This is a genomic window from Virgibacillus ainsalahensis (genome assembly GCF_055380755.1).
Map to the genome: position 1 here is coordinate 346,028 of NZ_AP043943.1, position 230,686 is coordinate 576,713.

Annotated in this window: 215 protein-coding genes, 5 pseudogenes and 2 riboswitches (2 of these 222 cut by a window edge); of the genes and pseudogenes, 176 read left to right on the plus strand and 44 right to left on the minus strand. The window is 38.7% G+C overall.

From position 1 onward, the window contains the following. Together ACZ427_RS01555 and ACZ427_RS01560 are read left to right on the plus strand one after the other, a co-directional pair. Positions 1 to 232 carry the end of a TRAP transporter large permease gene (locus ACZ427_RS01555; protein WP_461176432.1) on the plus strand. The gene continues 1,079 nt to the left of window position 1, outside the view, so the window shows 232 of its 1,311 coding nt (coding positions 1,080-1,311); its start codon lies off the left edge, out of view; its stop codon occupies positions 230 to 232. 21 nt (positions 233 to 253) lie between these two features. Beyond that, entirely contained in the window at positions 254 to 1,324 is a 1,071-nt protein-coding gene (locus ACZ427_RS01560) for a TRAP transporter substrate-binding protein (RefSeq protein WP_461176433.1), read from the plus strand. Positions 1,325 to 1,591: 267 nt separating this feature from the next. Here ACZ427_RS01560 and ACZ427_RS01565 read toward each other — a convergent pair whose 3' ends face one another. Next, the gene (locus tag ACZ427_RS01565; protein ID WP_461176434.1) at positions 1,592 to 1,852 is read right to left on the minus strand and encodes a hypothetical protein; all 261 of its coding nucleotides are present in this window, start codon (positions 1,850 to 1,852) and stop codon (positions 1,592 to 1,594) included. 640 nt (positions 1,853 to 2,492) lie between these two features. On the opposite strand from ACZ427_RS01565, the gene ACZ427_RS01570 reads away from it, so the two are divergent. The 7 genes from ACZ427_RS01570 to ACZ427_RS01600 all read left to right on the plus strand — a co-directional run bounded on the left by ACZ427_RS01570 (position 2,493) and on the right by ACZ427_RS01600 (position 7,472). Next, positions 2,493 to 2,945: a VOC family protein gene (locus ACZ427_RS01570; RefSeq protein ID WP_461176435.1), complete on the plus strand. Its 453-nt coding sequence runs from the start codon at positions 2,493 to 2,495 to the stop codon at positions 2,943 to 2,945. A gap of 51 nt (positions 2,946 to 2,996) precedes the next feature. Beyond that, positions 2,997 to 3,749 (plus strand): SDR family NAD(P)-dependent oxidoreductase, encoded by a 753-nt coding sequence (locus ACZ427_RS01575; RefSeq protein ID WP_461176436.1) that lies wholly within the window; start codon positions 2,997 to 2,999, stop codon positions 3,747 to 3,749. A gap of 51 nt (positions 3,750 to 3,800) precedes the next feature. Further along, positions 3,801 to 4,001, plus strand: coding sequence for a tautomerase family protein (locus ACZ427_RS01580; RefSeq protein ID WP_464883504.1), 201 nt, complete (start codon positions 3,801 to 3,803; stop codon positions 3,999 to 4,001). A gap of 62 nt (positions 4,002 to 4,063) precedes the next feature. Further along, on the plus strand, positions 4,064 to 5,110 hold the full coding sequence (locus ACZ427_RS01585) for a TRAP transporter substrate-binding protein (protein WP_461176437.1): 1,047 nt from the start codon (positions 4,064 to 4,066) through the stop codon (positions 5,108 to 5,110). Positions 5,111 to 5,173: 63 nt separating this feature from the next. Beyond that, positions 5,174 to 5,653: a TRAP transporter small permease gene (locus ACZ427_RS01590; protein WP_461176438.1), complete on the plus strand. Its 480-nt coding sequence runs from the start codon at positions 5,174 to 5,176 to the stop codon at positions 5,651 to 5,653. Between the two features lie 17 nt (positions 5,654 to 5,670). Continuing rightward, entirely contained in the window at positions 5,671 to 6,957 is a 1,287-nt protein-coding gene (locus ACZ427_RS01595; RefSeq protein ID WP_461176439.1) for a TRAP transporter large permease, read from the plus strand. A gap of 29 nt (positions 6,958 to 6,986) precedes the next feature. Further along, positions 6,987 to 7,472, plus strand: a complete 486-nt coding sequence (locus ACZ427_RS01600) for a VOC family protein (protein WP_461176440.1) — start codon at positions 6,987 to 6,989, stop codon at positions 7,470 to 7,472. A 38-nt stretch (positions 7,473 to 7,510) separates the two neighbouring features. Here ACZ427_RS01600 and ACZ427_RS01605 read toward each other — a convergent pair whose 3' ends face one another. Next, positions 7,511 to 9,157, minus strand: coding sequence for a sigma-54 interaction domain-containing protein (locus ACZ427_RS01605; RefSeq protein WP_461176441.1), 1,647 nt, complete (start codon positions 9,155 to 9,157; stop codon positions 7,511 to 7,513). 176 nt (positions 9,158 to 9,333) lie between these two features. Here ACZ427_RS01605 and ACZ427_RS01610 point away from each other — a divergent pair, with 176 nt between their 5' ends. The 10 genes from ACZ427_RS01610 (at position 9,334) to ACZ427_RS01655 (ending at position 19,455) form a co-directional block, all read left to right on the plus strand. Further along, positions 9,334 to 10,317: a thiamine pyrophosphate-dependent dehydrogenase E1 component subunit alpha gene (locus ACZ427_RS01610; RefSeq protein ID WP_461176442.1), complete on the plus strand. Its 984-nt coding sequence runs from the start codon at positions 9,334 to 9,336 to the stop codon at positions 10,315 to 10,317. A gap of 16 nt (positions 10,318 to 10,333) precedes the next feature. After that, positions 10,334 to 11,314 (plus strand): alpha-ketoacid dehydrogenase subunit beta, encoded by a 981-nt coding sequence (locus ACZ427_RS01615; RefSeq protein WP_461176443.1) that lies wholly within the window; start codon positions 10,334 to 10,336, stop codon positions 11,312 to 11,314. A gap of 11 nt (positions 11,315 to 11,325) precedes the next feature. Next, on the plus strand, positions 11,326 to 12,648 hold the full coding sequence (locus ACZ427_RS01620) for a dihydrolipoamide acetyltransferase family protein (RefSeq protein WP_461176444.1): 1,323 nt from the start codon (positions 11,326 to 11,328) through the stop codon (positions 12,646 to 12,648). An 11-nt stretch (positions 12,649 to 12,659) separates the two neighbouring features. After that, a complete protein-coding gene (lpdA, locus tag ACZ427_RS01625) occupies positions 12,660 to 14,042 on the plus strand; it encodes a dihydrolipoyl dehydrogenase (protein WP_461176445.1) in 1,383 nt (460 codons plus the stop codon). 26 nt (positions 14,043 to 14,068) lie between these two features. Continuing rightward, the gene (locus ACZ427_RS01630) at positions 14,069 to 14,818 is read left to right on the plus strand and encodes an SDR family NAD(P)-dependent oxidoreductase (protein WP_461176446.1); all 750 of its coding nucleotides are present in this window, start codon (positions 14,069 to 14,071) and stop codon (positions 14,816 to 14,818) included. A 24-nt stretch (positions 14,819 to 14,842) separates the two neighbouring features. After that, a complete protein-coding gene (locus ACZ427_RS01635; RefSeq protein ID WP_461176447.1) occupies positions 14,843 to 16,270 on the plus strand; it encodes an aldehyde dehydrogenase family protein in 1,428 nt (475 codons plus the stop codon). A gap of 229 nt (positions 16,271 to 16,499) precedes the next feature. After that, positions 16,500 to 17,546, plus strand: a complete 1,047-nt coding sequence (locus ACZ427_RS01640) for a TRAP transporter substrate-binding protein (RefSeq protein WP_461176448.1) — start codon at positions 16,500 to 16,502, stop codon at positions 17,544 to 17,546. A gap of 44 nt (positions 17,547 to 17,590) precedes the next feature. Beyond that, positions 17,591 to 18,427 carry a shikimate dehydrogenase gene (gene aroE / locus ACZ427_RS01645; protein WP_461176449.1) on the plus strand — a complete coding sequence of 279 codons (837 nt, stop codon included), beginning with the start codon at positions 17,591 to 17,593 and terminating at the stop codon, positions 18,425 to 18,427. 357 nt (positions 18,428 to 18,784) lie between these two features. Next, positions 18,785 to 19,063, plus strand: a complete 279-nt coding sequence (locus ACZ427_RS01650; RefSeq protein WP_461176450.1) for a hypothetical protein — start codon at positions 18,785 to 18,787, stop codon at positions 19,061 to 19,063. 239 nt (positions 19,064 to 19,302) lie between these two features. Then, entirely contained in the window at positions 19,303 to 19,455 is a 153-nt protein-coding gene (locus tag ACZ427_RS01655) for a site-specific integrase (protein WP_464883505.1), read from the plus strand. 160 nt (positions 19,456 to 19,615) lie between these two features. Here the strand turns inward: ACZ427_RS01655 and gltS are convergent, their stop codons facing one another. Together gltS and hutG are read right to left on the minus strand one after the other, a co-directional pair. Further along, complete coding sequence (gene gltS / locus ACZ427_RS01660; protein WP_461176461.1) at positions 19,616 to 20,812, minus strand: sodium/glutamate symporter; 1,197 nt, start codon at positions 20,810 to 20,812, stop codon at positions 19,616 to 19,618. Between the two features lie 20 nt (positions 20,813 to 20,832). Then, positions 20,833 to 21,792, minus strand: coding sequence for a formimidoylglutamase (gene hutG, locus ACZ427_RS01665; protein WP_461176451.1), 960 nt, complete (start codon positions 21,790 to 21,792; stop codon positions 20,833 to 20,835). Positions 21,793 to 21,911: 119 nt separating this feature from the next. Between hutG and ACZ427_RS01670 the strand changes: the two genes are divergently transcribed. Beyond that, entirely contained in the window at positions 21,912 to 22,796 is an 885-nt protein-coding gene (locus tag ACZ427_RS01670) for a LysR family transcriptional regulator (protein WP_461176452.1), read from the plus strand. A 78-nt stretch (positions 22,797 to 22,874) separates the two neighbouring features. Here ACZ427_RS01670 and ACZ427_RS01675 read toward each other — a convergent pair whose 3' ends face one another. Next, positions 22,875 to 23,066, minus strand: coding sequence for an NUDIX domain-containing protein (locus ACZ427_RS01675; protein ID WP_461176453.1), 192 nt, complete (start codon positions 23,064 to 23,066; stop codon positions 22,875 to 22,877). A gap of 675 nt (positions 23,067 to 23,741) precedes the next feature. Here ACZ427_RS01675 and ACZ427_RS01680 point away from each other — a divergent pair. The 4 genes from ACZ427_RS01680 to ACZ427_RS01695 all read left to right on the plus strand — a co-directional run bounded on the left by ACZ427_RS01680 (position 23,742) and on the right by ACZ427_RS01695 (position 26,796). Then, the gene (locus ACZ427_RS01680) at positions 23,742 to 24,587 is read left to right on the plus strand and encodes an abortive infection system antitoxin AbiGi family protein (RefSeq protein WP_461176454.1); all 846 of its coding nucleotides are present in this window, start codon (positions 23,742 to 23,744) and stop codon (positions 24,585 to 24,587) included. A gap of 2 nt (positions 24,588 to 24,589) precedes the next feature. Further along, positions 24,590 to 25,813, plus strand: a complete 1,224-nt coding sequence (locus ACZ427_RS01685; RefSeq protein WP_461176455.1) for an abortive infection system toxin AbiGii family protein — start codon at positions 24,590 to 24,592, stop codon at positions 25,811 to 25,813. A gap of 297 nt (positions 25,814 to 26,110) precedes the next feature. Further along, positions 26,111 to 26,236 (plus strand): hypothetical protein, encoded by a 126-nt coding sequence (locus tag ACZ427_RS01690; protein ID WP_461176456.1) that lies wholly within the window; start codon positions 26,111 to 26,113, stop codon positions 26,234 to 26,236. Positions 26,237 to 26,250: 14 nt separating this feature from the next. Beyond that, entirely contained in the window at positions 26,251 to 26,796 is a 546-nt protein-coding gene (locus tag ACZ427_RS01695) for an HIRAN domain-containing protein (protein ID WP_461176457.1), read from the plus strand. A gap of 806 nt (positions 26,797 to 27,602) precedes the next feature. Here the strand turns inward: ACZ427_RS01695 and ACZ427_RS01700 are convergent. The 3 genes from ACZ427_RS01700 to istA (ACZ427_RS01710) all read right to left on the minus strand — a co-directional run bounded on the left by ACZ427_RS01700 (position 27,603) and on the right by istA (ACZ427_RS01710) (position 30,366). Further along, positions 27,603 to 27,842, minus strand: a complete 240-nt coding sequence (locus ACZ427_RS01700) for a DUF1883 domain-containing protein (RefSeq protein ID WP_461176458.1) — start codon at positions 27,840 to 27,842, stop codon at positions 27,603 to 27,605. Between the two features lie 194 nt (positions 27,843 to 28,036). Beyond that, positions 28,037 to 28,801 (minus strand): IS21-like element helper ATPase IstB, encoded by a 765-nt coding sequence (gene istB, locus ACZ427_RS01705; RefSeq protein WP_464883432.1) that lies wholly within the window; start codon positions 28,799 to 28,801, stop codon positions 28,037 to 28,039. Beyond that, positions 28,798 to 30,366: an IS21 family transposase gene (istA, locus tag ACZ427_RS01710; protein WP_461180033.1), complete on the minus strand. Its 1,569-nt coding sequence runs from the start codon at positions 30,364 to 30,366 to the stop codon at positions 28,798 to 28,800. Before istA (ACZ427_RS01710) ends, istB (ACZ427_RS01705) begins: the two co-directional genes overlap by 4 nt. A gap of 376 nt (positions 30,367 to 30,742) precedes the next feature. Between istA (ACZ427_RS01710) and ACZ427_RS01715 the strand changes: the two genes are divergently transcribed. The 16 genes from ACZ427_RS01715 (at position 30,743) to ACZ427_RS01790 (ending at position 52,252) form a co-directional block, all read left to right on the plus strand. After that, the gene (locus tag ACZ427_RS01715) at positions 30,743 to 31,906 is read left to right on the plus strand and encodes an ROK family protein (protein WP_461179227.1); all 1,164 of its coding nucleotides are present in this window, start codon (positions 30,743 to 30,745) and stop codon (positions 31,904 to 31,906) included. Between the two features lie 210 nt (positions 31,907 to 32,116). Continuing rightward, on the plus strand, positions 32,117 to 32,848 hold the full coding sequence (locus ACZ427_RS01720) for a glucosamine-6-phosphate deaminase (RefSeq protein WP_461179226.1): 732 nt from the start codon (positions 32,117 to 32,119) through the stop codon (positions 32,846 to 32,848). A 100-nt stretch (positions 32,849 to 32,948) separates the two neighbouring features. Beyond that, entirely contained in the window at positions 32,949 to 33,917 is a 969-nt protein-coding gene (locus ACZ427_RS01725; protein WP_461179225.1) for an ROK family glucokinase, read from the plus strand. A gap of 51 nt (positions 33,918 to 33,968) precedes the next feature. After that, positions 33,969 to 35,366: a glycoside-pentoside-hexuronide (GPH):cation symporter gene (locus tag ACZ427_RS01730; RefSeq protein ID WP_461179235.1), complete on the plus strand. Its 1,398-nt coding sequence runs from the start codon at positions 33,969 to 33,971 to the stop codon at positions 35,364 to 35,366. Positions 35,367 to 35,386: 20 nt separating this feature from the next. Beyond that, complete coding sequence (locus tag ACZ427_RS01735; RefSeq protein WP_461179224.1) at positions 35,387 to 36,817, plus strand: M81 family metallopeptidase; 1,431 nt, start codon at positions 35,387 to 35,389, stop codon at positions 36,815 to 36,817. Between the two features lie 903 nt (positions 36,818 to 37,720). Further along, positions 37,721 to 38,524 (plus strand): isochorismatase family protein, encoded by an 804-nt coding sequence (locus ACZ427_RS01740; RefSeq protein WP_464883506.1) that lies wholly within the window; start codon positions 37,721 to 37,723, stop codon positions 38,522 to 38,524. 1,734 nt (positions 38,525 to 40,258) lie between these two features. After that, complete coding sequence (locus ACZ427_RS01745) at positions 40,259 to 41,314, plus strand: TRAP transporter substrate-binding protein (protein WP_461179222.1); 1,056 nt, start codon at positions 40,259 to 40,261, stop codon at positions 41,312 to 41,314. A gap of 39 nt (positions 41,315 to 41,353) precedes the next feature. After that, positions 41,354 to 41,857 (plus strand): TRAP transporter small permease, encoded by a 504-nt coding sequence (locus ACZ427_RS01750; protein ID WP_461179221.1) that lies wholly within the window; start codon positions 41,354 to 41,356, stop codon positions 41,855 to 41,857. Beyond that, positions 41,847 to 43,151, plus strand: coding sequence for a TRAP transporter large permease (locus ACZ427_RS01755; protein ID WP_461179220.1), 1,305 nt, complete (start codon positions 41,847 to 41,849; stop codon positions 43,149 to 43,151). Before ACZ427_RS01750 ends, ACZ427_RS01755 begins: the two co-directional genes overlap by 11 nt. A 462-nt stretch (positions 43,152 to 43,613) precedes the next feature. Further along, the gene (locus ACZ427_RS01760; protein ID WP_461179219.1) at positions 43,614 to 44,843 is read left to right on the plus strand and encodes an FAD-dependent monooxygenase; all 1,230 of its coding nucleotides are present in this window, start codon (positions 43,614 to 43,616) and stop codon (positions 44,841 to 44,843) included. 169 nt (positions 44,844 to 45,012) lie between these two features. Then, complete coding sequence (locus ACZ427_RS01765; protein ID WP_461179218.1) at positions 45,013 to 46,041, plus strand: 2,5-dihydroxypyridine 5,6-dioxygenase NicX family protein; 1,029 nt, start codon at positions 45,013 to 45,015, stop codon at positions 46,039 to 46,041. Between the two features lie 792 nt (positions 46,042 to 46,833). After that, positions 46,834 to 47,589 (plus strand): maleate cis-trans isomerase family protein, encoded by a 756-nt coding sequence (locus tag ACZ427_RS01770; RefSeq protein WP_461179217.1) that lies wholly within the window; start codon positions 46,834 to 46,836, stop codon positions 47,587 to 47,589. Between the two features lie 438 nt (positions 47,590 to 48,027). Further along, positions 48,028 to 48,672, plus strand: coding sequence for an isochorismatase family protein (locus ACZ427_RS01775; protein WP_461179216.1), 645 nt, complete (start codon positions 48,028 to 48,030; stop codon positions 48,670 to 48,672). Between the two features lie 606 nt (positions 48,673 to 49,278). Further along, positions 49,279 to 50,109 carry an alpha/beta fold hydrolase gene (locus ACZ427_RS01780; protein ID WP_461179215.1) on the plus strand — a complete coding sequence of 277 codons (831 nt, stop codon included), beginning with the start codon at positions 49,279 to 49,281 and terminating at the stop codon, positions 50,107 to 50,109. A 952-nt stretch (positions 50,110 to 51,061) separates the two neighbouring features. Continuing rightward, positions 51,062 to 51,673 (plus strand): flavin reductase family protein, encoded by a 612-nt coding sequence (locus ACZ427_RS01785; RefSeq protein ID WP_461179234.1) that lies wholly within the window; start codon positions 51,062 to 51,064, stop codon positions 51,671 to 51,673. Between the two features lie 153 nt (positions 51,674 to 51,826). Next, a complete protein-coding gene (locus ACZ427_RS01790; RefSeq protein WP_461179214.1) occupies positions 51,827 to 52,252 on the plus strand; it encodes a Fur family transcriptional regulator in 426 nt (141 codons plus the stop codon). A 246-nt stretch (positions 52,253 to 52,498) separates the two neighbouring features. Here the strand turns inward: ACZ427_RS01790 and ACZ427_RS01795 are convergent, their stop codons facing one another. Continuing rightward, positions 52,499 to 53,551 carry a response regulator transcription factor gene (locus ACZ427_RS01795; RefSeq protein ID WP_461179213.1) on the minus strand — a complete coding sequence of 351 codons (1,053 nt, stop codon included), beginning with the start codon at positions 53,549 to 53,551 and terminating at the stop codon, positions 52,499 to 52,501. Between the two features lie 186 nt (positions 53,552 to 53,737). Between ACZ427_RS01795 and ACZ427_RS01800 the strand changes: the two genes are divergently transcribed. Further along, positions 53,738 to 54,868 (plus strand): class II histone deacetylase, encoded by a 1,131-nt coding sequence (locus ACZ427_RS01800; protein WP_461179212.1) that lies wholly within the window; start codon positions 53,738 to 53,740, stop codon positions 54,866 to 54,868. 522 nt (positions 54,869 to 55,390) lie between these two features. Here the strand turns inward: ACZ427_RS01800 and ACZ427_RS01805 are convergent. Beyond that, positions 55,391 to 56,155 (minus strand): IclR family transcriptional regulator, encoded by a 765-nt coding sequence (locus ACZ427_RS01805; protein WP_461179211.1) that lies wholly within the window; start codon positions 56,153 to 56,155, stop codon positions 55,391 to 55,393. Positions 56,156 to 56,547: 392 nt separating this feature from the next. Here ACZ427_RS01805 and ACZ427_RS01810 point away from each other — a divergent pair, with 392 nt between their 5' ends. The 12 genes from ACZ427_RS01810 to yiaK all read left to right on the plus strand — a co-directional run bounded on the left by ACZ427_RS01810 (position 56,548) and on the right by yiaK (position 68,004). Continuing rightward, a complete protein-coding gene (locus ACZ427_RS01810; RefSeq protein WP_461179210.1) occupies positions 56,548 to 57,516 on the plus strand; it encodes a C-terminal binding protein in 969 nt (322 codons plus the stop codon). Positions 57,517 to 57,530: 14 nt separating this feature from the next. Further along, on the plus strand, positions 57,531 to 58,556 hold the full coding sequence (locus ACZ427_RS01815; protein WP_461179209.1) for a TRAP transporter substrate-binding protein: 1,026 nt from the start codon (positions 57,531 to 57,533) through the stop codon (positions 58,554 to 58,556). A gap of 18 nt (positions 58,557 to 58,574) precedes the next feature. Beyond that, positions 58,575 to 59,060 carry a TRAP transporter small permease gene (locus ACZ427_RS01820; protein ID WP_461179208.1) on the plus strand — a complete coding sequence of 162 codons (486 nt, stop codon included), beginning with the start codon at positions 58,575 to 58,577 and terminating at the stop codon, positions 59,058 to 59,060. A gap of 30 nt (positions 59,061 to 59,090) precedes the next feature. Then, entirely contained in the window at positions 59,091 to 60,392 is a 1,302-nt protein-coding gene (locus ACZ427_RS01825) for a TRAP transporter large permease (protein ID WP_461179233.1), read from the plus strand. A gap of 181 nt (positions 60,393 to 60,573) precedes the next feature. Then, the gene (locus ACZ427_RS01830) at positions 60,574 to 61,578 is read left to right on the plus strand and encodes a zinc-dependent alcohol dehydrogenase (protein ID WP_464883507.1); all 1,005 of its coding nucleotides are present in this window, start codon (positions 60,574 to 60,576) and stop codon (positions 61,576 to 61,578) included. A gap of 12 nt (positions 61,579 to 61,590) precedes the next feature. Continuing rightward, positions 61,591 to 62,346: an SDR family oxidoreductase gene (locus ACZ427_RS01835; protein ID WP_461179207.1), complete on the plus strand. Its 756-nt coding sequence runs from the start codon at positions 61,591 to 61,593 to the stop codon at positions 62,344 to 62,346. A 46-nt stretch (positions 62,347 to 62,392) separates the two neighbouring features. Beyond that, positions 62,393 to 63,226 (plus strand): 5-dehydro-4-deoxy-D-glucuronate isomerase, encoded by an 834-nt coding sequence (kduI, locus tag ACZ427_RS01840; RefSeq protein WP_461179206.1) that lies wholly within the window; start codon positions 62,393 to 62,395, stop codon positions 63,224 to 63,226. Between the two features lie 80 nt (positions 63,227 to 63,306). Then, the gene (rpiA, locus tag ACZ427_RS01845; RefSeq protein WP_461179205.1) at positions 63,307 to 63,975 is read left to right on the plus strand and encodes a ribose 5-phosphate isomerase A; all 669 of its coding nucleotides are present in this window, start codon (positions 63,307 to 63,309) and stop codon (positions 63,973 to 63,975) included. Positions 63,976 to 64,010: 35 nt separating this feature from the next. Further along, positions 64,011 to 64,964 (plus strand): sugar kinase, encoded by a 954-nt coding sequence (locus tag ACZ427_RS01850; protein ID WP_461179204.1) that lies wholly within the window; start codon positions 64,011 to 64,013, stop codon positions 64,962 to 64,964. Positions 64,965 to 65,096: 132 nt separating this feature from the next. Beyond that, positions 65,097 to 65,726 (plus strand): bifunctional 2-keto-4-hydroxyglutarate aldolase/2-keto-3-deoxy-6-phosphogluconate aldolase, encoded by a 630-nt coding sequence (locus ACZ427_RS01855; protein WP_461179203.1) that lies wholly within the window; start codon positions 65,097 to 65,099, stop codon positions 65,724 to 65,726. Positions 65,727 to 65,939: 213 nt separating this feature from the next. Then, the gene (locus ACZ427_RS01860) at positions 65,940 to 66,905 is read left to right on the plus strand and encodes a Gfo/Idh/MocA family protein (RefSeq protein WP_461179202.1); all 966 of its coding nucleotides are present in this window, start codon (positions 65,940 to 65,942) and stop codon (positions 66,903 to 66,905) included. 97 nt (positions 66,906 to 67,002) lie between these two features. Further along, on the plus strand, positions 67,003 to 68,004 hold the full coding sequence (yiaK, locus tag ACZ427_RS01865) for a 3-dehydro-L-gulonate 2-dehydrogenase (RefSeq protein WP_461179201.1): 1,002 nt from the start codon (positions 67,003 to 67,005) through the stop codon (positions 68,002 to 68,004). A 651-nt stretch (positions 68,005 to 68,655) separates the two neighbouring features. Here yiaK and ACZ427_RS01870 read toward each other — a convergent pair. The 3 genes from ACZ427_RS01870 to ACZ427_RS01880 form a co-directional block, all read right to left on the minus strand. Beyond that, complete coding sequence (locus ACZ427_RS01870) at positions 68,656 to 69,597, minus strand: ParB/RepB/Spo0J family partition protein (RefSeq protein WP_461179200.1); 942 nt, start codon at positions 69,595 to 69,597, stop codon at positions 68,656 to 68,658. 415 nt (positions 69,598 to 70,012) lie between these two features. Then, positions 70,013 to 70,273 carry a hypothetical protein gene (locus tag ACZ427_RS01875; protein ID WP_461179199.1) on the minus strand — a complete coding sequence of 87 codons (261 nt, stop codon included), beginning with the start codon at positions 70,271 to 70,273 and terminating at the stop codon, positions 70,013 to 70,015. Positions 70,274 to 70,550: 277 nt separating this feature from the next. Beyond that, positions 70,551 to 71,114, minus strand: a complete 564-nt coding sequence (locus tag ACZ427_RS01880; RefSeq protein ID WP_461179198.1) for a hypothetical protein — start codon at positions 71,112 to 71,114, stop codon at positions 70,551 to 70,553. An 885-nt stretch (positions 71,115 to 71,999) separates the two neighbouring features. On the opposite strand from ACZ427_RS01880, the gene ACZ427_RS01885 reads away from it, so the two are divergent. Next, complete coding sequence (locus ACZ427_RS01885; RefSeq protein ID WP_461179197.1) at positions 72,000 to 72,122, plus strand: hypothetical protein; 123 nt, start codon at positions 72,000 to 72,002, stop codon at positions 72,120 to 72,122. Between the two features lie 24 nt (positions 72,123 to 72,146). Further along, positions 72,147 to 72,422 carry a hypothetical protein gene (locus ACZ427_RS01890; RefSeq protein WP_461179196.1) on the plus strand — a complete coding sequence of 92 codons (276 nt, stop codon included), beginning with the start codon at positions 72,147 to 72,149 and terminating at the stop codon, positions 72,420 to 72,422. A 526-nt stretch (positions 72,423 to 72,948) separates the two neighbouring features. Here the strand turns inward: ACZ427_RS01890 and ACZ427_RS01895 are convergent. The 4 genes from ACZ427_RS01895 to ACZ427_RS01910 form a co-directional block, all read right to left on the minus strand. Further along, complete coding sequence (locus ACZ427_RS01895) at positions 72,949 to 74,436, minus strand: sodium:solute symporter family protein (protein WP_461179195.1); 1,488 nt, start codon at positions 74,434 to 74,436, stop codon at positions 72,949 to 72,951. Between the two features lie 3 nt (positions 74,437 to 74,439). Further along, entirely contained in the window at positions 74,440 to 74,691 is a 252-nt protein-coding gene (locus ACZ427_RS01900) for a hypothetical protein (protein WP_461179194.1), read from the minus strand. 75 nt (positions 74,692 to 74,766) lie between these two features. Further along, on the minus strand, positions 74,767 to 75,672 hold the full coding sequence (locus tag ACZ427_RS01905) for a hydroxymethylglutaryl-CoA lyase (RefSeq protein WP_461179193.1): 906 nt from the start codon (positions 75,670 to 75,672) through the stop codon (positions 74,767 to 74,769). 13 nt (positions 75,673 to 75,685) lie between these two features. Further along, positions 75,686 to 76,882 carry a CaiB/BaiF CoA transferase family protein gene (locus ACZ427_RS01910; protein WP_461179192.1) on the minus strand — a complete coding sequence of 399 codons (1,197 nt, stop codon included), beginning with the start codon at positions 76,880 to 76,882 and terminating at the stop codon, positions 75,686 to 75,688. Positions 76,883 to 77,209: 327 nt separating this feature from the next. Here ACZ427_RS01910 and ACZ427_RS01915 point away from each other — a divergent pair, with 327 nt between their 5' ends. Next, complete coding sequence (locus ACZ427_RS01915) at positions 77,210 to 77,818, plus strand: GntR family transcriptional regulator (protein WP_464883508.1); 609 nt, start codon at positions 77,210 to 77,212, stop codon at positions 77,816 to 77,818. 561 nt (positions 77,819 to 78,379) lie between these two features. On the opposite strand, the gene larA is transcribed toward ACZ427_RS01915, so the two are convergent. Beyond that, a complete protein-coding gene (gene larA / locus ACZ427_RS01920; protein ID WP_461179190.1) occupies positions 78,380 to 79,678 on the minus strand; it encodes a nickel-dependent lactate racemase in 1,299 nt (432 codons plus the stop codon). 622 nt (positions 79,679 to 80,300) lie between these two features. Between larA and ACZ427_RS01925 the strand changes: the two genes are divergently transcribed. The 3 genes from ACZ427_RS01925 to ACZ427_RS01935 are packed head-to-tail and all read left to right on the plus strand — an operon-like array spanning position 80,301 to position 83,377. Then, the gene (locus ACZ427_RS01925) at positions 80,301 to 81,404 is read left to right on the plus strand and encodes a type 2 periplasmic-binding domain-containing protein (RefSeq protein WP_461179189.1); all 1,104 of its coding nucleotides are present in this window, start codon (positions 80,301 to 80,303) and stop codon (positions 81,402 to 81,404) included. Between the two features lie 33 nt (positions 81,405 to 81,437). Next, positions 81,438 to 82,931, plus strand: a complete 1,494-nt coding sequence (locus tag ACZ427_RS01930; RefSeq protein WP_461179188.1) for a tripartite tricarboxylate transporter permease — start codon at positions 81,438 to 81,440, stop codon at positions 82,929 to 82,931. Further along, the gene (locus ACZ427_RS01935) at positions 82,928 to 83,377 is read left to right on the plus strand and encodes a hypothetical protein (protein ID WP_461179187.1); all 450 of its coding nucleotides are present in this window, start codon (positions 82,928 to 82,930) and stop codon (positions 83,375 to 83,377) included. The genes ACZ427_RS01930 and ACZ427_RS01935 overlap by 4 nt, the downstream gene beginning before the upstream one ends. Before the next feature lie 59 nt (positions 83,378 to 83,436). Here the strand turns inward: ACZ427_RS01935 and ACZ427_RS01940 are convergent, their stop codons facing one another. Further along, a complete protein-coding gene (locus tag ACZ427_RS01940; protein WP_461179186.1) occupies positions 83,437 to 84,303 on the minus strand; it encodes a LysR family transcriptional regulator in 867 nt (288 codons plus the stop codon). 229 nt (positions 84,304 to 84,532) lie between these two features. Here ACZ427_RS01940 and ACZ427_RS01945 point away from each other — a divergent pair, with 229 nt between their 5' ends. The 5 genes from ACZ427_RS01945 (at position 84,533) to ACZ427_RS01965 (ending at position 90,593) form a co-directional block, all read left to right on the plus strand. Continuing rightward, positions 84,533 to 85,732, plus strand: a complete 1,200-nt coding sequence (locus ACZ427_RS01945) for a PrpF domain-containing protein (RefSeq protein WP_461179185.1) — start codon at positions 84,533 to 84,535, stop codon at positions 85,730 to 85,732. A 13-nt stretch (positions 85,733 to 85,745) separates the two neighbouring features. Next, positions 85,746 to 87,257 (plus strand): FAD-dependent tricarballylate dehydrogenase TcuA, encoded by a 1,512-nt coding sequence (gene tcuA / locus ACZ427_RS01950; protein ID WP_461179184.1) that lies wholly within the window; start codon positions 85,746 to 85,748, stop codon positions 87,255 to 87,257. A 29-nt stretch (positions 87,258 to 87,286) separates the two neighbouring features. Further along, the gene (locus ACZ427_RS01955) at positions 87,287 to 88,387 is read left to right on the plus strand and encodes an isocitrate/isopropylmalate dehydrogenase family protein (RefSeq protein WP_461179183.1); all 1,101 of its coding nucleotides are present in this window, start codon (positions 87,287 to 87,289) and stop codon (positions 88,385 to 88,387) included. A gap of 566 nt (positions 88,388 to 88,953) precedes the next feature. Next, positions 88,954 to 89,829: a HipA domain-containing protein gene (locus ACZ427_RS01960; protein WP_461179182.1), complete on the plus strand. Its 876-nt coding sequence runs from the start codon at positions 88,954 to 88,956 to the stop codon at positions 89,827 to 89,829. A 5-nt stretch (positions 89,830 to 89,834) separates the two neighbouring features. Continuing rightward, positions 89,835 to 90,593 carry an HIRAN domain-containing protein gene (locus ACZ427_RS01965; RefSeq protein ID WP_461179181.1) on the plus strand — a complete coding sequence of 253 codons (759 nt, stop codon included), beginning with the start codon at positions 89,835 to 89,837 and terminating at the stop codon, positions 90,591 to 90,593. Between the two features lie 215 nt (positions 90,594 to 90,808). Here ACZ427_RS01965 and ACZ427_RS01970 read toward each other — a convergent pair whose 3' ends face one another. The 3 genes from ACZ427_RS01970 to ACZ427_RS01980 all read right to left on the minus strand — a co-directional run bounded on the left by ACZ427_RS01970 (position 90,809) and on the right by ACZ427_RS01980 (position 93,700). After that, positions 90,809 to 91,255 carry a Fur family transcriptional regulator gene (locus tag ACZ427_RS01970; protein ID WP_461179180.1) on the minus strand — a complete coding sequence of 149 codons (447 nt, stop codon included), beginning with the start codon at positions 91,253 to 91,255 and terminating at the stop codon, positions 90,809 to 90,811. Between the two features lie 57 nt (positions 91,256 to 91,312). Further along, the gene (locus tag ACZ427_RS01975) at positions 91,313 to 92,677 is read right to left on the minus strand and encodes a sugar porter family MFS transporter (RefSeq protein ID WP_461179179.1); all 1,365 of its coding nucleotides are present in this window, start codon (positions 92,675 to 92,677) and stop codon (positions 91,313 to 91,315) included. Between the two features lie 102 nt (positions 92,678 to 92,779). After that, entirely contained in the window at positions 92,780 to 93,700 is a 921-nt protein-coding gene (locus ACZ427_RS01980) for a phytanoyl-CoA dioxygenase family protein (protein ID WP_461179178.1), read from the minus strand. A gap of 290 nt (positions 93,701 to 93,990) precedes the next feature. Here ACZ427_RS01980 and ACZ427_RS01985 point away from each other — a divergent pair, with 290 nt between their 5' ends. Together ACZ427_RS01985 and xylE are read left to right on the plus strand one after the other, a co-directional pair. Continuing rightward, a complete protein-coding gene (locus ACZ427_RS01985; RefSeq protein ID WP_461179177.1) occupies positions 93,991 to 94,953 on the plus strand; it encodes a LacI family DNA-binding transcriptional regulator in 963 nt (320 codons plus the stop codon). 747 nt (positions 94,954 to 95,700) lie between these two features. Continuing rightward, positions 95,701 to 97,110 carry a D-xylose transporter XylE gene (gene xylE / locus ACZ427_RS01990; protein WP_461179176.1) on the plus strand — a complete coding sequence of 470 codons (1,410 nt, stop codon included), beginning with the start codon at positions 95,701 to 95,703 and terminating at the stop codon, positions 97,108 to 97,110. 148 nt (positions 97,111 to 97,258) lie between these two features. Here the strand turns inward: xylE and ACZ427_RS01995 are convergent. Beyond that, a pseudogene (locus ACZ427_RS01995) lies at positions 97,259 to 97,384 on the minus strand (5-methyltetrahydropteroyltriglutamate--homocysteine S-methyltransferase); the annotation flags it as partial. 194 nt (positions 97,385 to 97,578) lie between these two features. On the opposite strand from ACZ427_RS01995, the gene ACZ427_RS02000 reads away from it, so the two are divergent. Further along, positions 97,579 to 97,758 (plus strand): hypothetical protein, encoded by a 180-nt coding sequence (locus tag ACZ427_RS02000; protein WP_461179175.1) that lies wholly within the window; start codon positions 97,579 to 97,581, stop codon positions 97,756 to 97,758. A 245-nt stretch (positions 97,759 to 98,003) separates the two neighbouring features. On the opposite strand, the gene ACZ427_RS02005 is transcribed toward ACZ427_RS02000, so the two are convergent. Then, positions 98,004 to 99,128: an ROK family transcriptional regulator gene (locus tag ACZ427_RS02005; protein WP_461179174.1), complete on the minus strand. Its 1,125-nt coding sequence runs from the start codon at positions 99,126 to 99,128 to the stop codon at positions 98,004 to 98,006. 229 nt (positions 99,129 to 99,357) lie between these two features. Here ACZ427_RS02005 and ACZ427_RS02010 point away from each other — a divergent pair, with 229 nt between their 5' ends. Beyond that, the gene (locus ACZ427_RS02010) at positions 99,358 to 100,134 is read left to right on the plus strand and encodes an SDR family oxidoreductase (protein WP_461179173.1); all 777 of its coding nucleotides are present in this window, start codon (positions 99,358 to 99,360) and stop codon (positions 100,132 to 100,134) included. Positions 100,135 to 100,177: 43 nt separating this feature from the next. Beyond that, entirely contained in the window at positions 100,178 to 101,701 is a 1,524-nt protein-coding gene (locus ACZ427_RS02015) for an FGGY-family carbohydrate kinase (RefSeq protein ID WP_461179172.1), read from the plus strand. 185 nt (positions 101,702 to 101,886) lie between these two features. Here ACZ427_RS02015 and ACZ427_RS02020 read toward each other — a convergent pair whose 3' ends face one another. Continuing rightward, positions 101,887 to 102,666 carry a DeoR/GlpR family DNA-binding transcription regulator gene (locus ACZ427_RS02020; RefSeq protein WP_461179171.1) on the minus strand — a complete coding sequence of 260 codons (780 nt, stop codon included), beginning with the start codon at positions 102,664 to 102,666 and terminating at the stop codon, positions 101,887 to 101,889. Positions 102,667 to 103,008: 342 nt separating this feature from the next. Here ACZ427_RS02020 and ACZ427_RS02025 point away from each other — a divergent pair, with 342 nt between their 5' ends. The 9 genes from ACZ427_RS02025 to tkt all read left to right on the plus strand — a co-directional run bounded on the left by ACZ427_RS02025 (position 103,009) and on the right by tkt (position 112,508). After that, positions 103,009 to 103,776: an SDR family oxidoreductase gene (locus ACZ427_RS02025; protein WP_461179170.1), complete on the plus strand. Its 768-nt coding sequence runs from the start codon at positions 103,009 to 103,011 to the stop codon at positions 103,774 to 103,776. 65 nt (positions 103,777 to 103,841) lie between these two features. Continuing rightward, entirely contained in the window at positions 103,842 to 104,951 is a 1,110-nt protein-coding gene (locus ACZ427_RS02030) for an MDR/zinc-dependent alcohol dehydrogenase-like family protein (protein ID WP_461179169.1), read from the plus strand. A 36-nt stretch (positions 104,952 to 104,987) separates the two neighbouring features. Further along, positions 104,988 to 106,277: an MFS transporter gene (locus tag ACZ427_RS02035; RefSeq protein ID WP_461179168.1), complete on the plus strand. Its 1,290-nt coding sequence runs from the start codon at positions 104,988 to 104,990 to the stop codon at positions 106,275 to 106,277. A 144-nt stretch (positions 106,278 to 106,421) separates the two neighbouring features. After that, on the plus strand, positions 106,422 to 107,426 hold the full coding sequence (locus tag ACZ427_RS02040) for a dihydroxyacetone kinase subunit DhaK (RefSeq protein ID WP_461179167.1): 1,005 nt from the start codon (positions 106,422 to 106,424) through the stop codon (positions 107,424 to 107,426). Between the two features lie 15 nt (positions 107,427 to 107,441). Continuing rightward, entirely contained in the window at positions 107,442 to 108,104 is a 663-nt protein-coding gene (gene dhaL / locus ACZ427_RS02045; RefSeq protein ID WP_461179166.1) for a dihydroxyacetone kinase subunit DhaL, read from the plus strand. Positions 108,105 to 108,319: 215 nt separating this feature from the next. Next, complete coding sequence (gene rpiB, locus ACZ427_RS02050) at positions 108,320 to 108,811, plus strand: ribose 5-phosphate isomerase B (protein WP_461179165.1); 492 nt, start codon at positions 108,320 to 108,322, stop codon at positions 108,809 to 108,811. Positions 108,812 to 108,830: 19 nt separating this feature from the next. Continuing rightward, complete coding sequence (glpX, locus tag ACZ427_RS02055; RefSeq protein ID WP_461179164.1) at positions 108,831 to 109,778, plus strand: class II fructose-bisphosphatase; 948 nt, start codon at positions 108,831 to 108,833, stop codon at positions 109,776 to 109,778. 34 nt (positions 109,779 to 109,812) lie between these two features. Next, positions 109,813 to 110,475 carry a fructose-6-phosphate aldolase gene (gene fsa, locus ACZ427_RS02060; protein ID WP_461179163.1) on the plus strand — a complete coding sequence of 221 codons (663 nt, stop codon included), beginning with the start codon at positions 109,813 to 109,815 and terminating at the stop codon, positions 110,473 to 110,475. A 20-nt stretch (positions 110,476 to 110,495) separates the two neighbouring features. Further along, the gene (gene tkt, locus ACZ427_RS02065) at positions 110,496 to 112,508 is read left to right on the plus strand and encodes a transketolase (protein WP_461179162.1); all 2,013 of its coding nucleotides are present in this window, start codon (positions 110,496 to 110,498) and stop codon (positions 112,506 to 112,508) included. Between the two features lie 137 nt (positions 112,509 to 112,645). On the opposite strand, the gene ACZ427_RS02070 is transcribed toward tkt, so the two are convergent. Then, positions 112,646 to 113,752, minus strand: a complete 1,107-nt coding sequence (locus ACZ427_RS02070) for a 5-methyltetrahydropteroyltriglutamate--homocysteine S-methyltransferase (protein ID WP_461179161.1) — start codon at positions 113,750 to 113,752, stop codon at positions 112,646 to 112,648. Between the two features lie 1,552 nt (positions 113,753 to 115,304). Here ACZ427_RS02070 and ACZ427_RS02075 point away from each other — a divergent pair. Beyond that, positions 115,305 to 116,060, plus strand: coding sequence for a gluconate 2-dehydrogenase subunit 3 family protein (locus tag ACZ427_RS02075; RefSeq protein ID WP_461179160.1), 756 nt, complete (start codon positions 115,305 to 115,307; stop codon positions 116,058 to 116,060). A 29-nt stretch (positions 116,061 to 116,089) separates the two neighbouring features. Continuing rightward, complete coding sequence (locus ACZ427_RS02080; RefSeq protein WP_461179159.1) at positions 116,090 to 117,826, plus strand: GMC family oxidoreductase; 1,737 nt, start codon at positions 116,090 to 116,092, stop codon at positions 117,824 to 117,826. Between the two features lie 638 nt (positions 117,827 to 118,464). Here the strand turns inward: ACZ427_RS02080 and ACZ427_RS02085 are convergent. After that, positions 118,465 to 119,079, minus strand: a complete 615-nt coding sequence (locus ACZ427_RS02085; protein WP_461179158.1) for a PepSY domain-containing protein — start codon at positions 119,077 to 119,079, stop codon at positions 118,465 to 118,467. Positions 119,080 to 120,043: 964 nt separating this feature from the next. Between ACZ427_RS02085 and ACZ427_RS02090 the strand changes: the two genes are divergently transcribed. The 15 genes and pseudogenes from ACZ427_RS02090 (at position 120,044) to ACZ427_RS02160 (ending at position 134,650) form a co-directional block, all read left to right on the plus strand. Beyond that, positions 120,044 to 120,814, plus strand: coding sequence for an SDR family NAD(P)-dependent oxidoreductase (locus ACZ427_RS02090; protein WP_461179157.1), 771 nt, complete (start codon positions 120,044 to 120,046; stop codon positions 120,812 to 120,814). Between the two features lie 156 nt (positions 120,815 to 120,970). After that, positions 120,971 to 121,706: pseudogene (locus tag ACZ427_RS02095) on the plus strand (SDR family NAD(P)-dependent oxidoreductase). Between the two features lie 532 nt (positions 121,707 to 122,238). Next, positions 122,239 to 122,529 carry a TIGR04104 family putative zinc finger protein gene (locus tag ACZ427_RS02100; protein WP_461179156.1) on the plus strand — a complete coding sequence of 97 codons (291 nt, stop codon included), beginning with the start codon at positions 122,239 to 122,241 and terminating at the stop codon, positions 122,527 to 122,529. Positions 122,530 to 122,741: 212 nt separating this feature from the next. After that, on the plus strand, positions 122,742 to 123,887 hold the full coding sequence (locus ACZ427_RS02105; RefSeq protein WP_461179155.1) for an acyl-CoA dehydrogenase family protein: 1,146 nt from the start codon (positions 122,742 to 122,744) through the stop codon (positions 123,885 to 123,887). A 118-nt stretch (positions 123,888 to 124,005) separates the two neighbouring features. After that, complete coding sequence (locus tag ACZ427_RS02110; RefSeq protein ID WP_461179231.1) at positions 124,006 to 125,157, plus strand: thiolase family protein; 1,152 nt, start codon at positions 124,006 to 124,008, stop codon at positions 125,155 to 125,157. 105 nt (positions 125,158 to 125,262) lie between these two features. Continuing rightward, positions 125,263 to 125,568 (plus strand): hypothetical protein, encoded by a 306-nt coding sequence (locus ACZ427_RS02115; protein ID WP_461179154.1) that lies wholly within the window; start codon positions 125,263 to 125,265, stop codon positions 125,566 to 125,568. 30 nt (positions 125,569 to 125,598) lie between these two features. Then, positions 125,599 to 125,862 (plus strand): hypothetical protein, encoded by a 264-nt coding sequence (locus tag ACZ427_RS02120; protein WP_461179153.1) that lies wholly within the window; start codon positions 125,599 to 125,601, stop codon positions 125,860 to 125,862. 460 nt (positions 125,863 to 126,322) lie between these two features. Further along, positions 126,323 to 127,114 (plus strand): gluconate 2-dehydrogenase subunit 3 family protein, encoded by a 792-nt coding sequence (locus ACZ427_RS02125; protein ID WP_461179152.1) that lies wholly within the window; start codon positions 126,323 to 126,325, stop codon positions 127,112 to 127,114. Between the two features lie 24 nt (positions 127,115 to 127,138). Beyond that, the gene (locus ACZ427_RS02130; RefSeq protein ID WP_461179151.1) at positions 127,139 to 128,866 is read left to right on the plus strand and encodes a GMC family oxidoreductase; all 1,728 of its coding nucleotides are present in this window, start codon (positions 127,139 to 127,141) and stop codon (positions 128,864 to 128,866) included. Positions 128,867 to 128,912: 46 nt separating this feature from the next. After that, positions 128,913 to 129,119 carry a twin-arginine translocase TatA/TatE family subunit gene (gene tatA, locus ACZ427_RS02135; RefSeq protein ID WP_461179150.1) on the plus strand — a complete coding sequence of 69 codons (207 nt, stop codon included), beginning with the start codon at positions 128,913 to 128,915 and terminating at the stop codon, positions 129,117 to 129,119. Positions 129,120 to 129,149: 30 nt separating this feature from the next. Next, positions 129,150 to 129,713, plus strand: coding sequence for an SCO family protein (locus ACZ427_RS02140; RefSeq protein WP_461179149.1), 564 nt, complete (start codon positions 129,150 to 129,152; stop codon positions 129,711 to 129,713). A gap of 438 nt (positions 129,714 to 130,151) precedes the next feature. Then, the gene (ant(9), locus tag ACZ427_RS02145) at positions 130,152 to 130,937 is read left to right on the plus strand and encodes an aminoglycoside nucleotidyltransferase ANT(9) (protein WP_461179147.1); all 786 of its coding nucleotides are present in this window, start codon (positions 130,152 to 130,154) and stop codon (positions 130,935 to 130,937) included. A gap of 91 nt (positions 130,938 to 131,028) precedes the next feature. Then, a complete protein-coding gene (locus tag ACZ427_RS02150) occupies positions 131,029 to 131,682 on the plus strand; it encodes a class I SAM-dependent methyltransferase (protein WP_461179146.1) in 654 nt (217 codons plus the stop codon). A gap of 352 nt (positions 131,683 to 132,034) precedes the next feature. Next, on the plus strand, positions 132,035 to 132,796 hold the full coding sequence (locus tag ACZ427_RS02155) for a gluconate 2-dehydrogenase subunit 3 family protein (protein ID WP_461179145.1): 762 nt from the start codon (positions 132,035 to 132,037) through the stop codon (positions 132,794 to 132,796). A 108-nt stretch (positions 132,797 to 132,904) separates the two neighbouring features. After that, positions 132,905 to 134,650, plus strand: a complete 1,746-nt coding sequence (locus tag ACZ427_RS02160; protein ID WP_461179144.1) for a GMC family oxidoreductase — start codon at positions 132,905 to 132,907, stop codon at positions 134,648 to 134,650. A gap of 187 nt (positions 134,651 to 134,837) precedes the next feature. On the opposite strand, the gene ACZ427_RS02165 is transcribed toward ACZ427_RS02160, so the two are convergent. After that, entirely contained in the window at positions 134,838 to 135,095 is a 258-nt protein-coding gene (locus ACZ427_RS02165) for a hypothetical protein (protein WP_461179143.1), read from the minus strand. 540 nt (positions 135,096 to 135,635) lie between these two features. Continuing rightward, on the minus strand, positions 135,636 to 136,589 hold the full coding sequence (locus ACZ427_RS02170) for a nucleoside hydrolase (protein WP_461179142.1): 954 nt from the start codon (positions 136,587 to 136,589) through the stop codon (positions 135,636 to 135,638). A 262-nt stretch (positions 136,590 to 136,851) separates the two neighbouring features. Here ACZ427_RS02170 and ACZ427_RS02175 point away from each other — a divergent pair, with 262 nt between their 5' ends. From ACZ427_RS02175 to ACZ427_RS02195, 5 genes are all read left to right on the plus strand, one after another. Continuing rightward, positions 136,852 to 137,223, plus strand: coding sequence for a VOC family protein (locus tag ACZ427_RS02175; protein WP_461179230.1), 372 nt, complete (start codon positions 136,852 to 136,854; stop codon positions 137,221 to 137,223). Between the two features lie 183 nt (positions 137,224 to 137,406). Then, the gene (locus tag ACZ427_RS02180) at positions 137,407 to 137,886 is read left to right on the plus strand and encodes a VOC family protein (RefSeq protein WP_461179141.1); all 480 of its coding nucleotides are present in this window, start codon (positions 137,407 to 137,409) and stop codon (positions 137,884 to 137,886) included. A 62-nt stretch (positions 137,887 to 137,948) separates the two neighbouring features. Next, positions 137,949 to 138,566, plus strand: coding sequence for an HAD family hydrolase (locus tag ACZ427_RS02185; RefSeq protein WP_461179140.1), 618 nt, complete (start codon positions 137,949 to 137,951; stop codon positions 138,564 to 138,566). A 274-nt stretch (positions 138,567 to 138,840) separates the two neighbouring features. After that, on the plus strand, positions 138,841 to 139,104 hold the full coding sequence (locus tag ACZ427_RS02190; RefSeq protein WP_461179139.1) for a hypothetical protein: 264 nt from the start codon (positions 138,841 to 138,843) through the stop codon (positions 139,102 to 139,104). A 65-nt stretch (positions 139,105 to 139,169) separates the two neighbouring features. Further along, complete coding sequence (locus ACZ427_RS02195; RefSeq protein WP_461179138.1) at positions 139,170 to 139,301, plus strand: hypothetical protein; 132 nt, start codon at positions 139,170 to 139,172, stop codon at positions 139,299 to 139,301. 208 nt (positions 139,302 to 139,509) lie between these two features. On the opposite strand, the gene ACZ427_RS02200 is transcribed toward ACZ427_RS02195, so the two are convergent. Next, complete coding sequence (locus ACZ427_RS02200) at positions 139,510 to 140,556, minus strand: NADH:flavin oxidoreductase/NADH oxidase (protein ID WP_461179137.1); 1,047 nt, start codon at positions 140,554 to 140,556, stop codon at positions 139,510 to 139,512. 156 nt (positions 140,557 to 140,712) lie between these two features. Here ACZ427_RS02200 and ACZ427_RS02205 point away from each other — a divergent pair, with 156 nt between their 5' ends. The 4 genes from ACZ427_RS02205 to ACZ427_RS02220 all read left to right on the plus strand — a co-directional run bounded on the left by ACZ427_RS02205 (position 140,713) and on the right by ACZ427_RS02220 (position 144,149). Continuing rightward, complete coding sequence (locus tag ACZ427_RS02205; protein WP_461179136.1) at positions 140,713 to 141,126, plus strand: MarR family winged helix-turn-helix transcriptional regulator; 414 nt, start codon at positions 140,713 to 140,715, stop codon at positions 141,124 to 141,126. Positions 141,127 to 142,145: 1,019 nt separating this feature from the next. Further along, positions 142,146 to 142,724, plus strand: a complete 579-nt coding sequence (locus tag ACZ427_RS02210) for a nucleotidyltransferase family protein (RefSeq protein WP_461179135.1) — start codon at positions 142,146 to 142,148, stop codon at positions 142,722 to 142,724. Positions 142,725 to 142,876: 152 nt separating this feature from the next. Beyond that, on the plus strand, positions 142,877 to 143,398 hold the full coding sequence (locus ACZ427_RS02215) for a GNAT family N-acetyltransferase (protein ID WP_461179229.1): 522 nt from the start codon (positions 142,877 to 142,879) through the stop codon (positions 143,396 to 143,398). Positions 143,399 to 143,531: 133 nt separating this feature from the next. Further along, a complete protein-coding gene (locus tag ACZ427_RS02220) occupies positions 143,532 to 144,149 on the plus strand; it encodes a class I SAM-dependent methyltransferase (protein ID WP_464883509.1) in 618 nt (205 codons plus the stop codon). Here ACZ427_RS02220 and istB (ACZ427_RS02225) read toward each other — a convergent pair. Beyond that, positions 144,141 to 144,905 carry an IS21-like element helper ATPase IstB gene (gene istB / locus ACZ427_RS02225; protein WP_464883432.1) on the minus strand — a complete coding sequence of 255 codons (765 nt, stop codon included), beginning with the start codon at positions 144,903 to 144,905 and terminating at the stop codon, positions 144,141 to 144,143. The genes ACZ427_RS02220 and istB (ACZ427_RS02225) overlap by 9 nt on opposite strands. Continuing rightward, a complete protein-coding gene (gene istA, locus ACZ427_RS02230; protein WP_461180033.1) occupies positions 144,902 to 146,470 on the minus strand; it encodes an IS21 family transposase in 1,569 nt (522 codons plus the stop codon). Before istA (ACZ427_RS02230) ends, istB (ACZ427_RS02225) begins: the two co-directional genes overlap by 4 nt. A 522-nt stretch (positions 146,471 to 146,992) precedes the next feature. Between istA (ACZ427_RS02230) and ACZ427_RS02235 the strand changes: the two genes are divergently transcribed. From ACZ427_RS02235 to ACZ427_RS02245, 3 genes are read left to right on the plus strand one after another with little or no spacing between them, the layout of a single operon-like run. Further along, on the plus strand, positions 146,993 to 147,484 hold the full coding sequence (locus ACZ427_RS02235; protein WP_461179833.1) for an RNA polymerase sigma factor: 492 nt from the start codon (positions 146,993 to 146,995) through the stop codon (positions 147,482 to 147,484). A gap of 4 nt (positions 147,485 to 147,488) precedes the next feature. Next, a complete protein-coding gene (locus tag ACZ427_RS02240) occupies positions 147,489 to 147,980 on the plus strand; it encodes a hypothetical protein (RefSeq protein WP_461179834.1) in 492 nt (163 codons plus the stop codon). Between the two features lie 19 nt (positions 147,981 to 147,999). Continuing rightward, entirely contained in the window at positions 148,000 to 148,671 is a 672-nt protein-coding gene (locus tag ACZ427_RS02245) for a hypothetical protein (protein ID WP_461179835.1), read from the plus strand. Between the two features lie 293 nt (positions 148,672 to 148,964). Here ACZ427_RS02245 and ACZ427_RS02250 read toward each other — a convergent pair whose 3' ends face one another. After that, positions 148,965 to 149,279, minus strand: coding sequence for a DMT family transporter (locus ACZ427_RS02250; RefSeq protein WP_461179836.1), 315 nt, complete (start codon positions 149,277 to 149,279; stop codon positions 148,965 to 148,967). Next, positions 149,279 to 149,620, minus strand: a complete 342-nt coding sequence (locus tag ACZ427_RS02255; protein ID WP_461179837.1) for a DMT family transporter — start codon at positions 149,618 to 149,620, stop codon at positions 149,279 to 149,281. Before ACZ427_RS02255 ends, ACZ427_RS02250 begins: the two co-directional genes overlap by 1 nt. A gap of 72 nt (positions 149,621 to 149,692) precedes the next feature. After that, positions 149,693 to 149,789, minus strand: a riboswitch (guanidine-I (ykkC/yxkD leader). Between the two features lie 419 nt (positions 149,790 to 150,208). Between ACZ427_RS02255 and ACZ427_RS02260 the strand changes: the two genes are divergently transcribed. The 10 genes from ACZ427_RS02260 to ACZ427_RS02305 all read left to right on the plus strand — a co-directional run bounded on the left by ACZ427_RS02260 (position 150,209) and on the right by ACZ427_RS02305 (position 155,134). Then, a complete protein-coding gene (locus tag ACZ427_RS02260; RefSeq protein ID WP_464883569.1) occupies positions 150,209 to 150,259 on the plus strand; it encodes a hypothetical protein in 51 nt (16 codons plus the stop codon). A gap of 747 nt (positions 150,260 to 151,006) precedes the next feature. Beyond that, positions 151,007 to 151,228, plus strand: a complete 222-nt coding sequence (locus ACZ427_RS02265) for a hypothetical protein (protein ID WP_461179838.1) — start codon at positions 151,007 to 151,009, stop codon at positions 151,226 to 151,228. A gap of 59 nt (positions 151,229 to 151,287) precedes the next feature. After that, positions 151,288 to 151,626: a hypothetical protein gene (locus ACZ427_RS02270; protein ID WP_461179839.1), complete on the plus strand. Its 339-nt coding sequence runs from the start codon at positions 151,288 to 151,290 to the stop codon at positions 151,624 to 151,626. 91 nt (positions 151,627 to 151,717) lie between these two features. Next, the gene (locus ACZ427_RS02275; protein WP_461179840.1) at positions 151,718 to 151,900 is read left to right on the plus strand and encodes a PspC domain-containing protein; all 183 of its coding nucleotides are present in this window, start codon (positions 151,718 to 151,720) and stop codon (positions 151,898 to 151,900) included. Positions 151,901 to 152,025: 125 nt separating this feature from the next. Then, the gene (locus ACZ427_RS02280) at positions 152,026 to 152,175 is read left to right on the plus strand and encodes a hypothetical protein (protein ID WP_461179841.1); all 150 of its coding nucleotides are present in this window, start codon (positions 152,026 to 152,028) and stop codon (positions 152,173 to 152,175) included. A 295-nt stretch (positions 152,176 to 152,470) separates the two neighbouring features. Beyond that, complete coding sequence (locus tag ACZ427_RS02285; protein WP_461179842.1) at positions 152,471 to 153,106, plus strand: pentapeptide repeat-containing protein; 636 nt, start codon at positions 152,471 to 152,473, stop codon at positions 153,104 to 153,106. 89 nt (positions 153,107 to 153,195) lie between these two features. Next, complete coding sequence (locus tag ACZ427_RS02290; protein ID WP_461179843.1) at positions 153,196 to 153,828, plus strand: CatA-like O-acetyltransferase; 633 nt, start codon at positions 153,196 to 153,198, stop codon at positions 153,826 to 153,828. 157 nt (positions 153,829 to 153,985) lie between these two features. Next, complete coding sequence (locus ACZ427_RS02295) at positions 153,986 to 154,261, plus strand: hypothetical protein (protein ID WP_461179844.1); 276 nt, start codon at positions 153,986 to 153,988, stop codon at positions 154,259 to 154,261. 253 nt (positions 154,262 to 154,514) lie between these two features. Further along, complete coding sequence (locus ACZ427_RS02300; RefSeq protein ID WP_461179845.1) at positions 154,515 to 154,793, plus strand: hypothetical protein; 279 nt, start codon at positions 154,515 to 154,517, stop codon at positions 154,791 to 154,793. Positions 154,794 to 154,993: 200 nt separating this feature from the next. Then, positions 154,994 to 155,134 carry a hypothetical protein gene (locus ACZ427_RS02305; RefSeq protein WP_464883510.1) on the plus strand — a complete coding sequence of 47 codons (141 nt, stop codon included), beginning with the start codon at positions 154,994 to 154,996 and terminating at the stop codon, positions 155,132 to 155,134. A gap of 275 nt (positions 155,135 to 155,409) precedes the next feature. On the opposite strand, the pseudogene ACZ427_RS02310 reads toward ACZ427_RS02305, so the two are convergent. Together ACZ427_RS02310 and ACZ427_RS02315 are read right to left on the minus strand one after the other, a co-directional pair. Next, positions 155,410 to 155,586 (minus strand): annotated as a pseudogene (locus ACZ427_RS02310) (MFS transporter); the annotation flags it as partial. Positions 155,587 to 155,685: 99 nt separating this feature from the next. Further along, positions 155,686 to 156,142, minus strand: a pseudogene (locus ACZ427_RS02315) (VOC family protein). A 157-nt stretch (positions 156,143 to 156,299) separates the two neighbouring features. Here ACZ427_RS02315 and ACZ427_RS02320 point away from each other — a divergent pair. Next, positions 156,300 to 156,566 (plus strand): helix-turn-helix transcriptional regulator, encoded by a 267-nt coding sequence (locus ACZ427_RS02320; protein ID WP_461179846.1) that lies wholly within the window; start codon positions 156,300 to 156,302, stop codon positions 156,564 to 156,566. Then, positions 156,532 to 156,945: a helix-turn-helix transcriptional regulator gene (locus ACZ427_RS02325; RefSeq protein ID WP_461179847.1), complete on the plus strand. Its 414-nt coding sequence runs from the start codon at positions 156,532 to 156,534 to the stop codon at positions 156,943 to 156,945. The genes ACZ427_RS02320 and ACZ427_RS02325 overlap by 35 nt, the downstream gene beginning before the upstream one ends. A 62-nt stretch (positions 156,946 to 157,007) precedes the next feature. Here the strand turns inward: ACZ427_RS02325 and ACZ427_RS02330 are convergent. Further along, positions 157,008 to 157,576 (minus strand): annotated as a pseudogene (locus ACZ427_RS02330) (YdeI/OmpD-associated family protein). 455 nt (positions 157,577 to 158,031) lie between these two features. On the opposite strand from ACZ427_RS02330, the gene ACZ427_RS02335 reads away from it, so the two are divergent. From ACZ427_RS02335 to ACZ427_RS02395, 13 genes are all read left to right on the plus strand, one after another. After that, entirely contained in the window at positions 158,032 to 158,718 is a 687-nt protein-coding gene (locus ACZ427_RS02335) for a response regulator transcription factor (RefSeq protein WP_461179848.1), read from the plus strand. Further along, on the plus strand, positions 158,715 to 160,514 hold the full coding sequence (locus ACZ427_RS02340; RefSeq protein WP_461179849.1) for a sensor histidine kinase: 1,800 nt from the start codon (positions 158,715 to 158,717) through the stop codon (positions 160,512 to 160,514). The genes ACZ427_RS02335 and ACZ427_RS02340 overlap by 4 nt, the downstream gene beginning before the upstream one ends. Positions 160,515 to 161,121: 607 nt before the next feature. Continuing rightward, on the plus strand, positions 161,122 to 162,381 hold the full coding sequence (ltrA, locus tag ACZ427_RS02345; protein WP_464883451.1) for a group II intron reverse transcriptase/maturase: 1,260 nt from the start codon (positions 161,122 to 161,124) through the stop codon (positions 162,379 to 162,381). 288 nt (positions 162,382 to 162,669) lie between these two features. After that, positions 162,670 to 163,377, plus strand: a complete 708-nt coding sequence (locus tag ACZ427_RS02350; RefSeq protein ID WP_461178122.1) for an N-acetylmuramoyl-L-alanine amidase family protein — start codon at positions 162,670 to 162,672, stop codon at positions 163,375 to 163,377. Positions 163,378 to 163,572: 195 nt separating this feature from the next. Next, positions 163,573 to 164,424, plus strand: coding sequence for a polysaccharide deacetylase family protein (locus ACZ427_RS02355; RefSeq protein ID WP_461178123.1), 852 nt, complete (start codon positions 163,573 to 163,575; stop codon positions 164,422 to 164,424). A 2,583-nt stretch (positions 164,425 to 167,007) separates the two neighbouring features. Then, a complete protein-coding gene (locus ACZ427_RS02360) occupies positions 167,008 to 167,298 on the plus strand; it encodes a hypothetical protein (RefSeq protein WP_461178568.1) in 291 nt (96 codons plus the stop codon). Positions 167,299 to 167,379: 81 nt separating this feature from the next. Beyond that, a complete protein-coding gene (locus ACZ427_RS02365) occupies positions 167,380 to 167,808 on the plus strand; it encodes a hypothetical protein (RefSeq protein ID WP_461178567.1) in 429 nt (142 codons plus the stop codon). A 130-nt stretch (positions 167,809 to 167,938) separates the two neighbouring features. After that, a complete protein-coding gene (locus tag ACZ427_RS02370; protein ID WP_461178566.1) occupies positions 167,939 to 168,301 on the plus strand; it encodes a hypothetical protein in 363 nt (120 codons plus the stop codon). A gap of 14 nt (positions 168,302 to 168,315) precedes the next feature. Next, on the plus strand, positions 168,316 to 168,762 hold the full coding sequence (locus ACZ427_RS02375; protein WP_461178565.1) for a hypothetical protein: 447 nt from the start codon (positions 168,316 to 168,318) through the stop codon (positions 168,760 to 168,762). Positions 168,763 to 169,275: 513 nt separating this feature from the next. Beyond that, entirely contained in the window at positions 169,276 to 170,019 is a 744-nt protein-coding gene (locus tag ACZ427_RS02380; protein WP_461178564.1) for an SDR family NAD(P)-dependent oxidoreductase, read from the plus strand. Positions 170,020 to 170,125: 106 nt separating this feature from the next. Next, positions 170,126 to 170,527 (plus strand): VOC family protein, encoded by a 402-nt coding sequence (locus tag ACZ427_RS02385; RefSeq protein WP_461178563.1) that lies wholly within the window; start codon positions 170,126 to 170,128, stop codon positions 170,525 to 170,527. A gap of 403 nt (positions 170,528 to 170,930) precedes the next feature. After that, positions 170,931 to 171,530: a hypothetical protein gene (locus ACZ427_RS02390; protein ID WP_464883511.1), complete on the plus strand. Its 600-nt coding sequence runs from the start codon at positions 170,931 to 170,933 to the stop codon at positions 171,528 to 171,530. 465 nt (positions 171,531 to 171,995) lie between these two features. Beyond that, entirely contained in the window at positions 171,996 to 172,694 is a 699-nt protein-coding gene (locus ACZ427_RS02395) for a hypothetical protein (protein ID WP_461178561.1), read from the plus strand. Positions 172,695 to 173,216: 522 nt separating this feature from the next. Here the strand turns inward: ACZ427_RS02395 and ACZ427_RS02400 are convergent. Continuing rightward, a complete protein-coding gene (locus tag ACZ427_RS02400) occupies positions 173,217 to 174,386 on the minus strand; it encodes an IS256 family transposase (protein ID WP_461180031.1) in 1,170 nt (389 codons plus the stop codon). A 799-nt stretch (positions 174,387 to 175,185) separates the two neighbouring features. Between ACZ427_RS02400 and ACZ427_RS02405 the strand changes: the two genes are divergently transcribed. The 3 genes from ACZ427_RS02405 (at position 175,186) to rraA (ending at position 177,235) form a co-directional block, all read left to right on the plus strand. After that, complete coding sequence (locus ACZ427_RS02405; protein WP_464883512.1) at positions 175,186 to 175,533, plus strand: hypothetical protein; 348 nt, start codon at positions 175,186 to 175,188, stop codon at positions 175,531 to 175,533. 260 nt (positions 175,534 to 175,793) lie between these two features. Beyond that, the gene (locus ACZ427_RS02410) at positions 175,794 to 176,480 is read left to right on the plus strand and encodes a VC0807 family protein (protein WP_461178125.1); all 687 of its coding nucleotides are present in this window, start codon (positions 175,794 to 175,796) and stop codon (positions 176,478 to 176,480) included. Between the two features lie 266 nt (positions 176,481 to 176,746). Next, positions 176,747 to 177,235: a ribonuclease E activity regulator RraA gene (gene rraA, locus ACZ427_RS02415; RefSeq protein WP_461178126.1), complete on the plus strand. Its 489-nt coding sequence runs from the start codon at positions 176,747 to 176,749 to the stop codon at positions 177,233 to 177,235. 218 nt (positions 177,236 to 177,453) lie between these two features. On the opposite strand, the gene ACZ427_RS02420 is transcribed toward rraA, so the two are convergent. Together ACZ427_RS02420 and ACZ427_RS02425 are read right to left on the minus strand one after the other, a co-directional pair. Continuing rightward, positions 177,454 to 178,647 carry a chromate transporter gene (locus tag ACZ427_RS02420; protein ID WP_461178127.1) on the minus strand — a complete coding sequence of 398 codons (1,194 nt, stop codon included), beginning with the start codon at positions 178,645 to 178,647 and terminating at the stop codon, positions 177,454 to 177,456. A gap of 14 nt (positions 178,648 to 178,661) precedes the next feature. Beyond that, positions 178,662 to 178,970 carry a PadR family transcriptional regulator gene (locus ACZ427_RS02425; protein WP_461178358.1) on the minus strand — a complete coding sequence of 103 codons (309 nt, stop codon included), beginning with the start codon at positions 178,968 to 178,970 and terminating at the stop codon, positions 178,662 to 178,664. Between the two features lie 710 nt (positions 178,971 to 179,680). Between ACZ427_RS02425 and ACZ427_RS02430 the strand changes: the two genes are divergently transcribed. The 24 genes from ACZ427_RS02430 to ACZ427_RS02545 all read left to right on the plus strand — a co-directional run bounded on the left by ACZ427_RS02430 (position 179,681) and on the right by ACZ427_RS02545 (position 207,301). Further along, a complete protein-coding gene (locus ACZ427_RS02430; RefSeq protein ID WP_464883513.1) occupies positions 179,681 to 180,400 on the plus strand; it encodes a YrrS family protein in 720 nt (239 codons plus the stop codon). A gap of 681 nt (positions 180,401 to 181,081) precedes the next feature. Next, positions 181,082 to 181,342 carry a biotin/lipoyl-containing protein gene (locus ACZ427_RS02435; RefSeq protein WP_461178129.1) on the plus strand — a complete coding sequence of 87 codons (261 nt, stop codon included), beginning with the start codon at positions 181,082 to 181,084 and terminating at the stop codon, positions 181,340 to 181,342. Positions 181,343 to 181,594: 252 nt separating this feature from the next. Next, complete coding sequence (locus ACZ427_RS02440) at positions 181,595 to 182,071, plus strand: SRPBCC family protein (protein WP_461178130.1); 477 nt, start codon at positions 181,595 to 181,597, stop codon at positions 182,069 to 182,071. A 417-nt stretch (positions 182,072 to 182,488) separates the two neighbouring features. Next, the gene (locus tag ACZ427_RS02445; RefSeq protein ID WP_461178131.1) at positions 182,489 to 183,058 is read left to right on the plus strand and encodes a DUF4256 domain-containing protein; all 570 of its coding nucleotides are present in this window, start codon (positions 182,489 to 182,491) and stop codon (positions 183,056 to 183,058) included. A gap of 356 nt (positions 183,059 to 183,414) precedes the next feature. Continuing rightward, positions 183,415 to 183,525, plus strand: a riboswitch (SAM riboswitch). A gap of 154 nt (positions 183,526 to 183,679) precedes the next feature. Continuing rightward, positions 183,680 to 184,744, plus strand: coding sequence for a M42 family metallopeptidase (locus ACZ427_RS02450; protein ID WP_461178132.1), 1,065 nt, complete (start codon positions 183,680 to 183,682; stop codon positions 184,742 to 184,744). Between the two features lie 29 nt (positions 184,745 to 184,773). Beyond that, on the plus strand, positions 184,774 to 186,402 hold the full coding sequence (locus ACZ427_RS02455) for a glutathione ABC transporter substrate-binding protein (protein WP_461178133.1): 1,629 nt from the start codon (positions 184,774 to 184,776) through the stop codon (positions 186,400 to 186,402). 36 nt (positions 186,403 to 186,438) lie between these two features. Beyond that, positions 186,439 to 186,774 carry a hypothetical protein gene (locus tag ACZ427_RS02460; RefSeq protein WP_461178134.1) on the plus strand — a complete coding sequence of 112 codons (336 nt, stop codon included), beginning with the start codon at positions 186,439 to 186,441 and terminating at the stop codon, positions 186,772 to 186,774. A 659-nt stretch (positions 186,775 to 187,433) separates the two neighbouring features. After that, positions 187,434 to 189,248, plus strand: a complete 1,815-nt coding sequence (locus tag ACZ427_RS02465) for a sigma-54-dependent Fis family transcriptional regulator (protein ID WP_461178135.1) — start codon at positions 187,434 to 187,436, stop codon at positions 189,246 to 189,248. A gap of 242 nt (positions 189,249 to 189,490) precedes the next feature. Further along, positions 189,491 to 190,843, plus strand: a complete 1,353-nt coding sequence (lpdA, locus tag ACZ427_RS02470; RefSeq protein ID WP_461178136.1) for a dihydrolipoyl dehydrogenase — start codon at positions 189,491 to 189,493, stop codon at positions 190,841 to 190,843. Between the two features lie 24 nt (positions 190,844 to 190,867). Next, positions 190,868 to 191,815, plus strand: coding sequence for a thiamine pyrophosphate-dependent dehydrogenase E1 component subunit alpha (locus ACZ427_RS02475; RefSeq protein ID WP_461178137.1), 948 nt, complete (start codon positions 190,868 to 190,870; stop codon positions 191,813 to 191,815). 17 nt (positions 191,816 to 191,832) lie between these two features. Beyond that, on the plus strand, positions 191,833 to 192,876 hold the full coding sequence (locus tag ACZ427_RS02480; protein ID WP_461178138.1) for an alpha-ketoacid dehydrogenase subunit beta: 1,044 nt from the start codon (positions 191,833 to 191,835) through the stop codon (positions 192,874 to 192,876). Between the two features lie 14 nt (positions 192,877 to 192,890). Further along, on the plus strand, positions 192,891 to 194,159 hold the full coding sequence (locus ACZ427_RS02485; RefSeq protein WP_461178139.1) for a dihydrolipoamide acetyltransferase family protein: 1,269 nt from the start codon (positions 192,891 to 192,893) through the stop codon (positions 194,157 to 194,159). Between the two features lie 576 nt (positions 194,160 to 194,735). Then, the gene (locus ACZ427_RS02490; protein WP_461178140.1) at positions 194,736 to 196,367 is read left to right on the plus strand and encodes an ATP-binding protein; all 1,632 of its coding nucleotides are present in this window, start codon (positions 194,736 to 194,738) and stop codon (positions 196,365 to 196,367) included. 22 nt (positions 196,368 to 196,389) lie between these two features. After that, positions 196,390 to 197,064 carry a response regulator gene (locus ACZ427_RS02495; RefSeq protein ID WP_461178141.1) on the plus strand — a complete coding sequence of 225 codons (675 nt, stop codon included), beginning with the start codon at positions 196,390 to 196,392 and terminating at the stop codon, positions 197,062 to 197,064. A 126-nt stretch (positions 197,065 to 197,190) separates the two neighbouring features. Next, entirely contained in the window at positions 197,191 to 198,171 is a 981-nt protein-coding gene (locus ACZ427_RS02500; protein ID WP_461178142.1) for a tripartite tricarboxylate transporter substrate binding protein, read from the plus strand. Positions 198,172 to 198,237: 66 nt separating this feature from the next. Continuing rightward, on the plus strand, positions 198,238 to 198,681 hold the full coding sequence (locus ACZ427_RS02505; RefSeq protein ID WP_461178143.1) for a tripartite tricarboxylate transporter TctB family protein: 444 nt from the start codon (positions 198,238 to 198,240) through the stop codon (positions 198,679 to 198,681). A 15-nt stretch (positions 198,682 to 198,696) separates the two neighbouring features. Continuing rightward, entirely contained in the window at positions 198,697 to 200,196 is a 1,500-nt protein-coding gene (locus tag ACZ427_RS02510) for a tripartite tricarboxylate transporter permease (protein WP_461178144.1), read from the plus strand. Positions 200,197 to 200,233: 37 nt separating this feature from the next. After that, positions 200,234 to 201,607 (plus strand): SLC13 family permease, encoded by a 1,374-nt coding sequence (locus tag ACZ427_RS02515; RefSeq protein ID WP_461178145.1) that lies wholly within the window; start codon positions 200,234 to 200,236, stop codon positions 201,605 to 201,607. A gap of 96 nt (positions 201,608 to 201,703) precedes the next feature. Then, positions 201,704 to 202,615: a methylisocitrate lyase gene (gene prpB, locus ACZ427_RS02520; protein ID WP_461178146.1), complete on the plus strand. Its 912-nt coding sequence runs from the start codon at positions 201,704 to 201,706 to the stop codon at positions 202,613 to 202,615. 22 nt (positions 202,616 to 202,637) lie between these two features. After that, positions 202,638 to 204,056, plus strand: coding sequence for a bifunctional 2-methylcitrate dehydratase/aconitate hydratase (locus ACZ427_RS02525; RefSeq protein WP_461178147.1), 1,419 nt, complete (start codon positions 202,638 to 202,640; stop codon positions 204,054 to 204,056). 193 nt (positions 204,057 to 204,249) lie between these two features. Then, complete coding sequence (locus ACZ427_RS02530) at positions 204,250 to 204,408, plus strand: hypothetical protein (RefSeq protein ID WP_461178148.1); 159 nt, start codon at positions 204,250 to 204,252, stop codon at positions 204,406 to 204,408. Beyond that, positions 204,380 to 204,814, plus strand: a complete 435-nt coding sequence (locus ACZ427_RS02535; RefSeq protein WP_464883514.1) for a hypothetical protein — start codon at positions 204,380 to 204,382, stop codon at positions 204,812 to 204,814. Before ACZ427_RS02530 ends, ACZ427_RS02535 begins: the two co-directional genes overlap by 29 nt. Before the next feature lie 349 nt (positions 204,815 to 205,163). Next, entirely contained in the window at positions 205,164 to 205,841 is a 678-nt protein-coding gene (locus ACZ427_RS02540) for a plasmid pRiA4b ORF-3 family protein (RefSeq protein ID WP_461178150.1), read from the plus strand. A 443-nt stretch (positions 205,842 to 206,284) separates the two neighbouring features. Further along, a complete protein-coding gene (locus ACZ427_RS02545; protein WP_461178151.1) occupies positions 206,285 to 207,301 on the plus strand; it encodes an Rpn family recombination-promoting nuclease/putative transposase in 1,017 nt (338 codons plus the stop codon). On the opposite strand, the gene ACZ427_RS02550 is transcribed toward ACZ427_RS02545, so the two are convergent. Beyond that, positions 207,282 to 207,791 (minus strand): hypothetical protein, encoded by a 510-nt coding sequence (locus ACZ427_RS02550; RefSeq protein ID WP_464883515.1) that lies wholly within the window; start codon positions 207,789 to 207,791, stop codon positions 207,282 to 207,284. The genes ACZ427_RS02545 and ACZ427_RS02550 overlap by 20 nt on opposite strands. A 149-nt stretch (positions 207,792 to 207,940) precedes the next feature. On the opposite strand from ACZ427_RS02550, the gene ACZ427_RS02555 reads away from it, so the two are divergent. The 14 genes from ACZ427_RS02555 to ACZ427_RS02620 all read left to right on the plus strand — a co-directional run bounded on the left by ACZ427_RS02555 (position 207,941) and on the right by ACZ427_RS02620 (position 222,906). Beyond that, positions 207,941 to 209,527: an L-lactate permease gene (locus tag ACZ427_RS02555; RefSeq protein ID WP_461178153.1), complete on the plus strand. Its 1,587-nt coding sequence runs from the start codon at positions 207,941 to 207,943 to the stop codon at positions 209,525 to 209,527. An 83-nt stretch (positions 209,528 to 209,610) separates the two neighbouring features. Continuing rightward, positions 209,611 to 210,330, plus strand: a complete 720-nt coding sequence (locus tag ACZ427_RS02560; RefSeq protein WP_461178154.1) for a FadR/GntR family transcriptional regulator — start codon at positions 209,611 to 209,613, stop codon at positions 210,328 to 210,330. Positions 210,331 to 210,335: 5 nt separating this feature from the next. Beyond that, a complete protein-coding gene (locus tag ACZ427_RS02565) occupies positions 210,336 to 211,055 on the plus strand; it encodes a (Fe-S)-binding protein (RefSeq protein WP_461178155.1) in 720 nt (239 codons plus the stop codon). Between the two features lie 10 nt (positions 211,056 to 211,065). After that, on the plus strand, positions 211,066 to 212,490 hold the full coding sequence (locus ACZ427_RS02570) for a LutB/LldF family L-lactate oxidation iron-sulfur protein (protein WP_461178156.1): 1,425 nt from the start codon (positions 211,066 to 211,068) through the stop codon (positions 212,488 to 212,490). Beyond that, positions 212,490 to 213,191: a LutC/YkgG family protein gene (locus tag ACZ427_RS02575; RefSeq protein WP_461178359.1), complete on the plus strand. Its 702-nt coding sequence runs from the start codon at positions 212,490 to 212,492 to the stop codon at positions 213,189 to 213,191. Before ACZ427_RS02570 ends, ACZ427_RS02575 begins: the two co-directional genes overlap by 1 nt. A 586-nt stretch (positions 213,192 to 213,777) precedes the next feature. After that, positions 213,778 to 215,055, plus strand: coding sequence for a cytosine deaminase (gene codA, locus ACZ427_RS02580; protein ID WP_461178157.1), 1,278 nt, complete (start codon positions 213,778 to 213,780; stop codon positions 215,053 to 215,055). A 159-nt stretch (positions 215,056 to 215,214) separates the two neighbouring features. Continuing rightward, complete coding sequence (locus ACZ427_RS02585) at positions 215,215 to 216,324, plus strand: NAD(P)/FAD-dependent oxidoreductase (RefSeq protein ID WP_461178158.1); 1,110 nt, start codon at positions 215,215 to 215,217, stop codon at positions 216,322 to 216,324. Positions 216,325 to 216,692: 368 nt separating this feature from the next. Continuing rightward, a complete protein-coding gene (locus tag ACZ427_RS02590; protein ID WP_461178360.1) occupies positions 216,693 to 218,150 on the plus strand; it encodes an MDR family MFS transporter in 1,458 nt (485 codons plus the stop codon). A 415-nt stretch (positions 218,151 to 218,565) separates the two neighbouring features. Further along, positions 218,566 to 220,041, plus strand: a complete 1,476-nt coding sequence (locus ACZ427_RS02595) for an MFS transporter (protein ID WP_461178159.1) — start codon at positions 218,566 to 218,568, stop codon at positions 220,039 to 220,041. A 330-nt stretch (positions 220,042 to 220,371) separates the two neighbouring features. Then, positions 220,372 to 220,650: a hypothetical protein gene (locus tag ACZ427_RS02600; RefSeq protein ID WP_464883516.1), complete on the plus strand. Its 279-nt coding sequence runs from the start codon at positions 220,372 to 220,374 to the stop codon at positions 220,648 to 220,650. Between the two features lie 77 nt (positions 220,651 to 220,727). Beyond that, positions 220,728 to 220,925 carry a hypothetical protein gene (locus tag ACZ427_RS02605; protein ID WP_464883517.1) on the plus strand — a complete coding sequence of 66 codons (198 nt, stop codon included), beginning with the start codon at positions 220,728 to 220,730 and terminating at the stop codon, positions 220,923 to 220,925. 507 nt (positions 220,926 to 221,432) lie between these two features. Continuing rightward, on the plus strand, positions 221,433 to 222,179 hold the full coding sequence (gene nfsA / locus ACZ427_RS02610; protein WP_461178162.1) for an oxygen-insensitive NADPH nitroreductase: 747 nt from the start codon (positions 221,433 to 221,435) through the stop codon (positions 222,177 to 222,179). Between the two features lie 179 nt (positions 222,180 to 222,358). Beyond that, a complete protein-coding gene (locus ACZ427_RS02615; RefSeq protein WP_461178163.1) occupies positions 222,359 to 222,574 on the plus strand; it encodes a WYL domain-containing protein in 216 nt (71 codons plus the stop codon). Positions 222,575 to 222,576: 2 nt separating this feature from the next. Further along, positions 222,577 to 222,906: a YolD-like family protein gene (locus ACZ427_RS02620; RefSeq protein WP_461178164.1), complete on the plus strand. Its 330-nt coding sequence runs from the start codon at positions 222,577 to 222,579 to the stop codon at positions 222,904 to 222,906. 230 nt (positions 222,907 to 223,136) lie between these two features. Here the strand turns inward: ACZ427_RS02620 and ACZ427_RS02625 are convergent, their stop codons facing one another. Then, positions 223,137 to 223,328 carry a helix-turn-helix domain-containing protein gene (locus ACZ427_RS02625; RefSeq protein ID WP_461178165.1) on the minus strand — a complete coding sequence of 64 codons (192 nt, stop codon included), beginning with the start codon at positions 223,326 to 223,328 and terminating at the stop codon, positions 223,137 to 223,139. Between the two features lie 350 nt (positions 223,329 to 223,678). On the opposite strand from ACZ427_RS02625, the gene ACZ427_RS02630 reads away from it, so the two are divergent. Beyond that, positions 223,679 to 224,953, plus strand: a complete 1,275-nt coding sequence (locus ACZ427_RS02630) for an MFS transporter (RefSeq protein WP_461178166.1) — start codon at positions 223,679 to 223,681, stop codon at positions 224,951 to 224,953. A 339-nt stretch (positions 224,954 to 225,292) separates the two neighbouring features. On the opposite strand, the gene ACZ427_RS02635 is transcribed toward ACZ427_RS02630, so the two are convergent. Further along, a complete protein-coding gene (locus tag ACZ427_RS02635) occupies positions 225,293 to 226,750 on the minus strand; it encodes a SulP family inorganic anion transporter (RefSeq protein WP_461178167.1) in 1,458 nt (485 codons plus the stop codon). Positions 226,751 to 227,214: 464 nt separating this feature from the next. Here ACZ427_RS02635 and ACZ427_RS02640 point away from each other — a divergent pair, with 464 nt between their 5' ends. Next, complete coding sequence (locus ACZ427_RS02640) at positions 227,215 to 228,804, plus strand: peptide chain release factor 3 (protein ID WP_461178168.1); 1,590 nt, start codon at positions 227,215 to 227,217, stop codon at positions 228,802 to 228,804. Positions 228,805 to 229,096: 292 nt separating this feature from the next. Here ACZ427_RS02640 and ACZ427_RS02645 read toward each other — a convergent pair whose 3' ends face one another. Then, positions 229,097 to 229,510 carry a YugN family protein gene (locus ACZ427_RS02645; protein ID WP_461178169.1) on the minus strand — a complete coding sequence of 138 codons (414 nt, stop codon included), beginning with the start codon at positions 229,508 to 229,510 and terminating at the stop codon, positions 229,097 to 229,099. Positions 229,511 to 229,769: 259 nt separating this feature from the next. Here ACZ427_RS02645 and ACZ427_RS02650 point away from each other — a divergent pair, with 259 nt between their 5' ends. Beyond that, positions 229,770 to 230,686, plus strand: partial view of an ABC transporter permease gene (locus tag ACZ427_RS02650; RefSeq protein ID WP_461178170.1) — the 5' portion only. The gene runs 154 nt beyond the window's last position; only the first 917 of its 1,071 coding nucleotides appear in the window; its start codon is at positions 229,770 to 229,772; its stop codon lies off the right edge, out of view.

Genomic DNA, 230,686 nt, shown 5'->3' on the forward strand with positions numbered 1-230,686 from the left:
TCTTATTTGGTTCGGTGTAATTATTGTCTTGGTTTGTCAATTGGCATTAATCACTCCGCCGATTGGTATGAACATATATGTTTTAAAGGGGGTTGCTAAAGATGTCAATTTAGTAGAAATATATAAGGGGGCGCTAATTTTTATAATTCCTATTATTTTATTGTTATTGATTTTGAGCTTTTTCCCAGAGATCGTATTATATTTGCCTGAGAAAATGATGTTAAATCAGTAAAAACTAAGGAGGGAGAACAACATGAAAAAAATAATAGTATTTATGTTAAGTGTGGGTTTGGTTTTGTTAGTTGCTTGTAGTGAAGATGCAGCGGGGGATGTAACGGAAAAAAGTGAAGGTGGAGAATCTATTACATTGGTCATGAATAACCACGCACCAGCAACACACCATTTAGCTGTAAATGCATTTGATCCATGGAAAGAATATGTCGAAGAAGAGACAGATGGACGTATTAAAATTGACCTTTATCATGGTGGATCGTTGGGAGACGCAGCTAGTGCATATGACGATATTGTCGGCGGTGCATATGATATAGGTATACCACCTTCAGATTATACGGAAGATACAAGTTTATTCCCTTGGACTTTAAGTGATTTACCGTTTGTTTTTAATGACCCTCAAACCACTTCAGAAGTAGTCTCACAAGTTATGGAGGAATTCGCAGTAGACAAAATGAATGAAAACTTGGTTCACTTGGGAACTGCTGGTCTTGATCCCAGTATGATTATATCTGTAGATTCATTAAGTAGTGCCGAAGAGGTTTTTGATATGAGGATTTCAGCTTCATCCAAAGTTGTGACTGATTTAGTGCAAGAATGGGGGGCTACTCCAGTATCTTTACCATATTCCGAAACATATGAAGCCCTTCAAAGAAATACAACAGATGCCGTGATATATACGGGGGCTGGATCAGTTGGTATGAGTTTTTATGAAGTTGCTCCATACTATGTGGAAGATGTCCATCCTACAACGGGGACATTACCGTTGGTCATTAATAAAGAAGTTTACGACAATATTCCTTCTGATTTAAAAGAACAATTTGATAACGATCTTGCTCCAAAGTTAGTTCAAATGATGAACGACAGCTATGTGAGTGAGATGGAGGCTTTCAAAGGAGAGTTAGAATCACAAGGAGTCAATTTTATTAAATTACCTGAAGAAGATGTAGAGAAATTAAAAGAACCCGGTAAAGTTATTTGGGACCAATGGATTGATAGAGCAAATGAGAAAGGATATGATGGCCAAGGAATAGTTGATCGGACGATTGAACTTTTAGAGGAGAGAGGTGTAGAAGTTAATTTTATTCAGTGACAAGGCTATTAGAAAATATATTATAGAGGATAATCTTGCAGTGTTGCGCATAACTGCAAGATTTTTTTTTTTAATGTAAACGTAGGAGAGTAACATAAACAGTGTAAGTAGTCGTTACTGAATGACTTATATCTTACCCAAAAATAATTGGGCTTATCTATATGGTGTGCGTGTCTGCATAAATGGCTTGTGCCCCTCTGGGGTGCATTGGTACGTATTTTTTCTTTCCTTCGATACCAAGATGTGTCTCCAGTAGCTTGGATACCTTTATTTTCCGACAAACTTCGGGAAGCCAATGATCACTTCTTCGAGGAAGGGGGGAGGTTCGTTGTCAGTCGGGATTTGAGTTGACGTGAGAAGTGTGGGGTTGTCCGATAGAAGTTCAGAAAGGGCTGTTGGTGTATGTAATGTTTCTATAGGGGATTGAACGTTTCTGTTTTCTATGTTGAATTGTTCCAGGATGGTTTGTAGATGTTGTTCTTCGCGGCTTTCCTTGCAGAGGAGATCAATCGGACGGTTGCGGATCATGAAATTGAAGTACGGTTATATTGTCCCAGCAGTAGCAGCGCAGTATATTTTTCCAACTTCAACCCCCTCCTTCTCAAGAATTATTATCCTTGGAGCCGAGGGAAATAAAATCAATATATATAGCACTTTTGTTGAGTTAGGGAAATAGTTTTGGTGGAGGTACTTATACCTATGGCATTACATATATCAATCTCTATTACATTTCTTCAAATCCGTAGAATTGTAATGTTTTATTTGAGAAATAGAAGATATCTCCGAAGTCTCTCCAGAAAATAATGAAGCTCTTACCAGCTTCCAAAGCTAAAGGTGACCATCCTGTGTAGGTTCGTATGTTTTATCGACATCGACAATTAAATTGAAATAAAATAGCCACAAAATGAGAATTGGATCTGTTACTTCCCCCATCAACAAGGATTTTCCGCTGTTTTTGTCGAATTAATTAATATGTTGAAAGGGGATTAGGAATTCTCAATAAAAACCTAGTGAATACCCATTTAATTTCACTAATATTGCATCAATGATGTAATATGCCATCACTTTTTTAACAAGAATGCAGGTTTTAAGGGCTGTTTTTGCCTGATTAAAGTTGGCATGTTTTTTGCTAGATAGTTTGTAAGGAAAAACAGAAGGAGGGATTGGGATGAAGGAAGGAAAAATAAAAGGATTTATTCATAGTGGAATAACCGTTAAGAATCTAGAAAAATCCTTGGAATTTTATGTTGATGTATTGGGATTAGAATTGCTTACTACTCAAACAGTGAATGCTGGCTATATTTTTAATATAGTTGAGATTCCTGGATTAAAAGAAGTAAAAATAGCTTTTGTGAAAGTGCCAGGCGGTAATGAAGTAGAACTATTAGAATATGTGGGGATTAAAACTTATCCTGGAAACACAAGATCATGTGATTATGGCACAGGCCATATTTGTCTTGAGGCTGAAAATTTAGAAGGTATCTATAATGAATTGAAAGCAGAAGGAATAATGTTTCAGTCAGAAAAAGTGGTAACTATTACTTCAGGAGCAAACAAAGGAGCTAAGGCAGTTTATATGTTTGATCCAGATGGTTATATTATTGAGCTTATGGAAAGATAACGAGATTTTTTAGTGTATTGTAATGTAATCGGATACAAGGGAGAGAAGATTATGAAAGATTTACATGGTAAAAAAGCGATCGTTACTGGTGGAGTGCAGGGATTAGGGCTGGCAATGGCTGAGGGACTTTGCGAAAGTGGCGTAAAGGTGTGTATCTTAGATATCTCACAAAAGTTGGAAGAAACGGTAGAAGGTTTAAGGAGAAAAGGTTTTGATATTCACGGTTTAAATGTAGACTTATCGGATAGAAATCAGCTTCCAGAAAGTTTTAAAAAAGCAATTGAGCTTTTAGATAGTGATTTAGACATTTTAGTGAATAACGCTGGTATTCATAAACCAATGCCTGCATTGCAATTACCCTTTGAAGATTTCCAAAAAATATTGGATGTCAACGTGACATCGGTTTTTCATTTGAGCCAACTCGCAGCTGAGGAAATGAGTAAAAAAGGAAGAGGGAAAATCGTAAATATAGCCTCGGTTCTTGCATCACAAGGAGGGTATAATGCTTCAGCTTATTCCACAAGTAAAGGAGCGGTAGCACAGCTGACCAAGTCATTGTCCAATGAGTGGGCAAAGGAAGGGATAAATGTAAATGCCATTGCTCCCGGCTATTATAAAACAGAATTAAATCGTTTTATATTGGAAGATGAAGAAAGATATAACTCCCTCGTCAGTCGTATTCCAGCAAATCGGTTTGGTGATCCGGAAGAACTTGCAGGCACTGTTCAATTTCTATCTTCCGATAAATCCAATTATATAAACGGCGCTATCATTCCAGTAGATGGTGGCTTCTTAGGTAGATAAAAGGATTATTTTAACTTTGTATATATAATTGTTAAGGAAAGAGGGGAAACCATGCCATATATAAAATTGAAGTTGGTTGAAGGAAGAGATATAGAGACGAAAAGAACGTTAGTTAAGAATGTAACGGATGCAGTCTGCGAATCTCTTCATACGACAAACGATAATGTAAGGATAGAACTAATTGAGCTTCAAAAGGATTTATTCAGTATAGGAGGACAGTTAGTAGAGGAGAAGGAAGAAGAGAAGTCTTAAATGAAAACGTATACAGTTAATTGAAAAAATTATGAATTAATTATAAACAGGAGGTAATGATGATGTTGTTCAAAAATAAGCTTAAAGCTGCATTTACTTCATTCGTGTTAATAGGTGTTATAGGGCTTGTGGGTTGCGAGGAGAGTGCTTCAGGTACGGGAGGTAGTTCTGATGGTGATCAGGTAGTAATTCGAATGGCGAACCAAGTGGAACAAGATAATTTTCTAAATCAGGGATATGTAGAATTTAAGGAGTATATTGAAGAGAACAGTGATGGAGAAGTTGCAGTAGAAATTCATAATGGAGGAACTATTACTAACTCAGATGAATCCATCGTTGAGCTATTGGACAGTGGTTCGCTGGAGTTATCAACTTCATCAGCATATGGTGTAGCTAATGTGACGAATGTTAAGGGCTTTAATCTGTTTGATATGCCTTTCTTATTTGATGACCGAGAGGAATTTTATTCATTTATAGATGGACCATATGGTGACCAATTGGCAGAACAGGTCAGTGAAAACACCAATGTAGAAGTGTTGGGGTTTGTTGATTTAGGATTCTATTCCCTTATGAATGGAAAGAAACCCGTTGAGACTCCAGAAGATTTAAATGGTTTAACTATTAGAAGTTCAGAAGCTGATTTGCATTTAGATACATTGAAATCGTTGGGAGCTAACCCTACCCCTATGGCTTATAGTGAGGTGTTTACTGGGCTTCAGCAAGGAACGATTGATGGTGTATCGACAACAACTCCTTTGATCTATGGAGATAGATTCTTTGAAGTTAATAAAAATATTACTTTAACAAATCACATATTATTGCCGCATATTCTGATGGTAAATAAGGATTTCTATAATAGTCTGTCTGCAGATGTGCAAGAACTTTTAGATGAGGCAGTTCAAGAATATATCAAAACAGCAAGAGAATTGGCTGTGGAAGCTGAGAAAGAGGCTGTAAATGGATTGGCTGATGAGGGTGTTGAAGTGATTGAACTTTCCCCTGAACAGAAAGAGGAGTTCCGTAAAGCTACTGAATCAGTAAGAGAAGCAAATATTGAAGAAGTCGGTGAAGAAAACTATAACAAGGCAATGGATCTATTGGGGAAATAAAAAACTATTCCAGCTATGCTGCAATAGCAGCATAGCTGATTATAGAGAGGGAGGCGTATCAATTTGGAAAAAGAGAAGAAAAGACCAATTGAAGCTTATATAAGTTTTTTTCTCTTCGTTATCATGACGATTACTATGTTTGTGGAAGTCGTAGCCAGATATATTTTCAGTTCGTCCATTTCCTGGACGGGCGAATTAACAAGATATCTTTTTGTTTGGTTTATATTTATCAGTGCCAGTTATGCATTAGCAGAAAAAGCACATATCAGGGTCGAGGCATTAAATAGTTTGCTGCCTAATAAAGTCAGACCGTTTGCTAACTTGGTAGGTGCGGTGGTCTGGTTAGCTTTTTCCTTATTTGTAAGCTATCTGGGGGTAGATTATGCATTAACCATGTTTAACTCTACGTCTGCAGCTATGAACGTACCGATGGGAATCATCTACCTGGGCATTCCTATAGGATATTTTCTGATGTCCTTACGACTGATTGGACAGATTATTAATACCATTAGAGGGGATGAAACTGAGAATGAGTCTACTTAAAGAAGAGGTGATAGTCTATGATTAGTACATTATTAACCGTACTTGCCGTTTTAGTGATAGCTTTACTTTTTAATGTCCCAATAGCCTTTGCCTTAGCAATGGCTGGGTTTGTAGTTATATTTATAGAAGGTTCCGTACCGCTTTCGTTTTTTGTTCAGACCACTTTTGGAGCCAGTGATTCCTTTTCTTTGCTTGCAGTTCCCTTTTTTATTTTGGCTGGTGAAATAATGAGCTCAGGCGGGATTGCCAAGCGTCTTGTCAGTTTTATCCAGAGTATGGTCAGTTCACTAACAGGCGGTTTAGGATTTATAACCATTGTGGCCAGTCTCATATTTGCAGCCATTTCAGGGTCTGGCGCTGCTACGGTTGCGAGTATTGGTGGAATTATGATCCCCTACATGCTGCAAAATGGTTATAATAAACCATATGCTGCTTCAATAGCAGCAAGTGCGGGTTCCTTAGGCCCCATTATCCCACCTAGTATAATATTTATTATGTATGGGGTAATGGCAAGTGTATCCATTGGTGATATGTTTATTGCTGGCATCATACCCGGAATCTTGATGGCCCTGGCATTAGTGACTGTTAACTATGTTATCAGTAAAAAAGAAAAGTTTGGAAAAGAGGCCTCTGTCGACAAAGGGAATTTCTGGTCTTCTTTGAACGAAGCCAAATACGGCCTTTTGGCTCCTATTATTATTTTGGGAGGAATTTATGGGGGTATTGTCACTCCTACTGAGGCAGCGGTAATTGCTGTGGTGTATAGTATAATCGTAAGTGTATTTATATATAAAGAACTTTCTTTTAAGGAGCTTCCTGATGTTTTTATCAAAGCCTCCCTGACCTCGGGAATCATTATGATTTTCGTGAGCACAGCTTCTTTTTTTGGTCAGGTGCTTTCATTGGAACAGATACCTCAAACTGTAGCAAATGCGATTGCTAGTATCACTACGAATGAAATTATCATATTATTGTTATTAAATGTGTTTCTTTTGTTTGTGGGAATGTTTATCGAAACGGTTGCCGCAGTAATACTCTTTGTTCCACTTTTATTACCAATCGTTTTGCCGTTAGGTGTGGATCCTTTACACTTTGGTATCATTGTTTGTTTGAATCTGTCACTTGGATTGATTACTCCGCCATTGGGGATTAATCTATTTATAGCTTCAAATATTGCTAAGGTGAAGTTCGAACAAACCTTTAAGTACATTACTCCAATATTTGGTGCGATTCTTATTGTTCTGATTTTAGTCACGCTTGTACCACAGATAAGCACATTTTTACCAGAGATACTTTCACAGTGAAGAGAACTATTCTAATATAAGGTTATGAGGTGAAATCATTGATCACAGGACATTGGCATACAGCTTTTACAGTAAGCGACATAGAACGATCAATAAGATTCTATACTGAATTACTTAATTTTGAGGTGGTTCATAGACAGCGGCAATCCAATAAGTATACTCGTAAGTTTGTGGGCTATCCTAATGCCGACCTGGAGGCTGCCATGTTAAAAATTGCGGGTGACGATAATACAGGAATATCTGGCCATTTACTGGAGCTGAACCAGTATTACTTACCAGAAGGAAAAAAAGTGGATGTACAAACATGTAATACTGGAGCAGCACATCTGGCTTTAGTGGTAGACAATATTCATACTACATATGAATATCTTATGGAAAAAGGGGTTACATTCAAATCAGAACCAGTCGCTGTTGAGGCTGGAAGGAATAAGGGTGGTTATACTTGTTATTTCCTTGATCCGGATGAAATTACGCTTGAATTGTTCCAGCCTCCTGCAAATAACAAAGAATGGTAAATATAAAAACAGCATCGTCTTGCAAGACGATGCTGTTTCTAAGTTTCTATTTTATATTTTTTCATTTTCCTAACTAATGTGGACTGGTCAACTTTCAGGGCAGTGGCTGCTTTTCGGACACTTGGGAATTTGGCCACGGTGTCTTGAATGATGTCGGCCTCATAGGACTCTATACGTTTTTTCAGCGGCTCCATACTGGAATAATTTATAGCAGGAGCAGATGAGCTGGGGTTAATTTGCAATTCTCTTTGTAAGTCGTCCACTGTTATTTTAGGATCTGGGGACATGAGAGCTACTCGTTCGACCAGGTTTTGTAATTCGCGTACATTTCCCGGCCAGTCATGATTTTGAAAGGTATTTAAAGCATCGGTAGTAAATTTACGACTCACTCCATATTTTTGTTCAATATCTTTTAAGAAATGGTAAATCAATGGTATTATGTCTTCTTTTCTATCTTTCAATGGAGGTATGTGTATAGGTATGACATTTAAACGGTAATATAGATCCTCCCTGAATTCTCCTGCTTCTATCATTTTAGGTAAATCTCGATGGGTAGCAGCGATAATTCGAACGTCAATTGATACTGGCTTTGTACCTCCAACACGTGTTACCTGTTGTTCTTGTATCACCCTAAGTAGTTTCACTTGCAATTCCTTATTCATTTCTCCTATTTCGTCTAAAAAGATTGTGCCGTGACTAGCTGCTTCAAATAACCCTGCCTTCCCTCTTTGGTTTGCCCCTGTAAAAGCTCCCGATACATAGCCGAACAATTCGGATTCCAGCAGAGACTCTGGAATTGCTCCACAGTTAACTTTAATTAATGGATATTCTTTTCGGAAACTGTTTTGATGAATCAAATCCACTATTTTTTCTTTTCCAACCCCGGATGCCCCTTGAATAATAACTCCGGAATCTATATGCGCAATTTTTAAGGAGCGATTCAAAACATTTTTCATACTGTCGGAATGGGCGATAATAGAAAGGTTTGGGTCGCTCTGTTGTCTTAGAAACTCCAACTCCTGATGAATTTGGTGGTTTTGTTCTTCCAGTTTTTTAATTTCTGCTTCAAGATTGTTCAAATGAGATAAATCTCTGACATTATTAACAATCTTTTTTATTTCCCCATTTTTATTGCGTATGGGTACAGCAGAGACAAGGACTGTTGTACCTGTATTGATTTTTTGAATGATAGTTACTTCTTTATTATCTTTTAACGCTTTTAAACTACTTGATGAATCAATAACATTTTCCTTTTCAAGTTCTCTTAAACTTCGTCCTATAAGATCATTTACAGATAATCCCGTAATTTTCTCATAGGCAGGATTTTGATGGATGATTACTCCATTTTTATCGGCAATAACGATTCCATCGAAAGAAGAATTAATCACTTCATTTAACTCACTTCTCAACTCCTGCAATGATTCCTTTTCTTTCGTCAATCTGACTAATTTGTCCAATGGCTTTATTAATACTACCGTCATCTCTTTATATGTAAAGGTTGATATTTCGGCTGGATAGTATATCGTGCTGAAAAATTGTGCTCCTTGTTTAATGGAATAAATTATTGGATCTAAATAATATATATACCTTTCTGCCATATTGTTTTTAAAGATAACTTCTCCCTGGTTATTTAAGATAAGACCACCAATATTTCTGATTTCTTTAAGTATATTTTTTAATTCCACTCATTTTGCCCCCTTGCATCAATAATGATGTGATTTTGCAACAATTAATTTAATTATACATCATTTTAAATACTAAAAATAGTGAAAATGCGATGAAAACACCTTTGAAGTTTTGGCATGATTTTTGCATATAGATTAATGACAAGGCTTACATTAGAACATTAGGAGGTAATTTCATGTCGAATTTAACAAAAGCATCTAAATATTCAAAGCAAGAGCTAAAAGGCATGCTACACGATATGATGCTGATTAGAAGTTTTGAAGAAACAGTGGAAAAGTTGTTCCAACAAGGGAAGATACATGGGACGATGCATTTGTGCGTAGGACAGGAAGCAACAGCCGTCGGTGCCTGTGCTCCGTTAACAAAAGAGGATAAAATTACCAGCACCCATCGTGGTCATGGACATAGCATTGCAAAAGGGACAGAGATTAATGGAATGATGGCTGAACTTTTGGGTAAAGAGACAGGTTATTGTAAGGGAAAAGGTGGATCGATGCACATAGCTGACTTGAATGTTGGTAATTTAGGTGCAAATGGAATTGTAGCTGCAGGTTTGCCGTTAGGTACTGGTGCTGCTTTAACATCAAAAATGAAGGATCTTGGGTATGTTGTTGTTTGTTTCTTTGGAGATGGAGCTTCAAATGAAGGGGCATTTCACGAATCGCTCAATTTAGCTTCCGTTTGGGATTTACCAGTTGTTTTCTTCTGTGAAAATAATTTATATGGAATGTCCGGATCCGTAAAAGAAATGGTAAACGTGGAGAATATTGCGGACAGGGCGCAGGCTTATGGCATCCAAGGAGAAGTGATCAACGGAAATGATGTGTTAGAGGTGGCAGCAACAACGGAACGTGCTGTGGAAAAAGCCAGGAATGGAGATGGACCTACTTTAATTGAAGCACACACATACAGGTGGAAAGGACATTCCCGTAGTGATGCACGAAAATATAGAACCAGAGATGAAGAGAAAGAATGGAAAAAACAACGTGATCCGATCGCGTTGTTTAGAGCGCAACTAATAGAAGATGAAGTACTGACCGAGGAGGATTTAGCAGAATTAGATCAGCAGATTAAGAGAGAAATCGATGAAGCGGTAGAGTTTGCTGAAAATAGTAAAGCACCTGGTATTGAAACACTGATGGAAGATATTTATGCATAGAAAGGTGATGAGGTAGATGAGAACAATTACGTACGCTGAAGCAGTTAAAGAGTCTATGAGTCAAGAGATGCGCAAAAACAATGATGTTTTTATCATGGGGGAAGATATAGGAATCTATGGAGGAGCCTTCGGTGTCACAAATGGAATGGTAGAAGAATTCGGGGAGGACAGAGTCAGAAATACGCCGATTTCCGAATCAGCTATCAGTGGAGCAGCGGTAGGATCAGCCATGACAGGTATGCGGCCTATCCTAGAGTTGCAATTTTCTGATTTTATCATGATTGCTACAGATAATATTGTCAATCAGGCTGCAAAAAATCGCTACATGTTTGGGGGAAAGGCCAAAGTTCCAGTGGTTATAAGACTCCCGGGCGGTTCTGGTGCCGGATTTGCTGCACAGCATTCACAAAGCTTGGAAGCATGGATGGCCCACGTTCCAGGTTTGAAAATCGTTCAACCTTCTGACGCATATGATGCCAAAGGTTTAATGAATGCAGCGATTCAAGATGATAATCCGGTTTTATTCTATGAACACAAGGTTCTTTATGGTACGAAAGGTGAGGTTCCTGAAGAAGAGTATAGCATTCCATTGGGTGAAGCGGATATAAAGAAACAAGGTTCCGATGTGACAGTTGTTGCTACAGGTGCCATGGTTAACAAAGCCTTGGAAGCAGCAGAAGAACTGGAAAAAGAAGGGATCAGTATAGAAGTAGTGGATCCTCGTACGCTTGTTCCGCTTGATGAAAAAACAATTATTGAATCTGTGAAGAAAACCAGTCGTGCCTTAGTTGTATATGAAGCTGTAAAACGAGGTGGATATGGGGCTGAAATTGCAAGCATGATTGGAGAGAGTGATGCGTTTGACTTTCTGGATGCTCCTATTCGGCGATTGGGCGGTGAAGCAACACCGATACCATATAATCCGGAATTGGAAAAGGCAGCGGTGCCACAGGTCAACAATATAATCCAGGAATGCAAACAACTAATGAATAAATAGGGGGTGTTTATATGGCTACAGAAGTACTAATGCCAAAATTAGGGGCACAAATGGAAGAAGGAACCGTAGTATCATGGCTGGTCGATGTAGGAGAAGAGGTGGAAGATGGCGATCCTCTTGTAGAAATCCAGACAGATAAGATCACCATGGAAATTGAAGCGGAAGTAGATGGTGTCCTGCTGAAAACCTTATATGATGAGAGTGCTGTTGTTCCTGTCCAGAAAGTGATCGCATATATAGGGGAAGAAGGAGAAAATGTCAAGAATCTGGCTGAAGAAGATACACAGGAAGAAGTTACGGTGGATACTAAACCGGAGCAAACTCCCGCTGTAAGCAAGGGAGATACCTCTGTTCCATCCATCAATAAAATCAGAAGGACGCCGGCTGCACGTAAACTGGGTGAAGACCAAAATGTTGAACTGAGCAACATTGATGGTTCAGGTCCTCTTGGACGTATTCATAAAAAAGATGTGGAGGCCTATTTAGGAAGCAATTCCAAAAAGGCTACACCACTAGCGAAGAAAGTGGCCGTCGATCAAGGTATTGAAATAAACGATATACAAGGAACAGGTTCACGCGGGAAAGTAATGAAAGATGATATTCTTGCAGAAATCCAGGAAGATACGGATTCCGGTATCGATCAAGAGGGTAAACGGATACCTTATAAAGGGATGCGCAAGGTTATAGGTGACCGCATATCTGAAAGTGCTTACACCTCTCCGCATGTAACCCTGTTGTCTGAAATAGACATGACAAACGTGGTGGAGCTCCGTAAGCAATTATTACCGGTCATTGAAGAAACAGAAGGACTGCGTATTTCATTTAACGATATTCTGATAAAGGCAACAGCGTTTGCATTAAAACAGCACCCTGGAATCAATATTCAATTGGACGGCGATGAGATTGTTTATAACTCCTCGATTAACATCGGGATGGCCGTGGCAGTCCCTGAAGGGTTAGTAGTGCCTGTACTCAGAAATGCAGACCAAAAAGGTCTTGCCGCCATTACGAAAGAAGCAAAAGGTATTGGAAGAAAAGCTCGTGATGGGAAATTATCTCATGAGGATATGCAGGGAAGCACCTTTACCATAAGTAATTTAGGAATGTATGCAGTGGATGGGTTTACACCGATTATTAACAGTCCAAATGCAGCCATTTTAGGAGTGGGTCGTATTGAGAAGAAGCCAGCTGTGGTGGATGAGCAAGTAATCATCCGCTCGATGATGAACTTGAGCCTGTCATTTGATCATCGGATTGTAGATGGTGCCCCTGCAGCAGCGTTTTTAACTGAATTAAAAGATGTACTGGAGAATCCTTATAAACTAATGGTCTAGGAGATGTGATTATGACTACGTTTGATGTTGTCGTTGTGGGCGGTGGCCCGGCTGGTTATGTAGCTGCTATCAGAGCGGCCAAGAATGGAAAGAAAACCGCCTTGGTCGAGAAAGGGTATTTAGGGGGTGCATGCCTTAATAGGGGGTGCATTCCTTCTAAGACCTTATTAAAACATGCAGAAATTATAGAAGAAATAAAGCATGCAAAGGATTGGGGGATCCAAACCGATAATCTCCGTTTCTCATTAACTGATATGTTGCACAGGAAAAACAATGTAGTGAATACGCTCAGAGCTGGGATTGATCAGCTGTTAAAAAATGGGAATATCGATGTGTTTAACGGATTTGCAACAATTAAGGGGGATAAACAGATAGCAATTCAAACGGATCAAGAAACGATGGAGATATATGGCGAGAAAATAATTATAGCAACAGGCAGTAAACCTGCTGTTCCTCCTATAGATGGGCTTGATACGGTTAACTATCATACCACAGACACCATTTTTGACATTGATGAAATACCAGAAGCCATCGCGATTGTTGGCGGTGGGGTGATTGGCGTAGAAATGGCTAATATATTTTCCGGCTTAGAAACGGAAGTGACTATTATTGAAGTTGGTGAACGAATTATCCCGACAGAAGATAAAGATGCCGCGAAATCTTTACTTAAAACTTTGAAGAAAAAGGGGATTAAGGTTCTGACAAAGCATCAGGTAACCTCGGTTTCAGAGGGTAATAGTCAGAAAGAACTCACCATCACTTCTCAAAAAGGTGAAAAGGAAACACTTGAAGTGGATGATATTTTAATAGCTGCCGGCCGGAAACCTAATTTATCTGCAGTTGCAGGACTCAACCTGAATATGAATGGATCACATATAGCGGTAGATGAATACCTGGAAACCAGCTTGAAGGACATTTTTGCAGCAGGAGATGTGATCGGTGGTCTTCAACTTGCCCATGTGGCGAGTGCGGAAGGCCTAGCTGCTGTAGAGAACTTAGATAATAAGAAAGAAAAGGTAAATGATAAATTAATGCCCCGGTGTATTTATACCAAACCTGAAGTTGCTAGTGTAGGAGTAAGTGAAGAAGAACTAAAAGAACAGGGAATCAATTATAAGGTAAACAAGTATCCTTTTTCGAGTAACGGAAAAGCATTGGCCATGGGGGAAACAGAAGGATTTACCAAACTACTGGTAGATGAAGTGTATGGGGAAGTTTTAGGCGTCGTGATGGTTGGATCACATGCCACGGAAATAATCAGTCAATCATCTGCTTATATGTTATTGGAAGGGACCGTGGATGAGCTTGCTCATATGACCCAGCCTCACCCTTCACTGTCAGAAGGAATCATGGAATCTGCTAATGCACTTGTCGGAAAAGGGATACATTCGTAATAACAAATTAATTAGAGGGTGAGTCCATGTTTGATATAAATGGAAACAAAGCTATTATAACAGGCGGTGCTCAAGGACTGGGGAGAGCAATGGTGGAAGAATTCCATAAGGCTGGTGTGGAGGTCGCGGTGATAGATATCTCAGAAGATATCCGTACGGTTAAGGAAATCGCGGTAAATGAAACGAAAATTCACACCGTCCAAGGGGATTTACTAGATTTCAATAATATAAAGCACTTATATAATGAGGCAGTTGAAAAGTTAAATGGAACGGTAGATATTCTTGTAAATAGTGCCGGATTGATTCAAAGAAAACCAGCGACGGATTTTTCACTAGAAAGCTGGGATAGAATCATGGGATTAAATGTGACCAGTGTATTTGAATTGTGCAAATTGGCAGCAGATGGGATGAGAGAACAAGGGTCTGGAAAAATTATTAACATGGGATCGATCGTCTCCGTGATTGGCGGATATCATGCTTCAGCCTATTCCACCAGTAAAGGTGCGATACTCCAGCTAACAAAATCCTTATCAAATGAATGGGCAGGATATGGTATTCAAGTAAATGCGATTGCACCGGGGTATATGTTAACCAGTATGAACGCTGATCTTAAGAATGACCCGGAGAGAAAACCTCAAGTTGATGCCAGGATTCCTGCCAAGAGATGGGGAACATCAAAGGATGTCACTGGTGTTGCATTGTTCTTAGCATCACAGGCTTCTGATTATGTGACGGGAACGTTAATCCCGGTAGATGGCGGAGTACTTGGGAGATAATCTAAAAAAGAGAGGAAGAGTACAGTGAAAAAAAGTTTATTTATTAATGGAGAATGGATACGTTCCGAATCGTATGCTAATTTATTATCCCCTTTTTCCGGAGAGAAGATAGCAGAAATCCCTCAGGCTTCAGAAGAACAAGTGGATGCAGCTATTAATGCAGCTTATGAGAATAGAAAAGTAATGAAGGATCTTACCGCTTTCCAGAGAGCCGAGATTCTGGAAAATCTAGTGAATTTGTTAAAAGAGAATCGATTTGATGCGGCTAAAACAATTTCTCTGGAATCATCAAAACCAATTAAACTCTCGCTGGGCGAAGTCGATAGAACAATTGAAACCTATAAATTCGCAGCAGAAGAGGCAAAAAGGATTTCTGGTGAAATGATTCCGATGGAGGCAGCAAAAAGCGGAGCAAATAGACTCGGATACACGCTAAGGGAATCTATTGGGGTTGTGGCAGCTATCACCCCGTTCAATTTTCCGATGAATTTAGTGGCACACAAGGTGGGCCCGGCCATAGCAGCAGGTAATACGGTTGTTTTAAAACCAGCATCCCAAACTCCTTTATCGGCGTTTTTCCTTGCAGAACTTTTAGAAAAAGCCGGTTTACCAAAGGGTTGTCTCAACGTGGTTACAGGAAGAGGGAGAGTAGTTGGTGACAGGCTGGTTTCCAGTGAAAAAGTAAGCATGATTACATTCACAGGGAGTCCCGAAGTTGGAATAAGCATTAATAATAGAGCGGGTTTAAAAAAAGTAGCATTAGAGCTCGGTTCTAATGCTGGCCTCGTCATCGATGATGGCATTGATCTGGATAACATTATTTCAAAGTGTGTGACGGGTGCCTTCTCAAACCAAGGACAGGTTTGTATCTCGATTCAGCGAATTTTTGTTCATGAAAATTTATTTGAAGAGTTCCTAAAAAAATTCAAGGAGCAAACAGAGAAACTCATATTGGGGGACCCATTGGATGAAAATACAGATGTTTCCTCCCTGATCTCCCAACAAGAACAGGAAAGAGCGAGAGATTGGGTAAATGAATCTTCCCAGGAAGGTGCAGAAGTACTAACCGGTGGGGAAGTTCATAACAATATTTTGACACCGACTATTATTACAGGAGCTTATTCTAATTCTAAAGTATCTTGTCAGGAAGTATTTGCACCAGTAGTTACTGTTAACCCTATTAAAGATGTTAATGAAGGGATAGAACATATTAATAACTCCAGATACGGGTTGCAGGCGGGTATCTTTACAAGGGATATTCAAACTGCTTTCACTGCCTCTAAAAGAATGGAGACAGGAGGAGTAATGATCAATGACATTCCAACCTACCGAGTGGATCAAATGCCATACGGTGGAGTGAAGGAAAGCGGAAATGCTCGAGAAGGAATCAAATATTCCGTTGAAGAAATGACAGAAATGAAACTGGTCGTGTGGAATCAAGAAGAATATTAAGATTTTGAAGATAGATTCCCGTACTGATCATATATGAGGATTGATAATAAATGCCTCCTTGGTTAATTTAGCAAGTTCATACATTGTTATAATTAATAAGGAGGTAATTTACTCTCTCTAAGTCTATCTGTTTGCTGGTTTAAACAGTGATAGATACTTCGGAGGAGAGTTGAAAAATAAAACGGTTTACAAAAAATTGTAGGAAAGATAAATCTGGGGAGGTTTAATTATGTGGAAAAATAGAAACAAACTATTTCTGTCTCTGTTCATGGCTTTGATAATTACAATTTTAGCTGCTTGCAGCGGTGAAGAAACTGCACAGTCGGAGGATTCCGATAATGGGGATCAAGTAGTGATAAGAATGGCCAATCTGGTCGAAAAGGATAATTTCCAGAATCAAGGTTATATGAAGTTTAAGGAGTATATTGAAGAAAAAAGTGATGGAAAAGTAAAGGTAGAGATTCATAATGGGGGGACTATTGCTTCCTCAGATGAGCAAATTGTAGAACAACTTAATAGTGGTTCGTTGGAATTATCGACCTCATCTGCCTATGGTGTAGCAAACACAACAAATATTAAAGGATTCAATTTGTTCGATATGCCTTTTTTGTTCGAGGGTAGGGATGAATTATACTCTTTGACCGATGGAGAATATGGGGATAAATTAGCTGAAGAAGTAAGTGAAACGCAGAATGTGAAGGTTCTCGGATTTATTGATATGGGGTTCTATTCAATTATGAACGGACAGACTGCCATCGAAAGTCCTGGCGATTTGCAGGGGCTGACCATTCGAAGTTCAGCGGCTGCTTTACATTTAGAAACGTTAAAGGCATTTGGGGCTAACCCGACACCAATGGATTATAGTGAAGTATATACAGGATTACAGCAAGGTACTGTGGATGGACTTTCCACTACCACTCCATTGATTTATGGGGATAGATTTTTTGAAGTTAATAAAAATATTACCTTAACCAATCATGTGCCGCTAACCCATGTGGTCATGGTAAATAAAGATTTTTATAACGGTCTTACAGATGATGTTAGACAACTGGTAGATGAAGCTGCTGAGGAGTTCATTATGACTGCTAGGGAATTAACAAAAGAAGCAGAACAGGAAGCTATTCAAGGCCTGGCCGACGAAGGAGTGGAGGTTATAGAGCTTACAGCGGAACAAAAAGAGGAATTTCAAAAGGAAGCAGAAAAGGTACATGAAAATAATATCGATGAAGTTGGGGAGGAAAACTATAATCGTGCATTGGAGCAATTAGGTAAGTAAATCGGTAAGGTTTAAAATACGAAATAATAGAGGAGCGTTTTTTGATGATAGAATTATTTGGTGTTATGGGGAATCCAATAAAGCATTCACTTTCTCCTTTAATTCAAAATGAAGCCTATGAATTAAACAATATTAATGCTTTCTTTCAGCCATTTCAGGTAGAATCAAAAAATCTGGAAGAAGCTGTGAAAGGTATGAAGGCACTTGGGATAAAGGGATTTATGGTAACAGTCCCTTTTAAAGCGGCAATTATACCTTATCTGGATGAATTATCGCCTGGAGCTGAAAAGATTAGAGCCGTTAATGTCGTACAGTTAATTGATGGGAAATATGTGGGCTACAATTTTGATGGGGAAGCCTGGCTAAAAGCGTTAAAAGAAGATATGAAGATTGATAGCCTAAAGAATCAGAACGTCCTTCTGCTTGGGGCGGGAGGAGCAGCACAATCTATCTATTATACGCTTGCACAAGAAGGAAATGTGAATGTAGATATTAGTAATAGAACCATGGAAAAAGCGGAAGCACTGGTAGAATTAAGTGAAAATAAAAAGAGAACCCAGGTCATTTCCCTTAAGAAAGCAGAAAGTCAACAGGAAAAATATGATGTTATCGTGCAAACAACCTCCATAGGGATGTGGCCAAAAACGGAGCACTCTCCTATTAAACTATCTAATTTAAAGAAAGGGGCGTTTGTTTCAGATATCATTTACAATCCCGGTGAAACTGAAATATTAAGACAAGCCAAAAACAATGGGGCCAAAGTTCAAAACGGAATGAAAATGCTTGCCTCGCAAAATGTATTATGTATTGAAAAATGGACGGGGCATAAAGTTGATAGTAATAGGATGTTACAAACTCTTAAAGAAGCTTTAAACAATTAAGTCGAGTATGGAGTTATGAAGGAATCAAGTAATGCTATCCATTTGAAAGAATTAATCGGTAACTAATCGCCCGTTCTCCCGAATTTGGTCATATGTGTTAAATAAAACTAATTAAAATAGTGTTAATCAACATAAAGAATTGAACCGATGTAAAAGACTTACAGATGAAATAGTACCTATACACGATATACTCCTTTTTAGTGTATCTATGTACGGGTACTATTTTTAAATAGAGGTTATTCTTTAAAAATATATTCAGTTTGTGTCCCTCTACATCAAATCTATAGACACAAACGTATAGATGCTCACTTTATTCGAGAGTTTGGAGATAGAAGTAGAGATGCGGAAATTTATTTAATGAGGGATGCAGCAGAAAAGGCAGGAACATTTCTAAAAGATGAAGTATCAGCATCCAAGCATCTTGAAGCAGTACGGAAAATAATTCATGGATTTGAAACCCCGTATGGATTAGAATTACTTGCAACTGTTCATTGGGTCGCAGAGAACAAACCAGAAATACAAGACGATATTCAAAGAATTGTAGAGGAAGTTCATAGTTGGAATGAGAGGAAAAAGAAAATATTTAAAGAGAAGCATATTGAAAAAGCTTGGGAGCATTTGAATGAGATTGTGTAATTAATATAATTTAAAATTCAGACCTCACTCTATTTTGAGTGGGGTCTTTTATTGGGAACCTTTGTAAAACCATTAAAAAACAAGGATTGTCTAAAAATTTTTAGTATTATTATAGAGTTTAAAACAAAATACTGAACACTTTTCACCTATAACTACGAGTTTAATAATAAATAAGAGAAGTAGAGAGTTCTACATTTCAACAATACTCCAAAGAAGTTGACAAGAAAATAACTCGTCATGTGTTAAGGCATTTCTTTTGTTCAAATGCAATTAATAAGGGGATGAGTATTCACGAAGTGGCAAATCAGGCTGGACATTCGAACATTCATACAACATTGATGTATACAAATCCCACTAAAACGGGGGTGTTGGATAAAATGGATCGACTGTAAAGTAGCTCATTGAGTTGTAAAGCTTTACCGTCTTCACTTAAACTACCGGTTCTAATGAAGAACAACCAATCACCTAGTTTAGGAACGATTGGTTGTTGTATATATATCTTCCACAATAAAAAATCTTTCTTAAATAAGGTCAGAAACCTGCCAAATCAATCTAGGAAAATATATTTATAGATGTAATGATAATGGGCATAGCGAATACATCAATTAGGAATGCTCCTACAAGAGGAACCACTAAAAATGCTTTTCTAGAAGGCCCGAACCTTGATACGACCGCATCCATATTTGCCATTGCATTAGGTGTTGCTCCTAATCCGTGGCCCGTAAAACCTCCAACCATTATTGCTGCATCGTAATTCTTTCCGAGCAATCTAAACAATACAAACGCACCAAATAATGCAACAAATAACACTTGTACTAATACAATGATTAATAGTGGAATAGCTAAGTCCACAATCTCCCATAGCTTAACACTCATCAATGCCATAGAAAGGAAGATTCCTAATGTTACATCCCCAATAATCCCAATACTCTTCATATCAATAATCTTACTTTTATATCGATCCAAAATATTTCGTACAATAACAGCAACAAACATTGCACTTACATATGTTGGTAGTACAAATCCTGTTAAATCAGAGAATAAAGTTCCTAAATAAGAACCTAGTGCCATACAAAGCGCAATAATAAAGACCTGCATCATGAATGATTTAGATGTTAAAGACTCCTTTTCTATATCATCCTCTACAGAGGAGGCAACATCTTCCTTGGTTTCCACTGGTTTTAAATTATATTTGTTGATTAAGAATTTTACAATTGGACCACCAATTAATCCACCAGCAACTAGACCAACTGTTGCTGCAGCAAGTCCAATGGATAAGGCTCCTTCGACTCCCATCTCCTCGATAGTTGTTCCAAATGCAGTGGCCGCACCATGCCCACCTTCCATAGAAGTAGCACCAACCATAACACCTAGTAAAGGATCTAAGTTTAGTAATGATGCAAAAGAGATACCGATAACACTTTGGACTAAAGCCAAAATACCACATGAAAGCCAATAGATAACTAGAAGTTTCCCACCAATTTTTATTAAGCTAAAACTCGCCCCCAGGCCTACTGTCGTAAAGAATGTGAGCATAAACAAACTTTGCAAAGAAGTGTCCAAACTAATATTAACAATACCGAATCCTCGTAGTGCTGTAATTATTAATGCAAATAATAATCCACCAACAACTGGCGCAGGTATACAAAACTTATCTAAGAAACCTATGCGTTTATTTAATAACGTACCAATCATAAAAACAGCTAAGGCTAAAAATATCGTCGTTACTTGTTCAAATTCTAATGTCATAAATTCCCCTCGCTTTTCATTTATTTTATTCTTTTCCAATTAAAATTCTCTATAACTTCGGCAATAAGATAAGCTGCTAAACGTGTAGTTTTATTGTTTTCGTCTAAAAGTGGGTTAACTTCTGATATATCAAAACTCAATATATTTTTCTTAGAAACAATATACCTTAGTAACTTACGTACAACTTTTGGTTCCAATCCAAATGGTGTAGGTGCGCTTACACCAGGAGCATCACTTGCAGCAATGGAATCTGTACATAGAGTTAGAATAATTGCATCGTGCTTAGAACTAAATCCATCAATTGCTTCAAGCACTTGATCAGATTGTCTTCCTACTACATTCTCTTCTAAGAAATATGTACACCCTAACCTTTCTGCTTCCTGAAAAAGGCTCTTGGTATTACCGAATGGCTGAATTCCCAGGCATAAATAATCTGCATTCTTATCTGCTATTACTATTTGTCGGAACATCGTACCTGAGGATGGAGTCTCTTCCTGACGCATATCGAAATGTGCATCAATATTGATAATACCAAGAGAAGCATCATTACCTATATATTTTCTTGCGCCTAAATAATGGCCATAGAGTGTTTCATGTCCTCCTCCAATTATAATTGGAATGGTTGAATGAGATAGAAGCAAATCTACATGCTTTCCTAATTCTTCTTGAGCTTGCTCCATTTTTTTACCTTCACAAGCAATATTACCAGTATCAAATAATGGTAGATTATTAAGAATTGTGGAAGGCAAATTGGATAAAAAGGAACGAATCATATTTGGTGCTTGAGCCGCACCAGCTCTACCTTTATTTCGAAGTACGCCCTCATCTGATTCAAATCCAACGAGACAAAAAGCATTTTCTGTTTCTTCCAAACTATAAATTGGTTTTAAATTAACGACTTGATGTAGTCGAAAACTACTTTTATCCGTATCGCTATCCACTCTACCAGTCCAATTTTGTTTTTCAGATTGTTTGTACATATTAGCCACCTCATTATTTTATTGATTATTTATTTAATTATAATAATTCTATAGTATAATTACTAATACATATAATTTATAATTCTATAGTTTTAGTCTATAGTTTAAGGAGAATTAGTGTGGATATAAATCAATTAAAATACTTCATAACTTTAGTGGAGGCAAAAACATTTACCAATGCAGCAAAGGTTTTACATATTGCCCAACCATCCTTAAGTATCTCTATTAAAAAGTTGGAAAATCAACTGGGCCTTGTATTAATTGATAGAAAAAAACGTACGATACACTTAACTAGAGAGGGAGAAATTTTATATTTAGAGGCAAAAAGATTAATTAATCAGTTACATCATATCGAGAAGGTAATGGACCGATTAAGAGTAGAAGGACCATTGGAATTATCCATTGGTACGATTGAATCAGCGAAATATTGGCTTCCTAAAGTCATAAAAGACATCAAAGAATCCTACGATGGAGTTTATACCCTACTGTTAGAATTATTAAGTTTAGATGAAGTCAAAAAGGCATTATTGAATTATCAAATTCATTTTGCTATTACCAACCAATATATTGAAACAAATAAAATACAGTCTACTCTACTTTATGAAGAACCTTTGGTTGCTCTTCTGCCAATAGACCATCCATTGGGAAATTACAATTACCTTACCATTAAAGATTTAGGGAATGAGCCATTTATATTATGTAAAGAAGGGTATCAAACTCGGGATGATGTCTTAAGTGCTTTTCGAATTGCCAGTATAAAACCGAACATCCATTTTGAGATTGAACGGTTTGAAACAGCATGTCGTTTAGTGGAAGAAGAACTTGGCTTAACAATTGTCCCAGAAAGTTATGTCCAAGATAATAGTAAGCATCCATTTCACGTTAAACTGATAAATGATCAAGATATTAGACGTAATGTTTATTTAGTGGTCGATAAAAACAGGTACCTACCACCAATTATAAAAGAATTTATTAGATCAATTAAGGATTACCATAAGGGATAATTTCCTTTTGTATCCACTACTTCCAACAGGTGGAATAAATTCTCCGCACGGTTCTGTGTGGAACCAATATAAACCATTTTATCGGGGGACTGACCTCCGAAATTTCCGATCCCGAACTGCGATGATACCATTTACTTTAGAAGTTATACCTGTTTCCTCATGCACCTCCCGGATAATACTGTTTTCAATGGGTTCGTGTTGCTCGATGTAACCACCCGGATTAGTCCATTTACCTTTCCCGGGTTCTTGGCGTCGACGGACCAGTTTCAAAATAATAGATTAGTGTTTGGAACTTTAAACAGTAAAATTTTCTCTTTTTTGTTATGGTAAGTTATAATATTCAATTTGTACTTGATGGAGGGCTCAACCATGTATAAAAATAGATTAGGTCCTTTAGAAATAAAACGTGAATTGAGACAGATATATTGGGATGTGGGTATTATGCGGAATCCCTACCGTGGAATATCATCATATCATTCCTTTTCACCAAATTAAGTCCCACGCCGTACAAGAAATGTAATATCATGCCCGGAACACCATCACAGAGCGGACTGCGATGAAATACCAAAAGACGTACTTTATTCAATCAATCAAACCAAACAAAAACCTTTAAACGAGAATAAGGAATCAATTTCGAAAGATTTTTTTCTGCTAGATTATCCATCCTTACAAATAAAAGCAGAATCAAATATTTATCAACGCACTCCTTTTTTTTAGTCAACCTCTCCAGTGTTCAGATTTTTTTGTTTTTGAGGACATAATCATTTGACTTTCCATTCTTCTGACATATTTTAATCTGTATTACCCAGTTCTTTTATTATTCAAAATCAATTATATTAACGTCTAGCATTCATGAAGGGAGAACTCTTGTTCTTGAATTATTTCCTTAGTTTGGGTATATTTGGGCTATGATTAATAAGGTGAATCTTTACAGGAGGTAAGTAGATGGTTGAAGAAAAAAATGACATAAAAGCTATTAGTTTGCAAGAAAAACCAGGAATAGAAAAAAATTTATTTAATAAACCTGAGCAAAGCGCAAATGTTTTATATAAATTCATGAAAAAAATAGATTATCTAAAAGATATTCTTGAACATAATGCGATAATGCCCCGCTACTATGAAGAAAAAATTAATTATTTAAATATCGATTTTATAGAAAAAATCGCATTCCCGATGAGTTGTTTTTGTGATATACATTTAAATAAATTAGAAAAACATATGGAGAAATATGGTGGCTTTGGAATAGGGTTGAGTAAAAAGTGGGGAGTAGAAGTTGGAATTCAGCCAATACAATATATTAACGTTAATTCTAAGTTAAGAGTTGATTTCAGTGAAGTTTTTTCAAGTATTTTTAACATGAAAGCGGCAGAAAGGAAAAATTATAGTCATTATCATGATTATATATTGCATCATTTACTTTTTATGAAACCGATTCATGGAGAAATGATTGTTAAAGCCGATAGTTATGAGAAACGCCACTTTCATGATGAAAAAGAATGGAGATTTGTACCTGACGTTGCTTCAACAGACACCGAACTACCAATGGTTATAGACCAGAAACAAATGAATCCTAGAAGTTATCACACTTATTCGCAGGCTATTAGAAAGAAGCCTGAATTATGGTTGAAATTTGATTTTGACCAGGTTAAATATATTATAGTTCAGGATGAGAATGACAGGAACGATATTATCAATTTTATAATAGAAAAGCAGATAGGGGACAGCGAGACTGAAAGATACATACTCGTTTCGAAAATTATTACTTTTAGTGAACTGGGAGAGGATTGGTAATTATGTTTGCTAACTTTGAAAAAGCATTTTTTAAAAACAATGAAATAGAAGAAAAGTTGCCTGAAGAGGTTATAAAATCTTTAAGTGAACAATTACCGGATGGTTTTGCATACACTTCTATTGGTTCTAAAGCTGTTGGAGTAACTGTACAGAACTCACCTGAATTGAAAGTTGGAGGGTTAAAGTTTGTTCTACCGGAGGATTTACCAAAGGATTTCAAACCGTCAACAACCAATGAAATATTGGAATATATATATAGAACGCAACAAAAACTACGTCTTAAGCCAGATGAGAATAAAAATATAACTATAAATGAAACTAAGTTCAAAATAGATGATATGATTAAGTACCCATTAGAAGAAAAAGAATTTGAAAACATTGAAATGTATGCAGTACCTGAGCCATTTAGGTCACCATTTAAAATTACTTTATACGGAGATGGGGTTAGCAAAGACCTATTTATACAAAGGCAGCCGTATAAAGACATGCATAAAAGTCTTTTTAAAAATATTGATAATAATGGTTTAGTAATTATATATATTGTCGATGAAATTGAAAATGAGATACAGTTTAGATTTGATCTAAATATTGAAGATGCAAAAAATGTTCAAGAAGCTATTGAGTCTCTAAAGCTCTATTATTCTTGTTTAAGAGGAACAATTAAAGTAAACGATTATCCCTTACCAAAAATTGATGTAGATGATTCAGAAATTGAATCTATTTTTGAAACTATAAAATTCTGGGAAAAAGTCATAAAGGTAGAAGAGACACTAAGCTTAAAATTCACTCCGAAAGCACAGATAATGGTAAGTGATGTAACTATAATTGAGGAATTGTACAGATCATTTGTCGAAAAGAAACCCTACAAAGAGTATGTCGATATAAATTCGTTTTCCCTAGAAGGACATGAAGGTATGGATATAAAAGATTTATTGGAAACAAAAGGATTAATGATAAATTTTATTATAAGCTCCGAGATAGAAGTTTTTGATGAAGTGTATAATTTACACAGTGTTGTTTGTTACTTTGATTTTAGAATAACTGACGTAAAGTCAGTGAATCAAAATAAAACAAAATTTGTATTAACTATTCAACCGTTTAAAGATAGAAAAATATATCAGTCTACTATTCATTTTAAAAGTGAAGAGGATGCGAAATCTTACCAAACCAATTCATTCGATATAAATGAGTTACAGCATGCGGAGACATTGGAGACGGGTTTCTAAGATTCGACTCCTGTCACTTCCTGGTTTTTGTCACATTATGTCGGAGAAATACTTTGAGATGAATAGAAATTTTCTTTTCCGCTTTTTTAAGGGTGATTTTAGAAATTTATATCTGGATAATAACCAGAAATTATAAATTTAAGATAATGGTTCTTCCCTTGGTTTTAACGAGATTGAACATAAAAAGCAAAAGATGTTGTCTGATAACCGTATGTTGGAAGGCTTTTGTAACGGAGGAAAGCCAATGATTGGTTTTCCTGAATGGTTTATAAATTGGTATGAAGGGGGCGTGAAAGCATGAGGAAAAGACCATTTGAACTATGGCTAATTTGGCAAAATGTTGAGACTCGTCAACGATACCACGAAGGAAAGTTACTTTATCAAGATGGAATTTACACATTTTCCTATGAAACGAGCGGCTGAAGTTAGCGGAAGTAATGGACAATGGCTATCGACCTCATTTAGCATTCCCTGATACGAATAAAGTGTATACTTCAGATAAACTTTTTGGACCGTTTGCGCGCCGATTACCTGACCCAAGAAGACCGGACTATCAAACCTTTCTTCAAAACTTAGGGCTTCCACTGGATTGTACTGAAATGGACGTACAACTATATGTATCTGGGGGGATTTTAGCAACAGATTCCTACGAATTTGTTTCGCCTATCTACTTGGAAAATAATTACTTTGATTTAAACTTCTTTGTGGCAGGGTGGCGTTATTATGAGGGTGAGCGCGTAATTGACCATCTACGAAAAGGCAATGTTGTGGACTTTTCTTTGGATTCCGAGAATACCGAGGATGACAAAGCTGTTTTGGTTATGACGGTAAATGGGGAGAAGTTAGGCTACATCCCTGCATTTTATAGTGGGTGGATGTATGAAATCATCCAAAAAAATGCAACTACCAAGCAAAAATTGAAAATATTCATTCCCAAGCGCTGCCACATCGTAAAGTCAACATTTCAATTGTTGGCGAGTTGAACCAAGCCGTTGATATTGCTGACGTCTTAAACGATAAAGAACAATTGAGATTGGTGATGAGTTAATATAAATTGAACGGATACCCGCGGCACTCTGTTCGTTGTATGTAGGGACGCGGGGACAGGTAGAGACCAATCAAAAAGTAACTTATTTTGAAAGAATAAAAGGTTTTTATCCATATACAGACAAACAAAAAAGCCAACAGCCTATGTGTAGCAGGTCGTTGGCTTATTTTTTATTAAATGGATTTTTTCAGTCACCTCGGGCAGGTACCGCGTCCCAGAGGGGTGAATGTAAGATTTTACTCAATCTGGATGGGGATTCAAGATCTGCCAGAATCATCTCTTGATAGATTTGCCAATCTTTGTTTCAGCCATCACTCGTGGGTTTGAATCAAAGAGAAAAATGGAACGCGGCTGATGTGCTCCCCCAAGGAGAGAAACAGATCCCTCGTCTATCACTCTCTTTGGCTGGCTATCAATTCGAAGGTTTTCATTAGGTATATCATTTCTTTCGTTATCTTCGAACGGACATCCTTTCTCAGAAAGAGCGACACATCTATTCCGTGGCTGTTAAAAATGTCTATCCAGTCATGGATCGCTTGCTTCAATTCCTGCTCCTCTTTACTTTCTTGAAATTCCTTACCGTAAAAGAAGATAATCCACCGAAACCTGATGAAATTCTGCCAATTTCATGAGTATATCACTTTCTGAAAGGGGATCAAAGCAGCGCTCACAAGGTTGTACCTGCCCCTATATCTCTACGGTATCTCCCAAATTTCTCGAAACTCCGCACAAAATTTGAGATTAATAAAAACTATATTGGTATTGTCCACCACCACGGACAATAAGGTACCATCTACCAGCTCCTTCAACAGAAATAGTCACTGGTGTTTGTGTGTAATGCCCACCAAAATACTTGAATTGTTGACCAGATGTATATTTTCTATAATTGATACTATCAACCAAGAAAACATCTGCAGCATGATGTAAATGAACTTTCACAGTTAAATTACCATTTGAATCAGCGTATGGTATTCTACTCAAGCAATCACCCTCTTTTTACTAATACATTCGACATAGTAATTGCAAAACCCTTCTGAAAAGGAGTAAAAAAGTCCTATTTGTCGAATTTATTCAAAAGAAAGAGGATATTGGTCTTTTTAAATCACAGACTACACTCTTTCAACTTTATTGAAGCCCAATGTGACCGTCAAGTAAAAAGACACAATTTATGCTCATTAATTTGAAACACTTTCTTGCCCAAATATGGTCGACCTATGTTTCATTCGGTAACTATCTTCATTTAAATGAATAATCTCAACCCGATGTAAAATTCTATCTAATATTGCTGTTGTAATTGCTTGGTCTCCTAATAATTCACCCCATTCTTTTGGTCCTTTATTTGATGTTAAAATAATGGATGACTGATTATATAAATCATTGATCAAATGAAAAAACATATTTGCTTCCTGTTGATCCATTGCCATAAACATCAAATCATCGATAATGACTAAATCTGCATCTCTTATTCTTTTCATTCTCGTCTGTGATTTACGAGTAATTTCCTCCGTTTTCAGTACGTGGACAAGGTCTCCCATCGTAGTAAAGATAACCTTGTAACCTTGGTTTAACGCTTCAATACCCAACCCGATTGAAATGTGAGTTTTCCCACTACCTGGTGGTCCTAATAGAATGATATTGTGTAACTGTTCTATCCACGTTAAATCCTTCAATCTATTCAAATGTTTGTTGCTCAATGATTTCTGTTCTTTTAAATTGAATTCTTCTAATGTCTTTTGGAAAGGAAATGTAGCCCATTTAAATCGTTTTTCTAATTGCTTTTCTTCTCTCCTAGTTTGTTCATATTTTGCTACATCTAAGAGGAACTGAGTAAAGGATGAATCCTTTTGCTCAGCTTCTCTAATTAATGTAGGAAGGTGATTCGCTGTTTCTGCTAAACGTAGAGTCTTCATCAACTCTTTCAATTGGTTCAACTGGCTCATATTGACTCACCTTCCAATATGGCAGTATAAGTATCCACTTCTCTTTTTTGAGTCTCCGTCTCCATAACCAAACCAGAAACCCCTTTTAAGTGTGTTACATTCTCAGCGGTGTCAGTCACTGTGTCTTCAACTTGTCGGTGTTGTTTTACATAGGCGACGACATCGCTAAAATCTGTTGCACCATAAAGGTTCTTTTTTATACACTCATTCAATGCTGCCGATAGAATTTCCCTGTTATTTACTTTTGTCTCTTTTAATATCATTTGAAGCTGATCCCTAATATATCGAGGGTACTTTTCTTTTACTTTTTGTAGATAACCATAAGCTATCTCATTGTCATTAAATTGCTGGGAAACGGTATTCATAAATGCATCAATACCTTTTGTTCTATCTCGGCTATGCTTCCTATCTTTAATCAATAACCCCTTCCCGTCAGGGATATTATGCTTTGCGATGATTTCACCTGTTTTAGGGCTATAAATGATTAATTCCTTTTCTTCGGTTTCCTTAATGCAGACAGTTTCATACTTGCCAAACGTCGCCAATGGAAGGGAATAACGATTAGATAAATAACGAATAGTATTGTCCTTATGGACACATCTTGATATACTATTTTCATAGCTATATTTTATATCTAGATTTTTGGTGACTGGTCTTAAGTGTTGTCTTTCCAGGGAAAACACTTCGACCGGTCTCTTTTTTGTTGTATGATGAATTTTATAGTTTCCAGTTCTATTGAGCCATTCCCAACCCTGTTCATTCCAAGAATCAATGTTATGAAATACTCGATGTTTAGCGAAGTTATGTTTAATAAAACCAACTACATTTTCGATTTTTCCTTTACTCTCTGGATCCGCCTTGCGGCAAACACGAAGGGTTAGATTCCTAGATTCTTTATATTGTTGGAACTCTTGCGTTAAAATTAAATCCCCGCCATTCTCACTGACGACTATTAAACTATCTTGGTCGTATACTAATTCACTTGGAATTCCCCCAAACCACCTAAATGCATTTTCATGTGCTTTGATGACATCTTGAGTAGTGAAAGGCCTATCTAACCATTCTTTATATTTATATCTAGAATTAGATAATACAAAAGCTATAAAGTTTAGTTTTACTTCCTTATTATCGACTGCTTTCTGTTTAGTATGACCAAAATCAACTTGTATTTGTTCACCCATAGGTGAATCGGGTATAGCCTCATATATTCGTGGTGAAGTTTCCTTCTTTATTTTATATTCCTCTCGAAGCTCTCTAACATATGATCGAACCGTACTTTCACCTATTTTTAAATCTTCGTACTTCTCTTTTAGCCAATCTTCTACTTGTGCGGCGGACATATCTGGATGTTCCCTCAACCAAGATAATATCAGCTCTTTATAAGTATCTAATTTCTTACTCCTCGTTTGAAGTGAATCTACCCACTCAGTCATATCCGAAGGAGACTTTTTTAGATAACGATATACTGTTGATCTTGATATTCCTAGCTTGTCTGCCACCTTCGTCTTACTGAATCCCTTTTTGATTAACTGACTTATTTCCATATACATTTCCCACTTATCCACCTTCTGCTACCTCCACTGTTGTATGTTATAGGATATAAACATTTTACAATGGAAAGTATCTATATTTTATTGGTATATTTGGGTAAATAAGTGTTTCTTTTTATCTAGCAAAAACTGTCTACTCTAGTTTAGCAGTCACAGGATGTTGTATTTATTGCGACAATTGGTTGAATAGGTATAAAAACCAAATCCATCCAATAGATATCCGAAGAGGAACTAATGGCAAAGTAAAACATGCTGCTAAACATGGATGGGAATCAAATGGGCTAGTTCGTTCGATGGAGGCTGCTGGTTTCTTCGTGCAACCCCTTTATGCTCAAAAATATGTTAAACTAAGTTTATTAATTAATGATGACATTAATAAGGGGGATTCTCAGTGCCACTGAATTTAAAATATGATCAGGGTCGTGTACGAAAGTATCATTATTTTATGTTGCTAAGCCTTATTCAAAAGCATAAAAAAGTCTCAAGGTCTCAGCTTGCTCATTTAACTAAAATGAGTAATACAAGTGTGGGAAAAATAATTAAGCAACTTATTAACGATGAACTAGTTATTGAAGTCGGACAGACTGAAGGGGAGGTGGGAAGGCGGGCCACACTATTAGAAATAAATCCAATCGGGTCGTTTATCGTTGGTGTAGAACTTGATAGGAGCGGTATCCAAATCGCAGTTGTCACTTTAACCGGTAAAGTTATAAGAAAGAGGCACCTAAAGTTTGGCACAGATAAAACTCCCCACGATATACTAGATGAGGTGGCTGAAGAAATCTTAGCACTAACGGATCAAGTAGGGAACGATATCAATGAAAAACTCATTGCTATTGGTGTAAGTATCCCTGGTCTTATAACCTGGCCAGAGGGAAGAGTGTTGATGGTCCCTCAATTTCATTGGGAAAATATAGATGTTAAGGCTTGTTTGGAAAAGAAACTAGATTATGTTGTGTATGTAGATAATCATGTAAGAACTGTTCTTTTAGCAGAAAATTTATATGGCAGCATGAAGGATTTCAATGATTCTGTTTGCATTTATGTCGGTAGTGGGATTGGCGGCGCAGCCATGTTGAATGGTGAAATTTTACGTGGCCATCGTAATATGCTAGGAGAAATCGGCCATATGACATTAGATCCCCATGGGGCGATGTGTGATTGTGGAAGACTTGGGTGTTTGCAGACGTTTGTATGTTCTTCGGAAATAGAAAAACAGGTACAACAACCGATACAAGAGGTATTTGCAGCATTTGATAGGAAAGAGGGATGGGCGGAGAGAATTATCAATCGGGCTCGCACTTATCTTGGTCTGGCTATTTCAAATGTTATTTGTATCTATAATCCCGAGGCAGTGTTGCTTGCAGGACCCATGATTCAAGAATTCCCTTCTCTGGTTCAAGATGTGGCCATGGAATCGGATAAGTACGTTTGGAATCCTTTGAAAAATTCATTTCATTTAATTTATCCTGAGATTGGCAGGGACAGCGGAGTGATTGGTGCCAGTGCGCTTGTGCTAAATGAATTTTTAAGGTATTCCAATGATGAAATTTAATACTTGATTATAGAAACAAGTTTAGAAGTATTGCGTCTCCATTAATTAGATGCTATACTTTAATCAATTATTAAACTGAGTTTAATAATATAGCGATTAAATATGATGATTAAGTAATTATTTCTCTTTTAATCAATATTTTTTCGGTAATAATTAAACTCAGTTTAATTATAGTTAGTCAAATATAATACATTAAAAGGTGGGGTACCGATGGAAATTATTCAAACAAAAGATTACCAGGAATTGTCGCAAAAAGCTTTTGATATTCTAGTAGACACTATTAAACAAAATGAAAACGCTGTAATCAATACGACTACAGGAGCTAGTTATGATGGTCTCTTTGAGTTACTTGTTCAGGCAATTAATGATGATGAATTATCAATTGAAAACACTGTCATGATGAATCTGGACGAATATATAGCGGAAAGAGATAAAAAGTTTACTGTGTATACTTATATGCATGAAAAGTTATATGATTTAATTAAAGAGCAACCAAAAATTATTGAGTTGCTGAATGGTAGTCTTACAGATTTAAATTCTGAAATAGAACGTTATAATAAGGTTCTTCAAGAATATCCGCGTGATTTACAGATTCTGGGACTGGGAGTGAATGGCCATTTAGGTGCAAATGAGCCGGGAACTCCTTTTGATTCACGATTATTTCTTGCGGATAGCGATGAATCCACCATTAAAAGTACAATGGGGTATCAAAATTTAACACGTGACGAAGTGCCGACGCAAATGTTGACACTTGGTTTAGCGGATATGATGGAAGCCGAAAAAGTTCTACTTGTAGCCTCAGGGACAAGAAAGGCTGAAGCAGTTAAAGCGACAATTGAAGGACCAATCAACGAGGACTGCCCAGCTTCCATCCTAAGAACCCATCCGAACGCAATCCTTATCATTGATGATGCAGCAGCATCTCTTCTCGATAAAAAATAATCGATAAGGTTGCATATAATTGATAACAGGACTGACCCAAAAAAGCATACAGATTATTTACCTTTTTTGGGTTTTTCTGACAAAGGAAGGGGAACTTTTTGTGGAAGATTTGATTATCGGGTTGGATATTGGTGGCACAACCACAAAAGCCGGGTTGTTAAATAAAAGTGGTGAAGTGATTCATAAGTGGGAAATTCCAACAGATAAAAAGAATCACGGTAGTTATATCGTTGATGATATATGGAGGTCTATCACGAAAACATTAAAAGAGTTACAAATAGAGAATAGAATATTAGGTATTGGAGCCGGTGCACCAGGTTTTGTTGATAAAGAAACAGGTATGGTCTATGAAGCAGTTAATATTGGATGGAAGAATTTCGACTTGGGTAATAAATTAAAGCATGTGTCTAATTTACCGGTTTTTGTTGAAAACGATGCCAATCTGGCTGCATTGGGTGAAAACAAAAAAGGGAGTGGTGACAACGTGAAAGATCTCATAGCAATCACACTTGGTACCGGGGTAGGCAGTGGGATCATTGCAAACGGGGAAATATTGAATGGAATGAACGGTACAGCTGCCGAAATCGGGCATATCATTGTAGAACCTAATGGTTATCCGTGTAATTGTGGACGGATAGGCTGTTTGGATACAATTGCTTCAGCAACAGGAGTTGTCCACCAAGCAATGGATTATGTTATAGAAAATTCAAATAGTTCATTGGCTGAACACTATAGAAAGAATGGATCATTGGATGCCAAGGATGTGTTTGCTTTAGCGTCGGACGGTGATACAGCAAGTGAGAAAATCATTGATCATACAACAGATGTTTTAGGCTTTATGATTGCAGGTGCAGCAACTATCATCAATCCCTCCACTATTATCATAGCCGGCGGACTATCAAGGGCCGGGGAGTCATTTCTTCAGAAAGTAACTGACTATTTTAAAAAATATGCGCTGCCAAGAATCAGTGAAAATTGTGAAATAAGGCTTGCTCAATTGGGAAAGGATGCAGGGATGATTGGCGCAGCCTTTCAGGTTAAAAGAGAATTGCAATATGCTTTGAGCTGATATTAGGCTATTCGCTCGCAGGATGAAAGCGATTTAAAGATTAATTTGAGTGTGCGAAAAATTCGAATCGAAAATAAAGGAGTGAAAGAATTGGGTCAAGCTTTAAGGAAAGAAAATGTAGAATCGCCGAAGTTAAGTCTAAAGGAAAAGATAAGCTATGGTTACGGTGACGCCGCCTCCAACTTTGTTTGGGGAATGGTGAACAGCTATTTACTATTTTTTTACACGGATGTCTTCGGAATAACAGCCGCGGCTGCCGGGACGCTGTTTTTGATCACGCGTATATTTGATGCGGTGAATGACCCGCTGATGGGAATCATTGTTGACAGAACAAAAAGCAAACATGGAAAAACAAGACCATATTTATTATATCTTGCGGTTCCATTTGGCATACTGAGTGTCATCACTTTTATTACTCCCGACCTGTCTGTTACCGGAAAAGTGATTTATGCTTATGTAACCTATGGACTTCTTGGTATTATTTATACGATGATTAATATCCCTTATGGTGCTCTTATGCCACTGATGTCCAGGAATTCTAAAGAAAAAGGTGAATTAAACAGTTACCGGGCTATTGGACGATCCGTAGGTGCGATTATTGTGGCTTCACTTACTTTGCCGCTTGTGAATTATTTAGGCGGAGGTAACCAACAGCTTGGATTTCCTATTGTAATGGGAATTTATTCTGTAATAGGCATCATCTTCTTTTGGTTGACGTTTAGAAACTGCCATGAAAGAGTGCAGACTACGAAAGCAGAGCAGAAGAATCCTGAAATCAAAAAGTCGCTTGCTCAAATGTTTAAAAATAAGTACTGGCTTCTTATATCTGCAAACTCATTTCTTTGGTTTGTAAGAATGGGAGTCATGAATGGTGTGCTTATTTACTACGTTAACTATGTACTGGGGCAACCGAGTATGGCACCATTTTATTTAACATTGTTAAATATAGCGAATTTAGTAGGTGGATTTTTTGCATTATCGATCTTGCGAAAATATAGCAGTCGAAATTCAAGTATGCTTATGTTTGCAATAGCTACTGTTTTGCTCGCTTCTTTATTCCTTGTAGAAGGACAATCGATGATTTGGTTTTCCATAATTTTCTTTGTAGCAAATGTATTGATTGGATACGGTGACCCAGCTACCTTGACTATGTTGGGGGATACAATCGACTATCAGGAATGGAAGTTTGGTACTCGTCCGGAAGGTTTGCTCGTGTCAAGTTATAGTTTTTCAACAAAGTTCGGGGTTGCAATTGGCTCCAGTTTAATTGGCTTTGCTCTTAGTTGGGCTGGATATGATCCGTCTGCTGTTACAGAAAGTGCCAAAACGATGATCCGCACCTTAATGCTTAGCTTGCCAATAGTGTTTACCGTTTTACAAGTGATCGTCTTATATTTTTACAAATTGGATAAATATCACGAAGATATTGTCAAAGATTTAAATCAATAATTCAAGTGGGGGAATTTACAATGAAAATTATTACTGGTTGCTTATATCATGAAACAAATACGTTCAATACATTTTCTACTTCTGTAGATGACTTTGTCCTGGTTGAGGGAAAAGAAGTTGAAAACCGACTTGCAAGTACACAAGTACTTAAGGATAATGGGGCGGAAATCATACCAAGCATTTACGCGACCGCATTGTCATCAGGTACAGTGAGAAAGGAAGCATACAGATATTTTGCTGACAAGTTCTTATCTGTTATTAAAGAAAACAGGGATATCGATGGAATTTGGTTACATTTGCATGGTTCAATGGTTGTTGAAGAGATTGGTTCAGGGGAACTAGCATTATTGAAAGAAATAAGAGAACACATTGGACATGACATTCCAATTTCGTTAACACTAGACATCCATGGCAACCTTGCTGATGATTTCCATAAATATGTCAACATTGTATATTCCTATCGTACGGTACCGCATGTTGATCAGCCTGAAGTGGAACGGAAATCAGCACAGCTATTGGTGGATGCAATTAAAAACAACGCAAAAATTAAACCTTCTTTTAAAGCGCTACCAATGATTATTCCTGGGGAGAAGGCTGTTGCAGCAAGTGAACCATTGCGGTCCATACTTGAGAAGATTAAAGAACTTGAACACATGAAAGGGATTATCAGTGCTAATTTCTTCATTTGCCATGCTTGGAATGACACAGAAAACACGAGATCATCCATTTTTGTAGTCCCTGAATCCGAAGAATATAAAGCCCTTGCCGAAAAAGTGACGGAAGAACTGGCGAATTATGTATATGATAGACGTTATGAGTTCGAATTCAATGCAATGGTCCTTGAACCGCAAGAAGCTATCGATCGAGCACTTAACGAACAATCCAAACCTGTCTTTATTTCGGACTCAGGTGATAACTCAACTGCCGGTGCACCAGGGATGAGTACTTTACTATTACGTTGGTTTAAAGAAAGGGATTTGCAGGATAAGAAAGTATTGATTTCTGCTGTTTATGATGCTGAAGCTTTCCATCAGTTGAGTTCGCATGAAGTCGGTGACCAAGTAACTGTTAAAGTCGGGACGAATATTGACAAAGATAGTGCACCTGTTGAACTAGAGGGAACAATCAAAGCGAAAGGCGACTTGCTTGGATATTTGAATGCTACGAATGATAAAGTAGGGGAAACATGCATACTTTCTATTGGAAACTTGGATGTTATAATTTCAAACAGTGGTGAATCATTTATTACGATTAATCACTTTACCTGTGCAGGTGTAGACGTGAATGACTATGATGTGATTGTTGTAAAACAAGGCTATCTTTTCGATGAATTAAGTGCCATTTCCAAATTGGATATTCTGGCAATGACACCTGGTGCCACTTACCAATGGATTGAGAATATTGATTATCAAAACATTCCCAGACCGATATTTCCGATGGAATTAGAGTGAATGTAACCAACATCAATTAAAAATAGTCATAAAATGGAGAGATAATGCTGTCCCGAAAAGGATGCCTGTTCCCACAGGGGAGGCATCCTTATTTCATACACTATCAAGAGTTCGTGGTGCCTCTCAGTTCCCGAATTTTGGCGAAGGTCGATAGAGTAAAAGCATAGTAGAATATACTAAAATAAGATAGCGACTGAATAATGCGAGGGTGGTTGGTTGCCGTTCTTCATTCCTTTTTGGAAGGGAGATGATAATCATGGAAGCATTTCTTACTGCATTGAGGTCAGTCCCTACTACATTAGAGTGCGAGAGCACAAAATACTTCCTCCAACACTGAAATGAAGCATTGTTGATATTGAGATATCTTGTTCTCTTATTGCTTTCAAGACTCCTTCAGTCATTGTGTTGTTGCACGAATAAATCGCGTGGTGGTTCTGGAGAAAGTAATTCCATAGTTGTACGACAAGCTATACCTGCATCAATTAGTTTCCACTGCTTACTATCTTCAAATGCTATATAGACATTAGTGGTGCCTCAAGATGGGATGCCTAATTATAAAAAAGTTAGGGTATCATTAGCTACTCCACCTAACTTTTAGTTAAACTAGTTTCAAATCTATCCCGTATCATTGCAACGTTGGTACGGGATTTTTTCATGAATGAATTTCATAATCTCTCACCTTGTCATACAAGGTGTTTAAAACACAAAAAAGGTCCTGTTGTTGAGTTGGGATTTTGATCTGGGGTTTATATTTACGATAATAGCCACAATTGTTATGACAGATTAAATCTGATTGAATGTTAAGTATAAATCACAGCGAACTGATTATATCCTTCATTGTATATGAGTATTATGATATAATGACCTTAATTTATTTCACTAATAAAAATTCCATTCGTAAAAATGAATAAAGTGGGTGATCTGTTGTTTTTTGATAAACTCCTAACTGTTTCAGAAGCTGCAAAAATGCTTGGGATTTCAACTAGTACATTAAGGCGACTAGAAAAAGAGAATGGAATAGTTGAAGGATATGGATTAGAAGTAATTTATACACCTGGAGGTCAGAGAAGATATATATTCGATGAAATTCAGCAATTATATACCAATCAAGGGTTTTCAGGTAAAACCGGTTTTGGAGAAAAGCCTGCTTTGCTAATTAGAGACTTTACTGTTGCATTTTTTGAACCTCACTCTTCATTCTCTATTCAAGTAAAAGACCAAATAGCTATGACAAAAAAATTAATTGAGTCGGCTAAAGAGAGTGAAATTCCAGTTATTTTTAGTAAAACAATCTATAATCCAGAAGTTAAATCATCTAGACTATGGTGTGAGAAATTCCCTTCTTTAGAGATATTAACAGAAGACAGTCACTGGGTCAGCACCATTCCTGAAATAAAGGAATATGAATTCGATGTAGTCAGTTCAACGCCCTATATTACGGCATTGTACAAATCGAATGTAACAAATTTTCTAGAAGAAAATCAAATTGATACAATAATTTTAGCTGGGGTGACCACAAGTGGTAGTATCCGAGCAACGGCTGTGGAAGGGCTGCAGCAAGGATATAAGATAATTGTAGCTGAAGAAGCTGTTGGGGATAGGAATAAATTATTGCAGAGATCAACATTAATTGATTTAAATGCTAGATATGCTGATGTGCTAAGTGTAGAAGACATTCTCAATTATTATAATTCTATTAAGAATTAAATCGAAGAGAAAGGGCTAACTTTGGTAATCATGTTACTGATTCCTAAGATTAGTTCTTTGCTTTTTAATTAGTTCGATAAAAATAGCACGTATTTTCTTTTGAAATGATTAATGTTCATCACCCATAAATAACCTCAATTGCTTATATGGCCGACATATTTCTCCTGAATGGTAAGTTGTAAAATGAAAATGTCGTAAGGGTAAATAAAAGAATTCATGCTAAATCCGCGTCTAATGTTTATTATGCGCGTCCATATAGTTCATGGGAACCGGGATAAAAGAAAGTTCCAATAAATTAATTAGGTGATTCATACCAAAAGTTGCCGATTATAATAACAAATAATTCACTATACGGAATTACCATAAATTAAGGCGGCGCTTAAACTCGCACTTTATCTTAATTGTAATATTAAATACAACACTCTTTATGAAATCGCTATATAAGGCTTTCCTGTAATGTGTAGAACGCTGCACCTCGGTATTTGATAGTTAAACAATTTTCCGGAGGAGTGAATTCATCCAGTTTGCAGCAACCTCAATACATTTATCCAGTATATGTATGGATTAGCTGCCTTTTTTGATGAATTTTTGAATTAACCCATTGTGACGCTTATTTGATCTGCGTTCCCATGAAGCATACGAATGGGCGAAACAGGCGTCAATTTCAACCCTTTTGCTTGTTCTGATAGCCCGATAAATTCTGAGCCGTTGTCTGCTGTAATGCTTTTAAACACATTTTGTACCTCTGGATATACTTCAAAAACATCTTGTTAGGGCATCTGTAACAGCCAGGAAAGTTTTACTTTGAATGCGTCTGATAATCTTATGCTCTTCTTTTTTCCACTAACGTTAGTAAAGCATCATCGTTTGATTTGTGACCCAGAACGATATTGAATTGCCAGTGCCAAATGCTCTCTTGTTTCTATGGATTCGGGACGTTCTTTAATGCTCGTTCACAAAACTTTTTATGTTTATGGGATTTTCTCGCCTTTGTTGAACGGCGGAGTTTCATCGCCAAATCCACCGATAATTTGCCTTCATCGAAGGAACATATTCAAATTTTTCCTCCCCCTTGTAACCAACAGCTGCATTAGGTGATCATTATCATTTCTCTTCTTTAATCTTTTCCTCTACGAAACCAGTAAATTCCCATATCGTATTTACAGTAGAATAGAGCTCTACAATTTTATCGTTTTCCTTATAAACAGTACACCAGCATCTGGAAAATATGTGGTATAGGGCTTGTGAAAAGTATAAAATCTGTTGGACAGGCCACGGTCTCTTTCACGCGAAATTGTACTGACGCCCCACTTGCTTTCCTATTTCTCTTAGTGACAGACCTTCATCTATATATGAGTCTATTTTTCCTCCTTCAATTTCTGAGTCATCGTGAACTATCTCGCTATGTTTTGTGTTTTTGTCAACCTTAACTATACGTGGTTTTACGATGACTTTTTATTTATTTAGTTGTTGCATTCCACTTGAAATTAAAGAATTTATAAAAAATTATAAATACTATTGACTTTTGTAATACTTGCAATTATTATATTAAGTAAGATGGAGTTGAGCAAGTTTGATAAGTTTTTTGCGAAAAGATAGCGCTTACAACACGGTAGAATAATTATGAAAGTAGGTGATTGATTTCTATTATCATATTTAGTGGACTTATATTGATTATGAATGAGTCTTTAATTGATTAGATAGTAAAATAAAATTAATTAGGAGTGCTAATTTATGAAAAGAATATCCAATTATTTATTAATGGGTTTAACTATCAGTTTATTGTTGTTTATAGTGGCTTGTAGTGGAAACAATTCAGCTTCAAGTGATACGGGCTCAGAATCTGAAGGTGAAGATGTAAAGATTTCAGCTTCTACGTATTTATCTTCTAGTCATAGTCAAGTTACTGATGTATTGGAACCGTTCTTCGAAGAAGTTGAGGAAAAAACTGATGGTCGTATAACGGTTGATTATTATGCTTCTAATGCTTTGGGTGCTGCAGATGCTCAGTTTGACATGGCACAGACGGGGGTAGCGGACTTTGTACTAAGTAACCATGGCTATTCAGTAGGACAATTTCCATTAACAGGTGTTGCCGATTTACCATTTATGGGAAAATCAGCTGAAGAAGCATCGCGTGTGTTATGGCAATTACAAGAAGAATTTCCTGAAATTGCAGAAGAACATGAGGGTACAAAAATTGCTTGGCTTTTAAAAACAGATACTTACCAAATTTTCACTTCTGAAAAAAAGGTTACCCATCCAGAGGATTTAGAAGGTTTAAGAATTAGAACACCATCTCAGGCAGGTAATAGAATACTAGAATTGGTAGGAGCCACTCCTGTAAACATGGGGATGGGAGAGGTGTATGAGGGTATGCAACGTGGAGTAATTGATGGAGCTCTAGTGCCTGTTTCAGTAGTTAAGAACTTCCAACTGGGAGATGTAACTAAATATATCACTATGGGGGATTTTTGGACTCAAAGTTTGTACGGGGTTTTTAATAATGCAACATGGGATAGTATTTCTCCAGGTGATCAAGAAGTCATTGAAGGTATGATTGGTGAAGAGATGGCTATCAAAGCTGGACAAGTCTACGATGCTGATTCGGAAGCAGGTATGGAAATGGCAATAGAAGAAGGAGTAGAGATTATAGAGTTGAGTGACGATGAAATGGCTGAGTGGGAGACAGCTTTAGAACCAATGGTTCAAGAGTGGATCGATGACATGGAAAGTCAGGGACTCCCAGGTCAAGAAGTATATGACGCTGCATTAAAAGCCCGTGAATAGCAGTGATTTTCATACACATTAAGAAAGGAGTAATTACACTTGAGTAATTTAATAAGCTACTTAGAAAAGATTATTGAACCAATCAATAGATTTGCAAGCTATATAGCATGTTTTTTAGTATTCTGTTTAATGTTATTGACTTTTAGTGATGTAACAGGACGATTTTTAATTCGTCCTGTTACAGGCACATACGAATTGACAGGTATACTTTTGGCTCTTACCGTCTTTTTAGGTCTTGGGTATACACAAATAAAAAAAGGACATATATCTATAGGTATCCTTGTCGAGAAATTTTCTTCAAGAGTTCAAGCAATTATAGAATCAGTTACTTATTTTGTGGTTTTGATTACACTTATATTAATGACGCAACAAACATTTATTTATGCTTCACGAAGCATTAACGATAGAACAGGTGAATTGCAGCTGCCCGAATATGTATTTATTATTATAGCGGGCGTAGGTGTCCTTCTATTTGCTTTAACTATAGTATTAGATTTGTTGAAGGCTTTACAAAAGGTGGTGGACAGTAATCATGAGTCCTGAATTGATTGGTTTACTTGGTATTGGTTTACTTTTTGTACTTCTACTATTAAAAATATCAGTTGGAATGTCTTTGGTAATGGTAGGATTTTTAGGATATATAGCTATTTCTAATTTGGATATTGCAAACGCACAACTAGGAATAAGTGGATTTGGTACCGCTAGTAACCATAGTTTAAGTGTTATGCCAATGTTTATTTTAATGGGGTTATTTTTATCCTTTAGTGGACTAGCTAAAGAACTATTTAAAGCAGTTGATAGTTGGGTTGGTCATTATAGAGGCGGTTTAGGAATGGCGACGATTGGCGCAGCTGCGATTTTTGCATCCATTTCAGGCTCTTCAAGTGCTACGACAGCAACATTAGCAAAGGTTGCTATTCCAGAAATGCACAAGTACAATTATCATCCGCGGGTGTCTTCATCGACTGTTGCAGCAGGAGGAACACTAGGTTTTCTAATTCCACCTAGTGTTATTCTTATCCTGTATGGAGTATTGACGCATGAACCTATTGGTAACTTATTAATTGCAGGTTTGATGCCCGGGATAATAATGGGGCTTATGTTTATGGTGTCGATTTACATTCAAATTCGTCGTGATCCATCCTTAGCACCCGTTAAAGCGAATGCTGTGCCTTTTAAAGAACGGTTGAAATATTTAAGTACGATATGGCCTTTCATGCTAATATTTTTATTAAGTATTGGTGGAATTTATTTTGGGTTTTTCACTCCAACAGAAGCTGGTGGTGTTGGTGCATTTGGAGCTTTAGTGGTTTCTGTACTTACCAAAAAGATGAATTGGAAGAGTTTTGTTGAATCACTGCAGGAATGTGTTCGTTTAACGGCTATGATTTTCCTCATTTTAATAGGAGCGAACTTATTCGCACAGTTTCTTGCTAAGTCAAGAATACCATCAAGCATCACACAAACCATTGCTTCACTGGATGTATCACCATATTTAATTCTTATTGGAATTCTATTTGTATTATTTATCCTAGGATTGTTTATGGAAGGTATCGCTATAATGGTATTAACATTACCAATTCTTCATCCTTTAATCATGCAGCTTGGTTTTGATGGTGTTTGGTTTGGAGTTATTATGGTATTGGTTATAAATATAGGATTAATCACTCCTCCTTTAGGAATAAGTGCTTTCATTATAAATGGGATAAGTGATATATCTCTTTCTACGATTTTCCGTGGTATCATGCCTATGTTATTCACTATGATTGTTTTCGTCCTAATTCTTGTTGTTTTCCCAGACCTAGTCTTAATTTTACCTGATTTAATGAGTAAATAACAAATGGACTGTGACAGATTACAACTACATGAATGAGTAAGTTTTGAATAGCTCATTTCTAACTTATTTTAACATATGTGGGAAAACAAAGTACCAACAAGATATTAGTCTCTTTTAAACACTAAGATATGGCTACATCGTTAGTCTTCTATTTTATGGTTTAGACTTTGCTTTAGCTAGAATCAGCCAGACTGAAGTTACGTTGAATGGGGAGGTGAAGAATGAAACCGTTAACACTAATCTATCTTTACAACACTTCGCTACATGCGTACCTAGAAACGACATGTTAATGAATCAGAAAGGGGTTTTTCTTTTTTTCATTTTTTAAAAATACAGAATTTATCCAAAAATACTTGACAAGGATATTGATCACGTTTACTATGAAAACAAAGAAAGGTTTGAAAGGTTTAGCAAAGTATGAAATGTTTATATTTCAAATAATAATAATGAGGTGATGAAGAGATGAAGAAATCTAAAGTTGTCGGTATTATCGGTGGAGGTATTGGAGGCGCAACCTTGGCACAAACTTTACAACAACGCGGTATATCTTATCATTTATTTGAACAAGCGCCAGCGTTTGGAGAAGTCGGTGCAGGTATACAAATGACTCCTAATGCCGTAAAAGTTTTGAGTGCACTTGGGTTGGAAAAAGAGATTGATGAGGTTGGCTTCTTACCTGAAGCAATGGAAGGACGAGGTTGGAAATCCGGAGAAACACTATTTCGAACGCCTATAAAGGATACTTTCAATAAGTTATATGGTGCGGAGTATTATCACTTGCATCGCGCTGATTTACACTCGATTTTAACAAAAGGTATACCTGACGAAAATATTTCTTTTAATACTAAATGTGTCGGTGTGAAGCAGAAGGATAATAAAGCCGTTGCATATTTTGATAATGGAGAAGAGTTTGAAGCTGATTTAATTGTAGGTGCAGATGGAATACGTTCCGTAGTCAGGGAGGCGTTATGGGGGAAAGATGACCCGGAATTTACAGGAGACATGTGTTGGCGTGCACTTGTTCCAGTTGATGAGTTTCCATTGTCTTTCGTTCAGCCTGCTGCATCTTTTTGGTTTGGTCCTAAGGCACACGTAGTTACTTACTATGTAAAAGGTGGTAAAGCGGTAAATATTGTTGCGGTTAAAGAAACAGATGGATGGGTTAAGGAGTCCTGGACGGAGCCAAGTTCAACCAATGAACTATTGAAAGCGTTTGAAGGATGGAATAGCGACTTGATTAATCTCTTTGAAAGAACAAATGATTTACAGATTTTCAAATGGGGATTGTTTGATCGTGACCCCATAGACAAATGGTCAAAAGGTAATGCAACACTTTTGGGTGACGCAGCGCATCCAATGCTTCCATACTTATCTCAAGGTGCAGCAATGTCAATAGAAGATGCTTATGTACTTGTCGAAGCCCTTGACGAATTTGATGACGACATTAATTCTGCATTAGAAGTATATGAAAAAGAACGTTTACCTCGAACTAGGGATGTACAATTACAATCTCGCGAAAGAGGTCATACGTATCATTTGGAATCAGCTGAAGAACAACGTGAACGAAATAAAGAAATTGAGGAAAGACAGAAAGAAGACCCTAATGCTGTTGGAATTAGCTCTGAATGGGTATACGAGTATGATGCAACAAATTGTAGGGAAAGATTTGATAAATCAAAAACTTCGATTTAAAAATTATAATTCGAATCAAATATCAACACTATAGGGTTTTATAAAGGATGCAATTCGAACTTATGTGAATTTCAGTTTTGTAGGATGCAAAGATTAGTGCGTTTAATAAATCGCATTAATCCTTATTAAAATAGATACAACATATTAGAATTAGGAGAGGTGTTTTATAATGACAGTTGAATTAGAAGAAATGGTAACTTTATTTAAAAAGCATCTAGAATTATGTAAATTAAAGCAGACTGAAACAATGATCGTATTAACATCTGGTGACATTCGAGCTGATTATGCAAAAGCGTATTTGAAAGCAGCCAGTGAAATCGGTGCAGATTCTTTCGAATTAAAGCTACCACCTTTAAAAGCAGGTATCTCAGGTTCTTTTGGGGAAACTCCTTTGACTGATAATCGAGTAGCAGTTGAAGTTCTAAAAAAGGCGGATCTTGTAATTGATTTAGTGCTTCTATTATTTTCTAAGGAACAACTAGAGCTTCAAGAAGCAGGTGTGAGAATGCAAATGGTTGTTGAACCATTTGATGTGATTAAAAGAATGTTTCCAAAAGAGAGCGATAAAGACAGAGTGCTTCACGCGACAGGATTATTAAAAGAAGCAAAGGAATTAAGATTCACTAATAAGGCTGGAACGGATGTTGTATATAAATTGGGACAATATCCAATTTTAACAGAATATGCTTGTGCCGACGAACCAGGTAGATGGGATCATTTGCCAAGTTGCTTTGCAGCAGCAACCTCTAATGATAATGGAGTAGATGGAGTTGTTGTATTAGATGTAGGAGATATTTTCTTTCCATTTAATCGATATTTCCAAGATAAAGTAACCCTTACGATAAAAGATGGACATGTAACAAATATTGAGGGTGGATTCGATGCGATGTTAATGAGAGATTACATGAAAAGTTTTAACGACCCTCGTGCCTATGCAGTTTCTCATATCGGATGGGGACTGAATGAAAGAGCGGAATGGCATAGTCTGGCATTTGATGATACAGTCTTTGGGATGGATGGAAGAGCATTTTATGGGAATGTCTTATTCTCTTTAGGGCCTAATTCTGAATTAGGCGGAGATAATGATACAGCATGTCATCTGGATTTACCAATGAAAGATTGTACTTTATATCTAGATGGAAAGTTAATTGTTAAAGATGGAGATGTTGTAATCGATGAGATGAAACCAATCGATTAAACATAAATCCTCCCTTATTTATTCCCAAATTTAATGGGATAAATTGAAAAGTAAATGCATGAACTGAGTCTGTCGAGAAACTTAATCATTCGGTTTCTCGACAACTTTTAATTTTTCGGAATCAAAATGAAATGATTTATGCATTAGTTTTACAGAGCAATTCATTCCTAAATCAAAAAGTAACTTTATGATTACTAATGGGAATGTTTCTAATTATTTCACCCCCAGAAACTCAGCCTTTATCTATGTATATATTGAATACCTTGTATAATGTGAAAGTATCGTGAAAATTAGTGAACTCGATTTTTGATGTATTTTAAATAGGAATTTCAATTATAGATGTTATTTTACGAATATTTCATCAGAAATCGTAGAACACAACAGATTTAATGATTGACAATAGTTAATTTTAGAAATAGAATGTAATTATGAAAGGTTTTGATAACTTTGGTAAGTTTAATCAAGATTTATCAAGACAAATAATCCGAATTTCCAAAAAATCACCTAATATGGCGTGCTGAAGGGGTGGTGGTTATTTTCACAGTTTTTTATGGACTCCACTTGTTAATGATAAATTAATTGATAACTGGCTTCGGCATCATGTGCGACCATCGAGAATCATTTTATCGATCGTGCCTAAGTTGAATACATCATTACTGGTTCGGAATATTGATGAAATAAAAAATCTCCTACAGAGTAGGAGGAATATCAATTTGGTGAGTTAAGGAATCCCTTGTTCCGTTTGACACGGTGAATGCCGAGAGACTATATAAAATCAAGGAGGAAAAGAAAATGAGTAAAAATTATAGAGTAGGTCTCATTGTTCCAAGTTCAAATACAACGATGGAAACAGAAATTCCAGCAATGTTACAGAAAAGAATGAAAATAAAGCCAGAAACATTTACTTTTCATTCATCTCGGATGCGTATGAAGCAGGTAAGTCCTGAAGAATTGAAAAAAATGGATGCAGATAGTGATCGATGTGCTCTAGAGTTGTCTGATGCAAGATGTGATGTACTTGCTTATGCGTGTCTTGTGGCAATTATGTGCCAAGGCCCAGGATACCATACTTATTCAGAGGAACGTTTAAGTAAAGTAGTAGAAGAAAATTCAGGAGAATCCTCAGTTGTCAGTAGTGCAGGTGCATTAATTGAGGGTATTAAAAAGATTGGTGCTAAAAGAGTTGCAGTTATCACTCCATATATGAAGAACTTAACCAATCAAGTCATTGAATATATTACTGCTGATGGAATTGAGGTAGTCGATTCTATTAGTTTAGAGGTAGCTGATAATTTAGAAGTTGGTCGATTAGATCCTGAGAATCTTATTGGTCACGCAGATAAATTAAACATTCAAAATGCAGATGCAGTGGTTTTATCAGCTTGTGTACAAATGCCATCCCTTCCGTCAATTCAAAAAGTGGAAGATCGATTAGGTCTACCAGTACTGTCGGCAGCAACTTCAACCGTATATAAGGTTTTGACTCAACTAGGTTTGGAGCCAGTTGTTCCAAATGCAGGAAAATTACTTTCAGGTAACCTTAAATAAATGGTAAACCACAAAAAGCCCTATAATTAGGCAATGGTAGTCCTCAATACCGTTGTACATGTGATAGAGGAATTACCAAGAGAACCTTCCTCTAATATTACCTGTGCGCCATCGTGAAAATTGGAAATATGAAACATCCGGTGCGGTTGATTGAGATAAAGACAGCGAAGACAACAACGTTTTGTTGTGAATCAGGAGATGTTTCGAATTTAATTGACGGCCCAATTATTTAAACAATTATATAAATTCATAAACTTGATGGAAGACTATCTAAAGAGCTCTGTTGTCTTTTTCTCCAAATTGGAGAAAAATAAAACTGAATAATGATTATAATCAGCAAATAGCCCGTATTTTACTATTTGACAAACCAAGAACTTTTTAATGCAAGCTAGGGAAAAATAGTATATAGATAAATAAAGATGATAGGAGATAAATAATATGCTAACGAGCCATGGTGACGAGAGTATTTTTGAAGAGAGAGGTTTTGGTAAAGAGCTTGGTATGGGAAAGAAAGCAGCAATCATCGTCGTTGATTTGATTGTAGGCTTTACACAACCAGACATGCCAATGGGATCAGATCTAACTCAACAAATTGAAAAGTCAAATGAACTGATTAAGGTGGCTAGGGAAAAACAATTATCTGTCTTCTTTACAACCATTTCATATGATGAAGAGGATGTAGCGGATGCAGGTATTTGGGTGAAAAAAATGGAAGGGTTAAAAACATTACAAGCTGGGACTGACTTCGTAAAAGTGGATCCATCCCTCGATTTTCAAAAAGGTGATGGTTTAATTGAAAAAAAATATGCCTCTTCATTTTTTGGCACGGATTTACTTACCAGATTAATTAGAAATAGAGTAGATACAATTATTGTAACAGGTGCCACTACTAGTGGGTGTGTAAGAGCAACAGTCGTTGATGCTCTTCAATATGGAATAACACCTATCGTTGCAGAAGATGCTGTAGGTGATCGCGAACAAAAAACTCACGAACAATCATTAGTTGATATGAGACAAAAATATGGAGATGTGATGAATACAGAAAAAATTATTAAAAAATTACAACTTGAAAATATGGTGTAGATTAATAAAATTATTACAGTGAGATTTTAAATGTATTTCTTCAATAGTTATTGTATAAGCACTATACTGTAGCTTAACTTGTTATAATGGATTCATGGGTTAAACACATAAGTTGAAAAGATATGATAACTAATACTATGAGTGAAAAAAGAAGAGGATACAGCAAATTGGAAAGCTGATTGTTGCCACAAAAAAACAACAACAGGTCTCGAAATGGAGAACAATAAAGATTTATCCATTAAACATCAGTGTAACTTACTGGATCTATCTAGGTTTTTGTTAAATTAAGCCATATTTTCCACAAAGTTTTAATGAATATTTAACGCATTAAATGTATATTTATACCGGAATAATGGAGCCATAGCGGGCATGATTCATGAGCAAAGCCGCCAGTATGAAGGGGTGATTGGCTCACGCACGAAAATGCTATCATGCCCGCCACTACACGTAAAAAAACTCCTATGCTAACATCTGATTCAATACTAAATAGCGAAGAGGCAAGAAATTAATTTTTGTGTCTTGACAAGCGGGGGCCATCTTTGATTAGTATAATCTTAATTTTATTGTGATAACGTTTCCATCGTATTAATACTTAGGAGGTATGTTATGAATGTTTTTTTAGAAAACACCGAATTTGAGGATGTTTATATCCAAGGGATGGAAGTTGACTTACACATGATTACGAAGGGAGATAAGTCTGGAATCCCTTTACTCTTTCTTCCGGGAATTACTAGCTACTCTTATTCTTTTGCTGAAGTCTTAAGAAAAATACCAGATGAATATTATTGTATATCTTTAGACTTTCGTGGACGTGGTCAATCTTCTTGGCCTACAACTGGTTATAAATTGAAAGATTGTGCTGAAGATTTGTTAAGTGTAATGAATTATCTTGTTGGTAATTCTCACAACCCTATTATTGTGGGTCACTCTATGGGCGCTAGAATAGGAGTCGCTTTTGCTAGTCAATATTCTAATCTACTATCAGGATTGGTGTTAATTGATCCACCTATTAATGGTCCAGGTCAGCGAAATGTTTATCCTAACCCGCTAGAGGAAATGTTTCTAACTCAAAAGCAAGCAGTAGATGAAGGGAAATTAGATTTATTTAGGCAATACATGCCTGAGCATTGGACAGAACAACAAGTACTCCAAAGAGCGGAGGAGTATCGTAATAATTCAAAGGAAGCGATTATTGAGTCTTACCGTTCTCTTCTTTATGAACCATTTCACGCACATTTAAAAAATGTATCAGTTCCAACTCTGTTAATGGCTGCTGAACATGGTGATACTATTCGAGAAGAGGAATTGGATTTGATTAAAAGTCTTAATTCCCATGTTGAAGCGGAACGCATTAAAGACGTAGGTCATATGATTTATAAGGATGATCCTGATACAGTGGTACAAAGTATTTTAAAATTTGTAAATAAACATTTATAAAATATTAACATTAATTGGAGTATAGGTGTGAAAAGATTAGTAGTTTATTAAAAATCAACTAAAGTTAAGTGGCTCCTAACTAATTGGTGTGGGGTGTAAAAAAAATAGAAAAAAACTTAGTCGGTTTGACATGGAGTCTCGGAGGGTATGATTCATCAGCCAAGTCGTCAATATGAAGGAATATTGGCTTACGCACAGAAATGCTATCATGCACATCACTCCACGTAAAACCTCCTATTCTAACATCTGCTCCCTAAATAGCGGGAAAGCAGTTAGGTGTTTACATTCTCTCAGAATCGTACACCTCAGTGTTCTGTAAGTAGTCTCATCATTTCAAAACCGATAAAAATTATTCCCTGAAACATTTAGAATTGAACTTGAATGCCATATCGATATTTAAACGCTTGATGTAAGATTCTAAATTGATGGCATTCATTAGAAATATTGAATGAAAATGAAATGATCATATACAACAATAATTGCATCATGTTTATTGCTGCGTTTTTTCATATCACATTAATTAATGATGTTAAATAGACCAGGCTATCGTATAATGTTCATAGAAAGTACTCCTCCAGTCTTTTGGTTTAACAACCTTTATAGAAGATTTGGGGAAGTACTTCCTTTTTTTACATCTAAATCTTAGCCTGTAATCGCTAGAAATTATGATTTTTATCCAATCAATAATAAAATTTTATTTTAGGAACTTCGTTTGTTCGAATGAGTTTGGAGTGAGAGAAGTAAGAAATTAAAATTATCCTAAGTTATTTCTCTTATGAATGTGATGAGTATATGTTACATTATTTAAAATTACAACAAATTTGCCGGTGTGGCCATGATGAATCTTATGTATAACTTGGGTGGAATTTAAACTTCTAGAATAAATATGGAGCAAATCGTAACACATTGGAAAACTATTACCCTAATCCATCATAAAAACGGAGGGCAAAAATTGATTAGTATAAAGCCTGAAAATAATACAGTGAGAGACAATTATAAATTATTAATCGGTAGCGTAATACCGAGACCTATTGCATTTGTTACAAGTATGACGGATGATAATACCATTAATGGTGCACCATATAGTTTTTTCAATGTTGTAACAGCAAATCCACCAATGATATCTATCTCAGTGGCCCGCCAAAAGGAAAGAGAAAAAGATACTGCACGAAATATAGCCGAACGGAAAGAATTTGTCGTCCATATTGTCGATGAAGAAAATGTGATGAAAGTTAATAAAACAGCTGCCACTCTTCCTTCCGGTGAGAGTGAAATAGAAATAGCGCAATTATCGCTTCTTGATAGTGAAGTTATTTCCACTCCTGGAATTAAGGAAGCGAAAGTTCGTTTCGAATGTGTGTTAGAACAAATTATCGAGTTAGATGGCACTGAAGGAACAGTAGGTACAGATTTAATTGTAGGTAAAATTGTTTGTATTCATATGGACAAGACAGTATATGAGGATGGCAAGATAATATATGACCAATTTCAACCTGTTAGTCGTCTAGCTGGTAATGATTATGCTAAAGTCGGTGAAATCTTTTCGATTAAAAGGCCAAGGTAAAGTCGATAAACCTCGACCTATAAAATTAACCAAAAATAATATATAAAATAATTAGAAACAGGACGATAGCCTACAACCGAAGTATTGAAAAACTCAATTCTGGGAAACCAGCACAAGAATAATTATTTCATTTTATAGAAAGGAAGTAATTCTATGGAGCTTGAATTGAAAGAAAAGTTATCAAAACTGGAGGAAATTGGATATCGCCGAACTCCTCAAAGAGAAGCAGTTATTAAATATTTGTCTTATACGGATACTCATCCATCAGCTGATGAGATTCATCGTGAATTAGAAAAAGAATTTCCTAATTTGAGTCTAGCAACTATCTATAATAATTTACATTTTTTAACAAACAAGGGGGTTATAAAAGAATTATACTGTGGAAATGAATCAAGTAGATTTGATTTTAATACTACAGATCATTACCACATCATGTGTGAATCATGCAGGAAAATAGAGGATTTTAAATATCCACTTTTTTATGAAGTCGAGGCGTTTGCCGAAGAATTTTATGAATATAATATAAAATTCCATAGTCTTGAATTATATGGCATATGTAAAGATTGTCAGACTAATTAAAGTTATATTAAATGAATGTCGCTATTTGTGAATGCCTGTCATTTCTCGTTTTTCGTCGATAGTCGAATTTTAAATATGTAATAAAATATGAGGATATTAAGGTTGCAAGACCAAGTGTTATTAAGAAAATATTTCCTTCCTTCCTAAATAATACAAGCACATTGTTCCTCTAATAGAACAATATGCTTGTTATTTATTAACGTAAGCGAAATAATCCCCACCTGTACAGATGTGGCCTTTTGACGATTACTGAGGAACGTTCTTTATTTCTTTTAATTTATGTATAAGGCTTGTTCGATTGGGAACCCCAAGCCTTTGATACATGTTTTGTAAATGCTTTTTTACGGTATTTATACTGATCCATAATTTTTTGGAAATTTGATCATTGGTGTAACCTTTTAATATTAAATCAAATATCTCTGATTCTCTTTTGGATAATAAATTAATTAAATGATTCTCGTTTTTCTTTTTGTCAGGAGATAGGTAAATAGAGTATTTATTGGATGCAGGGTTTTCTTTAAGTTTTTCCTGGGGCATAATTTTAATTTTCCACTCATTGATATTGATATCATAAGTTTTTTTTTCATTGAGTATATTGGGTTTAATAGATGTGTGAAAGAATTCCTCAACGGATGATCCCGGACTGATCGTTTCAATGATATCTTCAGCGGTTTCATTATAAAAAGATATGGTTTGATTTTTGCTTGTATGAATTATACCAAGCTCATCATTTCTGTATTTATTTAGAAAAAGATTTTTTGCCTCGACTTCCTCCAAATCCATTGAGTTTTTAACTAGGTATTGAAGGTGAATGGATAGGTTTTGAAGTATTTTCTTATCCTTTTGAGTAAATGGTTGATCACCTTTAAATCGGGCAAAGCCAATTCCGCCATAAATAATTGGTCCATTAGCAAAGTACATGACCATTTGATCAATCATTTGATGTCTTTTAACAAATTGATAATATTCTGATTTGATAAAGGTGGACGGTGTGGTGGTATCATTTATGTTTAAGACTGTTTCACGTCTGTTGGCTATATTTCTAAGTTGCTTTTTAGGATGCATGACATCTGTATGAGAGTATATTTCTGTGTAATCCAAAATTGCTTTATCATCAAAGTTAAAAAACTCTAGATTGTACATATTGCACCTTGTATCTGATCGCCAAAACATAGAGTGATTAAAATGAAACAACTGAGAAAGCAGTGATTGGGCTTTGTGAGATAAGTTAGATGAAGTGGGATGAGTGTTATTTATAAAACGAACAATTTTTTCATAATCTTTCTTGGATAAACTCATAATAACTCCCTCCATTGAAATTGCATATTTCATTTCTGTTCAATTTAATATTTATTGTATCACAATATATAAAACTGAGAAAATCTAAAATGTTCGGAATTCTAAATTAAATCATCCTTCCGTGTAATTGCCTTTTTAGTAACCGATTGCAATAATGATAGTACAAGATATTAAGGAGGCAGTTAAATGAAGAAAAAAACAGGATTTATTTATGATGAGAGTTATTTTTGGCATGATAATGGATCTGGAGCTTTACATTTAGCCTCTGGTGGTTGGGTGCAAAGTCATACTTACGGAGAAGATCCAGAAACGAAGAGGAGGTTTAAAAACTTACTTGATATAAGTGGATTCACACCTCAACTTGAATCCATTGCTCCGCGACCGGCAACAAGGGAAGAAGTCGAATTATTCCATATTCCCAGTTATGTTGATAAGGTAAAAGAATTAAGTGATGCAAATGGGGGAGATGCAGGTCAGATTGCAATAGTAGGAAGAGGATCATATGAAATTTCTTTGTTATCCGCAGGTGGAGCAATGACTGCTGTTGACGCAGTGATGGAAGGTGAAGTTGAAAATGTCTATGCTTTAACCAGGCCACCAGGTCACCATGCTGAGGCTCAGGAAGGAATGGGTTTCTGCATATTTAATAATGTTGCCATTACAGCAAAATATGCTAAAAGAAAATATAATGTAGACCGTATTTTGGTTCTTGATTGGGATGTACATCACGGAAACGGAACAGAACAAGCATTTTATGATGATGATAGTACGCTGTTTATTTCCCTCCATCAAGATCGATTATTTCCGGCAAAACGTGGTTTTGTTGAACACTGTGGTGAAGGAAAGGGAGAAGGGTACAACGTTAATATTCCGCTGCCAGCGGGAACAGGAAATGCGGGATATATGAATGCATTTGAAAAAGTAGTTAAACCAATAGTAGATCAATTTAAACCTGAATTAATTATCGTATCAGCAGGACAAGATCCAAGTTTTTTTGATCCTCTAGCCAGAATGATGGTAACAGCTAGTGGCTTTTATAGATTTGCAGAGTTTATGAAGAAGTTAGCAGAAGAGCACTGTGATGGGAGATTAGTATTATCTCATGAGGGTGGATATAGTGCAGCATATGTACCGTTCTGTTCATTAGCAATCGTTGAAGCGATGAGCGAAATTAAAACAGAGGTAGAAGATCCATTTATGGACAGTTTCGGTGTACCAGTTGAGACTTTGTTTCCACATGAGGAAGAAGCGGTTCAAAAAGTCATTAAACAACAATCTGAGTTTTGGAATTTTGATGCAACGAAGGTAGTTAGGTAAGATAATATTGGCATTGTACGACTTTCCAATAAGGTTAGGTGCCTGTCACTTCCTCATTTTTGTCGTAATTTGTTGAATGAGGCTAATTAAGAATTAGGGTCAGGTTAAATAGTGTTACATCAAAATAAGAATTGAACCACTGTCAAAGACTAACAGATGAAATGGTACCTATACATAGTGTATCTATGTATAGGTACTATTTTTTTATGGAGCTTATTCTTTAGAAAATATGTGTAATTTGTGTGCCTCTACACCAAATTTATAGGCTATATTGGCTGTATTATTTGTGGCAAGCGTAATCGCTCTTAACGATCATCTATTGCTTGAGACATAATACCTCAATAAAATTAATTAAGCATTTCTGGCAGCGGATTCAAAAGCATAAACATCCCCAATCCAGTTAACTCAGGAAGCCTTTCCAGAAAAGAATCAAGCTTCTCCCGGCTTTGAAAGCTAAAGGCAGCCAATTCCTGCATTGGCTCGTATGTTTGTAAGCGGAAAATGATTATTTTGAAGCTGGAATTAATTAGGTAAGTAACCAAATTGTTCAGAAATTTGCTTAGAAGTTGCTCTCACCTTTTCTGCTAGTTCATTGTTCACTCTATCCATAGTAACACGATTGGCGGGTCCTGAAATACTGAAGCTCGCGGTAATTTGTCCCTTGTAATCATAAATTGGTCCAGCAATACAACGGATTCCCTCTTCATTTTCTATATTGTCCAATGAATAACCTTGAGACTCAACTTTTTTTATTTCTTTCTTAAGTTCTTCCCCTGAAGTAATTGTCATTTTTGTTCGTGATTCGAATTTTATTCTACTAATCACATCATTTAAATAGGTTTGGTCCATTCCGGAAAGAAGTATTTTACCGACACCAGTACAATAAAGAGGTGCACGACTTCCTATAGTAGAGTACATTCGAATTTTTTGGTTGCTTTCTATTTTATCTACATATAATACTTCCCCATTATCTTCAACACACAAATGGATAGTTTCATTAACATCTCTAGATAAACTAGCAAGGTAGGGTTCTGCAACATTTATTACATCCAAATTATTTAACATAGAACTTGTTAGCCGAATCAATGCATTTCCAAGTAGATATTTTTCTGTTTCAGGATTTTGATACACGTAATTCAAATTGACAAGCGTTGAGGTAAGACGGTGGGCTGTACTTTTCGACAACCCAACTTCTTCTGCAAGTTTTGTAATTCGTAAACCATCTGGCTCATTTGATAATACTTTCAAAATAGCAAATGCTCGTTCAATAGATTGAACGTTTGACATATAGTTCGCTCCTTAAATTATAAATAATATCTTTATACACTCAGGTTAATAGTAGTTGAAAAAGCATAATTTGTAAATTAATTATCAAATTATGAATTAGGTATTTTTTAAAAATTTAGTATTGCGAATAATGTAAGCGTTTGTTATAATTAATTTGTGGAACACGGTTCTGCATTGTAGAACACAATTTTGAAAACAGAATATAAGACTGACACTTTTTGACTTTTTCTAGAAAGGAGGTTGGAATTTATATTTAATTATTTCTAATTTCGTAACATAGAACCGCTTACAAAAAATGATATATTTTGCCGGTTGATTAGATAGTTTGATTCAACAGCAGTTGGGTGTTACCTTACCTGCTTTTCAATTTTTCGAAGAAGGAGAGTAATTTTATGGCTAATCTGAAAGTTTTAATCACCGATTGTGATCATGGGAATGTAGATATCGAAAGAAAGGTATTTGACGAAGCGGATATTCCGTTTGAACTGGCACAGTGTAAAACAGAAGAAGATGTAATTTCTAAGGGTGAGGGCTTTGAAGTTTTCATTAATCAATATGTTCCGCTTACCAATGCGGTATTTGAAAAGTTACCTGATTTGAAACTTATAGTGCGTTATGGTGTTGGGGTAGATAATGTAGATGTAGAGGCCGCTACTAAACATGGCATACAAGTTTGTAATGTACCAGATTATGGGATGAATGAAGTAGCTGATCAAGCATTGGCTATGATGTTGAATTTTACAAGAAGCATTTCTTTAATGAATGATTATGTTCGTAAGGGAGTCTGGGATTATCAAAGAAGTATTCCGCTCTTTAGACATAGTGAACAAACGGTGGGGGTTATTGGTGTAGGGCGTATTGGAAGCTCTTTTGCGAAAAAAGTTAGAGCTCTTGGCTGTAAAGTAATCGGCTATGATCCAAAATACCTGGAAAGAGATTCTAATAGATTGGCAGAATATATTGATGAGTTTGTTACTCTGGATAAGTTACTTATGGAGTCGGATGTAGTTTCTATTCATTGTCCATTGGACAGGGCGCGTAACTTAATAGATGAAGCAGAATTAAAACAAATGAAAGAATCTGCGTATCTGATTAATGTATCTCGTGGCGGTATTATTAATGAAACTGCATTGAATAAGGCTTTGGAAGATAAATGGATTGCAGGTGCAGCGGTAGATGTTGCTGAAAATGAACCAGTAGAACCTGGATCAGTATTGTTAAAACATGATAATTTTATCTGCACACCACATATGGGCTGGTATTCAGAACAAGCGGCACTGGAACTAAAGCGTAAGGTAGCAGAGGAATCTGTTCGATTCTTAAACGGTGATTCAGTGAATTATCCAATAAATAAATTATAAAGGAGTGTTTTAAAATGAGAAAAAAAATGAAGTCATTCGGATTAATTGTAAGCGTTTTATTTTTGGTGTTGATTATCACTGCTTGCAGTGGAGATTCAGAGGCATCTGGTGATGGTTCAAGCACAGATACCGAAGTATTAAAAGTAGCATTTAATCAACCTGAGAGCCATCCGCAGTTTAAAGCAATGGAGTCGTTTGGAGAAAAATTTAATGAACTCACAGATGGTAAATATGAATTTGAAGTTTCACCAAATGAATTATTAGGTGCACAAAGAGAAACTATTGAACTAGTGCAATCAGGTACAATTGCTATGTCAATTGTTGGTGGAAGTTTGATGGAGAATTTTAATGAAGACTTTGCAGTATTCAACCTGCCCTATGTTTTTGATTCAAAAGAACATCAAATGGAAGTCATTAATGATCAAGAGATTGTAAGTGATTTATATAACTCTGTTGAAGACGAAGGAATGATTGTTGCTGGGGCTTTTCATGGTGGAGTGCGTAATGTGTATAACAACGAACGTCCAGTACATACACCAGAAGATATGGAAGGATTTAAAATCCGTGTTATGGAAAGTGATACCAACGTGAAAATGATGGAAATGATGGGTGGTGTCGGAACGCCTATGGGTCAAGGTGAAGTTTATACAGCAATCCAATCAGGAGTATTGGAAGGTGGAGAAAATAACGAACTTATATACAATGACCTTAAACACGTAGAGGTAGCTCCTTACTATAGCTATACTCAACACCTAATGGTTCCCGACTACTTAATCATTAATTCTAATCTATTTAATGGAATGTCTGATGAGCATAAAGAGATTTTTATGGAAGAATTATCAGCAGCAGTTGATATGGAAGTAAAACAATTTGATGAAGATGTACAAGAAGCTGTAGATGCTGCAGAAGAAGCGGGTGCGGAATTTAATGATGTAGATATTTCAGTCTTCCAAAAAGAGGTTGAGCCTTTAATTCAAGAAAAATTGACTTCTGATACATCGAAAGAACTATACGAAAAAATCCGTGAAGTAGCTGAATAGTAGATGGAGTGATTCAATATGGAAGCGATAAAAAAAACCTTGGATAAAATTCTTGCAGCGATATGTGTTAGTTTGTTTGGCTTCCTTGTAGTGCTAGTTACATGGCAGGTTTTCACTCGGTTCATTTTAAATGATCCGAGTGCTGTTACCGAGGAGCTAGCTAAATATTGTTTTGTGTGGTTAGTTTTATTTGGTGCTGCTTTTGTTTTTGGAGAAAGAGGTCATATGGCAGTTGAATTCATAAAAGACTCATTTCCAAGAAAGGTTAAGTTAGTTGTTGGGATTTTGATTGAGATAGTGATTATAGTATTTGCGATTCTAGTGCTCCTTGTGGGAGGTTATCTCGGTACAGAGATTGCCTGGAATCAGCTTTCAGCATCTCTGCAAATCCCAGTTGGTTATTTATATGCAGCTTTGCCATTGAGTGGAGTATTTACTATTTTTTATTGTATATACAACATTACTCGCATTTTAAAGAATAACAAATCTATAGAACAGCTATAGTTCTTACAGAGAGGAGATAAATATATGGACATTGCTGTTCAAGCTGGACTTATCCTATTATTGGGCATATTGTTTTTCCTAATAATAGGTGTGCCCATAAGTGTCAGCGTGGGGATAGCTTCTCTACTTGCTATGTTTACTATAGTAGATTTTGACGATGGATTGTTAACTTCTGCTCAACGATTATTCACGGGTATTAATTCATTTACTTTATTGGCAATTCCATTCTTTATCCTCGCTGGTGTCATTATGAATAATGGTGGAATAGCAATTCGGCTAATTAATTGCGCTAAAATTTTGAGCGGAAGAATGCCAGGTTCATTAGCACATACTAATATCTTGGCCAATATGTTATTTGGTTCGATAAGTGGTTCTGCGGTAGCTTCAGCAGCAGCAGTAGGAAGCACAATGGGAGAGTTACAAGAAAAAGAGGGATATAAGAGAGAGTTTAGTGCCGCAGTAAATGTAGCCTCTGCACCTACTGGTATGCTTATTCCTCCAAGTAATATAATGATCGTTTATTCTCTGGTTAGCGGAGGAACTTCTATTGCTGCTTTATTTTTAGCAGGCTATGTACCTGGTATTTTATGGGGATTGGCCTGTATCATAGTAGCACTTATTTTCTCTAAAAAAAGGGGATATAAGAGTCAGATTCAGATAAGCTGGAAACAAAGGTTACTTATAATATTAGATGCTATTCCAAGTTTGTTGTTAATCGTAATCGTCATTGGTGGAATTATAGGAGGAGTGTTTACTGCAACAGAAGGATCAGCCATTGCAGTTATATATTCTTTGCTATTATCTTTCATCTATAAATCGATCAAGATTAGGGATTTACCTGAAATATTATTGGAAGCTACTAGAACGACTTCCATTGTTGTTTTTTTGATTGGTGTTTCTTCTATTATGTCATGGGTAATGTCATTTACAAACATTCCAAGATTAATAGCTGATTTATTACTATCAATTACGGATAACATGATTATTATTTTGTTAATCATGAATGTTATTTTATTGGTTGTTGGTACCTTTATGGATCCAACCCCGGCAGTACTTATATTTACACCAATCTTTTTACCAATTGCTATGAGCTTTGGTATTGATCCAATTCATTTTGGGATTATGATGGTACTTAATTTAAGCATTGGAACGATAACGCCACCCGTAGGACCAGTATTATTTGTTGGTGTAAGGGTTGCAAAGTTACGAATTGAAAGAGTAATAAGGCCGCTTATGCCATTTTTTTTAGTCTCAATAGTGATATTGCTATTAGTAACCTTTATTCCATCCATATCCCTGCTTATACCGGAATTATTTGGACTAATGCAGTAGAAATATGAACCTACTCAACTACTATGTTTAATTCAAAAATTTTAATTAGACTATATAATTTGATTTTAATGATTCCGATTTTTTGAAAGTACAAAGCTTGAATCGTGCATGATAGTTAATAGTTAACAATAATCATATGTTCAACTTATATAGCTTGGTAAATACAAAAGGAGTGAGTTTTTTGAAGACTGTAGTTTATAACGGAACTAAGGATGTTTCCTTCGAGGAGAGCCCAAAACCAAATGTAACAGAGGGGTGGGCACTAATTAAAACATCATTTGCTGGAATATGTGGAAGTGATTTAAGCATTTATGCAGGAGTGCATCCAAGAGCGGAAGCACCTCTAGTAATGGGGCATGAATTTTCAGGGACGATAGTAGAAGGGCATCCCACTTTGAAAAAAGGAACTCCAGTAACAGTCAATCCCTTATTGCGCTGTGGAGAATGTTATCCCTGCCAAATTGGTCAAAGTCATGTTTGTGAAAATTTAAAACTGGTTGGAATTGATTGTGATGGAGGAATGGGTGAGTATGTTAAGGTCCCTATACATAATATTGTTCCATTACCAGATGAACTACCAATGAGTTTAGGAGCATTAATTGAGCCGGTTGCTGTGGGAGTACATTCTGTTAGACAGGGTGAGTATTTGGCAGGTGATAATGTAGTTGTATTTGGTGCTGGTACCATAGGTCTATGTGTTGCTCTAACTTTAAGATTTTACGGTGCAATAAATGTAACAGTTGTGGAGCCAAATGAATTACGATTGGAAAAGGCAAAAGAACTTGGTTTTAAAACTGTTAATCCGACAACAGAGGATCTAAAAGAAAAAGTACTGGAAGCTACGAATGGGGTAGGTGCAGATTATGTTTTTGACTGTGCAGGTCACCCTACTGTAGTAAGTTCCTTGACCAATATTGCAAAGGTTAGAGGAAATGTTGTTATTGTCGCTATGTACAAACAACCTCCTGAAGTAGATATGCGAGAGGGTATGTTTAAAGAGTTGTCGATGAAATTTGTACGAGTTTATACAGATAAGGATTTTAAATTAGCAGTCGAGCTATTATCAAATAATCATGAATTTGAAAAGATTATTACTCATCTACTTAAACCTGAGGAAGCAAAAAGAGGATTTGAACTATTAACAACACATACTAACGCAGTAAAAGTAATGTATGAATTTAATTAGGAGGTAATGGTAGTGCATGAATTGTTTGATCTAACAGGGAAAGTTGCAGTTGTGACAGGTGGTAATCGAGGACTTGGAAAAGGTATAGCCTTAGGTTTGGCCAGTGCTGGGGCGAATATTGCTATTATTGCCAGGAACGTCAGTGATGACGTTCTCGACGAAATCAGGAATGAAGGCGTTAAGGCAGAAGGTATTAATTTCGACTTATCGAACTTTGATGAATACGAATCATTGGCGGAAGATATTATATCAAAATTTGGAAAAATTGATATTTTAGTTAATAATGCTGGTGTTCAAAGCCGGCATCCATCTACAGAATTCCCGAAAAAAGATTGGGACCTTGTATTGGACATTAATGCAAATGCAGTGTTTTTCATGTCTCAGGCTGTTGGAAAACATATGATTGAACGAGGAAGTGGAAAAATTATTAACTTAGCTTCTATGTTGTCATTTGAAGGAGGATATACTGTGCCAGCGTACGCAGCTAGTAAAGGGGCCGTAATGCAGTTTAGTCAGTCCTTATCCAATGAGTGGGCAAAGCTTGGGGTCAATGTTAACTGTATTGCCCCTGGTTATTTTACTACGGATATGAACACAGCAATTGTGGAGGATGAAAAACGGTATAACAGTATTTTAGAAAGAATTCCTGCAGGTAGATGGGGAAGCCCCGATGATTTAAGGGGCGTGGCTATATTCCTTGCCTCTAAAGCATCAGATTATATGAATGGATACACTGTTGCGGTTGACGGCGGTTACTTAGGAAGATAATCTATAACATTTTAGTTTATTAAACTTAATTATAGGAGTGATTATTATGGAAATAAGATATGCAACGAATCCACGAGATTTTAAAAAGTATGATGGGGAACGAATTAGAAATGATTTCTTGATTGAAAATCTTTTTGAGGATGGGAAATTGAGAATGGTATATTCACATTATGATCGTTTAATTGTTGGTGGGGCTAAGCCTACTGATACACCTCTTTACTTAGAGGATAAAAATACATTGAAGACAGAGTATTTCCTGGAAAGAAGAGAAATAGGTATCTTCAATATATCGAATGCTAAAGGGAAAATCTCCGTTGATGGGGAAAGTTATCAATTAAATAAAAGAGATTGCTTGTATGTGGGTAAAGGCAACAAAAAAGTTGTGATTGAAAGCGATGATCCTTCAAAACCTGCTAAATTTTATTTAGTGTCTGCTACAGCACATAAAACTTATCCTATTCAAAAGAAGTCTTTGGAAGATGCGACACATAGACACTTGGGGGATGATTCTCAATCAAACAAACGTGATCTTTACCAAGTTATACATGAAGATGGAATTCAAAGCTGTCAGTTAATGATGGGGATGACTTTTCTATCACCTAACAACATGTGGAACACAATGCCTCCACATGTACATGATCGAAGAATGGAAGCTTATTTATACTTTGACCTGGACGAAGATGAAACAGTGATGCATTTCATGGGGAAACCAGACGACACTCGGAAAATTGTCGTTTCCAATGAGCAGGCTGTTCTTTCACCACCGTGGTCTATTCATTCCGGTGTAGGAACGAAAAATTATACTTTTATTTGGGCTATGGCTGGAGAAAACTATACTTTTGATGACATGGACCATGTAGACAAAAAAGATATAAAGTAGCAAATGCTTAAATATAAGCCTCGTTCAGCAGGCTTATATTTTTATTGAACTATTCCTATACAACGGGGGGATGACTTAATGTGGACAGTTTGAAGAAAAAGAATGCAGGTGAAAAAGCAGTTGAGTATATAGAAGATGGAATGACGCTGGGATTGGGATCAGGATCAACAATCTATTGGATGATGAAAAGATTAAGTGTACAAATCCAAAATGGATTATCTGTAAAGGGCATACCAACTTCTAAGAGAACGGAAGGGTGGGCCAGAGAGTTCGGTATTCCTTTAACAGAATTTGCTGAAATTGAAAAGATTGATTTAGCAATCGATGGTGCTAATGAAATAGATCCAAATCTAAACTTGATAAAAGGGGGAGGAGGTTCCCTTGTTAGAGAGAAAATTGTTAATGAATTTGCGGAAAGACTACTAATAATTGCCGATGATGGTAAGTTTTATAACCAATTGGGAAAACATCTCCTACCCGTGGAAGTCATACCCTTTGGTTGGGAAGTGACTGCTCGGAATTTAGAGAAACTTGGCTGCACTACAAATTTAAGGATGCAAGATAATAACGTGTTTATTTCAGATAATGAAAATTATATAGTGGATTGCCAATTTGATTCTATTCAGGACCCAGTAAGGTTACATGAGGAGTTAAAGTTATTAGTTGGTGTCATAGAAACAGGTTTATTTTGTAATATGGTAGACCAAGTTATTATTGGCAAGGACAGTAAAGTTGAACTACTTAGATAGGCAGTCCCACATGGACGAAGGAAGGAGAAATAGAAATGAAAGATATAATAACCATCGGCGATGCGCTAATTGCATTTAATCCTGTTAATACTGGACCGATGCGCTTTTCCGAATTATTTGCGAAAAGAGTAGGTGGGGCTGAGTTAAACGTTGCTATTGGATGTTCTCGGCTTGGCCTTACCACTGGATGGTTAAGTAGATTAGGAAATGATGAATTTGGTAAACACATTCTTAATTTTGCTAGAGGAGAGGGAGTAGACGTATCACAAGTTCAATTAGTAGATGGCTATCCTACTTCCTTAACTTTTAAGGAGATAAAAGAAAACGGAAATGTTAACACTTTTTATTATCGAGAAAAATCACCTATATTATCAATGACACCGGAAAGTTTGGATGAGGAATACCTTCGGAAAGCGAAAATTTTGCATATAACGGGTATTTTCCCAGCTATAAATCCTGAAAATAATCTTCCTATTATTAAGCAATCAATTAAATTAGCGAAGAAACATGGGGTGAAAGTTTCTTTTGACCCTAATATTCGATTAAAATTATGGAGTCAAGAAGAAGCAAAACGCACACTTTCTGAAATTCTCCCTGATGTCGACATTTTACTTGCTGGTGATGAGGAAATGGATATTATCCTAGGGATTAAAGAACCAAATGCAATTATTGAAGCTTGTAAATCTTTGGATATATCGTATATTGCTATCAAGATGGGGGCAAAAGGTTCGTTAGGATATCATAATGGTAAGGTAATAGAGATACCGGCGGTTAACGTTGATAAAGTCGTAGATACCATTGGTGCAGGTGATGGTTTTAATGCAGGTGTCCTTTACGGTATTGTTAATGATTGGCCGCTTGATAAAACATTAAACTTTGCAAACAGAATTGGTTCTATGGTTGTAGGAGTAAAAGGAGATAATGAAGGGTTGCCATATTATGATGAAGTCCAGGAACAACTGGGAGAGAAAAAAGTAATAGAAAGGTAAATATAGATTGGAGTAAAGACTATAAAAATTGTAGGAATTGTTATTACGAAATTTCCTTATCCTAAAGAATCAGCAAAAAGGATAAAGGAAATTATTTCTTAAGAAAAATAACTGACGGAAAGGATAAATTTCGTGCATAAAAAATTAACCATACTCCAACAATTGATTGAAAATAAAATCATTGCAGTTATACGTGGAGAAAGTGCTGAAAAAGCTGAGAGAATTATTGAAGGAGCTTATTCTGGTGGAATAAAAATAATGGAAGTTACATACACCGTCCCAGGTGCTTCTGAATTAATACAAAAGTTATCGAAACAAAATGACAAAGAGTGGATTATTGGAGCGGGTACGGTATTAGATGCAATAACTGCAAGACTTGCAATTCTTTCTGGTGCTACTTTTATTGTATCACCTACATTTGATTTAGAAGTTGCAAAGCTATGTAACCGATATCAAGTTCCATACATTCCGGGTTGTTTTACTGTGAGTGAAATTTTAACAGCAATGGAAGCTGGGTCAGAAATTATAAAGGTTTTCCCTGGCAATGCTGTTTCACCATCAATCATCAAAACAATAAAAGGTCCGATTCCACAAGCCAACCTAATGCCTTCAGGCGGAGTAAATATTAATAATATTGTTGATTGGCTTGATAACGGAGCTGTAGCTGTCAGCGTTGGAAGCAACATTTATAAAGAAAGTTATGAAGAAGTGAAGGAAGCTGCAAGAGAAATAGTGAGTACTGTAAAAGAAAAAAATATTTAAAATTATAATATACACAAGGACTTATTACTGCTTGAAGTCAGACTAGTTTTTATCTAGTCTGACTTTATTTTAAAATTAAGAGTCTTGGGATTATAATTAAGTGAAATCTGGTGGAGAAAAATTGAAATAACAAGTGTGAGGTGGAGATTCTTGCGGTAGATGGTAAGTAATATCCCGGAGAACATCCACTTCATAAAAAGGAGAAATCGTAGAATGAAATTTGAAAAAGTTCGTTGGGGGATTATTGGATGTGGTGATGTAACAGAAGTGAAAAGTGGTCCAGCATTCCAAAAAGTTCCAAATTCAGAGCTGGTTGCTGTGATGCGCAGAACTGGTGAACTGGCGAAAGATTATGCACAAAGGCATGGCGTTCCGAAATGGTATGATAATGCAGACGCACTAATAAATGATCCGGAAATTGATGCTGTATATATTGCCACACCGCCGGGTTCCCACAAAGAATATACAATGAAAGTAGCAAAGGCAGGGAAACCTATTTATGTAGAAAAACCAATGGGCCTCAATACAGATGAATGTAATGAAATGATTGCTGCATGTGAAGAAGCTGGCGTTCCTCTATATGTTGCATATTACAGGAGGGCAATGCCACGATTTCTTAAAATTAAAGAGTTGCTGGATAACCAAGCAATTGGAGATGTGCGCTTTGTATCAACCACACAATATCAAAAGGCTTCGAAAGACATGAGCAATTCCTGGAGATTTCAACCCGAAGTGTCTGGAGGCGGGTTACTTTTTGATATGGGAAGCCATACGTTAGATATATTAGACTTTCTTCTTGGTCCTATTAAAGAATTGAAAGGTTTTACCTCCAATCAAGCAGGTAACTATCCTACAGAAGATATCGTAACTGGTACATATTTATTTGAATCGGGCGTACATGGTGTAGGAAATTGGTGTTTCTCTGCTTATGATGATTTGGAGATAAATGAAATCGTCGGAAGTAAAGGAAAAATAACCTTTTCTACTTTAGGGAATGATCCTGTAATTTTAACGACCCCTGAAGGAAAAAATGAATGGAGCTTTGAAGCCCCAAAGCATGTGCATCAACCTCTTGTTGAAACTGTTGTAGCAGAATTAACAGGAAATAGTGTGCAATGTCCAAGTACAGGAATTTCTGGTGCAAGAACCAACTGGACCATGGATGAATTTTTTAAATAGGTCAGCAATATTCTTATAATTATATATTTTTTTCAGAATTACTTGTCGACCAATATGCAATGAAAATATTAAAAAATCAACAAAAGGAGTTGTCAATATGCGAATAAAATATAACGAAATGAAAGATGAATTTAAAAGAGTTCTATTGAAAAAAGGTTTTTCTGAACAAGCAGCTGAAGAAGGGGCTATATCCTTTACCAATAACAGCTGTGATGGTGTCTATTCGCACGGAGTAAATCGATTCCCAAGAGTCGTTGAATATATTGAAAAAGGCTATATTAAACCAGATGCTGTTCCAGAAAAAATCATCGGATTTGGTGGGTTAGAAAGATGGGATGGAAATTTAGCTTTAGGAAATTTAACAGCGAAACAATGTATGGATCGGACAATTGAATTAGCCGAAGAACATGGAATAGGATGTGTAGCCTTAAAAAATACAAATCATTGGATGAGAGGTGGAGAGTATGGCTGGCAGGCAGCGGAAAAAGGATTGATCGGTATCTGCTGGACGAACACAAAGCCTAATATGCCAGCTTGGGGTGCTGAAGATAGAAGAATCGGTAATAATCCTATTATTTTAGCGCTTCCAAGAGAAGAAGGACCAGTAGTTGTTGATATGGCAATGTCGCAATTTTCCTATGGCAAGATAGAAAACTATAAAATGGATGATAAGAAGCTGCCTGTTCCGGGTGGATTTGACAGCAAAGGAAATCTTACAAATGATCCTAAGGTAATAGAAGAAACATGGAGGGTATTACCAACAGGCTACTGGAAAGGTTCAGGTTTATCAATTGTACTTGATTTCGTTGCTTCCATGTTATCAGGAGGAAATACTACTTATGGTGTAGGGAAACTAGGTGACGATGAATATGCTTTATCACAGGTATTCATTTCCATTGCACCAGATAAATTAGGAAACAGCTCAGAAATGGACGAAATGATTAACGATTCCATTCAATATATTAAAGAGTCAGTTCCTGTAACAGATGGCGATGAGGTGTATTATCCTGGGGAACGCACAATGAATACTAGAAAGGATAATTTGAAATTAGGAATACCTGTCGCTGATGAAGTCTGGGAAAAAATTAAGTCTATGTAAACAAATGTGTCGCATAGGGGTTATGGAAAACAAGTTTGAGACATCTGTAAGCGATTATCTAACCCATGACCCTTTACTTGTGTCACTAAATACTTTTGACTCCTCGCTAATTGGTGTGGAGAGTAAAGAAAAATATAGAATCATAGTCGGTTTTACATGGAGCTTCGGCGGGCATGATTCACGAGCCAGCCGCTAATATGAAGGGCGTGTTGGCTCACGCACAGAAATGCTATCATGCCCGCCACTCGACGTAAACCTTCTATTTTAACATCTGCTCCAACACTAAATAGTGGGAAGGCATTATTTTGTAGAGGTGAATTGCAATGAAAGTAGTTAGAATATTGGAAGCTCATATAATTGAAGTACTAGATGTTGCCATCAAGTAGAGCGATCCTTGCCATTGTTTTTGAGCCACTCATATCAATCATTTTATACCTTAAGATTGGTGCCTTGTCATTTCCTGATGATTGAAGGTCTGAAATTGCAATGAGATTGTCTGCTGTTTAGCTGTCCTATTACAGCTACTTTAAGTACCATCTTCAACTATCGGGATAATGAACCTGTCCCTCCATCCGTGTGTACTTTGCACTTTTGTTTTGCACCAAATTCTTTGGCCCTGACGTCATCCTATTTTGTATTACTGTACAGTTTTCAATGATTCAGTTTTTCTTCATCATTTTCATCCTTATAATGGCTATAGGGAAATTCAGTCCATTTAATTGGCATGCCTATTCTTTCTATTAGAATTGCTAAGCTATTATACAACTGATTCCTTTGGCTGGTAGATAAATAATTAGTGAAATTAGAATGGAAATTATTAATTAAGCGCTCTAATAATTTGTTAGTTAGACGAAAGTTAAATTGATGTGTTGAAAGCTTATACTTATACCTTAGACTATGTTCATACACAATTTCTTTTGTTCCCTCACTTTTACTTTCCATATAATTGATAGCATCATCTAAAGTTTTTCTTTGTATATCCTCAGTGAACTCTTTGAAAGGTGCTATTTCAGTTACTTTTTTTATCTCTTTAACTTGCTCTCCGTTTATGTCTCTTTCAGTATAACGGTCAACAATATATTGTTGATTTTCTCCTTTTAAATGTTTGGTTTTATGGATAATGGTGTACCCATGTTTTCCAGCCCCTGTACGTTCACCAACTTTTAACCAATCAGGGTTAACATTTAGTCCTTTCATGTGGTTCTTAACTGTTTCTTTCGTTACATTACATAATTTTGCTATCTCAACTTCATCAAGGTCATTTTCTAATAGGTATTTAATCATTCGTTGCAGTTCATAACCAGTACGTTTCTTCCTATAGAATTCAGATTTTAATCTTTTAATAACATGTTTTATTTCTGATGTTTCGGTATCTATTAAACAGTCTACAACTGTTTTTCCAATGTGTTTCAGAGCGAAATATCTTCTATATCCTTCAACAAGTATAAATGTTTCGTCACTCTGTTTTTCAATTATAAGAGGAACTTTTAACCCATTTGCTTTGATATCGTAAGCTAATTCTACGTCTAAATCTTTCTTTCTAAAAGGTTCTTCAGTCTTAATATCCATTATTAATACTTTTTTGACATTCATGCTGTATCACCCACTTTTTAATATGGGTATTCAGTAAGTAGATTGTCCTATTCATTATTGAGAAATAATTAACATTCACATTAGTCTCGAAAAACTTTTTGGTTTAAAAGTAATATTGTCATAAAAGAGTGTGCTGCCATTCTGTTTTTACCGGATACAAACGTTTTTTACCTCAGTTTATAACTTAGCAGGATCATGAAGCTGTGCTTCTTTACGCTTTTGCTGCTCGCTACTTAACTCTCCTTTCGCTTGTGCTCCTCATACCCACCGGGTTCCAGATAGGCATATTGTCCAGCTTCTTTTCTTCATTTATTTTTAACCCCCTAACATAAGATTTTCTCGTATTTCCCCATAAAAACAACACTTATTCAGCATTATTATTGTATAAAAAAACACCTCTATGGGTGCTATTGAATTACTTTATATTTCTCTCCATTTCTTTCAAACAAGCTGCCTTTACGGCTCCAGTTATATCTAGATCTTCAGTTTCAAACCATGGGATTGTCATATTACGACCATTTGAATTACATACGCAGCGGATTTTTACAGAACCGCCTAGGTCAGCTGTATAAACATCCCATTCCCAGAGTTCTTTCCAAGTTCCATTACTTCCAAATGCTTTAGTATAGCTAGTGATAAATAAACTGTGATTAACTCGGTAATAGCCTTCTGACATATTTATCGCCTCCTAGTCTTTTATTTCGACAAAAAAGAAATAACCTTTCATTTTAGTGCCTGTCATTTCCTGGATTTTGGATAAATTTGACGGATAGATTGCTAGTTTTGGTGAAACGGTATTGGGTTGAAAGATTATTTTTAAAGGACATGGGGACAGGCATAGAGGAAGACTCATCAAATCAATTGCTGTAGATGCCAATGTGTCTAACCCTCTGTCCTCTCTATAATCGATAGTAAATTATATGAGGGACCTCGGTTGAGATGTCTTAAAAGTATTAACGACCAAGTAATTCTTTGTATCTTTCATAAGCCTTCTCATCTTGTACCAATTTTAAATAATGAATCTCCCTTTGTTCAATTAAAGATCTTAATTCTGTACCTTTCTCAGGGATTTGAGCAGTGATAAGATTTTTTAATAATTGAGTCAAAGGCTCTCCTATCGCTTGTTTGAAATTGAATCCTAACAATTGCATTATATTAAATGTTTCTTTAGATAATAGAGTCTTAACTATATCTACTTGGCTTTGCAGTTTTTCTTTATCTTCTTGGCTACTCTTTAATATCAGCTCTTGCAATAGGGGTAGAAGCTCGTTTGTTATATAATCAATGTCACTTTCCGATATTCTTTGACTTATTAACTTTTCTTCGTAGGCTTGAGCTAACGTAAGAAGATCGTTTCTTTCATCAATTAATTCTGTTATTATTTCTTGAAGTTCTTCAATCGTGTTATCTTTTTGCTTTGTTGTCTTAGATACTCTGATACGTTCACTAATTGATTGGGAACTACTTTTTATTAAGCCACTTGCTGCATTCATAATAAATTCACTATGAAATTCCATAGACCCTCACCTCCTCTATGTCTATATTCGACACCAATCTTAAATACCCTTCAAAAGTTGTGTGTTTTTTCTAATGATTGTCGAATATAGTAATAAAAACCTGTGGATATATGTTAATTAAAAGTAAACTTATTCAAATATCAAGGTGCAATTTTTAAAGAGTAATATTATTCCAGCTATAAGTCATTCCTTTTTGTGGCTTTGTCGATTGGGATCGGCGTATCATCACAGATTCCCATATTGCCTCATTTGAGATAGATGCTTGCGGCCATCCATAAGAAAAGCCCATTTCAGCTTCGCTACGTACTGCTTAATGACCAATCATTTTCACCTGTAAATGCGTTACAAAGCTCACCCCATCTCCAAAGTGATGTCCCTTATTAACAAACGGCCGATTATTATAATACAAAGAACAATGCCATGTGTCCTGACAAGCGAATTATGACTAAATCATTGATCAGGGACAGGCATGTTGGAAGTAAGTCGGTACATTCATTTAAATCCTTATAATGCTGGGATGGTCACCAAACCGGAAGTTTATCGATGGAGCAGTTATCGGTATTACGTACATACGCCGAAGCCCATCTGTTGAATGCTAGTGTTATTTTTGATTTCTTTTAAGGTGATTTAGTGGAGAGGAGGCAGAAGTATAGGAAGTTTGTTGAAGAGATGACATATCTGCAGTAGATTAGGTGCCTGTCACTTCTTGATTAAGGAGGGAGGGTAGGGGGGATTAAACAATGAATAAGATGATCCGAAATAATCTCATTTCAACCTGAAAAGACTGGACATGTAATCGATGTTTTTAAGGTTCTGAGTGACAATGAATCATATAAATTATCTACTTATAGATAGCAGTTACTTTAGTTGAAGGAGCGATGGCAAATGATTGATACTTCGCTCTGGGAAATTGATATCAAAGGCGAGGCCTCAGGGACATGGAAAAAATTCTGGTTACTTAAACCTGGAACGAATCCGGATAATCCGCAAAATAGAATGGATTATTAATTGGTATGAAGGGGGTGTGAAAGCATGAGAAAAAGACCATTTGAACTATGGCTAATTTGGCAAAATGTTGAGACTCGTCAACGATACCACGTAGGAAAGTTGCTTTATCAAGATGGAATTTACACATTTTCCTATGAAACGAGCGGCTATCGAAGGAAGTTAGGCTACATCCCTGCATTTTATAGTGGGTGGATGTATGAAATCATCCAAAAAAATGCAACTACCAAGCAAAAATTGAAAATATTCATTCCCAAGCGCTACCTCGTCGTAAAGTCAACATTTCAATTATTGGCGAGTTGAACCAAGCCGTTGATATTGCTGACGTCTTAAACGATAAAGAACAATTAAGATTGATGATGAGTTAATATAAATTTAACGGTTTTCCCAAGAACCATGGGGACAGGCACCTTGGTCCACAATGTATTAGGTTAGGCTGAGGTGTTCTCATGACGGGACTAACCTATCTTGTCTTTTATGGAAATACGACTTTCCCCCAGAAAATATTGATAATTGCTCTCATTTTACCTTTTGAATATAAGGATCAAAGGGACAGGCACGAGTCCCAATATATTTCCATGGCTTAGACGGAGTGTTAGAGCCAATTGGTCTTTTTATTCTTAAAAAATATCAAAATGAATGATAGCGTAATTGCTTCCTACATAAGTACAATAAGGCCTTTCGCTACAACAGTTTAGCGAAAGGCCTTCTAAATAGATTTGCTTTTCTTTGTTCCAGTTTCCATTCATGCGTCTGCATCATAAAAGGAGTAATCTCCTCTCTCAATCAAGGAGAAGAAATGGGACAAGGAACCTGTCCCTGTGTCCCATTACATCGCGATAACTTCTTTTGCTTCGGTTTCTTCTGCTTCGGATACAGTCATTACGAGGCTGCCGACCACACAGATTATTGTGTTTAGGAGAAGTCCCCATAATCCACTGGCAAAGCCAAGTAAAGAAAGATCGAAAATTGTCATTATTGAAGCAACTAATGTACCTGCCACCATTCCGGCAAAAACAATTTTAGCGTTCAGGCGGTTCCAGTATAATCCGAGGATTAGACCAGGTGCAATCTGAATCAGCAGTTCAAACTTCAATATAAAGATCTGATAGAGCGTTGCAGGGGGGAACCACGCAATTAGAATCAGAATACCGACAGCGACGACACCTACCAATTTGCCAACAAGCAATTTTTTATGCTGGGAAGCATTAGGATTAATGTAATTTCCATATAAATCGTTGGATATAATTGACGAGAATGTCAGTAATACAGAATCAGCGGTAGATACAATTGCTGCAATCACCCCGCCAAATAAGAGAATCATAGCCCAATAGAAGATAACATTTTGACTAGCAATATTACTCGCCATCATTCCTACCAGCTGTTCGGACTCTCCGGTAGATAATCCTGGATATGCATTAATACCTATAATTCCAATAAGAAATACGACCCCTGCGGTAAAAAAAGGCATCCATGCCATTCTGCTGAACGAGCGCTTTAGTGTTTTTTCACTTTTGGCTGCGAATATGCGCTGAATCGCATGAGGATAAACGGCAGCGCCAATTCCGATCAACAGAAGCAGGCTCAACCAGTTCACTATACCTGGCCCATCAGGAATTCCCAATTTTTCGGGGGAATATGCTTGCAGGTAATCGGCTGACGTTGGTAATCCGCCAAAATAAATAATCGACCCAATCAAAAGCAAAAAGACACCCACTAATAGAGCAAATCCCTGCATGGTATCCGTGTAAGCAACTGAGCGCATGCCGCCAAGCCATCCGTAAATCAACATGATAACGACAAAAAATATAACCCCCGCTTGATAAGGGATCGTTCCTCCAGTCAATCCGGAAACACCCTGTCCGATTGCCACCAATTGCTCCAGCAAATAATTGCCAAGACCATAAAGCATCAACAATGATGCCATAATCGTAACGGCTTTCGATTTATATCGTTTTTCAAACCACTGGGCTGGTGTAATTAATTTATATTTTTTGCCCATGGTGTATAACCTTGGAGCGAATAAAAGATACGCCATAATAATCATAATAAAAAATGGAACAGATACTAAGTATTCAAACCCCTGGCGATAAGCTGAGGGCGGGTAGCCGATAACGGTATTACCACTATATTGTGTCGCAAAAAAGGTAAAAAACAAAACCATGGTGCCTAGGCCCCTGCCGCCAAGATAGTACTCATCCAGGCTTTGATGAATATTCCTGTTTTTGAGATAGGTCACCAGGCCAATCCCGAGCATGATCAAACCGTATGCTAACAGAATCACTACACCGGACCAGCCGGAGAATGCCAAATCCATAACTTAATTCGCTCCTTTCTTCTCATCTTCTTCGTTCTCTTCTTCCACCATCCAGTAATTGTTGATGACATAGGATAAAAAAGCAGACAACAGGATAGATGCAATAATAATGATGACGGCCCAAAGCGGTATTCCAAGAATTAGAATTTCTCCAAAGCTCGCCGGGAAATACCACGGAGTAATTAATGCAAGTAAAATCCCAAACACAATCCATATTTTTCCGTATTTAATCGGTTCTTTCTTTGATTGGTGCATACGTATCCCTCCTTAAATGCTTAATATTCTGAATAAATGGAGTTGAATATCCATTCCCCATTTCTCCTCTTGTTTTTACACCGGATGCAAATCTGTTATTTTACCAGCTTTTATAACTTGTCCCGGCACCTCATGTCCCAAAATCGTCTCCAAATATTTAGATGTTGAAATCAGTTGTTCGAGGTCGGTTTTTACATGATAATCCATAAAGATAAGCATATGTACAAGGTCCTCCGTACAAATGTTTCCTGTAGCTCCTGGGGCGAATGGACAGCCCCCCAGACCGCCTAGCGAAGCATCAAATCTCGTCACACCTGCCCGGATTCCTTCTATTACATTCGCCAGGCCCATGCCACGGGTATTATGGAAATGCAGCGTTAGGGGTAAATCCGGCCACCGGTTCAGTACTTTTCTGCAGCGTTCGAAAACCTGCTTGGGTGTTGCCATGCCAGTTGTATCGGCAAGGGTGATGCCGTCCGCTCCCAATTCCAGATACTTATCAATCAGCCCCAGTACCCTGTCTTCAGCTACGTTACCTTCGAATGGACAGCCAAAGGAGGTTGCTAACGACCCATTGATACGAATCCCGGTTCCGGCCAGGAAGCTGGCGATATCTTCAAACCCGGAAAAAGATTCTTCCACTGTTTTTCGAACATTTTTTTGGTTATGTGATTCGCTGGCGGAAACAACCAGGTTCACCTCATCAACCATACAGGCAGCAGCACGCTCTGCACCTTTCACATTCGGGATCAAGGTGGTATATGTAACCCCGGGCTTTCGGTCAATCCCCAGCATGACATCCGCCGCATCCTTTAGATTAGGAATGGCTTTAGGGGATACGAAGGAGGTTGCTTCAATTTTATCAACCCCCGAAGCAGACAGCCGGTTAATTAAATCAATCTTTTTCTCGGTCGGTACGAACTGATCCTCCATTTGCAAACCGTCTCGTGTCACGACTTCCTGTATATCAATGGCCTTCATTGTCACTCCTCCTCTAAATGATTCCCTGGTCTTTCAGCCGGGAAATTTCTTTATCATTATAGTCCAGCCAATTCTCTAATACTTCCTCTGTATGCTGCCCAAGATCTGGTCCGAGCCATTTTGTTCCCCCAGGGGTTTCACTCATTTTTGGTACAATTCCAGGTATTTTCAATGACTCTTCTTCATTCATTTTAAAATCCTCAATCATTCCTCTGCTCAAGTAATGAGGGTCGTTCACAATATCTTTGATACTGTAAATTGGACCGGCGGGAACCCCTTTCTCATCAAGCACATGCAATGCCGTTTCCAAATCAACTGTTTTCGTCCAATTTTCTATAACTTCATCGAGATAATCTGCGTGAGCAGCTCTTCCACTGTTGCTTTGAAAACGTTCATCTTCCCCTAACTCAGGCATTGCGATCGCTTCCATCAGGCGTTTAAAAATAGTATCCCCATTCCCGCCAATGACGATATACTTCTCATCCTTGCACTGGTAGGTGTTTGAAGGTGCTATACCTGGCAGTGATGACCCGGTTCGTTCCCGAATGGCGCCGAGTTTATCAAATTCAGGTAGCGATCCCTCCATAAGACTAAATACCGATTCGTATAACGAGACGTCAATCATTTGTCCCTTTCCTGTACCTTGAACATCACGATGATACAGTGCCATCATCGCGCCAATTACCGAATACATTGCAGCAAGGGAATCTCCAAGACTGACTCCGACCCTTACCGGCGGCCGGTCAGGAGATCCCGTTATGTAACGAAGCCCGCCAATCGATTCACCCACACTGCCAAATCCAGTTTTATCACGATAAGGGCCTGTCTGACCATAACCAGAAACCCGAACCATCACTAAACCGGGATTGATCGCAGATAGTGTGTCATATCCCAAATTCCACTTCTCCATTGTGCCTGGTCTGAAATTTTCGACAAGGATATCACATTCCTTGACGAGTGATCGAATGATTTCTTGTCCCTCTTCGCTTTTTAAATCAATAGTGATCGACTTTTTATTCCTTGATTGCAGTCTCCACCACAAGGAAGTACCTTTATAGATATGTCGCCAATCCCTTAGTGGATCTCCTTTTCCCGGCGGTTCCACTTTTATAACGTCTGCTCCAAATTCCGCCATCATCCTTCCTGCAAAAGGACCGGCAATCAAACTGCCCAATTCCAACACTTTAACTCCTTCTAAACTTTGTCCCATTATCCTACACTCCTTTTTTAGACAAAAACAGCTATTGTTCGTTAAATATTACTGTGCTGCACAAATATTCAACAGCCAACGTTGAAATTATTCAATAAATAGAAATATTTTGTTTTATTTATATCATCTTAACAACTTGTATACAAAAACACAATATATATTTGAAAATAACTCTATTTAAGGTGTTAATTTGATTCATTGTATACAAACAGATAATATAAATTGATGAGTGCCCTCCATTTATATACAATAAGAAAGAGGTGTTTTACTGTGAATGCATATAGGTATATAAAAAAAGCAATTTTACATGGCGAATTTCCTCCAAAAATGCGGCTTACTGAAGAATTTTTAGCCAATAAGTTCCAAATAAGCCGTACACCAATCCGCGAGGCACTGAAACAATTGGAATCAGAAGGACTAACCGTCTCCATGAAAAGGGGGGTTCGCGTCAGTCATTATACAAAAGAAGATATTCGACAAATCTACGATGTAAGGACGCTTCTAGAGGGGTACGCGGCTGCTCAGGCTTCCATTCACCGCTCTGAAGTGGATCTGCAACAAATGAAAGCAGCCAATGCATACTATGAACAGGTAATCAATGAACATTTTAAAACCGGTGAGTCAACAATTGAGGACATACTGGACATCAACCGCAAATTTCATGATGGTATCGTAAAAGCTTCACAAAATCAGCATATTCATAACCACATTTCCAAAGTTGTCGTTTTGCCGTTGATATTTCGTTCTTTCTATTGGTTTAATGAAGAACAAATGCGAAAATCCCTAGAGGCCCACAGCACGATCCTTCAGGCAATTGAGGAACAGGACATGGAGCGCGCCCGTGTCGCAATGCATGAGCATATTTACCATGGCAGAGACCAAGTCCTACTCCACATCAACGACATTAAAGAAGATTATTCAATCACCGGAAAATAAGTGGGGGACGGAGGGACAGGTACCTTGTCCCAAGTTCGTGGCGCCTGTCACTTCCCGAACTTTGTCGAAGATTGATAGAGTAAAAGCATAGGAAGATAAGATAGCAACTGAATATTGTGAGGATGGTTGGTTGCCGTTCTTCTTTCCTTTTTGGAAGGGGGGGATAATCATGGAAGGAATTCTTGGCAGTAAGAAAGCATACACAGAGACGAAAACAGTTACAAACAAATGAGATGAATGAGAGAGTTGTTATCAGAGCCCGAAATAGCCATCCGAGCAGTTGGCAAGTCCGATAGAAGCATTGTCAGCGCCCGGGATAGCCGTTAGAGCAGTTGAAATGTACGATAGAGAGGACACAGATACTTTGTCCCAGAAAGCTAAAGGCTAGCTACAATTCAGGTTTCTGGATCTTCCAGAATCATTGCTTACTACATAGGTACAAGAAGGCCTTTCGCCACAAGAGCTTAGCGAAAGGCCCAGTTTTCAATATAGGTTTGCTTTTCTTTGTTCCAGTTTCGATTCATGCGTCTGTATCATAAAAGGAGTAATTTCCTCTCTCAATCAAGGAGAAGAAATGGGACGATGGACCTGTCCCTGTGTCCCCTCTACAAACGGAATCGTCAAGGGCCCCAGCGGAAGAACGGCGATTGTCATATTTTCCCCATACGCTTCCTTTAATTGCTCGATTGTTTGTTCAATATCATGCGTTGGCTTCAGCATGGTGCTTTTCACTTGCTCATCCGTCAGTTTGGAATAGACATAAACATCTGCCCAGACTTGCACGACTGCCTGCTTTTGTACCTGCCATTGATCGAACATTTTAAATTCCGGGTTGTTGATCATATCCAGTAATCCTTGTGGCGAGTCTGCCATGTCAAAGATCTTGGAATAGTTTCCGTGATCGGGTAAGCCGTCTGAGCATTCAGATGCAACAATAATAGAACCTCCTTCCTTAACAATTTTATGTGCTGCGCTCATTCCCTTTACAGCTTGGTAGAGGTTTTGATCGAGTGGATAGCCGGAATTGGACGTGATTACGACATCAAATCGCTCCTCACAGCGGAACATTGTGTGTTCTTTGGCAAATGCGCAGCCTTTGTCATGTGCTTCATAAAGCTCCCCTGAGAAAACGGAGGTAATCTCTTTTTCCCGATTTAGCGTGACATTTAGCATGAAATCAGGTTTACACAAGCCATTTATTTCACGTGTCATATCCTGGACTGGATTATTCACCATATTTCCCCACGTGGAAAGGGGGTCCCCAATCATTCTTGCATTATGAAAGGTCATGATTGTCTCGATACCGGCAATACCTGGCATGATACCTTTGGGGCCTCCTGAGAATCCGGCGAAAAAATGTGGTTCGATAAAGCCTGTGACAATGCGAAAGTCTGATTCAACATAATTTTTATTAAGATAAACATCACAGCCGAATTTACTTTTACCGAGATTGACAAGTGTATCCTTATCATGGCAATGATTATTCACAATTCGGATATGGTCCACGACCCAAGGCCCGAGCATTTGCACAAATTCTTCCCTCGTTTGATCACGATGCGTTCCAGTCCCGTTAATAATTACAAAGTTCTCCAAAGGCACATGATCCAATTCTTCTATTAATAAAGGTACTAATATATGATTTGGTGTCGGTCTTGTAATATCACTAATCACGATGGAGACGGTGTCCGTAGCTTTTACGGATTCCTTTAATGGCGGTGTGCCAATCGGATTGCGAAGTGAGTCTTGTATCTCTTCTTTTACATGATTTAGTTCTGGCAGGTTTTTCGGTTCGATAATAAAAGAATTGTCGGGTAAATCCAGTGATAGACCTTCTTTTCCATAAAGTAATTCCGTATTCATTTTGCATCCCCGTCCTTTCTCAGCAATTAAGAAAGTATAATACGATCTTACTGCATAAGTGCAACTAAGGCTTTTGCCACAAAAGCTTGTCAAAAGCCAAGTTTTCTAATGTTTATTCTCATTATAAGTTAATACTACCCCCTATAAAACAAAAAGGGGATAGAATATTGTGTTTTCTTGATGGCTTGCTTATTTTGCTTCGGTTACGTCATCATGGGGGGACGGAGGGACAGGTACCTTGTCCCAGAGTAAAGGCTGGATACTACGCCATGCGGGGTTCTGAATCTGCCAAAATTACTGCATAAGTTCAATAAGGCGTTTCGCCACAAGAGTTTAGTGAAAGGTCAAGTTATCTAAATAGATTTGCTTCTCTTTTCTTCAAGTTTCCACTCCTTTGTCTGCATAATAAAAGGAGTAACTTCCTCCCTAAGCCAGGGAGAAATGGGACGATGAACCTGTCCCTGTGTCCCCCTATCATAAATATTTTTTATGATTTTCATAAATTTTTAATATTTGTTTTATCACTATTATTATACTAACATTTAAATTAATCAAAAAATGGAGGTATACTTATGGAGGTAAAGAGACTCGGATATAATTTTAAAATTAGAGGGGGACAAAAATGATTAACTTTAAGAACGTTATTTTTATTCTAGTTTTGATAGCGCTTCCAATCGTTTTAACTGCTTGTAAACCTAAACCAGTTGATGAAGAGGCGTCAGCTGAATCCAGTGGGAATATTTATAATGGCGGAGAGATGGAAGTGTTGGTTCCATACGGTGCGGGGGGCGGTACAGATGTCTTTGCAAGATTTATCGCACCTTATCTATCAGATCATACGGAAGGAAATCCTGATCTTCAAGTACTTAACGTTCCTGGTGGACAAAGTATTACAGGAACAAATGAATACGTAAATATGAAGGAAGCAAATGGGTTAAATGCGTTAACAACAAGTGCCTCTACACATACCCCATTTCTATTAGGTCATTCCGCTGTTCAATATGATTTAAATGAATTGGAACCTATTGTAGGTTTCCCAACCGGAGGAGTCGTATACTCTACACCTGAAATTGCAGATGATATACAAAATAATTCTGAGCCCCTCGTGTATGCAGGGATAAGTGCAACAGGCTTAGATTTGGTCACTTTGCTCTCATTTGAGGTATTAGGAATAGATGTACAAGCAAATATGGGCTATGAAGGAAGGGGTCCTTCACGTGTTTCATTTGAACAAGGTGAATCGAACATTGATTATCAAACTACCTCAGCGTATAAGTCAAATGTTGAACCTCTAATTGAACAGGGATCAGCTAAACCAATATATTCATTTGGACAAATGAAAAATGGGGAAATCGTAAGGGATCCGGCTTTTCCGGATTTGCCAACTGTAAAAGAAATATACGTTGAGTTACATGGCGAAGAACCTTCGGGTGTAGAGTGGGAAGCTTACAAAGCATTTTTGACTTCTTCCTTTACCATTCAAAAAGTGTTGTGGTTGCATGGAGATGCTCCTGATCAGGCTAAGGAAACACTCAAAGTTGGTGCACAAGAGATGATTGCTGAACCATCCTTTATGGAAGAAGGTGAGGATGTGCTTGGAGGATATGAGCCATATACCACCGAAGAGTTAGACCATGCTATCAATGATATGCTGAATGTTTCAGGTGAAGTTACAGGATGGGTTACGGAATTTCTTAAAGAAGAATATGGTGTCACGATAGAATAAGTGAAATAAAGAAGATTTAAGGGGGATACAACAATGATTGAAACAGGAATTGAAGCGCTATTTATGGTCTTGGAACCAACTAGACTCTTATTTATGTTATTAGGAATCGCAGTAGGATTATCTCTCGGACTTCTTCCTGGATTAAGTGGCACTGTTGGAATGGCTATACTTCTCCCATTTGTTTATGGAATGGATCCTGTTTCGGGAATGGCCCTTCTAATCGGGATGACTGCTGTATTGCATACTGGGGATACATTTCCATCCGTTTTATTAGGTGTCCCCGGCTCTTCGGGGTCTCAGGCTACCATTATGGACGGGCATCCATTGGCGCAAAACGGGGAGGCATCCCGAGCATTAAGTGCAGCATTCTTTGCCTCCATGATAGGTGGAACTATTGGAGGGGTTGTTCTCTATCTCTCCATCCCTGTCATTCGACCACTCATTCTTGCGTTTGGGTCACCGGAGCTATTTATGTTGGCTTTATTGGGTCTGAGTATGGTTGGAATTTTGGCTGGAAATTTCCCATTGCGGGGAGTATTGGCTGGTTTATTCGGCCTAATACTTGGGAGTATAGGAAGTGCGCCAGCTACACCGGAATACCGGTATACGTTTGATTTAATGTATTTATCCGACGGGATTCCTCTCGCAGTATTTGCTCTTGGATTATTTGCTTTTCCTGTAATGATAGATTTGCTTGCGGAGGATCGGAGTATCTCCAAGACAATCCCTAAATTAGGTGGGTGGACAAAAGGTTTAAGAGACATTTTAAAGAATAAGTGGCTAGTAATCCGAAGTTCTGCCTTGGGTTCTGTACTCGGGTTTATCCCAGGTGTCGGTGGTAGTGTTGTAGATTGGATTTCTTATGGATTTGCAAAGCAAACAACTAAAAAGAACTATTTTGGAAAAGGGGATGTAAGAGGAGTTATTGCTCCGGAGAGTTCTAATAATGCAAAGGAAGGTGGCGCGTTAATACCGACGTTAATGTTTGGCATTCCGGGTAGCGGTACAACTGCTATCTTGTTAGGGGGGCTGACATTACTAGGGTTGCAGGCTGGACCTTCAATGGTCACAAATGAGTTGCCTTTAACGCTTTCGATTGTTTGGACCTTGGTGATAGCGAATTTGATTGGAGCAGCTGCTTGTTTGCTTCTAAGTAAACCAATATCCAGGCTCAGCGCTATACCGGCAAAGAAGCTCGTGCCTTTTCTAGTTATCATTATCCTTTTAGGTGCCTTTCAAAGTTCCTCGAGCTGGGGAGATTTAATTGCGTTAGTGGCTATAGGAATACTGGGGTGGTTGATGACATGGCTAGATTGGCCAAGAGCTCCAATGTTAATAGGTTTTGTTCTTGCCCCAGCAACTGAACGTTACTTGTGGATTTCCATGTCTAGATACGATATTGGCTGGCTTACAAGACCGGGGGTAATCATAATTGGAGTGTTAATTATTCTGATTGTGGCAGGAGGCATTTACTTTAATAAGAAAGAAGACACATTAAAGTCGAATAATGGAGGAACTACCGGATGAGTATAAGTAAATCAAAAGTTAACCTGATATTTACTATCCTGCTTGCTTTGCTTTTTACATGGCTTGCTGTTGAAGCAACAACGTTTAACGAAAGGGCTAAATATTTCCCTTTATATATATCCATTATAGCCCTTATCTTTGTAATAGTGGATCTAGTGCTTAGCAGTATCAGATTTTCAAGAAAAAAAGAAGGTGCTTTGCCATTTCACCCACATTTGCTAAGTGCCCTAATGTATATGGGATGGATGCTGTTATTGTTATGGTTCATTTATCTGGTCGGATTTAAAGTAGGATCATCTGCCTTTCTTGCTGCATTCCTTTTTTTCGTGACAAGATGGCAATGGTGGAAAGTAATAATGGCTGTAATAATAGCCTTTAGTTGTATGTATCTTTTCGGCGATATCTATATGAATTTACATTGGCCAGCTAACTTAATGGGGTGGTAATAGTGAAAGTAAAAAGACCAGGTCATACAAAGTATTGGATGACCTGGTTAGCTATACGATCACTCTGCATAGTGTTCTTCTAAAAAACGAATAAAGGTTTTAACAACAGGAAGATTAAGGGAATTATCTTTATAAATCAGACTGGTGTTACGGAGTATTAGATCACCATCTTTATTTTTTATAGGCTGTATAAATAGATCTTGTTCCATTTCATTAAGACCAATACTTGGGATTATTGCATAACCTAATCCATTTTGGACCAATTTGCGGCTTGTTTCAATATTATCTAAATGCATGGTGATATTTGGTGGAGTAGTGAAATTCCGTTGCCACCATCTATCAATGATCCGTTGTAATTCTGAATCTGTTTTGTAAGTTATTCTAGGCAGAGAAGGAAGATCAACCAAGTTTATGGGAAACTTAGAGATGATACAAATTGTTTCTTCTTTAAGTTTTAATTGTCTTTCCTCCCATTTATTTTCTCCCCGAACAATACCGACGTAGACATCCTCATCATCTAACATTCTCACTATTTCAGGGCTTATACCAGTATATAGAGAAAATTGGATGTTTTTATATTTATTGGTAAAATCCCTTAAAATATCAGGAAGTACAAAGCGAGCGAAATTACTGGAGGTTCCTAGTCGGATGGTGCCCTCAGTGGAATTATTAATATTAACGACATGGTCTTTAACTTTTTGCAACTCATTCAGCATCCGAAGCGAATAATTTACTAGATATTCTCCTTCCGTACTGAATTTAACGCCTCGCTTGCTTCGCCATAGGATGATTACCCCCATATTTTCCTCTAACTGTTTGATGCGGTATGTGAGTGCAGGTTGAGAGATGAACAGTTTTTCAGCAGCTCTCGTAATGTTTCTTTCATCATTTAATGTTTTGAGGATTAGCCAATCTTTTTCATTCAAGCGATACCACCTGCCTATTATTATAAGTTCTTATATAGGGAGTTTCTTTAATTATGAACCAATCCACCTTAAAAGGGAAGAAAAGGTCATCCATTGTCAGTAAAAATTTATGTTAAATTCTTTTCAATCCATAAAAAAATTTTATTAAAAATAATAAAAAAACAATATTTTAATTATCGTTAAGGTTTCCGTATCATTATAGTCAGAAATAAATTTTCCAGAAAGGTAGATGCAAATGGTTCGGGACTTTGAGAAAATTAAAGCAGCAATTATTAGAGGCGGCACAAGTAAAGGTGTTTATTTGATGGATAATGAACTCCCTGTAGATCAGAAGCATCGGGAAGAGGTAATACTTTCATTATTTGGAAGCCCAGACGTTCGTCAGATTGATGGCTTAGGGGGGGCAGACCCATTAACAAGTAAAGTTGCCATTATTAAACCATCTCTTCGTAAAGATGCAGATATAGATTATACATTTGGGCAAGTATCTATAGATAAGAATCATATTGATTATCGGAGTAATTGTGGAAATATCTCTTCAGGTGTTGGTCCTTTTGCAATAGATGAAGGCATTGTACCAGCACTTGACCCTGTTACGGTAGTTCGAATTTATAATACGAATACCCAAAAGATTATTGAAGCAGAGGTTCCAGTAAAAAATGGTAAGTCTTTGACGACAGGTAACTGTTATATTCCAGGCGTCCCAAACCCAGGAGCGAAAATTATGCTTAACTTTGTGAATTCCGGAGGAGCTTCAACTGGAAAAGTAATGCCAACAGGAAATCCAAAGGATACCATCATTTTAAATGATGGAAGAACGATTGATATCAGTATTGTAGATGCAGCAACTCCTGCTGTTTTTGTAAGGGCTTCCGATTTGGGGCTTACTGGAACTGAAACCCCTGAACAAATAGAAAGCCGTCCAGGTCAATTGGAAATATTAGAAGAAATACGCGCTGCAGGGGCCTGTTTGATAGGGTTGGTGAAAACGAAAGAAGAAGCTAAGCTTATTTCTCAATCTGTACCGAAAATAATTTTTGTATCACCTGCTCAATCTTATCAGGGGATCAATGGAGTTAAAGTAGAGGAAGAAAAAGTTCATTTTACAGCTAGAGCAATGGCCATGGGCAAAATGCATAAAGCTTTTGCCGTAACCGGGGGGATTTGCGCTTCTGTCACTGCTCTTATAGAAGGGACAGTGGTAAATGAGATAAGTAAATACAGTGGAAAAGGGGATATTACCATTGGTCATCCTACAGGCACCATGGATTTTAGTGTAGTTGTAAATCATGACGGCGGCGAGCATCTTGTAAGCCGGTCTGCAGTGGAAAGAACATCACGGCGATTAATGGATGGGTTTGCCTATCTGCCCGCAACTGTACTAAGGAAAGATGCTTCTATTCAACAGAGAAAAAAAGAAACTATTTAGTGGAGGGATATATATGAAAAATACGCAAGAGAAATATGATGTAGTTGTAGTTGGAGCAGGAAATGCTGCTTTGTGTGCAGCTATTTCTGCCAGGGAAAATGGAGCAAAGGTTCTCGTCTTGGAAAAAGGCCCTAAACATAAACGGGGAGGAAATTCCTTTTTTACGGACGGAGCAATTCGCTTTGCGTATAAGGATAAAGAGGCGCTTACTGATATCATTCCCGAACTTCAGAACGGTGAGGGAGAGGATATTGAAATCCCCGTTTATGAAAATGAAGACTTTTACAATGATCTGATGGTAGTAACAGAAGGAAAAAGTGATCCAAAACTTGCAAATCAGCTTGTTACCAAATCATATGAAACGATTAAGTGGATGAAAGATCAAGGAGTAGCATTTGAACTGAATGAAAATCAGGTCTTTGAGAAAGATGGAAAGAAACAATTTTGGGGAGGCTTACCAGTAAAAACACATCGAAAGGGTATTGGATTAATAGAGCGATTAATAGCACAAGCAGAGGCAATGGATATTGATATTGTATATGAAACCCGAGCTGTGAAATTAGAGGTGGAAAAAAATATAATAACAGGATTAAAGGTGGAAGAAAAAGGTAAAGAACATCGAACAATTCCTGCCAATTCTGTAATTTTAGCATGTGGGGGATTTGAAGCAAATAAAGCAAAACGAATGAAATACATTGGTAACCAATGGGAGCATGCAGTTGTTAGAGGAACAGAATACAATACAGGAGACGGTTTGGATATGGCTTTTGCAGTCGGAGCGCAGCCAAGTGGCCAATGGGATGGATGTCATGCACATACAACTGACTATAATGCTCCTTCTGTAGGGGATTTTGATAAACCAGGAGATATTTATAAAAAATCTTCCTACCCTCTTGGACTCATTGTTAACAAGAACGGAGAGCGCTTCGTAGATGAAGGAGCAGATTTCAGAAATTATACCTATGCCAAGTATGGAAAAGAGACATTAAAGCAGCCCGATCAACTTGCATATCAGCTATTTGATTCACAAGTTCGTTCACTATTGCGCAAAGAATATGATCTGGAAGAAGCTACGCTTATCAAAGCAGATACGATTGAAGAATTAGCGGAAAAAATGAACACAGATAAAGAAGAATTTTTAAAAACGATCAAGGATTATAATAATGCGGTGCAAGAAGGGGAGTACAATCCAAGCATTAAAGACGGAAAGTCGACAATAGGGATTATTCCTCCGAAAACAAATTGGGCACTTCGTTATGAAAAAGGGCCTTTCTACGCTTATCCGGTCACATGTGGGATTACTTTTACGTTTGGCGCTCTTCATGTGAACGAATTAAGTGAAGTATTGAATGAAAAACAAGCACCAATTCCTGGGCTCTTTGCTGCAGGAGAAATGATTGGTAACCTCTTTTATCATAATTACCCAGGTGGTTCCGGATTAATGTCAGGAGCGGTGTTTGGAAAAATTGCCGGAAAATCTGCAGCAACATATATCAAGAGTAATTCCACAGAAGCGGTTCGATAACAAAAATATTTTAAAGAGGGAGGAGTTTGATGGGGAATTACCAAATTGCTGTTATGGAAGGTGACGGCATTGGTCCTGAAATTGTAAGAGAGACGACAAAGGTCCTAAAATTTGCAGGAGATGTTTTAGAGGATTTAAATATTGAATATCATTATTTACCAATAGGGCTTTCTTCCTTTAACCAGCAGGGCTCGACGCTACCAGAAGCAACCATTGAAGGGTTAAAACAATGCGATGCAGGAATTTTAGGTCCATTGACGACGCATTCATATGATACAAATCATCCAGAAATGGTAAATGCAAGCGGTAAATTAAGAAAGCTCCTTGATTTATATGCAAATATACGACCAGCAAAATCATTCCCAGGTGTAGCCTCTCGTTATGAAGATGTAGATCTTGTAATCGTAAGGGAAAACACGGAAGGAATGTATGCAGATCGCAATCTATTCTATAATACTGGTGAATTCATGACAGATTCTAATACGGTTCTTTCCCTTCGTGTAGTTACGAGGCAGGCATCGGAGAGATTAGCGAAAGTTGGCTTTGAATTGGCTTTGTCAAGGCATAAAAAACTATCAATTGTTCACAAAAAAAACGTGTTGCGAGAAGGCTGTGGATTATTTTATGACAGTTGTCACAGAATAGGTGAATCCTATCCAAGTGTGTCTATTGATGATCATCATGTAGATGCCTTTGCCATGCACCTTGTTCAAAAGCCTGAAGACTTTGATGTCATTGTAACAACCAATATGTTTGGAGATATTCTTTCTGATCAGGCTGCTGGTTTAGTTGGGGGCCTGGGATTGGCACCGGGGCTTAATGTTGGTGAATCTTTTCTTTTGGCACAGGCGACACATGGATCAGCCCCTGACATAGCTGGTAAAAATCTAGCGAACCCTATATCTGAGATCCTTTCAGCGAAAATGATGCTGGAATGGATTGGAATCCGAAACGATGATCATAATGCTTTGCATGCAGCTTCATTGATAGAAGTTGGAGTAGAGCAGGCATTGTCCAAGGGATATAAAACAAAAGATCTTGGAGGAAATCTTTCTACAGAGCAATTCGGTGACCATCTAGTAGAGATAATGAGCGAAGAGATAGTGAAAAAAGAGAACTTCACTTCATAAGCGTCTATCAAATAAAAGGAATCAGCATGTACCTTGACTGATTCCTTTTTTATGCGATTTTTTTAAAAGATATAGTTTTGGTATGAAATATTTATATTAGATTATCTGATGGCTGAAAGACGAGGCCAATGGGTCAGTCCCCCGCCGCATTGGAGAAGGCTAAAATCATTCCAGTGGTGGAAGAGCAGATGAGTCTGATTGGAGAAGGGACGATTACAAAACAAATGAGATGAAAGAGAGAGCTGCTATCAGAGCCCGGAACAGCCATCCGAGCAGTAGGAAAGTCCGATAGAAGCATTGTCAGAGCCCGAAATAGCATAAGCACAGGACTCGGTGGGGGCGCAGGGGAGAGTTTGCCTCTTGAGAACCGTATCTTTGCTTCTGAACTATGGTATAATAAATTATATATATTAATAGGAGAATGAACAATTGACTGCGAGTTCGGTTTAATTAACTGGAAGTCGGTTAATAAAAATTGAATAATCAATAACCCAAAAGTATACTTTGATTAAATGTAAGTAGTGAATATTATTTATTAATAACTTAAAAAGTGGGGACACGGGATCATGCAAGATATTTCGGATTGGGTATTTGTAAATCATGGTGAAAAAAGTACATTAGAAAAAGAGGAACTTCTTTCTCCAGGCGATATGGAATATATAATGAAATATCCAAGAGAATTCGATGAGACTCGTGTTAATTGGGAGGATATAAATGAGGTGATTGCAGCAAAAATAGGGCAATTATTAGGTTTGAAGACTGTTGAGGCAGAAATAGCTTACCGAAACGGAAAGCGTGGCTGCTTAATGCTTCATTTTCTACATCAATATGAGGTTGATCTGGGTGAGCCAGGTGGCCCATTACTAGCTTCAGAATTTGGAGAGGAATATAATCAACTAGGGTATAGTGAATTGAAAAGTATGGAGTTAATAAGTAAATCATTCTCCTTAATAGAACGATTTACTTACTATCCTATTATGAAAAATGAATTTGTCACTATGAACGTTTTCGATATATTAATTGGCAACCAAGATAGACATCCATATAACTGGCAACTTCTTTTTAAAGAGGATAAAGTCTTTTTCGGTCCCTTGTATGATAATGGTGCATCTCTTGGGTGGCAGCTTCCGGATCATGAGCTAGAACGAATGATTGTTAATGACACGAAAATGAACAAGTTTTATAAAAAAATGAGAGTAAAAGCTGGAATTATTGAAGATAAGCAGCCTCGATTAAATGCTAATCAAGTGCTTCATTATTGTAATGCTCATTACCCCGATGAAATAAAGATAGTAGAGAATCGGCTAGAGCTATTTGACGTGGATGCTTATAATTACTATATTGACCAATTTCCTCTTATTTCCGATATAAGAAAGGAATTTTTGAAACAGTTTATTCATTTTCGGCTGAATAAGATATTAAAAGCTATACGGAAGGAGTGAAAGATATGAATAAAGTCAAATCATTGTTGGTGTTATGGAAAAACAAAAGAACAAATGTATACTATCATATTGGAACACTAGGGTTTGATGGAAATAAATATACGTTTCAATACACCTATCACAGTGACGCTCATCGAAAAGTGAAGGAAGCATTGCGAAATGGATATCGACTTCATCCTACATTCCCAAAATTGGAAAAGGAATATATTTCAACGTCTTTATTTGCAGCTTTTGAGCGCCGAATACCATCCATTGATCGAGTCGATTACGATAAAATACTAGATGACTTGGGACTGCCTTTTGAAGCTGACCGTATGGATATTCTTCGAGAAACACGAGGAATGTTATCGGGTGATGCTTACTCATTTGAAGAACCCCTTCGTTTGTATGATGATCACTTGGAAACTAATTTTTATATCAATGGTATGCGTCATCAAGGGCTGCCTAAAAAATGGCCATCCTTACTTCAAATTGGCGATCGATTGCATGCTATCCCTGAGGATGATAATGAACACGATCCTTACGCCGTTCGCATTGTAACATCGGGTGGATTGCAACTTGGCTATATTCCAGGTGTATATGCACAGGCGGTTAAAGCGTTGCTTCGACGTGGCACTCCTCTAACATTGACGGTCAAAGATATTCGTTCCACACTAGCTCCTCAATGGTGGGTTTATGTTGGATTGTCTGGAGAGTTGAACAGTAATGAACCAAGTCTATACAATGATAAAGAGTTGGACGGCTTACTTTTCAGAGCTGCTTAAGTTCATTTTTAGAGATCTTAGATTGGATGCCTGTCACTTCCCGATTTTTGCAGATATATGTCGAATCTTAAGTCTATAATAAAATCTGAGGATATTAAGGCTGCAAGACCAAGTGTGAATGCTCATTGATCTTGCAGCCTTTTGATTTAAAATAGGAAAACTTTTAAAATGATTTTTATACAATTTTAGGGGTTTCAGGCCTATTTTTTATTTATTCAACATAATTCTTTCCGCCGATCCAGGCAACACGTGGAGCACTCCCCATAAATTTCCAAGCGGTGGTGGCTGATGTTAAAACCGGTTGTCTGCTCTGCCAGTGCTTCCACTTCCCTTAATAATGGGTAATGTAAGTCCATGATGGCTCCACATTTCGTACATATAACATGATAATGTTCGGTGGGATCACCATCAAACCGGCTCGAATGGTTGCCGAATGTTAATTCCTTAGCCAACCCGTTTTTACATAAGGTATGCAGGTTATTATAGACAGTTGCTGGACTGATGGAGGAAAACTTTTGCCCAACTTCTTTATAAATTTCATAGGCTGTTGGATGGCTTGTTGAACCCAATAGCGCTTCCAGAACAGCGACACGCTGAGGTGTCAGCCTAACGTTTGATTTTTTAATTTTTGTTATTGCCTTTTCCACACTATTTTTAGACATTGCTTTCACCCATTTTAAAATAGAGATTGGTGATTCCATATGGAAATGGAATCAATTTCAACTGGATTTAGAATATGCAATTTTTTTACCGTCACGTAGATCATTTTCGATTTCCTCAAGCGATCTTCCTTTTGTTTCCGGAACGAAAAGGGAAACGAACCCAATAGAGGTTAATCCAATCACGGCGAAAATGACAAACATCCATGCGATTCCGATAACGTCCAGTAACATAGGAAACACGAGTGTAACAACGAGGTTGGCCGCACTCATTCCCATGATGGCAACCCCTGTTCCGGCGCCCCTTGCCTTTAATGGGAAAAGCTCCGGAATGAGAACCCATGCGACAGCACCCCATGAGACGGCAAAACTCATTACGTAGATAGCAAGCATAACAACTGTTAACCAGGCCGTGGAATCATTTAATCCGGCAGTAAATAGGATGGATGAAAGTATGATTAGGCTGACACTCATTCCTATTCCTCCGATGTTTAATAACTTTTTCCTTCCCAATTTATCAACGGTCATAATGGCCACCACGGTCATCAGGACGTTGACAACCCCGATACCCATCGTTCCCAAAGTGGAGGCGGCATCTTCCAATCCTGCCGATCTAAAGATGGTAGGGGCATAATAAATAACCGCATTGATTCCGACGATCTGTTGGAAAACCCCGACCAACACGGCAACAATCAGCATCGGCCGCACCCATTTTGATTTTAATACGCCTAATGCATTTTTATTCTCTCCCTGTTCAATCTGCTTAATGGCTCTTATTTCTTCATTAATTTCCTTGGGTTCGCGGAATAACTGCATCACTTCTTTGGCTTTACTTTCCTCATTTCTGCGCAGCAGCCATCTTGGACTTTCAGGCATGAATATAAGGCCGATTAGTATAGCTATTCCGGGTAATGCTGAAACCGCTAACATCCAACGCCATGCTTCCATTGGTGCAAGCAGGTGATTAGAAAAGTAGGAGGTTAGTATACCGACAGTAAGCATTAATTGGTATAAGGCCGTCAACTTCCCCCTCATATGGGTAGGGGCTAGTTCTGACATATATACAGGGATAATGGCCATGGACCCACCGACACCAAGCCCATTTATAATCCGCGCGATAATTAAAGTAGTAACCCCGGGGGCCAAGGCCGAACCAAGGGAACCGACAATAAAGAGAATGGCAATGATGGCAATGGCTTTGCGTCTGCCTATTTTGTCAGATAACCATCCGGCACTGGCAGAACCAAAGATTGCCCCAAGCAGCAGACTGCTTACGACCACCCCTTCCATAAAACTGCTTAAAGGAAAGTCATTTTCAATAAATAACAATACACCTGAAATGACTCCCTGATCAAATCCATATAAAAGGCCGCCTAACGCACCGAAAAATAAAATCCATATACCAGATTTCTGCAAATTGTTCATCTCCTTTTTTATTGAGCCATTGAAATGGTTGATATCAAGCAGGAAATGCCACCCAATTTTTGCATCGGTGGCAATCCCTAAGATTGGTGCGATTGTTATGCCTTATTTATTCCATGATGTTAATCCTAACAGCTTCTCTCCCAATTCCGATAGTTCCGCTCTATCATATTTTTCCTGCTCCCAGTTTCGCGGATCTCCCGGGAAAGCATCCCCTTGTGGTGGAATCCGGTCATTCCAAGAATTGATCCGATCCTGGCGCAATGCTTCATCCTCTTCCTGCGCAGGGAACATGGATATATATTGCGCCATCCTTGGGTGGTCGGAAACATTCGGCCGAATTCCGTGAGGCTGCATGGCATTGAAAATCACCAAGTCGCCAGCTTCCTGAATGATTTTAGTAGGAGTATATCCCGTGGTGTCCGGATGATGTGGGTCACGATCTTCCGGCTGTTTTTTCACCCATTCTGGGAAGTCACGGTATAACTCAGGAATACACTGGAATCCTCCCATTTCTGCGGTTGTATCCACCAAAGAAAGCACCCCTTGTACGTTCTGTGGCAATGGATCGAGACTGGTATCCACGTCCCAATGAATGAAGCCTGAACCGGCGTTTTTATCCTTTTTCGGCATATTGAGATTGCAGCGATCGATGCTCACCCAAAGGTCCTCTGTTCCCCAGATATCGACAAATGCATCGTAGACTTTCTGTTCCATTCGGTTGTCCCAAAGGTACTGATGGTTATAGAGCTCCACCATTCCTGCACCTTGCAGCTCTTTCATTTTCATCTCTACTCGCGGTTCTTTGTACCAGGTAGAAGAATCATCTGGATCTTTTTCTTCAAACTCCCACATCAATGCTTTCAATCGCTCAATATTTTCTTGCGGTACGGCATTTTTGATAATTACATAACCATTTTCCTTCCAAAATGCCCAATCTTCTTCACTGAGTGCACGGAGTGGTTCATTATTCTCCCGTTTATTCAATGTTAGTTCTTTCGTTAAAATGTTGTTTTTTTCCGCCATTTAAAAAACCTCCCAATTAATTTAATAAGATTGATTTTCTTGGATATATCGATACACAATAGATGAATGCGCTATCAAATTGCTGAGAAATTACCGCCTCCCATGTCGATAATGTGTCATCAATGATGACTGATTAGAGCATATTTTATGAAACGCGTTTCATGTCAAGCGTTATTTTCATTTTCTTTGAAAGAATGAGATTATTTGTTTTATTATTAGGAAAAGCGTAAGATAAAGGTTAATTTATGGAAAACGGTCGACAAAAAATATAAAAATCATAAGGTGATACCATGACAAATATTAAAGATGTTGCCAAGCTTGCCCAAGTATCTGCAACGACGGTCTCGAGGGTCTTAAATGATCATCCCTATGTGAGTGAGGAAAAGCGCCAGGCGGTCTGGCGAGCAATGGAGAAGCGCAATTACCAGGTGAATATAAATGCGATTCATTTGAGCAAAGGCAAAACGTATCTCGTAGGAGTAGTTCTTCCATTCATCAATCATCCTTACTTCGCCCAGTTAATTGAAGGAATTTCAAGTGAAGCGGTACAAAACAATTATAATTTGCTACTGTTTCAGACGGAATATGACATAAAGAAAGAAAAAGAGGCGCTTGATCTGTTGAAACATAAACAAATTGATGCGCTCATTATTTGTTCCAGGGCCTGTGATTGGGAAACAATTAAGGATTACATAAGTTATGGCCCAGTCGTTCTCTGCGAGGATGTAAAAGAATACAACATATCCTCTACCTATGTGGATCATCATAAAGCGTTCACTATTGGCTTAGACTACCTATATAAAAAGGGTCATGAGAAAATAGGCCACTGTATTGGACGGAGATCAGGAACGAACAGCAAACAAAGGGAATCTGCTTACAGAAGTTTTCTTCAAAAGATTAACCAGAAATTTCGGGATGACTTTATTATTGATGATTGTTTATACCTGGAGGATAGTGCTCACGTCATGAGGCAAATCCAGCAAATGACCGATCCTCCTACAGCCCTTCTGGTAACCAGTGATCAAGTTGCAGCCGGGATTTTAACCTACTGCAACAGTCACGGTATTTCCGTGCCAGACGAACTGGCAGTAATAGGGTTTGACAATCAGCCGATTGCCAAAATCATGGATATCACGACAATCGAGATAAACCTGGTAGGAATGGGAAAAAGACTGTTCCATCAGGCAGTAGGTGCAGAATCGGTATTTAAGGAAGAAATGCCATCTGAGTTAATTGAGCGGTCTACTGTTTGAGGGGGACACAGGGACAGGTTCCTTGTCCCAGAAAGTTAAAGGCTGGATACTGCTCCATGGAGGTTTCTGGACCTAGCCAGAATCATTGCTTCCTGCATAAGTGTAACTCGGCCTTTCGCCGCAAGAGCTTAGCGAAAGGCCAAGTTTTCTAAATCGATTTGCTTCTTTTTGTTCCAGTTTCCACTACTACGTCTGCATAATAAAAGGAGTAATCTCCTCTCAGAATTTGTGGTGCCAGTCACTTCCTTCCGATATATGTTGAATTTAAGTCTATGAGGACATTAAGGATTAAGGCTGCAAGACCAAGTGTAAATGCTCATTGGTCTTGCAGCTTTTTGATTTAAAATAGATGTTCTTAGTTTTTCAATTAATTGATCAACTTCACTCCATATTGCTTCTATTGATACCACTTTATTAATTAATCCTATCCTTGAGGATTCTTCTGCTGTGATATCTTCGCATAGTTTCGCATAAAAAAATGAAAATAAAAACTTTGTTCATCCACTAGACAAACCAAGTTTTGTTATTTATACTAAGTTTGTAATTGGAATCGGTTACATGAATTATGAAACTTAAAAACTATAAAAAACAGGGAGAATTTATCCCCGACATAAAGGAGATTATATAAATGGCTTACTTTATAACATGAGGAATTTCACATGAAAAAGGAAAGCGCTTAATTGATTATGAAGTTGAGAGGGGAGGACAAGAGAGAGTACGAATGATACTCTTACTCTTATATAATTTATGACTACCAAAAAAAATCATTACATTATATCAATTACTTTGATCGCTACACTAGGAGGCTTGCTCTTTGGTTACGATACAGCTGTAATATCTGGTGCAGAGCAGGCATTGCAAGAATATTTTATGGATAGTTTAGGATTAAGTTCCTTAGTCCATGGATTCACCGTTTCGAGTGCACTAATTGGTTGTATTATTGGTGGACTAATCTCTGGGTTCTTTTCGAATAATTTGGGAAGAAAGAACTCGCTTCTCGTAGCTGCAGCTTTATTTTTCTTATCTGCAGTGGGATCAGCATATCCGGAATTATTATTTTTCGATAAGGGTGAACCAACAATTGGACTACTAATCACGTTCATTTTCTATCGAGTTATTGGTGGTATCGGTGTTGGTTTAGCATCAGCAATTTCACCAACCTACATTGGGGAGGTAGCCCCGGCACAAATACGAGGAAAATTAGTATCTTGGTATCAATTTGCGGTTATCTTTGGGATGCTCGTTGTTTATTTTGTAAACTGGGGAATTGCGAATGGTCAAACAACAGAATGGATTAATGATGTAGGCTGGAGATATATGTTCGCATCGGAAACAATACCAGCGTTGTTATTCTTTATTCTTTTGTTTTTCGTACCAGAAACACCACGATTCCTCGTATCGAAAAACAAAGGTAACGAAGCATTCAATGTTTTAGCGAAAATTAGTGGCTCGAAAGATAAGGCTAAAGAAGTTTTAATTGATATCAATAAGTCATTAAATACCGTGCAAACATCCGGAAAATTATTTTCTTATGGGAAATTAGTTATCATTGTTGGTGTATTGCTTTCTATTTTCCAACAATTCGTTGGTATAAACGTTGCATTATATTATGCACCACGTATATTCGAAAGCATGGGTGCTGGTACGAATGCTTCTATGATTCAGACGGTTGTTATGGGGGCTGTCAATGTTGTATTTACATTCATCGCTATCCAAACAGTTGACAAATGGGGGAGAAAACCTCTGCTAATGGTAGGTTCTATTGGGATGGCTGTGGGTATGTTTGGTGTCGCTATGTTAGCGTTCTTTAATATTATTGGCATAGGCACATTAATCTTTATCATTTTATATACAGCATCATTTATGATGTCTTGGGGGCCAATTTGTTGGGTATTACTCTCTGAGATATTCCCTAATAAAATCCGCGGACAAGCAATGGCAATTGCGGTTGCAGCACAATGGGCAGCAAACTTCTTTATTTCATCAACTTACCCATCCATGATGGAATTTAGTGGCGGATTAACCTATGGATTTTACGGATTAATGAGTGTTATCTCTGCCATATTTGTATGGAAAATGGTTCCTGAAACAAATGGTAAGTCACTTGAAGAATTAGAAAAAATATGGAAGAAAGATAAAATTGAAAAAGCGATTTAAGCGAAGTAACCGTCTATTGTACACAGGTAAGGCAGAATGAAAGGACTTGGGAATGGTTCGTGGTGTCTGTCACTTCCTGAATTTTAGATAAGAAACCAAAATGGAAAGGGAACAGCTGCCATTTACGCTGTTCCCTTTCTATTTTTACTTATTCCCAAACGTCTCGAGCTACGTCGACAATGTACTTCAATTTATCCCATTGCTGTTCTTCCGTTAGTTTGTTGCCGTGATGTGTTGATGCAAATCCACATTGTGGGGTCAAGCATAGTTGTTCATGTGGGAAGGACGCAGGGACAGGTCCGTTGTCCCGGGGAGGGGGCCCACCGTTCCAAGCCCGAATAACATAGGTTTATCGGCAAATAACGGATGAAGAACGTGAGTCTTCCGACCGAAGAAGATTTACATAAAGATTTAAGCAAGATATATCAGTATTTAATCTTAGCTATATACTAAGCTGGGTGTCGTCATTTGCAGTTTGATGATACGACTTGGAATAGTTTCTTTAATGATGAGCCAGGATTATTTGAACATCTAGGCTTTATTACTTCAACGTTCCCTGAATTGGAAGATGAAAATGAGGTTATTAATCGAATAATAGAAACGGGTGAATATGTGTCTCTGAATTGTTTGGCACTTTCTCTACAATGAGGATTTGTAAGCACGGAAGAGGTCAATAACCTGATCGAAGAACAATGGGCAAAACTCCGCCACATTGTTCACGTTGCATAAGAAGCTTCATAAGTAAAAGAAAAGACTCGATACTTTAGTTCGTGGTGCCTGTCACTTCCCGATTTAGAAAGGATAACGAAAATCAACATTTATTTACAGTATTTTGCTTAGATTGACGGCTATGGAACAGGTCCCTCCGTCCCCGGTAACGACGTCAGATACCATTAAATTGCATCTAAAAACGATTGAATAAATGGTATGGCAGCACCTGTAGGGACCCCATTTTCAGGTGAACTGCTTATATAAATAAATGGATCGTTACTTGGGAATGCTGTTTTTTCATATACTTTTTCATGAAGAATATTTATGTCCTCCTGCTTTAGGTAGGGGGAAATATGTCCGCCGAGAATGAATTCTCTATTGATGACAAGATGAATATTTTTGATAGAAAATGATAAGTGATCCAAAAAGGAATCCCATCTCTTCACATAGGAAACGGATCCGGAACGTACCTGCTGGAAGAAAAATTCTAATGTTTCATCTTTTTCCAAGAGTGCACTAACAGAACAAAACATCTCCATACAACCTCGCTTACCACAGTAACAGGAAGGACCATGGGGATCAATCGTCATATGTTCTACTGTCCCACTATGTCCTTCTTTCCCCATATCAATTTGATTGTTGATAATAATTGCTCCCCCAAGGTGCGTTCCAATTGACAAGTAGACAGCATCTCCAACATCATTTCTTACCCACAGCTCTGTTGTTGCTGCGCACTTTGCATCATGGTGAAATTTACAAGGATAGTGAAGATGTTGGGAAAAAATATGAATATCCAATCCTGTCCAGTTTAATATTTTTCCATATGTGATGCTTTCACCATCCGCTGATGTTAAAGCTTGTACAGCAAAACCAATCCCAAGCACCTGCGCTTCTTCCAAATGAAGAGAGGAGATGAAGGCCTCTACGGCTTGGCTTATCTTTTTGAAATAACTTTCGCCATCCGAATATTCTATTGATATTTCTGTTTTATTAACTATCACACCAAGCAGATCAATTGCTAAAATGCGAACTGTCTTTTTCATAATCTCGACACCAATGCTAATACGCGCCTGCGACCGTATGGCATATGCAGTTGCACGCCTGCCAACGGAAGACTCCAATTTCCCACTCTTCTCAATGAGTTGTTGCTCTTCTAAACGAACTAAGTTCCGAGTTATGGTCGGCAAGCTTAATTGAAGATGATTTGCAATTTCCTGCTTGGAAATTCCCTTCTTTTGATAGATGAGATGATAGATCGCTGAGTAATTACTTTTTTTTATATCTTTAAATGTGATGCTATTATCCATAATCATTCTCCGTTTTATAAAAAAGTTTTATAAAAATATTTTGTTTAATTCTATTTAAAAATATACCACAGTTACCGATGTGCCAACAACTTTAAAATTGAAAAGGAATACGGATTGTGCATTTTCTGTTTGGATGACGTGTTGACTTCTGCTTGAAAACGTTTTATTATACAAATACATTTTATAAAATAACTTTACATAATACATTTAAAATGAAAGGGTTATCAATATGGGAATCATTGAAAAAATGAGATTGGATGGTAAGAAAATTCTTGTAACCGGTGGTGCAAGAGGTATAGGTAAAAGTGTAGCAACTGCTTTTGCGGAAGCTGGTGCGGATATAGCAATTGTGGATCTCGATTTCGATGAAGCAAAAAAGACAGCAGCTGAACTGGAAAAAATTCAGAAGATCAAAGCGATTGCTATTAAAGCGGATGTCACAAAACCGGAAGAGGTAGATGCCATTATGAAGCATATACTGGAGGAGTTTAGACGTTTGGATGTTGCTTTTTGTAATGCTGGAATCTCCATAAATGTACCGGCAGAGGAAATGACATTTAATCAATGGAAAAAAGTGATTGATATCAACCTTACGGGAGTGTTTTTAACTGCACAGGCGGCTGGAAAAGAGATGTTAAAGCAAGGTGGAGGGTCTATTATTAATACAGCTTCCATGTCCGGTCATATTGTTAATGTTCCACAACCACAGTGTTCTTACAACGCCTCGAAAGCAGGGGTCATCCAGTTAACGAAATCTCTGGCAGTAGAGTGGGCTTCGCGAAATGTACGTGTGAATTGTATTAGTCCAGGCTATATTGGGACAGAACTCACGCTAAATTCTCCAGACTTACAGCCATTGATTGAACAATGGAATCAAATGGCACCACTTCACAGAATGGGAAAACCAGAAGAACTTCAGTCCATTTGTGTTTATCTTGCAGGAGATACCAGCACTTTTACTACAGGATCTGACTTTGTAGTGGATGGTGCTTTTACTTCTATTTAATAGACAACTGGAATTTGATTTTTTATAACAGGAGGATCTAATTATGGCTTATTTACTCGGAACGGATATAGGAACATCTGGCACCAAAACGATTTTAATGGACACAGAAGGCAATCTGATTGCTCAAGATTTACAGGAATATGATGTATTGACCCCAAAACCGCTTTGGGCTGAACAGTGGCCGGATGTATGGATGGAAGCCACAAAATCTTCTATAAAAAATACGGTTCAAAAAGCAGATATTCCAGCGGATGATATTCGCGGGATTGCAATCAGTGGACTATATGGGGGCTCTGGTATTCCATTAGACGAAAACATGGAACCTATTAGACCGTGTATGATTTGGATGGACCGCAGAGCCGAAAAAGAATCAAAGTGGGCCCTGTCTACGATTGGAGCAGAGAGACTCTTGGAAATCACCCACAATGGGGCAGATCCTTATTATGGTTTTACCAAAATGTTATGGATGAAAAATAACGAACCGGAAAACTGGAAGAAGACCAAGTTGTTTTTACCGCCAAATGATTATGCTATTTATAAACTGACCGGTAACATCGCTATTGATTATTCGTCTGCTGGAAACATCGGCGGTATTTTTGATATGAATACGAGAACCTGGTCGAAAGAAATGATGGATACCATGGGAATTCCATTATCGATGATGCCGCAGAATATCGTAGAATCAACAGATGTTGTTGGCGGTTTAACAAGTGAAGTTGCAGAAGAATTGGGACTATCTGAAGGGATGCCGGTGATTGCCAGTGGTATTGATTCTGGCGCCGCCAATATCGGGATGGGCGTATTTGAATCCGGTATTTATGCAGCAGCAATCGGAACTTCAATGTGTGCAGCATTGATTTCGGACCAACCTGTGAAAGGGAAAGATCTGATTGTTTGGCCGTATTTATATGATGCTAAGAGATTGTCGTATTATTTTGCCGGGGGAGCCACTGCTGGGGCAATTGTGAAATGGTTCCGACAAACGATGTGCCAATTTGAAATCGAAGCGGAAAAGGCCGGCGGAAGAAATGTATATGATGTGTTAAACGAACAGGCGGAAGCCATTCCGGTTGGAAGTGAAGGACTGATTGTACTTCCTTACTTTATGGGAGAAAGAAGTCCTATTTGGGATTCAGATGCCAAGGGGACAATTGTTGGGCTTTCATTGGCGCATTCGAAATCTCATATTTATCGCGCATTTTTAGAGGCAGTTGCATTTTCTTTACGGGATGCAATGGAAGCAACCGGGGAAAACCTGGGCGAGTCCATTTTGATTGCTGGAGGGGTAACAAAGTCAACATTGTGGAGGCAAATTTTTGCTGATGTAACCGGCTATCCTATTGTATGTCCCGTACATGATGCAGAAGCGAATCTGGGCGATGTGATGCTTGCCGGGATTGGAACTGGACTTCTATCGTATGAAGATGTGAAAAAATGGCAGATATTGGACGAAAAGATTATACCAAACAGGAGAAATCATGAAAAATATAATGAATATTACAAGGTTTACAAGTCCGTTTATCATCATTTAAAGGATGATATGAAAAGATTGTCAGACCTATCGTAAATCATATATTGAAATTTAATCCCATATTGCGGGGGGATGCAAACTGGTATTTAGTACAATGCATCCTACCTGCACAAAATGAAAAAGAATTACCATTAAATTGTAAGCTTTTAGGTACGAGTTTTTAAACAAACTGTCATATAGAAATAAAGTGACCTCGTACCTCAACGTATATTCCAAAGTAACTAACTCAATATAGGGGCGATTACATCCACATTATAGTTTGAAAGCTTACTTGAAATTTCATCATTTATCGGTTTGTCGGTAATCAAGGCATCAATTTGTTCAGTTTTAGCGAATACTGCACTTGAATTTGTATCTATTTTTGAAGAGTCAATGATTGCAATCACCTTTCTGGATCTTTTCACCATTTCCTTTTTCAGTTCAACTTCGTATAAGTTGAAATCGGTTAACCCTTTTTCAACAGAAAAGCCATTTGCAGATGTAAACATAATATCAATATTTACATGATCCAAAATGCTTATTCCCAATGTACCTTCAATTGAGGTGGAGCCATTTGTCACTACTCCACCAATCAGAATAACAGTAATATCAGGATTTTCCTTTAGTTCCAATGCAGACTGAAGCCCGCTGGTTACAACTGTTAAACGAGTCGATTGCTCCTTTAGATAGCGCGCCATTTCCAATGCAGTAGAACTGGCATCTAGTAAAATGCATTGCTTTTCTTCAATATATTGAGAGGCTTCTACGGCAATTTGCGATTTTTCTTTTTTGTTTTTCTTTTCACGAACTGAAAAGCTTGTGTCATTGTCTATATAATCATTATGAATCGCGCCTCCATGCGTTCTTTTCAGTAGGCCGTCGACTTCCATTTTATTCAGATCAGTCCTCAATGTTGCTTCTGAAACACCGATATATGTGGCTAGTTCTTTTACTGTTATTCGTTTCTTTTCATCTAAAAGATGCATTATTTTATTTCTTCTTTCACTAGCGAACATTTTCATCAATTTCTCATCCTCATTTGTATATTACCTTTATGTTATTCGATTTATAGTTATTTCGCAATATCAATTCCATCTTTTTTTCATTTGCATCTAAACCACAAAATAACCTTTTGTCATATGATAGAAAATAAAAGAAATTGAAAAATATAATTGACAAATTAAAAATAAATGATAATATTTAATTATAAAATATCGTTGAAAGCGATTGCAAACTTACGTTAATTATTGCACTTTGTGTATCCTTTTGAATTAAAGGTATAAATAAATCAATATTATTATATCATATGCTGGCTGATTCAAAGGAAATGAGTGCTGTGAATGAAATTGAAAGAGAGGGGTTTTATGGCTTTTGAAGGTTTTGATAAAAACTTTAATATTACAGATAAAGTAGCGATTATTACAGGTGGAGCAAGTGGGATTGGTAAAGCTATTTCAGAATTATACACGGAAAAGGGCGCAAGGGTTGCTATCTTTGATATGAAAGACGACGTGGAGAAAGCTGCAAAAGAAATAGATGAAGCAAAAGCAATTGGCTTACAATGTGATATCACCGATAGTGAAAGTGTGAATAGGGCCATTCAAGAAGTGAAAAACAGATTTGGCAAGGTTGATATTCTTGTAAACTGTGCTGGTGTTGCACTGCTCGATAATTCGGAAAACATTTCGGAGGATTATTGGCAAAAAACAATGGATCTTAATTTGACTGGATCATTTAAAATGTGTCAAAAAGCCGGTAATGTGATGATTGAACAAGGAACGGGCGGCAAAATCATTAACTTGGCTTCTCAAGCAGCACTTATAGCATTGGATAACCACGTAGCCTATGGTGCAAGTAAAGCTGGAATTATTGGGATGACGAAAGTTCTTGCGCTTGAATGGGCTCAGTTCGACATCAAGGTTAACGCTATCTCACCTACTGTTGTTTTGACAGAATTAGGCAAAAAGGCTTGGGCAGGCGAAAAGGGTGAAAAGGCGAAGAAGGAAATACCGCTTGGACGTTTTGGCTATCCCGAAGAAGTTGCAGCCATTGCTTTATTCCTTGCGAGTGATGCCACAAATTTAATTACAGGTGAAAATATTGTGATGGATGGCGGCAACACAATTAAGTAAGTAGCTTAGTAGATATTGTTTATAAAAAAGATGAAAATCTCAATAACATAAGGAGGATGAAAAAAATGGAAAAAGCAGTAGAAAAGCAAGAAGTACAGAAACAGGAAATCCCTGAAACGATGAAAGCAGTTGTGGCGTATAATCCGAAAGATTACCGGTATGAGGAAGTGGAAACACCACAGCTGGAAAATGACAAAGAAATTCTAGTTAAATTGGAAGCGTGCGGTATTTGTGCAGGTGATATCAAAGCATATGACGGTGCACCAAGTTTCTGGGGGGATGAAACACAGCCTTCGTATATAAAAGCGCCAATGGTTCCAGGTCATGAATTCATCGGTCGAATCGTACAAAAAGGAGACGCGGTAACGGACTTTGAAATCGGCGATCGGGTAATTTCAGAACAAATTGTTCCATGTTGGGATTGCCGTTTCTGTAATAGAGGGCAGTATTGGATGTGTGAAAAACATGACTTATACGGATTTCAAAATAACGTAAACGGTGGAATGGCTGAATATATGAAATTCACCAAAGAAGCAATTAACTATAAAGTGCCAGAAGACTTATCAATTGAACAAGCTATTTTAATTGAACCTTATGCATGCAGCCTCCATGCAGTACAAAGAGCTCAGGTGCAATTGGGCGATATTGTCGTATTATCCGGCGCTGGCACACTGGGATTGGGAATGATTGGTGCGCTTAAGAAGTCAGGCCCTGGCAAATTAGTTGTTTTAGATATGAAAGAAGACCGCCTGGAATTAGCAAAACAATTTGGGGCAGATATCGTTTTAAACCCAAGTAAAGTTGATGTTGTACAAGAAATTAAAGATATGACGGAAGGATATGGCTGTGATATTTATATTGAAGCTACTGGACATCCGAAATCTGTGGAACAAGGACTTCATGCGATAAGAAAATTGGGACGTTTTGTCGAATTTAGTGTATTTGGAGAACCGGTGACCATTGACTGGAGTATCATCAGCGATCGAAAAGAACTTGATATATTGGGTTCGCATTTGGGACCATATTGCTATCCGCTAGTTATTGAAGGTATCTCAAACGGAGATTTCCCTACGGATGGGGTTGTCACACATCAATTAAAAATGGAAGATTTTGAAGAAGGCTTTGAGTTAATGAAAAAAGGTGAAAAATCATTGAAAGTTATATTGAAACCGTAGCTTTTTCACTATTAGGAAGGAATGGGGGGAAGAAAAATGACGGATTTGATACAGAAAGGTACATTCTTAGACAGAATTGGTATTCCATCAAACTTGGCATGGGGATACTTTGGGGTACTCATTTTTATGATGGGTGACGGCCTGGAACTTGCTTGGATCAGTCCGTATTTAGTTGAGCAGGGTCTTACCGTTCAACAAGCTGCTTTACTAACAACATCATATGGTGTAACTATTGCTATCGCAGCATGGCTTTCCGGTGTTTTGGTGGAAGCAATTGGTCCCAGGAAGACGATGCTAATGGGTGTGGCTTTTTACATTATAGGCCACGTCCTATTTGTAGGAATTGCTATACCGGATCTTAATTATTCACTAATGATTCCTACTTATGCATTAAGAGGATTCGGCTACCCATTATTTGCTTATGCATTTTTAGTGTGGATAACTTACCGGGCGCCTCAACACCAGCTTGGGAAAGCAGTAGGGTGGTTTTGGTTTGTGTTTACTGGAGGTTTAAGTGTACTTGGGGCATTTTATTCCAGCTTTTCTATCCAACTTTTTGGACATATCCCAACACTATGGAGTGCAATCATCTGGGTATTGATAGGAGCATTTTTTGCTCTTGTGGTTAATCGTGACAAATTTGAATTGCAAGAAAAAGAGAATGTAAACCAGTCATCTAAATTTAAAGAATTATTTAATGGAATTACGATTTTAAAAAGAGAACCCAAAGTGGCAATTGCAGGGATAGTCCGAGTTATCAATCAATCGTCACAGTATGCTTTTCCGTTGTTCCTTCCGCTTTATTTGGCCGATCAAGGAATAAGTACTACTGTCTGGTTAAATATCTGGGGTACTATTTTCATTTCAAATATTGTATTTAATTTAATTTTTGGCTATCTTGGAGACAAAATGGGCTGGAGAAATACAGTTACCTGGTTTGGAGCGATTGGCTGTGGTGTGTTTACCTTAATGTTATTTTACACGCCTCAGGTTTTCGAAGGCAATGTGACACTGGTCGCCATCGTTGGTATGTTATGGGGAGCATGTATCGCCGGGTTTGTTCCGCTTTCTGCCCTAACCCCATCATTAGTAGGAGACGGGGATAAAGGAGCAGCAATGTCCATTTTGAATCTTGGAGCAGGTTTATGTGTATTCGTAGGTCCTGCACTAGTTACACTATTCTTTGATCTGGTAGGAACGCAAGGATTAATCTGGATTTTAGCAGGTTTATATTTCACAGCTGCAATTTTAACGAGATTCTTAAAACTTCCAGATCAAGAAATACAAAAAGAGGGTGTCAAAGAAGGAGAACATTCTGCGGTTTAAGTATTTAAAAGAATAGCCCTGAATATGGGGTTATTCTTTTAAACTACTATATTTAATACCTGAAAACGTTATAATAGTTATATAGTAAGTAGTAAATAGTTAGTTGTATAAACAAACTAATGATGGAATAAGGAGTGTACATCAATGAAAAAACTAATAAATGATCCAAAAAATGTTGTGGAAGAAATGGTGGAAGGTTATTTGAAAGCCCATCCTAATCATATAAAACAAGTACCGGAGAATGATAGAGCTCTTGTGACAGCCAGAAATACAAAAGAGGGTAAAGTAGGTGTTTTAATTGGCGGGGGTTCAGGCCATGAACCAGGTTTTATGGGCTATGTAGGAGATGGAATGGCAGATGGCGTTGCAGTAGGAAATATCTTCGCTTCTCCATCACCAGATCCTATTTTGGAAGTTACAAAAGCAATTGACAAAGGCGCTGGTGTTGTATACTTATATGGAAATTATGCAGGAGACGTCATGAACTTTGGAATGGCGGCTGAAATGGCTGATCTGGAAGAAGATATTGAGGTAGGAATGGCCTTGGCCTCAGATGATGTAGCCTCCGCACCGCAAGCAGAAAAAGAGAAACGCCGTGGTATTGCTGGCGAGTTCTTTATTTATAAGTCGGCTGGTGCAGCAGCTGATTTTGGTTATAATTTAGAAGATGTTGTAAGAGTTGCTAAAAAAGCAAACAATAATACACGTTCAATGGGTGTAGGCTTATCACCTTGTTCCTTACCGCAGACTGGTGAACCCAGTTTTGAAATAGGTGAAAATGAAATGGAGATTGGCTTGGGTCACCACGGCGAAACAGGCATAGAAAAAGGCCAGTTGGAACAAGCGGATCGCGTTGCGGACCGTCTAGTAAGTGATATTTTAGCAGATATTGAAATAAATAAGGATGATGAAGTTGCTGTTATTGTCAACGGGCTTGGATCCACGCCAAGAATGGAATTATATATTGTTTATCGTAGAGTTGAACAGATTTTAAGAGAAAAAGGAATAGAAATCTATCGTTCTTATGTAGGAGATTACATTACTTCGCTAGAAATGGGCGGATGTTCTGTAACATTTATGAAATTGGATGACGAATTAAAAGAAGCAATAGATCATCCTGTAGATTGTCCAATGTTCGTTCAAAAATAAAAGGAGGAATAAAAAATGGAACTTTCAGCAAAAGAGTTTAAAGAATATTTTAAATCAGTGGTCGAAATGGTAGAAAAAGAGAAAGATTACCTTTGTGAACTTGATCGTAAGCTTGGAGATGGAGACCATGGAGTTACGATGTCCATCGGATGGCAAGCAATAAATGAAAAGCTGGATAATGAACTGGCAGATGAAGAAGACTGTGGAAAAATCAGCATCACTGTAGGAAAAACATTCCTAAGTGCTGTAGGTTCATCTGTAGGTCCGTTGTACGCAACGGGTTTTATGAGAGGTGCCAAAGGCATTAAAACAAAATCGATCCTTAGTGATAGTGATTTGGCGAATTTCTGGATTGCTTTTGCAAAAGGAATAAAGGAGCGCGGTCAGGCAGAAGTCGGCGATAAAACAATGATCGATACGCTGGATCCGTTTGGTAAGGTGTTGGAAGCGAAATTTAATGAATCAAATGAATTTCTAAGCTCGTTTAAAGAAGCTGTTTCTGCCGCGGAAAGAGGAATGCAATCGACAAAAGATCTTATTTCCCAGAAAGGGCGCTCAAGCCGTTTGGGAGAAAGATCCATTGGAGCACAGGATCCTGGTGCAACTTCTGCATACTTCATTGTATCCCATTTTTTGAAATTTGCTGAAGTGAGTTATTCTGAAAAACTTGCTAATTAGTCATCAAGTAACAGAAAAACAGATTAATATAAGTATATAAGATTTTCTTTATTATTAAGATTAATAAGAATCAGGGATATTAATCCTTGGTTCTTTTTTATAAAAACATAAAACGAAAACAAAAAACAATTAACGAAAATAATAATTGATATATGATAAAAAATGTAGTAAAATGAAAACAAATAAAAATAATTAAAAATGCAGGAGGAATTAAAATGAAAATCGGTATCGGAAGCGACCACAATGGTTTTGAATTGAAAGAGGAAATTAAAAAATTTGTAGAGGAAACAACAGGTCACGAATTAGTAGATTATGGCTGTCATTCCTGTAATGCAGTGGATTATCCAGATGTGGCATTTGAAGTTTCACAAGCAATTAGTGAAGGGGAACTTGATCGGGGTATTCTTATTTGCGGAACAGGTATTGGTGTTGCTATCGCTGCAAATAAATATCCGGGTATTCGTGCAGCAACCGCGCATGATACGTACTCAGCCGAAAGAGCACAATTAAGCAATAATGCACAGATACTCACAATGGGTGCACAAATCATTGGTGTAGAAGTTGGAAAAAAAGTGGCTGAGGCTTATTTGAATGTTGAATGGGCAGAAGGTTCCAAGCGTAAAGTGGATAAAATTATTGAAAAAGAAAAAGAGTTCACTGGGAAAGGGATTAAAGTAGAAGCAGTAGCAGGAAACCAGTGTAGCTAACTTTGGGAGGAATAAACGAATGCAATCCTTGTTGTTAGATTTTCTGAAAGTGACCGAATCCGCTGCAATTGCAGCAATGCCTTGGGTAGGAAGTGGAAACAAAATCTCCGCCGATAGTGCAGCAACCAATGCGATGCGGGAAGAGCTGAATCAAATGAATATGAGTGGCAGAATCGTTATTGGTGAAGGAGAAATTGATGAGGCTCCGATGCTTTATATTGGTGAGGAGCTTGGAAAAGGCGGGCCGGCAGTCGTTGATATTGCGGTGGATCCTATCGAAGGAACGACGCCAACAGTCAACGGGCAGGGCAATGCAATTACGGTTATAGCAGCTGCACCAAAAGGAACGCTGCTTCACGCTCCGGATATGTATATGGAAAAAATAGCTGTCGGGCCAAAAGCGAAAGGGAAAGTCAATATAGAAGCACCATTATTGGATAATATTAAAGCTGTGGCTCAAGCCAATGGCAAAGCGATAACGGAAATGAATGTCCTTATTCAGGATAGACCTAGACATAAGGAATACATTGACACAATCAGGGAATCAGGAGCAAAAGTTCATCTGTTTCATGACGGGGATGTTATCTATGCGACGGCTACATGCATTGAGGAATCCAATATCGATATATTCTTCGGTGTTGGTGGTGCGCCAGAAGGAGTATTGAGTGCTGTTGCTGTCAAATCTCTTGGTGGTGAAATGCAGGCAAGACTTCTGCCGCAAAATGAAGAAGAATCAAACAGATGTAGGGAAATGGGATTGTCTGATCCTAAAGGAGCTCTAGCACATAACCAATTGGTTCATTCGGATGATTGCATTTTTGCTGCTACTGGAATCACAGATAATTTATTATTGAACGGTATTAAAATGAAAAATGGAGAATCTACGACACACTCCATTCTAATAAATGGCAAAGATAAGCAATTGCGCTATATTGAAAGCCAATACAGTATCAAGCAGGCTATATAAAGATGAAGGGTTAAAATCACCAGGGAGGATCAAAATGGAATTTTTCTTAGATACAGGTAACATAGACGAAATAAAACGTATTAATCGCTTAGGTTTAGTAGATGGGATTACAACAAATCCGTCTATCATCGCAAAGGAAAACAGGGATTTTGAAGAAATCATCAAAGAGATTACGAGTATTGTAGATGGGCCTGTCAGTGCGGAAGTCATTGGCCTTACTGTCGATGACATGGTAAAAGAAGCAAGAGATATCGCGAAATGGGCATCCAATGTTGTTGTTAAAGTCCCTATGACAGAAGCCGGGCTGGAAGCTGTCAACATTCTTTCCAAAGAAGGAATCAAAACAAATGTCACGCTTGTATTCTCTGTGGCACAGGGTCTGATGGCAGCAAAAGCAGGTGCAACTTATATCAGTCCTTTTGTTGGAAGAGTGGATGATATTGGGGAAGATGGAATAGCGTTAATCCAACGCTTAAAACAGGCGCTACAAAACTATCAGTATGAGGCAAAGATTATTACAGCTAGTGTCAGAACAATTGGTCATTTAGAACAGGCTGCCTTGGCTGGAGCAGATATTGCAACGATTCCCGGATCACTTTTACCGAAGTTATGGAAACATCCGCTAACCGATAATGGGATTGAGCAATTCTTAGCGGATTGGGAAAAGGTTCCTAAGAAAACTGAATCGTTATCATAGAAGGGATTGTGATTTAAATAATGACAACAACTCGTGTTTCTGTAGAACAACAATCGATTAATACCATTCGTACTCTTGCAATAGATGCGATTGAAAACGCAAATTCAGGACATCCCGGTTTGCCAATGGGAGCTGCACCAATGGCCTACACATTATGGACAGATTTTATGACGCATAATCCGAAGCATTCCAAATGGTTTAACCGTGATCGCTTTGTCCTTTCTGCAGGTCATGGATCGATGCTTTTATATAGCTTACTTCACTTGTCAGGATATGATGTTACGATGGAAGATTTGAGGAACTTCCGTCAATGGGGCTCGAGAACCCCGGGACATCCTGAAGTCCATTATACAGATGGGGTGGAAACAACGACCGGGCCGCTTGGACAGGGAATTGCAACTGCGGTTGGAATGGCAATAGCCGAAGCACATCTTTCTGCAACATTCAATAAAGAAGATCTTTCGGTTATTGATCACTATACATTTGCACTAATCAGTGATGGAGATTTAATGGAAGGAATCTCGCATGAAACGGCATCACTCGCCGGTCATCTTGGTTTAGGAAAGTTAATTGCGCTCTATGATTCCAATGATATCTCACTGGATGGTGAGTTGAGCCAGTCCTTCTCCGATAATACAGAAGAACGTTTTAAAGCATATGGATGGCAGGTCATTCGTGTTGAGGATGGAAATGATGTAGAAGCATTACGTAAAGCGATTGAAGAAGGAAAAAAGAACATAGCGCAACCGACATTAATTGAAGTAAAAACTGTAATTGGATATGGATCACCAAATAAATCAGGATCTGCAGCATCACATGGAGCACCGCTTGGTGAAAATGAAGTGAAATTAACAAAGGAAAACTACAATTGGACACATGAACCATTTCATGTTCCAGAAGAAGTTTATGCAGATTTTTATGAAAAAATAGGTAGAAGAGGGGAAGACGCAGAAGAAAATTGGAATCAGCGGATTCAAGCTTATAAAGAAAAATACCCGGAAGCTGCGAAAGATTTGGAATTAGCAATGAACGGGGAATTGCCATTAAATTGGGAGAAAAATCTTCCGGTTTATGAACATGGTGAAAATACGCTTGCAACACGGGCCGCTTCTGGGGAAGTATTAAATGCGATTGCTAAAACCGTACCAAACTTTATTGGCGGAAGTGCAGATCTTGCAGGTTCGAACAAAACAAAGATAAATGGTCAAACGGATTTCTCTCGTGAAAATTACGCTGGCAAAAATATTTGGTTCGGCGTACGAGAATTTGCGATGGCAGCCGCGTTAAATGGAATGGCGCTTCATGGCGGGCTAAATGTCTTTGCAGGTACATTCTTTGTGTTCAGTGATTACCTGCGTCCGGCTGTTCGTTTATCAGCGATTATGAAATTGCCGGTAACCTATGTCTTTACTCATGATTCCATCGCTGTTGGGGAGGATGGTCCAACACATGAACCAGTGGAGCATCTGGCATCCTACCGAACCATGCCAGGACTTTCTCTTATTCGGCCGGCAGATGGAAATGAAACGCAGGCAGCATGGCAGCTCGCTTTGGAGTCAGCTAACAAACCAACAGCATTGGTATTAACCAGACAAGGGCTGCCGACATTGGAAGGAACAAAAGAACATGCATATGATGGTGTCAAAAAGGGTGCATATATCGTGAGTGAAGCATCAAGGGATACTCCTGATGCGTTACTATTGGCAACAGGCTCTGAAGTGCAGCTTGCCGTAAAAGCACAAAAAGACCTGCTTGAAAAGAATATTGACGTTCGTGTTGTCAGTATGCCGTCATGGGATCGTTTTGAAGAACAGGACCAGGCGTATAAAGAAAAAGTAATTCCATCACATGTTAAACGTCGACTTGCAATTGAAATGGCTTCCCCGTTTGGTTGGGAACGATACGTTGGTGATGAAGGTGAAGTGCTTGGAATCAATACGTTTGGTGCTTCCGGAAATGGTGAAAAACTAATGGAAGCGTATGGTTTCACAGTAGAGAATGTAGTGAAGCGTGTTGAGGAATTAGTGAAATAAACATCAAGCTTGTGTCATTCTTCAAGGGGACAAGAGGGACAGGTACCTTGTCCCAACAGGGTTTACAGTTGATTAGAAATGAAACCAAAATGGAAAGGGAACAGCTGCCATTTACGCTGTTCCCTTTCCATTTTTACTTATTGCCAAACTTCTCGAGCTACGTCGACAATGTACTTCAATTTATCCCATTGTTGTTCTTCCGTTAGTTTGTTGCCGTGATGTGTTGATGCAAATCCACATTGTGGGCTCAAGCATAGTTGTTCATGTGGTACATAGTTTGCAGCCTCTATAATCCGCGCTTTAATTGCCTCTTTATCTTCTAACTCACCATTTTTCGATGTAACTACACCTAGAACGACTTGTGCGCCACCATTTGGAACATGTTCAAGTGGTTTAAAATCTCCTGAACGGTCATCATCATATTCCAGGAAAAAACCGTCTACTTTTTCTTTTGCAAATAAGGTTGGTGCAATACGTGCATAACTTCCTTCAAATGCGTATGTCGATTGATAGTTTCCACGACATAAATGCGTTGTTACAATTAAATCTTCTGGTTTATCTTCTAATGCACCATTTACAACGCGTACTGCTAGGTCAATTAATTGATCACTAGAATATGCATCACTTTTGTTTGAATGATAGTTATCCGAAGAAAGTCCAGCAATATGCACATCATCCAATTGTAAATAGCGTACCCCAGCATCATAAAATGCTTTAATTGCATCTTTGTACGCTTTGGTAATATCCTTTGCGAATTCTTCTATATCTGGATAGATATCTGGATTGCGGATGCCTATTTCAAATAATTGGTTTGGACTTGGGATGGTTTGTTTCGGAATGGCACGATCACCGACGATTTCCTTCAACTCCATAAAATCTTGAATAAATGGATGATCCGGATGGAATGAAATTTTTCCGGTATTGCGGATATAATATTTTTCTGTTTCAATCCCCTGAAATTCATAGCCTTTTTCTGTAACATACCCTTCCATTCCATTTAGATGTTCTAAGAAATCCAAATGCCACCAGGTACGACGGAATTCCCCGTCTGTCACAACTTCTAATCCAATTTCGATTTGCTTATCAACAATGCGTTTGATTTCCTTTGTCTCTACTTCACGTAATGCCTCTGCTGAAATCTTCCCCTCTTTAAAATCTGCTCTCGCCTTATGTAAATTATCAGGTCGTAGCAAGCTCCCTACATGATCCGCTTTGAATGGTGCTTTAATTACTGTTTTTGTCATTTGAATTCCTCTTTCCTGTACTATATTTTTACCCCATGGATGGGGATAAATATCTAATTTACATGGTCAGATTTCAAAGGTACTTTGTTTGTCAAAATATATATTCTCTCTTGACCTAAGTAAATTGAATCCTTAATTCCAACATTTGGTAATTACCTTTTAATTTAATGTAAGATAAGCATAACATTGGAAAATCAATATAGTGTAACACCTAAAATCTATCGCTGAATATAGATTTTAACTATATCAGTGAGGGACACAAAGGGCAGGTAAAGGCTGCTGAAAAAGTAACAATTTTTAAAGGTACAGAAGATTTCCATGAATATACTAACGATAAAAGAAGCTAACAGACTATATATAGTAGCTTGTTCGTTTCTTTTTCTCTGTGAACGGTTTTTTCAGTGTCCTCGAACACGTACCATGTCCCAGAGGGGTGAAGGTAAGATTTTATTCAATCTGGGTGGGGGGGTTGGATGGTTTGGATGTACCACAATCATTGCTTACTGCATAAGTGCACGAAGGCCTTTCGCCACAAGAGCTTAGCGAAAGGCCAAATTTTCTAAACCGATTTGCTTTTCTTTGTTCCAGTTTCCGCTATTACGTCTACATAATAAAAGGAGTAATCTCCTCTCTCAATTAAGGAGAAGAAGTGGGACGATGAACCTGTCCCCCCGTCCCAGTACACGTGGAGGATTTTTAGCAGTTTCATGTGTATTAACGGTTTACTTGTGGTATAATATCTATAGAAAATCATAAATTAATAAAGACCGCCCATGCTTAGACACATGGAACGGTCTCAATAGACTAACCCCAGCAAGAGGGGTTGGCACAGTTAAGGAATAATCCCTCAAATGGCCTGCTAAAGCACATGAGGGATTATTTTTTATGGTTTTTATCTGACATGATAAACGCTATTAACATCCCAAAGGATATCATTAACGCCAATACAGTATCAACACCCATATGCATCACCTCCTTTTTAGGAAGAATCCTAAAAAGAAAAGTGTGCCTAACCCTCATGTGAAGCCAATCTATTATATTCCTAGTGTAACATAAATTGTTTTTGTTCAGATTATCCAGTGGAAGACTTCATTCCATTAAGAAAGGCTGAACTAGCGTTTAAAAGACGTAGAAAAATACACATTATTTTTGTGTTCATATCAAGTTTGTCTAAAAGTGGTGTTGCTGTTGCAATGCTTTTTTTTATGGGGACACAGGGACAGGTACCTTGTCCCAGAAAGTTAAAGGCAAGATACTGCTCCATGCAGGTTTCTGAATCTACCACAATCATTGCTTACTGCATAAGTGCAATAAGGCCTTTCGTCACAAAAACTTAGCGAAAGGCCACGTTTTCTAAATCGATTTGCTTCTCTTTGTTCCAGTTTTCACTCGTGCATTTACATAATAAAAGGAGTAATCTCCTCTCTCAATCAAGTAGAAGAAGTGGGACGTTGAACCTGTCCCCCCGTCCCTGAGAAACGAAGTGGGTTTATTATCCCTGTAAAATGGCTAAAATTGGATTAATTAGTTTTATTTATAAGGAGGAGTAAAATTGACGGATGAAAAAGATGAAAAAAAGGGGTCTAAGTTAACTCGCCGTAAGTTTATCAGAAATTCCAGTTATGTGGCTGGTGGAGCAATTGGCGGAGGTCTCCTTGGTTCTCTTCTCGGTACAAATTTTCTGGGCGGCGATCAACAGACTGCACCGGAAACGGTAAGAGATGGGCCGGGCTATAATCGTGCGTTGATGTTCTTCACGAGACGAGAGGATTTCGAGGTTTTAAGTGCTGCAACGGAAAGAATTTATCCGGAAGATGAATATGGACCAGGAGCGATAGAACTGGGCGCTCCTTACTTCATTGATCATCAATTAGCTGGCGATTATGGAAAGAATGCAAGAGAGTATATGCAGGGCCCCTTTTTAAAAGGAACAGAATATCAGGGATATCAGTCTCCATTGAGACGAGATGAAATGTTTATAAGGGGTATCCGAGCAATCGATAAAGAAAGTCAAACAAATTTTAATACATCCTTTGTTGACCTGGAAGGAGAACAACAGGATGAAATACTTCAACAATTTCAAGACGATAATGTTAAGTTGGATCATGTTAGCTCGGCATATTTCTTTGAACAGCTTCGATCAGCGACACTTTCAGGTGCATATTCAGATCCGTTGTATGGCGGTAATGCAGATATGAATGCTTGGAGAATGAAGAAATTCCCCGGCAGCCAGATGAGTTATTTACAAGAAATTGAGAGTGAAGCGTTTATTGAATATGAACCAAAATCATTAAGGGATCACTTATGATAAAAAATTTCAACTGAGGAGGTATTAATATGGCGACAAAATTAGATAAAGTGGAAGTCCTAACCGTAGGAGTCGGCTGGGCTGGAGGTATCATTTCTGCTGAACTTGCCAAAGCAGGCGTGCAAGTAGTTGGCTTGGAGCGAGGAGAAGATCGTTCCACAGAAGATTTCCAAATGGTACATGATGAATATCGATATGCTATTCGGCATGAATTAATGCAGGATCTTTCGAAAGAAACCATCACTTTTCGAAATAATCGGGATGAACAAGCGTTACCTATGCGTCAGTTTGGAGCATTTCTAATTGGAACTGGAGTTGGAGGAGCAGGGACCCATTGGAATGGAGATACATGGTTTTTTGCCCCCTATGACTTTGAGATAAAGTCCATGACGGACAAGAAATACGGGGAGAATAAGCTCCCTAAAGAATACACCATTCAAGATTGGGGTATCACCTATGATGAACTAGAACCCTATTATAAAAAATTCGAGAAAATGGCTGGTACAAGCGGGGAACCTAATCCATTAAGACCTGAACGAACAAGGGATTATCCAACCCCACCAATGAAAAGTACTCCGATGCTGGATCGATTTGTTGAAGCAGCAGAGAACTTAGGACTTCATCCATTCCGGTTGCCGTCAGCCAACATATCGGAAACCTATGAAAATCCGGATGGACAAACAATAAATCAATGCCAGTACTGTGGTTTTTGTGAGAAATTCGGCTGTGAATATGGAGCGAAATCCACTCCAAATGTGACGGTCATCCCTGCTGCTTTAGAAACCGGCAATTTCGAATTACGAACGCATGCCAATGTAACAGGCATCCATCATGATGGAAAGCGAGCAACTGGTGTCAGGTACGTGGATACCCAAACAGGGGAAGAGTTCGATCAGCCTGCAGATATTGTCGTCTTGACAAGTTATACGATAAATAACGCACGCCTGTTGTTGAATTCCGATATTGGCCGTCCCTATGATCCAGAAACAGAAACCGGTGTAATCGGGAAAAATTACTGTTATCATATTACGCCAGTTGTTACGGGGTTCTTCAAGGAAGAGTTCAATGCTGCAATGGGGGCAGGATCGCTTGGTTCTACTTTGGACGACTATAACAATGATAACTTTGATCACTCCGACGTAGACTTCATCCATGGTGGCTCTATAACGATGAAGCAATTAGGGAAAAGACCAATCAACGAAAATGTAGCACCAAGAGACACACCAACATGGGGAAAGGAATTTAAACAAAAGTCAATCGAATATTTTAATCGGTCTATACCTGTTACTTCACAAGGTACTTCTCTGCCTCATCGTAACAATTACTTGAGTCTTGACCCGACGTATAAGGACAGCTATGGAAATCCACTGATTCAGCTTACGTATGATTTTACCGAACATGATCGTAAGCTGCATGATTTTATAACGGAAAGATGTGCAGAAATCCTGGAAGAGATGGGTGCTGAAATTGTGGAACCTAGAGAATTGATGGAGCACTTTGATATCGTTCCCGCCCATAATGATCATATCACAGGCGGTGTCATTATGGGAGATGACCCAGAGAACTCTGTCCTAAATAATTATTTACAAATGTGGGATATGGATAATATATTCGTCATCGGCGCTTCTGCATTTCCACACAATGGTGGTTACAACCCCACAGGTACGGTTGGAGCATTGGCATATAGAGCAGCTGAAGGCATTCTGAAATTCAAAGAAGAGAATGGACAGCTTGTAAAAGCTAAAAAGAACAGTAAGTTATCTTAGAAATACGTTTCAAGTCATTTTAATGTGGGTGAATGCTAGTGTGGTTGTATTTTGCTAGCTTCATTTTATGATTCTGTTATAAGAAGCTTTATCTTTGATGTTTCGGACTTTGTTTTAGGTGAGCCGATGGTAAGAAAAGTTTTTACACGCACACCTACATTTAATTAAAGACTTGTTAATACTTTTAAACATTGAAAAGTAATAGGGAGGGAAAATGTGCATTAGTAACATTTCCCTCCCTATTTTTGTGTGTGCTCTGCGTATGCGTGTGGGGGACGCAGGGACAGGTACCTTGTCCCAGAAAGTTAAAGGCTAGATACTGATCCATACAGGTTTCTGGATCTAGCCAGAATCATTCCTTACTGCATAAGTGGAATAAGGCCTTTCGCCACAAGGGCTTAGCGAAAGGCCAAGTTTTCTAAATCGATTTGCTTCTCTTTGTTCCAGTTTCCACTCGTGCATCTACATAAAAAGAAGTTATCTCCTCTCTAAACCAAGGAAAAAAGTGAGACGATGAACCTGTCTCCCCCCGTCCCCTTCATGAGAATAAAAAAAGCACAATGAGCAACTAAACTACTCATTGTGCTTTTTTTGCACAAAACTTCCGATTGTCCTCTAAAAGAATCGTCTCCCTGTTATTAGTCATCTATTTCTACTTCTAGGATTTCTTCGGTTGTGGTGTTGATTTTGATTTCTATGTCGGAGTCATTCTTTTCGTATTCAATTGTATACGTTTGTTTTCCATCATCTGCTTCAAGTGTCCAACCTGTTGGCGAAAGGCCTTCTACTTCGGCTTTAGCAGAAGATATTTCAATGGCTCTTGCTGGATCAATAATGGATGAAAAATCTAATGATTCATCAGTATCTCTTTCTGTTTCAACTTCATTTTCCTTTATTTCTTTTGTCGTTGCGTCAATTTCTGTTTCATATTCTTTTGATGAATCAAAACCGTCGATATCATAATGTAATCGACCAAAGTCGGAATCTAAGTCAATGGATTCAATTTTTGCGTCTGGATGAGCTTCCTTAAAGACGTTCACGGCCTCTGTCATAGACACAGTTGGATTTGTTATGTCAACAGTTTTGGACGTGTTTGGTGTACTAGTATTTCTAGAATCTTCAACAGCACTTGATTCATTATTTGTATTGTTGGCTTCATTCGTAGTACTTGATTGATTTGTCGTATTCGCATTTTCTTCTGTTGTATCTGTACCACAAGCTGTTAATAAAAGTAGAGTACATCCGATTATCATTAATTTTTTAAACATACTAATTCTCTCCTTTCGATTGAATGAAATTTGATTTCCTGTTCTTTATTTGGGCTACTCTTTAATCATAAAGAATAAACATTAGAAAATGGTGAGAAACATATTAGATTTAAATAAATTTAACTCAACTTTCGGACATAGAAAAACTCAATGAGCCGTTGATATAACTTGGCAAAGACTCAAACCAAACCAATGCAGTAATAGACTTTTTAATGATTCGGTGTTTAAAGAAACTGTGCCCTTCGACATTGTTTCAAATAGTTCTAGCAACTGTTGTAATGCTGTAAACATATCTAGGTCTTTTACATCTTCACACATCATGTAAAATAGACAACCAATCGTTTTGGGGTCTTGTTAAATATAATTGATGCCTGTCACTTCCCGAAGAAAACTCCCTGTATGGTCAGCTTTCAAAAGTAATTTGTTTGTCAGAATATACATTCTCTCTTCATCTAAGTAAATTAAATCCTCAATTCCAACATTCGGTAATTATCTTTTAATTTAATGGAAGATAAGCATAACATTGGAAAATCAATATAGTGTAACACCTAAAATCTATCGCTTGCTACAGCTTTTAACTAGAGCATTGGGGGGACACAGTACCTTGTCCTAGGGCGGTAAGATTTACTCCATCTGGGTGGGAGTTCTAGATCTGCCAGAGTGATGTCTTGATAGATTTGCTTTTCTTGTTCCGATCTCCACTCGTGCATCTACATAATAAAAGAAGTTATCTCCTCTCTCAATCAAGAAGAAAAGTGGGACGATGAACCTGTCCCCCCGTCCCAGTAAGCAATATATTAGAAATTTTTAATAAAAGACGTTATTATTTATATGTAATTAAAATAGTTTTAATTCATAGTTCATCACTTTTAATAGTATCTTTATTATTGTGAAATACTGAGTAATTAGAGTTGTTAAAAGCATTACATCGTAGAAGGAGAGATAGATCATGCAATTTGAAGATAGTGTCGTATTAATTACGGGTGCTGCTGGAGGCATTGGTGTTGAAGCGGCAAAAGCATTCGCTAAAGAAGGGGCTAAGCTGGCTTTAGTAGATTTGAAAAAAGATGCGTTAGAAAAAGCAGCGGAGTCTATTGAGGCAAAAGATAAATTATTACTTACGGCAAATGTTGCCAAAGAGGATGAAGTGAAAGATTACGTAGAAAAAACCAAAGATTATTTTGGACGTATTGATGTTTTTATTAATAACGCAGGAATTAATGGAGATTTTGCTACGATCACCGAGCAAACAGCGGACAATTTTAGAAATGTATTCGATGTGAATGTGATGGGCGTATTCTTTGGATTGAAATATGTTCTGGAAGTGATGAAGGAGCAGAAAAGCGGAGCTGTTGTAAACACAGCATCGAATGGCGGTCTATTAGGCGCACCAGGAATGAGTGCATATGTTGCATCAAAACACGCAGTTATCGGATTAAATAAATCTGCTTCCATGGAGATGACAGAATACGGCGTACGAGTGAATGCTGTAGCCCCATCTGGCGTGGATACAGAAATGATGAAATCGATTGAAACGAATGCAACAGGTGAAAGTTCAGAAGAAGCAAGAAAACAATTTGCAGCAACTGTCCCAATGAATCGTTATGCAACGGCAGGGGAAATTGCAGATTTAATGGTGTTCTTAGCGTCAGATAAAGCTTCATTTATAAGCGGATCTTACTATCGAATTGATGGAGGACAAGGCGCTCAGTCTGTTTAATTTGAGTAGTTAAGAAAGCCTAAGTGCGGGCTAAGGGTTGGCCCCGCAGGCTTGGCAAAAGCAAAACTTTCTTAAAGTGTGGTGACGGTGGTTCGTTTGGCGGAAGGGAGCCAGAACCGTCCCTATTGTTTAAAGCTATTCCAGGAGGGATTTTATATGGGTAAATTAGATAATAAAGTAGCAGTCATTACTGGTGGTGTTTCCGGCATTGGAGCAGCAACAGCGGAACTTTTTTTCAAGAAGGTGCAAAAGTTGTTTTAGTTGATATGAATGAAGCCAAAGGAAAAACCGTTGAAAATGAATTGAAAGATAAAGGTGCAGAAGCACTTTTCATTGAAGCGGATGTGACCAATGAAGATCAAGTGAATCATGTCTTTCAAACTGCTGTTTCGACATTTGTAAAGTGGATGTTCTTTTCAATAATGCTGGAATCGGTGCGACGAAACCAACGGAAGAAGTTACATTTGATGAGTGGAGAAAAACGGTTAGTGTTGACTTAGATGGGGTGTTCCTCGTTGCGCAAACGGCAATTAAAGAATTTTTGAAAGCGGATGGTGGTACCATTGTTAACACAGCATCGATGTATGGTTGGGTCGGTGCACCAGGAAGTGCTGCATACAACGCAGCTAAAGGCGGGGTAATTAACCTAACCCGTTCACTTGGATTGGAATATGCAGACCGCAATATCCGCGTAAATGCGCTATGTTCAGGATTTATCGATACACCAATCCTGGGTGAAACGGATCGACAAGGACTAATTTCTGCGACGCCAATGAATCGTCTGGGAACATCGGAAGAAATGGCAAAAGCAGTATTATTCATGGCCAGCGATGACTCTGCGTTTATGACAGGAAATAGCATAACCGTTGATGGAGGATATACGGCGCAATAAGTGGGACACAGGGACAGGTCCCTTGTCCCACGTCCCACAGGATTAAAAGCTAAATACTACTAAATATGGAGTTCTGGACTTGCCAGAATCATTGCTTCCTGCATAAGTGCAATAAGGCCTTTCGCTACAACAGTTTAGCGAAAGGCCTTATTTTCTTTGTTTCAGCTTCCCCTCCATGTACAATTATGTATGATTTAAAACAATTCAACGTGGGATACGAAAAAGAGTTGGAAGTATTTTGGAGGCAGATAAGAGTTTTTTATATTCTACAAATTAAATGCCAATCCCTGCATTATTAGTCTGCAAAGCAATATTTAGACTTAAATTAACACCCAATATCTTACTGTAAATGGCAGAGTGACAACAATTATTGTCATTCTGCCATTTGTTATGCTAAAAAGATTGCTATTTGATGTGTTAATTTCCCTGTAAGTAAATTTAGAATTAACAATAAATACGTTATAATGAATACAAGAGTTTGTGAAGAGATGTTTTCACCACTAACGATACAGGACGGAAAGGGGATGTTTAAATGCCAATTTGTCAGAATTGCGGTGAAAAATGGACTTGGAAACAAACGATTAAAACATTATTCAGGTTGAAATGCCCACACTGCTATAAAAAGCAATATGAGTCAGCATCATCCAGACTGAGAAGTAGCGCATTATCTTTTCTTCCATTAGTAGTAATACTACCAATTAACGTTCTGTTCGATTTTTCAGTTAGTACGGCACTCATTATTGGTGTTATTTTTATTTTCTTTATATTTGGTTTATATCCGGTTATTTTAAAGTTGTCCAACGAAGAAGAACCTTATTGGTAATGAAGTGGGACGCGGGGACAGGTTCATTGTCCCGGCAGATAAAAGGTTAGATTTTACTCAACCTGGGTGCAAGACCTGCCAGCTTCTTTTTTTATAGATTTGCTTTTGTTTGTTCCGGTCTCATGCGTTTGCACAAAAAGGAATAATCTCCTCGCTAAATCAAAAATAAGTGGGACGATGGACCTGTCCCTGTGTCCCAAGGAGGTCTTTACATGGAAGGGTCTTTGTTTAAGGAAGAGCATGATATTTTTCGTCGCTCGTTACGGAAGTTTCTGGAGAAGGAAGCTGTTCCTTTTTTTGATCAATGGGAAAGCGATCAGCAGGTTCCGAGGTCTTTTTGGAAAAAGGCAGGGGAACAAGGTTTTCTTTGCCCATGGGCGGATGAAAAATACGGGGCTTTTGGAGCCGATTTTGGTTATTCTGTTGTGATTAATGAAGAATTTGAGAGGATTGGAACAGCAATGGTCGGGTTTGGTCTCCATAACGATATTGTGATGCCTTATATCGAATCCTTTGGCACAAAATCCCAGAAGGAACGCTGGCTGCCTGGAGCGATAACTGGTGATTTGATTTCAGCGATTGCGATGACAGAGCCGGGAGCAGGTTCGGATTTGGCCGCCATCAAAACAACTGCAATCAGAGATGGTGAGGAATATGTGATAAATGGGGAAAAAACATTTATCACCAATGGGTATTCGGCAGATTTAATTGTGGTTGTTTGTAAAACAGATCCTCAAGCTGAACCGGCGCATAAAGGAATTAGTCTGTTTGTTGTTGAAGCGGATACTCCAGGATTTACAAAGGGTAAAAAGCTTGAGAAGGTGGGTCAGCATGCAAATGATACGTGTGAACTCATTTTTGAGGATGTTCGTGTTCCTGCCGATAATTTATTGGGGGAGAAAGGGAAAGGTTTTTATTATTTGATGGAAAAGCTGCAGCAAGAGCGATTATTGGTAGGGATTCAAAGTGTCGTAGCAGCTGAAACCATGATGGAGCTAACGGTTGATTATGTAAAACAACGAAAGGCATTCGGCCAAAGTATCAGCCAGTTTCAAAATACCCAGTTTAAATTGGCGGAGATGAAAACGGAAATTCAAATCGGCTGGACGTTCATCAATCGATTGATAGAGGACCATGTTTCGGGAGAAAATGTCGTAACAGAAGTGTCGATGGCGAAATGGTGGACGACGGATCTGGCAAAGAAAGTGGCAGGGGAATGTATGCAGCTGCATGGGGGCTATGGCTATATGGAAGAGTATGAGATTGCGAGAAGGTATCGCGATGTAGCAGTTTCATCGATTTATGCAGGCTCTAATGAAATTATGAAAGTCATTATTGCAAAAAATATGGGGTTATAAAATTCGCTAATTTTTGTAAGGGTTTACAAATGTTGTGAACTGGAAGGTCGTGATCAAACATGCGGTATAACAGGCTTGATTATGGAATGAAAATTGATGAGGGGAAGGGATGGTAATGATGCGAGAAGCAGTAATCGTAGAAGCAGTCAGAACACCAGTAGGAAGACGTAATGGGGCTTTGAGCGGAATTCGTGCAGAGGATTTGGCAGCTAAGCCATTAGAGGAAGTTGTTAAAAGAGCAGGTATCTCATCTGAGTTGGTGGAGGATGTGATATATGGCTGTGTGTCCCAAGTGGGAGAACAGGCTTTTGATATTGCAAGACAGGCAGCGTTAATTGCGGGATATCCAGTGGAGGTTCCAGGGACAACCATTGACCGCCAGTGTGGGTCGAGTCAGCAGGCTGTGCATTTTGCTGCACAGGCAATTATCAGTGGAGATATGGATGTTGTGGTGGCAGGTGGGATAGAGAATATGTCGCGTGTGCCGATGGGCTCGAATATGCAGGGCGTCCAATTGAGTGAGGCGTTAACTTCTAAGTATGAAATCATTAATCAGGGGCTGTCTGCAGACCGAATTGCCGATAAATGGGGCCTCAGTCGTGAACAAATGGATGAATTTTCATTGGAAAGTCATGCGAAGGCGGTTAGTGCCAGAAGTGATGGTCGTTTTGAAAGAGAAATTATGCCATTGGACGTTACACTTCCTGATGGAACGCAAACTGTCGTAAAAGATGATGAGGGGCCTAGAGACAATACAAGTCTTGAAAAGCTTGGCGGACTTAACCCTGCGTTTAGGGAAGATGGAAGCATAACAGCTGGAAACTCCAGTCAGATCAGTGATGGTGCTGTAGCACTCCTATTAATGTCACATGAAAAGGCGGAGGAACTCGGGTTAAAGCCTCGATTCCGCGTGGTTGCCCGCGTTGTTGTTGGTTCTGATCCGACGTTAATGCTGACAGGGCCAATTCCTGCAACGGAAAAAGTTTTGCTAAAAGCTGGACTCTCGATTGATAATATTGATATTTTTGAAGTCAATGAGGCATTTGCTTCTGTACCGCTAGCTTGGCTTAAGGAAACCGGTGCCGATTCGAAAAAACTGAACCCAAATGGTGGTGCGATTGCACTTGGACATCCACTTGGAGCCAGTGGTGGTCGACTCATGACGACAATGCTGCATGAATTGGAACGAACAGGTGGACGCTACGGACTGCAAACCATGTGTGAAGGACATGGTATGGCAAATGCAACAATTATTGAGAGGCTGGATTAACAGTTCGGGGGACGCAGGGACAGGTACCTTGTCCCAAGGAGGGGAGCACCGGCTTGATGGTGATGTTTTATAGGATTCGGGTGATGCTCACCGGCTCGGGGGGCGATGTTTGGCGGTATTCGGGTGATGCGCACCGGTTTGAGGTTGATGTTTCACTGGATTCGGGTGATGCTCACAGACTTGGGGGCGATGTTTCGAAAGATTCGGGAGATGCTCACCGGCTTGAGGGTGATGTTTCATAAGATTCGGGTGATGCTCACAGACTTGAGGGTGATGTTTCATAAGATTCGGGTGATGCTCACAGACTCGGGGGTGATGTTTCGAAAGATTCAGGTGATGAGCACCCGCTCGAGGTTGATGTTTCACAAGATTCGGGTGATGCTCACTGGCTTGAGGTTGATGTTTCACTAGATTCGGGTGATGCTCACTGGCTTGAGGTTGATGTTTCATAAGATTCGGGTGATGCTCACAGACTTGGGGGCGATGTTTCGAAAGATTCGGGTGATGAGCACCGGCTTGAGGATGATGTTTCATAGGATTCGGGTGATGCTCACAGACTCGGGGGCGATGTTTCGAAAGATTCGGGTGATGCGCACCGGCTTGAGGTTGATGTTTCATAGGATTCGGGTGATGTTCACTGACTCGGGGGCGATGTTTCGAAAGATTCGGGTGATGCGCACCGGCTTGAGGTTGATGTTTCACTAGATTCGGGTGATGTGCAACAGCTCGTTTCGACTCATTCTCTTATCTTTCATTTTTTCGGAATTCACTCATGCCCTTATGCAATAAAGAGAAGCAAATACCCTGCATTCGGGGTATTTGCTTCTCTTTGTCCCAGTTTGCACTCGTGTATCTACATAATAAAAGGAGAAATCTTCTCTCTAAACCAAGGAGAGAGGTGGGACGATGGACCTGTCCCTGTGTCCCCCCTGAATAAACTATTTTCATATTTGATCATTAAAAGAATATATCAATCATATAAAATTAAAGAGGGAGTTCTTCTTATAGCGTTTAGGATAGATAGCATGAAATAGAGGTGATCTAATTCATTTAAAAGAGCATATATATAGGATGATTCAGGGGAGGGACATGCATTCCTGTCAATAGAAAGAGAATCTTATTCTTTTAGTTTCGTTATTTATAAATGACGGAGAGGAGAAGAAACATGACAGATAACAAGAATAATGAAAATAGTAATGCACCATCGAACGATTCGAACAAAGAGCAGGACTTGAGTCGCCGTAAATTTGTCAAGGGTACTGGATTGGTACTTGGCGGGCTAGCTGGGGGCTCTGTTCTTGGAGGATTTTTTACTAATCAATTTAATACGGAACCAACAATAGAACCTGCTAGTGACAATAATCAGAAGGATTATACCGAAGCGCGGATGTTTATTACGCGGCTTGAAGATTTTAAAGCTTTGGAGCAGGCTACCGAGTGCATTTATCCTGAGGATGAGAATGGTCCTGGTGCGATTGAGTTAGGAGCTCCTTATTTTATCGATAGACAATTGGCTGGGGAATGGGGTGTAAACAGCAAAGAATATATGAAAGGCCCTTTTGTACAAGGTAAAAACATTGAGAATTACGGATATCAGTCCAGGTTAAATAGAGGGGATATTTTTATCTTTGGGTTAAGAAAACTGAACGAGATTAGTCAGAATAAGGTGGAACAGAATTTTTATGATGCTGAGAAAGAACAACAAATTGAAATTTTAACATCATTTGAAAACGGTAACGTCGATATGGTTGGGGTTAAGTCTGATATTTTTTTCAGCTTACTTAGAAAGATGACCTTAGAAGGGGTTTATTCAGATCCGCTTTATGGTGGTAATAAAGACATGATGGGATGGAAAATGAGGGAATTTCCAGGTCCAAGACCTGCTTATATTGATGTCATTGAAGAAGAAGAATTTGTACAAATGGATCCTATTAGTTTAAAAGACTTTCAACAATAGTTTATTTTTTGTGGAGGTAATATAATGGCTGAAAAACTGGATAAAGTAGATGTTGTGATTGTTGGTACAGGCTGGGCTGGTGGTATTGCTGCTGCAGAACTTACCAAAAAGGGATATAAAGTTGTTGGGTTAGAGCGCGGTGAAGAGAAGACATTAGAAGATTACAGGGGCGTTAAAGATGAATTACGTTTTAAATCCCGTCACGAAATGATGCAGAATTTATCTTCAGAAACAATTACTTCTCGAACTAATTCGGATGTGACAGCGTTACCCGTTAGAACACGGGATGACATGATAGTCGGAAATGATGTAGGGGGAGGAAGCACTCATTGGTCGGGTGCAACTTTCCGTTATTTACCCTATGATTTTGAGGTGTACAGTAAGACTGTTGAACGGTATGGTGAGAAAAAGATACCTGAGGGAATGACGCTGCAGGATTGGGGAATAACCTATGATGAAATGGAAAAATATTATGACCGTTATGAAAAGACTGCTGGAATATCTGCCGAAGAAAACCCAATTGGACCCGAGCGATCTGATAGCTATCCGAATCCTCCAATGGTTGAAACGCCAAATATCCGTTTATTCAAGGAAGCAGCAGCTAATCTAGGTTACCATCCGTATCAACATCCTTCAGCTAATAATACCGAAACATATGAAAACCCTGATGGCGAAACGATTTATCAATGCCAGTACTGTGCTTTTTGTTCGGCATACGGATGTGATTTTGGTGCGAAAGCAGACCCTATTGTAACCGTTTTGCCAACGGCTACTAAAACGGGTAATTATGAAGTTCGATCCCGTTCTTACGTTCGCCGGGTAATCTACGACGGAGAGCGAGCTACTGGTGTATTATATGTGGATACAAAGACTGGAATGGAATATGAACAACCTGCTGAAGCTGTGGTCTTAGCCGGATTTACTTTTACAAACAGTCGGTTATTAATGTTATCTGAAATTGGAAAACCCTATGATCCGGAAACTGGTGAAGGTGTAATCGGAAAAAACTTTACGGGGCATCTGGCAGTCACATTTAAAGGAGTTAGAGGTTACTTCAACGATCGCAAATTTAATCTTCATATGGGAGCAGGTGCATTAGGAGCTACTTTCGATGACTTTAGTGGGGATAATATAGATCATACGGATTTGGATTTTCTTCATGGTGGGGAAGTAGAAATTAGACAATATGGAGATGCACCTATTTCCAGTAATCATGTTCCAAGTAAAACGCCAGCATGGGGGAAAGAATTTAAGGAAAACTCCTTGTATTATGCTAATCGAAATTTACATGTTAGATTTCAATCTGCTATTTTACCTTGGAAGCAAAATTATTTAGATTTGGATCCGACATACGTCGATGATTTTGGTGACCCACTCCTGCGTATAACTTATGATTACACGGATCAGGATGTTAAGTTAAACCGATATGGACAGAAAATATGCAAAGAAGTGATGGAAGAAATGGGAGCAGATATTATTGATGAGGACGAGATCCCGGAGAAATTTAGTAATACTTTCACTGGTGGACACTATGCTGGGGGAGTCATTATGGGAGATGACCCAGAGAAATCAGCAGTGAATAATTACTTGCAGATGTGGGATGCAGAAAATTTATTTGTTGTGGGTGCATCAGCATTTCCTCATTTCGGTAATTATAATCCAACAGGTACGGTTGGAGCGTTAGCTTATCGCGCTGCAGAGGGAATAGAGAAATATTTAGACGAGGGTGGTCTTTTGGTGGAAAAGAAATAATTTTATGTTTTAGAATCACTACTATTTAATGAATGGGGGAGGTATCATGGGACTGGCACAGATTGGGATTCCGGGTTTAATTCTCATCGTCCTGTTGGCTCTTATTATTTTCGGTCCGAAAAAGCTTCCGGAAATAGGCAAAGCAGCTGGACAAACTTTGCGTGAATTTAAGAGTTCAACAAATGATTTGATTGATAGTGATGAAGAAACAAAAAGTAAGGATGAGAGTGAGACAAACGTTTCAGATACGTAATGAAATGTTGTGCGAAAAAGGAAGATAGATATGAAGATATTAAAAGTTCTCTTTATTTTTGGGGTTTTATTTCTGGCTGCTTGTAATGACAAAATAGATACGAATATGTCCGAACCTATGGCTGACTTTGAATTTGAAACACAAGATGGTGAGATGTTGAGCTTGGACGATCTTGAAGGTGAATGGTGGATAGCAAATTTTATGTATACAAATTGTCGTACAATTTGCCCGATGACAACTGCTAATTTGGCAGATGTGCAGCAAAAGTTAAAACGAGATAGTCTTAGCCCGCAAATTGTTTCATTTAGTGTAGACCCGGCTTATGATACACCGGACGTTTTGAAGGAATATGCACTGGGTTATGGTGCAAATTTGGAAACATGGGACTTCTTGACAGGTTATGAATTTGAAACGATCCAACATATATCAGAAAACACGTTTAAAATTGCATTGCAAAAAGGAAGTGCAAATCAAAGATCTCATGGATTTAGTTTTTATTTAATAAATCCTGATGGGCAAATTGTTAAAAAATATGACGGCATGGGGTCTGAAGAACTTGAAATGCTTGTAGATGATATGAAACGTGTATTGTAGATGTTTGAGATTTGCTGAGAAAAAGCCGGCTTTCAACAATGGCTCTAGAGGATGCAAAAACTTCCATAAAGCAGACGATGCAGGCTTTCCAGGATTCCGAATATGTGGCCTCGTCCGTGATGGGACGCAGGGACAGGTACCTTGTCCCAGGTGGTTAGGGTTGAAGATTAGAATTTGCTTTTTTGTGTAATCGTTTCGACTCATTCTCTTATCTTTCATTTTTTCGGAATTCACTCATGCCCTTATGCAATAAAAAGAAGCAAATACCCTGCATTCGGGGTATTTGCTTCTCTTTGTCCCAGTTTGCACTCGTGTATCTACATAATAAAAGGAGAAATCTTCTCTCTAAACCAAGGAGAGAGGTGGGACGATGGACCTGTCCCTGTGTCCCTTGTGTTAAAATTTAAGCATGATATTGATTCGAGGAGTTTGTAGTCGATGAGCGATTTGAATAATGAAATAATACCGAAGCAAGCGATTCAAGCACTAAGAATTCTAGAGGAGTTGCTTGGCAGAACGGTAGTCGGGGTATTTCTATTTGGTTCTGCAGTAAAAGGTGGCTTGCGTATTAACAGTGATGTAGATGTCCTAGTGGTTGTAGATCATGGTTTATCTAAAATAACTCGAAGGAAACTAACAGATAGACTAATGCTTATATCTGGAAAGATAGGAAATATAGATTCTATGAGGCCACTTGAAGTCACGATTATAAACCGTGAAGATATTGTACCCTGGCAATATCCACCAAGAAATGAATTTATCTATGGCGAGTGGTTTAGGAATGAATTTGAGGAAGGACAAGTCCAGGAAGCAACTTATGACCCTGATTTAGCTATTGTTTTAACACAAGTAAGAATGAATAGCGTTTCTCTTTTTGGTCCCGATGCTTCAGATATACTTGATCCGGTGCCGATGACAGATATTCGAAGAGCGATGAAAGACTCTTTGCCGGGATTAATGGAGGGTATCAAGGGTGATGAGCGTAATGTAATTTTAACCTTGGCCCGAATGTGGCAGACAGTGTCTACTGGTGAAATCTCTCCAAAAGATGTGGCTGCACTATGGGCTATGCCTCGGTTACCTCAAGAACATGCCGTCATACTCGACTTAGCCAGAAAAGCCTATCGAGGAGAATATGTTGATAAGTCGGAAGGACATGACTCCGAGGTGACAGCACTCGTTAACCATATGAAAAACGCTATAGAGTCTTATCTTAGTATCTGAGAATGACCTGGAAATCCTAAAAAGTTTATAAAAAGGTGACTGTTGAGTGACAAATTAAAAATGCTTGATGGTCAGGATTAGGAGGAACATTTTGTTAAATAATAAGGGATTTAATTTATGGGCAGACCATTATGATGAGACAGTACAGGTAAGCGAGGAAACCCAATCTTACCCATTTGCAGGATATAAAGAAATATTAAATCAGATATTTAATGAAGTGATGCAAAAGGATAAATCACAGGTATTAGATATTGGTTTTGGAACAGGAATATTAGCAAGTCGTCTATATGATAACGGTCATCAAATTGATGGGATAGATTTTTCTTCAAAAATGATGGAAATAGCTAACGCTAAAATGCCTAAAGCTAGATTAATGGAGTGGGATATTACTAAGGGGTTGCCTACAGAGGTACAAAATAAAAAATATGATGCTATTGTTAGTTCATATACATTGCATCACTTATCTGATGAAAAGAAAATCATTTTTATAAAAGATTTGCTAAAGTCATTGAAAGACGATGGAAAACTTCTTATTGGTGATGTTGCTTTTCAAACGCGCAAAGAATTAGAAAATTGTAGAGAAGAACACGTAAATGATTGGGATGAAGATGAGTTTTATTTTGTTGCTGATGAACTTCAAGCATCAATGAAATTCTGTAAATCCAGCTTTTATCCTCTATCACATTGTGGCGGAGTATTTGTTATTTCTGGGACGCAGGGACAGGTAACTTGTCCCAGGGAGTAAGGCTCAAGATAAGAATTTGCATTTTTGTATAATTGGTTCGACTTATTCTCTTTTCTCTCATTTTATCAGAATTCACTTATGCTTTATGCATGCAATAAAAAGAAGCAAATACCCTGCATTCCAGTGACTAAGAATGCAGGGTATTTGCTTCTCTTTGTTCCAGTTTCCACTCGTACATCTACATAGTAAAAGGAGTAATCTCCTCTCTAAACCAAGGGGAAAAGCGGGACGATGGACCTGTCCCCGTGTCCCCAGAAAGATCTGGATTAAATGTATAATTTTTCTAAGTTGCGTCATGCTAAGAACGAAAACAATACATATATTTACAGTCTAAAGTCAAAGGAGTGTACATATGTCAGATAAAAACAAGGATAATCATTCACGTACTGATTCCTCGATCAGTCGTCGTTCATTTATGAAAAAAACGGGTCTTGTTACCGGAGGAATTGTTGGTGGTGGGGTGCTTGGTGGCATTATCGGAAACCAATGGAAAACGGATTCTTCCAATGAACAAGTTAAAAATCAAGGAAAGCAAGAATTTGATGAAGCCCGTATGTATTTTAGTCGTAAGGAGGACTTTGATATCTTGAGCGCAGCAACAGAAAGAATCTACCCTGAAGATGAGAATGGCCCCGGTGCCATTGCTCTGGGAGCCCCGTACTTTATAGATAAACAGTTGGCAGGACAATGGGGGTACAATGCCAAGGAATATATGTACGGGCCTTTTCAAAAAGGAGAGCCTGAACACCAATATCAATCAAGTATGGTACGGAATGAAATATTTACGGCTGGAATTCGCAAAATTGATGAGGTGAGTAATGAAAAACATGGCGATTCGTTTGTTAATTTGGAGGAGGAGCAGCAGAATGCAGTGCTGAGTGCTTTTGATAACGATGAAGTTGACATGCGCGGTGTACCTTCATCAACTTTCTTCTCGTTGTTGAGACAAGCAACCATCGAAGGCTGCTATGCGGATCCGCTTTATGGTGGAAATCGAAATATGGATGGGTGGCGTATGAAGGAATTCCCTGGAGCTATCCCGGCGTATATAGATGTGATTGAATCGGAAGAATTTGTCAAAATGGAACCGATGAGCCTGCGTGACCATCACTAGCATTGTATTTGAAAGATGAACAAAAGCTAACAAAAAAGTAGATATGAATGTAATCAATTGTATTCGAAGCTGGTAGATTTGCGAATACTAATAAATAGGAGTGATTAAATGGCGGAAAAATTGGACAAAGTTGACGTTGTCGTTGTAGGAAGTGGATGGGCAGGTGGTCCAATTTGCGCAGAACTGGCAAAAGCAGGGAAAAAGGTTGTTTGTTTAGAACGGGGGGAAGAGAAAGCAATCAAGGATTATGTCCATGTTAAAGATGAACTGCGCTTTTCAACCCGTTATGAAATGATGCAAAATTTATCCAAGGAAACGATTACGTCTCGACATAAAAGAGATATAACGGCGCTTCCTGTTCGTACACAGTCACAAATTCTGATCGGTGACGATGTCGGGGGCGGAAGTGTTCATTGGGCAGGAGCTTCTTTTCGATTTTATCCTTATGATTTTGAAATATATAGTCAGACGGTTGATAAGTATGGCAAAAATAAAATTCCTGAGGGCATGACACTTCAAGACTGGGGGATTACTTATGATGAAATGGAACCCTATTATGATCGCTATGAAAAAATAGCAGGTATTTCCGGAGAACCAGATCCTCTAGGGCCACACCGGTCAGATGATTTTCCGAATCCTCCCATGAAAACATCGAAATCGATTCGTTTATTTAAAAAGGCGGCAACGGATCTGGGTTACCATCCTTATATGACACCGTCAGGAAATGTTACAGAGACTTATGAAAATCCTGATGGCCAAACAATTGGTCAATGCCAATATTGTGCTTTTTGTTCAGGGTATGGATGTGATTATGGTGCGAAGTCGGATCCGCTTGTGACTGTTCTTCCTACTGCTGAAGAAACTGGAAACTTTGAAATGCGAGCGAGATCTCATGTTCGTCGTGTGATTCATGATGGCAAACGTGCCACTGGCGTTATGTATGTGGATACAGCAACAGGTATTGAATATGAACAGCCTGCAGATGTTGTCGTTCTTGCTGCATTTACATTCGCAAATAATCGTCTTTTATTATTATCAGATATTGGCACACCTTATAACCCGAAAACTGGACAAGGGGTTATCGGGAAAAATTTCACGGGACATTTTTTATCATTATTAGGTGTCAGGGGCTTTTTTGATAATGAAAAGTTCAACACCTTTATGGGGGCAGGATCTTTAGGTGCAACGGTACCGGATTTCGTTGGAGAGAATTTTGACCATAAGGATGTCGATTTCCTTCATGGTGGCATGGTGGAAATCAGGCAGGATGGCTATCGGCCAATAGAGAATAATCATGTTCCAGAAGGTACACCATCATGGGGGCGTGAGTTTAAAGAGAAATCTCTATACTATGCGAATCGTCATTTGTTTATCCGTTTTCAACAGCCGACATTGCCCTGGAAGTTTAATTATTTGGACCTTGATCCAACCTATACCGATTTCTATGGGGACCGTCTTCTGCGGGTGACAAACGAGTATACCGACCAGGATACGAAGCTTATGCGTTTCGGTATGGATAAGTGTAGAGAAGTGATGGAAAAGATGGGTGCAGATTTTATTGTGGAAGACAAAATAGACAAGGTATTCCAAAATGATTATTCGGGATCCCATTTTGCTGGTGGTGTCATTATGGGGGCAGATCCCAACACTTCGGCTGTGAATAATTATTCACAAATGTGGGAAATGGATAACTTATTTGTTGTAGGAGGTTCTGCATTTCCCCATTTTCCCGCCTTTAATCCAACAGAAACAATAGGAGCGATGTCTTATCGTGCTGCTGAAGGCATTGAAGAATACCTGAATAACGGCGGTGGTTTATTGGTAAAAGGAAATGATATGAAGAAAAATGCATGAGGCTACATTAAGTGAAACATAACGACATGCCTTTCACTTCAATCCTGTAGATAAGCAAAAAGCTTGGGTTTTTCCCAAGCTTTTTGCTTTACCGATTTTTCCTATCAGCCTTCGTGATGAAAAGGCTAAAACGTTGGAAAAGGAAGCAATATTTTAGCATAGCGAAGCAGTTTATTATATATTTTTCTTAACGGGTTTGGTCATACTTATTATCTTGATCTTCACCTACATCTTCTGGATTGTCTTTGGGATCTTTTTCCTCGTCGATCCCCTTATCTTTGATATCATTATTTAATGTGTCTGCACTTTCTTCCACATCCACCTCATTTCCCGTGTTATTATCATCTTCAGCTTCTTTAGTGTTGTCAGAGTTGTCCGTATTGCAAGCAGTTAATATACTTAGTGCAAATACACATGATAAAACACCGAAAAATATTTTTTTCATCTCAATAGCCTCCTTCTTCTTTCATTGGTTACGGATAGTTTGTCCTTAAGCGGGCATTCACATTCACCTATTGTTTAAGTGGATGGGACGCAGGGACAGGTTCCTTGTCCCAGGTGGTTAAGGTTAAAGATAAGAATTTGCATTTTTGTATAATCGGTTCGACTCATTCTCTTTTCTCTCATTTTATCAGAATTCACTTATGCTTTATGCATACAATAACCCTGCATTCCGGAGACTAGGAATGCAGGGTATTTGCTTTTCATTGTTCGCGGTTAAGAAAGGATAAAACTTTCTTACTGCATAAGTGCGGGCTTTGGCCATAAGAGCTTGGCGAAAAGCCAAGTTCTCTAGCAGTTTCCATTCGTACATCTACATAGTAAAAGGAGTAATCTCCTCTCTAAACCAAGGGGGAAAGTGGGACGATGGACCTGTCCCCCCGTCCCCCGTTAGACACAAATGTTTGCTGACACATTCATTGGGGATTCCCTGTAACCATGTAAAATACGCTAATTATTCTTCAATTTCACTAACGGAGCCACTTTATTTATGATTTGTTAAGATTTCAAGGACGTTTGAGACAAAAACATCCTGATTAATTTTCAGGGCAATACGTGTACATTTTGGTCCAAAACAATTACTCGCCCCTGGTCGGAAGTCAGCGATACTTTTACCGTATGCAAAATTACCTTTATATTCAACCTTAACCTCTCGTTTTTTGTACTCAAACAACCCGTCAATATCAAGAGCAGCCATTAAAGCAGCCAAATCGTGTTGCGGTGTCCCGGGAATACCTGGCTCTTGTTGTTGATAGACTTCATAATAGAAATCTAAGATCGGTTTGATTATCTCTTCTAAAGGTGAATCTGAACGAGTGTCGATGAGATTGACAACTCCTGGGGTCAATAAGGCATCCCTTGTCACATCTAAAGGTATGATTGTCAGGTTAGCTACATTTTGACAAACGTAATTAGCGGCAATGGGATCACCGTAAAAGTTCGCTTCCGCTACTTCGGTCGCATTGCCAGGTTCCATAAAAGCTCCCCCCATCACATAGGTTTCTTTTACATCTTCCATCACTTCAGGACTTAAATAATGAGCAATGGCCAGAGAAGTGCATCGTCCGACATTAACGATTGTTACCTCATTACGGTTGTTCTTGATTAATTGGAACAGCTTACTGAAATTCGTCCGATTTGCATAACGTTCTTCTGGAATTGGAGGATTAATCGGACCCAATCCTTCTATACCATGGATTTCAGGAAAAAAGGCAGGTTCCTCACCGCTCAGGGGACGTGTAGCACCAGCGATGACAGGAATATCTGTACGGCCTGCTAGTTCCAACAAGTACTCGACATTCCTATACGCCTTTTCCCGATCGATGTTACCGTAGCCACTGACCACTCCAATGAGATCTACCTCGGGATTCTTCAGCGCGTATGTTAACGCGATAGTATCATCTATACCTGTATCGGCAAATAAGATTATTTTTTTCATTTAACCACCTCAACCTACCTTATGAAAAAAGATAGGGGTTGCTTGTATGTTTGTCCGATGAGAGTCTTCTCAAGAGGAGAAAATCGTTAAAAGCTTTTCCACTAAATTCAACCGCGATTGCGCTCTGTCTTTACGGGGAGTGTCATATCGAAGTGATAAGAAATGCTTATGTATTTCGATATAAAAAGAATATTTCTAATTATAATTTATTCAAGGTATACTTTCATAGAACGGATATGGAAAAAGGATGGTGTGTTTAATTATGTTGTATTCTTTCACTGGAATTGATCACGTTCAACTGGCTGCACCAAAAGCTAGCGAGGATGAAGCTCGTCATTTCTTTAGCAGTATTCTTGGCATGGAGGAGATCCCAAAACCTGTAAATTTAGCAAAGCGTGGTGGTGTTTGGTTTCAATGCGGAATACATCAATTGCATATTGGCATTCAAGAAGACTTCATTCCTGCTAAAAAGGCTCATCCCGCTTTCCATGTTGAGAATTTAGAAGCACTACGTGAAAGACTAACCAATAAAGGGTTTGAGGTAAAAGAAGATGAGCCGCTGGAAGGCGCTAAGCGTTTTTATGTAAACGATCCGTTTGGTAATCGTTTAGAATTTCTTCAATGGAACAAATAATGCTACTTTTAGTAAACAAGGATGATACATTTATTAAGTCAGGAGAATTAATGCGAACCGAAACACCTTATTATGTTGGACGTGGGATAAGGCATTGGCAGGCGACCCAGATGTCATGGGAAAATCCGGGCAGTTGCTATGAGTCGATGATCTGGCAAAAGAGTACCTATTTTTCCGATATCGATGGTCGATATATTCCCCCATTTAAACGTTGAAGCTAAAAGGAAATATCAACAACAATATAGAAAAATAGAAGTGGTGGAAAAAGGAGGAGATTTTAAAATGGAAAAAACATTCCCCGTTAAAAACCAAATGAATGGTGTGTTTGTTCATGTAACAAATTTGAAGGTCTCAGCAACATGGTACACTGATTTGTTAGGGCTGGATGTTGATTTAGATAAAGTAGTATCACCTGTTTATAACATCCCCTTAGTAGGGACAACTTCTCTAACTTTAGATGACCACACCTTTGATCCTGACTTCAAACATAATATAAGTCCAAGCCCAATTTTTAATTTATTTGCTCCGAAAATTGAAGAGGCATATAAATATATCAAAGACAAAGGTATTGAAATTGTAAGAGAAATAGAGAGGGTAGGCGATACAGCTTGGTTTAACATAAAAGACCCAGATGGAAATGTAGTGATGATTTGTAATTGTTAAATGAAAAAAGTTTAATGGGACTTTGATTGAAATCACGAAATACGTTGAAGGAGTTTAAATAGATGGACAGCATGATTTTTGATCTAGATGGGACATTATGGGATTCAACAGACACGGTCCTGCTGGCGTGGAATAGTTTGATGAAGGATTACAAGCAAATCAAAAGGGACATAACGAAGGAAGATCTTCAGAGTGTCATGGGACTTCAATTTACCGAGATAGGAAAAAAACTGTTCCCGGACTTAAATGGTCAGGAACGGAATCGATTTTTAGAAGAAAGCTGCCTAGTAGAAAATACATTTCTAGGAGAACAGGGCGGGATTCTTTTTGACCAAGTAGAAGATGTATTGCGGATTCTTTCACAGAAATATAAGCTTTTCATTGTAAGCAATTGTCAGGATGGATATATTGAAGCATTTTACAAGTTTCATCAATTAGAAAAATACTTTACAGATTATGAAAATCCAGGGAGAACGGGTCTTTCAAAAGGAGAAAATATTAAATTAATCATGGAACGAAATCACTTAACCAAACCTGTCTATGTGGGTGACACGGAAGGGGATCGAAAGGCAGCCCAATACGCCGGTATTCCATTTGTCTACGCCACGTATGGATTTGGACAAGTAAATGAATATGATTATGCAATTGAAACCTTCGATGAACTTGTTAAATTATTTTAAACGAGGAGGCCGTTTCTTCAGCTAATAGACAACGGGCGACTTTAGAAGTGATCCAAAGCCTTCTGGGTCATGAAAAAAAGCGAAACTACAAGAAACTATGCTCATCTCAGTGGGAAATCAAGCCATGATTTTTATAGCAAATATTTTTAGAGGTAATGGGTTGATTCGTAAATCTTTATTTACCCTATTGAAATGATGTGATGATGTCTGGGAAGATCTTATACTGTGTTATAATAATGGTAATAAAAAACGAAATCTTCTGAGGTGATGAATAATGGGAGCATTAAGCGAAAATGTGAAAAAAGAACTCGCGAATGCATTGGATGACAAAAATGCGGCAATGTTTGTGGCCGATGGAAAACTGTTCTCTTTAGAAGTGCACGATACTTCCACGAATGAAGAACCCGATAATTTGGCGCAGGAAATCGAAACATATCCGGAATTAAAGGAATCTCTCCAACGTTTTCTTGATAATTCGGACATGAAACGTTATACCGCAAAAGAATTAAAGGAGTTGCGGCATGACCAAAGAAGATAACCGGAAGTTTTCGGTTCATTTTACAGAGGAGTTTAACAAGTGTTTGGATCAAATCCAAGCTTTCTTTGCGGAACGAACAAGGAGAAGATGTGCTTGAATGGTGGTTTTCGAAAGAAGATGACATGATTGATGAAATTGATCGTCTGTTATCTTCTTTTATTATCATTAAATCAAAAAAACAAAATAAAACTGATTAATATTTGATTGCGATTAACGTTAAAATAAGCAATTATTGTTTACCGAAACGGGCGGGATAACCGAATAAATATGTGTCGTAATCGGGTCAGATTGTTGAAGAGCAAGATCAAACTAAATGTTTCTGTAGAGGAAAATAAACCAAAGAAGGCTTAATGAGAGCTATGTAAATTGGTTTAATAAAAAAGGCTTCCATTAAGGAAACCTTTTCTATCGTATTCCCCTTGCGTATTGAAAAGGAGGATTTACTTTACGAGTCAATGCTTTTTCTGCGTGTAATCCCCAGTAAGGATCAGTGAGCATGCCTCGTGCAATAGCTACAAGTTCAGCATCTCCATTGGAGATTGTTGCTTCTGCAAGGGCAGGATCGCTTAATTTCCCAACAGCAATAACCGGAAGACCTAGTTGCTCTTTAAATTCACGGGCAAAAGGAACTTGATACCCCGGGGTATTTTTCGGTTTGCTTTTTCCTGGAGGACCTTCACCACCACTGGATACATGGAAAAGGTCAACGCCTGCTTCTTTAAAACGTTTAGCCATTTTTATCGAATGCGATAAATCGTAGCCACCGTCCACGTATTCAATTGCAGACATCCGCATGATGAGAGGCATCGCTTTAGGCATGACGTTTTTAACTGCTCTAACGACTTCTTCTCCAAAAAGCGCCAAGTCTTTTCCATATTCATCGGCACGGTTGTTGATGCTTGGTGACATAAATTGATGCAATAGATATCCGTGAGCACCATGTAACTCAATCGTGTCAAACCCTGCTTTAACGGCTCGTTCAGTAGCCTCTTTAAACTGTTGAACGGTTTCTTGAACTTCTTGTGTTGTTAAAGCTCTTGGAGATTTTAGTTCACCATTTATCGTTTCTTCTGGCAGAACCTCAACAGGAATATTGGAAGCGCCAACAGGCTGGGTGGCATCTTCAGCTTTGCGTCCCGCATGTGCAATTTGAATACCGACCTTAGCGCCGTGTTTGTGAATCTCACTGATGATTCGTTGATATTCTGGAATTTGATGGTCTGACCAAAGTCCTAGGTCAGCATTAGTAATTCGGCCATCGGGTGCTACACTCGTCATTTCCATGATAATTAGCCCCGTTCCACCGACAGCTCTAGAAACGTAGTGTACAAAATGCCAATCGTTTGGAGCACCATCTTCTTTAACAACTGAATACTGGCACATCGGTGACATGACGATACGGTTTTTTAACTCTAAATTTTTGTTGGAATAGGGGGTGAATAAATTATTCATGTTAATACCTCCTTTTCATTTGTTTGCGCATGCATATAAATATAATTGAGTATAACAAATACACTCAATATCAATTCATTTATTTGCTTGCACATACATATATTAAACAGTATGCTATAATTGTGTCAATACATTGAATCGGAAAGGGTTATAAATATGAACGATAATAATTTGTTTGCAACTTGGATTAACCTTACGAAATATCATGATCGTCTATTGAAGGCCATGGACTATTCGTTACACCATCAATATCAATTAGGCATTAATGAATTTTATCTGTTATACTTCCTTGCACAAACGGACGAAAAGAAAATGCGTTTATCAGATCTGCTTCCAAAGGTCGGTCTGAGTCATAGCGCATTATCTCGATTAGTATCAAGGATGGAAAAGTATCGGGGAGAGTCATTGGTTCAACGTAAAACCGATGAGAGAGATAAGCGCTCCGTTGATATTTTACTTTCAGAAGAAGGGGAACGGCTAGCAGAAGAAATGTTGTCGTTGCTTAATAGCACTCTGAATAAACAATTAAGCGAAAAAGACATTAATAAAATTAAAGGGTTATTTGATTAGAAAGACTCCAGCTAATATGAGAAAGAGACTGTTCAAGAATCGAGCGCACTTATTGAATAAGAAGTCTTATTGATACGTGATGGTTAAGGCCCTAAAAATAATTAAATGTGTACAAACAACGATTTCGTGGTATAATTAACATAGAAAGATAATAAGTGCATACACTAATAAAGACCGCCCATGCTGCTACATGGAGCGGTCGCAATAGACCGAACCCCGTCAAGAGGGGTAGGCAGCGAGATAAAAATAATCCCTCACTTACCTGCTAGAGTGCATGAGGGATTATTTTTTATGGTTTTTATCAGAAACGATAAACGCTACTAACATCCCGAAGGAAATCATAAGCGTTAGCGCACTAACAATGTCCATAGGCATACACCTCCCTCCCAGGAAGTCTCCCACTGAAGACTAACGGCAGATCGACAGTGCTACCAAACCCCTCATGCGAAGCCAGTCTATTACATTTTATTATAACATATTGCAAACAATTAATTATTATTAAGCTAAAGGCAGCTATCTTGAAGACTCGATTTCGAGATAATGCTCTATAAATGAATGTTTTAACAGTTGGTATTATTAGGTTTTTTAGTGGTATAGTTATATTACTAACAAAATGGAGGGGGCGCCCTTGGGTATATTTGCGGCTTTCTTAGTTATTGTATTAACAGTAATCGTGGATTTCCTTTGGTTGGATGTAGATCGAAAACGTTGGGGCTGGATGAAGAATTGGACCAAGTTTCAAAAAGGGTTATTTTTTTCTGGTTTTATAGCTGTATCAGTACTAATTTACGTAGGGCTTAGTCTAGAATATTTAACTTAATAAGTTTTCCTTTACAGGGCGCAAGAGTTAAATAAGGCGATTATCAAAAGATCGTCTTTTTCTTTTGTGGTTGTTTTTCGAATGTTATGTCATTATTAAAATAAAGCTTTATTGAACTAACGCTATACGCACAAACAAGCGAACAATAATAAATGGATGGGGAAATATTAATGAAAATAGGGGAGCATACGGGGCTAATATGGACTTAAAGAGTGAAAAGGACATTTTACAAATAATTAATGAAGATGATTGGATGATGGATATTTTAACTACGGCAAAGTCATTAAATTTACCCGATTGGTGGGTGTGTGCTGGTTTTGTCCGTTCAAAAATTTGGGATACATTACATGGATATAGCGAAAGGACACCTATGCCTGATATTGATGTAATTTATTTTGATGATACAAATATAAGTGAGACTGAAGAAAAAAGGCTGGAGCAAAAGCTGAGTAATATGCACCCTAATGTACCTTGGTCTGTAAAGAATGAGGCAAGAATGCACCTTGTTAATACAATTCCACCTTATTCATCGTCTGTTGATGCTATATCTAAATTTCCAGAAACAGCAACATCCTTGGGGGTAAAATTGGATGAAGGTAATGCTTTAACATTAGCTGCCCCACATGGAGTTGATGATGTTCTAAATTTAGAGGTAAAGCCAACCGATTATTTTAAAGAGGATAAAGATCGTATTGCTATCTATGAGGAACGTATAGCGAAGAAAACTTGGAAATCAAATTGGGATAAGATTAAGGTTCAGCATATTAGAGTTTATTAAAAAAGAATATACTACTGCAGATACCACGATTGGCTACTTATCAACCTTTAATCAGTTAAAGGTTGATAAGCAGTAAATGAGAGGAGGCTTTTTAACACGGCAATTATATGGTTATCGTTAAGGATGAACCAGATATGGCGTATGAAGGGGGGATTCTAATGTTCTTAACACATCCAACAATTGACTTAAAGAAGAAGTATATGGATTTTTATCAAGAGTGGAAGGAAAGTGGAGAGGAAATGATACCCTTCGTAATAAAAAAGGGACCAGATAATTTTCCATCAATGCTTCATTATTTATCTGATTGTGAAAAAGGGCTAGAACCACCAGAAAGCTGGGTACCAGCAAGTTCCACTTATTGGTTGGTAGATAACCATGAATTGATTGGTGTCGTAAATATTCGTCATCGCTTAACGGAACCACTGATTAATACAGGCGGACATATTGGATATGGTATTAGACCATCAAAAAGAAAAAAGGGGTATGCTACCCAAATTCTCTCATTAGCCTTGGAAAAAGCAAGGGAATTAGATTTAGAAAAAGTCCTTTTAGTTTGTAATTCAACGAATGCAGCATCAAAAAAAGTTATAATAAATAACGGTGGGACAAGCGATTGGGATTATATTGACGAGCAAAAAAACACTTTGAAACGATTTTGGATTAAGCTTAAATAAATCTGTATTCTCTTGGTGCAAACGGTGCTTTAGTTACATATCGTCTTCTTCTATAACAGGGCTATATTGGGGAATAAATCAGACCAGATAGGGAATTTTGTAAAGAAATATACTGAAGCTAAAGGAGCATAATATGGAAAATAATGTTTTTGAACAGATGGCAAAAAAATATGATACAGAAGAACGAATTCAATTAGCCAAAGTTATAGTTAAAGAAGTAAGACCAGAATTACGAAATAGTAAATCAAAATCTTTAATGGACTATGGGAGTGGTACTGGTCTAATTGGTTTAGAATTATCGGACTTGGTGGATTCTGTTTTGTTGGTGGATTCATCAAAACAAATGTTGGATGTTGCAAAAGAAAAAATTTCTCGCAATGGAATGGCAAACTCCAAGGTGACTTATGCAGATTTTACCGAAGAAACACCTAAACTTAAGGCAGACATAGTTTTAATGTCCCTCGTTCTTCTTCATATTCCGGATACTAAAAAAATTCTCCAAGAATTATTTAATGTTTTAAATAATGGTGGCAAATTAATCATTATTGATTTTGATAAAAACGATAAAGTAAATCATCCAAAGGTTCATAATGGTTTTTCGCATGAAAGCCTTAAAAAAATATTATCCGAGGTTGGATTCAAATCCATCAAAATTAAGACATTCTATCACGGAAATCGTATTTTTATGAACCAAGATGCCTCCATGTGTGACCGTCAAGTAAAAAGACACAATTTATGCTCATTAATTTGAAACACTTTCTTGCCCAAATATGGTCGACCTATGTTTCATTCGGTAACTATCTTCATTTAAATGAATAATCTCAACCCGATGTAAAATTCTATCTAATATTGCTGTTGTAATTGCTTGGTCTCCTAATAATTCACCCCATTCTTTTGGTCCTTTATTTGATGTTAAAATAATGGATGACTGATTATATAAATCATTGATCAAATGAAAAAACATATTTGCTTCCTGTTGATCCATTGCCATAAACATCAAATCATCGATAATGACTAAATCTGCATCTCTTATTCTTTTCATTCTCGTCTGTGATTTACGAGTAATTTCCTCCGTTTTCAGTACGTGGACAAGGTCTCCCATCGTAGTAAAGATAACCTTGTAACCTTGGTTTAACGCTTCAATACCCAACCCGATTGAAATGTGAGTTTTCCCACTACCTGGTGGTCCTAATAGAATGATATTGTGTAACTGTTCTATCCACGTTAAATCCTTCAATCTATTCAAATGTTTGTTGCTCAATGATTTCTGTTCTTTTAAATTGAATTCTTCTAATGTCTTTTGGAAAGGAAATGTAGCCCATTTAAATCGTTTTTCTAATTGCTTTTCTTCTCTCCTAGTTTGTTCATATTTTGCTACATCTAAGAGGAACTGAGTAAAGGATGAATCCTTTTGCTCAGCTTCTCTAATTAATGTAGGAAGGTGATTCGCTGTTTCTGCTAAACGTAGAGTCTTCATCAACTCTTTCAATTGGTTCAACTGGCTCATATTGACTCACCTTCCAATATGGCAGTATAAGTATCCACTTCTCTTTTTTGAGTCTCCGTCTCCATAACCAAACCAGAAACCCCTTTTAAGTGTGTTACATTCTCAGCGGTGTCAGTCACTGTGTCTTCAACTTGTCGGTGTTGTTTTACATAGGCGACGACATCGCTAAAATCTGTTGCACCATAAAGGTTCTTTTTTATACACTCATTCAATGCTGCCGATAGAATTTCCCTGTTATTTACTTTTGTCTCTTTTAATATCATTTGAAGCTGATCCCTAATATATCGAGGGTACTTTTCTTTTACTTTTTGTAGATAACCATAAGCTATCTCATTGTCATTAAATTGCTGGGAAACGGTATTCATAAATGCATCAATACCTTTTGTTCTATCTCGGCTATGCTTCCTATCTTTAATCAATAACCCCTTCCCGTCAGGGATATTATGCTTTGCGATGATTTCACCTGTTTTAGGGCTATAAATGATTAATTCCTTTTCTTCGGTTTCCTTAATGCAGACAGTTTCATACTTGCCAAACGTCGCCAATGGAAGGGAATAACGATTAGATAAATAACGAATAGTATTGTCCTTATGGACACATCTTGATATACTATTTTCATAGCTATATTTTATATCTAGATTTTTGGTGACTGGTCTTAAGTGTTGTCTTTCCAGGGAAAACACTTCGACCGGTCTCTTTTTTGTTGTATGATGAATTTTATAGTTTCCAGTTCTATTGAGCCATTCCCAACCCTGTTCATTCCAAGAATCAATGTTATGAAATACTCGATGTTTAGCGAAGTTATGTTTAATAAAACCAACTACATTTTCGATTTTTCCTTTACTCTCTGGATCCGCCTTGCGGCAAACACGAAGGGTTAGATTCCTAGATTCTTTATATTGTTGGAACTCTTGCGTTAAAATTAAATCCCCGCCATTCTCACTGACGACTATTAAACTATCTTGGTCGTATACTAATTCACTTGGAATTCCCCCAAACCACCTAAATGCATTTTCATGTGCTTTGATGACATCTTGAGTAGTGAAAGGCCTATCTAACCATTCTTTATATTTATATCTAGAATTAGATAATACAAAAGCTATAAAGTTTAGTTTTACTTCCTTATTATCGACTGCTTTCTGTTTAGTATGACCAAAATCAACTTGTATTTGTTCACCCATAGGTGAATCGGGTATAGCCTCATATATTCGTGGTGAAGTTTCCTTCTTTATTTTATATTCCTCTCGAAGCTCTCTAACATATGATCGAACCGTACTTTCACCTATTTTTAAATCTTCGTACTTCTCTTTTAGCCAATCTTCTACTTGTGCGGCGGACATATCTGGATGTTCCCTCAACCAAGATAATATCAGCTCTTTATAAGTATCTAATTTCTTACTCCTCGTTTGAAGTGAATCTACCCACTCAGTCATATCCGAAGGAGACTTTTTTAGATAACGATATACTGTTGATCTTGATATTCCTAGCTTGTCTGCCACCTTCGTCTTACTGAATCCCTTTTTGATTAACTGACTTATTTCCATATACATTTCCCACTTATCCACCTTCTGCTACCTCCACTGTTGTATGTTATAGGATATAAACATTTTACAATGGAAAGTATCTATATTTTATTGGTATATTTGGGTAAATAAGTGTTTCTTTTTATCTAGCAAAAACTGTCTACTCTAGTTTAGCAGTCACACCATGTTTATTACCAGTAGTATAAAGTGATTTCTTAAACAATAATTAGCTAAAGGAGCAGTCTACTTAAAAGTGAAGCCCGAAAAGGCTTCACTTTAAAGTTATTTAGTACCTTCTAAAAGTCTAAATCATCTAAGTCTTTATCCATTTGGTTGGTTTTGTTTGTTACATGCCAATTTTGACTTGTATTATCATAAGATAATATATAGGCTGTTCATTCCACTTAATTTTTTCTCGAATACATATCCCTCGTTATTCGTTTTATCAATAAAAATAGCGGGACAAACTTGCTTTTAAACTTTTTTTGGAAATCTGAAAAAGATGCAACCTTTTTTGATTATAATCGTCTCTTTCATGCCAGAGATATTGTGGGGAGTTAAAAAATGCATAAGGTCAATCCATTAGAACTCATAGAAGAAATTTATAACGAGCATTATGTTTATTTAAGAAATTTCCTAATTGGATTAACGAAAAATGACGAGGTTGCAGATGATATTATTCAGGAATTATTTGCAAAAATCTTGATAAATCCATCAAGCGTTCTAGAAGTGACTTACATGAAAAGTTGGTTAGTAAAAGGAGTGAAAAATACACTTTTGGATTATCACAAAAAGAAAAAGCCGGAACTGCTAAAAGATGAAAATATTATTGAAACCATATTAATCAATAACCAGACACCGGAAGTAAAGACTTTGGTAAATAATCAAATTCATACAGTCTTGGGTGAACTAAATGATACGGATAGGGCAATATTACTTGCTAAAGTATATTATGGCTATGATTATCAAGAAATTAGCGAATTGCTCACCATCCCTATCTCCACCTTAAAATCCAAAGTGTTTAGAATGAGAAAACAGATGATTAAAGAGAGGTGATCAAATGGAAGTTTTTAATAAAATTCACCTATTATCGCAGGAGTTAATTCCGGTTATTAACGATTTAGATACTGAACCCAAACAAATTGTTTTAGATCATATGAAAGACTGTGAAGAATGTAAAAGCTTATATTCTCATGTCGTTGATTTTGACGATAATTTCCCTGAACTTGAAATTTCGGATGAACCAGAAATTAAACCACTGAAAAAGTTAGCACAGTTTAATACTGGATTGAAGCTATTATTAATTTCTGTAAGAGCAATTATTCTCTTCTATATCTTTTACTCAAGTTTTAGTTACTATGATTTAGCGTCATCACCAGAAATGATCCGTGCCTCTGTCCAATCGACTATGTTTCTATTTTACTTACCTGCCGCAGTCTTTTTGATTGTCTTTACCATCACCTTTTTCAACAAGAAATGGGTATGGATCTCTTTAGCAGCAGATTTAATTGTCGTCCTATTTCTGAGCAATATTTTGCAAGTATTTATTTAAACAAATCGGAGGTGATTGCATGGTTTTTTTAGTCATGTTGGGTGGTATATTTTTAGGATCTCTTATGTTCATGTTTACGTTTATTGCATCTAAAAGGAATGGTAAGTATTATCTAGCACCAATAATCACATTTCTCTTTTCTATCGTGATTACCGCTTATGGTTTTCTCGTGATTCGCGGATTCGAAGGTATGGGGTATGCTTTTTTAGCAGCAGGATTTTTAATTGTTAGTATTGCTGGTACACTTCTTTTACCTTTATTCATTCGCAGGAAAGACGCACAACAATTCAGGAAGACAGATAAAATTACGCTTGTCATTTTACCATTTATATTTTTTGCAACGATTGGGTTAGTCATCTATTCTGAACAAGGCTACTGGATCAATGATAAAGGGGAAAGAACCTTTGTAGAAGACGGAAACTCGGAAAGCTCTTATAGGATTTCCACTATTTCTGAAGGTAAAAAACAAGTTACGCTAAAACTAGGTAAAGAATACGCAGGAAAAGAAATAGAAGTTGAAAATGTTACGAAGCGGGGGCCTACGGAAATTACCGTGAAACTTGTTGAAGGTGAGGATGAGAATAAGGTTCCTTATATTGAGATAGGTCTGGATGAAATAAATGAACCTTTAAAAGTGCAAACCACAGAAGGAGACGTTATCCATTCGCAATTAGAAAAATTATCTAATTGACTATTCACTGCTTTGCTTATTCGTTAGCTGGCGCTATAATCGAATAAGCATATGCCGGAATAGGTCCATATTGCTTAAGATTGTCCTTAAGATATTAAATAGTTATGGTAAAATAAATGGAGATTGTGAAAAAGTATACTTAAATGCTAATGGGGAGCGTTAACAAAAGAAGGAGTTGTCTTTTCTGGAACCCCTATCGCTTATTTGTGCTAAATCAGGTACTTGAAGAGAAAAAATGAAGAAGATCGTTTGTTTATAAAAACAAGTTATCTTCTTCCATTGAAAAAATTCCTTTACGAAACAAGTTTAAGCCCTACTGCAGCACCTAATACCATTCCGATAAAAACTAGCCTTTTCCAATCGTTTGATTCTCCATAAATCAACATTCCTAAGATTGCCCCGCCAGAAGCGCCGATACCTGTCCAAATTGCATAGGCTGTGCCCATAGGGAGTGTTTCCATGGAATAGGCAAGGAATATAAAACTTGCCCCAAATCCGAGAATTAATAAAAACAATGATTGCCAGTTCCGAGCAATATGCAATTTATTGATCATGGCAACCCCAAACATTTCACATAAACCTGCTAAGATTAAAGAAGCCCATGCCATTAGGATTCACCACCTTTTTGAACTTTGTCTGGCGTAACTAATTTCAAACCAATAACACCTGCTAATAAAACGAATATTAAAAGTACTTTTTCCATCCTGAAAGGTTCATTAAAAAATACAATCTCAGAGAAAACTGTACCTGCCGTTCCTAACCCAACAAAAACTGCATATACCGTTCCCACAGGAAGTTTTCGTCCAGCCATGATCATTAAATAGAAACTGACAAAGATGGCAACAATCGTTCCAGTCCAAGTCCAAAAGTTATCTGCATGTTTTAAACCAATAACCCAAAAAACCTCAAAGAGAGCGGCAATAAATACCTTGATCCACTCTGTATTCATTTGTATAGCACCTCCAAATTTTATTATTACCAGAAAAACAAAAAAGCCTGAGAGAAACTGTGAAAAAACAGTATCTCCCAGGCTTTTATCCTTCCGTGACACAGCAGAGCTGTGAGTTTTCTCTCGGACCAGACCAACCTTATGTTGCGGAACCCTAGAAAACATTCCTATACAATTAAATTTTATTATACATATACACCCTATATTTTTCAAGAGTTGAAATCAGTTTAGGAGCTGGGTTGGCTTATTATTTGGATATTTTGCTTATGAAATTTACAGCAAGAAAGAAGAAAATTATTCATGAATAACTATCTTCCCGAGGAGGCTTATCTTTAATAAAGAATACTTTGCATATATTGGCCAAGAATCAGACTAGCACAGAGGAAATAAGATTTTATCAGTCCAATAGTTGTTAAAGGAAAGTTGGGAAATTTCTTTAAACTTCTTAGGCAAATGATATAATGGAAATATGCAAGAATCGCGTTTTCCTCAAGGGAGGTCGGCGCATTCCTGTCGGTTGTAGTGTCATACGATACGCTATAACGGAAGGGGGTGTTGCCCATGTCTGTTTTTGAGACACTGGTTCTAATGATCGCTTTCGCAACACTCGTTGTAACGATTACAGACCAGAAAAAATAGACCTCCCTGAGTTTAGCAGCCGGGTGAGGTCTATTCCTTGTTCGCGCTGACGCCTCTTGAAGGGGAACGATTCATTGCTGACCGGAGATATTAGCGTATCTTCGGTCTTTATTAGTTTATGCTTTTTTCTTGTCTCTATGTTTATTATAACACGTAAAAACAGTTTGCAAACAAAAAATATGATTGTTTTTGTTAGCTTTCTTACTACACAACTCTAGGTTGCTCCAATCGGCGTACCTTACGTGGCATTTTCTTGAAGGCGCTTTACAATTTAACTTCAGCAATACCAGCTAATATCAGAAAATTGTTCCAGAAAAGAGCTTTTTAGCCGAATAACATATTCTTTTATTGGGCCATTTTGTGAAAAAAGGAGGGTTTGTAATGTAAGTAGTTCACTTACAGTGGAGAAAAAAATAAAAACAGAATACATTTTAAAATGGTATTTTAGTGCGTAGAGATGTATTTTGAAAATTTTATCCAGGTTTTCTGAATATTTATGTTAAAATAAATCCTTGAATCAGGGATTTTATTCCTTTCTTTTTTATGTCTCTGAATGTTAATTAATAATAGTCAAAAAAGAAGTACCATGACAGCTGTGATCTACTTATACAGGAATTCTTAAGCAATACGAAAACGGGCGCAAGAACGGAACAAGACTCGACACCTCTGCCATACATAAGAGCCATATTGCGGAAAAAGAATGGAAAGAGAGACTGTTGTATATTTGCGGATTTAGGGGGAGGTATTTTGAAGAAGATTCTAGTATTAGTACTGTGCTGTTATCTTCTTTTTACCACTTTATCTGCTTGCCAAAAGGAATATAGTGGGGAATATATAGAGTGGGGAGAGCAGACCAACAGTAATGCGACTGAATTATTGGAGGAAAACAATATACCTTATGAGATAAGAAATGGGATAATATATATTCCAGAAGACGCTTTTGACAAAGCCATTTATTGTTGTTCTTAATAAATAATGTAAGTAGCCCTTGTTCAACGGGCGCAATCGTTTAGGAGGTGATTTCGCACTTGATAAATAAAAGAAAGGTATTTGTAGCAGGAATTGTTATGGTCATAATTCTTATAGCTATTATGGTATTTACTACTCCCACTAACGCTAAATTTGATAAATGGATATTAAAAGAGAATGGAATTGTGTGTAACGATGAAGGTTGGAATGAGAAGTGTATTAAAGATAATCGAGAAATAAGGAGTAATTCTTCTCATTTTAGAAATGCAGGAATATTTGCCTCTTATGAAAAGAATTTTGAATTTGATAATGGCGAGCAAACAACTTATAGAGCTCTTGGTATTTTCGGTAATCTTTTTCCAATGAAGAACGGAAGGGTCTGGGAGATATTAAATTAAAGGGTGATTTACTTTAATAAGACTTTTGGAATCTTCCTCAAACGGGCCATTTAGCTGAATAGAGAATGTGAAATAAAGGGAGGGGATTATAATGCAAAATAAATTAAGAAAATCTTCAACAGATAAAGCTATATCGGGAGTTTGTGGTGGTATTGCTGAATATTTTGGAATATCTTCTCTTGGCGTGAGATTACTCTTCATTATTCTACCAACAAATTTGATTATCTATTTAATTCTTGTGTATACAATACCTGGTAGTCCACCAACATTATAAAAAGTTTATTCCGTAATCGAGCTTAATTGTGGCATAAGTACATGCGTCCTTATTGCAAAGGCCATTTTGTTAAATATCCTTCTCAAAGGTATCTGGATATTTATGTTAAAAGGTGGTAATAAATAATGATTTGGAGGGAAGAAATGTTGCTAACACTCGTATTATTGGGAATTGCAGTAGCCCTATTTATTATTGCATATAATATCAAGACGATTGGCGAAAAATTAATTAAAACTCTCGAAAGAAGTTATTCAAACGAGAATGACAAAAACTAACTCGATAACGGTTAAAATCAAGGCAGATAATGTATTTAGGTACCCATTTCACCTGTTTTTGGTGGGCGCATTTGCGGAATAAGTAAAGCACTCTCTATTGGATTGTTGGGCCATTTAACTTAATAAGGGTATTTCTTAGAACTCAAAACAACGTCAGTTAAGATATGTGTCTAGATGAAGCCTACGTGTATCAGAAAATGCGTAAAGGTCAAGTCTTGAAAAAGAACATGAGTTCCTTTATGTTTGTAACTAGACACCTTATTATGAATTAAATTCTTTTGAGAGTAGGTATAAAGTGAAGATTGACACACCCAAGATCCCTGAAAATCTAACGAAGAGAAAATTTACAGATATTTATTACGAAGAAGATCCAGAATTTGAAGTGAGCCTCGTTACAGATTCTCAATTTGATAACGAGTCTATAGATCGATTACGACTTTATCAAACGGTTATCAAAAACTGCAACTTTGTTAATACCGACTTTAGCCGAATCGATCTTACCGATGTGCGCTTTGAGAATTGTGATTTATCCAATGCTAATTTGGGTAATGCCTCCATGAATCGTATTGAGTTTTATAATTGCAAGTTGTTAGGCACTAACCTAACAGAATCATACATTGGGAATACAAGGTTTGAGAAGTCGATTCTAAATATGGTGATGTTCGGGAATTCAAAATTTGAAAAAGTTATTTTTGATGATGCTTCATTAGATAGTGCTGATCTGTATGATTGTAAGCTCAAGAAAGTTGAGTTCCTTTCCTGCAATATCAATGATGCAAGGTTTGAAGAGACATCATTAAAGGGCATTGATATAAGTTCATCAAACTTTGATTCTTTAATTGTATCCATTGAAAACTTAAAGGGCTGCAAAGTGTCAACGTTTCAAGCCATTCAGTTTGCCTCTTTGTTAGGATTAAAAATTCAGGACTAAATAAATTCTTAAATGATCGGGCGTTTTAATTGAATAAAAGTTGTACCAGAATAGGGCCAAATTGTTGAAAAAATGAGAGGTTGAAATAGATGACGACTTATCAAGTCATTGATTTAGAAAGTTTTCCAAGAAGAAACTATTATGAGTATTTTATGGCGACAGACACAACGTTTGAAATGACAGTAAAAATTGATGTTACTCAAGCAGTTAAAAAATGCAAAGACGAATCTATAAGTTTTTATGCTTACTCCATTTTTAATTTGACTAAATCGGTTAACAAGATTCCGAATATGAGGTATGCCCACATAGATAAGCAATTAGTAGAATGGCAAGAATTAGTGCCAACGTTTACGAACTTTAATCAAGAAACAGAGTTATTTTATAGTTTATGGTTGGAAGGATTAACAGATTATAAATCAGTTGATTATGAGTATAAAAGGCTTATAAAAGACTATGCAAACACAACAGATATCGCACCAATGGGAGATGTCCCACCAAATGTGGTGAATATTTCATCAATTCCTTGGATGCATTTTGAACATTTTTCATCTCATCCAAGAGCTATCAAAAATAATTTAACACCAATGATTACCACTGGAAAGTACGAAAAAGTTGGTTCACAGTTGATAATGCCAGTGAATATTAAGGTTCATCATGCAACAGTAGATGCCTATCATGTGTCGCTTTTTTTTGAAATACTGCAACGTGAAATGAACCGTTAACTTTTAGTGCTCTCGCTATAATCGTTTTTATTAAAATATTCATTTTGGGGGTATCCGTTTTTCTTAGCTTAATGGCTATGTGGTAGGACTCTGAAACTATTTCTTACCGTTTTCGTATAGAAAACAGAGGCATAACTTTAAAGGAGGAAGTAAATAAATGGAATATACTCTAATAGGCATAGCTTTTCTTATAGTAATCTATTTATCAAGTAAGTTGGATAAATTAGAAGGTCGTATAAAAGGTATGCAATATACTTTAGACCAATTAGCTAAACAATCGGGAATATCTGAAAACCCAATTAATGATGATTTACGTAAACTAATAAAAGATGGTAAAGATGTAAAAGCAGTTAAAAAAGCAAGAGAAACTTTAGGTCTTTCATTGGTAGAAGGAAAAGAATATATTGATAAGTTAAAATTCGATAATAGATAATGCTTACCTAAACATATAAAAGAGAAATTTATCTGATACGACAAATTAACGAAAAGCAATATGCACGAATATGTAAATAACTTTAGTCTATGTAATGATCCAGAATAATCAAGTTGAAAGTTCATTGCAATTACAAACGGGTGCTGTTGAATAAGATTTTGGAGTAAATTTTATATTGAAATAAGGATGGTGTTCTAGAAATGATTCATTCAGTGGTATAATGGTGTTAGTAAATAATAAGGCGGTGTTTAAAATGAGTGTTAACCGTGAAGAACTAAAACGGCTAATTGACTTTATTCATGAAGAAGATACGGTTGAGGTATATGACTTTATTGGTTATTTAAATATGAAACGGGAAAGAGAAGCCATTGATCAAATGAATTTAGACCTTTTTTCTAAGGATAAGGAACTCATCCAGCAAGTACAGAAAAGTCGGGAAGATCGTGAAAATGGACGTATTTATGATAAAGAGCAGGGACTAAAGTATCTTCAGCATAAAATCAAGGAGTTTGAAAGTGAACAAAACTTATAATGTCTATTGGTCACAAACTGCCCTTAATGAATTAAGCAATATACTTGCATATCCTCCAGAAGTTAAGGAACGGATATTTGGATGCTTATAAACAATTGTCATATATGCCTGTTTTAACTGCAAAACAAATACCTATGGGACTTTAAAAGGCTACTGGGTAAGACTTGGTTTATATCAAGTAATTCTAATATTTGAGGTTGATGAAGAAGAATCTGTTGTGTGGATTGATGGTATTAAACATAAGAGAGAAAATGTTTATTGGAAAAGAAAGTAATAAGTTAGAAGAAATAGAACCCTATGGAAATGGTGTTCTTTTAATAAAGTTAGTTGCAAAAAATTAAAGAACGTTGATGACCTTTTCATGTTATTCAATCTGCCGCAATCGGGTGCTTTAATCGAACAATCATATTCTGGAATAGGGCCAGATTGTTGAAGATTGAAATAAAAGAATTGAACCAAATTCCGCAAATTCGGGATACCCCCAGATGGCTTGCCGATCAGTCAGCCTCGCGTATGAGAACTCATCCGGTCCATGGGCTGCCTGTAAGTGCAGTGCTTTTAACCTTGAAGTAGATACATCAGCCTTTGGTCATGCCATTACAGAATTTTTGCTTGAGGCCGTTTGTGCCACCAAATAGGCGGTGGTGACCCATACGAACATATTAAGGCCGCCAAGATCTGAGACAATCGTGCCCATCGCTGTGGCGACAATTGTCTGATCCCATGAGGCAATAAAAATAGCTAACATTACCCCTGCTATGACAAATCCCATTTTACCTTCTTTTACTGCCATTCGTTACATAAACCCTTTCTTTTTCTATTTCCAAGACAATACGGTATCTTTATATCTCTTATTATCTTTGAACTTGGCTTCTCAGGCTTGCTGTAAAAACTACTTTTCAAAACTATCCAGAAACTTACTGGCCTCACTATTGAACTTCCACATGACACCAAAATTTGTCGACTAACATTCCAAAGTTCGCTGACCACGGCGTAGAAGATAACGGCATGATGACAGTTCCACCCTCTGAAAGACCTTCGAAGATTTGTTCATTCATTTCTGGATCCGCATCATTGATACTGATTAAGACGTTGGTACCCTTTATGACTTCACCTGTTACAGTTTGCATAGAAGGTGTGACATCAGAAATCATTAAAATATTCCCTGAAAACTCAATGCGGGACTCCATAATCATGTTTTTTTCTTCTTCCGATAACGGAGCATTGGGATCTTCACCAAAAGCCCCAAATTTCACTTTCTTTACGTTTGTCGCTTGTAATGCTTGTTCATAAAAGGTTAACGCTTCTTCTGCGTTCCCTCCAAATTGTAAATAAGCAATTGCTTTCATCTTCTATTTCCTCCCTATAATAATTAATTGTTTACTCCAATATGCTCTCCCTTACTCAAAATTTTAAGGCGATCTGTTCAAAGCTCTCCCCTCCTTTTCATATTTGAAGTATAATAGAGTATAGGTGACACATGTATGTCGTATATAGGAGGGTAATATGAAAAAAGTTGAGCGATTGATCTCGATCGTTATGATCTTGTTACAAAAAGAAGTGGTTTCGGCAACCGAATTCAGTCGACTGTTCCATGTAACGAAACGAACGATTCAGCGTGATATGGAAACATTAGGTTTTACAAATATCCCGATTTATACGGAACACGGGGCGGAAGGAGGATATGCGTTAATGGAAGAGTATAAATTCGATAAACGGTTATTAAATCATAAAGATATTGAAAATATACTCGTCGCTTTTAGGTGGTTTTGAGCAACTGATTACGGATCAAGAAATTCAAGCGATGATCCAGAAAATCAAAGGAATGACTGGCGAAGATATTTCTCCAAAACTTGCTCTAACTTTTTATGATTGGCCAGGAAGAAGTCAAATCAAAGAAGATATTTCATTAATCAATCAAGCAATTGAGAACAATCGCTTATTAAAGTTTGATTATGTGGATCAAAAAGGAAAAAAAACGGATCGAGTCGTGGAACCCTATAGGTTGCTTGTAAGCGAAATGCATTGGTATCTATTTGGTTATAGTTTGGAACGGGAGGACTATCGAACGTTTAAATTGGCGAGGATACTACATAATCCAAAAAGACTATTTGGAAGAAGCAGTGAATCTTTACAAATAAAATGTTCATAGGTCGGCTTCGCGGGAGTACATGATGGATATCGAATATTCTCATGTCAATTCCCCTCCCTACCTTAATAATTGGTTAAGCGCCCATTGTCATCCACTGGCCATATATTTTATTTTCCCTCGTATTTTTAATAAACTTGTCCAATCTCTTATGAAAAATATCAGGGTCACGCTTATAACTTTGAATGGTATCAATTCTAATTCTCCGGTATAGTTCCGGAAAATGAATGAAATTCTGATATACTTGGTCATCCTCTTTCAGACGAGTTTCAATATCTTGATCTATCGTAAAAGATTCAGGCCGCATATCAGGGAGTATTCTCAAGCCCTCTTCTTTCATCAAACCTAATTGATCTAATCTCCTGACTCTTTCTTTATTTAATTTTGTCCAGTTACTGTTTTTCTTTCTTGGTGAAAGCCTTTGTGCCAGTTCAGTACCTGATATTTTCTTCTTTATGTTATCTATCCAACCAAAACATAATGCTTCTTCAATTTCATCTAAATATTGAATGACATATGATCGTTCATTCATACTTACTTTTACCCAACAAAATCTTTCTGTCTTTGAATTTTCCTCAAGCCAATCCCTTAATTCCCGCCTTGTCTTAACACTAATTAGATTCTTAATTTCCATTTTTGACGTATCCTTTCTAAACTCATATTAGTAAGTAGTATAACTGTTTAATGAATTTATTAGAAATACAAAATAACTAAGCGTCTGTTATAATGATTGAAATTAATAGGGTAGATATTATACTTGACTGATATAGGTCAACCTTTGGATTTTTTTGAACTATCGGGCGATTTTCCGAAATAAGGATTGCCCCTTTAACTGGATCATCGGGTCATTATCATGAATAACCACTTTTATTTAAAGTATGAGCTACCAAATATCTCGATTTCGTTCTATTTTAATGTTTGTTTTGTTGTATGGGTAAAAATTAAATGTAAGGTATTGCAATTAATCATAACGATCCTTCAAGAGGGTTTATCAAGAATGATATCAAGTTAACATCTTTATCTAATCTTTACATCGTTATGCTATCTTTTCATAGGTACTAACCTTTTAGACATTGCGAGGGGAGACAAATGCAAAAATCAATATTAATTGTAGAAGATGAAGACATTTTACGTGAAATAGTTAAGGATTATTTATTAAATGCAGGATATAAAGTATTAGAAGCAGTAGATGGAAATGAAGCTTTAGCTATTTTTGAAAAACATGACGTACATTTAATTATTCTGGATATTATGTTGCCGGAGTTAGATGGATGGTCCGTTTGCAGAAAAATCCGCAAAACTTCCAATGTAGCGATTATTATGTTGACAGCACGTGCGGATGAAGATGATACACTGCTAGGTTTTGAATTAGGTGCTGATGATTATGTCACAAAGCCATACAGCCCGCCAATATTATTGGCAAGAGTAAAACGGTTAATTGATAGCCGCTATGCCCGGGCAGGTAAGTTACCTGATGAAGATACTTTAATCAGTAATGGTATCCGGGTCCACTTCCCTACACGGACAGTGACGGTAGATAGAGAAAGTATCAGTTTGACATACACGGAGTTTGAAATATTAACCTATTTAATGCAAAATCAAGGGATTATTATTACAAGGGAACAACTTATCACTAAAGTCTGGGGCTATGAATTTGCCGGTGATGATCGCACAATCAATAGTCACATCCGTAATTTGCGGCATAAGTTAGGCACTAAAGCAAATTGTATTGTCACGGTTATTCGGGCTGGCTATAAATTTGAGGGAAAAACATGAAAAAAGGCATTGTATTAAAATTATTTTTGCTGACAACATTATTGTGTATGCTCATTTTAGCAACTATTTATATTGGACAAACTGTATTTTTTAAGCAATATTATGCAACCCAAAAGGTAAATGACATTAAAACGAGTATTCAATCGTTTAAGAAGGAATATTTGAAGGCCGGGAAAAGTTCACAGGCAATTAAAAGGCTGGAGCAGGATTTCTACCAGGAACATTCGACGTGGATTACAACGTTGGATAGTGTAGGAAATATTAAATACACGAATGATTTTTCTGTGAAAATTCATTCAGATGCTTCTCCGACTAAGGACCTCACTAATCGTGATATTACCATCCCTTTGTACAGTTTTATCGGTTTAGAAGATATAGAAAGGGTAAAGTTTAATTTAGAACAGGGCAAGCGTATTATGATTGATGGGGTAATAAAAGATGATACAGTAGTTCCTGCCATTTTAACCAGACGGAAAAGGAATTTTGTATTAGAGAATACGCTGCTGTCGGAAGAGTTATATGGAAACGGAACTGAAACAGAATCCGCTGAAATAGAACCTTCACCAGCAGGAGGCTCGCGGATATATTTAACGGGAAAAATTAAGAAATTACAATTACCTGTAGGAGCCGTACGTTCAACTATTTACACAAATCGTGTGTTTATCGAACAAATCAAACAATTTCAAGTGAATCTGCTATTTAATGATAATTATAATGACCATGCGAAAACAATGGACTATGAGAAAAATGATATTAACTACAAAATATTAATCAGACCGATTAAAGATGCGAATGGTGAAACCACTTATATTTTTGCTATGATGTCATTACAGCCAATTGATGAAGCTGTGCAAATGTTAGAAGATTATTATGTATACTTAATTATATTTGTACTGCTCCTTATTGTTCTGGCATCCTTTTATTATTCGAAAAAAATCGCCAAACCATTGCTGCAAATAAACGATACGACAAGCAAGATTGCCAACTTGGATTTTTCCGAGTCAATACCTGTTAGGTCAAAAGATGAAATTGGTGCGTTATCACACAATATTAATAGACTCTCTACCACGTTGCATTCGCATATTAATCAATTGCAGGAGGATATCGAGAAGGAAAAACAACTGGAAAATACACGCAAGGAATTTATTTCCGGTGTATCACATGAATTAAAGACACCTCTAAGTATTATGAAGAGCTGTATCTCAATTTTAGAAGATGGCGTCGCCAAGGATAAAAAAGATTATTATTTTAACGCAATGGCTAAAGAAGTCGATAAAATGGATATGCTCATAGTCGATATGCTCGAATTGGCAAAGTTTGAGTCGGGCACATACAAAATGGAAATGGATGTCTTCTGTATTGATCAGGTCATAGCGTATATTTGTGAGCAATTAGCATTAGACATCGCCGACAAGCAATTACATGTGCATAAACAGCTTTCCACGATTAAAGTCATCGCAAACCAGCATCGAATTGAACAAGTGATTACAAACTTTATTACCAATGCAATTCGTTACACACCGGAAAATAAGCACATTATGATTTTCACTAAGAATGAGCGGGAACGCGTTAAAGTATGTGTGGAAAATAACGGGGCTCATATTGCAGAGGAACATTTAGAGAGAATATGGGATCGTTTTTACCGTGGAGATACGTCTCGCGGGCGCTCAGAAGGCAGTACGGGATTAGGGCTCGCTATTTCAAAGAATATTCTAGAACTGCACGGTGTGGAGTATGGTGTAACGAATACGGAATATGGCGTCTTGTTTTACTTCTATTTGAATAAAAAAGAGTAGATATTTTTATTAAGCATATAAGCCGTCTGTTCAATGGGATTGAACGGATGGCTTTTTTGGTGTGCCCGGCATGGGTACAAACTATAGGGTGAAAGTCCCGAACAGCGAAGGCAGTAGTAGCTGTAGCTCAAGACAAGGGCATGGGGGGGCGACCGTCATGTCTGAAGGAAGTCGACGGCAAACTTCCGCCCCGAGGGACACGAACCTCATATAAGGCTAGGTAATATTGGATGAGTCTGCCAAACAGGACAAAACCCATACTGCCAAAGGTATTACAAAGTAGATGAGGCGGGGACATGGAAGGAAAGTTTGTACTCTTACCCGGGGAGAACCTGTTGATACGCTGTGCCCACACGGTAAGCAGCTTTGTGAAAGGCTGTTGAACAACAGGCGTCAGCAGAAGTCATAGTACCTGCTTTACTTAAGGAAGCAGGGAAGGACGGAACCAATTATGGAGAATCACGTCTAGGCGTTCATTCCATTCAATGAAGCAGAAAAGATGGCAACCTACTTTAAGGAGGAAACGGTGAATCCCGTGGGGGACTTAAAGAGGGCGGAGAATGGGATGGCACAAGAAGAACGCTGATTCACGCAGGAGGATATATCTATGATGGAACGGATTCTAGCACGACCGAATCTTTTACAGGCAATAAAACGAGTAGAAAAGAATAAAGGCAGTCACGGTGTTGATCAAATGACCACAAAAGACCTGCGGATGCATTTGACAGAAAACTGGACAGCCATCGTTGACAGCCTAGGGTCGGGTACCTATCAGCCGAAACCAGTCCGCCAGGTCGAAATCCCGAAACCGGGCGGAGGTATTAGGAAACTAGGTATCCCTACGGTGACAGACCGTTTCATTCAACAGGCCATTGCCCAACAACTGACAGCAGTGTTTGACCCGACATTCTCGGAATTCAGCTATGGGTTCCGCCCGAATAGAAGGGCACATACTGCCGTTAAACAGGCAAGAGCCTATATTAAAGAAGGATACCGCTGGGTTGTAGATATGGACTTGGAGAAATTCTTCGATAAAGTGAACCATGACCGCCTCATGGCAAAACTTGCGGATAAAATTAAAGACAAGGAGTTACTCCGTCTTACCCGAAGTTTCCTGCAAGCAGGAGTGCTCGAAAATGGATTGGTCCGCCCAATCACAGAAGGGACTCCTCAAGGTGGTCCGTTAAGTCCGTTACTTTCAAATATTGTATTGGATGAACTGGATAAAGAACTGGAGAAACGCGGTCATAAATTCGTTAGGTATGCGGATGATTTCCACATCTTCGTGAAATCCAAACGGGCTGGGGAACGAGTGATGGAATCCATTACAGAGTTCATCGAAAGAAAACTTCGCCTCAAGGTAAACCGAGAAAAGAGTGCGGTCGACAGACCGTGGAAACGCAAGCTACTGGGCTTTAGCTTCACAAGCAATAAGCAGAAGCCAAAGATCAGGATTGCGAAGCAATCAATAAAACGGTTTAAAGCCCGAGTCAGGGAACTAACTTCACGAAAACAACGAATCGCAATGGAACAACGCATTAACAAACTTAACAGCTATCTTGTCGGTTGGCTCGGGTATTATCAATTAATTGATACGCCAAGCAAACTGAAAGATTTGGAATCATGGCTGCATCGAAGATTGCGCATGGTACGGTGGAAAGAATGGAAGCTCCCGAGAACCAAAATGAGGAAATTAATTGCCCTTGGGATATCACCCCAAAAGGCATACGAATGGGGAAACTCCAGGAAGGCCTACTGGCGCATCGCCAAGAGCCCTATACTACACAAAACCCTAGGCACCGCCTACTGGGCGAACCTAGGGTTAAAGAGCATATCCGCAAGATATAAAATTTTGCGTTCAACATAACTTGGAACCGCCGTATACGGAACCGTACGTACGGTGGTGTGAGAGGGACGGAGGTTAGTCACCTCCCCCTATCTCGATTGCGGAATCTCCGCAAAGCTGATTTCATCCAGTCGCGAAATTTTTATACGGTATTGACCTTATCTGCACTTAATCTTTACATCTCTCTATTAATCTTTAAAACGTACAAAGATGCTTTGAAAAAGAAAGGGTAGATGAAAGATGGCATTTCAGTGGAAAAATTGGAGAAATCACAAGTCAAATGAGTTAAAAAGGAAAAAAGGCAAAAGCATGAAAAAAAATATGTTGCTTATTACATTGCTTTTATTTCCAATTCTAATATTATCAGCCTGCTCCAGCAATCCCGACAACAATAACGATAATGTTGATCATAATAGCAGTAATAACAGTAAAAACAAAAACACAGCTTTTAAGGTGGTAATCGATCCGGGACATGGCGGTAAAGATAACGGGGCAACAGGCGCCAGCGGCCAATATGAAAAGAGTTTTACGTTAAGTTTATCAAAAAAAGTGGAAAAACTGTTGGAGCAGGAATCGGAAATGGAAGTTTTCATGACAAGAACAGATGACAGCTTTATTTCGCAGGAAAGCCGCTACAGACCAAAATATGCCAATAAACTGAATGCGGATGTATTTGTATCTATTCACGGCAACACGTTTTCCAATCCGAGTGTTTCAGGCACCGAAACATTTTACTACCACAATAATTCCCGCCAGTTTGCTCAGATTTTACAGAAACATGTGGTTGAAGCTACCGGATTCAGGGATAGAGGAATAAAGAAGAAAGATTTGTTCGTCGTAAGGGATACGGAAATGCCGGCAGCTTTGATTGAAGTAGGTTACCTGACGAATCCCGCGGACGAGTCCGAAATGCGTACGGACGATCTTCAATCACTCGTCGCCACTTCAATTGTTGAAGGGATTAAAGAGTACAAAGAACAGTCGGATGAACAAGGCTTTTTAAATGGGGGGTTTTAAGGTCAGGACTAAAAATCAATACAGCAATATATAGCGGAGCATGCCATCCAATTTTCTGACGTTATAAGTCACTAAATTGGATGGCTTTTTACATTTCATCCAATCTTTAGCTCAAATCCATTTCATCTTCATTTCGTCTTTATCTCACTTTATTAATCTATCTACAAGATTAAAAAATGGAATAGAGGTCTTTACATGAAAAAACTTATACTATTTATTTTCCTTGGCTGTTTGGTTGTTTTTTATGCCTGTAGTAAAGATTTAGAACCTAATGACAAAACAGGTGAGTTATATTTGGAATATAAAGATTCACCAGGCGCTGAGTTTCATCCGGAATATAAAGATTTACCAGATTCCCGAAAAACAAAATCAGATAAGTCAGAGGCGAATAATGGATCCGTTTCTCCAAATGCAGGAAAGACTGTTTACTTAACCTTTGATGACGGTCCTACTTCAGCAACAACAGATATTTTAGATACTTTACACCAATTCAATGCTAAAGCAACATTTTTCATGCTGGAACCTTCTATGAGGGAATCACCAGAAGTTGTAGACAAAATCGTAGAGCAAGGTCATGCTGTGGGTTTACATGGTGTGACCCACGACTTAAACCACTTTTACAAATCTGAACAATCTGCTCTTAAAGAAATATCTACGGCACAGGAGACACTTCAACAAATTACAGGAGTCAGGTCCAATCTGATTCGGACACCTTATGGCAGTGTTCCGTATTTAACTAAATCATATCGGGAGGTTTTAGACAGCAATGGTTTTAAATTGTGGGATTGGAATGTTGACAGCAGGGATTGGTCCTTATCCAGTGACCAATATTTAGATACGGTGATTGGACAAATAGAAGAATTAGTAAATGCAGGAGTGACGCCAATAATTCTTATGCATGATAAACAAAATACAGCTGAGCACTTGTCTATTCTATTAACCTATCTATCGGAATATGGATTTCAAACTAAAAAAATTGAAGAAAACACACAACCATATAACTTTAACTGTTATCAACGTTGTCATCGAATATCCACACAGGAGTAGGATAAACAAGAATTGAAGAGGAGAGTTAAGTGAGTCTACCTCTTGCCAGCAGTTATTAAGAAATTGCTTATCATCGACTTTCAAGTTCATTATTTGTTACTATTCAATAGTTTACTCATAAAAGCGATTTGAAAAAACTGGATCGCTTGGATTCAGTAAAAGGTTGCCCGAATGAAAGGAGAGCCGATTCCTGCTTTGGGGAAGATCCTAATAGGCAGTTATATGGAAGGGAACATGCCAAAGAGGCGTGAAAAAATTTTACGGACATTACTTGTTTTTTTTGTTGCCTACACTGGCTTTGCAATATTATTAGCATTTGTCAAAAGGAATAATACTAACCTTATTGCCGGTATCAGCAATACTTGATTCAAAGTATTAATCATTGATTTTATTTAGTCATTTTCATACACCATCTGGCCGGAAAAAAGGAAAAGCCCAACAGTTAATTCGCTAAAATGTTGTGCCCAAGAAGCTGGGTGCCAATTTAGTGGATCATTATAAACTGCTTTCTTCCACAATCGGGCGCCGATCGACAAGTTCTGTTATAAGCGTGCTCAAACGTGAAAAGCAGTAGATTATACAAAAATATTATCTAAACGCTACAACCGAGGATGGGAATGACGGAACCATGTTTCCCGAAACCATCCCATCAATACTCCTGCATGCGTCATGACTGACAGGTTATGGGGTCTGAAGTACAGGTAGATTCGGCAGAACGAAGGCTGGAGCCACTCCCAAGGAGAAGGTGTGCTGACGGATATGCCGCATGGCTGAAAAACTGGATAAGGTGAGAATGGTTTCAGCGGAATGAAACTGACGAACAACTGAACATACGGGTCTAAAGATTGACTATAAGGAAATCTTATAGGTCATCTAACGATGATGTGAGTGGTGTGAAGTAAAAATGCGCCCTCTGAAACACGCTATACTGAACAATGGCGGTATCCAGCTCACAGGCTTACAGGGGAACACCTAAGTTCAGAACGGATAGCTAGGTTGTAAGGGACTTGGAAAACTAGGAACGTTGTAACAGGGGCTGTCACCCTAGACGGTTACTATAAGGCTTGTGCCGAAAGGTATTTATCCTTTTGAGGGTAGGGGCATGACTGATGAACCTCCTGTAATGGAAGTGGAGGAACAGCCCCAAGTCTAGCGAATGGAACGGTGGTTTTCCAAGCGTGCATCGCACCGATCGGGTAGGAATGTGTGATTTTACACAGTGCGAGCTTTCAGGCAAGAGTTTTCTATTTGGACGATAGTTTTCCTCTTGTCTGAAGGTAACGAGGAACTTATCATCTAGTACATATCGTTAGATGGAGCGTGGAGTGCGGGGAAAAGCTGGAGATAACCTCAAAGGCTTACCTATTGCTAACATTTCAGGAACAAGAACGCTTCCGTTATTGCTTTATCGGATTAGAGTGTGGAATTTAAACGTGTTAAAATTAAATCAAATTAAGGAGGGTTATAAATGGAATGGGGAGATATTAGCACAACTTTAGGAACATCAGGACTTATACTCATTATTTTAGGTTTGTTTATTAGCTTTACAGGTAAACTGCGTCAAAACGGTAATAAAGAAAGATAGTTCAACAAAACGGGCGCGATAACCGGTGCGAAACGTTCCTGACTCAAATGAAATGTGGTCACACAATTTTGGTAAAGGTCAGGCAGTTTAATTTTCTAATACTGAAGGGTTATGTCGAGGAGTCGAATGAAGAAGTAACGTTCTGAAAGGCTCTCCTTGCGTCGAGTAGCACGATGTTTAGTAAGAAATAGTGTGTTATAAGCTCGGCTAATAGGCGTGAGAATTTACCGTAACAGTTTGGCTGACGAAATCCTACCCGAGGGGGTGGTGTAAATCATGGCGCTTGGGTTGAACAAATACGGTGAGAATGCAATGTAAAATACAATAACATAATGTATTGCTGACAAACTTCTGAAGGTACGGGTCTAGACGCGCATTATATAGAAATGTATTTACTACTATATGTAGGGTTAGCTGTGGATGAGTAAGAATCGGTTATATGAAAATCCATCTTGTGTTACAGGCACATGCAATGCTAACAGGCTCATAGGAAGCACCTAAGTTTGTTCCATAATAGATATAACTCAACGTTGTAAGCTGATAACGTGGAGAGCTTACTCTCAGAGAAGCGTTGGAAAGGAAAATAGGCGTGAGAGTAGCGACTGTATAACTTTTCTTCATATCAGTGAAAGTGGTGGCACAGTACCGTCGAAGCGTGTAATGAACGTGGAGGGATAGCCACTAGGCTAATAAAAGATTCATTTAATCATGCAAGGCAAATCTTTAACGGGCAATAAGGTTCTTGTAAGACTAATAGAGGTTCACCTTCCACTGGACGGCACCGACTTATTGAAACGGAAGAATTGAGGCACACAAAGTGCCAATGATTAATTGAAATTGGGTTAGTTGGAACGCCGTATGCGATGAAAGTCGCACGTGCGGTGTGGGCAGAGGGAAAAGGGGACGATAACTTCAAACCCTTACCTATCTGCATAATAAATTTGTTACGAAGGGCCAGGTAATTGAATATACTTGTTAAAGATTTAGGGGGATAAGAAATGGCTAAGACAATTAAAAAAGTCAGTTGGATAAGTTATTGCGCACTGTTGTTAAGTGTAATTCCTGTACTTTTTTTCTTTGCTTTACTTTATAGAATAAACTGGGAAGGCATTATCACAATGCCTTTAATCATAACCATTATGATTATTGCTTTCATCTTATCACTTATTGGTTTATTCAAGAAAACGGAAAATAAGGTAGTTCCTTCAGTAGCTCTACTAATTACCCTTGGGAGTAGTTTTTTTATAGGTTTAATTGTTATTGTGTCCGGAATGGGCCAACCAACATAAAACCAATTGGAATTAAGTTACTAAATGTTCATCAATCGGGCGCCATTCTTGAATAAAATCGTTTTCAGAGGGGGAAGGAAGATGAGGCGGGCAATAAGAGTTAAATTGTTGGGGTTTTATGATTTGATTTTGGCGGCAGGATCAATTTGGATAGGTATTATGATGATCAATTCAAGTACAGGAATTTTTGTTGAATACCCTGATCTGTGGGCTTCCAGACTCCCTTTTGATAGTTGGGTTATTCCGGGTGTTATTGCCATTGTTATATTTGGATTAGGTAATATATTGGCGGCAATCTTTACTTTGAAAAAAGGTCATAGTTCGTGGGTTATATCTGCCATTATGGGAGGACTTTTTCTTGTAAGCCTAATTTGTCAGGTCATTATTTTAGGTGAAACATACCTGGCAACTGTACAGTTTCTGATTTTAAGCATCATTCAATTATGTCTTAGTGGTTACGCTTTCTTTGGTTATAGAGAAAATCTAAATTTGACCAAGGGCTGGAGTTAAGACTCCTTCATAAACGGGCGCTTTTCTGCAATAAGTGAAGAAGCTTTTTCTTCTTTTAGTAAAATGAGACAATAGCAATTAAGCTAAATTTTAAAGAATGAGTCACGTAAGATTTAAAGGAAGGTTCTTGATGAAAAATCATATAAAGGTAAATGGGAAACTTCTTCAAATAAACAAACGCTTTTCACAATTGAAAGAGAGTCAAAAGAATTGGATAGTTCCGGAGCTTTATAGGCTCTACCACAATAAAATGAAGGAAAGACGTACAACCAGAAAACTCCCTCCGCATTACCGTGATACCGTTATTTCATCTCTATATGAACAGATTCAGAACAGAGAAATAGGGATCCCTTATGATGAGGTGAAACAATATGTATTCCGTAAAACTACAAAGATAGTAAAGTCATTTAAGAAACAATTTCCTAAGTTGAGTGGGAAAATTAGTTGTAATATCATTAAATTGTTTTATTTCACTAGCAGGCAGGATTGTTGAATAAGACCTTGGTAATGAAAGAAGCTAATGCTGAGGTGAATAAAGTGAAAAGGTTAATTTTAATTGGCATTTGCTTTTTGTTATTTTTCAGTCTAAAACCAGCTGAAAGTTATGCTCAAGCTGAAGATACGCCTTTTAAAAAAGGCTACGCAACAACCCAAGATATTATATTACAGATAATTAAACCCAATATTGAACAAATATTAGAGGAAAGATATGGGGAGGATTTTGTTGATTGGTCCTACAATAATAGGGAAATCATTGATTTAAAGTTAGTACAGGATATGTCTATCCCAAAATGGTTTGAGGTTACTGTATCAGTAGTATATAAATTGAAGAATACAGATGGTAAAGCTCAAGTGGAGTTAAAAATGATACCCCCAGCCTTTTCTCAGGAAAAGGATATTACAGAAATTGAAATTGAATTGCTTGATTTATTTCTAGCTGAAAGAGTTGATTAAGCTTCTTTTCCTGCAGTAACCCTTTCTGCCTCCGGATTTTCCGGATCTAACCGTCGTGCAATAGCATCGGCATCAATGTTGATATCAACACCAATTTTGTCGATAATCAAATGGCGAAAAGTGCTTTTTCCACTTCCGTTATTACCTGCAAACATAAAGAATATTGGCTAATGCGTATGCATTAAGATTCACCATCATTATTGAATGGAATAATTTTGCCATTAGGAAATTCTTTTACAAGCTTCCCGTTTTTTTCATATATAATAGATGTCTTATTTGCTTTGGCATCAATTCTTGCCCGCTCACCGGTCATTTTAGCCCATTTGTCAATCCATCCGTATTTTCGTTTGGATTCATTGTTTTGCTATTTTAACATAAGAATCACCGCCTTTATTTAATTATATCAGGTTGCTGGTGTAATTATAATGTATGTTGCCTTTCAAATTGTTTCCTCAATACTAACTGCTCTATGTATGTTAGAGTACCATAAGACAATGACTAAGGAGAGAGAGTATGCCAGACTTAAAAAATCACGTAATCCTTATCACAGGTGCCAATCGTGGTCAGGGAAAAGCTATTGCTGAGCACCTTGCCTCATTAGGTGGTACTGTGGTGATTGGTGCCCGAAATTATGACAAGGCTCAGGAAGTGGCACTGGCTATAGGTGAAGAACATGCATATCCGGTTCAGTTGGATGTCACAAAGGAATCACATTGGAAAGCAGCCATGGATGTAATTATGGATAAATTTGATAAAATTAATGTGCTAGTTAATAATGCTGGAGCCCTAAAACGCAAACCATTTACAGACATAACTTTGGATGAGTATCAACAGTTGATTAATGTGAATCAGCTCGGAGTATTTCAGGGGATGCAGGCGGTTATTCCACATATGGAAAAGCAGCAGAAAGGTTCTATCATAAACAATTTATCGATCTCTGCTTTTGCCCCAATCGGTCATTCTTCTGCCTATGCTGCCACAAAAGCGTCCGTGGTTGCGATGTCGAAAGCAGCAGCCATTGAATTGGGACAAAAGGGAATCCGGGTTAATATGGTTCATCCAGGCGGAATCGAAACAGAAATGGCTACCCAAGGTGAGGGTGTTCCGGATTTTTATAATTCGGTTCCTCTGGGACGTATCGGACAGCCGATTGAAATAGCCCGGGCTGTAGCGTTCCTTGCTTCTGATGAAAGTTCATATTGCACGGGAACAGAAATTGTCGTTGATGGTGGCATGACATTGGGGACTCCGGAATAATAAGGGAATAGATAGGCTCAAATTCAAAAAAGAATGCTCCATTTGAATTTCAAGTTTCAAAAACTCATGTGATACACTTAAAACAAACAGAAGGAGTCGATTTTTAATGGAAAAGGTTACACCATTTTTAATGTTTCAGGACGGAAAGGCTGAAGAAGCCATGAATTATTACATTTCACTAATCGAGGATTCAGCCATAACGAATATTGTCCGTTATGGTGCGGATGAAGGTGGGAAAGAGGGGACCGTGATGCAAGCGTCCTTTTCATTAAAAGGACAAGAATTCATGTGCATGGACAGTGTACCGATTCATGATTTCATTTTTACACCTTCTTTCTCCATCTTTCTTACGTGTGATTCGGAAGAGGAGCTGGATTATATTTATGAAAATCTCCTTGCAGATGGCGCGGCGTTAATGCCTCTAGATGACTATGGTTTTAGCAAGAAGTTCGGCTGGGTTAATGATCGGTTTGGTATCTCGTGGCAGCTTAACCTTCCAATTGGTTGACCTGAAGTAAATTATAATCGTTATGTAAAGGGCGCTTTTCTCTAGATAAGGAAGGCGCTCATTTTTGTATTGTCTAAAAACATGGGAAAAGTACCAGTCTGATAAAAGAATTGAAGATTATTCTCCTCCTTTGAAGATGTATGGCTTTCATTCAGTGATATCAGAATGGGCGATATTACAACGGAAAATCTGAAACAATAGCTGGGCGAAGCGGGAGAACATTTATGTTGGCGCGAGTATAAGTTATAATAAGGTTATAGTTTAATGGAAGTGCGTGATCTGTCTATTCCAGATAAAATTATTAAGGAAATTGACATGTTGAGTGAGACAGAAAGGCACAAGGTAAATGAAACGATGTTGAGAGTTAAATATCAAAAAGAACGCTGTTAGAACGATAGAGACAGTGAAAAGTGGAGGTGATATGTTGAGGATATGGAATCTTTTTATTAGCCTGTTTTTTGTTTTATTCTTTTTATCAGCTTGTTCATCAGATCCTTCTCTGGAACTTGTCGATGCAAATGTTGATATTGTTAAAGATAAACGTTTACTTGGTTCAATTGGGATAACGGAAGGAGAAAGAAAGGGAGATGAGCTGGTACCAACGGCTTTATATTATAAGTTCACCATTAAAAATACAGGTAATAAAACAGTGGGTGTTAGAGAAGTTGATAAAGGAATCAATATTAAGATTGAGCCTAAAGATAAATTGAAATCGGTGTCAGAAGACGTAATAGGCTTCAACATTTATCATCCTGAAGATTACAACGAGAGCGGTGTAGGGTTTGGTCATACAGCTTCGCGAGTTCTTAAATCTGACCAAAATGGAAAGTATACGCTTCATTACGAATTAGGTGTAAGCGAAGAAAATTCTCAAGTTCCACTACTTGTACCTTCCAAGGAAAAATTAGATGAACTTAAAGCTAATGCATTTAATGCTTTTTTAGTTGTAACAATTGAAAATGAAGAAATAGCAAGATTTGATCTGAATAAACTTGAAAATTAACTTGTTAAACAGTCGGGCGCCTTTTCCGAGTAAGGAATCTACTCCTATTTATTATGCATAATGGTCATTTTCTGGAATAGCGTATGGTGCAAGTTGTTATGACAAATAAATAATACGATAGTACGTATGAAAGGGGGAGGAAGAAATCACAATTGCAGAGTTTATGCCCATAATAATAATATTATTGAATCTGATAATCTTTATAGCCATTATTGTTGGAATATTCCTCATAGTGAAATATACGAGGTCTAAAAAAGAATCGAAAAAGGAGTTAAAGGAAAGAGTTGAACAACTAGAAGAAGAAATGAAGAATATAAAAAACAAGTAGATGTAACTTGGATTTAATTCCATAACAGTCAATAAGAGTTCCTGGTTTATTAAATAAACGGGGGAAAAATGCGCATTTCCTTGCCTGATAGGGGCCATTTTGTTGAAAAGATTCTTGTTAAACAGGAGGAATAAAAAATGAAAAAAATACTCATACCAATGACGATCTTATTTACAACAGCATTACTGCTTATGGCGTGCAGTGATGATAATAATCAAAACGGAAACAGTGATGAAACAGATTCCTCAGCGAACGCCTCTGCCTCCCAATCTGAAACAAATGATGATACAGAAGAAAGCAGCCAGACAGACATGATAGGAGATAAATCAGAGTCAGCATCAGAGTCAGCATCAGAGTCAGAAGAACCTGAGACCGATGATTCTAACAAAACATCTTCAAAAGAGAAAGAAAACGAAGATTCAAATGAGCAATCTAAAAGCGAAGAGAGTAAAGCACTATCCGACTATTCTTCTAAAGAAATTGAATATGCCCGAGTTTGGTTACAGCTTGGAGAGAATCAAGATATAGATGAGTTGAACGTTGAAAATATTCCGGCCGGAGAACCACTCAATCCTGATGATGAAACGAGCGCCAGCTATCCAGAAGATGTTATCCAGTTAGCAGGTTCTCGCCTAATAGATGGATCCGTGACTTATAGCGGTAATGGAGATGGAACAATTAACGTATACAAGGTTCCTCTACGTTGGGATGGTGAATACCCTGCTGGTGAAGATTTCTATGAAGATATTATTGACAATACAAAACATGTGTCCATCGATCGAGGCAGTGATAAAGCGGTTATAGAATTAATTGAAATGCTACATATTCATCGTTAAGCTACGGGCGCTAAGAATAAGTATTAGCGATCAAACTGAACATAACGGCTATTTAGCGAAGTAGTCTATTAAATGAAAGGTTGAGTTCAGAGGGGGAGAAAGGTGAAGCGGCCAGGAAGCGTTAAATTGTTAGGCTTTTACGATGTGATTTTGGCAGTAGGTTCCATTTCAGGTGATGAGTGACGGAAGACAGAAGAAGGAGCTTCATTCGGTCACTCAAGCAGGTGATAAGTGACCGAACGCAGAAGAAGGAGCTTCATTCGGTCACTCAACCGGATGATGAGTGACGGAATACAGAAAAAGGAGCTTCATTCAGTCACTCAAGCAGGTAATAAGTGACTGAAGACAGAAAAAGATTCTTCATTCGGTCACTTAAGCAGGTGATGAGAGTCAAGTACCTTTTATTGTGTAAAATTCTATTTACAAGTTTACAACCACTTTATAGTATTTAGTTGAATTTGTTTTGGAAAGGAGGGGTACCCCTCCTTTCCAAAACAAATTTTCGCGCGCGATCAGGCCATGCTAGTCCCTTTTGAATATGGGTCTTTTCTTTTGCTCTTCTTCTTCATAATCCATTAATACAGCTCCAATCAGACGGAATGCTGATTGCGTATTAGGGAAGATACGTATCACTCTTTCCCTGCGTCTTACCTCTTGATTAAGTCGTTCGAGGGAATTTGTACTACGAATAAACTTTTGGTATTCTTGTGGTTCATTTAGATACTGAATGGCATCATCAAAACCATTCTCCAGGTTATCAATAACTTTATTCAGCTTAGAATTATCTTGGTAACGACTTACGAAATCATCTTTTCGTTTTCTTGCTTTCTCAGGTGTAGTTACATCAAAAATTTGTTTTAATTCTTCCTTTACATCATTCATGCTTTTCTTTGGCAGCTCATCAATAAGATTCTTCTTAAAATGAACGGTACAACGCTGCCATGAAGTTCCGATAAACACCTTCGGAATAGCTTTTTTTAGTCCGGAATGAGCATCTGAAATAACCAATTTTGGTGATTGTAAACCACGCGCGATGAGTTCACTTAAAAATTCATTCCAGGCTTCGTAGCTTTCTTCATGACTTACTTTTAAACCTAGTACTTCTCTTTTATTTCCTTCGTTAAGCCCAGTAGCAATATAAACCGCTTTAGATACCACTTTATGATGCTCACGAACTTTGATATACATAGCGTCTACGTATATATACCGATAGTATTCGGTGCCTAAAGAACGATTTGCCCATTCATTCACAATGGGATCCAGTTTCTCCGTGAGTGAGGATACAAAGGACTTAGAGACATATTCACCACACAATTGTTCCACAACATTTTTTACCTTTCGAGTGGACACACCGTTGACGACCATTTCAAGCATAGATAAAGCAAATGCCTGATCACAACGTCTATATTTTTCAAATGCAGTAGTTGAAAATTCCCCACTGCGAGTACGAGGTACATGTAACTTAACCTTTCCAATACTCAACATATAATCTCGATCATAGTAGCCATTCCGATAATCTTGACGTTCATCTGAACGTTCATAAGCACCGGCTTTTAAATACTCATCACGTTCTTTTTCCATGTACTCGTTCAAAACTAGAACAATAGTTGATTTAACAACGTTATCAATGTTCGAATTCATTAATGATTCTTTTAAAAAGTCCATATCTAGGTTAAACTGTAACTGGGTCATCATTAATTCCTCCTTGTTTTTCGTGGTTGTTAAACATTGTATCATAGGAATTAATGTGGCCCTTTTTCCTTTTTACACAATTATACGGACTTAATCGTGATGAGTGACGGAAGACAGAAAAAGATTCTTCATTCGGTCACTTAAGCAGGTGATGAGTGACGGAATACAGAAAAAGATTCTTCATTCGGTCACTCAAGCAGGTAATGAGTGACGGAAGACAGAAGAAGGAGCTTCATTCGGTCACTTAAGCAGGTGATAAGTGACCGAACGCAGAAGAAGGAGCTTCATTCGGTCACTCAACCGGATGATGAGTGACGGAAGACAGAAGAAGGAGCTTCATTCGGTCACTTAAGCAGGTGATGAGTGACGGAATACAGAAAAAGATTCTTCATTCGGTCACTCAAGCAGGTAATGAGTGACGGAAGACAGAAGAAGGAGCTTCATTCGGTCACTTAAGCAGGTGATAAGTGACCGAACGCAGAAGAAGGAGCTTCATTCGGTCACTCAACCGGATGATGAGTGACGGAAGACAGAAAAAGGAGCTTCATTCGGTCACTCAAGCAGGTGATAAGTGACCGAACGGAGAAGAAGGAGCTTCATTCGGTCACTCAACCGGATGATGAGTGACGGAAGACAGAAGAAGGAGCTTCATTCGGTCACTTAAGCGAGGGATGAGTGACCGAAGACAGAAGAAAGAGCTTCATTCAGTCACTCAAGCGAATGGTGAGTGACTGACGCAGAGGATGAGCCCTTCATTCGGTCACTCAAGCAGGTGATAAGTGACATTTGGATAGGCATTATGATGATCCATTCGAGTGGCGGAATTTTTATTGCGTACCCTGAAAGTTGGGCTTCCAGACTTCCCTTTGATAGTTGGGTTATTCCGGGTGTCCTTGCTATTATCATATTTGGATTGGGTAATATAGTAGCGGCTATCTTTACTTTGAAAAAAGGTCATAGCTCATGGGCAGTATCTGCTATTATGGGAGGGATCTTCTTTGTTAGCCTGATTTCTCAGGTCATTATTTTAGGTGAAACTTACCTAGCAACTGTAGCGTTTCTGGTTTTAAGCATCATTCAATTATGTCTGAGTGATTATGCCGGCTACTGCCTTTTTAAAATAAGTTGGGATACTTCTGAAATGTAGAACAAAAGTTTATTTAATAGAGTGTGAAATTACAAGAACGAATCATATACTTATTTCATCAACGGACGCGCCTATCGAATAAGTGCGTCCTTTATTATTTGCTAATTGAGATGATGTCAGACAGGCATTAATAAGCGCATGTCAGCTTAGATGATTTATAAGGTGTTTTGTCGCCTGAAATATCAAATAATTATTTATTTTCATTAGTGAAATAGGGTATAATGAGTTTGAAGAATGGGAAAAAACGAGGTTTTATTGTTATGGCGAAAAAACAAGGAACCGGTAAAAAACTGATTATATTGGATTTAATTTTTTATGCTGCATTACCTTATATTATATGGAAGTATGGCAGGGAACCTTTCGGAGATTATGCAGCAATGCTGATCTCAACAATTCCGGGATTTGCTTATACCATTTATCGTTTCTATTTGGAAAAGCAATTTAACATTGTAGGATTGTTTATCATTGGAACGCTAGTACTGGGAACTACGGTTGACCTGCTATCAGGGTCAGCAGAGCAGATGTTGTGGAATGGCGTATATTTAGGTTTGTTTTATGTAGTTATTCACTTTGTTGCTCTGATCATTAAGCGTCCTTTTGCCCTATACTTTGCTGTCGATTTTGTATATTTGCAAGGCCATGCGCGAAAGGATAGTAAAACACTATTTTTTCAAAAAGAAATTTTTAAATGGTTTCAATTCATTCAGGCTCTTTTCATTGTCAGGGGGCTTTTTATGGCAGGGTTAAAAGTATTCCTGCTGCAAAAGTATGGTGTTGATGGTTACGATGAAATGCTGATATACAGGCAGATTGCAGGCTGGTTTTTCGGAATTTTGATTACGGGTATGTTCATTTATACAAATGTTCCAATACAAAGATTTTTAGATAGACAGCGAGCGAAACTGCAAGACAGCAAAAATTCCACATCCAGTAATGAAGCTTTTTAAAGATGGGACGCAGGGACAGGTTCTTGTCCCAGAGTGGGAGGGTTCAAGTATGAAGAGGGAGTATGAGACTTCCTTACTGCATAAGTACGGGCTTTGGCTTTATCGTCATAAAAGCTAGGGCGTTTAGCCAAGTTTTCTAAAATGATAGGTAAGACTCATTCTCTTATTTTTTCGGAATTCACTCATGTTTTTATGCAATGAAAAGAAGCAAGTACCCTGCATTTCGGAGACTAAGAATCCAGGGTATAACATTAGGAGGGGTTGTTTTGTTAGACTTTAAAACTACAGATTTATGCGACGAACATTCAGATTCACTACAAATTAGCACGATTGCATTCCGTTCTTTTGGAAAAAAGACACGTTTTTCGGGGAAAATTGAAACCGTAAATGTGTATGAGGATAACGTGCTCATCGTGGAAGCACTTGAAAATGTACCAGAAGGCTCCGTCATCGTTGTAAACGGTGGTGGTTCTGATCGATGCGCACTTCTCGGCGATCGTTTAGCAGGCATTGCGCAATCAAGAAAGATATCAGGCATTATTATAAATGGTTATGTTAGAGACTCTATGGATCTTGCTAACATAGATGTTGGTGTTCTTGCATTAGGAACACATCCGCTAAAAAGTAAAAAAAATGGCACGGGCGAACGTAATAGCATTCTTCACTTCGGTGGAGTCGACTGGAGGCCAGAAGCATATGTTTACGCGGATGAGGACGGGGTTATTATTTCCGAACAACCTCTTTTAAAGGATTAGCCCAGGTGGGACGCAGGGACAGGTACCTTGTCCCAGAGGAGGAGGGTTCAAGATTGATCGATTAGACTCATGCTCTTATCTTTTATTTTCTCAGAATTCACTCATGTTCTTATGCAATAAAAAGAAGCAAGTACCCTTCATTCCAGGGGATTTGCTTCTCTTTGTGAGTAATCTCCTCTCTAAACCAAGGGGAGAAGTGGGACAATGAACCTGTCCCCCTATATATACGATATTAATAATCCTCCTATTGCACCTGTTAGCACAATAATCCATGGTGGAAGTTTCCAATAAACTAACATACTGAATAGAATTGCTGCCAATGCAAAATCGATTGCTTCATTGATGGAACTGGTCCAAATTGGATGGTAAAGTGCAGATATTAGGATACCTACAACGGAAGCATTTACCCCTATCAATGCACCCTTTATTTTCGGGTTACTACGTAAGGCATCCCAAAATGGTAAGGTTCCTAAAATAAGCAGAAATGCAGGAAGGAAGATTGCGAACGTTGCAAACAAACCACCTTGCCAGCCATTAATCACTGCCCCAATATATGCGGCAAACGTAAATAATGGACCGGGTACTGCTTGAGCTGCACCGTATCCAGCTAGAAACTCCTGTTCACTTAACCAACCTGCAGGAACAAATTCTTGTTCTAGCAATGGTAATACCACATGCCCTCCGCCAAATACAAGCGATCCGGAGCGATAAAAACTATCAAATAAAGCGACCCATTCTATGGATGTAAAGTTACGAAGTATGGGAAGAACTATCAGTAAGCCAAAGAACAAGGTTAGGCAAATATATCCGAAACGACGTGAAATAGGAAAATGTGAAACCGATTGTTCTTCCTGAGTGTTTTGCTGTCGATAAAGCAGAAAACCAATAACCCCTGCCAATAAGATGACACCAATCTGTGAATAAGCTGTCTGCCATAATAACGTAACGACCAGTGCAAACAAGGCAATCGTTTTTCTTTGAAGGTCAGGTGTTAACTTTTTGGCCATACCTAAGACTGCATGAGCAACCACGACAACAGCAACGACTTTTAACCCGTTAATCCATCCAGCCTCTTCTATTCCAAATGTATTTAGAAGGGAGACGAAAATAATAAGTGCGATTACGGAAGGGAGTGTGAAGCCTAGAAAAGATATAATTCCTCCTAATACACCTCCACGCATGACACCAATACCAATTCCCACCTGACTGCTAGCAGGTCCTGGTAAAAATTGACAAAGGGCTACTAAATCTGCATAACTTTTTTCATCCATCCACTTCCGTCTTCGGATATACTCTTCATGAAAGTACCCTAGATGGGCTATCGGTCCACCAAAAGATGTTAGTCCAAGTCTGGTAGAAACGATTAAGATTTCTAACCATGTTTTCAATTTATTGTCTTTCATTTTATTCATATTTAGACCACCCTTTAGTCTTTTATTTCTTTAAATAATTCATAGGCTTTTGCTCGGGCTTGATCAAGGATTTCTTCTCCCTTGCTGGTTGCTGTATAATACTTTCTGATTTTTCCTTCGACGTTTCGCTCTTCTTTTAATAAAAGCCCATCTGCTTCCATACTGTGAAGGATTGGATATAATGTGCCTGCACTGATTTCATATCCGTGTCCCTCCAGTTCTTCATGCATCCAGGCGCCATAGATAGGGTGTTCCTTTGCATGATGCAAAATGTGTATTTGGATAAACCCTAAGAAGAGCTTCCTTAAAATTCTGTCTTCCAGCTTAATCCACTCCTTTCTGTTATAGAAAACCAATATCGGAAATCGATATTGTGAATCGATATTAATTAAGTTACCATATTCTATTTTGCTATTCAATGACTTTAACTAAACAACAAAGATTTTTACATTCAATTAATAAAGGAAAATGGGACGCAGGGACAGGTTCCTTGTCCCAGAGGGTTAGGGTTCAAGATTGATCGATTAGACTCATGCTCTTATGCAATAAAAAGAAGCAACTACCCTGCATTCGGGGTATTTGCTTCTCTTTGTTCCAGTTTCTACTCGTGCATCTACATAATAAAAGGAAAAATCACCTCTCTAAACCAAGGGGAGAAGTGGGACGATGAACCTGTCCCCTCGTCCCCCGATTGTTTTAAAAATATTACCAGTTTATTAAATGTATTTAACAAGGGAAGGTATAGCTTAAGTTGTTTCCAAAAATGAGGTATGCTATATTCGTAACTTAAATCATTTAGAGGTATGAGATTCTATCTCGGCAAATAAGAGCGTAAAGTATAAAACCTTTCGATCAACATAAATGAAGACGGACGCTTATTGTCAGGCGTGGCGATAAGCTAAGTTTTCTAAGTTGCGCGGTAGAGTTTGAAATATATGTTATTTGGGGATGGACAGTTATAGGTCCTCGATGTATTTTTAATAAGCGTACCCGTAACTTGAAAGTCTTTGAGGGTTTTAGAAAGGAGATTCATATGAAATTTCGATCTACCATGCGCAAGAAGAGAAAAAAACAAAATATTGTTCTTAATTCCCTTATCGGTATTGTTATGGCTCTCATATTAATTGTTGGAGGCAGCATGATATTTAGTGGTAGCAATGCCGCAACGGAAAATCAGGACAGCGCCACTGATGAAGGTGAATCAAATGATCCGGATAGTAACATTGAAATCACTGAGGATGAAGATGCTGATCAAAAGTCTGAAACGGTAAGCGCTGATCAGGATGAGCGCGAAGCCCAACAAGATGAGCGTGAGGATCAGCAAGCTGAAGAATCGCGTGAAAATCAGCAAGAGCAAGAAAAACGCGAGGATCAAGAAGACCGTGACTCCCAGCAGAATGAGAACGAGAGTGACGATCAAAAGGGGCAAGAAGAAAATGAATCTCAGCAGGAAGAGAATGAAGCTAATTCAGACGAAATTGGTGAACCCATTGGCACTTCTCAGACGGGATCGCATACTTCCAGTTATGTAGAAGGTTCAGTAGACTGGAATGAAAAAGTAAAAGCTATTCAAATGGCGACAGGCCTGGATGATAGCATGATTCTCTGGCATCTGGGAAATGGTGGAGGTCCGCAAAAATCAGTCGGAAAAGTTAGTCCTGAAGGTGAACAAGGCTGGATGTATGTAGTAAATCTTCAGTGGGTTGATCAAGAGGGATGGAAAGTGACGAGTGTTAAAAAACAAAGCCGATAAAAGAAAAGGGTCTCTGGAATATCGTTTGTTTAAAAGAAATAGAAATAAAGTTAGGAGCCGTATCGTTTATGATACGGCTTATTTTCGTCCTATAATGGATAATCATATCAAAAATAGAATAATTTAATCTAAATTATATATTGTTTCGATTGATAAAAAGACTTATAATTGCAAATATACAGTAAATAAGAAATTGGAAGGTAATTGTTGACAAAGGTACAACTGCAATGGCCCTCCGAATGTTAGGGTAGAACGATTGTATTGAACGAAAAACATCCAGCATTACAAAATGGTTTAAAAAGTTAATTTAACCGAGAACGTTCACAACTTTGAATCAGAATGTAGGAACATGTTAAAAGGTTAGACCAATACGCTAGCACAGGGAATGCCATATGAAGCATTCTGAACAGCGTTTGCTTTAATTCAAAAAATGACCAGGTATTTCAGACTCACGGGTGAGATCATATTTTAATAGCGATTTAGTTAAGAATGGATGATTTACATGTATCTTGAAATTTACCTGTCTTTATCTACATGAAGAATTTTTAGATCTGCATGGTACAAGACAAAAAAGTTATAAACTGTTCGAAACTGGATGAAAGATTTATGGATAAACAGACAAATGATAAAATATTCTTACTTATGGGAATTTAATTTATTAATAAAGGGGATGAATCTAAGATGAAATATGAAGTATTCCCAAGACGCTGGGGTTACGGACAAATTATTACAAGCCCTGTTAAAGGAAGTGTGGAACGTATCATGGTCGAAGCAGGAGAAAGAGTTCGTGAACAGCAATTGTTAGTAATGATTCGAGTAGAACGGGGAAATGTAAAGCAAATTCTGGCTGGGGTAAGCGGAATAGTCGAGACACTAACGGTGAATGTTGGTGACAAAGTAGTCCATGGCGATGTTCTCTTTTTTATAAAGGAAGATTTATAAGTGGGACAAGGGGACAGGTACCTTGTCCCAGGGGGGATGATTGGGTCGCCTGTCCCCACTTGAGGCTGGAATTTTGCTTAAGCTCAGAATTTTTTTCACTGGAAGGGAAAATCCCGAGGGTAATGAACTCTATTTACATTCAGAATATATCATCTTTCTGCTTTTGCAATTATAATTTGTTTGGGCAACCAGAATAAATGGTGAATAGCAAGACTTCAAGAATATAAAATAAGGAGATAAGGAGGATGAAATATGAATGAATATGGAACACTACATGAGTCAAATGGTCGTTATGCTTTAAGATTTGAACGCTTTTTCCCTTATCGTCCAGAAGATGTTTTTCGGGTCATTACGAATCCCAGTTACTTTTCTCAATGGTATCCTTTCGCGACAGGTGAGATGGATCTCAAATCTGGTGGTAAGATTGCTTTCGATGACTGTGAAGGGTCGACATATGAAGGCATCATAACTGAATTTAAAAGCCCCCATACCTTTGCGTTTCGTGAAATTGATGATTTGCTACAAATTTCACTACTAGAAGATGATGAAGGAAGCCAAATGGTCTTCACCCATACTTTCGACGACAAGGAAATGGTAATGTATGTTGCTGCTGGATGGCACAGATGTCTGGATGCACTTGGCCAGATAGTCAACGGGCATCCAGTTGAATGGAAAGATAACGCAGCTGAGTTAAGGGAATTCTATAAGGAAGCATTTGATTCCAATTAATTTCGTATTATGGAAAAAAGCACCGATACTTACAGATGTAAGATAAGCATTCACTTTAATCAATTTTTTTCAAAACGAATGCTTTTAATTGGCCGTAAAACACGGGTTTGTAAGGTGTTTTAAATTAAACTTATTCAAAACCAACATGTGTTGTAAGTTTAAAATAAAGTCGTACCATTTTTAAAAAGATGCGAAGCTTTACCCCTTTGGATGTGTTTTGTGCAAAGGGGCTTTTTATGGTTAAAATAAAATGTGGTGGTATACGATAAATGATACCATTGGAGGAATGAATTTATTTAATCATATAATTTTTACTGTAAGCTGAAGGCACACAATTATTGAAACGATTTGTTATAAAACAAGTATTTATATATACTTAAACCATTATGAATAAAAACAATAAGGGGGAAAACGAACGTGACAGAGAGCAATAAAAAGGAATTGTCACCAGAACAACGTGAAGAATTACTCAGCACATTGAAAGCCCGTTTTGAGGAAAACATGAACCGCCATAAAGACCTTGATTGGGCTAAAGTCGAAGCAAAGCTGGATGCGAATACTGAAAAACTGTGGTCGCTCAATGAAATGGAAAGAACTGACGGTGAACCGGATGTTATTGGTCATGATAAAAGTGAGGATGAATACGTTTTTTATGATTGTTCAGCGGAAAGTCCTAAAGGCCGCAGAAGTGTTTGTTACGACCGTGAAGGGCTGGAAGCAAGGAAAAAACATAAACCAGAAAATACCGCGATTGATATGGCAACTGCCATGGGCATTGAACTTTTAACGGAAGAACAATATCGAGCCTTGCAGAAACTTGGAAATTTCGATATGAAAACGTCGAGTTGGGTGCAGACCCCTTCTGATATTAGAGAACTCGGTGGAGCCCTTTTTTGTGATTATCGCTACGGACACGTCTTCGTGTATCACAACGGTGCCTCCTCTTACTATGGCGCCAGAGGATTCCGCGGCTCATTAAGAGTCTAGGGGGACGCGGGGACAGGTCCCTCGTCCCAGGGTGGGCCTTTTTTGGTAGTTAAGAGTATAAAACTTCCTTACTGCATAAGTGCGGGCTAATGTTTACGCCATAAAGGCTTGGCGAAAATCCAAGTTTTCTAAAATATGGATTTCTTGATTGCTCATACTTATTTCTCGATAGATTCTCTTTTCATTCATTTTTTTCAAGGTCATACTCGCGCGTATGAAAAAATAATAAGATGTAATCTTCTTTCACTCTAGACCAACGAATGAAAAATGGGACAATGAACCTGTCCCTGCGTCCCAGCAAGATTTGACAATATTTAGGAAAGCGTGTATTCTCTATAATATTAATAATACTTTTTCTCTTATCGTGAGCGGTGGAGGGGCCGGCCCTGTGAATCCGCGGCAACCTTCGAACATTTTCGTTTGAAAGGTGCCAATTCCTGCAAAGTACATGCTTTGACAGATGAGAGAACATGAAGGCTACTGTGAATGTATATGTACGTCTTTCTGTTCTCTTACAGAAAGGCGTTTTTCTTATTTTTAACGGGAGGAGTGACCGATTAATTCAGCTAAAGGGGCGACATTCCAGTGGGAAGCACTACATACGAACAAGGAGTTTTTTGAATGGATGAGTTATTAAAACAGTTAAGTCAATTAAATGGACCGTGTGGTTATGAACAAAATGTAACTTATTTCATCGAGGATTATGTGAAAGGAAAGGCGAATCATGTTCAGGTAGATGCAATAGGAAATGTCATTGCAAGAAAAAAAGGGACAAAGCCTGGGCCTGTGACCTTACTGACAGCGCATATGGATGAAATTGGATTTATTGTAAAAAAGATAGAAGCTAATGGGTTGCTTCGTTTCGAGAAACTTGGCGGGCACGATGATCGCATTTTGCTTGCACAGCAGGTAAAAGTTCTTGGCGCCAACAAAGAAATAGATGGGGTTATCGGGACGCTTTCTGCTCATTATGTGAAATTTGACGACCCTAACAAGGTTCGCCCCCATTCTCAGCTTTACATTGATATTGGTGTTCGCTCAAAACAAGAAGCCATTGAGTTGGGGATTGAGATTGGGACACCTATTACATGGGCTACAAAGAGCAAGCTGATTGGTAATGAGGACAATCAAATGATGGTGGGAAAAGCGCTTGATGATCGTGCAGGCTGTTCGATTCTTCTTACGGTGTTAAATGAAATTCAGGATCAGGAATTTGCAGGAGAACTTGTTTTCTTATTTACGGTCCAAGAAGAAGTAGGATTAAGAGGGGCAGAGACAGCAATGAAACGATTGGAAGACGTAGATGCTGCCATTGCTATCGATACGACGGCAGTGAGTGATACCCCTGAGGAAACGATGGACCAGAGCTTACAGTTAGGTGCTGGAACAGGGATTAAGGTCATGGACTTTAGCTTAATTGTTCAGAAAACAATGAAAGATATATTGAAAAAGACAGCAGAAGAAGCAAACATCGTCTATCAATTAGAGGTTTTCCCAGGGATTGGTACGGATGGCGGTGCTGTCGCTTTAGCTAATCAAGGCATCCCTACCGGCGTTCTATCCATCCCTTCCCGTTATGCACACTCACCTGTTGAGGTTGTTAGTATGGCGGATGTGGAAGCAACAAAGGAGCTGATAAAGGCATTTATTTTAGATTTGGATGACAACACAATTTTCACTTTTTAAAAATACATACAATAAGGGGAAAGACTATCATGAAAACATTTGAAAAAACATTTTCAGCATTCATTTTTACATTGCTGCTAGGCGCTTTTCTGACTGCATGTGCGAGTGAGCCTGGTGAGAATGCAGATTCTTCTAATGGGGGAAGTGGCGAAACACAAGGGGAAGCGGCAAATGAAGATGGAGAGAAAGGCGGCGATTTAGTTATTGCGACACAATCCGATGCTGTCTCCTTGGACCCTCCCGCTTCGAATGATACGCCATCCGCGGATGTGTTAATCAATATTTTCGAAACATTGGTAACACAGGATGAGAATATGGAGCTGCAGCCCGGTCTTGCGACAAGCTGGGAGCAGGTCGATGACACAACATGGGAGTTTGAACTTCGTGAAGGGGTGACATTCCACGACGAATCAGCCTTCGACGCAGAAGTGGTAAAAGCAAATATCGATCGTATCCTTGATCCGGAACTTGGCTCTCCAGTTGCATTCATGTATGACATGATCACAAATGTGGAGGTAGTCGATGCGTATACCGTACGAATGGAAACGGAATTTCCTTTCGCACCGCTTCCCGCACATCTTGCACATCCAGGTGGGCAAATGGTCTCCAAGGAACAAATTGAAGCAGATTATGCTGCGATGGAAAACGGGGACGAACCAGGAAGTGTGATTAATGAAAACCCACAAGGTACGGGGCCATTTACATTTGAAAACTGGGAACCCGGTCAATCGATTAAATTAGTCAGAAATGAAGATTACTGGGGAGAAAATGCTTTACTAGATTCCGTCACATTTAAGGTGGTACCGGAAGACTTAACACGGATTGCTGAGCTCAGATCAGGCGATTCCCACATTACAAATCCGCTGAGTCCATCTGATGTTGCGCAAATCGAGAGCACGGATGGTGTGTCTGTACAGCGGCAGGAAAGCTCTTCTTTATCCTATATCGGATTTAATACAGAAAAAGAGCCATTCGATGATAAACGTGTACGCCAGGCAATTTCGATGGCAATTGATAAAGAACAAATCATTGAAGGGATTTACGATGGGGTAGGAATTCCAGCGAAAGGTCCACTGGCGCCAGGGATATTTGGTTATGATGAAGATTTATCTGGGCTGGAATATAATGTAGAAGAAGCAAAGGAGTTATTAGCCGAAGCTGGGTATGAAGATGGCTTCTCCACAACCATTTGGACGAATGATGACAGGCAGCGTATTGATACAGCGACCAATGTACAAGCACAGCTTGCCGAAATTGGAATTGATGTAGAGGTCGAGACGCTTGAATGGGGCGCCATGCTGGATAAGACGGCCAATGGGGAACATGAAATGACTGTATTCGGATGGACCACCGTGACTGGTGATGCTGATAATGGCTTGTACCCATTATTCCATTCCGACAATCATGGTACTGCAGGTAACCGGACCTTTATTGCAGATGAGGAGCTGGATACGTATTTGGAGGACGCACGTCAAACTGCAGATTCCGATGAACGATTGGAATTATATAGCCAGGCACAGGAAAGATTAGTCGAACTTGCGCCAAAGGTTTACATCCATCACCAGGAATATCTGGTCGGTGTACGGGATGAAGTAAAAGGACTCTCGCAGCTCCCAACACAATTGCTTGAGCTGAAAGATGTTTATATTGAGGAGTAGCGGGGGACACAGGGACAGGTTCATTGTCCCATTTATTTGATTCGGTTGATGCTCACTGGCGTGAAGGCGAAGTTAATCGAGATACGGGCGATACTCACAGGTATGAGGTCGAAGTTACATGAGATACGGGGGATGCTCACTTCTATGAAGTCGAAGTTAAGCGAGATTCAGTCGATGCTGGTTTCCATGAAGGCGAAGTTATGCAAGATTCGGTTGATGCTGTCAGTGGGGACTGGTTTCCGCATCGAATATGCTAAAGACACCCAATTTAAACAACGTATTGCTCATGGAATGCTTGTATTTTCCGTTACTACTGGTCTATTAAAAATTGAACCAGGTATGGTGGTGGCATTTTATGGTATGGATAAGTAGAGGTTTACTGATGATAAAGATAGATAATGTAATTGATAAAAACTTATAATAGATATCGCCATAATAAGTAAGGTAAGGGGGGACATTAGTTTTGTCCCTTTTCATCTTGTAGACCAGGACCCTCTTGAGTCAGTTTCTGTAAATGAGATATTTTCTAAGTTTACCCGAAAATAAAGATTGACTTCAAACAAAAATAGGCATCAAAAAGTTCCAATAATAAAAGGACTTTTTGATGCCTAATTTATGAGCTTACGCAAACTAAAGAACCTTCCGCCACCTTCTATGAAGAAAGCGATAGAGAGGAGAAAATCTATGTGCTATCCGCATGTTGAGTGGGGAAGGTCCTGGCTTGTGTGTTGAGAGAAACGTAGTCAGTAATGGGATGCCTCCTCGGTTTTGTATCGCTACCATGGTCTGGTTATCTCCAGGGTGGAAAACCTGAAGAATTAGATGGAGAGCGAGTGTCCTTTCCTCCTTTTCATCCTCCATACCATCTTCATTCATCGCTTCAGTAACGGGACGATGGACCTGTCCCTATGTCCCCCTTGTATCTTTGAATCGAATATTGTATATTTTATTTATATAGTCGTATAATTCTAATAATTTATAGTGTAAAAATATAACTGCTGCTTTTAAAAGCTTTTAAAGGAGGTAAAATAATGCCGAAAACTGTTGCCTCAAAACAAATATGGGAGCGCTTTCTTAGGAATGAAACAACATCATTACAAAAAACAGGATTGTCTAATGATATTATTGAATCCTGGAATTTTTGTAGACAACAACAGGTTAATCCATATAGCGGGGTACCAGGACAAGTTTTAGATTTACAATTATTTAAACAAAAGAAACAAGAGAATCAGCTACTGTTAGATTTGGCTAAGCCTCATGTTAAACAATTGCAGGATTTTCTAAAAGGTTGGCGCTATATAGTGGCGATAACAGATCGTGATGGTTATATTCTGCAACAAGAAGGGGAGAAAACAGTTAAAGATGCGGCTTATAAAATCTTTTTTAAAGAAGGTTCGAAATGGAATGAGAGTGAAGTTGGAACCAATGCAATAGGCCTTGCATTACGATTAAAAAAACCAATATCCATTAAAGAGTATGAACATTTTTCTGTAGCTTCTCAGGCATGGAACTGTACCGCTGCTCCTATTTTTGACCAAAATGATGATGTAATAGGTGCACTTAACATCTCAAGTCTATACCGATCAATTAATTATGATTATGTTTTAGCTTCTGTCAAATTAGCAGCTGATTTCATTTCATTAGAATGGAAGAATAAACAGCAAAAAGACATGGAAGTTCTTATGCGAACGGGATTCGGCGCTGAACGCAATTGTATTGTAAGTTCCTCAAACGATGTTATTTGTTCATTGCCTATGGAATTACTTCCTGATTATAAGGATTATATCGGGTTTTCTTTGACAACATTGAGCAATGAAACAGATATTCACCTATCCGATCAACGTGTTCCCATTTTTAATGAAAATCGGGTTGTTGGTTATCGGATACCAGTTCAAGTATCAGAAAACGACGCTTCTTTCTTCGTTTTTAAAGGCTTAGAAGGCGAAAGTGAGAAGTTTCAAGGAGTATTGGAAAAAGCCAGGAAAGTAGCTGTTAAAGATACACCCGTTTATATCTATGGAGAAACTGGTACCGGTAAAGATTTGCTTGCACAAGCCATCCACGATAATAGCAAGCGTTCCAATGGCCCTTTTTTGACGATAAATTGTGGTGCCGTTCCGGAAGGGTTATTAGAGAGTGAATTGTTTGGTTATGAATCCGGGTCTTTCACCGGCGCAAATAATAAAGGTCACAAGGGGAAATTACAACAAGCAGATGGTGGTACATTATTTCTTGATGAAATCGAAGAAATGCCCCTATCTATGCAGGTTGCATTATTACGAGCACTGCAGCAAAAAGAAATAACCCGTATAGGCGGAACGCAATTAATTCGTCTAAATCTGAGAATCATTGCAGCATCAAATAAGGACATTAGGCAGTTGGTAAAACAAGGGAGTTTTAGAGAGGATCTATTTTATCGAATCTATGTTTTTCCAATTCAAGTCCCTCCATTAAAAGAGAGAAAAGAAGATATCGTACACTTTATAAGAGATTATTTTCGGAGGAAACAATGGCTCCCGACCTGGCGCTTTCGATTGGAAAAGATTTTCATGCAGGGGGAGTGGAGTGGCAATGTTCGTGAGTTATATAATGCATTGGAACGATGTGAAATACTCTATTCAGATAAAATACCTGGGGATAGAGATTTAATTCAGCTTGTATCATCACTGGAACCTTTTCAAATGGAAGCTGACAACATGGAATCCTATGACTTCAAAACACAGCTGGAAGTAAATAATATAAAAAAAGCACTGACTAAATATAACGGGAGGGTATCTGACGCCGCAGAAGGGCTGGGGATGTCTAAGGCCACTTTATATAGGAAGTTAAAAAAATATAATCTTTAAAAAACACCAATCAATAGGCGATGAGAAAAAATGAGACAATTTAATAAAACTGTCTCATTTTTTTTACTGTAAATGGCGAATTAGCTGAAAGCGTTGTCATGTTAAGGGGCTATATTTTGGCATGATCTTTGCAATGTAATTAATGATACGTAGAAAAAGGAGGGTTATCATTTGAACGGCTAATAGCGTAAAGCAAGTGTTATCAATAGAAAACCGCCTTCTGTTAGAAAGGGGATGATTGATTGGAAAATTTTGATGTAGTAGTAATTGGTGCAGGTCCGGGTGGATATGTTGCTGCTATTCGGGCTGCACAATTAGGGAAAAGCGTAGCAATTGTGGAAAAGAATAAGCTTGGTGGCACATGCCTGAATGTTGGGTGTATTCCTTCAAAGGCACTACTGAACCAAAGTGAATTAGTAGAAAAAATGAATCAAGCCGATGCCTGGGGAATTAAAACAGGAGAAATTTCTATCGATTTTTCCAGGTTAATGAAACGAAAAGATCAAGCGGTTCAAACGTTAACTGGAGGAGTCGCCAATTTATTAAAGAAAAACAATATTACACATTATCAAGGCGAAGCGAAAATTGAGGAAGATTTAACGGTTCACATTGGTGAAGAGAAAATTATAGGAAAAGATATTTTGCTGGCTACCGGAAGTAAACCTTTTGTGCCGCCGATTAAAGGATTGGATAAAGTTGATTATGTAACAACAGATACATTTTTTAACTTAAAGGAATTACCGAAGTCATTGGTGATTATAGGGGGTGGTGTTATTGCTGTAGAATTAGCTTCAGCTATGGCCTCATTTGGGACAAAGGTAACGATCGTTGAAGTGGCTGCTGATATTCTATTAACCGAAGAGCGTGATGTACGAAAGTCTCTAAAAAAGAAATTGCTCGAACAAAATATTCAAATCGTGACCAAGGCAGATATTAAGATGGTCAAAAAAGACACAATCGTATTATCAGATCAGGAAATTTCGTTTGATACATTGTTAGTTGCTGCTGGCAGAAGGTCGAATATAGAGCTGGCAGAGGAATTGGGGTTAAAAATAAATGACACAAACAAATCTGTCGTTGTCAATGAATATTATGAAACGAGCAAAAAACATGTTTATGCTACAGGCGATTTGATTGGCAATTATCAATTGGCTCATGCTGCTAGCGCAGAAGGGATTGTAGCAGTACATGCCATGACTGGTGACTTTAGTAAAAGCCTTAATCAGGAGGAAATCCCACGGTGTATTTACACAAATCCTGAAGTTGCCTCTTTTGGGTTGAGCGAAGAACAAGCCAAAGAAGCTGGTTATGACGTGCGAGTAACAAAGTCCACTATTAGTGCAAACAGTAAAGCTATTACGATGGGCGAAACGGAAGGTTTTCTCAAAATCATTTCTGAGGATAAATACCAGGAAATATTAGGTGCTTTTATAGTTGGGCCTAATGCAACGGAATTAATCGGAGAAATTTTAGCTGTGAAGCAATCGGAAGGGACGGTTAATGAATTGTCCAATGTCATTCAGCCACACCCTTCTATATCAGAAGTGATTGGCGAAGGTGCTAATGCTCTGCTCCAGCGGGCTATTCATATGTAAACAATATACAAGGAGGTTTCAGTAATGAAGATAAAAGAAGCCATTTGGATTTATCAGAAAATGAATGAAATCAGATTTTTTGAAAATGAAGTGAGACGTATCTTTGGAAAAGGTGAAATACCAGGTTTCGTTCATTTATATGCAGGGGAAGAAGCGGTTGCGACCGGTGTGATGTCCCAACTTGATGAGGATGACTATATAACGAGTACGCATCGGGGGCATGGACATGCCATTGCCAAGGGATGTGATATTAATCGAATGATGGCTGAAATTATGGGGAAAAAAGACGGGCTTGGTGGAGGCAAAGGTGGTTCCATGCACGTTGCAGATATCGATAAAGGAATGCTCGGTGCCAACGGAATTGTAGGGGGCGGTTTTGGACTCGCTGCCGGTGCTGGCATTTCCATTCGAAACTTAGGTAAAGAAAATGTGGCTGTTTCCTTCTTTGGGGATGGGGCTGCAAATGAGGGTAATTTTCATGAAGTGCTCAATCTTGCTTCCATTTTGAATTTGCCGGTTATTTTCGTCTGTGAAAACAACCAATTTGGTGAAGGTACAGCTCACACATATGCAAGTGCTTCCGAAACAATTGCTGAAAGAGCATCAGCTTATAACATGCCTGGAGAAAGAGTGGATGGTCAAGATGTTGAGGCTGTTTACAATACAATTAAAAAGGCGATTAAACGGGCAAAAGCGGGTGATGGTCCATCTTTAGTTGAATGCGATACGTATCGTAATTATGGGCATTTTGAAGGGGATGAACAAAAATATAAATCACCGGATGACCGTAATGCCGATCGTGATCCAATTATTGAATTCCGTAAAAAAGCCATCGATAATAAATGGCTTACCGATGAGGAAGCTGACAGAATGGAATTCGAAGCAGAGAAGAAAATAGAGGAAGCTGTGAAATTTGCTGAAAGCAGTCCGCAGCCGGATGAAGAGGCATTATATAAAGATGTGTTTGCATAAAAAAAGGAGGTATCATAATGGCTGACAATAGAACGATTTCATATATGAATGCAATTAATGAAGGAATGGATCTGGCGTTAGACAATGATGAACGTGTTTTTTTGATTGGCACTGACGTTGCTGGAGGGGCGGAAGTAGATCATTTGGAGAACGATGAATCTTTTGGCGGTGTGTTTGGCCTGACAAAAGGTTTTGCAGCAAAATATGGACGGAAGCGGATAATCGATACACCGATAGCGGAACATGGTTATATGAGCGCTGCAGTGGGAGCAGCTGCTACGGGATTACGGCCGATTTCAGAATTGATGTTTAATGATTTCATCGGATTTGCCTTGGATCCAATTTTAAATCAAGGCGCAAAAATGCGTTACATGTTTGGCGGAAAAGCAAAAATACCTTTAACCGTACGGACAGTACACGGTGCGGGTGCAGGTGCAGCAGCTCAACATTCGCAAACTTTATACGGCATGTTTGGTTCGATTCCTGGCGTGAAGGTTGTAGTCCCTTCAAACCCTTATGATGCAAAGGGATTAATGCTTGCAGCAATTGAAGAAGATAATTTGGTTGTCTTTTCAGAAGACAAAACGCTCTATGGTATAAAAGGTGAAGTTCCGGAAGAATATTACACGGTTGAAATTGGAAAAGCCAGCGTGACAAAGGAAGGAGAAGATCTCACTATTGTTGCGATTGGTAAGATGGTTCAGGTAGCAATGGAAGTCGCTGAGCAGTTAAATGAATCCAATGTTTCTGTTGAGGTTATTGATTTAAGAACAATTTCCCCATGGGATGAGGAGACCGTTCTGAAATCTGTTAAGAAAACAGGTCGTTTGATTGTTGTAGATGAATCCAATCCACATAATAATACTGCAACGGATGTCGCCTCGGTAATGAGCGATAGGGCTTTTGATTATTTAGACGGCCCAATAAAAACTGTATGTGCACCAAATACACCTGTACCATTTGCGACAAATCTTGAGCAGGCCTATATTCCTAGTGCGAATAAGGTATTAACTGTTGCCAAAGAGTTGATTACAGATTTAAAAGAGGTCAAATCATCATAGGGAGGTGACGAGATATGAGTGAAAATATAGTGATGCCTAAGTTAGGGATGACAATGACTGAAGGAACGATTGAGGAGTGGCATAAGAAATCTGGGGATACTGTTGAAGCAGGGGAAAGTATTGTCCTGATCAGTTCCGAAAAACTGACACAAGAAATTGAAGCACCAGTATCAGGTATGCTGGCCGAAATTAAAACACAGGAAACTGAAGAGGCGAAAGTTGGTGCCATTCTTGGTGTTATCAAACAGGAAGGTGAAGCAACAGCAGATTCAGGAGCAACTGAAACAGAAAATGAACCAGCACCAGAACCTTCACAAGAAAAGGATTCCGTTCAAGCAGTGTCACCCTCAGAAGATAAAGATTCTGAAAAATCGCCAAGTAGCAAAAAAACGGAGAAGGATTCTGAAAAGCGTATTTTTATCTCTCCAATTGCCAGGAAAATGGCCAAGGAAAATGATTTACAAATAGATTTAATAAAAGGCACTGGCGGCAACAACCGGATAACGAGGATCGATATTAACAGGGTACTGAAAAACGGGCATGATCATGCAGGAAGTGAAGCGTTACCAGATGAGACATTTGTCCAGCGTCCAGTTGGTGAAGGACTTAATCCAATGCGGAAAGCAATTGCTCAAAATATGCGAAATAGCCTGGAACAAACAGCTCAATTAACCTTGCATCGCAAAGCGAACGCAGATAAATTAATCGATTTTCAAAAAACATTACGAAAAGAAGCGGAACGAAATGAACGGGATTTAAAATTAAGTTTAACCGTGTTGATTGCCAGAGCATCCGTTCTTGCTTTACAAGATTTTAAAAAGATGAACGCACGATATAAGGACGGGCAATTATCCGAATTTGATGAAGTTCACCTTGGTATTGCAACATCGCTTGATGATGGATTAGTTGTTCCCGTTGTAAAAAATGCTCATCAAAAGACGATAGGCACTTTAGCTGAAGAAATGAAAAAGAAAACGGCAGAAGCGAGAAATGGTGAAGCTGGTGGAGATTCACTTACTGGTTCTACCTTTACAATTACGAATATGGGTGCTAGCGGTATCGAATACTTTACACCTATTTTGAATACGCATGAAACAGGTATACTAGGTGTAGGGACATTACAGGATGAGTTAGCTCTAACAGAAGACGAAAAAGTGAAGTCGGTTAGGAAGATGCCGTTCAGTTTAACTTTCGATCATCAGATTTTAGATGGAGCAACAGCCTCTGAATTCTTAGAGATATTAATAGGTTATATCGAATCTCCTTATCTATTAGTGCTTTAAGAAACAAGAAAGTGGAAATGAAAGTTTCAAGGGAAACCCGAAAAAATTTCAAGTTAGATCTTTTCCCTGTGAAGAGAGAAAAAGTTTGGGGTGTCTTGAACGCCCTAAGACAAGAGGAAGTGCCACACCTGTGGCACCGAACTGACCCATGTGGTAGTCCGAAAACTTTAACTTACAGTAGCTATTTTTGCTCATGAGAGTTAAAGATTTCAGACCTCGAGGGGGTAGTTTGCTTTCGCTGGCCGTGGCTTACATTGTAACCAAAATATATACCGCAAACTTAATTTATGTAATTTCTTTAAACTGTGAAAGTAAGAATGATATGACTCTTACTTTCACAGTTTTCCTTTTCATCCTCGGGGCGGTACGATGGGCCTGTCCCTTTGTCCCCCTCATCTTCCTTCGCTCTAGACCAACGAATAAAACGGGACAAGGAACCTGTCCCTGTGTCCCACTCCAGATTAATTATTCTTAACTGCCTGTCGATTCTCTGCTATACTAGTTTCGTTAATAGGAAGTTTTCCCGTGTCAGCCATATTTCGAGCATTGTGTAGCGGAAGCCATAGATGAAAGTTTATGCGTCCATATTATATTCATTTAGAAAAAAATCAGGTGATTGAATTGATAAATCGTTTGTTTAATGCTTCATTACAAACCAAAATTACAGGCTTATTACTAGGTGTTATCATTGCCATTATCCTCATTCTTTCAACTTTCTATGCCTATTCAACCGTCGAACAAATTCTTGCCAATAAAAATAGGCTGAGCATGCAAACTGCCAGAACAGTATCTCTTTTGCCTTCTGTCAAAGATGCGCTGGAAGAGGGGGATGGCAGGAAATCATTACAATTTCTTACAGACCAGTTTAGCATGGAAAATGAGGCAGATTTCATTATTATCCAAGACAAGAAAGGGCGGATTTTAACCCATCCGAACGAAGAATACCTCGGTAAGGTGCAGGCATTTGATGATGGATTTAAAGCACGGGTGTTTGGCGGTTATTATAATATGGAATCCGCTGAATTTTTAGCCCCTTCTATTGTAGGCATTGCCCCCATTTTTTCGGAGACGGGCAGTGTCTTAGGGGTAACGACTGTGGGTTATTTGAAAGGGAGCACATTAGCTCTCATATATGAGCGAATAAGATTTATCCTGTATCTTTCCGTTGCTGTTATTATTATCGGGGTTGTGTTGGGCTATTTATTGGCGCGGCATATCAGGAAGGAAACATTCGGGTATGAGCCTAGGGAAATTGCCGCGTTGTACAGTAGGCAGGATACGTTGCTTTCCTCATTAAACGAAGGAGTAGTTGCTGCTGATGAGCATGGTAAGACTACCCTCATCAACAATTCTGCAAAGGACCTTCTGGAAATTACTGATGCATATATTCATAGGCCTGTCGGTGAGTTGCTTCCCACACTGGAATATAACGAGGTTTATGAAACAAAGGATGCTAAATTAAATCAAGAAATTTATTTACGAAATAAAGCGCTCATTGTAAATATGGCTCCAATGTTTACACAAGGGGAATTTTCCGGGGTAGTTGCCATAATAAGGGATAGGACCGAAATCACGGAAATGATTAACACACTGTCTGAAGTGAAAAAGTACTCCGATGATTTACGTGCGCAAACCCATGAATTTGCTAATAAAATGCATCTGATCTCCGGTATGCTGCAATTGGGGAACTATAGTCAAGTAATGGAAATGATTGATAGGGAAATGAACCATATTCAAAAAAACAATCGTAGTATCTTCAACCAAATTGAAGATACAAATGTTCAGGCAATTTTAATCGGAAAGATGGGCAAGGCTTCCGAGAAGAAAATTGATTTTATGATTGATGAAGGTAGTTATCTAAGTCCATTGCCGCCCCATATTGAAGTAGCTGAGCTTATTACCATTATCGGAAATTTGGTGGATAATGCTTTAGAGGAAGTAATGGTCGTATCTCGCCCGTTCGTGGTCTTTTCGACAATTGATATTGGAAAAGATATTATTTTTGAGGTTTCAGATAATGGCAGCGGGATGAAGGAAGAAGATCAGGAAACTATTTTTCAGCCTGGCTATTCAACGAAAGGAAACGGGAACACCAGGAGAGGATTTGGCTTGTATAATGTTAGGGCTGCAGTAAATAAATTGAATGGCAGCATAGAGGTAGACTCAAGCCAGCAAGGAACTACGATAACGGTTTATATTCCTAAATAATAGCTAAAGGGGGACTGTTAAAATGATTGATATCGTAATTGCAGAAGATGATTTTCGAATCGCCAATATCCATGAAGAGTTTCTGGGTAAGATGGAGGGATTAAAAGTAATTGGTAAGGCATTAACCGGTGAACAGACCCTCTCCCTAACAAAAGAACTTAAACCGGATTTAATTTTGCTGGACATTTACCTGCCGGATTATTTAGGTACCGCGTTAATACCAAAAATAAGGGAAATTCACCCCCATACGGATATCATTATTATAACAGCAGCGAAAGAGAAAGAACTGTTAGAAAAAAGCATGCGTAAAGGGATTACAAACTATTTGATCAAACCAGTTAGTTTGGAGCGTTTCACAACCGTAATGAATGAATATAAAAAGCAAAAAGATTTATTGAAACAGAAAGAATATATCGATCAGAGTACCGTTGATGAGCTGCTGTTTTCGTCCGTGAACAAGCAGGCCGAAGAAGGGGTATTGCCAAAGGGGATTGACCGGGTGACTTTAGCGAAGGTTCAACACATGATTGAAGAAGAGAAAAAAACCTGGTCGGCAGAGGAAATGGGGAAACAAATTGGCTCATCAAGAACAACTGCCCGGCGCTATCTGGAATATTTGGTTTCTGATGGTGTTGTTAAAGTAGAACAGGAATATGGCATTATTGGCCGACCGGAAAGGAGGTATTCTCTCTGTTAATTATATTCATGAACAAAATGCACAAAAAATGGTTTAATTCGTTTATTTCGCTTATTTTGAAAACGTTTACATAACTTAATATTCAATTTACAATTTATTTAAATCTAAAAAACAAGGGGGATAACCATGAAAAAATATGTGGGATTATTACTCATTCTTACAATGGTTCTTATCGCAGGCTGCTCGTCAGAAAGCAGCGGATCTGAAGGGAATTTTCCAAACGGGAATATTGAATTTGTTGCTCCAGCTACGCCAGGTGGCGGATGGGATGCTACCGCAAGAGCGATGCAGAAAATTCTTGGTGATGAAGGAATTATAGAAGAAAATATTAATGTCTCCAATAAGCCCGGGGGTGGTGGAGAAGTTGGCTGGCAATACCTACTAGGCCAGGATGCCCATACAATTTCCATTAATTCCAGTTTGTTGGTTGCAAATAATTTACTGGGACAAAGTGAACTTACCTATGAGGATTTCACCCCATTAGGAATTTTAAGTACCGAATGGGTCTCTGTAGCCGTTTCCCCTGACTCACAATTTGAAACAGGGGCAGAAGTCATGGAAGCCTTAAAAGAAGATCCAACTTCATTAACCATTGGTGTTGGTCCAAGCCTTGGAAATAGTGATCATTTATCTTTTGTTCAAGCCGCTCAGGAATTTGGAGTCGATGTTTCCCAAGTAGAATTTCTGGTTTATGAAAGTGGTGGAGATGTGCTAACGGCATTATTAGGCGGTCATGTAGATGTTGCAACCATGTCCGTTTCTGAGTCAAAGGAACAACATCTTGCTGGAGAGCTGAACATTATAGCTGTTAGCTCAGAGGAGAGAATAGAAGGACTTGACGAAGTAAGTACATGGCAGGAACAGGGTGTAGATATGGTCTTTCCTCACTGGAGAGGTGTAATGGGACCTCCTGATATGTCTGAGGAAGAGATTGCATATTGGGATGAAAAAATTGGAGAAATGGTGGAGACCGAAGCCTGGGAGGAAGTAATGAGTAATAATGAATGGGAACCATTCTATCATAACAGCGAGGAATCCCAGGAATTTTTAGCCGAGCAAACAGAAAGATTCGATGAATTGATGTCAGAAGCAGGTTTAATCGATTAAATCTCTTGGGGTGAATCTAGTGAAAATAGGTTCATCCCGTCTGTAGATATTTTAGGAGGGTTGGATGTGGCTAGATTAATTACACCTGTGTTTTTTTTAGGGATCGGCATTGTTTACCTGCTCTTGACGTCTAATCTTACAAGGTCGCGTGTAGGTGATCCAAATGGGCCGCTGTATTTTCCGCTTCTAGTCGGGGCAGTGTTAGTTCTCTTTAGTATTATTTACTTCGTACAAGAGTGGAGGCAACGTGATGAGAAATTTGAGCAATTAAAAGCACTGTTTACAGGCAGAGCGCCGTTTTTGATTGTATCCACATTGGTTTTGATTTTTGTGTATACATTCCTATTTGAACGAATAGGTTTTTTAATTTCTACCATTATTTTCTTAACAGGTTTGTTATTTGTCATAAATGGAAGGAAGCCATGGATTAAAAATATATTAATTTCGGTTATATTTTCTTTTGTATCCTGGTATTCATTTTCCGAATTATTAAATGTAAGTTTACCATAGAAAGGAGCACATATTATGGGGGTGGACGTACAAAGCTTTATAGAAGGTCTGACCACAGCACTTCAGCCTATGAATCTTTTATGGGTTTTGATTGGCGGTTTTTTAGGGACGGTAGTAGGTATGCTTCCAGGATTAGGACCGGCTACAGCAGTTGCTGTATTAATCCCGATCACTTTCGGAATGGAACCTACGAGTGCATTGGTGCTTATGGCAGCCATTTACTACGGGGCAATGTATGGTGGTTCAAGAAGTTCGATCTTACTTAATACGCCAGGTGATGGTTCGGCAATTGCCGCTACATTTGATGGATATCCAATGTCTAAAAAGGGACAGGCAGGCCAGGCATTAACGATTTCAGCAATTGCTTCGCTAATCGGGGGGACAGTTGCAATTGTAGGTTTTATCTTACTGGCAAAGCCATTGGCATCTTTTGCTCTTAATTTTGGACCAGCAGAATATTTCCTGCTGCTCGTATTTACCCTGTCAGCGATTGTATCTCTTTCACGGGGGAACATGGTCAAAGGGTTTATCTCTATGAGTGTAGGGCTGCTTTTAAGCACAGTCGGAATTGACTTGCAAACAGGGGTGCACAGATTTACGTTTGATATTCCGCAATTAAGCGAAGGTATTGATTTCTTAGTAGTAATTATCGGGATATATGCTGTGGGTGAAGTGCTTTACAATCTCATAGGCATTGATCAAATCAAAAAGGAAAAAAATAAAGTAGGAAAGAAAGGTATATCCAGGGAGCAATGGAACCAGACGAAATGGCCAATGCTAAGACAGGGGCCGATTGGGTTTCTGATTGGCGTCCTGCCAGGTGCCGGTGGGTCTATCGCATCGATGCTAAGTTATACAACGGAACAGCAGCTATCCAAGCACCCAGAAAAGTTTGGAAAGGGTGCAATTGAGGGACTTGCGGCTCCGGAGTCTTCTAACAATGCTGCTTCTGTCGGAAGTTTTATCCCACTTCTTACCATGGGGATTCCCGGATCTGGAACAACAGCAGTTATATTAGGTGCTCTAATTATGCTAGGGCTGCAGCCTGGCCCGCTGCTGTTCGAAAATAACCCGGAAACAGTATGGACCTTAGTGAACAGTATGTTTATTGGAAACTTGTTTCTTGTATTAATCAATATCCTTTTAATCGGGCTATTAGTGAAAATTTTGGATACACCTCCCAAAATTCTTTATCCCATGGTATTGGTATTGGCTTTTATTGGGACCTATACACTAAGTTACAGTATTATCGATTTCTACATTCTCGTTATTTTTGGGTTGATCGGGGTGATGATGAAACTGCTTAAATTCCCTATTGCCCCATTGATTCTTGCAGTAATTGTGGGGGCTGATATGGAACAGAATTTCAGAAAAAGTATCGTTTCCTTTGATAATGTTTTCGGTGTATTTTTTGCATCACCGATTACAATCACTTTGCTGATTATGACGATTCTATCGGTTTGCTATCCTTTCCTTGTTGGGTGGATAAAAAAGCGTAAAGAAGAAAGAGGATAAAAGAGTCTTGCCCTTTCTTTAAGGGGGAGGATGAAAGATGAAAAAGAACATATTGCTGTCTATTTCTGCATTACTTTACGTTTTATTTTTCTTTTTTGGTGCAGATTGGAGCCTTCAAATAAAAGCAGTGGGAACACTTTTGATTATTCAAATTCTCTGGATAGGAAGGGTGTTCCCCTTGGCTTTCAGTTCGGTTATCCTTATTGTGCTATTGTCTTTTCACTTTACCTCTTATGAAGAGGTGCTAAGCTACTTAGGATCCAGTTTAGTCTGGCTGTTATTTTCTACATTTATACTGGCACACGCATTTGTGCGAACTGGTGTAGCGGGCAGAATAGCACTTTCGATTTTGAATCTCGCAAAGGGATCCGGCAGATTATTGATTTTCTTATCCTTTATCATGATGTTTGTTCTGACTGTATTTATCCCGTCAAACATTGGAAAAGGGAAATTAATCAGCGATATCCTGGATGATTTATTAATGAAATTAGGTGAAATTCAACGCACTACGAATTTAGGAAAATCATTGTTTATCGGGACTGCGTATGTCAGTGCGATTTCTGCTGCGTTTGTTCCTACTGGTGCAAGTTCTACCATCTATGCATTCGGGATGTTTTCCACTGTCTCCAATGAAATGAGCTATATTAACTGGTTGATCTATTTTAGTTTTCCTATGTTTTTATTTGTGTTTATGCTCTGGGTGCTGTTTCAGGTTGCATTCCCGATAGAGAAGGTTGATCAGGAGAAGGTAAAGCAGCTTATCTATTCCAGAAAACAGAAGTTAGGCAAATGGGATATTCAGGAAATAAAGATGGCACTTATTATAGCGTTTACACTTGTTTTATGGCTGACCCATGCTTGGCATGGCTATTCCATTCCGCTTGTCGGGATGCTTGGAGCTACTCTGGTCGTACTGCCTTATGTAGGGGTGGTGGACTGGGAAGAAGCAAGAACAGCTATCAATTGGGATATGATGTTGTTCTTTGGAGCTACATTAATGCTGTCCAATATGTTGATCGATACAGGAGCGATGAGCCAATTTGCAGGCTGGTTAACCAGTTCCTTTGAAAATATTCACCCTGCTGTGGTGGTTGCTGGTTTATGTGTACTTACAGCTCTCGCTAGAATCTTATTTGTTAATGTGCTTGGCTTTTTAACCATCGCTCTGCCGCTTGCCCTTATTCTGGGTGATCAGATAGCAATATTTAGTTCCTTGGAATTGGCGATGGCGGTGTATTTGGTTGGGATCCCCGGATTTTTATTAATTACACAGTCCCCGGTGCATTTGATAACTCACGCGTATGGTTATTATAACCAACGAGATTTATTTCGAGTGGGAATGGTCGCAATGGCGGGATGGCTCATCATTGTTTTTCTAAGCATCTTTTTCTATTGGAAAATTGTAATTTAAAGAGGGCAGTGGTGCCGAGTAATATAAGAAGAGGGACCCTTTACTCATCTGCCTTGGCAAATGAGATGAGTCTATTATTATATGAGGAGGTAGACAATGACTTGGCTGGTTTCTGAACAACAATCTCAATTGACATTGGCTAATAAGTTTATAGAAGCGATGGAGAAAGGCGAAATACTTAAAATAGCGGGAGCTCACGATGGAATGGCAGGACTGGTAGGAAAAAAGCTGGGCTTTGAAGCTTTATATTTGTCTGGAGCCGCTTTAACAGCAAGCAAAGGGCTACCCGATATTGGTCTATTAAATTCAAGTGAAGTCGCTGAAAAGGCAAACGAAATTGTGCGAGCCACGGATCTTCCGTTGTTAGTGGATATAGACAATGGTTTTGGAGGTCCTTTAAATATTGCCCGTACAGTTAAAGAGTTATTAGAAACAAGGGTGGCTGCTATTCAGCTTGAGGATCAGAAAATACCTAAGAAATGTGGTCATCTAAACGGCAAACAATTAATATCAACCAAAGAAATGGTGGAAAAAATAAAAACGGTAAAGAAAGTTGCTCCGTCTCTGGTCCTTATTGCAAGGACAGATGCACTCGGTGTCGAAGGAATGGATCAAGCAATAGAGAGAGCTAAGGCATATGCCGAAGCTGGTGCTGATGCTATTTTCCCCGAAGCTATGACCACGCAAGAACAGTTTACCAAGGCATCTGAACAAATCAAGCTCCCTTTGTTGGCAAATATGACTGAGTTTGGGAAAACGCCATATTTCAGTGCTTCAGATTTTCAAGAGATGGGCTATTCCATGGTGATCTATCCAGTGACTTCTTTAAGAGTTGCTGCAAAGGCTTATGAGAGAGCGTTTCAGGAAATAGTGGAGAAAGGAACACAGAAGGATATCCTCGATGATATGCAAACAAGAGAAGAACTATACGAACTCATAAAGTTGAAGGAATACGAGGAACTCGATAATAACATTGCTGAAACAGTGCTCCCGGATCAAAATGAATAAAGGGGTGTAAGGTGTGGAACTGATGGGACAAGAAGTAGATACGGTATTAGAACAGATAGGTGATTACGCACTTGACCACAAGGTAGGCGATGAGGAATCATTTGACGTTGCTGCTGAAGTTTTAATGGATAGCTTAGGGTGTGCGATGCTTTCCCTGAATTACCCAGCTTGTACAAAACTTCTGGGATCAATTGTTCCTGGTCAAGTTAATGAAGGAAGTTACATACCAGGTACAGATTATTACTTGGATCCGGTTCAAGCAGCTTTTAACCTCGGTACGATGATAAGGTGGCTTGATTATAATGATTGCTGGCTTGCTCAGGAGTGGGGCCACCCATCCGATAACTTAGGAGGAATCCTGTCGATTGCTGATTATCTAAGCAGGAAAAATAAAAATAAGGGAAGAAAGCCATTAAAAATAAAGGACGTGCTCCAGGCCGCTATCAAAACGCATGAAATTCAGGGCATGCTAGCCGTAGACAACAGTCTTAATCGCGAAGGGCTTGATCATGTGCTTTTTGTAAAAGTAGCGACCACGGCCGTTACGACCGCTATGCTCGGTGGAACAAAAGAAGAGGTCGTTAATGCTGTTTCCAATGCATGGATTGACAATGCAAGCCTAAGGACTTATCGGCACTTTCCTAACGCAGTATCCAGAAAATCCTGGGCTGCAGGGGATGCAACAAGCAGGGGTGTATGGTTATCCTTTATGTCATTAAAAGGAGAAATGGGATATCCTTCCGCATTGACGTCTGAGCAATGGGGTTTTGAAGATGTCATGATGGATGGCAAAAGTATTTCTTTATCCAGTGCGTTAGACGATTATGTAATGAAGCATATCCTGTTTAAGATTTCTTTTCCCGCTGAATATCATGCTCAAACTGCAGCAGAATGTGCTTTTGAATTGCATGAGGAAGTAAAGGATAAATTGGATGAGATAGAGGAAATTGTTATTGATACACATGAATCAGCAGTTCGTATCATTGATAAGAAAGGGCCTCTCAAAAATCCTGCAGACAGGGATCACAGTTTACAGTATATCACTGCAGTAGGTCTTATTTATGGAAATATAACCGCAGATCACTACGAGGATAACATCGCCAAAAATCCAATCGTTGATGAGTTGCGGGATAAAATGACGGTAAGAGAAAATCCGGAGTACTCACGTGATTATTTAGATCCAAATAAACGCTCCATAGCCAATGCTGTTCAAGTGAAATTCAAAGACGGCACTTTAACGGGAAAATTGGAGAAGCATTACCCAATGGGACATCGTTTTCGCAGGGATGAAGCACGGCCTTTGCTGTATAAAAAGTTTGAAGATAATGTTTCCACTCGATTTTCCCAAGAGAAAACGAATGAATTGAAATCTATTTTCTTAGATAAAGAGAACTTGTACAGAATGGATGTAGATGAGTTTATGGATAAGTGGAAGAAATAAAAGTAGCGGGGCTGAGGTCAAAAGTGTAATGGATGATAGATAGATTTTCGCGCATTTATGTTTCGAATTACCCTAGTACAGCTATTCCAGCTCCTTTACTTATCGCTTTTGTAGTGGGACAATAAGTCTTTCACTTAAGTCCCGCTCTTCGTCAAGGGATGTGTATCAGTGAAGCCAGCAAAGGAGTGAGAAAATGTATATTAAAAAGGCAGCGGATGAATCATTAATAAAGGGTACAGATGCATCTGTTTCCGACTTTTGGCGCTGGGCGTATTCTGATATGCTTAGTAATACCAATAGAGGCATACTGGCTGAGTTTTTAGTTGGCCATGCATTTGGGATTAACCGATAATCCTAGGATTGAATGGGATAAGGCAGACTTCGAATATCATGGAAAATTCATCGAAGTAAAATCAGGAGCATATATCCAGACATGGAAACAATACCAGCTGTCCAAAATTGTGTTCAATATTCCTAAAGCAAAAGCATGGGATTATGAAACAGGAAAGATGGGTATGGATTCACAGCGGAATTCGGACTGCTATGTATTTTGTATTTACAAGGATCAAGACAAAACCAATTATGATGTACTGGATGTATCTCGTTGGGAATTTTATATCGTATCGACGGATTATCTTAACCAGCATTTTCCCGATCAAAAATCTATTTCCCTATCAACCATTCGGAAAGTATGTGAAGCGATGGACTATGCTTGTTTAAAAAACAGAATTGATGAGGTATTGGGTCTTGGAGAGTGAATGTTCTTTCTCAGTAATCTGTCAAAATGGAAAACATTTTATACCAAAAGGCAACCCTCACCAATAGTGGCGGTTGCCTTTTGTTTTGTACTTCATTACCCGCAACCACAAAAAAATAGGTTTATGCTTATGCATTAAGATTAACTATCTCTATTCAAGGGAATACTATCACCAAAATCTGGGGATATTGAATCGGTTAAACACACTCCTGAATGGCTTCTCTTGTGTTCCATTTTTACCGGGCTTCACTCGTGTGTTTAAATACAGAGAAGCAATCTTCCTTCGCTCTAGACTAACGAATAAAATGGGACAAGGAACCTGTCCCTTTGTCCCTAAAGGAGAGGATCAAATGAAGGCGTATCAAATCAAAATAGAACTCATTGGCTCAGAACCGCTAATCTGGAGAAGGGTTGTTATGCCGGCTGGAGCGACATTTAACAGACTTCATGATGTTATACAATCGGTGTCAAATTTTCAGGGAGGATATCCCGGTTCCTACCATCTATTTGAATTTGAACTAATGGAGGATAATATTAGAGTAACCAATGATGAGGAAGCATATCAAGAACATAAATATTTTAAGAAAAATCGTAAGGAAATTGAAGGAAAAATGAAAGCTAATGCTACACCCGAGACAGCTAAGTTTCTAGAGACACAACTTAAAAATCTGAATACAGAAATCCGCAAACCCGCTGGTATTAAGATAGATACATATATCGAAAAGTATGGAGAACTCACGTATAGCTATGATTTCGGCGATAATTGGCAATTTATTATTACGCTAGAGGAAGTCGTAGAAGACTATAAGTATGGTTATCCAATCTTGACTGATGGGGCTGAAACTGCACCGCCAGAAGATGTTGGGGGGCTTGGGGGATATGATGAATTTCTCAAAGCTTATCATCATAAAAGTCATCCCGAGCATGAGGAAACCGTGGAATGGGCTGAGGGGCAAATGTATAGAGAGTATGACAAAAACTTTATTAACAGAATGCTGAAATTCATAAAGTATAAGAAAAATGAGTAGTTTGTTTTATTAGTGCAGAATTATACGTGGTCGTTTTTAGAAAGTTATTTTAATATATAGACTAAAGGTTAAAAGGTTGCCATCAAGGCAACTTTTTTTGGCAGTTAAGAAAGTATAAAACTTTCTTAACTGCATAAGTGCAACTAAGGCATTCGCCACAAAAGCTTGGCGATGCCAAGTTTTCTAATGCCCAGCATGGGTGCAGGATCCAGGATGAAAATCCCGAACAGTGAAGGCAGTAGTAGACGTAGCTTAAGAAAAGGGCATAAAGGGTGACTTTTATGTCTGTAAGAAGTCGGCAGCAAACTTCTACCTCGATGGGACGACTGAGTGAAGAATGAACGGGACAAGGAACCTGTCCCTTAAGTCCCCCGGCAAATATCGTTCTCCTCCTTATTTAAAGATGTTATAATGAAGGTAACTGAAATGGGGTGAAGTGAATCATGCAAGCGAAAGTATTGAAACGAATACCACTTGAACGACTGATGGATCTTAAAGTAGATTACGCATTCAAACAGCTATTCGGAAGTGAAAAGAATAAGGACATTACCGTCGTATTTCTCAATACCATTATGCAAAGAACAGGGCATGACCGTATTACGGACATTACTTTCTCCAATACGGAAGCTGGTGGCGCGTATGCGAATGATAAACAATCCAGGCTTGACCTTTTAGTCGTCACAAATGCAGGGGAATGGATTAATGTAGAAATTCAGTTCACGAACCAATATGATATGATTAATCGCTCTATTTATTATTGGGCCGGCGTATACCGTGCTCCATTGAAGCCAAAGATGGGATATAGAGAATTACGTCCTGTTATTGCGATTAATATATTAAATTTTGACATGATTGATCAAACGGAACGCTTTCACACCACGTATCATTTATATGAAGATGAAGAAAAATTTAAGTTGACCGATACAATGGAATTCCACTTTATAGAGATGTCAAAGCTTATTCGTGATTGGAAAGCGGAAAAGCTAAATCCGTGGGACGATTTGTTGGCTCGTTGGTTATTATTATTGGGGATTGTCGACGGCCGTGAGGGAAAAATTTATGATGATATCTTTAAAGAATTGGAGGAGATTGCCATGAAGGATGAAACGCTTCGCACTGCATTTCAAAGTTGGGAGGCTCTCAGCGGCTCACAAGAAGAAGTGCTTGCCTATGAAGCCCGTCTGAAAAGAGTACTGGATGAGGAAGCAGCTGTCCGTGAAGCTGAACTTCGTATACAGGAGGCTGAACGACTTTTAAAAGAAGCTGAACGTCGTGCACAGGAAACTGAACGTCGTGCGCAGGAAGCTGAACAAGAAGGAGAAAAAAGAGAAGAAAGGGGGAGGCAAAAGGAAAAAGAAGTGACAGCCCGCCGCCTTTTATCAAAGGGAATGGAAATTGATGATGTTATGGAATTAACAGAGTTAACGGAAGAGGAAGTTATTAAAATAAAAAATGAATAAGTTGGGGTGCGTTGAGGGACACAGGATCAGGTTGCTGGTGGGACATAGGGACAGGTCCCTTGTCCCAGCAGGGTTGAAAGTTAGATTTCCTTTTTGAATCTGGGTTACTGTCCCTCCGTTCCCTGCCATCGCCTGAATCTAGCAGGACATCGCCCTTGAGTTTGTGATCATCGCCCGAATCCATCCGTACATCGCCCTTGAGCCAGTGAGCATCACCCGAATCTAGCAAGACATCGCCCTCGAGCCAGTGAGCATCGCCCGAATCCAGCAAAACATCGCCCTCGAGCCAGTGAGCATCACCCGAATCTAGCAAGACATCGCCCTCGAGCCAGTGAGCATCGCCCGAATCCAGCAAAACATCGCCCTCGAGCCAGTGAGCATCACCTGAATCCAGCCGCACATCGCCCTCGAGCAAGTGATCATCACCCGAATCCATCAGCACATCGCCCTCGACCTTTTCAGTGGTCTCGAACTTGTCCCTGCGTTCCACCCCCGTCTCGAAAAAAAGGGTTGCATCTTCAAATGAAAGCGGTTAATATATGTAATAAGGTCATCTGATGACCTTATTATTAAAAGTGATGTGGTAGTTTGATGGGATGAGAGAAAAATGATCTTAAAAAGACAACGGGGAGGGATCAGATGTTGATGCTGGTGGCACTTAGTGCAGTTATTGCTCCTTTTATCTTACTGGTATTATTACGGATGCCAGCGATTAAGGGGATGTCCATAAGTTCTATTATCGTTATTTTACTGGCGATTACCGTATGGGGGATGGAAGGTCAAGTTGTTGTATCCTCGATGCTTCAAGGCGTACATAAGACATTAACGATTCTATTAATCTTGTTTGGGGCACTGGTGTTATTGAACACACTCAGAAATACAGGGGCAGTGGATCGTATTAATCAAGGGTTTCAAAGTATATCAAAGGACATGCGGGTGCAACTGGTCATTGTGGCCTTTCTGTTCGGTTCATTAATCGAGGGGGCTGCAGGATTTGGTACACCCGCGATGGTTACGGCGCCATTAATGCTGGCGCTGGGATTCAAGCCACTGGCGGCTGTTGCTACGGCATTGATTGCCGACAGTGCTGCCGTAGCTTTTGGAGCGGTAGGAACGCCGGTGCTGGTAGGGTTGAGTACCTTGCCGGGTGCAGATACAGCTTTTTTTCATGACGTGGGTTTTACCGTGACATTAATTGATTTATTTGGCGGGACATTTATTCCCTTTATCCTGATGCTGATTCTGACGTTATTTTTTGGCAAGGGAAATGGAATCAAAGATGCATTTGCCATGTTGCCTTGGACGTTATTGATCGGGATTACCTATACGGGTTCTGCCTTACTCTATTCGTATCTGTTCGGCCCGGAATTCGTAGCTATTCTTGGTGCACTGACTGGTCTGGTTGTAGCAGCATTGACGGCGAAGAAAGGGTGGCTTCTGCCAAAAGCAGTTTGGACGGATGCTATGCAGGAAGACTTCGAGGTCAATAAGGAGAAATCAGAAATGGGACTGTTGACGGCATGGTCCCCATACCTGATTGTTGTGGCCTTGCTGCTTCTGACACGAATTGTGCCATGGCTGCAGGAATTCACGCAGACAGCGATTGATTTAACATGGTCGGATATTCTTGGAGTGGAAGGGATCACTTCGGACTGGGAGCTGCTATATTCACCTGGGACGATTCTTGTGGTTACTGCCATACTGGCGGCGCTGATCCAGCGTAAGTCTTTTGCCAACTTTGGAAATGCGGCGAAACAATCCCTGTCCACCATAAAAATAACCGGATTCACATTGTCGGCAACACTTGCCATGGTGCATGTGTTCAGTAATTCCGGACTGAATGTGAATGACCTGATGAGCATGCCGGAGTATATTGCTCAAGGGATGGCCAGTACATTCGGTCCGATGTGGATTTTCGTGGCGCCGTTTCTTGGGGAATTGGGATCGTTCATTACCGGCAGTGCCACGGTCTCCACGCTCACCTTCTCTCCGGTGCAGTATAATATCGCGGAGGCGACGGGGATGAATGTGAACATCGTGCTGGCTTCCCAACTTGTCGGGGCCGGTGCGGGAAATATGATTTGTGTCCATAATGTCGTGGCAGCAAGCGCTGTTGTCGGGATAGAGGGGAAAGAAGGAAATGTGATCCGGAAAACATTGGCGCCCGCTCTGTTTTACGGCGTGCTTGCCGGAATCGGCGGATTTATTTTGATGAACCTTCTATAGCATGGGTGAAGACGTGACGGTTCATCTTTTCAACCCTATGTGTTTCCAGTAAAATGGGTGCTAATGACGAGGAGATGAAAAGCATGGACTATAAACATATTCGAACGAAAAAAATTTATGAAGAAGTTGCAGATTCCCTGATTGAGATGATTAAGGTCGGAAGCTTGAGCCCGGGGGATAAGCTGGAATCCGTGGAACAGCTGGCGAAGAACTTCGATGTTGGCCGTTCTGCAATCAGGGAGGCGCTCAGTGGACTCAGGACCATGGGACTTGTGGAAATGCGACAGGGGGAGGGCACGTATGTGAAGGAATTTGATGCCTCAAAATTCACCTTGCCGGTACCCTCCGCCTTTTTAATGAAGATGGAAGATGTGAAAGAACTGTACCAGGTCCGCAAAATTCTTGAAGTGGGGACAGCTGGACTTGCTGCTGCGCATCACCAGGAGGAAGATCTGCTTGCGATTGAAAAGGCGCTGGAAGAGATGAAAGATACCAATGGGAATGAGGAATTGGCAGAAAAAGCTGATCATGGTTTCCACTTGGCGATTGCTAAGGCGACCCATAATCAGATGCTGATTTACCTGATGGGCAGTGTGTCGGAAATTATGGCGGAGACCATCAGAGAAACACGCCGCTTATTACTGTATTCCGAGGGGAGAGCGGATCAGCTCTTTACGGAGCATCAATTAATCTATGAAGCAATCAAGGAAGGGCAGTCTGACCAGGCCGAGAAGTATATGTACGATCATTTGGCTGTTGTGGAAAGGCTGCTGTTTAAACATATCGAAAAACAAGAGGAGTGAGGGTTATGAAAGTCTCATTATTTATAACTTGTTTGAGTGACATCATGACACCGGAAGTTGGCAAAAACACACTGGAAATATTGGAGAGGGCCGGTTGTGAGGTGGATTTTCCGGAATCACAGACCTGTTGTGGGCAGCCTGCCTTTAACAGTGGCTATCTTCAGGACGCACAAGGGGCCATGAAGCAGACAATAAAAGCGTTTAAAGCATCCGATTATGTGGTGGGCCCATCCGGTTCCTGTGTCGGAATGCTGCGGGAATATCCGAAAATATTTGCCGGTGATCCCCAATGGGAAGAGGAAGCGAAGGCACTGGCTGCGAAGTCTTTTGAAATCACGCAGTTTCTCGTGGATGTCTTGGGAATCGTGGATACGGGTTCGACCTTCAAGGGGAAAGTCACCTATCACCCATCCTGCCATATGACCCGTATACTTGGCGTAAAGGATGCACCGAAAAAACTTTTACAGCATGTGGAGGGAGTGGAATTCGTTGAGTTGCCGATCGCGGAGGACTGTTGCGGATTCGGCGGAACTTTTGCCGTGAAGAGCCCGGTGATCTCGGGGGAAATGGTCAAGGAAAAATCGCGTCACGTGACCGAAACACAAGCCGAATATCTGGTTGGCGGTGATATGGGCTGTTTGATGAACATTGGCGGACGGATGACAAGAGAAGGCAAGAACATCAAAATCCTGCACATTACGGAAATACTAAATCACCATAACTAGGAGGGGTACTGTGAGTATTAAGATTGGAGATAAGCCGTTCGACAGCAGAGTTCAGGATGGTGTGGCGAACGAATTTATGCGGGAAGCAGTGTCTTCTGCGCAAGGACGTTTCCGCAGTGGAAAACTCCGTTCCTCAGAGGAGCTGGGGAATTGGGAAGACTGGCGTACACTTGGAGAAGAGATCCGTACACACACCCTGGAAAATATCGACTATTATCTGGAACAGCTTAGTGACAATGTCGCCAAGCGTGGAGGAAATGTCTATTTTGCAGAAACGGCAGAAGATGCCAATGAATATATCAAAAATGTCGTGAAGCAAAAGAATGGCAAGAAGGTTGTAAAGTCCAAGTCGATGGTGACGGAAGAGATCGGCCTGAACGGCGCGCTTGAGGAACTGGGAACAGAGGTGGTCGAAACGGACCTTGGCGAATGGATTCTGCAGATGGATGAGGATCCGCCATCCCATATCGTCACCCCTGCGCTTCATAAAAATAAGGAGCAGATCCGTGAATCTTTTGCCGAGAAAAAAGGCTATGAGAAATCGGATAAGCCGGAGGAACTGGCTTTATTTGCACGAGAGCAACTGCGTAAGGATTTCCTGTCAGCAGATGTAGGTATTACCGGCTGTAACTTTGCAGTCGCAGAATCCGGTGCTGTCACACTGGTAACCAATGAGGGGAATGCACGTCTGGTCACCTCTTTACCAGATACACAGATTTCGGTGATGAGTATGGAGCGACTGGTACCAACATGGGAGGAACTGGAAGTGCTTGTCAGCATGTTGACCCGGTCAGCGGTAGGGCAAAATCTCACGAGCTATATCACTTCCATTACAGGAACACGTCTGGAGGAGGAAATTGACGGTCCAGATGATTATCACCTGGTAATCGTTGATAACGGCCGTTCCAAGATTCTCGGGACGGAATTCCAGTCAGCCCTTCATTGTATCCGCTGTGCAGCTTGCATCAATGCCTGTCCGGTATACCGTCATGTAGGCGGGCATGCATATGGTTCGGTGTATCCGGGCCCGATTGGCGCAGTACTTACCCCATTGCTGGATGGCTATGAGGATCATAAGGAATTGCCGTATGCATCTACGTTATGTGCTGCATGTACCGAAGCCTGCCCGGTGAAAATTCCACTGCATGAACATCTGATCAGGCACCGCCAGATTATTGTGGAGGAAGAGAAGAAATCCCCAGTATCGGAAAAAATGATGATGAAGGGGTTTGCGCAATGGGCGTCTAATCCGGCCGCATACAAGATGAGTGCCAAAATGGCCAGAACTGCACTGAAACCATGGACGAAGGATGAAACAATAGACAATGGACCGGGACCACTGAAGGGATGGACCGATGTACGTGATTTCCCTGCCCCTGCCAAGCAGAGCTTCCGTTCCTGGTACAAAGATAGACAAAAGGAAGGTGAGTCATGATGCCCGTACAAAATCGTGATAAATTCCTCGATAATTTGGCAGAAAATCTTGGACGCCCGCGCCGCCGTGATGGGGTGGCGCGTCCGGAGTGGAGTGTGAATCCCCAGGCCGAAGTATTCAAAGGAGCGAACCAGGAGGAACTAGCCACCATCCTGGAAAAGCAATCGGAAGCGATTTACGCAGATTTTATCCGAACCGACAAGGATGATTTGCCAGGGGTCTTGAAGGATTTAATTTTGGAGGAAGGCCGTTCCGTAATAGCTTCCAATGACCCACGCAATGATGAATATGGGTTAACCGGGTTATATGAGGATTTGGAAAAGGAAATCGATGAGGTCCATGTATGGGATGCTGCAATTGGCAAAGAAAATCAGGTGATCGCCGAACGTGCGGATGTCGGCATCACCTTCAGTGACATCACCCTGGCAGAGTCTGCGACGGTCACCTTGTTCAATAATAAGGACAACGGCCGCACAATCAGCCTCCTGCCGCGGACCTACATCGCGGTTATCCCAAAGAGCACGCTGGTACCGCGTATGACCCAGGCAGCCCAACAGATCCATGAAGCAACCGAGCAAGGAATTGACGTCTCCTCCTGTGTCAGCTTCATCACCGGGCCAAGCAACAGCGCCGATATTGAAATGATCAAAATCGTAGGCGTCCACGGCCCAGTAAAAGCTATTTATGTATTGGTGGAATAGGGGGACGCAGGGACAGGTTCCTTGTCCCAACAGGAGGTTGCGGCTGTGAACGCAGGACCCCGCGGCCTGAACGCAGGACTGCACGTCCCGAACGCAGGACGAATCCACATAAGCGCCGGACCGCATGCCTCGAACGCAGGATGAATCAATATTTTTTCCAGATTCTTAACGATGCTGGTTGATCAAGAAGTAGGGCTCCCGTAGCCTTCGTAGTGGTAGCGTTTAAGTAGCTTGCACCATCGTTATGGATCCTGTCAGTATTCGTTACCTTTAAGGTTCGGCAGGCCATATTGAGCCTCATTTAGGATACAGGTTTGGTCATTCGAGGTTTACTTTAAAGTGAATTTAAAATACTTGAATGGCCGAACTCGTTCTGTTTTCCTCGATTATTCACTTATGTGTTTGCACAAAACTCTTCGCTTTAGATCAATGAATAAATGGGACAATGAACCTGTCCCCGCGTCCCCCTTTTATTTGGTAACTTATCGAACTTATTCTATAATAGTTATATAGGAACTTTGGCAATACTTCCATTGCTGTTCAATTACTGTTAAATTTTTTATAAAAATTCAGGAGTGATGTTTGAATGATTTTACAAAATGCAAAGATTTATGGTCAAGCGGGCAAATGGGATATTGCGTTAAACGGAGAAGAAATACAATCCATTACCCCGGCTGCGAATAATAATAATGGGAATCGTAATGGCAATGCCGTCGATCTAAACGGGAAAATAGTACTTCCACCTTTTGTTGAACCTCATATTCACTTGGATTATGCGCTCACTGCAGGAACACCCAGATGGAATCAATCAGGGAGTGTATTTGAGGGGATCGAGATTTGGTCGGAACGAAAACAAATCGTAGGCGAAACCAAAGAGGATATTAAACAACGGGCTTTAAAGGCGATTAAAATGCAGGTGAAACACGGGATTCAGCATGTGCGTACACATGTTGATGTGAGTGACCCCACACTGAAAGGGTTAGAAGCGTTACTTGAAGTAAAAGAAGAAGTCAAAGCCTGGATCGATTTACAGCTTGTGGCACTTCCCCAAGAAGGGCTCTATACGCATCCAAAAGGGGAGGAACTGCTAGAAAAAGCCTTGGAAATGGGTGCGGATGTCGTTGGCGGGATTCCGCATTACGAATTAACCCGTGAAGATGGCGTACGTTCTGTAATAAAAGCGCTGGAACTGGCAGGGAAATATGATAAATTGGTGGATATTCATTGTGACGAAATTGATGATGAACAATCAAGATATCTGGAAGTGCTTGCAGCCGAAGCCCTTAAATTAGGGATAGGAGACCGTGTCACAGCGAGCCACACAACTGCGATGGCTTCCTATAATGATGCGTATACGTACAAGCTTTTCCAAACACTGAAGAAAGCGGATATTCATTTCGTTGCCCTTCCAAAGGCAAATTTACATTTACAGGGGAGATTTGACAATTACCCGAAACGCCGCGGGTTAACGCGGGTGAAAGAGCTTCTGGAAGCCGGGATTAATGTCAGCTTCGGACTGGACTCGATTATGGATCCATGGTATCCGCTTGGCGATGGTAATTTAATCCATGTGGTAGAAATCGGATTGCACGCTTGTCGTATGACCGACTATGAAAATATCGTTACTGCACTGGAGCTCATTACAACAAACGGGGCAAAGACGTTGGGAATAAAAGAAGGCTATGGTGTAAAAGAAGGAAACAAAGCAAACCTGATCGTCATTGACACCGATTCTGAATATGAAGCCATACGCACACAAGCACCCGTTCTCTACTCCATTCGAAATGGAGAAATCATCGTCGAAACCAAACCAGCAGAAACAACGATTAAAGGGGACACAGGGACAGGTTCCTTGTCCCAGTGAGCTGCGGTTTGTGAAATGACTGAATCCTAATTTCTCGCTTAAGAGAGATTAGGATTTTATGTATGTGCATGTTTACTGTGTTTACCTGCCATTTTCGGTCTGTGAACGTTGAGTAAAATCTGATTTCGAAGTAAAATCCATCTACAGAAAGGTGATACAATGAAAATAGTTATAATTGGGAGCGGAATTGTTGGAGCGAGTGCAGCTTATCATGCAGCTAGAGGGGGTCATGACGTATATCTTGTGGACAATGAAAATAAGGGAGCAGCTACGGATGCTGGTGCAGGAATTATTTGCCCATGGATTACGACAAGGGATGATAATTGGTATAACATCGCCAAACGAGGTGCCCGCTATTATCCTGAGCTGATCGATTTATTGGCGATGGATGGCGAATATGATACGGCATATAAAAAGGTTGGTGCGCTAAGTGTCAGTTCCAATTCCGAAGAGCTGGACAGCATCGAGAAGGATCTGCTTCAGAAGCAAAAAGATGCACCGGAAATGGGAGAGATTTTCCGATTAAATCGGAAGGAGACGCAAGGGAAGTTTCCTCTTTTAAAAGATAATCTGGAATCTAGTTATGTAACTGGTGCTGCGAGAATTGATGGTAAATACTTAAGAGATTCGATGCGAAAAGGTGCCATTAAGCATGGTGTCACAGCGATTGAAGGGGAGGCCTCTTTGATTAGAGAAGGGGAACAAATTACCGGGGTAGCTGTTAAAAATCAAACGATAATGGCAGATAGAATCATTATTGCATCCGGAGCATGGGCTCCATCGTTACTCAAAAGTCTTGGCATGGAAATAGAAATACAACCACAGCGGGGACAAATTGCCCATATTACAATGCCTGATATGGATACATCCAATTGGCCTGTCATACTTCCGCAATCCAGTCATTATATTTTGGCATTTGATGACTCGAAGGTGGTGGCAGGAGCTACCAGGGAAACAGGGGTAGGATTTGATTACCGTTTAACAGCAGGCGGGGTACACGAAGTTCTATCTGAAGCCTTCCAAGTAGCGCCGGGACTCAAACAGGGAACACTAAAGGAAATGCGAATTGGATTTCGACCGGTGGGGCCAGACCCCTATCCATTAATTGGCAAGCTGGAGCCATTTCATCATGTTATTATGGCAAACGGGCTTGGCCCCTCAGGCTTAACCATGGGTCCTTACATTGGAAAACTTGCTGCGTCCATAGCGAATGATGAAGCGGTTGATATTGATTTAACAAGATATAGTCCCATGCGGGCCATCAACTAATACTTTTGCAGGTTGCTTTTGAGCTCTAATCTACTTCGTTTTGTTCAGTTCATGGAGGAAGAATCAATAATTAGCTGGGTGTGTTTATTGTGTTTTGAACCATTTTCTTGGTGGAAAATTAATTTGTAAAATCTACATTTATTTTTTGCAGTTAAGAAAGTGAAAAAGTTTTCTTACTGCATAAATGTGGGCTTATGAGCTTTCGCCTAACCTATAGCGAATGCCAAGTTTTTCTAATCAATGCTATTGCCTGGAAACGTCGCGGCGTCTATAAGTAAATGAAAAAGAAGCGATTCTTTTATTTGCTGTTTAGCCCAAAAAGGCGTATCTTTTCTATTAGACTTTGAAAATGTGTGGGGGACCTATCTATGAATCAAAATAAATATGATAATAAAATTCTAATTGCGGGTCTTTTAATCGCCGGGTCTTTTATCGGCATTTTGAACCAGACACTGATGATTACAGCCATTCCTCCTATTATGGAAGAGATGAATATTTCAGCAAATACGGCACAGTGGCTAACGACTGTGTTCATGCTCGTCAATGGCATCATGATCCCTATTACCGCGTTTTTTATAGAAAAATTTACGACACGTCAGCTTTTTTTGACAGCAATGGCTGTCTTTACGCTTGGCACATTGCTCGGCGGCCTGGCGACGAATTTTCCTTCCCTAATCACTGCAAGGATTATTCAATCGGCAGGTGCCGGGATTATGATGCCACTTATGCAGACGGTTTTTCTTCTCATTTTCCCGGTGGAACGTCGTGGAACGGCTATGGGCTATATCGGTCTTGTCATTTCGTTTGCTCCGGCTATTGGACCGACCATTTCCGGCTGGGTGACGTCAAACTTGGAGTGGCGTTATTTGTTTTGGGGTATCCTGCCTTTGGCACTCATCATGATGGTTGTCGCTTACTATAAAATGAGAAACGTTACAGAGCGCAAGCACCCCAAAGTTGATCCGGCCTCGGTGATCTTATCCACGATTGGCTTTGGGAGTTTACTCTATGGCTTTACAAGTGCCGGCAACAATGGCTGGGCAAGCTCAATCACTTTAATCAGTCTTACGCTCGGTCTTGTTAGCCTTGTGATTTTCACGTTGCGTCAGTTTCGTATGGAACATCCGATGCTTGACTTAAGGGTATTCAAGCAACGAATTTTCACCTTGTCCACTATCATATGCAGTATTGGATTTTTAGGATTGATCGGCCTGGAAACAATCATTCCATTATATCTGCAAAATATGCGCGGGTTTACGGCGATGGAAGCGGGCCTTGTTCTATTCCCCGGTGCTTTGCTCGCCGGATTGATGGCTCCGATTACGGGTCGTATTTTCGACCGAATTGGGGCGAAGGCACTCGCTATTTTCGGATTGATTCTGATGTCGCTCTCAACATTTGCCTTTTTATTCATTGGCACGTCGACATCGCTCGTATTTGTATCCATTATGTTTGCAATCCGTATGTTTGGTTTTTCCATGGTTATGATGCCGGTTAATACCGCCGGTTTGAATACATTGCCGCCTAAGCTGATTCCGCATGGAACGGCCGTCACGAATACAACGCGGCAAGTGGCCGCATCGATAGGGACGGCGTTACTCGTCACAACGATGACAACGACTGCAGACGCCACGCGGTCGAATTCGGCTGTCGCCAACCCGGACATTCTTGGCGCTATCGTCGCCCTTGGGCTGATTGGCCTTTTAACCGCAATCACCCTACTGCTCTCTTTTCAATTGAAGAAAACCTACCCACCTACAGATGCAGAGTGGGACGAAGCTTACGAGAGGGACAAGGGGACAGGTTCCTTGTCCCAGCAGAGTTGAGGGGGACGAGGGGACAGGTCCCTTGTCCCAGCTAAAGTTTATGGTTCAAATGAATTTGGAGGTCTTGATTGGTCGAATTCATTTTTTGATAGATTCTGTGTCCGTCCCATTTTACCGGTTTCCCTTGCGCGCGTTTGCATAAAAAAAGAAGAACTCTCTCTTCGTTTTAGATTAACGGATGAAAGGGACGATGGACCTGTCCCTGCGTCCCCCTCTTTTTTCGGAAAATTTTAAAATATAGATTGCAATTTAAAGCGCTTTCAAATACAATGTTGAGTATAGATAATTTGTTTGACAAACAAAATAACTATACTAGCTCGGAGGGAGGGCTTGCAAGCATTGAATTTTTCATTAAATGCTTTTAGAATATTGAAAATGAAAGCGCTTTATAATAAATTCTAAGGGGGAGACCATTATGGCAACGACAGCAATGGAAAATGGTAACCAGTATCATTCATCGAAACTTTGGCAAATTGGACTATTTACATTAAATAACACGGCAACAAATCTTTATTTGTTTATCTTAGGTTTTGTAACATACTACGCAACCGGAGTAGCAGGACTGTTAGTAGTGGGAGTAAGTGTGATTTTAACCGGATCGAGAATATTTGATTCGATTACAGATCCTATTGTAGGCTTTATTCTTGATAAAACAGAATCACGTTTTGGAAAGTTTAGGCCATTCATGATAATAGGGAATATCACGCTGGCTAGTAGCGTATTACTGATGTACAATGTAACGCATTTATTGCCTGAATCGTTACGGTTGATTTTCTTTATTGCCAGTTACATCTTGTATATTATTGGTTATACGCTTCAAACTTCTACTACAAAAGCTGCACAAACTGTCTTAACAAATGATCCAAAGCAAAGACCACTTTTTGCTGCATTTGATGGTGCTTTTAATGCCTTATTGTTTACAGGTGGCCAAATTTACGTAGCCTCCTACCTGGTTGTGAAACACGGTGACTTTACGATGGGGTTATTTGTTGAATTAAATACGATTGCGATTGTTCTTTCCGGTATATTTACAATTTTAGCAGTGATTGCTATATCAAATAAAGATAGAAAAGAGTACTTTGGTTTGGCGGAGAACACGGTACAAACCAAATTTCGTGATTACTGGCCTATTTTAAAAAGGAATCGATCGTTTCTGATGTTAATTATTTCCGTTTCCTCAGACAAGTTAGCTTTTGGATTGCTTCGATATCAAGTAGTGATGGTCATGTTATTTGGCATTGTGATGGGAGACTTTGGGTTAAGTGGCACAATGTCAGCAATTATTCTTATACCCAATGTTTTAATAACAATCATTGTCGTTGGAAAATCAAGAAAGACAGGCATGAAAAATGGGTTAGTAAAATCAACGTGGGTGTCATTGTTAGCTTTAATTGCCCTGGTTGCACTATTCTTAGTCATTGACCCGACAACTATTTCCTTTGAGAGCTTTGGCATTGCTACGCTATTATTTATCATTTTATATGCTTTAGTAATGGGTTTTGGCGGTGTCCCGTCTGCACTAATTAACCCTATGATTGCAGATGTTTCTGACTATGAAACATATAAAACAGGCCGTTATATACCTGGGATGATGGGAACGCTCTTCTCCTTTGTTGATAAATTAATTACATCATTACCTCCTTTAATCGTCGGTGCTGCTGTATCTATCATTGGATTTACGGATGAATTTCCGACAGTGAATGATTCGGTAACAACACCTTTATTTTTCGTTACAATGCTATTAGCATTTGGAACTCCAACTATTGGGCATATTATTACACTAATAGCAATGAAATTCTATTCGTTAGACTATAAGAAAATGGAAGAAGTTCAAGCTGGTATAGCAGAAATGAAGGAAAAAGAACAAATTGATAGTGAATCAGTTAATTAAATAGGGAGCAAGGGGACGAGGGGACAGGTCCCTTGTCCCAGTTAGAGTTTATGGTTCAAATGAATTTTGGAGTCTTGATTGGTCGAACTCATTTCTTGATAGATTCTGTTTCCGTCCCATTTTACAGGCTTTCCTTGCGCGTTTGCATAAAATGAAGAATTCTCTCTTCGTTTTAGATTAACGGATGAAAGGGACGATGGACCTGTCCCTGCGTCCCCCTCTATGCCACATTCTTTGGGGAAAATTTTTAGTTTGGCATAAGGATGGGTTCTAGAAATAATTAATTCAGGTGGTATAATGGTGTTAGTAAATAACAAGGCGGTGTTTAAAATGAGTGTTAACCGTGAAGAACTAAAACGGCTAATTGACTTTATTCACGAAGAAGATACGGTTGAGGTATATGACTTTATTGGTTATTTAAATATGAAACGGGAAAGAGAAGCCATTGATCAAATGGATTTAGACCTTTTTTCTAAGGATAAGGAGCTAATCCGTCAAGTACAGAAAAGTCAGGAAGATCGCGCAAATGGACGTATTTACGATCAAGAGCAAGGATTAAAGTATCTCCAGAACAAAATCAAGGAGTTTGAAAGTGAACAAAACTTATAATGTCTATTGATCACAAACTGCCCTTGATGAATTGAGTAATATACTTGCTTATCCTCCAGAAGTTAAGGAACGGATATTTGGATGCTTATAAGCGATTATCATATATGCCCACTTTGATTGCAAAACAAGTGCCCAATGGAACTTTAAAAGGCTATTGGGTAAGACTTGGTTTATATCAAGTAATTTTAGTATTTGAAGTTAATGAAAAAGAATCTATTGTTAGCATTGATGGTATTAAACATAAGAGAGAAAATGTTTATTGGAAGAGAAAGTAATAAGGTCGGTAGAAATTGAACCTCCATTAAAATGGGGGTTTTTTTACGAGGGAGGTTAGAAAAAATCTGAGGAACAATTCTTGATGCAGCTTTTTCGTATTGTTAAATATTACGTAATCGACGCGAGAATTGAACAATTATGAACTGTTCAGCAGCCCATTGTTCTTGGTCTGTAATCAGTAATAGGGATAAGGATAAGGGGTGTATTTATTTATTAGGAAAGCTACCCAGTTTTTTCCTGAGACAGCTATTGTTCTTAACAAGCAAGCGCCTTTAATCAAAAGTGTTCATTTTTGAGCGCAGGACCTTATACTCCGACTGCAGGACTACCAATCATAAGCGCAGGACCACTCATCCTAATCATACGAATTTATTATTGATTTAACAAATTGAAAGACCGTATCATTGAGCAATCATACAAATGATGCTAACATATTAAATTATCATGGCCACTATTTGATGGAAGAACCGAATATTATTATGGACAAAATAAAGGAGTGATCAATAATGAACAACACAATCGAAACGATTCTCAATCATCGTTCAATACGCAAATTTAAACCAGAAAAATTAACAACGGAACAAATACATACAATCGTAAAGTCTGCACAACAAGCTTCAACCTCCAGCCATGTTATGGCATACACCATTATTGGTATCACAGATGAGAAGTTAAAGGCAGATTTATCAGCTGTATCAGGACAACCTTATGTGAAAGATAATGGTCACCTTTTTGTGTTTTGTGGCGACCTGAACCGTATTTACCAACAAGCCTCTAAGGAAGAGCAATCTCAAATGCAGGAAAGTATGGAAAGCACCGAACAATTTATCGTAACAACCATTGATGCAGCGCTAGCGGCACAAAATGCATCCATAGCAGCAGAGTCTATGGGATTAGGGATTTGTTTTTTAGGTAGTCTGCGAAATGACATCACACGTGTAAGCAACCTATTGAGACTTCCGGAACACGTCATTCCTTTGTTCGGACTGGCGGTTGGCTATCCGGATCAGCAGCCTGAAATCAAACCACGGCTTCCCCTTGACGTTGTTTATCATGAGAATGAATATGCCGATGATGATAAGCAACATGAATTAATAAGCGATTTTGATAATCAGCTTACCTCCTATTACCAAAATCGCTCAAGCAACAAACGAAAAGCTACATGGACGCAACAAATGATCCAAAAGTACAAGAATCCTATACGAATGGATGTTACACCATTTATGAAGGATAAAAAATTTAATAAACGGTAATAGAGCAGCACATCGCGGGTGATGTGCTGCTTTTTAAATTATAACGAATGCCAAGTTTTCTAAGTTTAAAGGAGTCTTTAAAGGCAGGTTGTTAAATATTAACATTGTATATTTATTTTCTTTTATGGTATTATAAGAACATAAGTTCCCATTTAAAATTCATACGGGAGGAAATGGATATGGAAGACTTGCTTCGTCGTGCTGTAGATAAGAAACAGAAGCTGGAAATGATTTATATCGCGAGTGATAATCAAATTTCACAACGAGTTATCCGGGTGCTGCAGGTAACGGATGAATCAATCCTGGCATATTGTTTCACCAAGAAGGAAGTACGGACGTTCAAACGAAATAATATCCTTTCGGCTGAGCTGTTAAAAGGAAAGGTGGGCGCATAATAATGAGTGAAATTAACGATCGAGGCACCATTAAATGGACTTCATTAATGATGCCGGAGCATATTCAGTTATTAAATCAAATGTGGAAAGAGAAGGAATATAAAGAGAAGCCTATTCTGGATGAGCAAAAGATACAGGATATTGAAACACAACTGCAGATGGCTATTCATAATAACCTGACCGTTAAAGTCGAATATTATGCAAACCATGACATTCATACAATTGCTGGTAAACTGCTGAAGATTGATTCGATGAACAAAAGCATCCAGTTAAATGATAATAGCCGAACAATAATTCCCCTGAATAGTGTCCTGGATGCATACATTGACTGAGGGGCCTGTCCTCCAGCGGGTTCATGATTCAATTGAATCGGGGATTCTTGATTGGTCGAACTCATTTCTCGATAGATTCTGTTCCCCGTTTTTCAGCCTTGACGTTAGCGTTTGCATAAAAAGAAGTACTCGTTTCGTTTAGATCAATAAAAGAATGGGACAATGAACCTGTCCCTGTGTCCCCCGTATACCAAGAATAAATGGGACGAGGAACCTGTCCCTGCGTCCCATTATATCCGTTCTCCTTTTTTTAATCGCTCAATTAATTCGTTTAAATCGTCTCTTTTTACTCGCCAATGTCGCCCAATTTTAAAAGCAGGAACCTTTCCCTCTTGCACCAATTTATATGTTGTCATTTCACTTAATTGTAAATACTCAGCAACTTGTGAAACAGTCATAATCTCTTTAGTCTCATTTGTCATTAAAGACGCCTCCAAATTGTTCGCTTTCTACTATCATACCATAAATACATATTTGTTTAAAAAGCAAACATCTATTTACAGCTAATTATAAACCTTGATATTGCACGTATATTACTACTCCGGTATGTACTTGAAAACATAGGTATAAATATGGCTCATGTAGTTCCTGATTTGATAGAATGAGCTACAACGTTTATTCTTCCATGGATATTATTATATTGGATGATTCGATTCATTAAACATTTTTAGTAAAATAAAGCAGCAAGCGCAGGAAACGTGTGCGTCGGAGATCAAATTATTCTATACTTTATAGTAATCCATCATTTTACATATAAAGAGGTGCAAAACATATGACTTCCGGGAAAACAGGACAGAAATTCTATTATGGCTGGGTGATTGTATTCATTGCCGGGATGGGGGTGTTTTTCTCCGGTCCGGGTCAGACGTATTCCAACTCGATTTTCATCGATGAATATATTCGGGAGTTTGGCTGGTCGCGTTCGCAGGTCTCCGGCATCTATTCAGGAGCGACGCTCTGTGCGGGGCTATTGATGCTGTTTGTTGGCAGGTTCATCGACCGGTTCGGGCAAAGGTTTATGATGGTGCTGATTGGTTCGCTGCTGGCAATCGCCTGTTTGTATAACAGCATGGTCACCAATGTCTTCATGTTGGCAATCGGATTTTTCCTGATCCGCCTGCTTGGACAAGGCAGCATGTCGTTGATCCCGAATACACTTGTTTCCCAGTGGTTCATCAAAAAAAGGGGACGGGCATTCAGCTTCATGACCTTGGGAAGCTTTGCCAGTGCGTCGATGTTCCCGGTTATCAATGCATGGCTGATTCAGACCTGGGACTGGCAATTTGCCTGGAGATTTTGGGGGATCGCATTGCTCGTACTGTTCGTCCCGCTTGCCCTTTTTGGGGTACGCAACAAGCCAGAGGAAATGGGGTTGACACCGGATGGGGATTTGGAGAATACGGCAAAAGATAAGGGGCCATCCATGTCTGCGCCACTCCCTCAAGCGGAAGTGGATTTCACACTGCAGGAAGCAACCAGGACGCGTGCTTTTTGGTTAATCCTCATCTGCGTTGGAATTCCATCGATGGTCAACACGGGGATTACATTCCATATTGTCTCTATCTTTTCCACGAATGAACTTTCCGCTGGTGCGGCGGCAATGGTATTAAGTTTGATGGTGCTTGTGGGGATTCCGATGTCCTTTGTTTCCGGATTCATTACAGAAAGAATACGCACAAACTACTTGCTCGTGTTCATTTTCATCATCGAAGTGATCCTGTTGCTTCTGCTGGTGGTCATGGATTCCTTCTGGATGGCGATTCTCTTTGGGATTGTCTGGGGTATGGGGAATGGTTTTGAACGGATTGGCACCAACGTCATCTGGCCGGATTACTTTGGGAGAAAACATATTGGCAGCATCAATGGTGTCGGCATGACGATCGTCGTTATCGGTTCCTCATTGGGACCACTGCCATTTGGGATTGGCTATGATCTATTCCACAGCTATAATCAGGTGCTTTTGCTTTCCCTTGTGTTCCCGGTAATCGGGATCATCAGTGCATTGCTTGCTAAAAAACCGCAAAAAGAGAGCGGGCAGGCAGGGTGAAAAAAGTGCATGACAAATGGGGCCGGAAATCCATCCGGGCCCTATTTGCCGTACGCTGACGAAAGAGGGAAACTGTTCGAACGCTAGCTCCGTAAATAAAGCTACGATACTGCTGGTGACAGGGCAGGGGAGATGTTGGTCCTCTTCATCTGCCCTGCGAATAACCTGTTCTCCCTTATCTGCTAGCACTTTTTCATCTCTTTTGTTCATATATCTAGTATGGTTAAGGTATACTTAATTACAATAGATTATATTCAATTAGAAAATGGCTACCACCTCTGCTGGGTGGTAGCCATTTTAAAATTTGGTGAAAAGCCAAGTTTCTAATAATCTATAATTCTAGTGCCCGGATGCGGAAATCCCGCCGATTTTGCTTTTCAGCTGTTTGCTTTCCGCGTTCAGGCCTGTATAGGAAACGTTAATACCATTTTGTTCAAATTTCATCTCGATCTTATCAAGTGCACCGACTGCTGAATCATCCCAGAGGTGGGCATTTGTCAGGTCAATTTCTACTTTCTTGATGGTATCGGCAAAATTGAACTGTGCCGGGAAGTCATTGACGGAAGCAAAGAAAAGCTGTCCATCCACATGATAGATTTTCTTCTGTTCTGTCCAAATGAGTTCTTCGGTCACTTTCACTTTAGAAATCTTGGCCGCGAAGAAGATTGCGCTCAAGAGCACACCTGCCAGGACACCAATGGATAGGTTATGGGTAACCAGAACAATGACGACGGTGGTCACCATTACGGATGCATCTGTTTTAGGTAGTTTTCCAAGGTTCTTCACGGAAGACCAATCAAAGGTACTGATGGATACCATAATCATGACACCAGCCAGGGCTGCCATTGGAATCTGTACAACCAATCCACCAAGAACAATAATCAAAAACATCAGGAAGACACCTGCGACCAGCGCAGATAAACGTCCATTACCTCCGGATTTAACGTTGATAACGGATTGTCCGATCATGGCACAACCAGCCATACCACCAAAGAATCCTGATACAATGTTCGCGATCCCCTGTCCGCGACTCTCTTTATTCTTATTACTCTCTGTATCTGTCATATCATCGACAATGTTAGCTGTCAGCAGGGATTCAAGCAGGCCGACAATAGCAAGGGACAAAGAGTAAGGGAAAATGATCATCAGTGTTTCAAATGTAAATGGAATAGATGGAATCAGGAATACAGGAAGTTGCTGGGTCAATGCTCCCATGTCACCAACTGTACCTACTCCCAAGTTTCCGAAAATAGCAATCGTCGTAACAACCACAATCGCCACCAGTGTGGATGGTATGGACTTGTTAATTTTCGGAAACAGGTAGATAATAGCCAGAGTCAATGCCACCAATGCGTACATGACCCAGGTTTCGCCAACAAAGTGCTGCAGCTGGGAAGTGAAAATCATAATCGCCAAAGCATTCACGAAACCGACCATCACGGAGCGCGGCACGAATTTCATGACCTTTGCCATTTTAAAAATACCAAATAGAATTTGTATGATACCTGTAAGAATAGTTGCTGCAAGTAAATACTGTAAGCCATGGTCAGCAATCAGGTCGACCATCAGCAGGGCCATTGCTCCGGTTGCGGCAGATATCATTCCCGGCCTTCCTCCGACAAATGCGATGACGACCGCAATACAGAAGGACGCATACAATCCAACCATCGGATCAACATCAGCAATGATCGAAAACGCGATGGCTTCCGGTATCAGCGCCAATGCCACAACGATTCCTGCCAATACATCTCCCCGGACATTGCCGAGCCATTGCCTCTTTAATGTTTGTACATTCACTACGAACACCTCTCTTAAATATTTTTATATCCACTCTTGCGCGTCGCAAAAGTATTTTTCATTTTACAATACACGAATAATACCATAGGATTCTTTGGGTGCAAAACGTCAAGAAAACGCGATCATTTTCTATATACTTTAAAATACATCCAATTACTAATTTTTGCATGGTGAATTAACAAAATGTATATTTTGTAATAATTGATTATAAATGAATATAATTGAGTTAAAACTAATGATGGTCATATTAAAAAATGGGAGATTTATGGTATCATGAAATATGTTAGGAACTAGTATCTTCGACTTAGTGAAATGACCACCTGTAAACTGGTGCAACAAGCGAAAACCCAACCCCATTGAATCCGGTCATCAACCAATGCGAAGCTATCTCCAGCCTAAATACAAATTACACTTTAAGCGAATACTTAGTATATACTCGCTAGATAATAGAAGGGATTTTTAATATGAATTTAAAGGAAGAAGTCAGCCAGCGGAAAACGTTCGCCATCATTTCTCACCCGGATGCTGGGAAAACTACGCTGACGGAACGAATTCTGCTGTTCGGCAATCTGATCAGTTCAGCAGGTACGGTAAAAGGGAAGAAATCTGGCAAATTCGCCACGTCCGACTGGATGGAAATCGAGAAGCAGCGTGGGATCTCCGTCACGTCTAGTGTGATGAACTTTCGCTATGACGGCTACCGTGTAAATATTCTCGACACCCCCGGCCACGAAGACTTCAGTGAGGACACGTACCGTACACTGACTGCCGTGGACAGCGTCGTAATGATTATTGATGCAACAAAAGGGATTGAGGCACAGACACTTAAACTATTTAAGGTGTGTCGTATGCGGGGTATCCCTATCTTTACCTTTATCAATAAGCTTGACAGGGAGGGAAGAGAGCCTCTGGAACTATTGGAGGAAATTGAAGAAGTGCTCGATATTGGCACTTATCCGATGAACTGGCCGGTAGGGATGGGCAAACGTTTCCTCGGGATTTTCGACAGGGAGAATCAGCAATTCATTCAATATAATGGAAATGAAGAGGAAACCTATATTCCATACAGTGAATTGGATAAGCCGGAGTACGAGGAACTGGTATCCAATGCAACATATCAGGCTGCTGCCGATGAGTTTTCCCTTGTGGAAGAAGCAGGGGATGATTTTTCATTGGATTCTGTGCTGTCCGGTGAGCAGACACCGGTATTCTTCGGAAGCGCCCTGGCACCGTTCGGGGTGGATACGTTCTTTGATTCGTTCATCTCGATGGCACCAGCTCCTGCTCCGAGGAGATCAACGGAAGGGCTCGTGTCCCCAGAAAATCCGGATTTTTCCGGGTTTGTCTTTAAAATCCAGGCAAACATGAACCCAGCCCACCGAGACCGTGTGGCCTTTCTACGTGTCTGTTCCGGGAAATTCGAGCGAGGAATGAGTGTGACTTTATCACGGACCGGTAAGCAGCTGAAGCTCGCCCAGTCCCAGCAGTTTGTCGCCTCCTCCCGCGATACCGTGGAGGAAGCCTATGCCGGTGATATTATCGGCATCTATGACCCGAATATGTATCATATTGGTGATACGATCAGCGATGGAAAAACCGGATTCAATTACAATGAACTGCCGCAATTCCCGCCAGACCAGTTCAAACGGGTGACTGCCCAAAATGTGATGAAATCGAAACAGTTTAAAAAAGGAATCGAACAGCTTGTCCAGGAAGGAGCCATCCAACTCTTCCATGGAAGCCACGGAGGCTCTTATATACTGGGAGCCGTTGGGGAATTGCAGTATGAGGTATTCCAGTACCGGATGAAAAATGAGTATAACGTCGACGTGCTTCTGGAGACGATCGGCGACAGAATACCGCGCTGGATTAAAGAGGAACAAGTTGACGATTCCCTTTTCGATGAGCGGAATATGCTTGTCCGGGACCGGGAAAGCAATCCTGTTATCCTATTTAGGAATGAATTCTCTCTCAATTGGTTCCATGAAAAGCATCCCGATATCGAACTGATTGATCTGTTTGAAGTGAATACCTATAATCAGGCACAGGAATAGATCACTGGACAGATTTGAATAAATGTAGGGTCTATTTCATTTATGGATCCAGATGAAAAAAACTAAGTAAATCAGAAGCTGCCTTCCAAATAATGGAGGCAGCTTCTTTATTAGAAATAGGTTATGAGAGAAGATACTGAATTCAATCGATGTCCATATAGGATATACAGCTTTATACAGCTAACCCAATCGTTCTCTCCAAATCTTCAAATGGACATTAGCAATTTCAATCTTTTCATCCCACTTTATAAGGGAACAAATTTAGGAAGCGAGAGAAAAGCCACCGCTTCACTTAAATATAATCCATGATATATTCGATAGCCTGTTTCCCGGTTTTTTCCCATTCATTTTTGTCTTCGATGTATCCATCTCTATCAAGAGGTTCCTGAAACTGACTCAGTCCGCCTGTTGCAGTTAGAAGCAATGAATCAGCATCCCTGTCTAAACCAACATGCACGACATGTTTAATTACATAGGGTGTTCCAAACTCTATATAGGTGTCATCATTATCCAGTTCCCCTTCGAGTACATGAAAAGGAATTCTTATGTAAATTGTCTCGCCTCCATCCCTCCATAACAATCCGTCGAAAAATGCTCTGTCATACTCCCAGTTTCCGCACAACGTGTAACCCATCGGCTTTAATAATTTACGCATTTGCCCGAAGTACGTTTTTTGTCCTTCAATAGCTGTTTGTAATTCTATCACTGCTGCTCACTCCTGTTCAAAAAGGCTTAGTGATTAGTATCGACAAGGAAGATGTGGAACATACCAGATTAAATGTTTATTTCAGGAAAATGTATGTAATATGAATGAATGTTATAAAAACATGGGAGATGGGTATATAGTAAACTATATTTCCACCAGGATAATCAAGCATCCAAAACAAATGGAAATAAATCAACTTAAAGATGAATAACTTAAAGTTGAGGTATGAATGGGATTCAACAGAGTAGGGAGTGAAGAAATGTTTTTAGCATGGAATGAAGTGAAATATAATAAGCTGCGGTTTATTTTAATTGCAGGCGTTTTAATGCTCGTCTCTTATTTAGTGTTTTTCTTATCAGGATTAGCAAATGGATTGGAACAGTTAAATAGGGAAGCCGTTGATAAATGGAATGCGGATGGAATCATTTTAACAGAGGAATCCGATATTAATCTTCCCCGATCAACCATGTACATAGAAGATTACAAAGGAGATGGGGCTGATGATGCAGCTGTACTTGGCCAATTAAATGCAATTGCCAGTGTGCATGATGACCTTAAATCCAATGTGTCTATTTTCGGAATCAGGACAGGTGAGTTTATCATGCCTGAAGTAACAGAAGGTAGTCCATTTACCACAGAGGGGGAAGTGATTGCCGATGATACCCTGAAGGAAGAAGGTTTTGCGATTGGGGATGAACTGGAAATATCCTCTTCAGATGTGGCATTAACAATTACAGGGTTTACAGATAATGCGAGGTTTAATGCAGCTCCTGTTCTATATAGCAGTTTGGAAACATTGCAAACAGTCCAGTATGGTGATGGGGGAGAAAACAATCAAGGACAAATTAATGGGATTGTCATCCGGGATGATAATATCGATGAGGTTTCTTTAAATGACGAGCTGCAAATTGCAGAGATCTCCACATTTATTGAAAACTTGCCTGGCTATACCGCACAAAACCTGACGTTAACCTTTATGATTTATTTCCTTTTTATTATTTCATCGGTCATTCTGGCCATTTTCCTTTATGTATTAACCATTCAAAAGGTAAGTATGTTTGGTGTCATGAAAGCACAAGGGATTTCCAGTAAGTACCTGGCAAATTCCGTTATTGCCCAGACGTTTCTTTTGGCGCTTGCAGGTGTGACCATTGGTTTCCTGTTGGCTGTTGTGAC

Coding starts and splice junctions, on each gene's coding strand:
- istB (WP_464883432.1), bottom strand. CDS start 28,801: ATGAGCCAGTTGAACCAATTGAAAGAGTTGATGAAGACTCTACGTTTA.
- ACZ427_RS02110 (WP_461179231.1), top strand. CDS start 124,006: ATGCGAGAAGCAGTAATCGTAGAAGCAGTCAGAACACCAGTAGGAAGA.
- ACZ427_RS02510 (WP_461178144.1), top strand. CDS start 198,697: ATGGGGGTGGACGTACAAAGCTTTATAGAAGGTCTGACCACAGCACTT.
- ACZ427_RS01695 (WP_461176457.1), top strand. CDS start 26,251: ATGGACAATGGCTATCGACCTCATTTAGCATTCCCTGATACGAATAAA.
- fsa (WP_461179163.1), top strand. CDS start 109,813: ATGGAATTTTTCTTAGATACAGGTAACATAGACGAAATAAAACGTATT.
- ACZ427_RS02160 (WP_461179144.1), top strand. CDS start 132,905: ATGGCGGAAAAATTGGACAAAGTTGACGTTGTCGTTGTAGGAAGTGGA.
- ACZ427_RS02560 (WP_461178154.1), top strand. CDS start 209,611: ATGGACTATAAACATATTCGAACGAAAAAAATTTATGAAGAAGTTGCA.
- ACZ427_RS02035 (WP_461179168.1), top strand. CDS start 104,988: ATGACGGATTTGATACAGAAAGGTACATTCTTAGACAGAATTGGTATT.
- ACZ427_RS01870 (WP_461179200.1), bottom strand. CDS start 69,597: ATGAATGTCAAAAAAGTATTAATAATGGATATTAAGACTGAAGAACCT.
- tkt (WP_461179162.1), top strand. CDS start 110,496: ATGACAACAACTCGTGTTTCTGTAGAACAACAATCGATTAATACCATT.
- ACZ427_RS02130 (WP_461179151.1), top strand. CDS start 127,139: ATGGCTGAAAAACTGGATAAAGTAGATGTTGTGATTGTTGGTACAGGC.
- ACZ427_RS02105 (WP_461179155.1), top strand. CDS start 122,742: ATGGAAGGGTCTTTGTTTAAGGAAGAGCATGATATTTTTCGTCGCTCG.
- ACZ427_RS01775 (WP_461179216.1), top strand. CDS start 48,028: ATGCTAACGAGCCATGGTGACGAGAGTATTTTTGAAGAGAGAGGTTTT.
- ACZ427_RS02355 (WP_461178123.1), top strand. CDS start 163,573: ATGAAAAAACTTATACTATTTATTTTCCTTGGCTGTTTGGTTGTTTTT.
- ACZ427_RS02545 (WP_461178151.1), top strand. CDS start 206,285: ATGCAAGCGAAAGTATTGAAACGAATACCACTTGAACGACTGATGGAT.
- ACZ427_RS02030 (WP_461179169.1), top strand. CDS start 103,842: ATGGAAAAAGCAGTAGAAAAGCAAGAAGTACAGAAACAGGAAATCCCT.
- ACZ427_RS01800 (WP_461179212.1), top strand. CDS start 53,738: ATGAAGAAAAAAACAGGATTTATTTATGATGAGAGTTATTTTTGGCAT.
- ACZ427_RS02600 (WP_464883516.1), top strand. CDS start 220,372: ATGAGTGTTAACCGTGAAGAACTAAAACGGCTAATTGACTTTATTCAC.
- ACZ427_RS02070 (WP_461179161.1), bottom strand. CDS start 113,752: ATGACAAAAACAGTAATTAAAGCACCATTCAAAGCGGATCATGTAGGG.
- ACZ427_RS02140 (WP_461179149.1), top strand. CDS start 129,150: ATGAAGATATTAAAAGTTCTCTTTATTTTTGGGGTTTTATTTCTGGCT.
- tcuA (WP_461179184.1), top strand. CDS start 85,746: ATGAAAAATACGCAAGAGAAATATGATGTAGTTGTAGTTGGAGCAGGA.
- ACZ427_RS02485 (WP_461178139.1), top strand. CDS start 192,891: ATGAGTGAAAATATAGTGATGCCTAAGTTAGGGATGACAATGACTGAA.
- ACZ427_RS01745 (WP_461179222.1), top strand. CDS start 40,259: ATGAAAAGAATATCCAATTATTTATTAATGGGTTTAACTATCAGTTTA.
- aroE (WP_461176449.1), top strand. CDS start 17,591: ATGATAGAATTATTTGGTGTTATGGGGAATCCAATAAAGCATTCACTT.
- ACZ427_RS01960 (WP_461179182.1), top strand. CDS start 88,954: ATGCAAGATATTTCGGATTGGGTATTTGTAAATCATGGTGAAAAAAGT.
- ACZ427_RS01565 (WP_461176434.1), bottom strand. CDS start 1,852: ATGATCCGCAACCGTCCGATTGATCTCCTCTGCAAGGAAAGCCGCGAA.
- ACZ427_RS02350 (WP_461178122.1), top strand. CDS start 162,670: ATGAAAAAAAATATGTTGCTTATTACATTGCTTTTATTTCCAATTCTA.
- kduI (WP_461179206.1), top strand. CDS start 62,393: ATGGAAATAAGATATGCAACGAATCCACGAGATTTTAAAAAGTATGAT.
- ACZ427_RS02120 (WP_461179153.1), top strand. CDS start 125,599: ATGTTTCATAAGATTCGGGTGATGCTCACAGACTTGGGGGCGATGTTT.
- ACZ427_RS01930 (WP_461179188.1), top strand. CDS start 81,438: ATGATTGAAACAGGAATTGAAGCGCTATTTATGGTCTTGGAACCAACT.
- ACZ427_RS02305 (WP_464883510.1), top strand. CDS start 154,994: ATGAAGAAGAATCTGTTGTGTGGATTGATGGTATTAAACATAAGAGAG.
- ACZ427_RS01610 (WP_461176442.1), top strand. CDS start 9,334: ATGTCGAATTTAACAAAAGCATCTAAATATTCAAAGCAAGAGCTAAAA.
- ACZ427_RS01615 (WP_461176443.1), top strand. CDS start 10,334: ATGAGAACAATTACGTACGCTGAAGCAGTTAAAGAGTCTATGAGTCAA.
- gltS (WP_461176461.1), bottom strand. CDS start 20,812: ATGACATTAGAATTTGAACAAGTAACGACGATATTTTTAGCCTTAGCT.
- ACZ427_RS02405 (WP_464883512.1), top strand. CDS start 175,186: ATGATGATCCATTCGAGTGGCGGAATTTTTATTGCGTACCCTGAAAGT.
- ACZ427_RS02450 (WP_461178132.1), top strand. CDS start 183,680: ATGGATGAGTTATTAAAACAGTTAAGTCAATTAAATGGACCGTGTGGT.
- ACZ427_RS01760 (WP_461179219.1), top strand. CDS start 43,614: ATGAAGAAATCTAAAGTTGTCGGTATTATCGGTGGAGGTATTGGAGGC.
- ACZ427_RS01955 (WP_461179183.1), top strand. CDS start 87,287: ATGGGGAATTACCAAATTGCTGTTATGGAAGGTGACGGCATTGGTCCT.
- ACZ427_RS02590 (WP_461178360.1), top strand. CDS start 216,693: ATGAATCAAAATAAATATGATAATAAAATTCTAATTGCGGGTCTTTTA.
- ACZ427_RS02495 (WP_461178141.1), top strand. CDS start 196,390: ATGATTGATATCGTAATTGCAGAAGATGATTTTCGAATCGCCAATATC.
- ACZ427_RS02630 (WP_461178166.1), top strand. CDS start 223,679: ATGACTTCCGGGAAAACAGGACAGAAATTCTATTATGGCTGGGTGATT.
- ACZ427_RS02625 (WP_461178165.1), bottom strand. CDS start 223,328: ATGACAAATGAGACTAAAGAGATTATGACTGTTTCACAAGTTGCTGAG.
- ACZ427_RS01620 (WP_461176444.1), top strand. CDS start 11,326: ATGGCTACAGAAGTACTAATGCCAAAATTAGGGGCACAAATGGAAGAA.
- ACZ427_RS01640 (WP_461176448.1), top strand. CDS start 16,500: ATGTGGAAAAATAGAAACAAACTATTTCTGTCTCTGTTCATGGCTTTG.
- ACZ427_RS02240 (WP_461179834.1), top strand. CDS start 147,489: ATGGAAGTTTTTAATAAAATTCACCTATTATCGCAGGAGTTAATTCCG.
- ACZ427_RS01905 (WP_461179193.1), bottom strand. CDS start 75,672: ATGAAGGCCATTGATATACAGGAAGTCGTGACACGAGACGGTTTGCAA.
- ACZ427_RS02395 (WP_461178561.1), top strand. CDS start 171,996: ATGAAAAAAATACTCATACCAATGACGATCTTATTTACAACAGCATTA.
- ACZ427_RS01630 (WP_461176446.1), top strand. CDS start 14,069: ATGTTTGATATAAATGGAAACAAAGCTATTATAACAGGCGGTGCTCAA.
- ACZ427_RS01945 (WP_461179185.1), top strand. CDS start 84,533: ATGCAAATGGTTCGGGACTTTGAGAAAATTAAAGCAGCAATTATTAGA.
- ACZ427_RS02175 (WP_461179230.1), top strand. CDS start 136,852: ATGTTGTATTCTTTCACTGGAATTGATCACGTTCAACTGGCTGCACCA.
- ACZ427_RS02525 (WP_461178147.1), top strand. CDS start 202,638: ATGGGACAAGAAGTAGATACGGTATTAGAACAGATAGGTGATTACGCA.
- ACZ427_RS01850 (WP_461179204.1), top strand. CDS start 64,011: ATGAAAGATATAATAACCATCGGCGATGCGCTAATTGCATTTAATCCT.
- ACZ427_RS02275 (WP_461179840.1), top strand. CDS start 151,718: ATGCAAAATAAATTAAGAAAATCTTCAACAGATAAAGCTATATCGGGA.
- ACZ427_RS01595 (WP_461176439.1), top strand. CDS start 5,671: ATGATTAGTACATTATTAACCGTACTTGCCGTTTTAGTGATAGCTTTA.
- ACZ427_RS01875 (WP_461179199.1), bottom strand. CDS start 70,273: ATGTCAGAAGGCTATTACCGAGTTAATCACAGTTTATTTATCACTAGC.
- ACZ427_RS02595 (WP_461178159.1), top strand. CDS start 218,566: ATGGCAACGACAGCAATGGAAAATGGTAACCAGTATCATTCATCGAAA.
- ACZ427_RS02080 (WP_461179159.1), top strand. CDS start 116,090: ATGGCGACAAAATTAGATAAAGTGGAAGTCCTAACCGTAGGAGTCGGC.
- ACZ427_RS02515 (WP_461178145.1), top strand. CDS start 200,234: ATGAAAAAGAACATATTGCTGTCTATTTCTGCATTACTTTACGTTTTA.
- ACZ427_RS02320 (WP_461179846.1), top strand. CDS start 156,300: ATGAAAAAAGTTGAGCGATTGATCTCGATCGTTATGATCTTGTTACAA.
- xylE (WP_461179176.1), top strand. CDS start 95,701: ATGACTACCAAAAAAAATCATTACATTATATCAATTACTTTGATCGCT.
- larA (WP_461179190.1), bottom strand. CDS start 79,678: ATGAATACGGAATTACTTTATGGAAAAGAAGGTCTATCACTGGATTTA.
- ACZ427_RS02365 (WP_461178567.1), top strand. CDS start 167,380: ATGAGGCGGGCAATAAGAGTTAAATTGTTGGGGTTTTATGATTTGATT.
- ACZ427_RS01690 (WP_461176456.1), top strand. CDS start 26,111: ATGAGGAAAAGACCATTTGAACTATGGCTAATTTGGCAAAATGTTGAG.
- ACZ427_RS01985 (WP_461179177.1), top strand. CDS start 93,991: ATGACAAATATTAAAGATGTTGCCAAGCTTGCCCAAGTATCTGCAACG.
- ACZ427_RS02640 (WP_461178168.1), top strand. CDS start 227,215: ATGAATTTAAAGGAAGAAGTCAGCCAGCGGAAAACGTTCGCCATCATT.
- ACZ427_RS01970 (WP_461179180.1), bottom strand. CDS start 91,255: ATGTCTAAAAATAGTGTGGAAAAGGCAATAACAAAAATTAAAAAATCA.
- ACZ427_RS02440 (WP_461178130.1), top strand. CDS start 181,595: ATGAATGAATATGGAACACTACATGAGTCAAATGGTCGTTATGCTTTA.
- ACZ427_RS01755 (WP_461179220.1), top strand. CDS start 41,847: ATGAGTCCTGAATTGATTGGTTTACTTGGTATTGGTTTACTTTTTGTA.
- ACZ427_RS01805 (WP_461179211.1), bottom strand. CDS start 56,155: ATGTCAAACGTTCAATCTATTGAACGAGCATTTGCTATTTTGAAAGTA.
- ACZ427_RS02020 (WP_461179171.1), bottom strand. CDS start 102,666: ATGAAAATGTTCGCTAGTGAAAGAAGAAATAAAATAATGCATCTTTTA.
- ACZ427_RS02290 (WP_461179843.1), top strand. CDS start 153,196: ATGACGACTTATCAAGTCATTGATTTAGAAAGTTTTCCAAGAAGAAAC.
- ACZ427_RS01965 (WP_461179181.1), top strand. CDS start 89,835: ATGAATAAAGTCAAATCATTGTTGGTGTTATGGAAAAACAAAAGAACA.
- ACZ427_RS02480 (WP_461178138.1), top strand. CDS start 191,833: ATGGCTGACAATAGAACGATTTCATATATGAATGCAATTAATGAAGGA.
- ACZ427_RS02200 (WP_461179137.1), bottom strand. CDS start 140,556: ATGAATAATTTATTCACCCCCTATTCCAACAAAAATTTAGAGTTAAAA.
- tatA (WP_461179150.1), top strand. CDS start 128,913: ATGGGACTGGCACAGATTGGGATTCCGGGTTTAATTCTCATCGTCCTG.
- ACZ427_RS01575 (WP_461176436.1), top strand. CDS start 2,997: ATGAAAGATTTACATGGTAAAAAAGCGATCGTTACTGGTGGAGTGCAG.
- ACZ427_RS01980 (WP_461179178.1), bottom strand. CDS start 93,700: ATGGCGGAAAAAAACAACATTTTAACGAAAGAACTAACATTGAATAAA.
- ACZ427_RS01925 (WP_461179189.1), top strand. CDS start 80,301: ATGATTAACTTTAAGAACGTTATTTTTATTCTAGTTTTGATAGCGCTT.
- ACZ427_RS01890 (WP_461179196.1), top strand. CDS start 72,147: ATGAGAAAAAGACCATTTGAACTATGGCTAATTTGGCAAAATGTTGAG.
- ACZ427_RS02010 (WP_461179173.1), top strand. CDS start 99,358: ATGGGAATCATTGAAAAAATGAGATTGGATGGTAAGAAAATTCTTGTA.
- ACZ427_RS01860 (WP_461179202.1), top strand. CDS start 65,940: ATGAAATTTGAAAAAGTTCGTTGGGGGATTATTGGATGTGGTGATGTA.
- ACZ427_RS01735 (WP_461179224.1), top strand. CDS start 35,387: ATGAAAATTATTACTGGTTGCTTATATCATGAAACAAATACGTTCAAT.
- ACZ427_RS02125 (WP_461179152.1), top strand. CDS start 126,323: ATGACAGATAACAAGAATAATGAAAATAGTAATGCACCATCGAACGAT.
- ACZ427_RS01765 (WP_461179218.1), top strand. CDS start 45,013: ATGACAGTTGAATTAGAAGAAATGGTAACTTTATTTAAAAAGCATCTA.
- ACZ427_RS02295 (WP_461179844.1), top strand. CDS start 153,986: ATGGAATATACTCTAATAGGCATAGCTTTTCTTATAGTAATCTATTTA.
- ACZ427_RS02375 (WP_461178565.1), top strand. CDS start 168,316: ATGAAAGAAGCTAATGCTGAGGTGAATAAAGTGAAAAGGTTAATTTTA.
- ACZ427_RS02540 (WP_461178150.1), top strand. CDS start 205,164: ATGAAGGCGTATCAAATCAAAATAGAACTCATTGGCTCAGAACCGCTA.
- ACZ427_RS02005 (WP_461179174.1), bottom strand. CDS start 99,128: ATGGATAATAGCATCACATTTAAAGATATAAAAAAAAGTAATTACTCA.
- ACZ427_RS01820 (WP_461179208.1), top strand. CDS start 58,575: ATGGAAGCGATAAAAAAAACCTTGGATAAAATTCTTGCAGCGATATGT.
- ACZ427_RS02620 (WP_461178164.1), top strand. CDS start 222,577: ATGAGTGAAATTAACGATCGAGGCACCATTAAATGGACTTCATTAATG.
- ACZ427_RS02300 (WP_461179845.1), top strand. CDS start 154,515: ATGAGTGTTAACCGTGAAGAACTAAAACGGCTAATTGACTTTATTCAT.
- ACZ427_RS02210 (WP_461179135.1), top strand. CDS start 142,146: ATGGACTTAAAGAGTGAAAAGGACATTTTACAAATAATTAATGAAGAT.
- ACZ427_RS01815 (WP_461179209.1), top strand. CDS start 57,531: ATGAGAAAAAAAATGAAGTCATTCGGATTAATTGTAAGCGTTTTATTT.
- dhaL (WP_461179166.1), top strand. CDS start 107,442: ATGGAACTTTCAGCAAAAGAGTTTAAAGAATATTTTAAATCAGTGGTC.
- ACZ427_RS02170 (WP_461179142.1), bottom strand. CDS start 136,589: ATGAAAAAAATAATCTTATTTGCCGATACAGGTATAGATGATACTATC.
- ACZ427_RS02335 (WP_461179848.1), top strand. CDS start 158,032: ATGCAAAAATCAATATTAATTGTAGAAGATGAAGACATTTTACGTGAA.
- nfsA (WP_461178162.1), top strand. CDS start 221,433: ATGAACAACACAATCGAAACGATTCTCAATCATCGTTCAATACGCAAA.
- ACZ427_RS02555 (WP_461178153.1), top strand. CDS start 207,941: ATGTTGATGCTGGTGGCACTTAGTGCAGTTATTGCTCCTTTTATCTTA.
- codA (WP_461178157.1), top strand. CDS start 213,778: ATGATTTTACAAAATGCAAAGATTTATGGTCAAGCGGGCAAATGGGAT.
- yiaK (WP_461179201.1), top strand. CDS start 67,003: ATGCGAATAAAATATAACGAAATGAAAGATGAATTTAAAAGAGTTCTA.
- ACZ427_RS01740 (WP_464883506.1), top strand. CDS start 37,721: ATGAATAAAGTGGGTGATCTGTTGTTTTTTGATAAACTCCTAACTGTT.
- ACZ427_RS02565 (WP_461178155.1), top strand. CDS start 210,336: ATGAAAGTCTCATTATTTATAACTTGTTTGAGTGACATCATGACACCG.
- ACZ427_RS01895 (WP_461179195.1), bottom strand. CDS start 74,436: ATGGATTTGGCATTCTCCGGCTGGTCCGGTGTAGTGATTCTGTTAGCA.
- ACZ427_RS01880 (WP_461179198.1), bottom strand. CDS start 71,114: ATGGAATTTCATAGTGAATTTATTATGAATGCAGCAAGTGGCTTAATA.
- ACZ427_RS02435 (WP_461178129.1), top strand. CDS start 181,082: ATGAAATATGAAGTATTCCCAAGACGCTGGGGTTACGGACAAATTATT.
- ACZ427_RS02040 (WP_461179167.1), top strand. CDS start 106,422: ATGAAAAAACTAATAAATGATCCAAAAAATGTTGTGGAAGAAATGGTG.
- ACZ427_RS02490 (WP_461178140.1), top strand. CDS start 194,736: ATGCGTCCATATTATATTCATTTAGAAAAAAATCAGGTGATTGAATTG.
- rpiB (WP_461179165.1), top strand. CDS start 108,320: ATGAAAATCGGTATCGGAAGCGACCACAATGGTTTTGAATTGAAAGAG.
- ACZ427_RS02220 (WP_464883509.1), top strand. CDS start 143,532: ATGGAAAATAATGTTTTTGAACAGATGGCAAAAAAATATGATACAGAA.
- ACZ427_RS02430 (WP_464883513.1), top strand. CDS start 179,681: ATGAAATTTCGATCTACCATGCGCAAGAAGAGAAAAAAACAAAATATT.
- ACZ427_RS02360 (WP_461178568.1), top strand. CDS start 167,008: ATGGCTAAGACAATTAAAAAAGTCAGTTGGATAAGTTATTGCGCACTG.
- ACZ427_RS02025 (WP_461179170.1), top strand. CDS start 103,009: ATGGCTTTTGAAGGTTTTGATAAAAACTTTAATATTACAGATAAAGTA.
- ACZ427_RS02370 (WP_461178566.1), top strand. CDS start 167,939: ATGAAAAATCATATAAAGGTAAATGGGAAACTTCTTCAAATAAACAAA.
- lpdA (WP_461176445.1), top strand. CDS start 12,660: ATGACTACGTTTGATGTTGTCGTTGTGGGCGGTGGCCCGGCTGGTTAT.
- ACZ427_RS02280 (WP_461179841.1), top strand. CDS start 152,026: ATGATTTGGAGGGAAGAAATGTTGCTAACACTCGTATTATTGGGAATT.
- ACZ427_RS02015 (WP_461179172.1), top strand. CDS start 100,178: ATGGCTTATTTACTCGGAACGGATATAGGAACATCTGGCACCAAAACG.
- ACZ427_RS01790 (WP_461179214.1), top strand. CDS start 51,827: ATGGAGCTTGAATTGAAAGAAAAGTTATCAAAACTGGAGGAAATTGGA.
- ACZ427_RS02100 (WP_461179156.1), top strand. CDS start 122,239: ATGCCAATTTGTCAGAATTGCGGTGAAAAATGGACTTGGAAACAAACG.
- ACZ427_RS02245 (WP_461179835.1), top strand. CDS start 148,000: ATGGTTTTTTTAGTCATGTTGGGTGGTATATTTTTAGGATCTCTTATG.
- ACZ427_RS01900 (WP_461179194.1), bottom strand. CDS start 74,691: ATGCACCAATCAAAGAAAGAACCGATTAAATACGGAAAAATATGGATT.
- ACZ427_RS01720 (WP_461179226.1), top strand. CDS start 32,117: ATGGAAATTATTCAAACAAAAGATTACCAGGAATTGTCGCAAAAAGCT.
- ACZ427_RS01770 (WP_461179217.1), top strand. CDS start 46,834: ATGAGTAAAAATTATAGAGTAGGTCTCATTGTTCCAAGTTCAAATACA.
- ltrA (WP_464883451.1), top strand. CDS start 161,122: ATGATGGAACGGATTCTAGCACGACCGAATCTTTTACAGGCAATAAAA.
- ACZ427_RS01975 (WP_461179179.1), bottom strand. CDS start 92,677: ATGAACAATTTGCAGAAATCTGGTATATGGATTTTATTTTTCGGTGCG.
- ACZ427_RS01650 (WP_461176450.1), top strand. CDS start 18,785: ATGAGGGATGCAGCAGAAAAGGCAGGAACATTTCTAAAAGATGAAGTA.
- ACZ427_RS02340 (WP_461179849.1), top strand. CDS start 158,715: ATGAAAAAAGGCATTGTATTAAAATTATTTTTGCTGACAACATTATTG.
- ACZ427_RS01915 (WP_464883508.1), top strand. CDS start 77,210: ATGCGGCTTACTGAAGAATTTTTAGCCAATAAGTTCCAAATAAGCCGT.
- ACZ427_RS01810 (WP_461179210.1), top strand. CDS start 56,548: ATGGCTAATCTGAAAGTTTTAATCACCGATTGTGATCATGGGAATGTA.
- ACZ427_RS02585 (WP_461178158.1), top strand. CDS start 215,215: ATGAAAATAGTTATAATTGGGAGCGGAATTGTTGGAGCGAGTGCAGCT.
- ACZ427_RS02185 (WP_461179140.1), top strand. CDS start 137,949: ATGGACAGCATGATTTTTGATCTAGATGGGACATTATGGGATTCAACA.
- ACZ427_RS01885 (WP_461179197.1), top strand. CDS start 72,000: ATGATTGATACTTCGCTCTGGGAAATTGATATCAAAGGCGAGGCCTCA.
- ACZ427_RS01795 (WP_461179213.1), bottom strand. CDS start 53,551: ATGAGTTTATCCAAGAAAGATTATGAAAAAATTGTTCGTTTTATAAAT.
- ACZ427_RS02385 (WP_461178563.1), top strand. CDS start 170,126: ATGGAAAAGGTTACACCATTTTTAATGTTTCAGGACGGAAAGGCTGAA.
- ACZ427_RS02205 (WP_461179136.1), top strand. CDS start 140,713: ATGAACGATAATAATTTGTTTGCAACTTGGATTAACCTTACGAAATAT.
- ACZ427_RS01935 (WP_461179187.1), top strand. CDS start 82,928: ATGAGTATAAGTAAATCAAAAGTTAACCTGATATTTACTATCCTGCTT.
- ACZ427_RS02575 (WP_461178359.1), top strand. CDS start 212,490: ATGCCCGTACAAAATCGTGATAAATTCCTCGATAATTTGGCAGAAAAT.
- ACZ427_RS02190 (WP_461179139.1), top strand. CDS start 138,841: ATGGGAGCATTAAGCGAAAATGTGAAAAAAGAACTCGCGAATGCATTG.
- ACZ427_RS01580 (WP_464883504.1), top strand. CDS start 3,801: ATGCCATATATAAAATTGAAGTTGGTTGAAGGAAGAGATATAGAGACG.
- ACZ427_RS02500 (WP_461178142.1), top strand. CDS start 197,191: ATGAAAAAATATGTGGGATTATTACTCATTCTTACAATGGTTCTTATC.
- istB (WP_464883432.1), bottom strand. CDS start 144,905: ATGAGCCAGTTGAACCAATTGAAAGAGTTGATGAAGACTCTACGTTTA.
- ACZ427_RS01680 (WP_461176454.1), top strand. CDS start 23,742: ATGGTTGAAGAAAAAAATGACATAAAAGCTATTAGTTTGCAAGAAAAA.
- ACZ427_RS01570 (WP_461176435.1), top strand. CDS start 2,493: ATGAAGGAAGGAAAAATAAAAGGATTTATTCATAGTGGAATAACCGTT.
- ACZ427_RS02465 (WP_461178135.1), top strand. CDS start 187,434: ATGCCGAAAACTGTTGCCTCAAAACAAATATGGGAGCGCTTTCTTAGG.
- prpB (WP_461178146.1), top strand. CDS start 201,704: ATGACTTGGCTGGTTTCTGAACAACAATCTCAATTGACATTGGCTAAT.
- ACZ427_RS02115 (WP_461179154.1), top strand. CDS start 125,263: ATGTTTGGCGGTATTCGGGTGATGCGCACCGGTTTGAGGTTGATGTTT.
- ACZ427_RS02475 (WP_461178137.1), top strand. CDS start 190,868: ATGAAGATAAAAGAAGCCATTTGGATTTATCAGAAAATGAATGAAATC.
- ACZ427_RS01780 (WP_461179215.1), top strand. CDS start 49,279: ATGAATGTTTTTTTAGAAAACACCGAATTTGAGGATGTTTATATCCAA.
- ACZ427_RS02180 (WP_461179141.1), top strand. CDS start 137,407: ATGGTCGATATATTCCCCCATTTAAACGTTGAAGCTAAAAGGAAATAT.
- ACZ427_RS02400 (WP_461180031.1), bottom strand. CDS start 174,386: ATGACCCAGTTACAGTTTAACCTAGATATGGACTTTTTAAAAGAATCA.
- ACZ427_RS01685 (WP_461176455.1), top strand. CDS start 24,590: ATGTTTGCTAACTTTGAAAAAGCATTTTTTAAAAACAATGAAATAGAA.
- ACZ427_RS02530 (WP_461178148.1), top strand. CDS start 204,250: ATGTATATTAAAAAGGCAGCGGATGAATCATTAATAAAGGGTACAGAT.
- ACZ427_RS02420 (WP_461178127.1), bottom strand. CDS start 178,647: ATGAATAAAATGAAAGACAATAAATTGAAAACATGGTTAGAAATCTTA.
- ACZ427_RS02410 (WP_461178125.1), top strand. CDS start 175,794: ATGGCGAAAAAACAAGGAACCGGTAAAAAACTGATTATATTGGATTTA.
- ACZ427_RS02615 (WP_461178163.1), top strand. CDS start 222,359: ATGGAAGACTTGCTTCGTCGTGCTGTAGATAAGAAACAGAAGCTGGAA.
- ACZ427_RS02090 (WP_461179157.1), top strand. CDS start 120,044: ATGCAATTTGAAGATAGTGTCGTATTAATTACGGGTGCTGCTGGAGGC.
- ACZ427_RS02455 (WP_461178133.1), top strand. CDS start 184,774: ATGAAAACATTTGAAAAAACATTTTCAGCATTCATTTTTACATTGCTG.
- ACZ427_RS01560 (WP_461176433.1), top strand. CDS start 254: ATGAAAAAAATAATAGTATTTATGTTAAGTGTGGGTTTGGTTTTGTTA.
- ACZ427_RS01910 (WP_461179192.1), bottom strand. CDS start 76,882: ATGGGACAAAGTTTAGAAGGAGTTAAAGTGTTGGAATTGGGCAGTTTG.
- ACZ427_RS02235 (WP_461179833.1), top strand. CDS start 146,993: ATGCATAAGGTCAATCCATTAGAACTCATAGAAGAAATTTATAACGAG.
- ACZ427_RS01585 (WP_461176437.1), top strand. CDS start 4,064: ATGTTGTTCAAAAATAAGCTTAAAGCTGCATTTACTTCATTCGTGTTA.
- ACZ427_RS02380 (WP_461178564.1), top strand. CDS start 169,276: ATGCCAGACTTAAAAAATCACGTAATCCTTATCACAGGTGCCAATCGT.
- ACZ427_RS02255 (WP_461179837.1), bottom strand. CDS start 149,620: ATGAATACAGAGTGGATCAAGGTATTTATTGCCGCTCTCTTTGAGGTT.
- hutG (WP_461176451.1), bottom strand. CDS start 21,792: ATGTACAAACAATCTGAAAAACAAAATTGGACTGGTAGAGTGGATAGC.
- glpX (WP_461179164.1), top strand. CDS start 108,831: ATGCAATCCTTGTTGTTAGATTTTCTGAAAGTGACCGAATCCGCTGCA.
- ACZ427_RS02155 (WP_461179145.1), top strand. CDS start 132,035: ATGTCAGATAAAAACAAGGATAATCATTCACGTACTGATTCCTCGATC.
- ACZ427_RS02085 (WP_461179158.1), bottom strand. CDS start 119,079: ATGATAATCGGATGTACTCTACTTTTATTAACAGCTTGTGGTACAGAT.
- ACZ427_RS02250 (WP_461179836.1), bottom strand. CDS start 149,279: ATGGCATGGGCTTCTTTAATCTTAGCAGGTTTATGTGAAATGTTTGGG.
- ACZ427_RS02165 (WP_461179143.1), bottom strand. CDS start 135,095: ATGAAAAAAATATTTTTCGGTGTTTTATCATGTGTATTTGCACTAAGT.